This window comes from Lysinibacillus sp. C5.1 (genome assembly GCF_016350185.1).
Taxonomy (GTDB): Bacteria; Bacillota; Bacilli; order Bacillales_A; family Planococcaceae; genus Lysinibacillus; species Lysinibacillus sphaericus.
Genome location: NZ_CP066226.1, coordinates 4,216,603 through 4,447,288, shown reverse-complemented (window position 1 = coordinate 4,447,288; position 230,686 = coordinate 4,216,603). Strand labels below are relative to the sequence as shown.

The 230,686-nt window shown below is 36.9% G+C and carries 231 protein-coding genes, 2 riboswitches and 2 other annotated features (2 of these 235 running past the window's edge); of the genes, 174 read left to right on the top strand and 57 right to left on the bottom strand.

All coding sequences use genetic code 11. From position 1 onward, the window contains the following. Nucleotides 1–544: the 5' portion of a CPBP family intramembrane glutamic endopeptidase gene (locus I5435_RS21870; protein WP_337982974.1), read on the bottom strand. It extends 161 nt beyond the left edge of the window; the window shows 544 of its 705 coding nt (coding positions 1–544); its start codon is at nucleotides 542–544; the stop codon falls past the left edge of the window. Between the two features lie 135 nt (nucleotides 545–679). Further along, complete coding sequence (locus I5435_RS21865) at nucleotides 680–1,300, bottom strand: ABC transporter permease (protein WP_337982973.1); 621 nt, start codon at nucleotides 1,298–1,300, stop codon at nucleotides 680–682. 235 nt (nucleotides 1,301–1,535) lie between these two features. Between I5435_RS21865 and I5435_RS21860 the strand changes: the two genes are divergently transcribed. Both I5435_RS21860 and I5435_RS21855 read left to right on the top strand, forming a co-directional pair. Continuing rightward, a complete protein-coding gene (locus I5435_RS21860; RefSeq protein WP_108030749.1) occupies nucleotides 1,536–2,042 on the top strand; it encodes an RNA polymerase sigma factor in 507 nt (168 codons plus the stop codon). Next, nucleotides 2,029–3,045 carry an anti sigma factor C-terminal domain-containing protein gene (locus I5435_RS21855; RefSeq protein WP_108030750.1) on the top strand — a complete coding sequence of 339 codons (1,017 nt, stop codon included), beginning with the start codon at nucleotides 2,029–2,031 and terminating at the stop codon, nucleotides 3,043–3,045. Before I5435_RS21860 ends, I5435_RS21855 begins: the two co-directional genes overlap by 14 nt. Before the next feature lie 359 nt (nucleotides 3,046–3,404). Here I5435_RS21855 and I5435_RS21850 read toward each other — a convergent pair whose 3' ends face one another. Together I5435_RS21850 and I5435_RS21845 are read right to left on the bottom strand one after the other, a co-directional pair. Continuing rightward, nucleotides 3,405–4,847, bottom strand: a complete 1,443-nt coding sequence (locus I5435_RS21850; RefSeq protein ID WP_337982972.1) for an MDR family MFS transporter — start codon at nucleotides 4,845–4,847, stop codon at nucleotides 3,405–3,407. A gap of 115 nt (nucleotides 4,848–4,962) precedes the next feature. After that, nucleotides 4,963–5,670, bottom strand: a complete 708-nt coding sequence (locus I5435_RS21845) for a DUF421 domain-containing protein (protein ID WP_337982971.1) — start codon at nucleotides 5,668–5,670, stop codon at nucleotides 4,963–4,965. A gap of 198 nt (nucleotides 5,671–5,868) precedes the next feature. On the opposite strand from I5435_RS21845, the gene I5435_RS21840 reads away from it, so the two are divergent. From I5435_RS21840 to I5435_RS21825, 4 genes are all read left to right on the top strand, one after another. Further along, nucleotides 5,869–6,087 carry a hypothetical protein gene (locus I5435_RS21840; protein WP_337982970.1) on the top strand — a complete coding sequence of 73 codons (219 nt, stop codon included), beginning with the start codon at nucleotides 5,869–5,871 and terminating at the stop codon, nucleotides 6,085–6,087. 3 nt (nucleotides 6,088–6,090) lie between these two features. Beyond that, a complete protein-coding gene (locus tag I5435_RS21835; RefSeq protein WP_337982969.1) occupies nucleotides 6,091–6,390 on the top strand; it encodes a GNAT family N-acetyltransferase in 300 nt (99 codons plus the stop codon). 535 nt (nucleotides 6,391–6,925) lie between these two features. Further along, nucleotides 6,926–8,200 carry a histidine--tRNA ligase gene (locus I5435_RS21830; protein WP_337982968.1) on the top strand — a complete coding sequence of 425 codons (1,275 nt, stop codon included), beginning with the start codon at nucleotides 6,926–6,928 and terminating at the stop codon, nucleotides 8,198–8,200. A gap of 33 nt (nucleotides 8,201–8,233) precedes the next feature. Then, nucleotides 8,234–8,737, top strand: coding sequence for a GNAT family N-acetyltransferase (locus tag I5435_RS21825; RefSeq protein WP_337982967.1), 504 nt, complete (start codon nucleotides 8,234–8,236; stop codon nucleotides 8,735–8,737). Between the two features lie 99 nt (nucleotides 8,738–8,836). Here the strand turns inward: I5435_RS21825 and abc-f (I5435_RS21820) are convergent, their stop codons facing one another. The 3 genes from abc-f (I5435_RS21820) to I5435_RS21810 form a co-directional block, all read right to left on the bottom strand. After that, nucleotides 8,837–10,312: a ribosomal protection-like ABC-F family protein gene (gene abc-f / locus I5435_RS21820; protein WP_108030754.1), complete on the bottom strand. Its 1,476-nt coding sequence runs from the start codon at nucleotides 10,310–10,312 to the stop codon at nucleotides 8,837–8,839. A gap of 124 nt (nucleotides 10,313–10,436) precedes the next feature. Then, nucleotides 10,437–13,403, bottom strand: a complete 2,967-nt coding sequence (locus I5435_RS21815; protein WP_337982966.1) for a lantibiotic dehydratase — start codon at nucleotides 13,401–13,403, stop codon at nucleotides 10,437–10,439. A gap of 46 nt (nucleotides 13,404–13,449) precedes the next feature. Next, entirely contained in the window at nucleotides 13,450–14,322 is an 873-nt protein-coding gene (locus I5435_RS21810) for an Rgg family transcriptional regulator (RefSeq protein ID WP_024364037.1), read from the bottom strand. Nucleotides 14,323–14,534: 212 nt separating this feature from the next. On the opposite strand from I5435_RS21810, the gene I5435_RS21805 reads away from it, so the two are divergent. The 25 genes from I5435_RS21805 (at nucleotide 14,535) to I5435_RS21685 (ending at nucleotide 38,378) form a co-directional block, all read left to right on the top strand. Further along, nucleotides 14,535–16,127, top strand: coding sequence for an ATP-binding cassette domain-containing protein (locus tag I5435_RS21805; protein WP_337982965.1), 1,593 nt, complete (start codon nucleotides 14,535–14,537; stop codon nucleotides 16,125–16,127). Next, nucleotides 16,120–16,863 carry a S41 family peptidase gene (locus tag I5435_RS21800; protein ID WP_337982964.1) on the top strand — a complete coding sequence of 248 codons (744 nt, stop codon included), beginning with the start codon at nucleotides 16,120–16,122 and terminating at the stop codon, nucleotides 16,861–16,863. Before I5435_RS21805 ends, I5435_RS21800 begins: the two co-directional genes overlap by 8 nt. 35 nt (nucleotides 16,864–16,898) lie before the next feature. Further along, the gene (locus I5435_RS21795) at nucleotides 16,899–17,024 is read left to right on the top strand and encodes a hypothetical protein (RefSeq protein WP_255702602.1); all 126 of its coding nucleotides are present in this window, start codon (nucleotides 16,899–16,901) and stop codon (nucleotides 17,022–17,024) included. A gap of 32 nt (nucleotides 17,025–17,056) precedes the next feature. Beyond that, nucleotides 17,057–17,182: a hypothetical protein gene (locus I5435_RS21790; protein WP_255702601.1), complete on the top strand. Its 126-nt coding sequence runs from the start codon at nucleotides 17,057–17,059 to the stop codon at nucleotides 17,180–17,182. A gap of 32 nt (nucleotides 17,183–17,214) precedes the next feature. Beyond that, a complete protein-coding gene (locus tag I5435_RS21785; RefSeq protein WP_255702602.1) occupies nucleotides 17,215–17,340 on the top strand; it encodes a hypothetical protein in 126 nt (41 codons plus the stop codon). A gap of 32 nt (nucleotides 17,341–17,372) precedes the next feature. After that, nucleotides 17,373–17,498 carry a hypothetical protein gene (locus I5435_RS21780; protein WP_255702601.1) on the top strand — a complete coding sequence of 42 codons (126 nt, stop codon included), beginning with the start codon at nucleotides 17,373–17,375 and terminating at the stop codon, nucleotides 17,496–17,498. A 32-nt stretch (nucleotides 17,499–17,530) separates the two neighbouring features. Next, nucleotides 17,531–17,656, top strand: a complete 126-nt coding sequence (locus I5435_RS21775; RefSeq protein WP_255702601.1) for a hypothetical protein — start codon at nucleotides 17,531–17,533, stop codon at nucleotides 17,654–17,656. Between the two features lie 280 nt (nucleotides 17,657–17,936). Then, nucleotides 17,937–18,185: a hypothetical protein gene (locus I5435_RS21770; RefSeq protein WP_024364034.1), complete on the top strand. Its 249-nt coding sequence runs from the start codon at nucleotides 17,937–17,939 to the stop codon at nucleotides 18,183–18,185. After that, nucleotides 18,186–19,064, top strand: coding sequence for a phosphoenolpyruvate carboxykinase (ATP) (locus tag I5435_RS21765; RefSeq protein WP_025220807.1), 879 nt, complete (start codon nucleotides 18,186–18,188; stop codon nucleotides 19,062–19,064). It begins immediately after the preceding gene. 608 nt (nucleotides 19,065–19,672) lie between these two features. Then, complete coding sequence (locus I5435_RS21760) at nucleotides 19,673–20,647, top strand: ABC transporter substrate-binding protein (RefSeq protein WP_038510681.1); 975 nt, start codon at nucleotides 19,673–19,675, stop codon at nucleotides 20,645–20,647. A gap of 175 nt (nucleotides 20,648–20,822) precedes the next feature. Then, on the top strand, nucleotides 20,823–21,839 hold the full coding sequence (locus I5435_RS21755) for a FecCD family ABC transporter permease (RefSeq protein ID WP_024364030.1): 1,017 nt from the start codon (nucleotides 20,823–20,825) through the stop codon (nucleotides 21,837–21,839). Continuing rightward, a complete protein-coding gene (locus I5435_RS21750) occupies nucleotides 21,832–22,872 on the top strand; it encodes a FecCD family ABC transporter permease (protein ID WP_024364029.1) in 1,041 nt (346 codons plus the stop codon). Before I5435_RS21755 ends, I5435_RS21750 begins: the two co-directional genes overlap by 8 nt. An 86-nt stretch (nucleotides 22,873–22,958) precedes the next feature. Continuing rightward, on the top strand, nucleotides 22,959–23,765 hold the full coding sequence (locus I5435_RS21745) for an ABC transporter ATP-binding protein (protein WP_024364028.1): 807 nt from the start codon (nucleotides 22,959–22,961) through the stop codon (nucleotides 23,763–23,765). A 15-nt stretch (nucleotides 23,766–23,780) separates the two neighbouring features. Then, nucleotides 23,781–24,557, top strand: a complete 777-nt coding sequence (locus I5435_RS21740) for an IucA/IucC family C-terminal-domain containing protein (protein ID WP_337982963.1) — start codon at nucleotides 23,781–23,783, stop codon at nucleotides 24,555–24,557. Nucleotides 24,558–24,856: 299 nt separating this feature from the next. Continuing rightward, nucleotides 24,857–25,861 carry an ATP-grasp domain-containing protein gene (locus I5435_RS21735; protein ID WP_337982962.1) on the top strand — a complete coding sequence of 335 codons (1,005 nt, stop codon included), beginning with the start codon at nucleotides 24,857–24,859 and terminating at the stop codon, nucleotides 25,859–25,861. A 4-nt stretch (nucleotides 25,862–25,865) separates the two neighbouring features. Next, nucleotides 25,866–27,221, top strand: coding sequence for a diaminobutyrate--2-oxoglutarate transaminase (locus I5435_RS21730; protein ID WP_337982961.1), 1,356 nt, complete (start codon nucleotides 25,866–25,868; stop codon nucleotides 27,219–27,221). After that, nucleotides 27,215–28,627, top strand: coding sequence for an MFS transporter (locus I5435_RS21725; protein ID WP_337982960.1), 1,413 nt, complete (start codon nucleotides 27,215–27,217; stop codon nucleotides 28,625–28,627). The genes I5435_RS21730 and I5435_RS21725 overlap by 7 nt, the downstream gene beginning before the upstream one ends. Then, nucleotides 28,617–30,311, top strand: a complete 1,695-nt coding sequence (locus I5435_RS21720) for an IucA/IucC family protein (protein ID WP_337982959.1) — start codon at nucleotides 28,617–28,619, stop codon at nucleotides 30,309–30,311. The genes I5435_RS21725 and I5435_RS21720 overlap by 11 nt, the downstream gene beginning before the upstream one ends. Beyond that, entirely contained in the window at nucleotides 30,277–32,070 is a 1,794-nt protein-coding gene (locus I5435_RS21715) for an IucA/IucC family protein (RefSeq protein ID WP_337982958.1), read from the top strand. Before I5435_RS21720 ends, I5435_RS21715 begins: the two co-directional genes overlap by 35 nt. Further along, on the top strand, nucleotides 32,057–32,839 hold the full coding sequence (locus tag I5435_RS21710) for an HpcH/HpaI aldolase family protein (protein ID WP_337982957.1): 783 nt from the start codon (nucleotides 32,057–32,059) through the stop codon (nucleotides 32,837–32,839). The genes I5435_RS21715 and I5435_RS21710 overlap by 14 nt, the downstream gene beginning before the upstream one ends. Then, a complete protein-coding gene (locus I5435_RS21705) occupies nucleotides 32,832–34,049 on the top strand; it encodes a type III PLP-dependent enzyme (RefSeq protein ID WP_337982956.1) in 1,218 nt (405 codons plus the stop codon). The genes I5435_RS21710 and I5435_RS21705 overlap by 8 nt, the downstream gene beginning before the upstream one ends. Next, nucleotides 34,046–35,869: an IucA/IucC family protein gene (locus I5435_RS21700; protein WP_337982955.1), complete on the top strand. Its 1,824-nt coding sequence runs from the start codon at nucleotides 34,046–34,048 to the stop codon at nucleotides 35,867–35,869. Before I5435_RS21705 ends, I5435_RS21700 begins: the two co-directional genes overlap by 4 nt. A gap of 114 nt (nucleotides 35,870–35,983) precedes the next feature. Beyond that, nucleotides 35,984–36,547 carry a cupin domain-containing protein gene (locus tag I5435_RS21695; RefSeq protein WP_025220797.1) on the top strand — a complete coding sequence of 188 codons (564 nt, stop codon included), beginning with the start codon at nucleotides 35,984–35,986 and terminating at the stop codon, nucleotides 36,545–36,547. Between the two features lie 265 nt (nucleotides 36,548–36,812). Then, the gene (locus I5435_RS21690; protein WP_231785270.1) at nucleotides 36,813–37,754 is read left to right on the top strand and encodes a ring-cleaving dioxygenase; all 942 of its coding nucleotides are present in this window, start codon (nucleotides 36,813–36,815) and stop codon (nucleotides 37,752–37,754) included. A gap of 15 nt (nucleotides 37,755–37,769) precedes the next feature. After that, a complete protein-coding gene (locus tag I5435_RS21685) occupies nucleotides 37,770–38,378 on the top strand; it encodes a flavin reductase family protein (RefSeq protein WP_024364016.1) in 609 nt (202 codons plus the stop codon). 115 nt (nucleotides 38,379–38,493) lie between these two features. Here the strand turns inward: I5435_RS21685 and I5435_RS21680 are convergent, their stop codons facing one another. Then, a complete protein-coding gene (locus tag I5435_RS21680) occupies nucleotides 38,494–38,886 on the bottom strand; it encodes a RidA family protein (protein ID WP_337982954.1) in 393 nt (130 codons plus the stop codon). A 419-nt stretch (nucleotides 38,887–39,305) separates the two neighbouring features. On the opposite strand from I5435_RS21680, the gene I5435_RS21675 reads away from it, so the two are divergent. Next, entirely contained in the window at nucleotides 39,306–40,349 is a 1,044-nt protein-coding gene (locus I5435_RS21675; protein ID WP_337982953.1) for an AI-2E family transporter, read from the top strand. Nucleotides 40,350–40,465: 116 nt separating this feature from the next. Here the strand turns inward: I5435_RS21675 and I5435_RS21670 are convergent, their stop codons facing one another. Together I5435_RS21670 and I5435_RS21665 are read right to left on the bottom strand one after the other, a co-directional pair. After that, nucleotides 40,466–41,800 carry an MATE family efflux transporter gene (locus tag I5435_RS21670; RefSeq protein WP_108030769.1) on the bottom strand — a complete coding sequence of 445 codons (1,335 nt, stop codon included), beginning with the start codon at nucleotides 41,798–41,800 and terminating at the stop codon, nucleotides 40,466–40,468. Further along, nucleotides 41,787–42,254: a GNAT family N-acetyltransferase gene (locus tag I5435_RS21665; RefSeq protein ID WP_024364012.1), complete on the bottom strand. Its 468-nt coding sequence runs from the start codon at nucleotides 42,252–42,254 to the stop codon at nucleotides 41,787–41,789. The genes I5435_RS21670 and I5435_RS21665 overlap by 14 nt, the downstream gene beginning before the upstream one ends. A gap of 84 nt (nucleotides 42,255–42,338) precedes the next feature. Here I5435_RS21665 and I5435_RS21660 point away from each other — a divergent pair, with 84 nt between their 5' ends. Next, the gene (locus I5435_RS21660) at nucleotides 42,339–43,172 is read left to right on the top strand and encodes a MerR family transcriptional regulator (RefSeq protein WP_024364011.1); all 834 of its coding nucleotides are present in this window, start codon (nucleotides 42,339–42,341) and stop codon (nucleotides 43,170–43,172) included. Between the two features lie 106 nt (nucleotides 43,173–43,278). Here the strand turns inward: I5435_RS21660 and I5435_RS21655 are convergent, their stop codons facing one another. Both I5435_RS21655 and I5435_RS21650 read right to left on the bottom strand, forming a co-directional pair. Then, a complete protein-coding gene (locus tag I5435_RS21655) occupies nucleotides 43,279–43,632 on the bottom strand; it encodes a hypothetical protein (RefSeq protein ID WP_024364010.1) in 354 nt (117 codons plus the stop codon). Nucleotides 43,633–43,654: 22 nt separating this feature from the next. Further along, nucleotides 43,655–44,347: a DUF2225 domain-containing protein gene (locus I5435_RS21650; protein WP_024364009.1), complete on the bottom strand. Its 693-nt coding sequence runs from the start codon at nucleotides 44,345–44,347 to the stop codon at nucleotides 43,655–43,657. Between the two features lie 475 nt (nucleotides 44,348–44,822). Here I5435_RS21650 and I5435_RS21645 point away from each other — a divergent pair, with 475 nt between their 5' ends. Then, on the top strand, nucleotides 44,823–45,596 hold the full coding sequence (locus I5435_RS21645) for a Cof-type HAD-IIB family hydrolase (RefSeq protein ID WP_337982952.1): 774 nt from the start codon (nucleotides 44,823–44,825) through the stop codon (nucleotides 45,594–45,596). Nucleotides 45,597–45,889: 293 nt separating this feature from the next. Here I5435_RS21645 and I5435_RS21640 read toward each other — a convergent pair whose 3' ends face one another. Then, a complete protein-coding gene (locus I5435_RS21640; RefSeq protein ID WP_107895820.1) occupies nucleotides 45,890–46,627 on the bottom strand; it encodes a cyclase family protein in 738 nt (245 codons plus the stop codon). Between the two features lie 94 nt (nucleotides 46,628–46,721). Further along, nucleotides 46,722–46,821, bottom strand: a riboswitch (SAM riboswitch). A gap of 429 nt (nucleotides 46,822–47,250) precedes the next feature. Between I5435_RS21640 and I5435_RS21635 the strand changes: the two genes are divergently transcribed. Further along, a complete protein-coding gene (locus I5435_RS21635; protein WP_069508162.1) occupies nucleotides 47,251–47,409 on the top strand; it encodes a DUF1540 domain-containing protein in 159 nt (52 codons plus the stop codon). 263 nt (nucleotides 47,410–47,672) lie between these two features. Here I5435_RS21635 and I5435_RS21630 read toward each other — a convergent pair whose 3' ends face one another. Continuing rightward, entirely contained in the window at nucleotides 47,673–48,089 is a 417-nt protein-coding gene (locus I5435_RS21630; protein ID WP_233433826.1) for a YuzC family spore coat inner layer protein, read from the bottom strand. A gap of 163 nt (nucleotides 48,090–48,252) precedes the next feature. Here I5435_RS21630 and I5435_RS21625 point away from each other — a divergent pair, with 163 nt between their 5' ends. The 3 genes from I5435_RS21625 (at nucleotide 48,253) to I5435_RS21615 (ending at nucleotide 49,616) form a co-directional block, all read left to right on the top strand. After that, nucleotides 48,253–48,693 carry a VOC family protein gene (locus I5435_RS21625; RefSeq protein ID WP_025220789.1) on the top strand — a complete coding sequence of 147 codons (441 nt, stop codon included), beginning with the start codon at nucleotides 48,253–48,255 and terminating at the stop codon, nucleotides 48,691–48,693. Nucleotides 48,694–48,741: 48 nt separating this feature from the next. Further along, nucleotides 48,742–49,353 (top strand): methyltransferase domain-containing protein, encoded by a 612-nt coding sequence (locus I5435_RS21620; protein ID WP_337982951.1) that lies wholly within the window; start codon nucleotides 48,742–48,744, stop codon nucleotides 49,351–49,353. A 104-nt stretch (nucleotides 49,354–49,457) separates the two neighbouring features. Then, entirely contained in the window at nucleotides 49,458–49,616 is a 159-nt protein-coding gene (locus I5435_RS21615; RefSeq protein WP_069508156.1) for a DUF1540 domain-containing protein, read from the top strand. An 83-nt stretch (nucleotides 49,617–49,699) separates the two neighbouring features. Here the strand turns inward: I5435_RS21615 and I5435_RS21610 are convergent, their stop codons facing one another. From I5435_RS21610 to I5435_RS21595, 4 genes are all read right to left on the bottom strand, one after another. Further along, nucleotides 49,700–49,954 carry a hypothetical protein gene (locus I5435_RS21610; protein WP_024364004.1) on the bottom strand — a complete coding sequence of 85 codons (255 nt, stop codon included), beginning with the start codon at nucleotides 49,952–49,954 and terminating at the stop codon, nucleotides 49,700–49,702. A gap of 154 nt (nucleotides 49,955–50,108) precedes the next feature. Then, the gene (locus tag I5435_RS21605) at nucleotides 50,109–50,759 is read right to left on the bottom strand and encodes an SIMPL domain-containing protein (protein WP_337982950.1); all 651 of its coding nucleotides are present in this window, start codon (nucleotides 50,757–50,759) and stop codon (nucleotides 50,109–50,111) included. A 33-nt stretch (nucleotides 50,760–50,792) separates the two neighbouring features. Further along, nucleotides 50,793–51,095 carry a YunC family protein gene (locus I5435_RS21600; RefSeq protein ID WP_024364002.1) on the bottom strand — a complete coding sequence of 101 codons (303 nt, stop codon included), beginning with the start codon at nucleotides 51,093–51,095 and terminating at the stop codon, nucleotides 50,793–50,795. A gap of 229 nt (nucleotides 51,096–51,324) precedes the next feature. After that, nucleotides 51,325–51,447, bottom strand: coding sequence for a hypothetical protein (locus tag I5435_RS21595; RefSeq protein WP_255313814.1), 123 nt, complete (start codon nucleotides 51,445–51,447; stop codon nucleotides 51,325–51,327). A 411-nt stretch (nucleotides 51,448–51,858) separates the two neighbouring features. Here I5435_RS21595 and I5435_RS21590 point away from each other — a divergent pair, with 411 nt between their 5' ends. Then, nucleotides 51,859–52,551: a polysaccharide deacetylase family protein gene (locus I5435_RS21590; RefSeq protein WP_227665478.1), complete on the top strand. Its 693-nt coding sequence runs from the start codon at nucleotides 51,859–51,861 to the stop codon at nucleotides 52,549–52,551. Nucleotides 52,552–52,625: 74 nt separating this feature from the next. Here I5435_RS21590 and I5435_RS21585 read toward each other — a convergent pair whose 3' ends face one another. Further along, complete coding sequence (locus I5435_RS21585) at nucleotides 52,626–52,892, bottom strand: hypothetical protein (RefSeq protein WP_024364000.1); 267 nt, start codon at nucleotides 52,890–52,892, stop codon at nucleotides 52,626–52,628. A gap of 109 nt (nucleotides 52,893–53,001) precedes the next feature. Here I5435_RS21585 and I5435_RS21580 point away from each other — a divergent pair, with 109 nt between their 5' ends. Then, nucleotides 53,002–53,793, top strand: a complete 792-nt coding sequence (locus I5435_RS21580) for a DUF2268 domain-containing putative Zn-dependent protease (protein WP_025220786.1) — start codon at nucleotides 53,002–53,004, stop codon at nucleotides 53,791–53,793. 48 nt (nucleotides 53,794–53,841) lie between these two features. Here the strand turns inward: I5435_RS21580 and I5435_RS21575 are convergent, their stop codons facing one another. From I5435_RS21575 to I5435_RS21565, 3 genes are all read right to left on the bottom strand, one after another. Beyond that, the gene (locus tag I5435_RS21575; protein WP_229387964.1) at nucleotides 53,842–55,164 is read right to left on the bottom strand and encodes a CitMHS family transporter; all 1,323 of its coding nucleotides are present in this window, start codon (nucleotides 55,162–55,164) and stop codon (nucleotides 53,842–53,844) included. A 98-nt stretch (nucleotides 55,165–55,262) separates the two neighbouring features. Beyond that, the gene (locus tag I5435_RS21570) at nucleotides 55,263–55,973 is read right to left on the bottom strand and encodes a response regulator (RefSeq protein ID WP_229387962.1); all 711 of its coding nucleotides are present in this window, start codon (nucleotides 55,971–55,973) and stop codon (nucleotides 55,263–55,265) included. Further along, the gene (locus tag I5435_RS21565) at nucleotides 55,970–57,562 is read right to left on the bottom strand and encodes an ATP-binding protein (RefSeq protein ID WP_337982949.1); all 1,593 of its coding nucleotides are present in this window, start codon (nucleotides 57,560–57,562) and stop codon (nucleotides 55,970–55,972) included. The genes I5435_RS21570 and I5435_RS21565 overlap by 4 nt, the downstream gene beginning before the upstream one ends. Before the next feature lie 171 nt (nucleotides 57,563–57,733). On the opposite strand from I5435_RS21565, the gene I5435_RS21560 reads away from it, so the two are divergent. The 4 genes from I5435_RS21560 to I5435_RS21545 all read left to right on the top strand — a co-directional run bounded on the left by I5435_RS21560 (nucleotide 57,734) and on the right by I5435_RS21545 (nucleotide 61,766). Then, nucleotides 57,734–58,243, top strand: a complete 510-nt coding sequence (locus I5435_RS21560; protein WP_025220783.1) for a DNA-deoxyinosine glycosylase — start codon at nucleotides 57,734–57,736, stop codon at nucleotides 58,241–58,243. 83 nt (nucleotides 58,244–58,326) lie between these two features. Continuing rightward, entirely contained in the window at nucleotides 58,327–58,707 is a 381-nt protein-coding gene (locus I5435_RS21555; RefSeq protein WP_025220782.1) for a hypothetical protein, read from the top strand. A gap of 481 nt (nucleotides 58,708–59,188) precedes the next feature. Beyond that, nucleotides 59,189–60,820 (top strand): ribosomal protection-like ABC-F family protein, encoded by a 1,632-nt coding sequence (abc-f, locus tag I5435_RS21550; protein WP_024360826.1) that lies wholly within the window; start codon nucleotides 59,189–59,191, stop codon nucleotides 60,818–60,820. 160 nt (nucleotides 60,821–60,980) lie between these two features. Further along, nucleotides 60,981–61,766 carry a hypothetical protein gene (locus I5435_RS21545; RefSeq protein WP_024360825.1) on the top strand — a complete coding sequence of 262 codons (786 nt, stop codon included), beginning with the start codon at nucleotides 60,981–60,983 and terminating at the stop codon, nucleotides 61,764–61,766. A gap of 139 nt (nucleotides 61,767–61,905) precedes the next feature. On the opposite strand, the gene pdxR is transcribed toward I5435_RS21545, so the two are convergent. Then, complete coding sequence (pdxR, locus tag I5435_RS21540) at nucleotides 61,906–63,297, bottom strand: MocR-like pyridoxine biosynthesis transcription factor PdxR (RefSeq protein ID WP_024360824.1); 1,392 nt, start codon at nucleotides 63,295–63,297, stop codon at nucleotides 61,906–61,908. Between the two features lie 114 nt (nucleotides 63,298–63,411). Here pdxR and I5435_RS21535 point away from each other — a divergent pair, with 114 nt between their 5' ends. Continuing rightward, nucleotides 63,412–64,371, top strand: coding sequence for a proline dehydrogenase family protein (locus tag I5435_RS21535; protein ID WP_108030781.1), 960 nt, complete (start codon nucleotides 63,412–63,414; stop codon nucleotides 64,369–64,371). Between the two features lie 185 nt (nucleotides 64,372–64,556). On the opposite strand, the gene I5435_RS21530 is transcribed toward I5435_RS21535, so the two are convergent. After that, entirely contained in the window at nucleotides 64,557–64,940 is a 384-nt protein-coding gene (locus tag I5435_RS21530) for a DUF805 domain-containing protein (protein ID WP_024360822.1), read from the bottom strand. A gap of 567 nt (nucleotides 64,941–65,507) precedes the next feature. On the opposite strand from I5435_RS21530, the gene I5435_RS21525 reads away from it, so the two are divergent. Next, entirely contained in the window at nucleotides 65,508–65,867 is a 360-nt protein-coding gene (locus I5435_RS21525; protein WP_024360821.1) for a YybH family protein, read from the top strand. Between the two features lie 54 nt (nucleotides 65,868–65,921). On the opposite strand, the gene I5435_RS21520 is transcribed toward I5435_RS21525, so the two are convergent. Beyond that, nucleotides 65,922–66,377 (bottom strand): GNAT family N-acetyltransferase, encoded by a 456-nt coding sequence (locus I5435_RS21520; RefSeq protein WP_108030782.1) that lies wholly within the window; start codon nucleotides 66,375–66,377, stop codon nucleotides 65,922–65,924. A gap of 93 nt (nucleotides 66,378–66,470) precedes the next feature. Here I5435_RS21520 and I5435_RS21515 point away from each other — a divergent pair, with 93 nt between their 5' ends. The 12 genes from I5435_RS21515 to I5435_RS21460 all read left to right on the top strand — a co-directional run bounded on the left by I5435_RS21515 (nucleotide 66,471) and on the right by I5435_RS21460 (nucleotide 76,042). Then, nucleotides 66,471–67,289 (top strand): alpha/beta fold hydrolase, encoded by an 819-nt coding sequence (locus I5435_RS21515; protein WP_167492693.1) that lies wholly within the window; start codon nucleotides 66,471–66,473, stop codon nucleotides 67,287–67,289. 43 nt (nucleotides 67,290–67,332) lie between these two features. After that, nucleotides 67,333–67,902, top strand: coding sequence for a nucleotidyltransferase family protein (locus I5435_RS21510; protein ID WP_337982948.1), 570 nt, complete (start codon nucleotides 67,333–67,335; stop codon nucleotides 67,900–67,902). Nucleotides 67,903–67,922: 20 nt separating this feature from the next. Further along, the gene (locus I5435_RS21505; RefSeq protein WP_337982947.1) at nucleotides 67,923–68,399 is read left to right on the top strand and encodes a DinB family protein; all 477 of its coding nucleotides are present in this window, start codon (nucleotides 67,923–67,925) and stop codon (nucleotides 68,397–68,399) included. Then, nucleotides 68,390–69,223, top strand: coding sequence for an AraC family transcriptional regulator (locus I5435_RS21500; RefSeq protein WP_258842211.1), 834 nt, complete (start codon nucleotides 68,390–68,392; stop codon nucleotides 69,221–69,223). The genes I5435_RS21505 and I5435_RS21500 overlap by 10 nt, the downstream gene beginning before the upstream one ends. A gap of 306 nt (nucleotides 69,224–69,529) precedes the next feature. After that, the gene (locus tag I5435_RS21495) at nucleotides 69,530–70,510 is read left to right on the top strand and encodes an ABC transporter substrate-binding protein (RefSeq protein WP_337982946.1); all 981 of its coding nucleotides are present in this window, start codon (nucleotides 69,530–69,532) and stop codon (nucleotides 70,508–70,510) included. Nucleotides 70,511–70,601: 91 nt separating this feature from the next. Beyond that, nucleotides 70,602–71,609, top strand: a complete 1,008-nt coding sequence (locus I5435_RS21490) for a FecCD family ABC transporter permease (protein ID WP_025220772.1) — start codon at nucleotides 70,602–70,604, stop codon at nucleotides 71,607–71,609. Nucleotides 71,610–71,637: 28 nt separating this feature from the next. Beyond that, a complete protein-coding gene (locus tag I5435_RS21485) occupies nucleotides 71,638–72,633 on the top strand; it encodes a FecCD family ABC transporter permease (protein ID WP_443136950.1) in 996 nt (331 codons plus the stop codon). 29 nt (nucleotides 72,634–72,662) lie between these two features. Beyond that, nucleotides 72,663–73,445, top strand: a complete 783-nt coding sequence (locus I5435_RS21480) for an ABC transporter ATP-binding protein (RefSeq protein WP_029747439.1) — start codon at nucleotides 72,663–72,665, stop codon at nucleotides 73,443–73,445. Then, entirely contained in the window at nucleotides 73,442–74,221 is a 780-nt protein-coding gene (locus tag I5435_RS21475) for an alpha/beta hydrolase (RefSeq protein WP_337982944.1), read from the top strand. Before I5435_RS21480 ends, I5435_RS21475 begins: the two co-directional genes overlap by 4 nt. A 90-nt stretch (nucleotides 74,222–74,311) precedes the next feature. Then, a complete protein-coding gene (locus tag I5435_RS21470) occupies nucleotides 74,312–74,779 on the top strand; it encodes a GNAT family N-acetyltransferase (protein WP_337982943.1) in 468 nt (155 codons plus the stop codon). 5 nt (nucleotides 74,780–74,784) lie between these two features. Further along, a complete protein-coding gene (locus I5435_RS21465) occupies nucleotides 74,785–75,459 on the top strand; it encodes a hypothetical protein (RefSeq protein WP_337982942.1) in 675 nt (224 codons plus the stop codon). A 70-nt stretch (nucleotides 75,460–75,529) separates the two neighbouring features. Further along, nucleotides 75,530–76,042, top strand: a complete 513-nt coding sequence (locus I5435_RS21460) for a YfiT family bacillithiol transferase (RefSeq protein ID WP_025220768.1) — start codon at nucleotides 75,530–75,532, stop codon at nucleotides 76,040–76,042. 85 nt (nucleotides 76,043–76,127) lie between these two features. Here I5435_RS21460 and I5435_RS21455 read toward each other — a convergent pair whose 3' ends face one another. Together I5435_RS21455 and I5435_RS21450 are read right to left on the bottom strand one after the other, a co-directional pair. Continuing rightward, nucleotides 76,128–76,760: an exosporium glycoprotein BclB-related protein gene (locus I5435_RS21455; protein WP_337982941.1), complete on the bottom strand. Its 633-nt coding sequence runs from the start codon at nucleotides 76,758–76,760 to the stop codon at nucleotides 76,128–76,130. A gap of 306 nt (nucleotides 76,761–77,066) precedes the next feature. Further along, entirely contained in the window at nucleotides 77,067–78,083 is a 1,017-nt protein-coding gene (locus I5435_RS21450) for a hypothetical protein (protein ID WP_337982940.1), read from the bottom strand. A gap of 224 nt (nucleotides 78,084–78,307) precedes the next feature. Between I5435_RS21450 and I5435_RS21445 the strand changes: the two genes are divergently transcribed. From I5435_RS21445 to I5435_RS21430, 4 genes are all read left to right on the top strand, one after another. After that, nucleotides 78,308–78,946, top strand: coding sequence for a BMQ_0737 family morphogenetic spore coat protein (locus I5435_RS21445; protein ID WP_024364611.1), 639 nt, complete (start codon nucleotides 78,308–78,310; stop codon nucleotides 78,944–78,946). Nucleotides 78,947–79,043: 97 nt separating this feature from the next. Beyond that, nucleotides 79,044–79,619, top strand: coding sequence for a hypothetical protein (locus I5435_RS21440; protein ID WP_229387945.1), 576 nt, complete (start codon nucleotides 79,044–79,046; stop codon nucleotides 79,617–79,619). Next, entirely contained in the window at nucleotides 79,612–79,914 is a 303-nt protein-coding gene (locus I5435_RS21435) for a hypothetical protein (protein ID WP_108030792.1), read from the top strand. Before I5435_RS21440 ends, I5435_RS21435 begins: the two co-directional genes overlap by 8 nt. A gap of 14 nt (nucleotides 79,915–79,928) precedes the next feature. Then, complete coding sequence (locus tag I5435_RS21430) at nucleotides 79,929–80,696, top strand: V-type ATP synthase subunit I domain-containing protein (RefSeq protein WP_337982939.1); 768 nt, start codon at nucleotides 79,929–79,931, stop codon at nucleotides 80,694–80,696. A 254-nt stretch (nucleotides 80,697–80,950) separates the two neighbouring features. Here the strand turns inward: I5435_RS21430 and rpmG are convergent, their stop codons facing one another. Beyond that, nucleotides 80,951–81,100 (bottom strand): 50S ribosomal protein L33, encoded by a 150-nt coding sequence (gene rpmG, locus I5435_RS21425; RefSeq protein ID WP_004231780.1) that lies wholly within the window; start codon nucleotides 81,098–81,100, stop codon nucleotides 80,951–80,953. Nucleotides 81,101–81,274: 174 nt separating this feature from the next. On the opposite strand from rpmG, the gene I5435_RS21420 reads away from it, so the two are divergent. Beyond that, nucleotides 81,275–82,468: a GTP-binding protein gene (locus I5435_RS21420; RefSeq protein WP_024364607.1), complete on the top strand. Its 1,194-nt coding sequence runs from the start codon at nucleotides 81,275–81,277 to the stop codon at nucleotides 82,466–82,468. Nucleotides 82,469–82,933: 465 nt separating this feature from the next. Here I5435_RS21420 and I5435_RS21415 read toward each other — a convergent pair whose 3' ends face one another. Next, nucleotides 82,934–83,476: an isoprenylcysteine carboxyl methyltransferase family protein gene (locus I5435_RS21415; RefSeq protein WP_337982938.1), complete on the bottom strand. Its 543-nt coding sequence runs from the start codon at nucleotides 83,474–83,476 to the stop codon at nucleotides 82,934–82,936. Nucleotide 83,477: 1 nt separating this feature from the next. Beyond that, entirely contained in the window at nucleotides 83,478–84,560 is a 1,083-nt protein-coding gene (locus I5435_RS21410) for a type III polyketide synthase (protein WP_229387939.1), read from the bottom strand. A gap of 382 nt (nucleotides 84,561–84,942) precedes the next feature. Between I5435_RS21410 and rsgA the strand changes: the two genes are divergently transcribed. From rsgA to metG, 4 genes are all read left to right on the top strand, one after another. After that, nucleotides 84,943–86,013, top strand: coding sequence for a ribosome small subunit-dependent GTPase A (gene rsgA, locus I5435_RS21405; RefSeq protein ID WP_337982937.1), 1,071 nt, complete (start codon nucleotides 84,943–84,945; stop codon nucleotides 86,011–86,013). Between the two features lie 70 nt (nucleotides 86,014–86,083). Next, nucleotides 86,084–86,509 carry a FosM family fosfomycin resistance protein gene (fosM, locus tag I5435_RS21400; RefSeq protein ID WP_024364603.1) on the top strand — a complete coding sequence of 142 codons (426 nt, stop codon included), beginning with the start codon at nucleotides 86,084–86,086 and terminating at the stop codon, nucleotides 86,507–86,509. A gap of 15 nt (nucleotides 86,510–86,524) precedes the next feature. Beyond that, nucleotides 86,525–87,178 carry an HAD hydrolase-like protein gene (locus I5435_RS21395; protein ID WP_108030797.1) on the top strand — a complete coding sequence of 218 codons (654 nt, stop codon included), beginning with the start codon at nucleotides 86,525–86,527 and terminating at the stop codon, nucleotides 87,176–87,178. A 93-nt stretch (nucleotides 87,179–87,271) separates the two neighbouring features. Beyond that, nucleotides 87,272–87,532: a binding site (T-box leader), on the top strand. A gap of 146 nt (nucleotides 87,533–87,678) precedes the next feature. Next, nucleotides 87,679–89,313, top strand: coding sequence for a methionine--tRNA ligase (gene metG, locus I5435_RS21390; protein WP_024364601.1), 1,635 nt, complete (start codon nucleotides 87,679–87,681; stop codon nucleotides 89,311–89,313). 199 nt (nucleotides 89,314–89,512) lie between these two features. Here metG and I5435_RS21385 read toward each other — a convergent pair whose 3' ends face one another. Next, nucleotides 89,513–91,084, bottom strand: a complete 1,572-nt coding sequence (locus tag I5435_RS21385) for a 2-isopropylmalate synthase (protein ID WP_337982936.1) — start codon at nucleotides 91,082–91,084, stop codon at nucleotides 89,513–89,515. A 64-nt stretch (nucleotides 91,085–91,148) separates the two neighbouring features. Continuing rightward, nucleotides 91,149–91,431 (bottom strand) — a binding site (T-box leader). Between the two features lie 199 nt (nucleotides 91,432–91,630). Between I5435_RS21385 and I5435_RS21380 the strand changes: the two genes are divergently transcribed. Then, complete coding sequence (locus I5435_RS21380) at nucleotides 91,631–92,386, top strand: HAD-IIB family hydrolase (RefSeq protein ID WP_337982935.1); 756 nt, start codon at nucleotides 91,631–91,633, stop codon at nucleotides 92,384–92,386. Nucleotides 92,387–92,471: 85 nt separating this feature from the next. Here I5435_RS21380 and I5435_RS21375 read toward each other — a convergent pair whose 3' ends face one another. Beyond that, on the bottom strand, nucleotides 92,472–94,166 hold the full coding sequence (locus I5435_RS21375; RefSeq protein ID WP_337982934.1) for a methyl-accepting chemotaxis protein: 1,695 nt from the start codon (nucleotides 94,164–94,166) through the stop codon (nucleotides 92,472–92,474). 318 nt (nucleotides 94,167–94,484) lie between these two features. Between I5435_RS21375 and I5435_RS21370 the strand changes: the two genes are divergently transcribed. The 6 genes from I5435_RS21370 (at nucleotide 94,485) to I5435_RS21345 (ending at nucleotide 98,324) form a co-directional block, all read left to right on the top strand. Then, nucleotides 94,485–94,979 (top strand): DUF1648 domain-containing protein, encoded by a 495-nt coding sequence (locus I5435_RS21370; RefSeq protein ID WP_108030800.1) that lies wholly within the window; start codon nucleotides 94,485–94,487, stop codon nucleotides 94,977–94,979. A 101-nt stretch (nucleotides 94,980–95,080) separates the two neighbouring features. Beyond that, nucleotides 95,081–95,485, top strand: coding sequence for a GNAT family N-acetyltransferase (locus tag I5435_RS21365; protein WP_108030801.1), 405 nt, complete (start codon nucleotides 95,081–95,083; stop codon nucleotides 95,483–95,485). A 556-nt stretch (nucleotides 95,486–96,041) separates the two neighbouring features. Beyond that, nucleotides 96,042–96,476, top strand: coding sequence for a DUF1801 domain-containing protein (locus I5435_RS21360; protein WP_024364595.1), 435 nt, complete (start codon nucleotides 96,042–96,044; stop codon nucleotides 96,474–96,476). Further along, a complete protein-coding gene (locus I5435_RS21355; RefSeq protein WP_024364594.1) occupies nucleotides 96,473–96,850 on the top strand; it encodes a VOC family protein in 378 nt (125 codons plus the stop codon). Before I5435_RS21360 ends, I5435_RS21355 begins: the two co-directional genes overlap by 4 nt. Nucleotides 96,851–96,868: 18 nt before the next feature. Beyond that, the gene (locus I5435_RS21350; RefSeq protein ID WP_024364593.1) at nucleotides 96,869–97,321 is read left to right on the top strand and encodes a nucleoside deaminase; all 453 of its coding nucleotides are present in this window, start codon (nucleotides 96,869–96,871) and stop codon (nucleotides 97,319–97,321) included. Between the two features lie 22 nt (nucleotides 97,322–97,343). Further along, nucleotides 97,344–98,324, top strand: a complete 981-nt coding sequence (locus tag I5435_RS21345) for a GNAT family N-acetyltransferase (RefSeq protein WP_025220754.1) — start codon at nucleotides 97,344–97,346, stop codon at nucleotides 98,322–98,324. 66 nt (nucleotides 98,325–98,390) lie between these two features. Here the strand turns inward: I5435_RS21345 and I5435_RS21340 are convergent, their stop codons facing one another. Continuing rightward, a complete protein-coding gene (locus I5435_RS21340; protein ID WP_024364591.1) occupies nucleotides 98,391–98,828 on the bottom strand; it encodes an RrF2 family transcriptional regulator in 438 nt (145 codons plus the stop codon). A gap of 193 nt (nucleotides 98,829–99,021) precedes the next feature. Here I5435_RS21340 and hmpA point away from each other — a divergent pair, with 193 nt between their 5' ends. From hmpA to I5435_RS21270, 14 genes are all read left to right on the top strand, one after another. Further along, nucleotides 99,022–100,188 (top strand): NO-inducible flavohemoprotein, encoded by a 1,167-nt coding sequence (gene hmpA / locus I5435_RS21335; RefSeq protein ID WP_337982933.1) that lies wholly within the window; start codon nucleotides 99,022–99,024, stop codon nucleotides 100,186–100,188. 198 nt (nucleotides 100,189–100,386) lie between these two features. Further along, nucleotides 100,387–100,647, top strand: a complete 261-nt coding sequence (locus I5435_RS21330; protein WP_024364589.1) for a metal-sensitive transcriptional regulator — start codon at nucleotides 100,387–100,389, stop codon at nucleotides 100,645–100,647. Between the two features lie 44 nt (nucleotides 100,648–100,691). Then, entirely contained in the window at nucleotides 100,692–101,033 is a 342-nt protein-coding gene (locus I5435_RS21325; RefSeq protein ID WP_024364588.1) for a rhodanese-like domain-containing protein, read from the top strand. A gap of 12 nt (nucleotides 101,034–101,045) precedes the next feature. Beyond that, nucleotides 101,046–101,342 (top strand): rhodanese-like domain-containing protein, encoded by a 297-nt coding sequence (locus I5435_RS21320; RefSeq protein ID WP_024364587.1) that lies wholly within the window; start codon nucleotides 101,046–101,048, stop codon nucleotides 101,340–101,342. A 77-nt stretch (nucleotides 101,343–101,419) separates the two neighbouring features. Continuing rightward, a complete protein-coding gene (locus I5435_RS21315; RefSeq protein WP_038509995.1) occupies nucleotides 101,420–101,974 on the top strand; it encodes a sulfurtransferase TusA family protein in 555 nt (184 codons plus the stop codon). Nucleotides 101,975–101,990: 16 nt separating this feature from the next. Then, nucleotides 101,991–102,386 (top strand): DsrE/DsrF/DrsH-like family protein, encoded by a 396-nt coding sequence (locus I5435_RS21310; RefSeq protein ID WP_024364585.1) that lies wholly within the window; start codon nucleotides 101,991–101,993, stop codon nucleotides 102,384–102,386. Nucleotides 102,387–102,546: 160 nt separating this feature from the next. Further along, nucleotides 102,547–103,674 (top strand): MBL fold metallo-hydrolase, encoded by a 1,128-nt coding sequence (locus I5435_RS21305; protein ID WP_025220750.1) that lies wholly within the window; start codon nucleotides 102,547–102,549, stop codon nucleotides 103,672–103,674. Nucleotides 103,675–103,721: 47 nt separating this feature from the next. Next, complete coding sequence (locus I5435_RS21300) at nucleotides 103,722–103,949, top strand: sulfurtransferase TusA family protein (protein ID WP_024364583.1); 228 nt, start codon at nucleotides 103,722–103,724, stop codon at nucleotides 103,947–103,949. 143 nt (nucleotides 103,950–104,092) lie between these two features. Continuing rightward, nucleotides 104,093–104,869 carry a sulfite exporter TauE/SafE family protein gene (locus I5435_RS21295; RefSeq protein WP_024364582.1) on the top strand — a complete coding sequence of 259 codons (777 nt, stop codon included), beginning with the start codon at nucleotides 104,093–104,095 and terminating at the stop codon, nucleotides 104,867–104,869. Between the two features lie 10 nt (nucleotides 104,870–104,879). After that, complete coding sequence (locus tag I5435_RS21290) at nucleotides 104,880–105,587, top strand: DsbA family oxidoreductase (RefSeq protein ID WP_025220749.1); 708 nt, start codon at nucleotides 104,880–104,882, stop codon at nucleotides 105,585–105,587. Between the two features lie 422 nt (nucleotides 105,588–106,009). Beyond that, complete coding sequence (locus I5435_RS21285; protein ID WP_025220748.1) at nucleotides 106,010–106,960, top strand: c-type cytochrome; 951 nt, start codon at nucleotides 106,010–106,012, stop codon at nucleotides 106,958–106,960. A 283-nt stretch (nucleotides 106,961–107,243) separates the two neighbouring features. Beyond that, nucleotides 107,244–109,229: an ABC1 kinase family protein gene (locus I5435_RS21280; RefSeq protein WP_337982932.1), complete on the top strand. Its 1,986-nt coding sequence runs from the start codon at nucleotides 107,244–107,246 to the stop codon at nucleotides 109,227–109,229. A 323-nt stretch (nucleotides 109,230–109,552) separates the two neighbouring features. Next, nucleotides 109,553–110,680 carry a C40 family peptidase gene (locus I5435_RS21275; RefSeq protein WP_029747435.1) on the top strand — a complete coding sequence of 376 codons (1,128 nt, stop codon included), beginning with the start codon at nucleotides 109,553–109,555 and terminating at the stop codon, nucleotides 110,678–110,680. A 272-nt stretch (nucleotides 110,681–110,952) separates the two neighbouring features. Then, entirely contained in the window at nucleotides 110,953–115,173 is a 4,221-nt protein-coding gene (locus I5435_RS21270; RefSeq protein WP_337982931.1) for an S-layer homology domain-containing protein, read from the top strand. Nucleotides 115,174–115,333: 160 nt separating this feature from the next. On the opposite strand, the gene ytvI is transcribed toward I5435_RS21270, so the two are convergent. Continuing rightward, nucleotides 115,334–116,392, bottom strand: a complete 1,059-nt coding sequence (ytvI, locus tag I5435_RS21265; RefSeq protein ID WP_024364578.1) for a sporulation integral membrane protein YtvI — start codon at nucleotides 116,390–116,392, stop codon at nucleotides 115,334–115,336. A gap of 94 nt (nucleotides 116,393–116,486) precedes the next feature. On the opposite strand from ytvI, the gene I5435_RS21260 reads away from it, so the two are divergent. From I5435_RS21260 to I5435_RS21165, 20 genes are all read left to right on the top strand, one after another. Continuing rightward, on the top strand, nucleotides 116,487–117,035 hold the full coding sequence (locus I5435_RS21260; protein ID WP_024364577.1) for a hypothetical protein: 549 nt from the start codon (nucleotides 116,487–116,489) through the stop codon (nucleotides 117,033–117,035). 270 nt (nucleotides 117,036–117,305) lie between these two features. Continuing rightward, nucleotides 117,306–117,851, top strand: coding sequence for a glutathione peroxidase (locus I5435_RS21255; protein ID WP_024364576.1), 546 nt, complete (start codon nucleotides 117,306–117,308; stop codon nucleotides 117,849–117,851). Nucleotides 117,852–118,005: 154 nt separating this feature from the next. Further along, nucleotides 118,006–118,207: riboswitch (cobalamin riboswitch) on the top strand. 154 nt (nucleotides 118,208–118,361) lie between these two features. Continuing rightward, on the top strand, nucleotides 118,362–118,904 hold the full coding sequence (locus tag I5435_RS21250) for a hypothetical protein (protein WP_108030807.1): 543 nt from the start codon (nucleotides 118,362–118,364) through the stop codon (nucleotides 118,902–118,904). A gap of 1 nt (nucleotide 118,905) precedes the next feature. After that, nucleotides 118,906–119,865: an ABC transporter substrate-binding protein gene (locus tag I5435_RS21245; protein ID WP_108030808.1), complete on the top strand. Its 960-nt coding sequence runs from the start codon at nucleotides 118,906–118,908 to the stop codon at nucleotides 119,863–119,865. Between the two features lie 566 nt (nucleotides 119,866–120,431). After that, nucleotides 120,432–121,199 carry a tyrosine-protein phosphatase gene (locus I5435_RS21240; protein ID WP_108030809.1) on the top strand — a complete coding sequence of 256 codons (768 nt, stop codon included), beginning with the start codon at nucleotides 120,432–120,434 and terminating at the stop codon, nucleotides 121,197–121,199. A gap of 155 nt (nucleotides 121,200–121,354) precedes the next feature. Further along, nucleotides 121,355–122,722: an MATE family efflux transporter gene (locus tag I5435_RS21235; RefSeq protein WP_337982930.1), complete on the top strand. Its 1,368-nt coding sequence runs from the start codon at nucleotides 121,355–121,357 to the stop codon at nucleotides 122,720–122,722. Beyond that, nucleotides 122,722–123,552: a putative RNA methyltransferase gene (locus I5435_RS21230; RefSeq protein WP_108030811.1), complete on the top strand. Its 831-nt coding sequence runs from the start codon at nucleotides 122,722–122,724 to the stop codon at nucleotides 123,550–123,552. Before I5435_RS21235 ends, I5435_RS21230 begins: the two co-directional genes overlap by 1 nt. 88 nt (nucleotides 123,553–123,640) lie before the next feature. Then, nucleotides 123,641–124,249 carry a lysophospholipid acyltransferase family protein gene (locus I5435_RS21225; RefSeq protein WP_337982929.1) on the top strand — a complete coding sequence of 203 codons (609 nt, stop codon included), beginning with the start codon at nucleotides 123,641–123,643 and terminating at the stop codon, nucleotides 124,247–124,249. Nucleotides 124,250–124,436: 187 nt separating this feature from the next. Next, the gene (locus tag I5435_RS21220) at nucleotides 124,437–124,901 is read left to right on the top strand and encodes a low molecular weight protein-tyrosine-phosphatase (protein WP_108030812.1); all 465 of its coding nucleotides are present in this window, start codon (nucleotides 124,437–124,439) and stop codon (nucleotides 124,899–124,901) included. A gap of 220 nt (nucleotides 124,902–125,121) precedes the next feature. Beyond that, the gene (locus I5435_RS21215; protein WP_024361394.1) at nucleotides 125,122–125,841 is read left to right on the top strand and encodes a YebC/PmpR family DNA-binding transcriptional regulator; all 720 of its coding nucleotides are present in this window, start codon (nucleotides 125,122–125,124) and stop codon (nucleotides 125,839–125,841) included. Nucleotides 125,842–125,962: 121 nt separating this feature from the next. Next, nucleotides 125,963–127,258 carry an arsenic transporter gene (locus tag I5435_RS21210; protein ID WP_108030813.1) on the top strand — a complete coding sequence of 432 codons (1,296 nt, stop codon included), beginning with the start codon at nucleotides 125,963–125,965 and terminating at the stop codon, nucleotides 127,256–127,258. Nucleotides 127,259–127,347: 89 nt separating this feature from the next. Continuing rightward, nucleotides 127,348–129,099 carry a methyl-accepting chemotaxis protein gene (locus tag I5435_RS21205; RefSeq protein ID WP_337982928.1) on the top strand — a complete coding sequence of 584 codons (1,752 nt, stop codon included), beginning with the start codon at nucleotides 127,348–127,350 and terminating at the stop codon, nucleotides 129,097–129,099. 215 nt (nucleotides 129,100–129,314) lie between these two features. Beyond that, nucleotides 129,315–131,057 (top strand): methyl-accepting chemotaxis protein, encoded by a 1,743-nt coding sequence (locus tag I5435_RS21200; protein ID WP_337982927.1) that lies wholly within the window; start codon nucleotides 129,315–129,317, stop codon nucleotides 131,055–131,057. A gap of 371 nt (nucleotides 131,058–131,428) precedes the next feature. After that, on the top strand, nucleotides 131,429–132,004 hold the full coding sequence (locus I5435_RS21195; RefSeq protein WP_025220740.1) for a YdcF family protein: 576 nt from the start codon (nucleotides 131,429–131,431) through the stop codon (nucleotides 132,002–132,004). 81 nt (nucleotides 132,005–132,085) lie between these two features. Beyond that, nucleotides 132,086–133,783, top strand: a complete 1,698-nt coding sequence (locus I5435_RS21190) for a M3 family oligoendopeptidase (protein WP_024361389.1) — start codon at nucleotides 132,086–132,088, stop codon at nucleotides 133,781–133,783. Between the two features lie 341 nt (nucleotides 133,784–134,124). Continuing rightward, on the top strand, nucleotides 134,125–135,204 hold the full coding sequence (locus I5435_RS21185; protein WP_024361388.1) for an AI-2E family transporter: 1,080 nt from the start codon (nucleotides 134,125–134,127) through the stop codon (nucleotides 135,202–135,204). Nucleotides 135,205–135,218: 14 nt separating this feature from the next. Then, nucleotides 135,219–135,836 (top strand): NUDIX hydrolase, encoded by a 618-nt coding sequence (locus tag I5435_RS21180; RefSeq protein ID WP_024361387.1) that lies wholly within the window; start codon nucleotides 135,219–135,221, stop codon nucleotides 135,834–135,836. 198 nt (nucleotides 135,837–136,034) lie between these two features. Further along, on the top strand, nucleotides 136,035–136,499 hold the full coding sequence (locus I5435_RS21175; protein ID WP_337982926.1) for a hypothetical protein: 465 nt from the start codon (nucleotides 136,035–136,037) through the stop codon (nucleotides 136,497–136,499). A gap of 19 nt (nucleotides 136,500–136,518) precedes the next feature. Continuing rightward, nucleotides 136,519–136,710, top strand: coding sequence for a hypothetical protein (locus I5435_RS21170; protein ID WP_024361385.1), 192 nt, complete (start codon nucleotides 136,519–136,521; stop codon nucleotides 136,708–136,710). An 18-nt stretch (nucleotides 136,711–136,728) separates the two neighbouring features. Next, on the top strand, nucleotides 136,729–137,334 hold the full coding sequence (locus I5435_RS21165; RefSeq protein ID WP_025220738.1) for an alpha/beta hydrolase: 606 nt from the start codon (nucleotides 136,729–136,731) through the stop codon (nucleotides 137,332–137,334). Between the two features lie 55 nt (nucleotides 137,335–137,389). Here I5435_RS21165 and I5435_RS21160 read toward each other — a convergent pair whose 3' ends face one another. From I5435_RS21160 to I5435_RS21150, 3 genes are all read right to left on the bottom strand, one after another. After that, nucleotides 137,390–139,498 carry an MMPL family transporter gene (locus I5435_RS21160; RefSeq protein WP_231785233.1) on the bottom strand — a complete coding sequence of 703 codons (2,109 nt, stop codon included), beginning with the start codon at nucleotides 139,496–139,498 and terminating at the stop codon, nucleotides 137,390–137,392. A gap of 170 nt (nucleotides 139,499–139,668) precedes the next feature. After that, nucleotides 139,669–140,685, bottom strand: a complete 1,017-nt coding sequence (locus I5435_RS21155; RefSeq protein WP_024361382.1) for an inorganic phosphate transporter — start codon at nucleotides 140,683–140,685, stop codon at nucleotides 139,669–139,671. 20 nt (nucleotides 140,686–140,705) lie between these two features. Further along, nucleotides 140,706–141,326 carry a DUF47 domain-containing protein gene (locus I5435_RS21150; RefSeq protein WP_024361381.1) on the bottom strand — a complete coding sequence of 207 codons (621 nt, stop codon included), beginning with the start codon at nucleotides 141,324–141,326 and terminating at the stop codon, nucleotides 140,706–140,708. Nucleotides 141,327–141,752: 426 nt separating this feature from the next. Between I5435_RS21150 and I5435_RS21145 the strand changes: the two genes are divergently transcribed. After that, the gene (locus tag I5435_RS21145) at nucleotides 141,753–142,439 is read left to right on the top strand and encodes an ABC transporter ATP-binding protein (protein ID WP_024361380.1); all 687 of its coding nucleotides are present in this window, start codon (nucleotides 141,753–141,755) and stop codon (nucleotides 142,437–142,439) included. 1 nt (nucleotide 142,440) lies between these two features. Further along, a complete protein-coding gene (locus I5435_RS21140; RefSeq protein ID WP_024361379.1) occupies nucleotides 142,441–143,760 on the top strand; it encodes an ABC transporter permease in 1,320 nt (439 codons plus the stop codon). A gap of 41 nt (nucleotides 143,761–143,801) precedes the next feature. Here I5435_RS21140 and I5435_RS21135 read toward each other — a convergent pair whose 3' ends face one another. Continuing rightward, nucleotides 143,802–144,962 carry a class I SAM-dependent methyltransferase gene (locus I5435_RS21135; protein WP_258842186.1) on the bottom strand — a complete coding sequence of 387 codons (1,161 nt, stop codon included), beginning with the start codon at nucleotides 144,960–144,962 and terminating at the stop codon, nucleotides 143,802–143,804. Nucleotides 144,963–145,152: 190 nt separating this feature from the next. Between I5435_RS21135 and putP the strand changes: the two genes are divergently transcribed. From putP to I5435_RS21070, 13 genes are all read left to right on the top strand, one after another. Continuing rightward, the gene (gene putP, locus I5435_RS21130; RefSeq protein ID WP_258842185.1) at nucleotides 145,153–146,640 is read left to right on the top strand and encodes a sodium/proline symporter PutP; all 1,488 of its coding nucleotides are present in this window, start codon (nucleotides 145,153–145,155) and stop codon (nucleotides 146,638–146,640) included. Between the two features lie 272 nt (nucleotides 146,641–146,912). Beyond that, a complete protein-coding gene (gene hflX, locus I5435_RS21125) occupies nucleotides 146,913–148,199 on the top strand; it encodes a GTPase HflX (protein WP_024361376.1) in 1,287 nt (428 codons plus the stop codon). Between the two features lie 487 nt (nucleotides 148,200–148,686). Continuing rightward, nucleotides 148,687–150,174 (top strand): peptide MFS transporter, encoded by a 1,488-nt coding sequence (locus I5435_RS21120; protein WP_024361375.1) that lies wholly within the window; start codon nucleotides 148,687–148,689, stop codon nucleotides 150,172–150,174. A gap of 261 nt (nucleotides 150,175–150,435) precedes the next feature. After that, nucleotides 150,436–151,563, top strand: coding sequence for a M20 peptidase aminoacylase family protein (locus tag I5435_RS21115; protein WP_024361374.1), 1,128 nt, complete (start codon nucleotides 150,436–150,438; stop codon nucleotides 151,561–151,563). Between the two features lie 15 nt (nucleotides 151,564–151,578). Further along, on the top strand, nucleotides 151,579–152,403 hold the full coding sequence (locus I5435_RS21110) for a GNAT family N-acetyltransferase (protein ID WP_337982925.1): 825 nt from the start codon (nucleotides 151,579–151,581) through the stop codon (nucleotides 152,401–152,403). Between the two features lie 22 nt (nucleotides 152,404–152,425). Further along, nucleotides 152,426–153,535, top strand: coding sequence for an o-succinylbenzoate synthase (gene menC, locus I5435_RS21105; RefSeq protein ID WP_337982924.1), 1,110 nt, complete (start codon nucleotides 152,426–152,428; stop codon nucleotides 153,533–153,535). A 64-nt stretch (nucleotides 153,536–153,599) separates the two neighbouring features. Continuing rightward, nucleotides 153,600–154,655, top strand: coding sequence for a YkvI family membrane protein (locus tag I5435_RS21100; RefSeq protein ID WP_024361371.1), 1,056 nt, complete (start codon nucleotides 153,600–153,602; stop codon nucleotides 154,653–154,655). A 27-nt stretch (nucleotides 154,656–154,682) separates the two neighbouring features. Continuing rightward, entirely contained in the window at nucleotides 154,683–154,814 is a 132-nt protein-coding gene (locus tag I5435_RS21095; RefSeq protein ID WP_337982923.1) for a hypothetical protein, read from the top strand. A gap of 129 nt (nucleotides 154,815–154,943) precedes the next feature. Continuing rightward, on the top strand, nucleotides 154,944–155,894 hold the full coding sequence (locus I5435_RS21090; protein ID WP_024361370.1) for an ABC transporter permease: 951 nt from the start codon (nucleotides 154,944–154,946) through the stop codon (nucleotides 155,892–155,894). Next, nucleotides 155,887–156,840, top strand: a complete 954-nt coding sequence (locus I5435_RS21085; RefSeq protein WP_024361369.1) for an iron chelate uptake ABC transporter family permease subunit — start codon at nucleotides 155,887–155,889, stop codon at nucleotides 156,838–156,840. Before I5435_RS21090 ends, I5435_RS21085 begins: the two co-directional genes overlap by 8 nt. Then, entirely contained in the window at nucleotides 156,837–157,598 is a 762-nt protein-coding gene (locus I5435_RS21080) for an iron ABC transporter ATP-binding protein (protein WP_024361368.1), read from the top strand. The genes I5435_RS21085 and I5435_RS21080 overlap by 4 nt, the downstream gene beginning before the upstream one ends. A gap of 59 nt (nucleotides 157,599–157,657) precedes the next feature. Further along, a complete protein-coding gene (locus I5435_RS21075) occupies nucleotides 157,658–158,665 on the top strand; it encodes a siderophore ABC transporter substrate-binding protein (RefSeq protein WP_024361367.1) in 1,008 nt (335 codons plus the stop codon). Nucleotide 158,666: 1 nt separating this feature from the next. Further along, the gene (locus I5435_RS21070) at nucleotides 158,667–158,981 is read left to right on the top strand and encodes an antibiotic biosynthesis monooxygenase family protein (protein WP_024361366.1); all 315 of its coding nucleotides are present in this window, start codon (nucleotides 158,667–158,669) and stop codon (nucleotides 158,979–158,981) included. Nucleotides 158,982–159,136: 155 nt separating this feature from the next. Here the strand turns inward: I5435_RS21070 and I5435_RS21065 are convergent, their stop codons facing one another. Next, nucleotides 159,137–159,781: a hypothetical protein gene (locus tag I5435_RS21065; RefSeq protein WP_337982922.1), complete on the bottom strand. Its 645-nt coding sequence runs from the start codon at nucleotides 159,779–159,781 to the stop codon at nucleotides 159,137–159,139. Nucleotides 159,782–160,147: 366 nt separating this feature from the next. Between I5435_RS21065 and I5435_RS21060 the strand changes: the two genes are divergently transcribed. From I5435_RS21060 to zupT, 8 genes are all read left to right on the top strand, one after another. Further along, entirely contained in the window at nucleotides 160,148–161,050 is a 903-nt protein-coding gene (locus I5435_RS21060; RefSeq protein ID WP_337982921.1) for a polyprenyl synthetase family protein, read from the top strand. 12 nt (nucleotides 161,051–161,062) lie between these two features. Next, nucleotides 161,063–161,221, top strand: a complete 159-nt coding sequence (gene comX, locus I5435_RS21055) for a competence pheromone ComX (protein WP_024361363.1) — start codon at nucleotides 161,063–161,065, stop codon at nucleotides 161,219–161,221. A gap of 23 nt (nucleotides 161,222–161,244) precedes the next feature. Beyond that, the gene (locus I5435_RS21050) at nucleotides 161,245–163,512 is read left to right on the top strand and encodes a sensor histidine kinase (RefSeq protein ID WP_029747105.1); all 2,268 of its coding nucleotides are present in this window, start codon (nucleotides 161,245–161,247) and stop codon (nucleotides 163,510–163,512) included. After that, on the top strand, nucleotides 163,496–164,110 hold the full coding sequence (locus I5435_RS21045; RefSeq protein ID WP_229389892.1) for a response regulator: 615 nt from the start codon (nucleotides 163,496–163,498) through the stop codon (nucleotides 164,108–164,110). Before I5435_RS21050 ends, I5435_RS21045 begins: the two co-directional genes overlap by 17 nt. A 434-nt stretch (nucleotides 164,111–164,544) precedes the next feature. Beyond that, entirely contained in the window at nucleotides 164,545–165,444 is a 900-nt protein-coding gene (locus tag I5435_RS21040; RefSeq protein WP_025220727.1) for a hypothetical protein, read from the top strand. Nucleotides 165,445–165,481: 37 nt separating this feature from the next. Then, on the top strand, nucleotides 165,482–165,616 hold the full coding sequence (locus tag I5435_RS21035) for a hypothetical protein (RefSeq protein ID WP_255313803.1): 135 nt from the start codon (nucleotides 165,482–165,484) through the stop codon (nucleotides 165,614–165,616). 93 nt (nucleotides 165,617–165,709) lie between these two features. Next, the gene (locus I5435_RS21030) at nucleotides 165,710–166,324 is read left to right on the top strand and encodes a phosphatase PAP2 family protein (protein ID WP_024361359.1); all 615 of its coding nucleotides are present in this window, start codon (nucleotides 165,710–165,712) and stop codon (nucleotides 166,322–166,324) included. Between the two features lie 274 nt (nucleotides 166,325–166,598). Next, nucleotides 166,599–167,408: a zinc transporter ZupT gene (gene zupT, locus I5435_RS21025; RefSeq protein WP_024361358.1), complete on the top strand. Its 810-nt coding sequence runs from the start codon at nucleotides 166,599–166,601 to the stop codon at nucleotides 167,406–167,408. Nucleotides 167,409–167,457: 49 nt separating this feature from the next. Here the strand turns inward: zupT and I5435_RS21020 are convergent, their stop codons facing one another. The 3 genes from I5435_RS21020 to thrC are packed head-to-tail and all read right to left on the bottom strand — an operon-like array spanning nucleotide 167,458 to nucleotide 170,118. Then, entirely contained in the window at nucleotides 167,458–168,123 is a 666-nt protein-coding gene (locus I5435_RS21020; protein WP_337982920.1) for a 2-hydroxy-3-keto-5-methylthiopentenyl-1-phosphate phosphatase, read from the bottom strand. Between the two features lie 52 nt (nucleotides 168,124–168,175). After that, entirely contained in the window at nucleotides 168,176–169,069 is an 894-nt protein-coding gene (gene thrB, locus I5435_RS21015; RefSeq protein WP_024361356.1) for a homoserine kinase, read from the bottom strand. Then, nucleotides 169,066–170,118: a threonine synthase gene (thrC, locus tag I5435_RS21010; protein WP_024361355.1), complete on the bottom strand. Its 1,053-nt coding sequence runs from the start codon at nucleotides 170,116–170,118 to the stop codon at nucleotides 169,066–169,068. Before thrC ends, thrB begins: the two co-directional genes overlap by 4 nt. A 204-nt stretch (nucleotides 170,119–170,322) precedes the next feature. On the opposite strand from thrC, the gene I5435_RS21005 reads away from it, so the two are divergent. Beyond that, complete coding sequence (locus tag I5435_RS21005; RefSeq protein WP_337982919.1) at nucleotides 170,323–171,537, top strand: MFS transporter; 1,215 nt, start codon at nucleotides 170,323–170,325, stop codon at nucleotides 171,535–171,537. Nucleotides 171,538–171,906: 369 nt separating this feature from the next. Then, nucleotides 171,907–172,773: a MurR/RpiR family transcriptional regulator gene (locus I5435_RS21000; protein ID WP_024361353.1), complete on the top strand. Its 867-nt coding sequence runs from the start codon at nucleotides 171,907–171,909 to the stop codon at nucleotides 172,771–172,773. Nucleotides 172,774–172,886: 113 nt separating this feature from the next. Here I5435_RS21000 and I5435_RS20995 read toward each other — a convergent pair whose 3' ends face one another. After that, entirely contained in the window at nucleotides 172,887–173,690 is an 804-nt protein-coding gene (locus tag I5435_RS20995; RefSeq protein ID WP_024361352.1) for a GNAT family N-acetyltransferase, read from the bottom strand. Nucleotides 173,691–174,020: 330 nt separating this feature from the next. Between I5435_RS20995 and I5435_RS20990 the strand changes: the two genes are divergently transcribed. Then, entirely contained in the window at nucleotides 174,021–174,947 is a 927-nt protein-coding gene (locus tag I5435_RS20990; RefSeq protein ID WP_024361351.1) for a manganese-dependent inorganic pyrophosphatase, read from the top strand. A 149-nt stretch (nucleotides 174,948–175,096) separates the two neighbouring features. Here I5435_RS20990 and I5435_RS20985 read toward each other — a convergent pair whose 3' ends face one another. After that, a complete protein-coding gene (locus I5435_RS20985; RefSeq protein WP_337982918.1) occupies nucleotides 175,097–176,476 on the bottom strand; it encodes an FAD-dependent oxidoreductase in 1,380 nt (459 codons plus the stop codon). 125 nt (nucleotides 176,477–176,601) lie between these two features. Here I5435_RS20985 and I5435_RS20980 point away from each other — a divergent pair, with 125 nt between their 5' ends. Continuing rightward, nucleotides 176,602–177,309 (top strand): DsbA family oxidoreductase, encoded by a 708-nt coding sequence (locus I5435_RS20980; protein ID WP_025220722.1) that lies wholly within the window; start codon nucleotides 176,602–176,604, stop codon nucleotides 177,307–177,309. A 277-nt stretch (nucleotides 177,310–177,586) separates the two neighbouring features. Beyond that, the gene (locus I5435_RS20975) at nucleotides 177,587–178,213 is read left to right on the top strand and encodes an FMN-dependent NADH-azoreductase (RefSeq protein ID WP_024361348.1); all 627 of its coding nucleotides are present in this window, start codon (nucleotides 177,587–177,589) and stop codon (nucleotides 178,211–178,213) included. A gap of 118 nt (nucleotides 178,214–178,331) precedes the next feature. Here I5435_RS20975 and I5435_RS20970 read toward each other — a convergent pair whose 3' ends face one another. Then, nucleotides 178,332–179,900, bottom strand: a complete 1,569-nt coding sequence (locus tag I5435_RS20970) for an IS1182 family transposase (protein ID WP_337982917.1) — start codon at nucleotides 179,898–179,900, stop codon at nucleotides 178,332–178,334. A gap of 418 nt (nucleotides 179,901–180,318) precedes the next feature. Between I5435_RS20970 and I5435_RS20965 the strand changes: the two genes are divergently transcribed. Next, entirely contained in the window at nucleotides 180,319–182,679 is a 2,361-nt protein-coding gene (locus tag I5435_RS20965; protein WP_337982916.1) for a bifunctional 2',3'-cyclic-nucleotide 2'-phosphodiesterase/3'-nucleotidase, read from the top strand. 34 nt (nucleotides 182,680–182,713) lie between these two features. Here the strand turns inward: I5435_RS20965 and I5435_RS20960 are convergent, their stop codons facing one another. Further along, the gene (locus I5435_RS20960; protein WP_337982915.1) at nucleotides 182,714–182,995 is read right to left on the bottom strand and encodes a DUF2500 domain-containing protein; all 282 of its coding nucleotides are present in this window, start codon (nucleotides 182,993–182,995) and stop codon (nucleotides 182,714–182,716) included. A gap of 383 nt (nucleotides 182,996–183,378) precedes the next feature. Here I5435_RS20960 and I5435_RS20955 point away from each other — a divergent pair, with 383 nt between their 5' ends. Continuing rightward, nucleotides 183,379–184,068, top strand: a complete 690-nt coding sequence (locus I5435_RS20955) for a hypothetical protein (protein WP_025220721.1) — start codon at nucleotides 183,379–183,381, stop codon at nucleotides 184,066–184,068. Nucleotides 184,069–184,077: 9 nt separating this feature from the next. Next, nucleotides 184,078–184,254, top strand: a complete 177-nt coding sequence (locus I5435_RS20950; RefSeq protein WP_158497910.1) for a hypothetical protein — start codon at nucleotides 184,078–184,080, stop codon at nucleotides 184,252–184,254. A gap of 273 nt (nucleotides 184,255–184,527) precedes the next feature. Here I5435_RS20950 and I5435_RS20945 read toward each other — a convergent pair whose 3' ends face one another. Further along, nucleotides 184,528–184,638: a DUF5839 family protein gene (locus I5435_RS20945; protein WP_337982914.1), complete on the bottom strand. Its 111-nt coding sequence runs from the start codon at nucleotides 184,636–184,638 to the stop codon at nucleotides 184,528–184,530. Between the two features lie 698 nt (nucleotides 184,639–185,336). Further along, nucleotides 185,337–186,200, bottom strand: a complete 864-nt coding sequence (locus I5435_RS20940; RefSeq protein ID WP_337982913.1) for a VOC family protein — start codon at nucleotides 186,198–186,200, stop codon at nucleotides 185,337–185,339. A 142-nt stretch (nucleotides 186,201–186,342) separates the two neighbouring features. Between I5435_RS20940 and I5435_RS20935 the strand changes: the two genes are divergently transcribed. The 13 genes from I5435_RS20935 to I5435_RS20875 all read left to right on the top strand — a co-directional run bounded on the left by I5435_RS20935 (nucleotide 186,343) and on the right by I5435_RS20875 (nucleotide 198,537). Next, a complete protein-coding gene (locus I5435_RS20935; RefSeq protein WP_024361344.1) occupies nucleotides 186,343–186,648 on the top strand; it encodes a winged helix-turn-helix transcriptional regulator in 306 nt (101 codons plus the stop codon). 289 nt (nucleotides 186,649–186,937) lie between these two features. Then, nucleotides 186,938–187,852 carry a UDP-N-acetylmuramate dehydrogenase gene (gene murB / locus I5435_RS20930; protein WP_024361343.1) on the top strand — a complete coding sequence of 305 codons (915 nt, stop codon included), beginning with the start codon at nucleotides 186,938–186,940 and terminating at the stop codon, nucleotides 187,850–187,852. A 55-nt stretch (nucleotides 187,853–187,907) separates the two neighbouring features. Beyond that, the gene (locus I5435_RS20925; protein WP_025220719.1) at nucleotides 187,908–188,663 is read left to right on the top strand and encodes an exodeoxyribonuclease III; all 756 of its coding nucleotides are present in this window, start codon (nucleotides 187,908–187,910) and stop codon (nucleotides 188,661–188,663) included. Nucleotides 188,664–188,890: 227 nt separating this feature from the next. After that, nucleotides 188,891–191,224, top strand: coding sequence for a penicillin acylase family protein (locus I5435_RS20920; RefSeq protein WP_337983887.1), 2,334 nt, complete (start codon nucleotides 188,891–188,893; stop codon nucleotides 191,222–191,224). A 187-nt stretch (nucleotides 191,225–191,411) separates the two neighbouring features. After that, nucleotides 191,412–191,783 carry an ArsR/SmtB family transcription factor gene (locus I5435_RS20915; protein WP_337982912.1) on the top strand — a complete coding sequence of 124 codons (372 nt, stop codon included), beginning with the start codon at nucleotides 191,412–191,414 and terminating at the stop codon, nucleotides 191,781–191,783. Then, the gene (locus I5435_RS20910) at nucleotides 191,764–193,887 is read left to right on the top strand and encodes a heavy metal translocating P-type ATPase (RefSeq protein ID WP_337982911.1); all 2,124 of its coding nucleotides are present in this window, start codon (nucleotides 191,764–191,766) and stop codon (nucleotides 193,885–193,887) included. Before I5435_RS20915 ends, I5435_RS20910 begins: the two co-directional genes overlap by 20 nt. Before the next feature lie 170 nt (nucleotides 193,888–194,057). Next, nucleotides 194,058–194,336: a late competence development ComFB family protein gene (locus tag I5435_RS20905; protein ID WP_024361338.1), complete on the top strand. Its 279-nt coding sequence runs from the start codon at nucleotides 194,058–194,060 to the stop codon at nucleotides 194,334–194,336. 140 nt (nucleotides 194,337–194,476) lie between these two features. Beyond that, on the top strand, nucleotides 194,477–194,896 hold the full coding sequence (gene mntR, locus I5435_RS20900; protein WP_024361337.1) for a transcriptional regulator MntR: 420 nt from the start codon (nucleotides 194,477–194,479) through the stop codon (nucleotides 194,894–194,896). Between the two features lie 140 nt (nucleotides 194,897–195,036). Next, nucleotides 195,037–195,894, top strand: coding sequence for a CvfB family protein (locus I5435_RS20895; protein WP_024361336.1), 858 nt, complete (start codon nucleotides 195,037–195,039; stop codon nucleotides 195,892–195,894). Nucleotides 195,895–196,031: 137 nt separating this feature from the next. Then, a complete protein-coding gene (locus I5435_RS20890; protein WP_024361335.1) occupies nucleotides 196,032–196,961 on the top strand; it encodes a DUF1002 domain-containing protein in 930 nt (309 codons plus the stop codon). Nucleotides 196,962–197,093: 132 nt separating this feature from the next. Next, complete coding sequence (locus tag I5435_RS20885; RefSeq protein WP_025220714.1) at nucleotides 197,094–197,375, top strand: GNAT family N-acetyltransferase; 282 nt, start codon at nucleotides 197,094–197,096, stop codon at nucleotides 197,373–197,375. 328 nt (nucleotides 197,376–197,703) lie between these two features. Next, a complete protein-coding gene (locus I5435_RS20880; protein WP_337982910.1) occupies nucleotides 197,704–198,153 on the top strand; it encodes a GNAT family N-acetyltransferase in 450 nt (149 codons plus the stop codon). Nucleotides 198,154–198,225: 72 nt separating this feature from the next. Continuing rightward, on the top strand, nucleotides 198,226–198,537 hold the full coding sequence (locus tag I5435_RS20875) for a hypothetical protein (RefSeq protein ID WP_024361332.1): 312 nt from the start codon (nucleotides 198,226–198,228) through the stop codon (nucleotides 198,535–198,537). 240 nt (nucleotides 198,538–198,777) lie between these two features. Here the strand turns inward: I5435_RS20875 and I5435_RS20870 are convergent, their stop codons facing one another. From I5435_RS20870 to I5435_RS20860, 3 genes are all read right to left on the bottom strand, one after another. Beyond that, nucleotides 198,778–199,929, bottom strand: coding sequence for an MFS transporter (locus I5435_RS20870; RefSeq protein ID WP_337982909.1), 1,152 nt, complete (start codon nucleotides 199,927–199,929; stop codon nucleotides 198,778–198,780). Nucleotides 199,930–200,041: 112 nt separating this feature from the next. Beyond that, complete coding sequence (locus tag I5435_RS20865; protein WP_024361330.1) at nucleotides 200,042–201,562, bottom strand: succinyl-CoA:acetate CoA-transferase ScpC; 1,521 nt, start codon at nucleotides 201,560–201,562, stop codon at nucleotides 200,042–200,044. 295 nt (nucleotides 201,563–201,857) lie between these two features. After that, nucleotides 201,858–202,508, bottom strand: coding sequence for a LytTR family DNA-binding domain-containing protein (locus I5435_RS20860; protein WP_024361329.1), 651 nt, complete (start codon nucleotides 202,506–202,508; stop codon nucleotides 201,858–201,860). Nucleotides 202,509–203,012: 504 nt separating this feature from the next. On the opposite strand from I5435_RS20860, the gene I5435_RS20855 reads away from it, so the two are divergent. The 4 genes from I5435_RS20855 (at nucleotide 203,013) to I5435_RS20840 (ending at nucleotide 206,201) form a co-directional block, all read left to right on the top strand. Beyond that, nucleotides 203,013–203,807, top strand: coding sequence for a helix-turn-helix transcriptional regulator (locus I5435_RS20855; RefSeq protein ID WP_024361328.1), 795 nt, complete (start codon nucleotides 203,013–203,015; stop codon nucleotides 203,805–203,807). A gap of 224 nt (nucleotides 203,808–204,031) precedes the next feature. Beyond that, on the top strand, nucleotides 204,032–204,793 hold the full coding sequence (yidC, locus tag I5435_RS20850) for a membrane protein insertase YidC (protein WP_025220710.1): 762 nt from the start codon (nucleotides 204,032–204,034) through the stop codon (nucleotides 204,791–204,793). A gap of 55 nt (nucleotides 204,794–204,848) precedes the next feature. Then, on the top strand, nucleotides 204,849–205,097 hold the full coding sequence (locus I5435_RS20845) for a hypothetical protein (RefSeq protein WP_025220709.1): 249 nt from the start codon (nucleotides 204,849–204,851) through the stop codon (nucleotides 205,095–205,097). Nucleotides 205,098–205,433: 336 nt separating this feature from the next. Beyond that, on the top strand, nucleotides 205,434–206,201 hold the full coding sequence (locus I5435_RS20840) for a M15 family metallopeptidase (protein WP_337982908.1): 768 nt from the start codon (nucleotides 205,434–205,436) through the stop codon (nucleotides 206,199–206,201). A gap of 173 nt (nucleotides 206,202–206,374) precedes the next feature. Here the strand turns inward: I5435_RS20840 and I5435_RS20835 are convergent. The 4 genes from I5435_RS20835 to I5435_RS20820 form a co-directional block, all read right to left on the bottom strand. Beyond that, a protein-coding gene (locus I5435_RS20835) for an IS3 family transposase (protein ID WP_105928880.1) occupies nucleotides 206,375–207,525 on the bottom strand; the annotation gives its coding sequence in 2 pieces (ribosomal slippage) (nucleotides 206,375–207,252 and nucleotides 207,252–207,525; 1,152 coding nt in all). Between the two features lie 300 nt (nucleotides 207,526–207,825). Beyond that, nucleotides 207,826–209,283, bottom strand: coding sequence for a cardiolipin synthase (gene cls, locus I5435_RS20830; RefSeq protein WP_024361324.1), 1,458 nt, complete (start codon nucleotides 209,281–209,283; stop codon nucleotides 207,826–207,828). A 259-nt stretch (nucleotides 209,284–209,542) separates the two neighbouring features. Continuing rightward, nucleotides 209,543–210,340, bottom strand: coding sequence for a YwqG family protein (locus I5435_RS20825; RefSeq protein WP_337982907.1), 798 nt, complete (start codon nucleotides 210,338–210,340; stop codon nucleotides 209,543–209,545). Between the two features lie 94 nt (nucleotides 210,341–210,434). After that, nucleotides 210,435–211,595 (bottom strand): MFS transporter, encoded by a 1,161-nt coding sequence (locus tag I5435_RS20820; protein ID WP_024361322.1) that lies wholly within the window; start codon nucleotides 211,593–211,595, stop codon nucleotides 210,435–210,437. Nucleotides 211,596–212,072: 477 nt separating this feature from the next. Between I5435_RS20820 and I5435_RS20815 the strand changes: the two genes are divergently transcribed. Beyond that, nucleotides 212,073–212,210 carry an Lmo0850 family protein gene (locus I5435_RS20815; RefSeq protein ID WP_004232019.1) on the top strand — a complete coding sequence of 46 codons (138 nt, stop codon included), beginning with the start codon at nucleotides 212,073–212,075 and terminating at the stop codon, nucleotides 212,208–212,210. Nucleotides 212,211–212,289: 79 nt separating this feature from the next. On the opposite strand, the gene I5435_RS20810 is transcribed toward I5435_RS20815, so the two are convergent. Continuing rightward, complete coding sequence (locus I5435_RS20810; protein ID WP_024361321.1) at nucleotides 212,290–213,477, bottom strand: FtsW/RodA/SpoVE family cell cycle protein; 1,188 nt, start codon at nucleotides 213,475–213,477, stop codon at nucleotides 212,290–212,292. 171 nt (nucleotides 213,478–213,648) lie between these two features. On the opposite strand from I5435_RS20810, the gene I5435_RS20805 reads away from it, so the two are divergent. The 8 genes from I5435_RS20805 (at nucleotide 213,649) to I5435_RS20770 (ending at nucleotide 222,722) form a co-directional block, all read left to right on the top strand. Then, complete coding sequence (locus tag I5435_RS20805; protein WP_029747104.1) at nucleotides 213,649–214,401, top strand: hypothetical protein; 753 nt, start codon at nucleotides 213,649–213,651, stop codon at nucleotides 214,399–214,401. 202 nt (nucleotides 214,402–214,603) lie between these two features. After that, nucleotides 214,604–215,683 (top strand): D-alanine--D-alanine ligase, encoded by a 1,080-nt coding sequence (locus tag I5435_RS20800; RefSeq protein ID WP_337982906.1) that lies wholly within the window; start codon nucleotides 214,604–214,606, stop codon nucleotides 215,681–215,683. Between the two features lie 11 nt (nucleotides 215,684–215,694). Continuing rightward, nucleotides 215,695–217,062 (top strand): UDP-N-acetylmuramoyl-tripeptide--D-alanyl-D-alanine ligase, encoded by a 1,368-nt coding sequence (locus I5435_RS20795; RefSeq protein ID WP_337982905.1) that lies wholly within the window; start codon nucleotides 215,695–215,697, stop codon nucleotides 217,060–217,062. Nucleotides 217,063–217,210: 148 nt separating this feature from the next. Continuing rightward, nucleotides 217,211–217,903 (top strand): alpha/beta hydrolase, encoded by a 693-nt coding sequence (locus tag I5435_RS20790; RefSeq protein ID WP_337983886.1) that lies wholly within the window; start codon nucleotides 217,211–217,213, stop codon nucleotides 217,901–217,903. Nucleotides 217,904–218,249: 346 nt separating this feature from the next. Continuing rightward, nucleotides 218,250–219,794: a degradosome RNA helicase CshA gene (locus I5435_RS20785; RefSeq protein ID WP_337982904.1), complete on the top strand. Its 1,545-nt coding sequence runs from the start codon at nucleotides 218,250–218,252 to the stop codon at nucleotides 219,792–219,794. Between the two features lie 292 nt (nucleotides 219,795–220,086). Continuing rightward, nucleotides 220,087–220,566 (top strand): PH domain-containing protein, encoded by a 480-nt coding sequence (locus I5435_RS20780; protein WP_024361315.1) that lies wholly within the window; start codon nucleotides 220,087–220,089, stop codon nucleotides 220,564–220,566. Further along, nucleotides 220,559–222,031, top strand: a complete 1,473-nt coding sequence (locus tag I5435_RS20775) for a PH domain-containing protein (RefSeq protein ID WP_025220705.1) — start codon at nucleotides 220,559–220,561, stop codon at nucleotides 222,029–222,031. Before I5435_RS20780 ends, I5435_RS20775 begins: the two co-directional genes overlap by 8 nt. A gap of 115 nt (nucleotides 222,032–222,146) precedes the next feature. Next, nucleotides 222,147–222,722, top strand: a complete 576-nt coding sequence (locus I5435_RS20770) for a GNAT family N-acetyltransferase (RefSeq protein ID WP_024361313.1) — start codon at nucleotides 222,147–222,149, stop codon at nucleotides 222,720–222,722. 124 nt (nucleotides 222,723–222,846) lie between these two features. Here I5435_RS20770 and I5435_RS20765 read toward each other — a convergent pair whose 3' ends face one another. After that, nucleotides 222,847–223,467: a rhomboid family intramembrane serine protease gene (locus I5435_RS20765; protein ID WP_024361312.1), complete on the bottom strand. Its 621-nt coding sequence runs from the start codon at nucleotides 223,465–223,467 to the stop codon at nucleotides 222,847–222,849. A 64-nt stretch (nucleotides 223,468–223,531) separates the two neighbouring features. On the opposite strand from I5435_RS20765, the gene acpS reads away from it, so the two are divergent. The 9 genes from acpS to sigB form a co-directional block, all read left to right on the top strand. Next, the gene (gene acpS / locus I5435_RS20760; RefSeq protein ID WP_337982903.1) at nucleotides 223,532–223,888 is read left to right on the top strand and encodes a holo-ACP synthase; all 357 of its coding nucleotides are present in this window, start codon (nucleotides 223,532–223,534) and stop codon (nucleotides 223,886–223,888) included. An 88-nt stretch (nucleotides 223,889–223,976) separates the two neighbouring features. Continuing rightward, nucleotides 223,977–225,122 (top strand): LolA family protein, encoded by a 1,146-nt coding sequence (locus I5435_RS20755; RefSeq protein ID WP_107896953.1) that lies wholly within the window; start codon nucleotides 223,977–223,979, stop codon nucleotides 225,120–225,122. A gap of 142 nt (nucleotides 225,123–225,264) precedes the next feature. Further along, a protein-coding gene (locus tag I5435_RS20750; protein ID WP_337982902.1) for an IS3 family transposase occupies nucleotides 225,265–226,415 on the top strand; the annotation gives its coding sequence in 2 pieces (ribosomal slippage) (nucleotides 225,265–225,538 and nucleotides 225,538–226,415; 1,152 coding nt in all). Between the two features lie 325 nt (nucleotides 226,416–226,740). Beyond that, nucleotides 226,741–227,862, top strand: a complete 1,122-nt coding sequence (alr, locus tag I5435_RS20745; protein WP_025220702.1) for an alanine racemase — start codon at nucleotides 226,741–226,743, stop codon at nucleotides 227,860–227,862. Nucleotides 227,863–228,328: 466 nt separating this feature from the next. Further along, nucleotides 228,329–228,592, top strand: coding sequence for a hypothetical protein (locus tag I5435_RS20740; RefSeq protein WP_080653282.1), 264 nt, complete (start codon nucleotides 228,329–228,331; stop codon nucleotides 228,590–228,592). A 4-nt stretch (nucleotides 228,593–228,596) separates the two neighbouring features. Beyond that, on the top strand, nucleotides 228,597–228,947 hold the full coding sequence (locus I5435_RS20735; RefSeq protein ID WP_008177055.1) for a type II toxin-antitoxin system PemK/MazF family toxin: 351 nt from the start codon (nucleotides 228,597–228,599) through the stop codon (nucleotides 228,945–228,947). 224 nt (nucleotides 228,948–229,171) lie between these two features. Continuing rightward, nucleotides 229,172–229,516, top strand: a complete 345-nt coding sequence (locus tag I5435_RS20730) for an STAS domain-containing protein (protein WP_024361307.1) — start codon at nucleotides 229,172–229,174, stop codon at nucleotides 229,514–229,516. Then, a complete protein-coding gene (rsbW, locus tag I5435_RS20725; RefSeq protein WP_024361306.1) occupies nucleotides 229,503–229,973 on the top strand; it encodes an anti-sigma B factor RsbW in 471 nt (156 codons plus the stop codon). The genes I5435_RS20730 and rsbW overlap by 14 nt, the downstream gene beginning before the upstream one ends. Continuing rightward, on the top strand, nucleotides 229,951–230,686 hold the 5' portion of the coding sequence (gene sigB, locus I5435_RS20720) for an RNA polymerase sigma factor SigB (RefSeq protein WP_024361305.1). 50 nt of this gene lie beyond the right edge of the window; only the first 736 of its 786 coding nucleotides appear in the window; it begins with the start codon at nucleotides 229,951–229,953; its stop codon lies off the right edge, out of view. The genes rsbW and sigB overlap by 23 nt, the downstream gene beginning before the upstream one ends.

Below are 230,686 nucleotides of genomic sequence, written 5' to 3'. Positions count from 1 at the left end.
CATAGAAACCAGCATTGTAAATCCAAATTGGGTAGTGAATGACCAAAAATAATAAAGCAGTTACAATATTTGCTTTCCGAAAAGCCATTTTTTTATTGATTTCTTGTAAAATTATTCCCCTGAAAACAATTTCTTCGGCTAGTCCTGCCATAAGAATACCATTAAGGTAATCATCAATTGATAATGAAAATTGAAATGATTGCTGATTAATGCTATATGTTTCAAAAGCAAAATATAAGCCAACTAACAGTGAAAGAACGACTCCCCAAAATAAACCATTTTTAACATTAACGTTCATTCTTAAGTAGTCGAATGAGTTAGTATGTAAATAATATTTTATGTATAACCAAGTTGGAACAATCCATACGATCCCCTTAACCAACGCTTCTAATAATGGAGAAATTATTTCACCAAACGAATAAATATAGTCAATTAACCTTAATTCTTTAATTGCCCATACTAAGTAAAATAGGAGTAGAAACCCTATCATCGATTTCACATCATTATTTTTCACTTTACTTTCAATACTTAATTGCGATTCCATTTCTACCTCCATTAATGTAGTTATTTCCTATTGTTGAATCTTTACCAAGCTTGCTTTTGGGAACGTAATTTAAGTTTATTATGTATAGCTAATGAATCACTTGTGTATTTTTCGGGTAGTAGCTGAAACCTAAACTTAGGCATCTCGTTTACGGTAAAATACAATAGCTACTGTAATAAAAATCAGTGTCCATAACATTGAAATACCTGTCCCTTGCATTGCTGTAAGGACATTTATTTCATCCGAGGAAGGAGGCATATACATATAATATCCTGCCGTATCCGGAAAATAATTTTTAATACTGGGTAAAAAATCTCTCAATAATATACTGACAATGAAATCACGACCAAGCAGTACCACTAAAGCAGGAGTGGTTCGCCTGAGTAGAACACCTATAGCTGCACTGAGAAGGGTGGTTAATGTTAGATAGCCGGTTGCACCTACTAAAGTTTTTATCATAGCGTCTATTTCAATCACTAATGCTGTGTCTCTCATCATAATAAAAGAATATAGTACACCTGATGCAGAAATAATAAACGCCATAGGAATGGTTACAATTGCTAAAGCTAAATGCTTCGCGGATAGTTGAAACCCTCGCCAAGGGATCGTAGTTAAAGTAGTTCGAATCTGTCCACCCGTATACTCTGAACAAGTAGCTAAGATACCTAAAATAATGAACCCTGCTTGAAGATATCCCAGAGAAGCAAGTCCTATTTTCAGTATACTTTGCGTTCCTGCTGCCCCTTTTAGTCCCACTTCAACAGATATTGTCGATTAGTAAGAGCATCTGTCGCTGAGTGGTATCCTGCATTTGAAGCAATATTGGACCATTATCTTTGAAAAACATTTAGCCATATGTCAACTTCATATGATTAAATGTTTTTATTTTTATAAAATTTTGGAAAAATTGTATACTTTTTTGTTTTACAATTGTTATATAGGTGAGTGATCACTACAAACTAAATATGGATATCCAAAAGTTGGTGAAGTTTTGAATGATATATGGGAGCAAATACTCCTTGGACATGCAAAAATTGTATTTAAATATCTAATTAAAATTGGAGCTACGAGAGAAGATGCAGAAGATATTACACAAGAAACCATCATGAAAACTATTGAATGCCTCCAACAAATTGAACCTGAGAAAATACGGGCATGGATGTTTAAAGTAGCAATTAATCGCTACTATTCTCTTTATAACAAAAATACATCCATGGTTACGTTAAGTGAGGTAGATTTAGAACGTTTATTGCCAGTGTTTGAACATGTAGAGAGCAATATATTATCGAAAGAGAAAGCTAGAGAATTGGAAGAAGTGTTGCGTGTACTTCAGCCAACATTCCAGCAGCTACTCATTTTGAAGTATTACATGGAACTATCATATAAAGAAATCAGTGAGATTTTAGATGTGAAAGAAACACAAGTAAAGACGTATTTACAACGTGCACGAAAAAGTTTTAAAAAAATTTGGGAGGAAAAAGGATATGAGCAACGATAAAATAGATGATCTTTTCGATGTTAATAAAATGGAAAAAACGATAAGAAAAGCAAAGTGGAAAGCAAATTGGAGGGTGGTTATTATCTCCAGTATTGTTCTAATCGTTGTCTTCATTGTAGGTTCCATTTTAAATCGGGTTGTTACACATAAATTGGAAACCCCTGTCCAATTTTCTGCTAGTGGATTTTATGAAATATCTGCACCGAATGAATTTATGGGAAAACAGGAACGTTATCAAGGATTTTTAGGGGGAGAAAATCGTTATACAACTTATAAAATCATTGAAGGAAAAGTTGTTTATACAGGTCAAGAAAGGTTTGGATATGGACTGTTCCGAGATGAAAATTTAAATCGGGTAGATATTACATCTCCAATTCTAATTGGTCCAACTTTGCATGAAGAAGATTTACAAAATCAACACTATAATGAATTAGGACAACGAGAAATGGTGTTTTTCTATCCGTTTTTGCAATATAAAACATATCGTAATGATTTAAAATTGCTTGATGATATTGGGGAGGACAAAATCATGGAAGTCGCCCTATCTTTTGATCAAGGTTATACATTTGACGAGGTGCAATCAATGATTTCAAATAATGTAACACTCTCATGGCTTTGGGTGGATGATGTAAATGAAGACACAGATGATTTTCAATATAAATATGTAAATGAAAACGGCGATATAGTTGTATTAGACAATTTACTTCGTTCAGAACACTCTGTCTATGGTCTTTCGCTGCTTGATGAAAATGGCGATAAAAAAGAAGAGCCCGTTCATCACTTTATTGGAGCTATTGAGGTAAATCAACAATTCAAAGCCTATTGGCAAGGAGAATTTAAACGCTTATATGAGACTCTTAGTGGTGCAGACGGTCAATTAACTGCGGATGACTTGCAATATTATGGCGCAGTTGTCACAGGAGATACACAAACCTTATCACAATTAAATGATCTTCCTTTTATTAAAGCTTCAACAATTGGAGTAATTACGGATAAGAACTAAAAATAAGGATAGCAACGAAGAAACGTCCCTATCCTTATTAAATTCGATATAATCTTAGTTCTTTAAAAACTTATAAAGTATGCAATATGAAACTAAATCACGTTCCTAAATGGGATTTTGGATAAACATAGAATTCCCCAAAATACTGTTAAACCAACATTCCTTGGATTTTTCTTGGAATGTTTATACAGCTTTTTATGCAAATATATAACATAGGGCTACCAAGTTCCAAAGAGGCGATGCGAAAATTTCAGTTACTTCGAGCTCAATTATAGGAATGCTAGAGTAAAGCCTTAGTAAATAAGCCCAGAAAATTTTACAATGCGTAAAACTTTCTGGGCTTGCTAGCTCTTCATAGTTTATTTATCGCTCACTAGTTGTGGGGCTGGCTTTAAAAAGAACCAAACAATTAGTAACGTTACAAGTGCTAATATAAAAGTACCCATATAAATAAAATGTACACTGGAAGCCAATGCCTCTTGTGATTTGGTCGCTATGTTTGCTGTTGTTCCAGCATGTCCTCCAGAAGATACAAGGTCTAGGTTTTGAATACCTTGTGCATGGATCATCGTGTTGAACATCGCCCCGAAAACTGCAGCTCCTAACGTTTGGCTAAATGTATTAATAAATGTATTTAAACCAATGGCTGTTCCGCGTGTTTGATTTGAAACCGCTGTTTGAATCGTTACCATGTAAATTGGCGTCACAAGCCCCATGCCTAATCCGAATAATCCAACCCCAACATAAATAAGGAAAGCGGGTGACTCTGTCGATAATGTAAATAATGAGAAGGCGGCAACGGATAGCACGCTAACCCCTAGTAGAATGATTTGTTTCGTATTGAAGCGACCTACTAGTTTACTAGAGAATAATGTACCAACTGTCCACATAACAGGTAGGGGCATTAAAATAAGCCCAGCATCTGTTGCGTTTTTCCCTAACACTCCTTGGCTCCAAATAGGAAGATACATCGTAATGCTGATAAGCATAGCACCAGAGATAAGGGTTAATATATTAATAGTTGATAATGTACGGTTAGAGAATAAGGCTAACGGAATTAATGGTTCCGGTGATTTTTTCTCTATCAATAAGAAAATAATAAATGACACAACGGCAAAGATTAGGAGACTTATAATGGACATGTCTCCCCAGTTGTTTTTGCTGCTACCTGTTAATAATGCGTAAAGTAGAGCGATTGCACTTAATGAGAACACTGTTGCACCAAGATAGTCGATATGATGTTTTGCAGGCCTAATAGATTCTTTGTAATAAATGACAATCATTAAGCAAGCGATAATGCCAAAAGGAACGTTTAAGAAAAAGATGTAGCGCCAAGAAAGAGAGTCAACTAAAAAACCGCCAACTAATGGTCCGATAACACCCGAGACACCCCAAACGGCACTAATCCATCCTTGCGCTTTTGCACGGTCTTTCACTTCGCTATATAGGTCACCAATAATTGTCATTGTAATAGGCATGATGGCGCCGGCTCCAAGACCTTGAAGGGCACGAAAGACGATAAGCTGTTCCATTGAGGTTACAACACCGCAAAGCGCAGAACCGATTAAAAAAATGGCAGCGCCTATAAGTAATACTTTTTTGCGACCAAATAAATCTGCTAGTTTCCCGTAAATTGGGGTCGAAACGGCGGTGGCAAGCATATAAATGGCATACACCCAACTAACAAGTTCGACACCTGACAAATCACTTGTAATACGGGGGATTGCTGTACTAATAATTGTTCCTTCTACAGCAGAAAGGAATGTCATTAACATTAATGACACAATAACTTTTTTTCTCATAGTTTCCCTCTATACTTCCATACAGTTAAATTTATTCAATATATATTACCCCTAAATCTCCCAAATAACAAACCTAGTTTCACTTTGATAATATACCAAGCTAAAGCCTACGATTTTAATTCCCTTTGCGGATACCTTCTTTGTTATTCGTATAGGTTTTGATGAAAAATCCATCTGTCTGTGACCATTCCGCATACAAAATATCCTGAATTGTAGGGAAGCCTTCCTTGCGCAGTTCATCATATAACCATTCTTTGGATTTACCCGTATACCTTAATATTTCTTCGTTAATTTCTCCTTCATCCACAAATAGGAAGTTCATCGTGCCGTCTTTCGTTTTTAAATGAAGCATAGCTGGTGTGATAGTATCAAATTCAGCATATTTTTTTAGACTAACCGTACCACCAGGTTCTAAGTATAAATCACAAACTTCCCGAAGAGAGAAGACACCTTGCTGTCGTAGCATAATCCGTAACTGCTCCATTTCTAGATGATTCGCTTGTAGTTCTTTTAAGTTAAATTCACCATCTCTAATTAAAATTGACGTTTCGCCCTTTAGAAGAACTCTAAATTTATTGGAACGTTTCGATAGATTTTCGATGATGAACAGCAGCATTCCCCAAACGGCAACCGCGAACCATACATGAAGAGCTGAAATTTTGTTATCATAGATGCTTTCTTCCAATATACCGCCAAGAACAATGGAATATACAAAGTCAAAGGGGGTAAGCTGTGATATTTCTTTTTTGCCCAACAAACGTGTCACAAGTAATAAAGCAATTAACCCGAAAAATAACTTCAATCCAATATTCATATACGTCATGACAACAACTCCTCTGTTGATTTTCAATTTGTCCAATCTTTCCTCGCCGCTTGTAGTATCCTTTACCCGTTCTAAAAGAAATTTCATCCTCCATTTGGCTGTCCTTTCACAACCCGTGGTAGGATGATCATTGTGACCCAATTTAGATTAATCTATAATGAAGTTTAATAATTAACTAACTAGCAAAGGAATGAAACGATGAAGATAGAAAAGGGAACGAATTGTCATATAGAAGAAATAGAGTCTTTATATAATGAGTTAAACGACTACCTTGATGCCCATATCAATTATCCTGGATGGAAAAAAGGAATATATCCGATAAAAGAAACGGCAATTAAGGGCATACAGGAAGGTAATTTATATGTGCTGAAAGATGGAAATCATATTGCAGGGACGGTTATTTTAAGACGTGAATAGGAAATGGCTTATTCGAAAGTGGATTGGAAAATACATTTAGATGCTGAAGACATATTGGTTATACATACTTTTGCCGTACATCCGGCTTATCTAAAAAAGGGCATTGGCACAAAAATTATGGATTTTATTATTGAGCATAGTAAAGCCATGAATATTAAGGCCATTCGCTTGGATGTATATGAAAAAAATCAACCTGCTATCAACCTCTATAAAAAATATGATTTTGCGTATATTGATACAGTTGATTTAGGTTACAGTGAATATGGTTTAGAGAAATTTGAACTGTATCAAAAGTTACTATAAAGTTTTAACTAGGGGCTGGGACATAACTAAAAAAATTTAAGAAATAGACGAAAGGTGTTCATGATTTTTTGCTAAATGGAGAACTTAGCTATTCTTGCTTTTGCAAAAAAAATTAGAAGTGTAATTAATCTTGCTATGCCGTTGTTGTCCGCGTCTTACATTGTGTGCTGTTCTGAGCAGGAGTCACCGCCTTCGCTCCAACGACTAGTGAGTCAATCTAACACTTTTTCTCTTTTGTCTCAGCCACTTCTTGGGTCTATCTCCATTAGGTATTCCTTTTATTAGAAAATAATGAATTGACAAAATTATTCGTTTGGTATAAAGTTACAAATAATTGAATGGAGGAGATTATATGTCGTTTTTACAACGTCTAATTTCAGCAACTCAACATCATCATATCCACTAGTCTTGCTATCTTTATTAATTTTTTAATAATGAATAGGAAGACTATTTCTCATGAAATCGTATAACTAAGCCGAAGTTGGAGCTTATGTTAGTACGGTTTTTTTATTTTCTAAAAAAAGGAGCAATGAAGATGAAGAAAATGGATTATCAAAATGTTAGAGGAACGCAAGATTATTTACCAGAGCAAGAACGTATTCGTCGTAAAATCCGGCGTACGTTAGAAGATACTTTTATCACCTATGGGTGTAAACCACTCGAAACACCGATTTTAAACTATACAAACTTAATGGCATCTAAATACGCAGGAGGTGCTGAAATTTTACAAGAGATGTATGTGCTATCGGATCGAGGAGAACGTGAACTAGCATTACGTTATGATTTAACGATTCCATTCGCAAAGGTCATTGCAATGAACCCTACATTACCGATGCCATTTAAACGTTATGAAATTGGCAAAGTGTTCCGAGATGGCCCGATTAAAGCGGGGAGATTTCGCGAGTTTACACAATGTGATGTAGATATTGTTGGAGTTGATTCACAAGCAGCTGAGGCGGAATTGATGATGATGGCATTAGATGCTTTTGAAAAGCTAGAGCAAGATGTTGTCATTCAATATAACAATCGTAAGCTATTAGTTGGCTTACTTGGTGTTTTTGGTGTAGATGCTGATGTGCAAAGTCGAGTAATTTTAATACTCGATAAAATTGAAAAAGTAGGTCATGATGCAGTTTTAGCAGAGTTAACAGAGCTAGGTTTGCAACTTGCTGTTGTAAAGCAAATCGCATATTTTTTACAAGACGATAGAAATAATACACTAGCTTATTTCGGCCAATATGATGAGCCTCTGATTCAAGAAGGGGTAGCCGAAATGGAAGAATTAGAACACTATTTAAATAAGCTTGGTATTACAAAAAATTGTCTATTTAATCCTTTGCTTGCTCGTGGGCTAGAAATCTATACGGGAACTATTTATGAAATGTTCGTACGGGATGGTCGAATAACATCCAGTATAGGGAGCGGGGGTCGTTATGATAATGCGATTGGCGGGCTATTAGGGGGAACCGAAAAGTTCGCTACGGTCGGTATTTCATTTGGGTTAGATGTTATTTTTACAGCCATGATGTTAGATGAACAAAAAAACCAGGAGACATTAATTGATATTTATATCATTCCCATTCATACAACAGTAGAGTCTCTTGTACTAGCAAAAGCATTGCGGAAAGACTATCGCGTTGAAGTAGAGCTTAGTGGTAAAAAATTAAGAAAAGCGATGGATAAAGCAAATCGTGAAAACATTCCTTTTGTCATTGTATTGGGGCAAGAGGAAGTAACGCAAAATCACTATATGTTAAAAAATATGCAGACAGGGGAGACCGTTACTAATACTTTTATTTTCAATGCATGAATGGAACGATAACGAACGGTAAGGGGATAGATTATGGAGATTCGTATTTTAAGTAAATCAGATGCACAAGTATATCAAGAAGTGCGTTTAAGTGCATTAAGAAATAATCCGGAAGCATTTGGTTCCACATATGAGCGTGAAGTAAACGTTTCGTTACAAGAAGTTGCAGAGCGAATAGAAGCAACAGCGGAAAAGTTTGTGCTCGGTGCTTTTCATAACAATGGTTCGTTGGTAGGCATTGTAACTTTTGTGCGTGAAGACAGTCCAAAAATGAGTCATAAAGGGAATGTTTTTGGTATGTATGTTGCACCTGAAGGAAGAGGGGGTGGATTAGGGAAATTACTGATGAGCGAACTAATAAAGAGGGCGAAATGTTGTGAAGGTTTGGAGCAAATAAACTTAACAGTTGTTTCAGATAATAGTTCAGCCCAAAAGTTATATAAGTCATTAGGCTTTGAGGTTTACGGCTTAGAACGCAATGCCCTTCAATTTAATGGGCACTATTATGACGAGGAATTGATGGTGTTATATTTCTAATTTGAAAGAACTTATGATGTCACTTCTATCTTTGACTCTTTCCTCATTTGAAAACCACCCGTCTCATCGCGGGTGGTTTTAATGCCTTAGAGGCTCATTCTATTTTTCCTTGATAAGCTGTAACGTTTTATCTTTAATTTCCCAAATTTGGTCAGCTACTCTTTCTACAATAAGCTGATCGTGAGTAGTAAAGAGCACTGTTCCTTTATAGCCTAGTAAAAATTTTTCCAATGCTTCAATGGTAGCTAAGTCTATAAAATTTGTCGGTTCATCTAAAATAAGGACATTAGAAGGTTTGGCAAAAAGGGCTGCTAAAGAAATTCGTGTTGCTTCTCCACCACTCAGCGCATGTAAAGGTTTTCTAATAGTGGCTTCTTCAAAGCCAAGGTTACTGAGAATCGCCCGAATAAAACTTTCTTTATACTCACTCATCTTCATAAGATACTCTAATATACTTATGTCCCCACTCAGTTTATAATCCATTTGCTGATAAGTGCAAAATGCAATTTTCGAGGAAAGCGTGATACCATCTTGATTATTCATTATATAGTGTAAGAAAGTTGATTTACCTACTCCATTGTCTCCTACTATAGCTATCTTCTTGCCAAGTGGGAATTGGAAATCCTGTTCTGCAAGAAGTATATTGTCTCCAGCTGTAACTGTAATATTATGTCCCATTATTGGAAAACGATTATTTATTTCAAGCTCTTTCACTATCGGAAAAGAAATTGGTTTAGGATCTTTGTCAATATGAATCTCCTCTAACATATCCATTCTTTTCTCTATTGATTTAACGGTTTTCATCATACTCTTTTGAACCGTGTCTTTTTGTTTGGAAGAAGCTAAGCGATTCGGTTTGATATTTCTTTGTTTGTTTTTTTCACTAACGATAGAAATTTTCTTTGCCTGACTCTTTTTCACTTCTACAGCTTCTTGTAATCGTTCTTTTTCTTTTGTGACTTTTTGATATTTTCTTTGTAACTCCAATTTCTCTTGTTGTTTCTGTTCCAGATATTGATCGTAATTGCCGTTAAATTCTTTAATTTTCCCATTCTCTATTTCCCAGATTTTTGTGGCAATTGCATTAATAAAATAGCGATCATGGCTGACAAATATTAAAGTACCGTAGTAATAATTTAATTCTTCAATCATTATGTCAATGCCATTTTTATCTACGTGCGTTGTCGGTTCGTCTAGCAGCAGACCCATTTTATATTGAGAAAGTAACTGAACTAAACGAAATTTTGATTGTTCTCCACCACTAAGTGTTTCAACACTGTTAGTAGGAACGTTCAAGCGGCTAAGTAGTTGGGAATCTAAATAGTCAGCATTCGTTTCTTCCTTTAGCTCGCCGATTTGTTGAAAATAATTGAAATCGACAAATCGTTCAATCTTTCCATTATCAGGTGTAATCGTACCTGCAATGATATTCAATAAAGTCGTTTTGCCTTGGCCATTTTTCCCTACGATACCAATGCGATCATTTTGATAGACGGTTAATTCCTTAGTATCAAAGATTTCCTTGTCCCCAAAACTAATTTGAACATTGTTTAATTTTAAAGCAAGCTCTTCCATTTGTATCCCTCCAGTCTCAAAAATGAAGATGGCATGTTCCTCTTCTTTGAATAAAACGTGTAGATCATGCTAAAAAAGAGAAAATTATTTCCATGGAAATATAAATTGTAGAACGATGCTTGTTTTAGTTTGAGTTTAAAATAAGGTTAGCGTTAGTTGCTTTCTTTTGCATAGCAATTCGTTGTTTTAAAACTCTCCAAACCATATTTCCAACTAATTCTTCCTCTTCTGATTTAATACCAAACAGTCTTATACATGTCATATGTATTAAACTTCGAATAATATTAAAATCAAATCGTTTTTCATTTAATAATTTGTTAAAGTAGTTGGACAATTGAAGCTCCCAGTAGCTCAGTTGTTCTTTGTTGAAAGCAAAATGATGAGCTGGATCAGGATTTGAAGATGTAGCAATATCACTAAATACCAAATATTTATGTCTATTTTCACGGAAATTTTTTGAAAAGTCCTTATTCGAATAACCATCATCCATAATACGGAACTGTTGATGTAGATCTTTGGTATGAAGAGATAGTAGTTTAAAAACAAGATAAATAGCATGATCCACTTTATCTATTTTTTCATCTACTAAACAAGAAGCTAACAAACTAAGAATAAGCGTACTATCAGCACAGAAAAAATCCTCTGCCTCCGACATGGTAGTCAATCCCCCATATCTTTCGTATTCTGGGTCGTACTTTCCACTACTATAATCGATGATATCTCCGGCTATGACGCCTTGTGCTAGATATTCATCGATTCCATTAAATTGAGAAGTTGGAGAAATTCTTAATCTTATATGATGTCTATCATCAAAATAACGAATGTAAAAAGACTTAGTAATTGCACCGTTGGATTTTAGCTCTTTAATAAGCTCATTTAAATAAGTGCCTAAAAAGTCGTCTTGGAGTTCGTGCGGTAAATAAATATTAAAATGTTGCCAGTTAACTTTTCTTTCTAAATTTAATTCTTCCTTTGTTTGAAACAAAGGTAGTTGGACAAGTTTCTTAGGCTTAATCTTTTGTGCGACAAAGTTAAAAACAAACTCAGACATATAATGGTTGCCTTCTGAGTCAAGCGTAATGAAGTTTGCTAAGTTCAATGAATTTTCTTCAAGGTAAATAGTAAAAGAATTATCCGTTTTATAAATATCCCATAAAATATCTAAATCCTCTTTACGATGAGTATCGATTAATATTCTTAGGTCATTACATCTAACAAAAAGCGAATCCGGTATTTCATAAATCGTTTTCATTTCGGTAAACTTGCTGAAAAATTGATCTTGTGAGCGAATATCTCCCATATAATTTTTAATAAGCCAAGATTGAGGGATTAATTCAATGTCGTTAAAGAGAACCTTTGGAAAATGAATAAAGTCTTTCCGTATTTTTTGAATATCAAATAGTAGCGACATAATATTTGCGTAGTAATTGCTACTCCAAAATAGCAAGTCATTTAAAATATGTGGGGAAAAATGTTCGATATTGGATACATTATATTGCTCAAACTTTACTATTTTTTCGATACCACCATCTAATAATGCAGAAAGTGTTATTTTATTATCTTGTATGCTAATAAAGAGCTGCTCTAATGGAACTGATTGTTGATTTTCAGCAGTTCCATATTGAAGATTTAAATTGCCATCATAGCAATCATTCATAATATTATAGTAGTGTTGATTTTTAGGCATATATTTAACGGTAATGACCTCTGTATTAGCTTCTGCAATTTTTCTTCTTTCAATATTTTTCATTGTTGTAAAATAGGCTGGATTTATATAAGAAAAGCGTCCTTCTAAACGTCCAAGTCCCGAATTTCCAGCATACGGGGTTAGTGAAAAGTTGAGTTGTCCATTTCTACTCTCTAAATAAAAACAACTTTGTATTGTTGGAGAAATTTCGCTTTCTATTTTTAGGTCTTCAAAATGCAAATTTGCTATGTCGATTTCTTTTAAATGTCTGTATGCTGCCGTAGATGTTAGTGCTAATAATTGCATTTTTATTTTTTTCTCTAAATCTGAAGTTTTGCGTTCTAGCGAACAATTTTTCTCTCTAATCAATTGATAGTTTTTGTAGAAATCTAAAAACTTTACTTTTGAATTTCCGTACTTTTCTTTAAAAAAATGGATATCAGCTTGATATCTATCACTTACAGGTACCCGTATTGCATAAGTCGATAGGAAATTAACGAAAGGTAAGAGAGTTTTTTCTATAAGACCTTTATCTAAATCAAGATTAATAACGTTAGTTTCACTATCAAAGCGAAGGTAATGTTCACAATTATGAATTGAAGCTAATAGTTTTTCCAACTTGTTTACAGTATCTATATTGAACTTGCTTATAGAATTATTTTGATTTTTTATTAAAGTTCTTATTTGCTTGATCGCATCTTTTGGGAAAGAATAATTTTTCTCTTCAACATAGCGAATTAGAAGTTCGAAGTCTTGAATAAATGTTAAATTGTCTAAATCCGTAATCAAATAGCCACCGTGGATCAATTGTTTCACTACATTTAATAAAATTTTAAATGGTAAAAGAATACGATTTTGTTCTTCGAGTTTTTTGGCTAATTCTTCAACAGTAACGGCATTTTTTGCATGGACTTGAATTGCTTCTAATAGAGAATTTATTTGAATTTTATTTGTATTAAACTTCTTTTTATCATCTAATGTCCAATTATTATATAAAAAATTGGAATTTTGGTAGACCACATTTGAATTCCACGTAACCTGTAAGCTTGCTAAATTTTCATTTTTTAGAGTGGAAATAAATTTACTTATCCATTCTGAGTCAATACTTGTATATACTTTAAAGTCATGTTGAATAATCATTTGATTTGTTGAATGATTTACTTCATCTATAGTATTGAAGTAGACAGATGAAAATAAGCCGAAGGGTGTTGCTCTATATCTAGATCTATTTAAATATTTTCTTTTAGCTAGTGTGGCTTTGTTAAAATTCTCATTCCTTTGCAATTGATGATATAAGCTACTGGAACTAGTAAAAAGTTTTTTATCAAACCAACGATCTTGATTTTCCTCGTTAGTTGAGTGATTCGCTGTTCTTACATTGATATAGGGCATCATTTCATACATGTGATTCACCTCAAAATTATTTAATTAAGAGAGGTTTTCAATTGAGTTATGTTTTTAAAGAATGGACTTTCTCTAATCCGCTATGCTCAAGTATGAAGTCCAGCATTCGATTAAACATAACTTCATGTTCGCGGGCTTCTATATGCCCAACAAACTCAATTGTTTTTATTACTTCTGAAATGGAATTTTGATCTTTGTGTATTGTGATGTCATAAAACCCTTTAAATATTTTGAACAGTGCTTTTTCAAAGAAATCACTATCATTTAGTTGTATGGTGTTTAATAAATCAATCCATTTAGTAGTGTAAAATGAATCTTTTTGTTCAAAGGCTAAAATTAATGCATTGACTACAAGTCTAAAGCCTTCATTTCCATAAGGCCTAGTCTGACTGTATTTATTAAACCTTTGAATACAACGTATAAGAATAGCATCGATTAATTCTAATGAAAAAACATACATACTATTTGTAAATAGTACTAGTTCATAATGAGTCCAAAATTCAGTACTGATTAAATACTTAAATAAACTGCTTTTTTTGCCATCAATATCCTGCCCCAACAACCTACAAATCCTGAAATTCAGAAGATCAGTCATATGTTCATTTTTTAAACCAGTAAAATCTGCCTCTAGTTTCTTCCTTAAAGAGCGCAATTCTTGAATATCCTGCACTCTATATGCTCTAGATAATTCTTTTAAAAAGCAAACTACTTTATCACTCGCATAGTCGCTATGAATTAAGAAAAACTCATTAGGAGAAATATGCAATCTATCCATAAATAAGGATAGATTGTGGATACTAGTGTCAGTTTGACCGCTGGCAAAACGATGATAAGCAGCTCGAGTCACTATGCCATCACAAAGATCCTTTATTTTAATCTTTTTACCTTCTCTTATCATTTCAATTGTAGGACCAAACATAGCAAAACCTCCTAAAATGTATATATTTGTATACATTTTACCATTCAATCAATTTATTTCTCTATTATCAAACATATAAACAACAGCGTTTATTCGATTTGAGAATACAGTTTAAGTTGAAAGGAGGTTTTATTAAATGGGTGGATGGATTGATATTTTCTACGTAATTACTCTATTTATTTTTTAATGAGTAGGCTAGGAGGGGCTAGAATTTGAAAAAATCTATTATTTTTGGAATAAAAAATAGAAGTATATTTCTTTTGATTTCTATTTTAATTGTTTCAACATTAATGGGGACAATTATCCAATTTATTAAAGGTGATTTATTTCAAGGAGCACTTGATCAAAATTTAGATAAAGTCTCTACGTATATTTTGATTTTCGGGGTTTTAATTTTAATCGAAGTGCTATTTTACTTTTTAGAATGGAAATATGAAAATCATTTAATTAGAAATACTTTTGCAAAACTTAAAAATTCAATTATTAACAACGTATTAAAGACTAGAGACTTTTCAAATATAAAGGTGAAAAATGAACATCACTTAAATGCGTTAACGAATGTTGTTGATAGTTTAGAGTATCAATATTATAGAAGTTCTTTTGATGCTATTTACTTAACGCTAAGGATCGTTTTCGTTACAACGTCTTTACTTATTATTAATATCTATATTGGCTTGGTTGTAATTGCTTTTATGTTTCTGCCTTTATTGGTAACTAAATTATTCAAAGATAAACTGGCGAATCTTGAAAAAAGCTTTTTAAACCAAAAGGGGGATAACCTCAGCTTTTTTAAAAATCTATTAGATAATCTAAAGTACGTAAGAATTTTAAATGCTGATGCCCTTTTTCGAAATAGGTCTAGAAATGAAATTAATAAAGAAAGAGATGCGGGGTTAAAAACGGAGAATTATAGAATTACATTAAATACAATGTATTCCTTGCTATCATATTCATCTCATTTCTTAATTCTAGCGATATCGGTTTTATTAATTATTAAAGGTCATATTACTCCTGGTGTTACGATTACCCTTTTAGGTTTAGTAGAGCAATTAAGTATGCCGATTTTATCGCTTTCAAGGAGTATAAATAATATAAACAGCACAAAAAAACTAAGAGAAGATATTAACTCCATTATCTGTGTAGAAACAGATAATCTTGAAACAGCGATTAGCTATGATAACGCAATTACTACTAAAAAATTATCCTTTAAATTTGATAATACGGTTTTCAACTATAATGATGTAACTTTCCAAAAAAACAACACACATATTATTACAGGGCAAAGTGGTTTAGGCAAATCTATATTTTTAGAATCAATATTGGGATTATTAAAGAGCAACCATACTGGGGAAATTTGTTATGACAACAATAGTCTTAAGGTTGATAGTAATCCATTTAAAGATATTATGTACATTATGACTGACAACAATCTTTTTGATGGTTCACCTATATTTAATATTTTATTAAGAGATGAGTATAGTGAAGAAGAACTTAATTATATGAAGAAGTTTTTATCAGAAGAGAAACTTTTAAGTGAAGACGTAACAAAACTCTCTAGCGGTGAAAAGAGAAGATTGCTTATTTTAAGAGGATTAATGTCAGATAAATCGACTTTAATTTTTGATGAACCTACTTCTAATCTTGATAGTTTTAATAGTCAAATATTTTGGGATGAGCTGTTAAATATAAAAGATAAAACAATCATTGTTGTTTCGCACAACACACCAGAGGATATCTACGACAAATTTGATATAAAATACGATTTTACAAATTATGTCGATAAGGAGTCTGTGGCATATGTCTAAAGTAATCACGATAGAGGAAGAAACTTTGGAGAAAATTTTCGAAAAATTCGGAATACTAATCCAGAAAAGTGATTCTAAAATATCCATCATAGATATTTATCCTCCATTACCGAAAGAGATCCAATCCAATACGATTGTGAAAGCTAACGGTAAAGCACCTGATGTTAGTAGTAATTGGGCAGTTGGGGAAAACATAGTGGAGTTTGATAATGGTAGTCAGTGGATTTTAACTTTAGAAGACTTCGATTGGAGCCAGATTGTGTACGAAAATTTTACTAGTAATAATCACTTGTTTTTACAATGTATTAGTTTTGATGTCATTCCAGAAATAGATGAACAAATCTATAAGAAAAATATAGTGATCGATTTAAGAGTTAATTTCGGCGGGGAATTGCAGAAGATGATTAATTACTATAATTGGTTTGTTCACACCTGTAAGAAATATTCAATTGCTCATATCTATATACTCGTCTCAAATTCAACATGTAGCTCTGCTGAGTTATTTGCGGATAAATTCAAGGAAGACAAAAATACCACAATTATTGGTAGTAAGACTTATGGAAAAGAGTATATCTATAAACAAATTACCGCCCCCAATAAAAAAGTTCTTATACCTATATCGAAAATAGAAACTGATTTTAATATCGATATTCCTTTTGATTTTAATTATTACTATGCCATTAAAAGCATGGCTAACACCCGTAGCTACAAGCCCCCTGAAATAATGATGCTTTAGCTATCAATTAGCACTATTAAAGGAGGTGAAGACAGATGAAAAAATGGATTAGCCCAAAAATGGACGCATTACAAATCACAAAATTTGATAATAAAATTTTATCAATCGAATCAGCATTATACGCAAGCAGTGGACACCGTGGAGAACTGACACGTAACTAATAGCTCGCAAAAATATAAGGAGGTGAAGACAGATGAAAAAGTGGATTAGCCCAAAAATGGACGCATTACAAATCACAAAATTTGATAATAAAATTTTATCAATCGAATCAGCATTATATGCAAGCGGTGGACACCGTGGGGAGCTTACACGTAACTAATAGCTAGCAAAAATATAAGGAGGTGAACATAGATGAAAAAGTGGATTAGCCCAAAAATGGACGCATTACAAATTACAAAATTTGATAATAAAATTTTATCAATCGAATCAGCATTATACGCAAGCAGTGGACACCGTGGAGAACTGACACGTAACTAATAGCTCGCAAAAATATAAGGAGGTGAAGACAGATGAAAAAATGGATTAGCCCAAAAATGGACGCATTACAAATTACAAAATTTGATAATAAAATTTTATCAATCGAATCAGCATTATATGCAAGCGGTGGACACCGTGGGGAGCTTACACGTAACTAATAGCCAGCAAAAATATAAGGAGGTGAAGACAGATGAAAAAATGGATTAGCCCAAAAATGGACGCATTACAAATCACAAAATTCGATAATAAAATTTTATCAATCGAATCAGCATTATATGCAAGCGGTGGACACCGTGGGGAACTGACACGTAACTAATTTTTATAATTAAGTTGATTTGAAGAGGTGATCAGATGAAGAAATGGATTTGTCCTAAGATAAAAGCTTTATCAGTCAAAAAGTTTGATAATAGGATGTCGTCAATTGAATCTTCTCTATATGCAAGCAATAGTAGTGGTCACCATGGGGAGCTTACAAGAAATTAATGTTATTAAGAAGGGGCTGTGTTAAAAGTTGATTTTAGTATGGGGCAAAAATATTCAACCAGCCTAAAGAGATACGTATAACACAGCCTAATACCAAAAAGTGAGGGATTAAGATGAAAAACTATGAGTATATTGAAACTGGCAATACAGCGGTAGTAGATATTGATGGGAAAGATCCAGTTTTTTTAAATGAAACAGCATCTTCAATCATTAAAATGCATATTAACGGAACATCACTTGTAGACATCAAAAATAAGCTAATGAAAGAATACTCTATTCCTGAAGGCGATTTAAGTGAGTTTGAACAGCAAGTTGAGGTAACAATTAAGAACTTTGAAAATATGTTAGAGAGTGATGCGTGAGTGGAGCGTTTAAAGATAAATTTTAACTTTTTCGGTGATGTAATAAATATAGAGAGTAATGATTCGTATTTATTGAAGCAATTAGCATATATTTATAGAGAGTACGTAGATAACGATACTACAACATCAATTGCTTATTATATTAAAATTGAGAATCGCTCTTCTTATAACATTATGGTCAGTGATATGTTATCAAATGATAAACTAGTCATTCTTCATGGACCAGATGAAAATTCACTTGAAAAATGGGTTGAAGAGGCAACATTTCTCCCGCCCATTACAGTACCCTTCTTTAGAAATAAGTATTCATTTTTTCATGGGTGTGCAATTAGGGTTAATAATAAAACAATTGCTATTTTTGGCCCTAGTCGCTCAGGTAAGACGACATTAATAATGGAATTATTGGAATATGGTCATCGTTTAATTAGTGATGATTTATTAGTTATTGATAATGAAACAGGAGAGATTCTGCCTTTTAAAAAACCGATAGGCCTTAGAAATACAACAAAAGAGTATTATGAAGATAAGTTTAAACAGATAGTTGAAAAAATTCCTAGTGAAATGCCAACGTTTCATATCGAGGAAACGGGTTTAACGACAGAGTTAATTCATATTAGCGATGTTCCTGGTTGGAATTATTATGAGAATGTCAGTAAAATTGATTCAATATTTTTTGTAGATAAGCATACGGAATTAATAGATAAGCCATATGATTTTTTTGAGTTAATTAGTAATCAGGCTTGTTTAGCTGATAACCCTTTTAAAACAGTATTAAAGATCTTTAAGAACTTAAATACTACCTCTATGAGATTGAATATTCGCGACCTTAATGTGAGCGCTCAAATTTTACGAAGCATTGAGGATAAATGCTTAAGTTAAATAGGTTAAATATGTAAAGCATTGGATAATAAAAATCCCAATGCTCTTTTTTTAATCTAAATTTATAGATGATTCTTTTTTTGGCTATGTAGTCATTAAATAAAATAGATAGAGCCTTTTGTAAAACGAAGGGAGAGGAAGAGATGCATCTCTTTATAGAGAATATAAAAGATATCACTTTTTTGATAATCTTACTTTCTAGTTTTATTTACAGACGACAACTTAAATTAACGAAGTGGAAACGAAAGCTTACTAAAGGTGAAATGTTGATGTATTTTCTTACATCTATCGCACTTCCTATTTATGGGGTTATCTATTGTGTGCAGCTTTTGGCAACATAGCAATGATGTATAGGAAAAGGACAATAAAAGTAGCTGGAGAGAAACATGTCTGTTTTTCTTCGGCTACTAATTTTTATGCCTTTATTCATTACGATTTTTCAATAATACATACAAAAGGAAAAAATAAACATCCTAATTATTCTAAAAATATATTGAAATTCATGCTTTACATAATTATAATGATAATGATTATCATTATCGGTTATTTAATTATTTGATTGGAGGAAAATTATAGTGAACTCTATTAAATTTATAAGTTTTAGAAAGATGGTCATGTTTTTAGTGTTGTTATTTGCATTGGTGTTAGTCGGATGTGGAAATAAGGAATCTGAAGATGCTTCGAATGCGGATGACAATAATACAACGCAAGAAAGTAGTACTGAAAATAGCAGTCGAGAAGTTACACATTCCTTGGGTACAACAACAATCGAAGGGACACCTACGAAAATCGTTACGCTTTATCAAGGTGCTACGGATGTTGCTGTAGCGATGGGCATCAAACCTGTAGGAGTTGTAGAATCTTGGGCAGATACACCATATTATGAATATTTACAAAAGGACTTAGAAGGTATTCCTCTTTTAGGGGAAGAAACACAGCCTAACTTAGAGGAAATTGCAAAACTTCAGCCGGATTTAATTATTGCTTCGAAAAATCGTCATGAGGAAATTTATGAACAATTATCACAAATCGCACCGACAGTTGTTCATCAAGATGTATTTGATTTTAAAGGGACAATCAATTTAATCGGAGAATCGACTGGTAAAGAAGATAAAGCAAAAGAATTACTTGCAGAATGGGAAAGTCGTGTAGCTGATTTCCAAACAAAAATTAAAGATAAGCTAGGGGATAAATGGCCAATTAGTGCTTCGGTTGTCAATTTTAGAGCTGACCACGCACGTGTTTATCCAGCCGGTTATGCAGGTGAAATTTTAACAGAGCTTGGCTTTAAAGGACCAAAAAATATAACGGAAAATCCGCTACCTATCGTTTTAAGGTTTACAGATAAAGAAAGCATTCCGCAAATGGATGCAGATGTCATTTATATGTTTTATATCGAAGATGAAGCAACGAAAAAAACATTAGAAGAATGGACAAGCCATCCATTATGGAAAGAGCTTGAAGCGGTTAAAAATGACCAAGTATATCGTGTGGAAGAGGTGTACTGGAATTTTGCAGGTGGTATTTTAAGTGCACATATTATGTTGGATGATATTTATGACAGATTTGAGCTAGAAAAGTAAGAAAGCAGATATAGTCGATTAAGGTATCGCAAGGAATGCTATTCTTTGCATCAAAAAGGGGGCTCTAAAGCGATGAGCCCCTTCATTTCTAAATAATGCTTCATCTATTGTATATGGGAAGATGCAAGAGGTGGCTAGAAAAAGACATAAATAAGGTTAAGAAAGTAGGAGTTCAATGCAAAATTTGCTTACCAGTACCTCAATGAAAAAAAGTGTCTTTATTATTTGTTGTGTGTTGCTGATAGTGGCATTTATGTTAAGTGTAGCTCTTGGTCAAACATCAATTCCATTTCGATTAGTGTATGATGCTTTTTTCAACTATGATGCATCAAATGCGGAGCATGTAATCATTCGGACATCTCGTTTCACTAGAGCTGTAGTTGCTACTGTAGTTGGAGCAAGTCTTGCAATAGCAGGGGCTTTAATGCGTGCTTTGACGAGAAATCCTTTAGCCGCACCAGATATTTTAGGTGTTAACGCAGGCGCATTATTTTTTATTGTTTGTGCTATTACATTTTTTTCTATGGACTCGTTAATCCATTATATGTGGGTTGCTTTTTTAGGAGCTGGTGTTGCGGGTGTTCTTGTGTTTTTCTTAGGGTCTTTAGGAAGAGACGGCTTAACGCCAATCAAAATTGTGCTAGCGGGTGCTGCTATTTCGGCATTATTTGTCTCATTTACACAGGGATTGTTGGTGATCGATGAGCAGGGCATACAAAGTGTGCTTTTTTGGCTTGCGGGTTCTGTTTCAGGGAGAGATTTGAATATGTTATTACCTGTATTACCATTCATCGTAATAGGTAGCAGTGTGGCCTTTTTAATGGGGCGTTCCATCAATATTTTGCAGTCAGGAGATGATATTGCGAAAGGCTTAGGGCAACGCACGATTTTAACAAAGGTTGTTATGGGTATTATTGTTATCTTGCTTGCTGGGGGATCAGTCGCAGTTGCTGGCTCCATTGGCTTTATCGGCTTAATCGTGCCTCATATGGCGATGGGCTTAGTAGGTACAGATTATCGCTGGATAATTCCGTTTAGTGCAGTCATTGGTTCAACATTATTACTGTTGGCAGATATTGCAGCTCGCTTTGTGATTATGCCGTTAGAAATGCCCATCGGTGTTATGACAGCATTTATTGGTGCACCCTTCTTCATTTATATAGCGCGAAGGGGGTTAGCGAAAAATGCATAATTATATAACGGTAAGAACGAAATCAAATAAAATATCTTTTCAACTATCAAAAAAAGTAGCAATGGTTACTATCCTTCTTTGTATATTGCTATGCGGCATGATTATGCTTGCGCTTTCGGTAGGGAGTGATTTTATACATCCAGTGACTGTACTAAAGGAATTGTTTGGCTACGGTACAGGTGAATATCTATTTACAATCCAAACGTTACGACTTCCTAGAGTATTGCTTGCCGTGCTAGTTGGGATGGCGCTTGCTGTATCAGGGTTAATATTACAGGGCATTATTCGAAATCCTTTAGCTGCACCGGATATTATAGGTGTAACAAGTGGTGCATCAGTAGGTGCAATGTTATTTCTTACGTATGCAACGGTGAGCATACACTACTTACCATTAGCAGCCATTATAGGAGCGGGAGTAGTATCGGCTATTATCTATCTCTTGTCTTGGAATAAGGGTGTCACACCTATACGAATGGTGTTAATCGGTATTGGGATTTCGGCACTTACGAAAGGGATAGTGACAATGCTAATTGTCATGGGTGAAGAAGTACGCACAACAAGAGCTTACATATGGCTTACAGGTAGTTTGTATGGGGCCAATATGCAGGATGTTTACTTATTACTCCCATGGGTGATTGTTTTAAGTATCTTCACTTTTGTCATGGCAAGAGTCATTAATGTAAAAGAATTAGGTGATGATGTTGCAGTAGGTGTAGGAGTTAAAGTACAAGTTTACCGAGTATTGTTCTTGTTGATTAGTGTTATGTTAGCTGGCACAGCCGTTGCCTTTGTAGGAGGAATAGCATTCGTCGGATTAGTAGCACCTCATATTAGTAGAATGCTGGTAGGCCGTTCATTTGCCGCACTTATTCCGATTTCTGCAATGGTCGGAGCCATTATCGTAATTTTTGCAGACATTGTTGGTCGTACACTATTTTTGCCAAAAGATTTACCAGCAGGTGTATTTACTGCTGCAATTGGTGCGCCATTTTTTATTTATTTACTGTTCCGTACAAGAAATCAACATTCATAACACGTTTAGAAATGAACGATACATAAGGAACATTTATATATAGATTCTTATGTAGCAGTACAATATGAGAAAGAGGTGTAACAATTTTGAATAATGTACTAGAGGCGAATGCATTAACAGTTACCTATGGGAATGCCAACATACTTGAGGATTTACATTTACAAATACCAAAGGGGAAAATTACAGTTTTAGTTGGTGCAAATGGCTGTGGCAAATCAACATTATTACGGACATTTGCACGCCTAATTAAACCGAAAGATGGACATGTATTATTAGACGGTGAAAAAATACGAGATTTATCGACAAAAGCAGTTGCGAAACGATTAGCGATATTGCCACAAGGACCAATAGCGCCTGAAGGATTAACAGTTTTACAATTGATTAAACAAGGTCGGTACCCGCATCAAAGCTGGATCAAGCAATGGTCAAAAGAAGACGAGCAGATTGTCAATCAAGCATTGGAAGCAACACAGATGACATCATTTGCGAATAGCCCTGTCAATGCATTATCTGGAGGTCAACGCCAGCGGGCATGGATTGCAATGACATTGGCACAAAAGACAGACTTGATTTTATTGGATGAGCCAACGACTTACTTAGATATGGCACACCAAGTAGAAATTTTAGATTTATTGTTCGATTTAAATAGCAAAGAAAATCGTACGGTTGTTATGGTTTTGCATGACTTAAATTTAGCTTGTCGTTATGCCCATCATATCGTGGCAGTGCGCGATAAAAAAATTTATGCACAAGGAAGGCCAGAGGATATTATAACAATTGATTTAGTGAAGGATGTATTTGGCATGGGTTGCACGATTATGAACGATCCTCTTTTTGGCACACCTTTATGTGTACCGCATGGAAAGGGCATCAAGTGCTGTCTTAGAGCCTAAGCAGGAGGAACTTTTATGGTAAATGTACCGAATGATAACCGACTAACGCCGACAGATATTGCTATTCTAACAGAGAACTATCGTTTTACGGAGACAAATTTGCCTGCTTCGCCCTATTCAATTTCATCCAAGAATTTGCTGTGTGGAGAGCACTGTCGTCAATATCTACAAACCATTTCGCCAATTTTTAATTCTACTTCTTTAATCACTACAGCTTCTTTATTCGGAAAGCGCTATAGCGTATTAACAATGGCGGCACCTCTGTTTGCTATGTCGATGCTCCAAAAGGGGATAAATGCGTCGATTGACAATGTTCGTGTGGAGTCAAGCTATCAGGAAGATTTATGGCTCCCAAAAATAGCATTGGTTGATGCACAAGTGTTTCTACCCATAAGCAGAGCGGAATGGAGAGATCAAATCCTCCAATCGTTATTTGCGGATAATATAACAAAGGTATGGAAGGCGCTGTCGACTACAGCTAAAGTTTCAAAAGCGGTTTTATGGGAGCATGCGGCTATGTATGTGCACTGGTTTTATGAAACGCAATTTCGCCAAGGGGCAAGTGAAAGGGAAATCGCCTTTTTAGAAGAAGACTATCAGTACATTATGACGGAAGCTCCAGGTGAAATTTTTGGCGAACGTAAAAATCCGTTTACGCGATATAATACGCCAAAGGTTATGACTAGAGGCACCGACAAGCCTATAAGACTACGTAAAACTTGCTGTTATTATTATTTAACCTCTGAAGAAGAACATGATTATTGTATATCATGCCCCAAAATGCCAACGTAAAATAAATGGTTTTCGGCTCTATTGTAGAGTGAATGAAACTTTCCTTTCTTTAAAAGTCGATAATTGATGCTAAGGCACAAGAAAAATGCCACCTTGTGCCCGTGCATTAATTATAGCAAGTAAGCGTTGTAATCCCCAAATTCCTTGAATTTAACCATGCATTAATAGTAAGAGTTTTCTTTCCCCTCCTAAATTGTGGATTATTTTTTAACATTAACTTGTAAATTGAAGCATACATTGTTATCATATAATTGATAATGATAATCGTTCTCAATTATTTTCCCGTGGGAGGAGTAGGTTTGACACAACAGCAAATAAGCAATTTACAAAATCAAATCATTATACAGAAAGCAAAGGAAATGGGCATAGTTTGTACACCATTACTTGCAGATTGTGAGGATTTTTTAGAGCTAACTTATAAAGACAAAACAGTTATTATCAATAAATCAAGGTCTCATCAGTTGTTGTTGATAAGCGGATTGTTAGCACAAAATAAGGAAGCAACAAACAAATTATTAGCAAGAAATAAACTACCTATTACCGATACGCTTATCGTAGAGGAAGTTGGAGAACCAGCTATTCAATTTTTAACAAAGAATAAAACGGTTGTAGTGAAACCTATTAATGCTAAATGTAGTTTAGGTGTAACCATTGGCATTAAAACGCTAGAGCAATTAGAGCAAGCAGTGATAGTTGCTAAACAATATAGTCAAAAGATTATGCTTCAAAGATATGTAGTTGGACATGATTATCGCGTGTTAGTAATAGATGGTGAGATGATTGGTGTTTTAGAATATCGATCAGCTTTTATAGAAGGTGACGGCTATTCGACTATTCGTCAATTGCTAGAGAATTTAAAAGATAAGCAATTGAAAAAAAACACGCTTGAGCCTGAAAATGATCAAGCAATCGAAGCGGAATCGATAGACTTGCAAAATATATTACATCGGAATGGGCTTACGCTTGATGATGTTTTAGTAAAGGGTCAACAAGTAGAGTTATTTGTGGATGACAATATGTTAGTAACGGACTTTTATGATGTTATAACAGATCGCACAGCAGATATTTGTCCTGAAAATATTGAGATGGCGATTCGTGCAGCCAAAGCATTGCAAATTGACGTGGCAGGCATCGACATTCGATGTTTACATATTGATAAACCGTTAGATCAAACAAATGGCGTCATTTTAGAAGTAAATGCCTTGCCAGATTTGGTGGACCCCTCTAATTATTTTGCAAAGAGTACTAAAAATGCAGCTCAATCATATTTAACCTATCTATTAGAAATAGAAAAGGAGCAGTGACAACATGGCAACAGAGAATGTTCAAGAAGAATATTTGTTGTTTCAAAGGGAGCGTGAATCAAATGCACGAGCATATTCGCGACATTTCCCATTTATTTTACAAAAAGCACAAGGTGTGGTTGTGACAGATGTAGCAGGCAAACAGTATTATGATTGTTTAGCTGGAGCGGGTACATTGGCCTTAGGGCATAATCATGATGTCATCATAGCAGCTATCAGGGAAGTATTGGATCAACAAATACCACTTCATACATTAGATTTAGCAACACCGTTAAAAATAGAGTTTATGAAAGAAATCTTCTCGGCATTGCCAGCGGAAATGAAACATACCGCAAAAATACAATTTTGTGGCCCGACTGGCGCAGATGCGGTCGAAGCGGCTATTAAATTAGTGAAACATGCTACAAAAGGCAAATCTATTTTAGCTTTTCAAGGGGGATATCATGGCTCCACACAAGCAACTATGTCCATGAGCGGTAATCTATCTAAAAAACAGCATTTGCAAAGCTTACTGCCAGATGTACATTTTCTACCTTTCCCCTATGAATTTAGATGCCCATTTGGTGTGGGAAATGGTATGACTGCAACGATTAGTGCACAATATATCGAACATTTATTGGATGATTGTGAAAGTGGTGTAGCTAATCCATGCTGTGTAATTGTAGAAACGGTGCAAGGAGAGGGAGGTGTTATTCCAGCGGATGTAATTTGGCTACAGCAATTGCGAAAAATAACTGCAGAACGAAATATCCCATTAATTATTGACGAAGTACAAGCAGGGATAGGGAGGACTGGGAAGATGTTTTCATTTGAGCATGCGGGCATTATTCCAGATGTAATTATATGCTCAAAAGCGATTGGTGGTAGTTTGCCAATGTCTGTCGTCATTTATCAGGAAGCTTTAGATCAATGGCAGGCAGGTGCGCATACAGGCACTTTCCGAGGAAATCAATTAGCAATGGCAACGGGATTAGCAACATTAAAATATGTGCGCGAACAGCGTGTATTGCAAAATGTTGAAGAAAGAAGTGCTCAATTTTTTGAAGGGTTGCAACAATTGCGACGATTGTACAGTGAAATTGGCGATGTGCGTGGAAGAGGATTAATGATAGGTGTAGAAATTGTTAATCCTAATAAGTCGTTCGATCGTCTTGGACACTATCCTCCAGATGGCGAATTAGCCGCTATGATTCAGAAAAAGTGCTTTGAAAATGGATTAATTATTGAAGTGGGTGGACGTAAGGGGGCAGTACTAAGATTTTTACCACCTCTTATCATCAATAAAACTGAAACTGAAAAAGTATTAGATATATTTGCCGAGTCTGTACAACAAGCGGTTGAGCTGTATGCATTATGTTAAACATTCAAGCTATGAAGAAACATTCAGCCTTACTTGCCGTTTTTATCGCTGCCTTTTCACTCGTACTTACAAATAGTTCCTTTAATATTTTATTACCGAGCTTTATGCAGCTATATGGCATTAGTGCAAGTTCGGCAGGTTGGGTCATTTTGGCATATCTATTGTCAATGACCATTACTATGCCTCTTACACCATTAGTCGTAGACCGCTTAGGTAGGAAAAGGGCGTATATTGCGGGTGTTGCAATATACGGACTTTCTTCTATCATAGGTGGATTATTCGATCAATATGTTCAAGTGGTGTTGATTGTCCGCAGTCTTCATGGCATTGCAGGTGGCATCATGATTCCACTATCCCTTAGTTTATTGTTTGATGTTTACGAGAAAGAAGTCCATGGACGAGTGGCGGGGATTTGGGGAATACAGCTAACAGTAGCGTCTATTATTGGTCCAACTGTTGGAGGGCTTATTATTCAATTTGGTCAATTACAATATCTATTTTGGCTGAATGTTCCTTTTGCCATCGTATCGTTATGTCTATGTGCTACTCAAATTAATTCATATCAAGTTATGCGCAAAAAAGAGATAGATTTGTTTGGCATTTTTTACATGGTACTAAGTATTTTAATGCTAAGTGTCAGCATTCAACTGTTTTTAAAGCAGGTTCTTCCTACGTGGCTAGTAGTCATGATGCTAGTAGGTGGTTTGCTTTTATTAATTCGATTTATTCAGTTAGAAAATAAGAAAATCGAGCCGCTATTAAATTATAAGTTATTACAACGCAAAACAATTTTCGCCATCACAGTGCTAATTGCTGCAATACAAGATGTCGTGATGCTTGGGGCAGTTTTTGTATTGCCACTACTATTTCAGGAAGTATATCAACTCCCGTCTTCCGCGGTAGGTGCGATGTTCATTCCGACAGCCATTTTTACAAGTTTGTTTATGTGGTTGGGAGGACATTGGATGGATAAAGGGAAATCTAAAAATTTTATAGTAGTCGGCATCGTGATTGTCGCCATATCTATTATATCCTTTTCCTTTTTACCAAAGTCTGTATCCATATTCGTATTGATTTTGTTGATGATTGGCAGGGGGATAGGCGGAGGTCTTTCGAATATGACTGTCACAACAATTGGTCTTCATACACTTTCACAAGAGGAGTTACACGAAGGCTCAGCTTTAGCTAGTACGATTGAACGCTTTTCTTCGTCGTTTGCAGTCATGTTATTAACGATTTATTATGACTTCAGATGGAGCATGTTAATAAATGCAGGTCTTTCTGTAGCAGACGCAAAATGGATGGCAATCAAAGAAGAATGTGTGATTTTAGGGAGCATCATGTTGGTTACTGTTCCTTTTGTATTATATATAACAAGAAAGAGAGTTGACATTGGTGTTCATTAAAGAAGGAGCTTTGCAAAGTCATCATGAAAAGCAAGCCGCTATTTATAGTTGTAAAGTGTTGTTAAATTGTTATTTGCGAGAATGCTGTGAAGATCAAAGAAAGCTATTGAAGGTTAATAGGCAGGATCATACATTTTCTCTACATTTTCAAGCAAGTCACGAAACGATTATTGGCAAGTTTACTTTTTATTCGCCGAATGGTGAGCATGAATATGCATATTTTTCCTTGCAAAATGGCCAAGCTTTAACCTTGACCTTCCTTGCTTCATTAATTGTTCAGGAATACTTGCAACACAATAAAGCCATCACACATGACCATGTACAAAATTTTATAGCTAGAGTGGAAAATAGTTATCAAAACATGGCTGTATTTTTGAAACATGCGACAAGCAGCCTTATTAACGACTACTTGTCTTCTGAACAATCACTCCTATATGGTCATCCTTTCCATCCATATCCCAAAAACACGGTGGGCTTTACATCACAGGAAGTAGCGACCTATTGCCCAGAATTACGTACTTCATTTCCGCTTTGTTACCTTGCTGTTCGATATGACATCTTTCAAGAAACGTGGGTTACTGAAAGTGCAGCGCATGAATTTTTGCAAAAGTTTGAATACGATATTCGCCAGCAATTAAAATTTGATGATGATAATTATCGCATATTGCCGATGCATCCTTGGCAATATGCTTATGTGCAAACATTAGAGGCAGTGCAAGAATTTGAAAGACAACAAAAAATAAGATTTTTGGGAAGTAGCGGTCCTGTTTGTTATCCAACATCATCTGTTCGAACAGTCTATATTCCACAATTTAAATGTAATTTGAAGTTGTCTCTGTCAATTCAAATTACCAATATGCTTAGGGTTAATAGCCAGGAGCAAATGACAAGAACTCTAGATGCGGCGCATTATTTGTTAGCACATGATTGTTTTGTAGAAGAGCACTATACAAAGGTTCTTTATGAAACAGGTGTCTGTACGTGCCGTTTTGAGGAGGAAGCATTAACAGCTTTATTTACGATGGCTTATCGACCAATGGTGCTAGACGAAAAATCAACCTATGTTGTTGCTAGTTTAGTAGAAGCGCCCATTCAAGGGAAGCCTTGTCGACTTTATGAATGGTTGAAAGGACAGAATGTAGAGCAATGGTTCCGACAATATATAACGATTTCTTTATTGCCAATTGTTAGACTCGCGGATAAAAAGGGCATTCACTTTGAAGCGCATTTACAAAATACGCTTATAACGCTTCGGGATGGTAAACCACATATTTTTTGGATACGGGATTTAGAAGGCGTAAGTATCGAACAAGAAAAAGTAGCTACACATAGACAAGCACAGGGACCCTTGTTTTATGAAAAAGAACAGGCGTGGTCAAGGACAAAATATTATTTCATGGTAAATCATCTAGGGTCATTTATACATGCGCTTGCAAGAGATTTTCAGTTAAGTGAAGCCCATTTTTGGCACATTGTACGAGAAATGCTACTTGAAGAATGGGAACAAACACAGAATGAGCTAGTAGCCCATCTGTTAACGACAGCTGTATTTTATGCTAAGAAAAATTTGTATAGCTGTTTAGTTGGCAAAAGTGAAACACCAGAATATGTTGCAGTTAAAAATGCTTTGTATAAGGGGAATGAATTGTATGAAATTGATGACAGCTTTCATGCCAGTAAGTGAAGCATCCTATAAGACAGTACAGGAGAGATTGAAGTGCCAAACATTAGAGGCATTGCTTTTTGAAGAAATTATTCCAGTAACGAAAAATGGAAAACATTATAGCTTCCAAGGACAAAATGTTCAAGGAGAGACGGTCCTTTATACATGTGAAGTAGTAGAAAAATGGTCATTCGGTCGAGTGAAAGTGAAACCGAATTCCATTCAAAGAGACGGAGATACCAATGTAAGTATCTATACTTTTCTGGAAGAAGTCGTTCAGCAGACGTTAGACGGTCAGCATACAAAGACATTTGTTCAGGAGTTATTGGAGACCTTTGTGAAGGATAGTCAGGCAAAGAGCAATCAGCCACCGTCTATACCGGCAGAGGATTTGCACTATGAGGCGTTGGAAAGCCACATGATTGATGGTCATCCGTATCATCCAAGCTATAAATCCCGAGTTGGTTTTACTTTGGCAGATAATCATTTGTATGGTCCTGAATTTAATCAGGATATAGCGTTAACTTGGCTTGCTGTTCGTCGGCATTTTGTAGATATTGCCGTATTAGAACCAACTGCAATCAATGAAATGTATCAGCATCATTTACAGCCAGAGGAGTTAGCACATTTTACACAACAATTACGAGCGCAAATAGATGAAGATGAACAAGCTTATGTTTTTCTCCCCGTTCATCCGTGGCAATTTGAACATATTATAGCGACCGTATTTTACCCACAAATCGCTGATAAGACGATTATTATATTAGGGAAATCGGAAAGCTCATATCGATCACAGCAATCCATTCGCTCGTTATCAAATCGCCATAGTGCACAAGCGAGTTATTTAAAATTACCTCTTAGCATTACAAATACATCTACTAGCCGTATTTTAGCGCATCATACGACACAAAATGCGCCTATTATTAGCGCTTGGCTAGATCGAATTATTAAAAGTGATGAATACTTGAAAAATTGCCAGTTTGAAATTTTAAAAGAGACAATCGGGGTATCTTTCCGCTATCAAAAATTATCTGTTATGCAATATGCAGTGGCTTATGGAACATTAGGCGTCATCCATCGGGAAAATATTGCACAATATTTGCAAGAGGATGAACAAGCGTGGCCATTAAATGCATTGATGCATAAGCAAAAAAATGGCGAGGCGTTTATTCAGCAGGCGATTGCATTGTATGGGGTAGAAAAATGGAGCCGAGCCTTAATCGAAACGCTTGTAACGCCAATTGTTCATTTACTCTATGTCCACGGAATTGCGTTAGAATCTCATGCGCAAAATATTATTCTCGTATTAAAAAATAATTTTCCGCATCGAATCATTATTAAGGACTTACATGATGGTGTGAGGTTTTGTTCTTCAGAGCTCCTTCATCCGGAATGGGAGCCAAAGTTAAATCCAGAGCCAGCCACACATCGACAATTTAATCGGTATTCATTTTTAAAAACAGCTAAAGTTTCAGAAGTTAGAGATTATACATTCGATGCTTTCTTCTTTATCTGTATGACTGAACTTTGTTTTACGCTTGAGGAGTTTGGATTGCGGGAAGAGGATTTTTGGCGCACCTGTACGGAAGTTATTTTAGCTTATCAGCAACAACATCCTCAATATAAAGACCGTTTTCAAACGTTTGATTTATTTGCAGCGGATGCTTTAATCGAGGAAATGACAAAAAGACGTATTTATGGTGATCAAACATTGTATTTTAGAAAGGCTCAAAATCCTTTACTACAGGCATTGGAGTTTTTGAAAAATGAAGAGAAATAACTTGAAGGATAAAATAAAACGTCATCAAACGGTATATGGGTTATTTGTTTCGATTCCTCATCCAAGTGTAATTGAATTAATTGGTCACGCTGAATTTGATTTTGTCATTATTGATTTAGAGCACACGACAATTGATTTAGAAATATTGGAAAATATGATTCGTGCTGCAGAGCTACTCGAGATAACCCCACTTGTAAGAATTGCAGAAATAGATCGTACTTCAATCTTAAAAGTATTGGATTGTGGGGCACAGGGTATTGTCATTCCACATGTAAGTTGCAAAGAGCAAGTCAAACAGGTTATTGAGTATAGTTATTATCATCCGATTGGGCATCGAAGTTTGAATAGTGGCCGCCCTGCAGCTTTTGCCAAAGAACCTTTAACTGAGTATATTGCTGCAGCCAATGAAGAAATTATGATGATTCCAATGATTGAAAGCATAGAAGGCATTCGTAATTGTAAGGATATTTTATCACTACCACAAATCGGATTTGTTTTGGAAGGAGCGGCAGATTTATCGCAATCATTAGCCGTACCTTGGCAAATTGAACATCCCCAAGTGCAGAATGCGATCGAAGCGTTATATGACATTGTAAAAACATGCCATATACCGTATGCGACTGTTTCAAGAGAGATGCATCAGCATCGACGATATGCTGACAAAGGTGTACGCATCTTTGTGTTAGGGGATGACCGAAATACAGCGTTTCGAGCATATCGACAAAAGAAAATGGACTATCAAAATATAACAGGAGGCCAATATGAGTGATTCGTTACTAGCTGTTATTCAGTCATTAAATACTAATAAAACAGCGCCTGTTTGTGCTTATATTTACGACTTAGATGGTATTCAAGCACATGTAAACCGAATGCTTGAAACTTTGCCAAAGCAAATATTTTTGTTTTATGCGATTAAAGCAAATCCTGATCAACGAATCATTAAGGCCCTTTTACCATATGTTCGTGGCTTTGAAGTTGCTTCTATCGGAGAATTAGTAAATGTGCGTGCAGTGTCTGAGGATGTACCAATCTTATTTGGCGGACCTGGAAAAAAGGATGCCGAATTGGAGATGGCTATACGCCAAAAGGTCTCATATATTCATGTTGAAAGTTTATTAGAATTACGACGTATTCAAATGCTCGCACAAAAGTTAAATAAAAAGGTCGATATTTTATTACGCATAAATTTACGTACAAATGCACTTCCTGAAACAAAAATTACGATGGGAGGTACTGCGAGTCTATTTGGCTTGGACGAGTCAGATATTCAACAAGCGGTGGCACTTGTACGACAAGACCCACTACAGCTTGTACAAATTAAAGGTTTCCATTTCCACTCATTATCGAATAATGTGCATGCATCATTGCATGTAGAAATGGTACGACTTTATGTGCAAAAAGCACTTGACTGGCAACGCTTGTATCAATTAGATGTGCAAGTACTGAATGCCGGAGGTGGATTTGGTGTTTCCTATAATGAAAATGAAGAACCATCTTTTGACTGGCAACAATTTATGTCCTTATTACAAGCTAGTGATATTTTGCAGGATTTAAATGGCATCCAACTCTTTTTTGAGCCAGGGAGATTTCTTGTTGCTGATTATGGCTTTTATGCTACAGAAATACTAGATATTAAACAGTCCCATCAACAGTATTTTGCCGTTGTAAGAGGTGGCACACATCATAATAGATTGCCAGCCTCATGGGGACATAATCAACCATTTCAGCTTTATGCTAGTGAAACGTGGACATATCCATTCCAACGACCTAGCTTGCACAATAAGAAGGTCCATCTAGTTGGGGAATTATGCACGCCAAAGGATCGATTGCACACAGATGCTTTTATGTCTTCCGTTCGTGTAGGTGATATTGTCATCTTTGAAAAATCAGGTGCATATTGTTGGACAATTTCACATCATGATTTTCTGGGTCATCCTCATCCAGCATTTTATTATATCCAAGGAGGCCATATTCAATGATTGTACAGCAAAGTGTATCAGCAAGAGAAAGAGCTACAGAAATTATTAAGATGGACTTAATGGATGCATTTTTAGTCGAGCAGTTCTTTGACGGGGATACGTATTCAAAGCAATCTCTTCAAGATGCAGCGAAAGAAATAAGTGCTTTATTTGCCCATTACCATTCGCATGAAGTAGAGGTCTACATAGGAAACTTTTGTTTTCTTGTTGAAAAAAGCTATAAGCAGGGTGAGCAATGGGTGCGTCATTCTCCTATTTATCGACAAGTGGCTGGACAGTGGCAGTTAATCGTGTCAATTGAAGAGCTTGCCAAATCCATTTTGCAGACTAGTCTCTCTGCCAAAGCCTATCAGCATCCAGCAGTGGCAGATTTTTTAAAGGGGCTACTAGTAGCTGTTGAGCAATTAACATTGAGTATAGAACAAATGAATAATTATGATGCATCGGCTCCTCAAACACCATACCAATGGCATGTCAAAGGAGAGCTGATTGCTTCGTTTCGAGATCGGCCATTTCATCCGCTTGCGAAAGCTAAAATTGGATTTTCAGCGCAAGATTATCAACAATATATGGCGGAATTTGGTCAACCCATCTCACTTCGTTGGGTCGCCATTCGTCATGATGTGGTAGTAAAAGGGAATGAGCAAACACCCATCCAATGTTTTGATTTACTTGACGAAAAACAAAAGTATGAGATAGCGCAAGAATTTGAACGACGAGGTTTACGGCAAAGTGAGTACACGATGATGCCTGTGCATCCATGGCAGTTACAAAACATTATTTTAAAAGATTTTGAGCAGGAACTAGCCGATGGAACGATTGTTATATTAACAGCAAAAGCAGGCGATTTATGTGCGACTTCATCCTTACGTTCTTTAGCATTTAATCAACCGTCTAGCAGGATGCTAAAACTACCAGTAAGTGTACTTTCTTTAGGTGCATCGAGATATTTGCCTGTTGTTAAGTTGTTAAATGGTCTAGCAGGTGAAAAGTTGCTGCGACAAGCCATTTCTTGCGACCCTATATTAACGGAAAAGGTTATTTTGTGTGAGGAACAAAATTGGTGGGGGTATATGCCTGAAACGATGGGGCTGTTTGATGACCATCCCCGTCATCTAGCGGCGCAAATACGCATTTATCCAAAGCAGCTTTTAGATGCGAACTATAAAATCATTCCGATGTCATCTTTAGCTGTAAATTTAAAAGGTCATCATTATTTAGATGAACTCTTCGGCCAAACTTTAACAAAACAGCAAGTAATAGATTTTTATACAGAAATGGTAACGATGTTTTATGAAATTGCCATGAGATTATTTAAAGTAGGGGTTTTGCCTGAAATACATGGTCAAAATTGCTGTCTGGTATTAAAGAATAATCAAATCCATCGTTTATTGTTCAGAGACCATGACTCAGTTCGTCTTCATATGCCTTATTTAGAACGCCATCATATTCAAGATCCGCAATATTATATTCGACCAGGTTATTCCAACAGCTTATATAATGAAAGTGTGGAGAAGCTGATTTTTTATATTCAATCATTAGGGACACAAGTAAATTTAGCTTCCATTATGGAGGCACTTGCACAAGTATATTCTATTTCTGAGCGAACTTTATGGTATACGACGAAGCAGGCGTTAATGAAGGCTGTAACAGTTGTTGATATTCCAGCAGCAGATAAAGTAAGGTTATGGAAAGTTTTATTTGAGCAAAAACAATGGCCAGTAAAACTGATTATTCGACCGCTGTTAGAGGCGGATGGTGTGCCAGGAGCGATGCCTTCTGGAAAAGGGCAAGGGTATAATCCATTTTGGAATTTATAAAGTGCATTATATTGCTGAAAATTGGTTGAGGTTTTGCATATTCTCCTACGATTGGGTACATTTTGACAATAAGTTGCATAGAATAATTTTAGAATCTGTGAGAGGATTGAGAAAATGTACTATGCTCCTTATTATGCCAATATACCAATGTATAGCTATGGAAATCAGTCTGTTCACTGGCCTGTTCCATATGAAGTAGTACTACCGAATAGTGCCTATCCATATCAAGCTGTCAACGGAAATAACAGTCAAATGAGTACCGATTATGGGCAACAGCCTTTTGTTGTAAATATGGAGGAGGCAACCAAGCGGAACAATACGTACCGTACTGCTCTATGGACAGGAAGCCATTTGCAAATTACGTTAATGAGTCTCAATATTGGTGAGGATGTAGGTTTAGAAATGCATCCACATGTCGATCAGTTTGTCTATATTGAACAAGGGCATGGGACTGTGCAAATGGGGTCGAGTAAAGAAAATTTAAGCTTTACACAAAATGTCCATGATGATTACGCGATCGTAATACCTGCTGGAACTTGGCATAATTTAACCAATATAGGGAATGTGCCATTAAAGCTGTTTTCAATCTATGCTCCTCCTAACCATCCATTCGGAACTGTCCATGCTACAAAGGCGGATGCAATGGCTTCGCACGGAGGCTATGGTCAACACAATTAATCACGATAATAATTTTTCATAGTAGAAGCAGAGTTGTTGATGTATAGCAGCTCTGCTTTTACTATGCCAAGCTAAACTCAATTTTTGGATGATATATTGACGAAATTAAAATTTACGTGTTATAATTATCTCGAATTCAAGATATATTAATTCGAGATAATTAAATCGAATGTGCAAAGCATTCTCTAATTAGAAGTTTGAAGTTGCACGTAGTTAGAAAACATATACAAAGAAAATAATTTATTTATGAAGGGGAACTGTTACTATGAACAAACATACAGAAGGAATTCACCACATCACAGCTATTGTAGGGCATCCACAAGAGAATATTGATTTTTATGCGGGGATTTTAGGTTTACGGTTAGTAAAACAAACAGTTAACTTTGACGACCCAGGCACGTATCATCTTTATTTTGGTAACCATGCTGGTAAGCCAGGAACAATTATGACGTTCTTTCCTTGGCCGAATGCTTATCAAGGGCGTATCGGCGACGGTCAAGTTGGTGTAACAACATACGTTGTACCAGAAGGAGCACTACCTTTCTGGATTAATCGCCTTGCAAAATTTTCTGTTCCATTTAAAAAAGCTGAACGCTTTGGAGAACAAGTCGTTCAATTTGATGACCCACATGGACTTCATATTGAATTAGTAGCTCGTGCAGAAGGTGAACGAAATAATTGGACATTTGGTGAAGTTACACCGGAAGTTGCCATTAAAGGTTTTGGTGGTGCAACGCTTTATTCAAGCCATCCACAAGAAACAGAAAAGGTATTAGTAGATGTGATGGGGCTTGAAAAAATTGCAACAGAAGGCGAATATGCTCGATTCAAATCAAGCGCTGACATCGGAAATATTATAGACTTGAAAACGGTATTAGGCGTACGAGGCCACATGGGGGTCGGCACAGTCCATCATATTGCTTGGAGAGCAAAGGATAATGCAGATCATTTAGCGTGGCAAGAGCATGTGATGAATCATGGGCAGCATGTGACGGAAGTAAAGGATCGTAACTATTTTAACGCTATTTATTTCCGTGAAGCAGGTGAAATTTTATTTGAAATTGCGACAGATCCACCAGGATTCGCGCATGATGAAACATTGGAGACAATGGGGAGTCAATTAATGTTACCGTTGCAATATGAACAACATCGAGAACAGTTAGAAAGCGCGTTAATCCCGATTCAAGTACGCTCATTAGATGAATAAAAAGGGGCGAGTTATTTGATTTCGATTGATCCGAAGAAAAATACAGAACGTGAAAACTATAAATTATTAGTTGGCAGCATTATTCCTAGACCTGTTGCCTTTGTCACGACTTTGTCCGAGCAGGGCATTATAAATGGCGCACCGTTTAGTTACTTTAATATCGTGTCATCGAATCCACCGATGATTTCCCTTGCAATTCAAAGAGCAACAGGGCGCTTAAAGGATACCGCTCGTCATATTTTGTATCAAGAACAATTTGTAGTGCATATTGTAGATGAGGACAATGTTAACCAGGTAAATGAAACAGCTGCTTCGTTACCGGTAACAGAGAGTGAAATTGAAAGAGCTAACTTTACAGTAATCGACAGTCAGCGAATTATTGTTCCAGGTGTGAAAGAGGCGAAAGTCCGAATGGAGTGTCGCTTAGTACAAAGTGTTCCTTTAATGAATAAAGAACAGCAGACAGGCGATTTGTTTATTGGTGAAATTGTACAATTTCATTTAGATGATGTGATTTATCATGAAGGACGAATAGACGCTAGCGCATTAAAGGCAGTAAGCCGATTAGCTGGAGCGAGTTATGCAAAAATCGGCGATATTTTTGACATAGAACGCCCTCAATAAAGTAAATAAGCAAAATTTTTGAAAAGGTATATGGCTCGTGAATGGCTTACTACAGAAAATAGTAGCCATTCACGAGCATTTCCTGTTTCTTAAATGGTAAATCCTCTTGCACCTTTTATATGATTTCCTGACATGCCCACGCATCAATTTCTACTTTTAATACGGGCGAAGCAAGTGCTACTACATATACCATTGTCATACAAGGGCAGTGATCACCAAAAAAGTCACCCATCACGTGCTTTCTTTGTGCTGTGTCAAATTCTCCAACTAAATAAAATACAACCTTTGTTAAATCTGCAACAGTCATGCCAGCACACTCAAGATTTTTTTTAATATTGTTAAGCGCTAGTTGCAATTGAATGATTGGATCTTCAGGTACAGTTCCGTCTAACGCCATCCCGATTTGACCTGAAAATGTTAGCCATCTGTTTGGGCCAGTTATTTCAATTTGGTGTACATATGGAGCTACAGGCGGGTGAATTTCCTTTGGATTTCTTGAGATTTTCATCGAATCATTCCTTACCTATTCTATTTTGGAGATACTTCCGAAATATCGTACTGAAATTAACATAAAACAAAAGAAGTTGCTTTGGATATGATAGTTTATAAGGGTATAATAGAATTATTAAAATTTTGGCTATAACGCTGATGTAGCTTTCAATACACATTAATCGTATTGTCTTTCATTCTAATTCGAAAAGTAAAAAAAATCTATTTTACAATGGATTGAACTTCTTGAAAAAGGGTTGTTGAACGGAGTAATGGAAATACGCTGTCTAGACAGAGGTTTTTATCCCCCTAAACTCAAAGGACCATGAAAATGATAAATATTGATAACTAATAATTTTGTCTACTTGCTTAATATATTTCGCGTTCTGTAAGTTAGCAGTAGAGGCAGCGAAGCCGTTTTGTAGAAGGAGTGAATGCATGAGTAATTTTTTTCGAAGTAATGGATTTAAACGTTTTGTTATTCTAGCTGGGATCGCTGTTGCACTTTATTTAATGCGGAGTATGATTAACCTTATTCTTCTGACATTCATTATAACCTACTTAATGAATGAGCTTTCTACTAAGGCGACAAAAGAGTTTAAACGAATCGCACCCATAAATGAAAAAGCGATGATTGTCTCCCTTTACCTCTTACTTGTAGCTGCTATTATTGCAGTGATCTATAAGTATTTGCCGGTTGTAACCCAACAAATTACACAGCTTTTTGATTTGATTGCAGCTTTTAATCTCAATCCGAACGATAATGAGGTTGCGAGATATTTGGCGCCGACATTTGAGAAAATTGAACTTGGAAAATATTTAGAACAAGGTGTTGACCTTACGTTAAAAAATTTAACAAACATTGGGAAAGTCATTTTGCACGTGTTCATTGCACTTATTTTAAGTTTGTTCATCCTTTTGGAGAAGAAACGAATTATTGAATTTACTGCAAAATTTAAAGATAGTAAAATTGGTCCGCTTTACGACGAGTTAACATATTTTTCTAAAATATTTATTCGTTCTTTTGGAAAAGTAATTGAAGCGCAATTTATCATTGCTGCGGTAAACTGTGTTTTATCCGTTATTGCTCTTTCTATTATGGGCTTCCCACACTTAATTGCACTTGGAATCATGCTTTTTATTCTTGGTTTAATTCCTGTAGCAGGCGTAATTATTTCATTGGTACCGCTAAGCATTATTGCTTACAGCATCGGTGGACCGATGTACATTGCTTACATTCTGATTATTGTCGTGGTGTTGCATGCGATTGAGGCTTATTTCTTAAATCCAAAGCTCATGTCTGCCAAAACAAATCTTCCTATTTTTTATAAATTTATCGTCATCCTATTCTCGGAGCAATTCCTCGGGGTATGGGGATTAATTATCGGTATTCCATTGTTTATGTTCCTGCTCGATATTTTAGGTGTCACGTCTTTAGAGGAGGAAACCCAACGATCTGTAGCTATCAATGACCATAAGTAAACTAAAAGGAAGCATCGCTTTATGCGCATGCTTCCTTTTTTGGTGCCTGCGGTTCTCGCAGGAGTCGAGCAACTCCTCACTACAATCAACAAGGAGGCACGCACACAATTTACCCACTAGTTTGAATAAACCGCGCGTGGCTTTCTTTTAATAAATAAGAGAATGAGCAATGCTGTAATGCCTTCAGCAACCGGGAAAGTCCACCAAATTGCTTGTGCGCCGAATAATTTAGGTAGCAATAGGAGTGCTGGAATAAATAAAATAATACTGCGTAGTAACATAATCGTTGTTGCAAGACGAATTTTTTCAATTGATTGGAAAAATTCTGCAAGCACCATATTCATACCTAAGAAAACGTAGCCAATTGCAAAATGGACAAAGCCTTGTGTTGCCATTGTGCGAATTTCAATTTTACTATCTCCAAACAGTTCCATTAATTGAGAAGGAAATAGCATCGCAATAATGGCAATGCTTAAACCGAGTATGAGAGCGGTAGCTAAGCCGATCTTCAAAAGCTCGAGTAAACGTTTTTTTAATCTGGCACCGTGGTGGTAACTGACTAGAGGTTGGAGTGCCATACCAATGCCTAAGAACACAGTTAATAATACCGTATGAATATAGTTAACCATTGCATAGGCTGTCACACCGTTTGCTCCTAAATAGTGCAGAAACGACACATTATATAAAATCACGATTAACGCCATAGAGGCTTCTACAATAAAGCTAGGTAAACCAATGGCGAATATTTTTTTCAAATCGGATACGTTGAAAAAAGTAGAGACAAATTTTAATTCAGACTGCTTTCGGAAGAAATGGAGACATAGTACCGACATGCCGATGATAGTAGAGATTGCTGTCGCTAACGCGCAACCCTTAACGCCGTAATGGAGTACGAAAATAAATACGTAGTTTAAAAGGATATTTAAAATGGATGTTGTGATTAAACCCATCATAGCAAGCTTTGGGTTTCCATCATTTCGGATGAAAATGCTTAATAAATTTTCGATTGTGTAAAAGACACCGAATATCAAAATGACATGCAAGTATTCTTGGACATAAGGATAAGTCACATCACTTGCCCCAAAAATATAGGCAATTTCCTTTAAATTTAATAAAAGTAGTAGCACTAAAGTTAAAACTACCGCCAGCATCGTTGTAAACGAAAGTGTAAAAAGTTGATGTGCGCGTTTTTTATTACCTTCTCCAAGTGAAATGGAGTACAATGTTGCACCGCCCATACCAATCCACAGAGATATGGATAATAAGATGGAGAAAATCGGCACAGCAATATTGACGCCTGCTAGAGCAGTTGGGCCAACGCCATGACTGACAAAAATACCATCAACTAAAATATTTACTGACATCAGTAGCATACCAATCATCGCTGGGAATAAATAAGAAAGAAATAATGGTCTTAAGGGTCTTGTTTCAATTGGATTAATGGTCGTCATGAGTACGTACCTCTCTTACCATTACTTTTTCGCCCTTTTCATCGAGTTCCCCATTAAAGACGAACCCAAATAGTTGATAGAGATGAATGGCTACTTTATTGTTGTCATAAACACTTAAAAATATTTTTTCGCAATTGTATGTTGCCTGTAAAAAATCGATTAGCTGTTGCAAAAAGTATTTTCCGAGCCCTTTATGCTGATAACGTTCATCGATTAAATAACGGTCAAGCCATACTCGCTGTGATCCATCCTCATGAGGAAACAGACCATACATTGCGAAGCCGACTACGGTATCCTCCCTATATAAGCCAACGGGTATAAAGCGTTGGTCAGACGCTGCTTCGTCTAGGCATTGCTGTGTCGTTTCAATAAAGTCCTGCTGATTAGCAGCAATGTGTAATGCTAATACGTTTTGTTTGTTTAAAGCTGTGATGTCACGTATTTCCGTGAACATAATGTCAAAACCTTTCTAAATTTATTGTGGATAGCTACAATTTAAAGTATATAGTAACTATATAGTCAAGAAAGGAAATTTAAAATGCTTAATAAAAATGTAAAATATTTTACAACTGGTGAATTTGCCAAACTGTGTAAGGTTAATAAACAAACACTGATTTACTATGATCAAATCGGCCTGTTATCACCTATTATGAAAGATCATAAAGATTATCGTTATTATACAATTGCCCAGTATGATTTTTTTAGCGTCATCGAATTGTTAAAGACAGTCGGTATGTCGTTAAAAGATATTCAAAAGTATATGGCAGATAAATCACCTGAAAATTTTTTAGAGTTAATGCATCAGCAAAAAGCGCTTGTAGCAAAGAAGCGGCAAGAGCTCGAAATGATAGAGAGTATTATAGAAGTGAAAATTGAAACAACAGAGGACGCCTTGCAGACAGATTTTGATAGTATTACGATTGGTCATTTTCCAGAGGAAACATTGTATTTAAGTAAAAATATTGAAGATTCCACTGAAGAACAGTTTGTTAAGGCGGTCTCGGATTTTATTGATGAATTGGATCGCTCGCAGCTTGATACAGGTTATCCGATTGGTGGCATTACTAGAAGAGAGCAAGTTTTAGCAGGGAACTATGATAATTATTGTTACTTGTATATGGAGCAACCACATCCGCAGGAAGGGCATCCTTATTTTAAGGCGATTGAAGGGGACTTTATTATTGGCTATCATCTCGGGTTATCAACAGAACTTGGACAAACGTACGAACGTTTATTTAAGGTTATGGCTGAAAGAGGCTACGAGCTGGGGCAGTATGTATATGAGGAATATATTTATGATGCGGTGATTAAAAATCGAGAAGAAGAGTATGTAACAAAAATTATGATGGAAATAACAAAAAAGGCGAACTAGCATAATGGCTGCTTACATAAAAAGAATCTACGACACTGCGGCCGCTGACCCGCAAAGTGAGTAGATTCTTTTTATATGTAAAAGCCCTTAGCAGTTGCATGCAAGTTTATTTGTAATGGTAAGCGTTCGCTCTTGGATTGTTGCGTTGAATTTTATTAAACCATGCTTCGTCTTTTTCTTCTTGTTTTAAGGTATTGACGATGGTTGAGGCACAGTTAACACAAATTTTAGCTTGTGTAATTTTACCGCAACGTTCACATGGTGCACCAAGATTAGGGAAGATAGATGTTTTTAATTTTCCTGTCTTTACCCATTTATATAGTAAGTCAGATGAAATACCTGTTAATGCAACAATTTCATCATTTGTTAATTGACGATTATTTTTCCGTAGTAAAAAATGATGTAATTCCGAGAAAATATCCTCTTCTCGAGCGTCTATTTTTTTTTCGAATAGTAGCATTTTATTCCTCTCCTTTATCTAGTTATTTAATGATTTCTTTATTTTCAATGACGTTGTGAGGGTGTTCGTCATATTTGTAGTTTTCCCAACGATTGCGTGCTAATTTTCGATATTTATTTGAAACACTGCGATCTCCAATCAAGCGGGAGAATCCTTTTTTGGCTTCTCCAATATCACCGAGGCGAAGGCTTAATTCTGCATGTAAATATAGAATTCGCTCGCTGCCTTCTTGATTGGATGCAAAAGATTTACTGTAAAAATCTCTCGCAGCATATAAATAGTGAATTTCAGATTCGCTTTCATTTTTTAAACGGTAAAGCCAGGCTATTTTCAGTGCGATATTAGCCATTAATAGTGCCTCTTCCATAGAAGCCTTTGCAACGAGGTAGGCCAATTTGTAGCTTATGATAGCATCTTCGATAGTCCGTTCTTGACAGATGTTCATGGGCTTTTGTAGTTCTTTAATATATAGTTCGTCGATTAGTAGCATGAAAGGTCCGTAAGTTCTCGTCATAGATTTATGGTAGGCATATCCGCAATGTGGGCATACAGCAACTTCATACAGCAATGGATTTAAACCTTCATAAACAGGCATAAAATCCGTTTGTTCTTCGACTACTTTATAACGATTCGGACGTACTTTATATGTTGTATATTGCTTTTTACAAAATTTGCAATCCACATTACTTTCGTAGTAGTAAATATTAAAACCCATATGAATCAACTCCTCTGTGTCGAGTTTTTAACGTTTCTTTAGTTCTACTTAAATGGACATAACACTCGTTCAATATATTTAATGGATTTTCGACTATTTTAGCAATTCTATGTTTTTTGATATAATCCTTTAGCATTATTAAAGTAGTGTCAAATGAATGGTTTTATTTTTATGTAAAGAGAATGTTAGTTTAAATACACTAGCAATAGTATGTATCGGTGGTATATGTGGAAAAGTTAAATAGTTATGCCTACATTGTTAAAATTACGTCAGACATACCTAGAGAGCTTTTTGTTATTCATCTTTTAGTAGGTTTATTATAATACATGTAGGATAATTTTACTATTCATTAATATGCTGAATATAAAGTAACTTTGTGAACGGCTAAAAAGATTAAGGATGTTTCGGTTATGCTCTTTTTGGTGTAAAATAATTGAAATTATTGATAGTTAATTTAAAAGGAGCGCATACATGTATGGACTGCAAAATCGTCTTTTTTGATGTAGATGGTACATTGATCAATTATGAGGATGGTTGTATTGAAAGTAGTACCAAGAATGCTTTACATACACTAAAAAACAAAGGGATTCGATTAGTCGCTGCAACTGGTAGACCACTATCTATGTGTCAGGATTTACATAAATTAGGTATTGATACATTTATTACGGCGAATGGTGCTTATGTTCGGCACGGAGAACAAATCATCTATGCCAGCCCCATCGCTCAAACTATTGTACAAAGTGTTAAAGCTTTTGCTGACGACCATCAAAATAGCCTGTCATTTTTCACTGAACAATTATCGATGAATAGTGTGCAGCACCCTGCAACACTAAAGGCAATGAATGAGACATTGTCTTTAAGACAATATCCGCCCGTCAATAAAAATATTTTAAATGAGCAAGTTTACTTAATGTGTTTATATGTAAATGAACAGGTAGAGAAAAAGTATAGAACACAATTTCCAAATTTGAAGTTTGAAAGATGGCATCCTATGATTACGAATGTTTTACAAGAGGATGTATCAAAAGCAATTGCTGTTGAAGCTGTACTTAGTTATTTCAAGTTACATCCAAAAGAGGCGATTGCTTTTGGGGATGGAGATAATGATATGGATATGCTAAAGCAAGTTGGATATGGTATTGCAATGGGCAATGGAAGTGTAGCCTTAAAAAATATTGCGGATGAGGTCACGATGGCATCGAATAAAGGCGGCATTGATTACGCCTTGCGCAAACTACAGTTGATCTAAAAAGAAATGCCATCTTTGCTATTGGTAATGGCGACTCTAGCGGGATGAACATGGAGAGAAAAAAGCCCCGCAGGAAGTGAGGGTAGTAGATAGCTACATACAAAGAAAAAGTGTTAGATTGACAATCAATCTAACACTTTTTTGTTGAACCGTTGTTGTCCGCTTCGGCGGTGCTTTCCGCTCAGCACAGTAAGTCGTAACCCTCGCTAACGCGCAGGTTTAATAGCCAAAATTTATGAACACCTTTCTTCTGTTCCTTAAATTTTTTAAGTTATGCTCCAGCTTTTTTGTAACTAAGGCAAAATAGCAAATGAGCGTACGGGGAAGCCAGATGCTTTTTCAGGCTTTGGCACAATATTGAAAATGACTGCCCCCTTTGGTGGTAGTTTGTCTAAGTTTGTCATTAGCTCAATTTGGTATGTATCCTGATCCAGTACGAAGTATTCGCCATTTAACGTACCATTTTTACGGAAATCAGCCGCTGAATCTGTATCAAACGTTTCATGACCAATGGCACTTATATTTCTTTCTGTAAATAAAAACGTTAAAGCTTCTAATCCCCAACCTGGAATATGGTTGTGACCATCCTTGTCTTTATTACTAAATAATTCTTTATCCGGCCAGCGTTTACTCCAATCAGTTCGCAGTGCCACAAATGTTCCTGCTTCAATCTTTCCATATTCGGCTTCGAAGTTGAGTATATCTTGTACACTTAAAGTGAAATCATGGTTCGAAGCGGCCTCCTTGGACTTATCAATCACAATAAGTGGAAGAACAAGTTCTTTTAATGCTAATTCATCCAAGTAGCGTGCATCTGAAACAAAGTGAATGGGTGGATCAATATGTGTACCATATTGCCCGGGAAACGTAAATTGTTGTGCAAAGAAACCATCATCATGGGAAAATAACGTTTCAAACTTCGCATCATCAAACATAAAGAAATGTGGCGAGTTAGGTCCGAAAGTATGTGTTAAGTCAACCCATTGTTTTGATTTTAATAGTTGCAGTGCTTGTAAAAGTTCATTTGTCATTTTTATTCCCCGCTTTCTCTGACTATGTGTAGTGTAAAAAAACAAAAAAGAGCCCTACTTGTAGAAGAGGACTCTCATGTAACTGAAGTCAATCTTCTCATCTTTTGCGAATCTCGCACTTGGAATTAGCACCATGCCTTAGACTGGTTGCTGAGACTTCATAGGGCCAATCCCTCCATCTCTCTTGATAAGAAAAATATATGAATTTTCAGAATTAGTAATACCAACTACTTTAGCATAATCATCTATAGTTTACAAGTTCTATAGGAATATATGGATATAAATATAGCAATATAGATAAGGATTGTCACATAGCGGATTTTCCCCATCCACTTGCAAGGACTATGCGGGGTGCTTTTTTAGTGGGAACTATATAGTAGATATTTGAATGCCTTGTGATATAAAAATAATGTACGTATCAATAGTCAGTAAATATCAAATAATTTGAAATATCAGCAAATTAATATAAATCTTATATAATAATTAATAATTCGGTAAATATATTTATTTTGCATTATTTTGAAAATTGTAGTTAAATAACCCTGATTTTTAGCTTAATTATTGAAATGTTATCTGTGATTATTTAGAATAATTTTAAATAGATTTGAGGGGGGTGTGATACGATGGCACAACAGATTCTATGTGAAGTCAATAACTGCACGTATTGGGGTTCAGGAAACAAATGTACTGCAGAGGCTATTTACGTTGTTAGTCAAAAAGGTCAGCGGGCATCCAATAGTGAAGAAACAGGATGCAAAACATTTACACCTGAAGAGCATTAAGGCCGGTAGAAGCCGGGGCACAAGAGAAAAAGTGTTAGATTGACGACAATCAATCTAACACTTTTTTGCTTTGCGTTAATGTATGCTATGGAGGATGTTTTCAAATGTCGTAATTGGTTATATCTATTTGAACAATAGGGTAGGTGCATTTTTTCTTTTTACTCCACATAATCCAATGAGTGATACCAGCTACTTTAGCATAATCATCTATTGTTTATAAGTTCTGTCGGAATATATAGATACGAAAATAGCAAGTCTCTTAGTCACCAATATAACACTAACGCTAAACTACAACACCCACCTTCTCTCAAAACAATACGAATATTATCTGGCGTATATTTCGCCTCAAACTTCGTTGTAATTCCAGCAGAAGAAATAAGTTTTTGGACTTCATCTTGATTGGATAGCTGTGCGGCGTTTTTAAGATCATGTGCAAATTGATCAGAACCCTCAATTTTCTCTGTCAGTAATTGCACTTGTTGCATAATTGTTTGCATCCCTTTTGCTGACGTCTTTAACTTTATGGTATTAATAGGCGGATAAGGGCTTGTTGTCGTGGTAGGCATGGCAAGTTGTCTAGGGACATGATGGGGTGTAGGTGGGATAGACATTCCCCAATTTGGATAATGGTTATAAACATAATACGGATAAGGATTGTAATACAGCGGATTTCCTCCCATCCATTTGCTAATCTCTTATGTATCTTATGTAGTTACATAACGTTTTGTGTGAGGCTGTTCTTCTTTCAAGACGGAGCATAAGGCATATATAATGATTTGCATTAAAGGGAATTAAAGAAAAAAATAGAATAAGTAATAGATATTGAGAAAAGGGGGTTATTGCATGAATCGTTTAAATTTAATTACATTGGGTGTAAAAAGTATGGTTGAGTCGCTTGCATTTTATCGTGAAGGGCTTGGTTTTGAGGTGGTTGTCTATGGAGATGAAACAAATCCTGATGTGATTTTCTTCAATAATGGAGGAACAAAAATTTCTCTATTTCCTATAGAACGATTAGCAAAGGATATAAATGAAGAAAACCCACCAAAAGCAGGCACCGACTTTACGGGCTTTACGCTTGCCTATAATGGAAAATCTAAAGAAGAAGTCGATGCAATCTTTTCCCTAGCAAAAAAAGCTGGAGCAAACATTGTGAAAGAGCCTGAAACGGTGTTTTGGGGAGGGTATAGCGGTTATTTCCAAGATCCCAACGGTTATTATTGGGAAGTTGCATATGGAGATACGTGGGAATTTGATGAAACGGATATGTTAATTATTAAATAATAAATAGCGTGCGTAAAATTTAACTAGTTGGACAGAGGGGTTGAGATGGTGCAGCAACCATTTTGGGAGAAAGAGTACTTAGCAGATACGCATTTCGCTTTTGGTAATCCTAGTGAGGAAGTAGTGGAATGGGCAAAAAAATTACCAGCGGATGCACGCATTTTAGATATAGGATGTGGCGATGGTAGACATGCCGTTTATTTAGCACAGCTGGGGTTTAAGGTAGAAGCCATTGATATTTCAGAGGCAGGTATTGCTAAAATAAATAGATACAAAGCGTCGCACCAGCTACATAATTTACAGGTAGATGTTCAAGATATTATTACATATCAGTTTAGCGATACGTATGATTGCATCATTTCACATGGCCTATTTCATTTTTTAGCGCGCGAAGATTGGCATCGCATTATTCAGTTAATGCAAGATTATACCAAGATAGAGGGCATCAATATTATTACTGTATTTACAGACGAAGTTGACATTCCAGAAGATTTAGCACCGTTTGTCAAAGGCATATGTCAAGAAGGTGAGATTAGAGAATTATACGAGCAATGGTCCATTGCATTTTATCGCTCCTATCAATTTGAAGATCAGCATGAAAATAATATAAGACATTGTCACGCAGCCAATAAACTAGTCGCTATAAAAAGAGCATTGTAAATACAGTGATAGTTTTACTTTAGGTTAATTTTGGGTTTATTTCTTAGCTGAAGTATTGAATACACCAATTTTGTTAAGGATAACAAAAGAGGAGGTGTGATACGATGGCACAACAGATTTTATGTGAAGTCAATAACTGCACGTATTGGGGCTCTGGAAACAAATGTACGGCAGAAGCTATTTACGTTGTTAGTCAAAAGGGTCAGCAGGCATCCAATAGTGAAGAAACAGATTGCAAAACATTTACACCTGAAGAGCATTAAGGACGGTAGAAGCCGGGGCACAAGAGAAAAAGTGTTAGATTGATTGAGGTCATTCTAACACTTTTTGCGATGGCGGAAATTTTCTAATGTCGTAATTGGTACATATCTATTTTGTCTCTCTTGAACAATAGGGTATGTGCATTTTTTACTTTTTCCTCTACATAATCCAATGAATAATTGCCAAATGCATCCGTTAAGTCACCAATGGCGCGCGATAAATTATCAATCACAGGAATTAATGTATCAAGCTCCATTGGTTCTTTCCTAGTGTTCATTTCATCCATAATTTCATGAGCAAGATGTTGAATTATTCGCAGGCGTTTGTTTTCAGCTTGCATCATATCCTCCTTTAAACAGCAACTTTTTACACTCAATAAATATATGAAGGTCGTTTACAGTTCATGAGTGATTACTTTCGCTCGAACGTATATGGCACACATAACAAGACAAGGAAAAAGCCAGACTTCATCAAATGGAGTCTGGCTTTGTTTTTTAGTATTGAAATGTAACGCGAACAGCTGCACTAATGGTTAGTTGACCTTGCTCAATGGGGGTTGTCATAGATGAATCAGCCATTGCCATTGATTTATAAAGCACAGGGGCATGATCGTTTTCTTCGATGATTTCAATCGGTTGTGGCTGTACAGATAAGTGCATCGTTTGGGCGATTGTTTTCGCCTTCATTTGTGCATTATGAAGTGCTAAGCTGAGAGCCTGCTGATAGTATTCATCCGCATGCTCAATTTTAAATTGGATGGAGGAAATCTGATTTGCGCCATTTTCGACAGCTGTATCAATAACAGCTCCTACTAGATTGATATCAGGTATTTTTACCGTGATAGCATTTACTACTTCATAGCCTTTAAACATTTGTTTACCTTCTACATAATCATAAATAGGTGTAATCGTATAGGCGGCGGTCTGAATGTTTTCTCTTGGGATAGATAACGCCAAAAGAGCATGAATAACACGATTCATAGAGCTAGCATTTTGGTGTTGCGCTTGTTGTACACTTTCACCTTGTGTCGTGACCTCTATTTGAAGCTGGACATAACTAGCGTTAGCGAATACTTTTCCATTTCCGCTAACAGTCATTATTCGCGATGTATGGGGTACTTGTGGCTGGGCATGTGTGTAATACATTTGAATCCCACCTCCCGACTGGTTTCTAGCATGTTAAATCATTTTTAACAATGCTTCTACACCAGTCATTCCTGCAAATATACCTAGTTGCTCCGCTTCAAATGTAACAGATTCAAGAGGGGCGGTTAATAGCTCATCTATCGTCTTCACGCCAACCGCTCGACCTGCCACAATTTTTCGATCTAATAAGCGACTATTTAAAAGACCGACATCTAATGCACCACACATGATGTAGCCTGTATCATTAGATATAGTTAATAACGTTGTTTTTGGTAAATGCACAATCACAGCAGTGAAAAAATGACCTTTAATCATAATAGGTTCAATTGTCACCATGAACATCACTCCTTTTCTCTCTATACATATGGCAATAGATAAAAAGGTGTTCAATATTTCTACTAAAATTCTAAAGCGAAAAAAATCCACTGCGCTTTTGCGTGCACGAAGTAAGCCGCAATCTTCGCTAGCGTGAGGCCTGTTGCGTCTTACGTAGGGTGCATTTTTGCAGAAAGCTACGTGGATTTTAATTTCTCAATAGATAAATTGTGTCAGTGTCAGGCACTGATTATTTTGTATATGAAAGCATAGCTGTTTGTTTTATATTTTTTAACGCTAATTTAGCCTCATCTTGCGTAGTGTACTCGAACATACGGAATGTATCTTGCTCAAAAACAGTAATAACCCACATTGTAAAATCCCCTTTGTTGTCAATTTGTAGTATAACAGTTGTGTTATTTTGAATAATTGTTATATATCAGTTATGCCCTTTATTTTACACTGATTTTCAAAAAAATAAAGGGCTAAATGAAAGGTTTCACATTTCGTTCAAAATTTGACGTTGCGTAAATGAAAATTATTTAAAAATAAAGATGGGCGAAATAAATTTAAGTAAAAAACTGTGAATGATGAAAAAATTGTTTGTTAATTGGTTTTTTAACATATCTTTTTAAAGGGTTTAAGTAAAAACAGGTAGCACCTCAATAGTATAATTTAGCGGCTTTCGTAAATAGTAAGATGAGCTGAAATATGCGAATGAAACATGGGAGGTGATACTGTGATACGTAAAAATGTATTGTTTTTGACGGTTTGCTTATTATTCATGTCGATATGTTTAACAGACATGCGTACCTCTGCAGAAAAAGGACGTAGTGAATATGAGAAGACTGGTGAAGTTGTTTGGGATATAGATACAAAGGATAAAATCGTTGCCTTAACTTTTGACGATGGTCCACATCCAAAATACACCGCAAAAATACTAGATACTTTAGCTAAGTATGAAGCAAAGGCTACATTTTTTATTATTGGTCAAAATGCAGAAAAGTATCCAGAGCTTGTTTCACGAACTTATAAAGAGGGGCATGAATTAGCCAATCATACGTACTCTCACCCGTATAAAGTTTCAATTCCTGATTTACAGGAAGAACTAAGGCAGACAAACCAGATGATTTATAGTATTACTGGCTTTTCTCCTGTTTTATTCCGTCCTGTGGGTGGCAATTATACTGAAAAGATGATCAATACTGCTGTAAACAACGGTTATAAAGTAGTCATGTGGTCTTGGCACCAAGATACACAGGATTGGAAAGAGCCAGGGGCGAATAAAATCGTCCAAAAGGTGTTAGGGGGAACAAAACCAGGAGATGTGATTTTGTTTCATGATGGAGGCGGCAACCGCACTCAAACGATTAAAGCCCTAGAAGAAATCATACCAACCTTAAAAAAACAGGGCTATACATTTGTAACAGTATCAGAATTAATTGAAAAAAAGCAGCAACAAGAGAAAATTCAATAAAAAATAAGCCATTTCATTATATTGAAATGGCTTATTTTTCTCTATAAGAAGCGGATATTCTAGGTATTTATAGATTAGAAAAATAATAAAGGTGCCAACGCAATACCAGCAATTGCTCCAAATGCAAAACCAATGCCAAGTCCAGCGCCAAATCCTGGTCTAAATCCCCAACCCCAAAGACCTAAGCCGTATCCTCTATATTGTCTATCAGGTAGAACCCATACCTGTTTTCTATCCACTTTCGTTATTTTTCCAACATGAACATTGCCAGATGTGTCAGTAATTCTTACACGTTTACCGTGATATTTACAGCAAAGATTATAACAATCAGTTGGATTCACAAGAATCTCCTCCTTTCTACGTCCTTACAAGTTAATATATGCCGTTGCATACATTTATCACTAGCCGATTGTCTATTGGAAACATAAGCTATCGTAAGGGGGTGCGTGAATGTCGGTAATATCAACAGATGATTGGCTACATGAGTTCAAAACTAGTCGGAAATTGAAGCATAGTAGAGAGTTTGAAGATTTACAATGTACGATTCTTTGTAGCCGATTACTAGACCATTTTAAAGGTGGAACGCCACAACAAATCCAATTTGAACTACAACAACAAGGGTTGTTTCGAGCGCATGAAAATATCGATATAAAAAGCCTGCAAGCGCAAAATGCTTGGCAAATTATACGAGAGGAATTGTTCTATTTAAAGAAGAAATGGAGCGGGCCTGATATACCCATCTATATTTTTCCTCTAACACAGGAGCAAAGTGTCACAAATAAAAATGGAGTTGCCTATCCAGATGCTCTATTTTTATTTATAGGAGAATTAGAAAGGCAAGAGTTACAGGCGTTATTTGCACATGAGTATAATCATGTTTGTCGACTGCACTACTTAAACAAATCATTAGAGGAAGTAACGCTATTAGATTCATTAATTATAGAGGGCTTAGCGGAATGTGCAGTGGAGGAATTATACGGTGCCAAATGGTTAGCGCCTTGGTTGAAAGATTATTCTACGGACAAAATGTTAGCTATATGGAAGACATACTTTTTGCCTAACATGAATGTTAAAGGTTTAGATCATCATATTGAGTTTTTATATGGTGGGAGGCTTCCTTCACATATAGGATACTGTATTGGTTATGAAATGGTCCGAACATATATACAAAAGCATGCATCAAATAAGTTACATGAAAAACATTCTGAAGAAATACTTAAGGGTTCTATATTTTCGGTATAACTAAAAACCAGTTGTCGATACACAGATCGACAACTGGTTACTGCTAATTTAAATGGTAATAATCCCTATTGCTATTGCAATGCCTAGTAAAACAATGCTTAAACCCCACATCCAAAAGAAAGAGTATTTTAGGTGTTTTCCCATCTCTAAACCAGATAAGCCTAAAGCTAACCAGACAGCAGGGGCAAGTGGTGAAACAAACGTACCAACAATATTACCAATAATCATGGCATATGCAGTGGAGAGAGAGTCAATACCAAAAGATAAACCAATCTGTTCAACTACAGGAAGCAAGGCGAAATAATAGGCATCCGTACTTAATAATAAATCAAAGGGTACACCTAATATACCGATAATAATATGCAAATAAGATGATAGTCCTGCCGGTAAAATATTGACAGCATTATTGGCAATAGCATTTAACATGCCTGTGCCATTTAGTATGCCCAAAAATAAGCCCGCTGCAATAATAATCGACGCCATCGTTAACGCATTCGGAGCATGTGTCCGCACGCGCTCCATTTGTTCTTTAGGTGTACGATAATTAATGGGCAGAGCAATAGCTACCCCGATTAAAAAGGCTAATGCTGCCGGTACAATACCCGCGACTAAAACCCCGATTACCATGACGGCAATTACTGCATTCACCCACAATAGTTTTGGTCGTCGTAAAGATAGGTCTACTTCGGATGACACAACACCTTGTGTAATATGTTGGTCGTCATGCGTAAAATCAAGTGTGCCGTATTGCTTCAGAATACGGTGCTTTTCTCTAAAGCCAAGGTATAAGGCTAAAGCTAACATTAATAGAACACCAATGATTTGAATGGGTATTAACGGGTACCATAGTTCAGTGATATCCACCTCTAACACGGAAGCCACCCGCCCTAATGGACCTCCCCAAGGAACCATGTTCACCACTGCTGCAGCTCCAGCAATTAATAAAAGTAATAAGTATGGATTCATGCGTAAGCGTAAATATAAAGGCAATAGTGCTGGAATCGTAATTAAAAATGTAGAAGCACCAGACCCGTCTAGTTGAGCCACAACAGCAATTAGTACAGTTACAATAGCAACGACAACAATACGCCCCTTTGTAAGCGCAATCATTTTGTTGATCAATGGCTCAAATAATCCAACGTCCTGCATAATACCAAAGAAGATAATAGCAAAGATAAACATTACCGCTACGTTCATCACAGAACTTAGTCCGGAACTAAAGAATTCCCCTAATTCCTCGAAACGAAAGCCAGCGATAAAAGTAGCGATTATCGGTGGAATAACCATTGCAACAAGCGGCGAGACACGCCCACTTATTAATAAGGCAATAATGACGATAATGGTGATGAAACCAAGGATACTTAAGCTCAAAAAAACCCCTCCCTTTAATTGAGTATTCTGACTACTAAAAGGTAGCATGCTGTTAATAGGGAGGGAATAATATGGTCATAAGTTAGATAAGATACATACTATTCATTTTGTTCATAAGTTCCATAGTATATATATTTTCTTTCAGGTCTACCAATTGTTCCGTATATCGGTTTGATGTACAAAAACTGTTCACCAACTAAGTATTCTAAATAACGGCGGGCAGTTGAACGACTAGAACCGATGATTTCACTCAATTGTGAGGCTGTAAGTTCCTTGGTTTTTATTTTTTCGAAGACCTCTTTAACTGCCTGTAATGTGTGTAAATCAATGCCTTTTACAAAGGTATCTTCTGTAGCAGTAGATTCACGATAAAATATGGAATCAAGGTCAACTTGCGTGAAGTTTGATGTGTGTTGAAATAAATGAAATGTATGCAAATATTTTTTAAACGCTTGATGAAGTCGTTGTTGTTCAAAAGGTTTAATTAAGTAATCTAAAATGCCTAAATCTATGACATCTTTTATTAAATCTCTTTCTGTTGCAGCAGAAATAACGATTATGTTGATGGCAGGATAATGATGCCGTATATGGTGTACTAAAGAGCTCCCTTCGACATCAGGAATATACAAATCGGTTAAAATAATCGCTGGTAAGTTGGTGGATTGTTTTAGCTTTTCAATCGTTTCTTGCCCAGTCCGTAAATTTTCAGTAACGGTAAAACCACCTATTGTATGAACATAATCTGCATGAATGTTTGCTACTCTAAAGTCATCTTCTATAATCCATACACTTGTGCAGGCTGTTGTCATAAGCGCTTACCTCCTTTAGGAACGATTATTAAAAAGCACGCTCCTGATAAATCTCCAGCATCTAATAAAATATCTCCATTTATTTTTTCGAGAGCTTTTTTGCTGATTGTTAAGCCATGTCCTCGATCTAAGCTTTCCTTTGTTGAAAAACCTTTCGCAAAAATTTTATCGGTCAGCTTGTGGTCAATACCGGGGCCGTTATCTTGAATCTCCAATAAATAATGATTTTTATAATCGTTAATAGATAATTGAATTATTTTATCGGAGGACGGCAAGTTTTTTAAAGATTCAATAGCGTTTTGAAGAACATTGCCAAGTGCTGTAAGAATAGCATCCTCCTGAAGTTTAGATAATTTCATAGATGGGGGAATTTCCTTCAGCTCGAGTTTAATGCCCAGTTCCGTTGCTTCTGCCAGCTTCCCTTGAATTAATGCTAGGAGTAGAGGGGATGTGCCATTATTATTTAGAAAAGCTTGATGTTTAAGATGAATATTTCGTTGTTCTTTAATGTACTCAATTGCCTGATTGTAATGTTTAGAAAATAGCAAACCTAGAATAATATGAAGCTTATTCGCAAATTCATGTGTATAGGCGCGTTGCATATTGGCATACTGTTTGACTTGTTTCAGTTCATCAATAATTTTTTGGATGTCTACTTTTTTTCTAAATGTATATAAAGAACCTATTTTCCTTTTCTTTTCCACTAAAGGCGCTTTATTTAAGATGATAATATGTTCATTGAGTGTTAGCTCTAAGTTATGAATATGTTGTTCTGCAACGATTTTAGGTGTGAAAATGTGCTCGATTTTAGTTCCCATCCATGCTGAAATGGATTGATTGTGAGTAGAATCTAGCATTCCGTATGCACTTTTATTAATAGTGGTAATTTGATTTAAATGATCGACAGCAATAATCCCTTCTTCCGTCGTTTCTAAAATCACTTTGTTTTGTTGATATAATTTAGCAATTTGGATTGGTTCCATATTAAATAATAATTTTTTAATATAAAGAGAGATGGCGATTGCCCCAAGTATACCTATGAAAAGAATAATAATTGTGTAATTGAGCCACTTCATAAGATGGTCTTTGATGATTGTATCGATATGCGCGGTTAAAAAACCGACAGAAACAACACCGATAATGTTTTCGTCTATCATAATAGGGGCTTTACCTCGGATTGATTCACCTAAGGAACCAACCGTTTTAGAAATATAGGCTTGTTTATTTAGTAATGCAGCATCATTGTCCCCACCGACCATGGGATGTCCTATTCGATCTTTTGCGGGATGGGAATAACGAACACCTTGTGCATTGCCAACTACGATAAATGCTGCATTTATCTCCTCTCTTAAAGGTTCGACGATTGGTTGGATAATGTCACTTGGATTTTCATGCTCGAATGCTGTAATAATCTCCTCCATAGAAGCGATTGTTTTAGCAATATTCAATGCTTCCACGCCTATTTGCTTTTCTGTTGTATCTCGTATATGTTCTTGCAATAGATACATAAAGAGCCCACATATCATTAAAATTAAAATCGACATTAAAAAAATCATTTTAACTGTTAGAGACTGGAATAAACTTCTCATATTTCACCTCTAGATAGTTTTCGTTTGCCATCTTGTAAAAAGAGCGTATTTGGGAATAGAATAGCATACACCAAATAAAGAGTTCGAGTCATTTTATAGTGGCTAAATTAATCATAAAAAGAATTTTGCTGTAAATACTTAGCGTTACAATAAAAGCAAGGAGTGATGGCTATGTCAAATGAAGTGAAAAATGTACTGCCACCTGTTGTTGATGCTTCAACAAAGGTGCTTATTGTTGGCTCAATGCCAGGAAAGCTCTCATTAGAGAAACAGCAATATTATGGCAATCCGCGCAATCACTTTTGGGCTATTATTGGGCAAATTGTAAAGAGAACAATACCGGAAGATTATAAAATGCGAATAGAGTTGCTAAAGGAAAATGGGATTGGTCTTTGGGATACCATCGAATCGTGTGAGCGCAAGGGTAGCTTAGATGCCGCCATTCGCAATGAAAAACCAAATGATTTTAAAACGCTTTTTAAACAGTATCCAAATATAGAACTTGTGCTTTTTAATGGTGGGAAAGCTTTTGAAGTGTTTAAAAAGCATATTGGTGTTGAGGTTTTAGATGGACGAGCCTATCAAAAGATGCCATCGACTAGCCCAATCCCTGGAAAAAATATAAAATCCTTCGACGAAAAGTTAGCGGATTGGCGAGTGATGCAATCGTATTTAACGTAAACGAGGTCATATGGTAGGCTAATTGCTCAAGCGACTTTCGCCCCCTTACATATAGTGAAATATGTAAAAGGGGGGAGTTTGTATTGAATTTATATCCAAATAATAATTATGGGGAAAATTTCAGAGGTCCGAGTTGGAATGTTCCAGGTATTCCGCCAGTTGGACCACCACCAAATATGGGCCAACCACCAAACTTTGGACCACCGTCTTCTGGGCAAATGCCAATGAGTGCTCCACCAAACTTTGCTCCACCTATGCCCGCGTGGCATGGTGGCTCAAATGGCATTCAATCGTGTTTATTTAGAAACACGTATTTATGGATGAACAACGGAAGAAGTTTTTGGTTTTTCCCTACGGTCATAGGTAGGGAATTTATTGCGGGATTCCGATGGAGTAATAGATATGGATGGCGTTTCCGTACATTAACAAGAGACCATATTCTTTCGTTTGAATGTTTTAGATAATGGATTTAAATCGTAGGGATTCGAATGGAGCATGTAGAAAACTGCCGAAATTTAAGTGGGCATTGTGCCATAGCGATTTTCTAAAAGGCGCGAGATGAAAATACGAAGCGAATGTATTCTGTTTTTAAGTAATTGATGTTACAATAATTGTAACTAAACATGAAGGGACGATGGGTGGCTAATGATTAACTAATCTTATTTTTTGCACATGAAATGTATATTTCAATGAATCAAAAATAGGATTAGTCTGCCCATTTTCCATAAAGTGCACGATTGTAGGCTCAAACGCCTGCTATTGTTGAACGTATACTAAAAATGCAAATTACCGTACGAACGCGCTTGGTGTGGCATTTTTAGTATTGGAGCTTCTCATAATAAGGCTCAAACATTGAGCTTTTTTGTGTTTGATATTTCGCGACTAATCCTTCCAAAATAATTGGAGGGATTTTTTTGTCCCTCTATATAGAGAGGAACGGATGAAATGAAAGAACTTTTAAAAATACAGAATGTACAGTATGAGGTAGGAGACATACGGATTTTTGAACAGGTGACGGCAACAGTAAAACAAGGCGAAGTCATTGGTATTATAGGAAAGAATGGAGCTGGCAAATCGACATTATTACAGCTTATTCAAGGCATCCTAACTCCTACGGCAGGACAGCTAGTGCCGTTGCAGCATGTTAAAATGGCCTATGTGGAACAAGAGCAAGCAACTATCGACAGTTGGGAAGTAAGCGCAGAAGAAGCGGATTTACTTGCCAAATGGCATGTACCAAACATCGAGTTTGCAGCATTAAGCGGTGGAGAAAAGTTGAAAAGGCGACTAGCAAGAGGTTTTTCACAACATGCGCAATTACTACTGTTGGATGAACCGACAAATCATTTAGATGAAACAAGTACAGCGATGCTTATCGCTCAAGTAAAAAAATATGATGGTACAATTATTGTTGTTTCTCATGATCGTTATTTTTTAGACGAAGTTGCCACTAAAATATGGTCTTTGGAAGATGGTAAACTGCTCGAACATAGCGGGCATTATACAAGTTATATAGCGGCTAGAGAGCAACAAAGGCTAGCGCAACAACGCGCCTATGATAAGCAGCAAAAGAATATTGAACGGATTGAAGCGCAGATGAACGAGCTATCCTCTTGGTCGCAAAAGGCACATGCACAATCGACCAAGCAGGAGAGCTTTAAAGAGTTTTACCGAGTAAAAGCAAAACGAATGGATGCACAAGTAAAATCAAAGAAAAAGCGCTTGGAAAAAGAGTTAGCAAAGAACAAAGTTGAGCCGCCTAAGCAAGAAGAGGAAGTGCGGTTTTCAGTAGAGACAAACCAGCGAGTAGGCAAACGATTTTTAGAATGTAAGCATGTAACAAAATCTTTTGGTCAGCGTCTTATATTTCAAGATCTAACAATGACAATACAATTTGGTGATAAAATTGCCATTACAGGTCCAAATGGTAGTGGCAAAACGACTTTATTGAAGGTGCTGACAGGACAAGAAAAAGCAGATGGTGATTTGTGGATTTCACCGGCAGCTACTATCGGCTATTTAACGCAGGATGTATTCGATTTGCCATTGAATCTTACACCAGAGCAATATTTTCACAAGGAGACATTCGAGGAAAGAGGGAAAGTCCGCAATGTCATGAAACATTTAGGGTTTACTGCAAGTCATTGGACAGCACCTATTGGCAATATGAGTATGGGCGAGCGTGTGAAGTGTAAGTTGATGGCGTATATTTTAGAAGAAAAGAATGTTCTAATTTTAGATGAGCCAACGAATCATCTTGATTTGCCTTCAAGAGAGCAATTAGAGAAAACGTTGGAGCTATATACAGGTACATTGCTCGTTGTGTCGCATGACCGCTATTTTATTGAGAAAACAACAAATATTGTGTGGCAGCTTGAAAATAAAGGAATCGTGAAAAAATGGAGAGAGAGCATACCACAGCAACAAAATGATACAAGTGCACAACGGCTAAAGTTAGAAAATGAAAGACAAGAAATACTTGGCAAACTTAGCTTTCTAACCGCCAAAGATAAGGAATATGCTGTGCTTGATCGGAAATTTAATGAGTTGACGAAGCAAATTAATGAACTCCGCTAGTTTGACGTTTAAGACAGCAAAAAGTGGGGAACATTAACGTAATTTCAGTAAACAATTGCTCGCTTTTATAAGTTGGAGACTCTTATGAATGTCATAAATCTTCGGGCACACTCGAAAAATTAGGACGTAATAGATAAAAAGCAAATATTGAGGTGTCTAGATGAAAAAATTATTTTTTATAACTATACTAACGATTAGTATCATTAGCGCATGTACTGAAAGAGATACGAATAGTAAGCAAGATACACAACAAGACCATCAATGGAACGAAAATAAACTTTGTATTTCTGAAACAACATCTAAAGACACAGTCTCTTCTTTAACGCAGGCAGAAGCATTGAAAACAATAAAGGAGCAACTTGGAACAAAACTAGCCATTGTTTTGCCAACGAATGTTCCACTAACGGAAGGAGCTTTTTTAACCGCAACAACTAAAAGTGAAGAACAACAAGCTGAAGTTCTATTTCTAGAAAGTAAAGAGTATCTTCCGGTTAATGATGTAAAGCTAAAAAATGCAACGGCCGCAACTGCGATTGCCAAACTTACTGTAAAGCTCTATGACAGTATAGATGAGGCAAGCGAACAGATTGCTTATGAAGAATTTAGTAAAAATGGAGGGCAACAAGTTCCGCTTGGCTTCAATATGACTGGTTATCAGGATGCAGGCGCAGGCTCGTTATGGATTGGTTGGAATGAAGGAAGATGGGCAATAGCAACTCATACCCGAACAGATAATCCAGAAGCTGGAGTAGAGCTGGCAAAACAAGCAGTACAATATTTAGAATCCCATACACTTCCAATCCCACACGAACACGGTATGGTACATTTAGATGTTTATAAAACAGGAAACTTAATCGTATGGCAGGATGGAAAGCTTGTCTATACGCTTGATTCCATTAAGGACCCGATGAAGGCACTTGCAATGGCAACAGCTTTTAAGCAATAATAAGTAACCCCTGAGCGCAAGTACGCTCAGGGGTTTTTAATGACTTATTAGCTTTTGTAATAGCCATGTTAATTATGCATTTTACCAATTCAAATGCGACAAGTTATGCGAACTTGGTGTTAAGAGCATTCATTTCTTTTTACTTATGAAAGATTGCACGAAATAAACGCGTTATGCCTTCTTGTATTTCATCTTTCTTTAAATGTCCGAATCCTAAAATAATTTGATTGTTATGTTTCCCTTTACTAATGGAATGATCTTCTACGGGATATACTTTCACACCAAATTGCTCAATTTTTTGGAGTAATGCGCTTGAGAAATGAATGTTTTGCATTTCTACAACGAGGTGCAATCCAGTGGAATAGCCTAAAATTTTTATTTTATTTGAAAAAGTTGTATGTAAACAATCGATAAGAAAATCTCTATTATTCTTATAATACTTTTTCATTTTTGCAATATGTCGTTCTAAGTAACCCTCTTTAATAAAACGAGCAAGAATAAGCTGATCTATCGAAGGTGTGTGTAAGTCAGAAAACCATTTAAGCTGACGGCATTTTTCAACAAGGTCTATTGGGAGAACCAAATAACCAATTCTTAATGCGGGTGAAAGAATTTTACTAAAAGATCCAATGTAAAGCACACGATGGGGGTCTAATCCTTGCAATGAACTTACAGGAGGACCTTCATACCTAAATTCACTATCATAATCGTCCTCTACCAAATAACATTCTTTGTGCCTTGCATAGTTTATTAATTGAATTCTGCGTTGGATTGGTAAAGTACCCCCTAATGGAAACTGATGAGAAGGGGTAATAAAGATGAATTTTGGCTGTCGATCTTGCGGTAGTAAGGCTGTTCGCATACCGCATTGATCGACAGGAATAGCATAAATAGAAGCTCCAGAAGATTTAAATATCGTTTGAATATCATTTGTAATGGGGTCTTCCATAATCGCTTCATCATTTGCTAACAAAAATAATCGAGTGATAACAGTCAATGCTTGTGTAGCGCCTGAGGTGATAACAATTTGATCTGGATGACAGTCAACACCCCTCGTTCTTAGTAAATAGTTGGCTAATTCTTCTCTTAATTCATATCGACCTTCGGGTTGATCGTAACCAAAAATGGCAGGATTCGTATCGTTCCAGATATTATGGGATAATTTAGCCCATGTTTTCCGGGGAAATAAGTCTAACGCAGGTATGCCCGAACGAAAATCAATTTTTGGTGCTGTTGTTTTGTTTACTATCTTTTTTTGAACAGTTTCTTTGCTAGATAGAGTTAAGTGGGCGCCATCTGCAACAAATGTACCTGAGCCCCTATGGGAAACTAAAAATCCTTCTGCCACGAGTTGCTCATAGGCTTCTAATATGACATTTCTGGAAACATTTAATTCAGAACAAAGTTTACGTGTGGAAGCCAATCTCTCCCCGCTTTGTAATGTTCCATTTAAAATTTTTTCACGAATTTGTCGATAGACCTGTTTATTTAATGGTATATCTAACGCTCTATTTATAGGTATCCATAACATGTTTGCTTTACTCCTTCTTAAAATTGGTACCGTCAAAATGTATAATAAGTGGCTCTATTTTTACCAATATTACCATGATAGAGTAATTTTAAATAATACACAGGAGATGAATAGATGAAAAAACCACAAGAGTTAGTTATGGAAGCATTGAAGTCGGCTGCAAGAAATAATCAAATGAAAGATGCATTTCAACAATCGAAAGAGCTGTATCCATTATTGTTGAAAGCCGCAAAAAGATATGTGGCAGGGGAAGTTAGAGCAGACGCCATTGCTGTAGCAGAAAATTTATTAGCGAAAGATTATCAAGTTTCACTGGAGTTTATAGGCGAAAATACTGTGCATCTTGAGGAATGTCAAAAGGCTGTGAAGGAATTTATGACGCTAATTGATGAAATGGGTACGCTGTCTTTGAAGCAAACCGTATCGTTTGATTTGTCGCATATAGGACTGTCTATAGACAAGGAAATTGCTTATAAACACTTGCTTCAACTTGTTCAGCATGCTAATACGCATGGCATTATTTTAATGGTTAGTATGGAGGAATCTTCAAAGACAGATGCTATTCTCGACATTTATAAAAAGATAGCGGCGCAATACGACAATATCGGAATAACCGTACAAGCTCATTTATACCGCACTGAAATGGATTTACAAGAGCTTGTTCAATATCCTGGAAAGATACGAATAGTCAAAGGGGCATTTCAAGAGCCAAGTACTATTGCGATGGAGAGGTCAGAAGCATTGAATCGTCGCTATCTACAATTTATAGATCAGTTAATCAAGTGGAATCATCCTTTTTCAATAGCAACCCATGATGAAGCCCTTATACAAGAGATGGAACAACGTCACTATTTTCACCAATCAAATGTAGAAATCGAGATGCTTTATGGCATTCGTCCAGATTTAATTCGAAGTTTACAGCGAAAGGGATATAACTGTAAGGTATATCTGCCATATGGGCAAGAGTGGTATTTATACTTGTGTCATCGTCTTGCTGAAAACCCAGAAAACTTATATTTAGCAGTAACAGATATGTTAAGTACATCATTACTAGATAGCAATCAAGGCTATTGATGAAACAAATTATTTCAGAGGGTGTTTTGAAAGTTGAAACATAGGAGAAAAGTGCATTGAATGGATGGGATTTTACAATGACGTTATAGAATAATATGTATCGTTAAACGCCCGTGCAACCGCAAGGACGCTCATATGTTCATAGAATATTATGTTTTGCAAGTATGTTTAGACTATGTAGATACTCACACACTATATGAAGAATCCGACTGTAAAGGTTTTTGGCTTGGACCCCAACGATTTGTCTGTGGCTGACTATCAAGCACTGTAAATACAAATAGTACGATTGCTCCAAAGGGGATGAAAATGATTAAAATCCATGCTCCACTGCGCCCTATATCATGAAGACGGCGGACCGTCACAGACAAACTAGGAATCATAAAGATTATTCCAAACAACGTGCTGAGTATTCCCACCTCTGGTGAAAATTTGAGATTTAGCATCTCTTCAATCATTACTATTACAAATGAAATAATAATTCCGAAAAGGTAGTACATCCAATATTCTTGTCGTCGAGCGCGACCACTAAAATTGAATGTGTTCTTCAAGGCATGTACAAACCACTTCATCAAAATGTCTCCTTACTAGAAATCTAAAATAGTTTATATTTAAGAGAGAAGGATGTATAGAGAATTTAATTGATTCATCTAACATAAGACTTTTCACTGTTGTTGTTCCCAAAGGTTGTTAATCATTATTTTTAATGGTTGAAATTCAATAAATCAACTTCTTTCTTAATCTTAATAATGCTTGTTATGAAATAGGTTGCATTTTTTCCTTAATATGTATTATATGTTATACTAAATACAATATAAGTCAATTAGAATAATGTTGAAGAACTACTAGAATACCATGTATCTATTACAGTAGATACATGGTTAGAAAACCGTTTCTAGTGCTCATGTTTTTCTTTGCTATATAGTAAAATGGTTATTTAGAAGTAGATGGTGATAGTAAAATTGAGCTTAAACTAGTTTAAGGCGAAGATGTACATGAAAACAGAGAACGAAGAATAAAAGTGAGTTTTAGTATCAACAGTAAAAAATTGTTGAATGAATAATTCTTGAACAAGTAACTACTTTGTCAGAACACAACTCAGTTATACCCTACACAACTTCGCAGAAGGAGGTATAAAAATGGGCTATCAACAAGCTTTATCACGTTATATTGACGCAACAAATACACATGATTTTAACAACGTCAAAGCATTATTACATCCACAGGCGGTTTATTGGTTTACGGATCGAACATGCACGTCGCTAGAAGAAATAGAAGCTTATTTCAAGCATGCATGGCATGTTATTCAAGATGAGGTTTATCGTGCAACCAATGTACAATGGCTTACTGCTGATGAAAATGCCGCTACATGTATCTATACATACCATTATGAAGGCTATCACAACGGCACATTTGTATCAGGTAGCGGGAGAGCAACGAATATTTTTACTGTTATGAATAATGAGTGGAAACTTATTCACGAACATTTAAGTAGCTAAGGTGACCTTAAAACCACTTGAATTAGTAGCAATGACAATTGCCTAGCACCCTTTTTAATCTAGCTTTGCCGCATAAATGCGAGAGCTTTCTCCCCAAGGGTGATAGCCAGTACCGATATAGGAAAAGCCATAGCGCTCATATAGACCGATATGATCTGTACAAAGATAGAGCTGTGGAAAACCATGTTGCTTTGCATCCTTCTTAGCTTGCTCTAATAGCAATGCACCATAGGCATGACCACGATGGCTTTCCTCAATATACACCGCACAGACCCAAGGATATAAATCCATCCGACTTATAAAGTCATTGGTAATTAAACCAGCACAGCCGATGATTTCATCATTATTCATTAATACATACCACTGTGGGAGCGGTACCTGTGCATCGATGCAATGGGCAATACAATCCTCATAGAGCATCATATTTTCCTCACTTGCCCATTTGCTCTGAATATAACGGGTCGCCATTTCAGCATAGCTTGGCTCCTTGCGTATGGAAATAATCTTCATTTTCGCCACCCCTTTGAAAAGTTAATAGATACGGTTATTATTGTAATTAATGGAAACATCAATAAGCAATAATAACTTGGGGAGGCTATAAACTTGCAGCAAGAAATCTATCAATGGGGACACGCCCAACATCCCACTTTAGTTTTTTTTCACGGTCTTGGTAGTACAGGTCTAGCATTTGGCGAACTAGCAAATTATTTACCAGCACATCATATCGTATCATTTGATTTACCTGGACATGGGTATGCATCAGCCTTGACAGAAGAAGCGGCTTATCTCCCATCAAATGTAATAGCATTAATCGAAAAGATGCTAACACAAAAGTTAGGTAATAAAAAATTTTATCTTATCGGACATTCTTTAGGTGCAGATTTGGCTTTACATTACGCAGCTACTTTTCCAAAGCAAATAGCTGGTCTTATTTTATTAGATGGTGGCTATTTAAGTTCACAAGATATGGGGATGACAGTAGAAATGGAGTTGCAGAACATTGAAAGTTTCTGTAACGATGTTAGATTCTCCTCTTGGGATGAATTTTTTCAATCGGAAAAAGAGGAGCTTTCGCGCTGGTCTGCTGAACTGGAAGCTGCTTCGCGTGCACAAGTAAAAGCATTGGATGGCGAAATTAGATTAGCTCTTTCCACGTTTACAGCACAATCGCTAATTAAAGGGCTTGATGCTGAACCCATTCGTCACAAACTTCAGCATGTGAAGTGTCCAACTTTATTGGTAAGTGCTACAAAACCTATTGAACTGGAACAAGTAAGAAATAAAAGTATAGCGGATTTCCAAGCAAAAGTAAGCAATGTTCAGGTAGAGCCTGTCCCGAATGCAGGGCATGATATTTTCCGCGATGCACCTGAGAAGGTAGCAGAAAAAATAACTGCATGGCTTGCTAATAATAATGGCTAAAGAATAATCGAAGCTGTACATTTAAAATAGGGGTTTAAAATAAATGAAAAAGTTACAAACAGAACGAGATTTAATAACGTTAATTGAATCTGATACGTGGATGATGAAAATTTTGCGCTGTGTAGAACAACAACAGTTACCCGACAGTTGGGTTTGTGCTGGCTTTATTCGTTCCAAGGTGTGGGATTATTTGCATGATTATCAAGATAGAACGCCTTTAGCTGATATTGATGTTATTTATTTTGATAAGCAACTAATTTCAGAAGAACAAGAGAAGCACTATGAACAGCATTTATTGGAACTCTTACCAAAAGAACCGTGGTCTGTGAAAAATCAGGCGAGAATGCATATCGTAAACGCTAGTGAACCCTATCAATCGTCTATTGATGGCATGGCACATTTTCCAGAAATCCCAACAGCGATTGGTGTAAGGCTTACAAAAGGTGTACTGGAATTGGCTGCACCTTATGGCATACAGCATTTACTGTCGGGTATTGTAGCACCGACCCCGTTCTTTTATAAACATACACAACTGCATGAGATTTATCAAAAGAGGATTAATAATAAACAGTGGCAATCTAACTGGCCAAAACTATTTATAACGACTCGATAGGCTAAAGGGGCGAAAAGAGATTGCATCAAGAAAAAAAGCAAATACTTATGCATTATGAAAAATCTATATTGTGGTTAGAGCACCTGTTAGATGTTACGGAGCAACAGTGGCGCATGCCAATCCAGCAAGGGAAGTGGACAGTAGCAGAGGTTATTGGACATCTCATTCCGTGGGATCAATTTATATTAAAGGAACGTTTGCCCTTTTTATTTTCAAAAAATCAGCTACCGAAAGGACCAAATGTAGAACAGATGAATGCTCAAGCAGCAAGTAGTAGCCGTTTACAAAGCAAAGCGCAAATAGTGCAGACATTACTGAAGTGTCGGCGTTTACTGTTACAAGCGCTTCACGATTTACCGGATCAACAGTGGCAACAAAGTTTTAAGATTGGTTGCTCTGAACTTACACTTTACAGTTATTTTACTGGATTGGTAGAACATGATCAGCATCATTTTTTACAAGTACAAAGTGTGCTAGGTGAAAAGCAATGGATATAAATATAAATCAAATCATTGATTATTATGCACAAGCAACAGTCAATTTTGTTGATATTTTCACAAATACAATGGAACCAGGACGAAAGGATACAGGACGTACTACTGCGCCTGGGAAATGTGGTTTAGTTTTCCCATTAGCTGGAAGTGCGTCTTTTAGTTTTAATGGGACACCCTATGCGATGGTGCCTGGAATGGTTGTCCATGCAGGACCACAAATGCCAATTGAAATTCAAGCGACTGGCGATAAGATATGGGAGTACGCAGTGGTTCATTATATACCATCAAAAGACATGGTGCCTTTCGCATTAGCCAATCAGCATTTTGCCATTCATACTGGAGATTATTCAAATATTATTAATCTTGTACAACAGTTAAAAGAAAGCTATGCCATGCCAGGGAGTATGGCGATTTTGAAATCTAAGGCAATATTTATGAATTTAGTGGAAGCTATCTTAATTTCAGCAAAGATGAAGATTCTTGACTCGGCAAATGAAATGATGGAACAAGTCGTTCAATACATACACGAGTACTATGCGAGACCACTATCGGTATCCAATATTGCGCAAGCATTCGGTGTCGAGCGTCGAAGATTAGCTTATCTTTTTGAACAACATACGGGCATGAATCCAAGTAGCTATTTAACAGAATATCGCATACGGCGGGCAAAAGACTTGCTAAGATATTGCAATTTTACGGTGGCAGAAATTGCTGAATGTGTAGGCTATGTTGATAGCTTTTATTTTAGTCGGGTATTTAAAAAAAACACAGGCATGTCTCCCACAGCATTTCGAAAATTAATGATGGAAGAAGCCAAATATGTATAAAGCAGACGAGGGAAACCGCCAATAAAAGCACATGAATCGCCAGTACACCTGCGCACAACAAAAGTGTTAGATTGATTGCAGTCAATCTAACACTTTTTCTTTTTTAGTGCAGGGTTTTTGATAAATATTTTCGGCAAAAGTCCATATAGAAAACGAAATTGTCCATTCACAACTATTTTTCTCTTTGGTAGGATAGAACACGTAAATGATAATGACTATCAATTAATTAGTGGATTGCTATTGACTTATTAATGAAAATGATTATCATTATCGTTGATAGATGACCATGATGAGGAGAGATTTAATGTGAATAAATATATCAAAATGTGTGCGCCTGCACTTTTAGCACTATCCCTTGCTGCTTGTAATACCGATAAAGCGGCAGAGTCTACAGCAGTAAAAAATGAAGCGGTTACAAGTTCTACAGAAACACAAACAGAACAAGCAACAACACAGAACATTACATATTTAGGCGAAACGTATGAACTACCAGCAAAGGTAGAAAATATTGTAGCGGCAAGTTTAGAGTCTATGGAAGATGCTGCAATGCTGGGTATTAAACCAGTGGGTGTACTCGATATTGGTGGCAAAATTCCATCCTATCTTACAAAGGAATTAGCAGGAGCCCAACTTGTAGGCAATAAAATGGAGCCAAATGCAGAGGCCATTTTAGCACTGAATCCTGACGTTATTATTGGGACATCCAAGTTCCCAGAAGAAACGGCGGAAAAGCTCAATAAAATTCAAACAATGATTCCTTACTCGCATATTTCAACAAATTGGAAGGAAAACTTAACATTGCTCGCACAGCTTACTGGGAAAGAAGAGGATGCTAAAAAAATCATTGCAGACTATGAAACGAAGGTTGCCGATGCTCAAATGAAATCAAAAGAGCAACTAGCAGACAAACAGGTGTTAATTGTTCGTTTGCGTGGTGGCGTTATGTATATCTATCCTGCGGGTGTTTACTTAAATCCTGTGCTTTATGAAGACTTAGGGGCACCAGTTCCTGAAATCGTAACAACGACGAAGGCACAAGCGGAACTTTCACTTGAAACGTTAGCGGATATCAACCCGGATGCAATTTTCCTGCAATTTGAGGAATCTGAAAATACAGATGCTCCGAAAGCATTAGAAGATCTGCAAAAAAACCCAATCTTTGCAAGCCTAAAGGCAACTAAAAATGAACAAATTTTTGTTAATGCCATTGAGCCTCTAGCTCAAGGTGGTACTGCTTGGTCTAAAGTGAAATTCCTAGATGTTGCAACGGAGAAATTACTTAAATAGATGAAATAGGCTGGTAGTAGAATTGGTGGAATCACCGGGCTATTACCAGCCTTTTCATAAGATAACGAATAAATAGAAAAAGGTGTCGCAGTTGAAAAAAACAAACATAGTATCATTTTCTATATTGGTAGCTTCACCTTTCCTCATTGCGATTGTGGCTTTAATGTCTATTATGTACGGGACAAAGGATATTAGTGCCTTAACAGTGTGGCAAGCCATAACAGTATTTGATCCTGCAAATATTGACCACCAAATTATAAGGACTAGCCGTATGCCTAGAATGTGCGCCGTATTGCTAGTAGGTGCGTTTTTAGCAGTAGCGGGTGCAGTTATGCAAGGTATTACTCGAAACTATTTAGCATCGCCATCCTTAATGGGCGTTAACGATGGTTCAGCCTTTGTTATTACATTAGCCATTGTATTCTTTCCTGGACTCCCAAACTATCAAATGATATTGCTATCGATGCTCGGCTCAGCATTAGGTGCTGGCATTGTTTTCGGCTTCGGTTCCCTTATTCGAGATGGGCTATCGCCAGTTCGATTAGCCATTATAGGGACGGTTATAGGGACATTTTTAAGTAGTATAGCGACAGCGATTGCAATGTATTTCCAAGTATCACAAACGGTTAGCGCTTGGTATAACACAAAGGTACATATGGTCGACAATAGTATGCTCTTACTATCCATTCCTTTTGGCTTAATTGGTCTAATGCTGGCGTTATTTTCGGCAAGGGCCATTACAATCACCGCATTAGGTGATGATATTGCTATAGGTCTCGGACAAAAAACAAAAGCAGTAAAAATGGTTAGTATGCTCGCCGTCGTATGTTTAACAGGAACTGCGGTTGCACTTGTAGGAAAAATTGCTTTTGTTGGGCTTGTTATTCCACACATTACACGTTTTCTTGTTGGCGTGGATTACCGTTTTATTATCCCATGTGCAGCACTAATAGGTGCATTCTTCTTAGCCCTTTGCGATGTGCTCAGTCGTTTCGTTAATTATCCATTCGAAACGCCCATTGGTGTATTAACTGCACTGGTCGGTGTTCCATTCTTCTTATATTTAGTTCGTAAGCACGGAGGTGAAAAGCGTGCATAGTAGAGCTTCCCGTGTAGTCATTACGGTCATCACTATACTTCTTTTATTAATTTTAGGGACAAGCTATCTTCATTTGACAAATGGTGTTTTTGATATGTCCGTAATGGATGTACTAAAAACACTCTTGCGAATTGAACCCAACCTGAAATTTGATCTTGTTATTTTTGAATTTCGTCTCCCACGAATAGTCATCGCGGCACTTGTTGGGGTAGGGCTAGGAATGGCGGGAGTCGTGTTACAGGGTATTACACGCAATGGCTTAGCAGACCCTGGAATTTTAGGCATTAATGCTGGCGCGGGTGCAGCAGTTGTTATTTTTATGTTTTTCTTTCAGTTACGTGTGGTCACAGCGGATATCAGTAGCTGGTTATCCATTTTAATGATGCCGATTTTTGGTTTTGTTGGTGGTACGATGGCCGCGGCTTTAATTTTCTCCTTTGCGATGAAAAATGGTCATTTAGATATGCAACGTTTGATTTTAACAGGGATTGCTATTAATAGTGGTTTTGGCGCGTTATCGTTGTTTCTATCATTAAAAATGAATGCACAAGATTATGAGTCTGCTGCCGTTTGGATGGCTGGTTCTATCTACAATGCCAATTGGATTTTTGTCGTGTCGATGTTGCCATGGCTCCTATTGTTAGGTTTTTATGTTTATCGAAAATCGTATTTACTCGATTATTTTCAATTGGAAGAAGACAGTATTACGAGCTTAGGCATAGCGCTGGAAAAGGAAAAAATGAAGTTATTATTGGCGAGTGTCGGCTTAGTGAGTGCCTGTGTATCCGTTTCGGGGAGTATAGGCTTTATAGGGTTAATGGCGCCACATATTGCAAAACAGCTTGTCGGTATTCAACATCGTTATGTTATGCCGGTAAGTGCGCTTATAGGGGCTTGTTTACTAGTGCTAGCAGACTTTATTGGTAAGACGGTGTTTGCACCTTCAGAGTTGGCTGTAGGCATTGTTGTGTCCATTATTGGTATACCTTACTTTTTGTATTTGTTAGTAAAGTCAAAAGCTTAGGGGGAAATCGTGTGCAAACTGCATTTAGAATGGAAAATTTATCTTCAGGTTATGAGCATGTCCGTGTATTTGAAGGGTTGAATTTAACGATAGAAGAGGGCAAAGTGACAACGATAATAGGACCAAATGGTTGTGGCAAATCAACATTATTGAAAACAATTGGGCGCATTTTAAAGAAGCAACAGGGAATCGTTTATTTGCAGGAACAAAATATGCAAAATTTATCGACCAAAGAAATTGCAAAAAAGTTAGCGATCTTATCCCAAACACCGATTGCACCAGGACAGTTAAAGGTAGAGGAGCTAATTGCATACGGTCGTTATCCACATCGTCATAATGTCAATCGTTTAACGAAGAAGGATGAAAAAATGATTGAGTGGGCCTTAACAGTTACAAATACATTGGAGTATCGCAGTCGTGAACTCGCACAACTTTCAGGAGGGCAACGACAGCGTGTCTGGTTAGCAATGGCATTGGCGCAAGAAACGAGTATTTTGTTGCTAGACGAGCCCACGACTTATTTGGATATGGCACATCAGCTAGAAGTGCTTGATATCGTAAAAAATTTAAATGAACAACATGGCTGTACGATTGTGATGGTTTTACATGATATTAACCATGCAGCGCGCTATTCAGACCATTTAATCGCTATGCGTCAAGGTGTTGTAGTGGAAACAGGTACTCCACAGGAAATTTTATGCGCGGATGTGATGCGCAAGGTATTTAATATTTCTGCGAGAATTATGGAAGATCCAGCAACAAACACCCCTGTATGTTATGGCTATGATGTGTTAAAGGAGGGAGACAAATGATTGTTGGACAAGTAGACAGTGTATCTGATTTTTTTTGCTATGAAATGACGTCGATGTTTACAGATTATACGTATTCGATAAATGTTTATGTCCCTCAAGGGCAAGCACCTAAAGAAGGCTTTCCTATAATCTATGTATTAGATGGTTCGTCCTATTTCCAGTACGTGAAGGAAGCCATCCGTCTACAAAGTCGTAACGCACCTAAAACGGGAGTATTACCTGCCATTGTTGTCGGTATCGGTCATCTAGCTGATATGAATGAACGCCGTTTCTACGACTTTACAGCACCTGCAAAAACGTATAGTTATCCTGCCAGATTTAAAGGCAAAGGTTATCATCAGCATGGAGGGGCAGAAAACTTTAGTCGCTTTTTACAGGAGGAATTAAAGCCGCGACTTTCTGAACAATTTCATGTAAATGAACAGCAACAAACATTATTTGGTCATTCGTTAGCAGGTTATTTCGCACTATGGCAATTATTAAATAATAGAGGTAGTTACCAACATTATATCGCTATTAGCCCCTCAATCTGGTGGAATGAACATGAGTTGTTTGCTAGAGTAAAGGCTTTTATGGAAGTGCATCAACATGTGAAGGAAACCATATTTATTGGCGTAGGAGAATTGGAAACGTTTATGGTAGAAGATGCGCGACAAATAGCGGATCAGTTAGAGAAAGTAATGGACATAGTCTTTTATGAGGCATTAAGCGAAAACCATGCATCTGTAGTCCCTACTGTTATGAGTAGAGCCATACGTTTTGTGCATAAAAATTAAATTTACAGCCGCATTATCTTAGGTAATGCGGTTTACTTTTGGATAAAAATACAATAATATGTATTTAAAATCAAAAAAGGTGTGATATAAGTGGGCGTTATTTTAGCAGATAGTCAACATGCACACATAGTGCATAAAGTCATGATGCAAGCTTTTAAAGAATATGAACATGCAACACCGCCGTCTAGCGCATTAAGCGAAACAGTTAGCTCAATTGAACTGGCACTACAAAATGGCGAGCAAGCTTTTATTAGTTATATGGAAAATGAACCTGTCGCGATGGTTCGATTTACATTGAATGATGAGGGGATATATTTCTTCCGATTATCTGTAGTTCCGGAAAAGCAAGGTCAAGGTTTGGCCAAGATGTTAATAGCTGAAGTTGAAAATTATGCGCGTGCTCAAGGCAAAAGTGTAAGCGAATGTAAAGTCCGTATGAGTGTACCACGTAATATTGCATTGTATCGTGCATTGGGATATGTTATTACGAAAGAAACGATGGCAGAAAATCTTAACGGTATTTCGCTTCCTGTTGTAACAATGGAGAAGACACTGTAGGGGGCATGTATTTGAAAAAAAGAATAGGCTGTTTGCATGCACATCATTCAAATATAGACTACATAGAGCAAGCATTTAAGGGTTTTCAAGAGATAGAGCTAGTGCACTTTGTTGACCCGGGACTCATTCAGCATGTGACAAAGGGTACTGATCATTTGTCCTTAAAGGTAAAAGAGCAATTGGAGTGGATAGCAAGCTGTAATATCGATGTCATTTTGATTACATGTACAAATTACATTGCATTGTTAAAAGAAGAGCAACTGTTATTATCTATACCGATTATAAAAATGGATGAACCTTTTTTTCAAATGATATGTGAAGAGACACAGCCCCAATTTATTCTTTTTACAAACCCTGCAACGGTAGATGGAACGATGGAGAGACTTTACCAATATGCGAAGCGCCATAAGAAGGGCATCAATGTCCAGGTGAAGGTACTAGACAATACATTTGACCTCATTATGCAAGGGAATAAGGCAGCGTATAACAATGCAATTATCCAAAATTTCCGGGAAATAATGAATGATGGGCTGCGGATTGCTGTTGCACAGCTTTCGATGGTTGAGGCCGCACAACAATTTGAAGAGGAGTTCGGTGTAGCCATTACACACCCATTGTTATCGTTAGTGGAATTTTGGAGACTCGTTGATACAAAATGTGCAAATCCTGATAAAAAATAAAATGAAAATGAAATGAAACTTTTAAATTGGTAGTATAATGAATTTAGAAATAGAAACGGGGGCGAGCTAAATGAACGATTTACGCTATCCAATTGGACAATTTCGATTTCCAGAAGTAGTGACCGCACAGCATGTACAGAAATGGATTGATGATGTCCGTCTATTGCCGAGGCAATTAGCGGAAGCATTAAGTGGAGCAAGTGAACAATCATTAGCAAAATCCTATCGAGAGAACGGTTGGACAGTCACGCAATTAGTCCATCATCTAGCGGATAGTCATATGAATAGTTTTATTCGCTTTAAGTTAGCTTTAACTGAAGATACACCGACAATTAAGCCCTATAACGAAGAACATTGGGCAATGCTCCCTGATTCAGATATGCCAGTTGCGACTTCCTACAAGTTGCTAGAAAGTTTACACGAACGTTGGGTCTATTTGCTGACAAGTTTAACCGATGAGCAATTACAAAGTGCATTTCACCATCCAGACAACGGGTTCATGACGCTTGAAAAAGCACTCGCTCTGTATGCATGGCATGGAAAGCATCATCTTGCGCATATACACAATGCTCTTGCAAAATAGATAAAATAGGCGACTTTTTCTCACGTTTGAGAAAAAGTCGCCTCTTAATATTTTTGTTAATGCATGCTACTAAACATGTATCAAATTATACAATTGTAATACCTGCACTTGCAGTACCAGTAAGTGTTTGAACAACAGCTACACCAGTTGTAGTGATGGAGTACACCATTATGAGTTTGTCACCAGCAGAAACTGCTACCGGTGCAAAACTGCCTGAACCAAACGCTGTAGCACCTAATGATACTGCTCCTGTAAATGCTGGAGCTAAGTTAACTGTAGCATCTGTAGCAGTATAAGTCGTACTTCCAGCAGGTGCACGATAGATTGTCGCAGTAACTGTAGTAGAGCCCGCTAGAGCAGCAATGGCAACTGTAGCAGAGAATGATGCAGATAAACCTGTAATACTACCAGCACGTGGTACTGTAAATGCTTCTGTTACAACGCCTGATAAGTCAAGCGTGTTACCTACAAGCGTTACACCAGGAACTGCAGTACCGAATCCGATAAGAGATGGTGTAGTGATAAGCCCATTAACTAAAGAAGTTAACACAACAGGTGTAACCCCAGAAGAGAATGGAATAATGGAACCGCCTGTAGCTGGTTGTGATGGAGTGATACATGCAGCATCAACCGCTAAAAATGGACCTAATGCATGACATTCCATACCTCTAGATGAGCAACCACATCCGCTATTAGACATAGGATCATTTAAGAACATATTTACACCTCCTTTCTTCATTATTCTATTCATAGAGGAATAGAGTAAAAGGGCTATTAACTACATACATAAAGCTATTTTTATCTTCATTAAAAACTAAAGAAAGGTTATATGGCGTAACATGATAGTCTATCGTCTATTTGATAAATGTCACAGCTAAAAATACGCAACCATCAATGTAAATGAGGGGAATGTGGACATGAAAAAGTCCAATAGGTATTGTGAATACTTATTGGACCGTTTCATATAGGAATTGTAATGGCTATTTTCATGGTATTGAATGGTTTTTCCTCCGAGGCGTTCAAACTAATTACGTCTACGAAATAGATTGAAAAATAAAGAATTTTTTTCTTTTTTCTGGTCTACTTCTATTACTTCTTCTATTGCTTCTTCTACCATTACCTTTTCAACAATTTCTAGTTGGTTGCTAGCTTCTTCATTCGTTGCTATAAGCGGCGTATGTTCTTCTATAACTAAATCATGGTTGTCGAATGTTTCAGCTTCCGTAGCAGGAGGCATAGTTGGAGTATCTACCGTTGCCTGAACTAATGACGAAGATTCTGTTAGCACCAAGTCATTAGCTATGGGTGCTGTTAAACTATTCGTTTCCAAGATGCTTACAGGGACTCCCTGTGTATCTGCTGCATTTTTAAAGTGAAAAGTCGATTCTGCGGTAGTGTTTCGATATAAACCGTTGTAAATATGACTTGGATGGGTATTAATTGATTGAAAATAATGTTGGTTAAAATGACGTTCTTCATGTTTTTTATCGGAATTAGGATTAGGTGGAAGATGCATGCCTGTGTTTATATTTGTTGCTTTGCCAGCCAAACTTTGAAGAAATTGATAAGTTGGTTCGGTCGTACGTAATGATGGTTGTACAGCTGTTTGAGCTATTTCTTCTAAAAGCTTTTTTGTAGGGTTGGCAATATTTTTTAACGAGTTGTCATCAACATTCGTAAAATGAGTATCTGTTGGCGGTGATGCCCCATTGTTATCAACCGTTATTATTTTATTTAATACGGCTAAAATTTCCTGATTCATTTCTTCTATTGTTTGATTAAGGGATTGTATTTGAATCGAAAGCTGCTTTACTTGTTCCTCGTATTCTTTAATTTGTAAGCTTTGCTTATCATCAATTGTTTCAGTTAAGCCCTCTATATGAGCGATTTGCATTTTCAGCTCCTCAAACTCATTCTTCACAAATAGATAATCTTCAATTGAAGTACCCGCTTTTAAAGTAGTTAGCGTCTCTCTATAGGAATCAATTTTTTCTTTCAATTTTACAATGTCTTGAGTGGAGTACAACTTCGAATCTTCCATTGCATTTCACCCCTTTCAGTCCATTAGTATTTTATTAAAAAACTCTACGTTCTGTTACAAAACCATGTAAACAGCCGAGAAGAAAGCAACGTATTCTATTCACTACTCGGGCAACAGCATCTCTTGAATAAATATCCTGTAAATTATTTGTTAGCCCATGCACTTAACGCTAAAAAACATATGCTACAAACGAAAGATAAAAAACTTATGGAGGTGTCAAAAGGATGCAAGATAATATGCCATCCCAGGCGCGCGAACTAATTTGTATAAATGTCGATAAGGTATATGACTGGATTGTAAAGGAAATGTCATTTGATATTTCGCCAACAGGTGCCATTACTTTCCCTGGTATAACACCAACGACAGTTTTAACAGGTGCAACTGTTACGTGTAGAGTAATTCCGGCTGCGACAAACCCAATCGTGATTCTTAATCGTGAGAATCGCCAATTCTCTATTGATGGATCAACAGTTTGTCTGCAACACTTGAATATTCAAAAGAACTTCATTCTTACAATTGTAGTTACTTTACCAAATGGTACTGTGTTTACAAGCAGTGAGATTCCGGTATCACGTTGTGAACAAGTTACATTATGTGCACCTAAAGGAACAGATGTTGAAATTCTTTATACAGATTTAGATTGCTTCGTGTGCACAACAGGTACGCTTACTGCTGGTACTGGAACAATTACATTTTCTGCGTTAACAATTACAGTAGCAGTATGTCAAAGTATTCAATCTACGTTCCCAGTTACTGTAGAGTTCTTAGCAAACTACTGCGAACCAAGAGCAGATTTACCATTCTCATGCCCAACTGCGGTTCGTCCAAAACAATGTTCCGTTATTTTCCCAACAATGGGGTAATGGTGCTAACACATAAGAAGTTGTCATAACATAAAGAGAGGATTATCCTCTCTTTTTTATTTTGGTTACTTATTATATAGGCAAGGGGGCCCTAATTATGAGTATTCATCATGAGTCTGTGCAAGAAAAAATAAGGATGCTGAAAGAACAAACAACATTATATGTCGATGAAATGAAAAGACTGGTGAAAGAGCTCGACCAGAAAAAGGAAGTAAGTAGCGTTAGTTATTTCACAACGTCACTTAATATTTCATATGATGCTGATCAAGAAAGCCTATGTCTTGGCTCTTATCATATTCGCAATATCGGTAATCAACCACTAACAAATCCGTATATTTGTATAAAGCTGCCTGATGATTCTCCTTTTTCATTTTCAGGAAGGTATGTTTATGAGCATTTTAATCAAAATTTAAAAGTTTCCGGTAGCTGGGAACGAATACATGATACTTCTAATAAAACAGAATTTTGGCTTAAACCAATAGGGAAACCAACAATTGAGCCAAATGAGACGATTTCATTTACTAATTTCCAAATTAAATGGTCCCATCATTTATCCTATGCAGGTACAATAACGGGATTTACATATTGTGATGAGCTACAAGACGGTGTCTTAGTAATAAATCCTATTAATCTTAATGGAATGAGCAGTGTAAAGGAGGGGCAAGATGAGTGAATTAGAGGAACAAAAATTAGAGGTAGGGCTTGAGCAAATCGTACGTCAATATATGAAGGATCGGCTGATAAATGTCTCAGACTTTAAACAGGAGGAAGATAATAGTTTTGCTTTTCTAGAAAAAAACACGTTGCAACTATTGCTTGCCTCCTTGCTATCCGGGGACAAGAGAGTACTAGTAGAGAATGGCAATGGGCAATTTGAATTGAGTATTGTAAAGCAGCTAGATGAAATGATTGAGGAAACGAAAGTGCAGTTTGAGGAAGTAATGGATCTTTTGAAAAAGCTATCGTGATAGGAGGTACTAACGTGGATAATCAAAGCGTTAAAAATAACGATCCTATACAGCTACAGCAAATGATTATTTTTTTAAGAGCAGAGCTTGCGAAATATAAAAATGAAATAAATCGACTTAGAGATAGCGATTATTATTCACTCGTACTAAGACTAGAGCGAGAAAATGTCCGACTGACAAGACAAAATAAAGAACTTTCAATGGATCGTATGAAGTTAAAGAGAACGTTTGAAAGGGAGTCAAAGACCTATGAAGAAGATAGACAAAAAAGAGAGATACAACGACAAAAACATATTGCCTCGATAGACCTACTGTTAAAAAAAATAGAGCGCTTACGTACAGAAAATAAACAGTTACAGTATACAAGGAAGCAGACCCATCAGGATATAGCAGTAGGTGATAAGCGTGCTATAGAGAATCTCGAAATACAGTTAAGTACATTTACGAAAGAAATCAATGCAAAAGTGAATTCGATAATGGATACTTTACAGCAAGATGACACAACTAATGTCTATGATTATTTAGTTAAAGAACTAGCAGAGAGAAACGATGAAATCCATAGATTGTCCATAGAGTTAATGGAAATAAAAAATAAAAAAACAAGTGCGGAAGCCGTATCGAATGAAAAAACCCTATCCGAGTTAAACGCTAAGATTGAAAAAATAATAGCTCAATCGATTGATTTTGAAGAGCAGCTAGAAAAGAAAGTACGTATACTGGATGACTTAGAGCAACAATTAAACCAGCTCGTTATAGAAATCAATGCCAATCAATCGATGTAAAATAAGTACTGGCATCATTTAAGCGGTATGTGGAATCAGGATGGATGTATCCTCTTATGTAAAATCAAAAAATATAGGGGCTCACTAGTAGTTGATTATGGAGGACATAGAAGTGCTACTCAAAATGCTCAAATGGAAGCCGCAACTAACGAGAACTAGTGAGTTGCGGCTTATCGTGTGCCTGCGTACGAACATCATGGCACAGCCTGAAGCTATTTTTTTCTATAAATGTTACGCAAAATTTAGCGCTGTTATTATTTTGTTTCTCGGTGTAATGTAACACGCTTCAAACGGGGTGAATATTTTTTTAATTCCAGTCTTTCAGGATTATTTCGTTTGTTTTTAGTTGTAATGTAATTTTTATCGCCTGTTTCAGTGCAGGCTAAAGTAACTTGAACACGCATATTATCGACTCCTTTTAAATCGTAATTATTACGCTTTAGATAATATATTGTTTACATACTAATGTCAATGTTTTGCGTTATAAAAAGTTATGCATTGCATTTTTATATTTTTTATGATTAAATTACAAACTATAAATAGTAATCATTACGATTTAGAATGATGGAGGTTATAAAATGACAAATAAAATTCCAGTGACTGTATTAAGTGGTTATTTAGGTTCGGGTAAAACGACGATAATGAATCATGTGTTACAAAATGAAAAAAACATGCGTGTAGCTGTTATTGTCAATGATATGAGTGAAATTAATATTGATGCAGAGTTGATTGCAAATGGTAGCGGTATTTCTCGGACAGAGGAAAAATTCGTAGAGCTTTCCAATGGCTGTATTTGTTGCACACTACGTGAGGATTTACTACAAGAAGTAGAGCGTCTCGCAAAGTTAGGGAATATTGATTATATTTTAATTGAGTCGACAGGTATTAGTGAACCAATACCAGTTGCACAAACCTTTAGTTATTTAGACGAGGAGCTCGGTATTGATTTAACGAAGTTCTGCAAACTCGATACAATGGTAACTGTAGTCGATGCTAATCGTTTTTGGCATGATTTTCAGTCAGGTGAAAGTCTATTGGAACGTAAGGAAGCAGTTGGTGAATTAGATGAACGCGATGTAGCAGATTTATTAATTGACCAGATTGAATTCTGTGATGTTTTAGTGCTGAACAAGTGTGATCTCGTAACAGAAGAAGAGCTTGAAAGACTAGAACGTATTTTGCGAGCACTACAACCTGAGGCAAAGCTTATTCGTACCGTTAATGGGGTAATAGAGCCAAGCGAAATTTTAAATACAGGAAGATTCGATTTTGAGAGAGTATCAGAATCGGCAGGCTGGTTAAAAGAGCTAGAACTTGGTCATGAAAATCATACACCGGAGACAGAAGAGTACGGTATTGCTTCATTCACTTATAAGCGTAAAATCCCTTTCCATCCAATGCGCTTTGTAGAGTGGTGTGATAACATGCCAGAATCAATTGTCCGTGCCAAAGGTATTATTTGGAGTGCGAGGCATCAAGATGTGGCATTATTACTGTCACAAGCAGGTTCGTCTGCGAAAATTGAACCTGTTTCTTATTGGGTAGCAGCTTTACCTACAGCACAGCAACAGGATGTCTTTTTACAAAGCCCAGAGGTATTGGACGATTGGGATGAAGAATTCGGTGACCGTATGACACAGTTAGTCATTATAGGAATAGACTTAGATCAAGAAGAAATTACAAAAGAGCTTGATGCATGCCTTTTGACAACGAATGAGTTTGCGGAGCCTTGGGAACAGCTAGAGGACCCTTTTAATTGGGAGTGGAGTTAAAGAGGCTAAATAGTGGGTTGCCTGTTCAGCTTACTTTTAATGATAGGAGTTAACGAGCTATAAGGTTTAATCAAAGTGAAGGGTTGCTCGACGCCTATGGAATAGCAATAGACTTAAGCCACCCCTGCAAAAAAGCGAGCAATCGGTCACGGCAACCAACTTCACTTTGAATGTTGCAGTGCATACCTCAGGCTAGCAGTTTCAAACTTTGAGATTGTAGTGAAGGGTTGCTCGACTCCTGCGGGAACAGCGTGAGCCTTAAGCCACCGCACGTAGCGAAGTTGAGGAGGAGACTTAAGCCACGCCCGCAAAAAAGCGAGCAACCCGTAACGGCAATCAACTTGCACATAGAAAATAACTAGGAGACTCGGCGCTTGCCTATGAAAAGCGCAGTGTTCGGGCTCGCTGGATTTAGTAATAATGCATGGAATTTAAATTACTGTAGGAGAAACTGGATCTACCACATTACTTTTGTGGTAGATCCTTTTTAAATACATGATTATAGTCAGTCGCATCTCGTAATGCCTGTTCTTCTATTGGGATTCTTACTGATAGCATTGTAATGTTTAAGAGTGTAAAGCAAAATGCTGTAAAATAAGCTTGAAACATAATAGGCAACAGCAGAATTTCTAAACTAACAACGGCATAATTAGGGTGACGCATAAATGTATAGGGTCCCTTTCTGACAACTTCTGCACCTGGTAAAATTAAAATTTTCGTATTCCAAAAAGGTCCTAATGACCGGATACACCATATACGTAAAGCTTGCACTAAGAGGAATAATAAGAAAAGTAACGGAAATAAGGGCGATGGTCCAAAATTATTGGAAACAACTTCAACAATCAAAAATAGAAAAAAACTAACATGCATGGCAACCATATAGGAATAATGTGATTCACCTACTTCATAGGCACCTTTTGCAAGCATCCATTTTTCATGGCGTTTGGCTATAAAAACCTCTGTTAATCTTTGTAGAATTACAAGAATTAAAATAAAGTAAAATAGCATACTACTCCCTCCATTTAAGTAATACAGCTTCCGCACAGAATCCAGGGCCGAGGGCGACAAGCAACCCAATATCATCTATCTGCCCTTCGTTTAACATAAATTGTTCGAGTACATATAATACGGTAGGCGAGGACATATTACCGTGATTGCGTAATATTTCCCGAGAAATGTCGGTTTTTTGTTGAGAAAGATAGAGCGCATCCTCATAGGCTTTTAACACCTTTTTCCCTCCAGGATGTGCAATAAAATGATCGAGCTGTTCGCTGAAAAGGTGTTGTTCGACTAAAAATTGTTCAATGAAAGGACCTAGCCAATTCGTAATAATCGCTGGAATACTTTTTTGGAAAACGACATGAAGCCCGTTATTTTTTATATTCCAGCCCATCACATTTTCTGAATCAGGCATCCACTTCGAGCCAGTTGTAACAATCGAAGGAACTGCTTTCTTCGTCTGTATTGCTGCATCGTCTCCGCAAACAAGTATGCAAGCTGCACCATCTGCGAATAAGGATGCACCGATTAAATTACTTTTTGAAAAATCGTTTTGTTGAAAGGTTAAGCTACAAAGTTCAACACATACAACAAGCACCTTTGCTTGAGGATGTGCTTTGCAATAATCATAGGCACGACTTATGCCAGCTGCTCCACCTGCACAACCTAACCCCCATAGAGGAATACGTTTTAATCGATCTGAAAAAGGTAGTTGATTCATAATTCTAGCATCGATGCTTGGTGTAGAGATGCCCGTACTACTTACGAAAATAATGGCATCTATTTCGTTAGGAGAAATCGGTGCTTCTAAAAATGATTCATTTTGTAAACAAGCTTGAATGACCTCAACGCTATATTGCGTTGCTAACGCTATATACAGATTGTTTCGCTCTTCGAAAGTATGCTCATTGCGGTGCCATTCGGCTGGTACACAGAAATGGCGAGTCTGAATGCCACCATTATCGAATACTTTTAAATAACGCTCTAATTTGGGGATTTTTTCGTAAAATAGTTCTTTTGTTAATGCCTCTGCATTCGCTTGCTGCAATGTGTAAGGTGGTTGATATGTACTTATCGAAATAATTTTTGACAATTCAACATCTCCTTCGTAAATAGGGGTCTTGTACATTATATGCAGATAGGAAGGGCATACATGCTTCATATAGATCAATTTGACAATTTTGAAAAAATTAGATATATTGGAAACATCTAAATTGGAAGTAGGTGATGTGACATGATGAATAGAGCCGTTTTTAACGAACTGCATTTCGGTTTGTTCAATTTCACACGCCTAAAATATACAATTTGACCTTGCTTTGTAGCGTGAAATACTACGATGTGGCAATGGCTATTTGTGTATTCCCTTAAACGTGCCTGTGAAACTTTGTAACTGCCGAAATGCAGTTGCAAAGTTTTTTTATGTTTGTAACGCATTAAGAGGCGTAATGGATAGACACATTTAGGAGGAATAACAATTGAATTTAACAACTTTTGGTTTTTCAACATATTTTCAAGAGCAATACACTGCATTTAAAGAGCAAACAAAGTTAGCAAATTGCGTACCTGCAAGGGTTGCTTTGGAGCATAAACATTCATACCGTGTGTTAGCTGAAGATGGAGAATGGTTAGCGACCATCGCTGGCCATTTTGCGTATACATCGCTCGCGAGAGAAGACTATCCAGCAGTTGGAGATTGGGTACTAGTGGAGAAGATGGCAGGAGAAGAAAAAGCAATTATTCATAAATTATTTACCCGCAAGTCCGTTTTTTCTCGCAAGGTTGCAGGACTAGAAATTAAAGAACAAATTGTCGCGTCAAATGTGGATATCGTTCTTCTTGTCATGAGTTTAAATGCCGATTTTAATATTCGCCGTTTAGAACGCTATTTAGTAGCCGCTTGGGATTCAGGGGCTAAGCCGGTAGTTGTACTGACCAAGGCCGATTTATGTGAGGATATACCGAGCATGGTACGTGAGGTTGAGCAAGTCGCATTTGGAGTAGATATTTTTGTTACTAGTGCCCGTTCAGGTGAAGGGATAGAAGCTATTCGCATGCTCTTTACGGACGGGGTGACGGGTGCACTGCTCGGTTCATCGGGTGCGGGAAAATCTACTTTAATGAATGCATTAAATGGAGAAGAGCTTATGAAAGTTTCAGCTATACGGGAAGATGATGCGAAAGGTCGCCATACAACAACACATCGGGAATTAATTGTACTGCCGAGTGGCGGTTGCTTAATTGATACGCCAGGGATGCGTGAATTGCAATTATGGGATCAAAGTGAAAGTCTATCTTCTAGTTTCCGTGATATTGAAGAATTTGCGACAGCATGTCGTTACAGGGATTGCACCCACCATAAAGAGCCGCATTGCGCCGTACAGCAAGCCATTTTAGATGGAACGCTTGAACCATCACGCTTACAAAGCTATTTTAAATTGCAAAAAGAACTTGCTTTTATTGAGCGGAAAACGAATGTGCAAGCAAAACTGAATGAGCAACGCAAATGGAAGCAAAATGCGAAAGGGTTAAAGAAGGGAAAGAAATAGTCGAGAAACGTTAAGGAGCAACTTCGCAATGACTGCGGAGTTGCTATCTAATTGTTTGAGGAGATGTATTATGGCTATACAAACTATTAATCATTTTTTATTTTCTGTTTCAGATCTAGCGCAATCTATAGCATTTTACCAAAATATTTTTGATGCGAAGCTTTTGGTGAAAGGGAGAAGCACAGCCTATTTTGATGTAAATGGGCTATGGCTTGCGTTAAATGAGGAAGCGGATATTCCACGTAACGAAATTCACCAATCCTATACACATATTGCTTTCTCTATCGATGCAAAAGATTTCGATACGATCTATGAAAAGCTTGTACATTATAAAGTCAATATTTTAGAGGGTAGGGTAAGAGATGAGCAAGATAAACAATCTATCTATTTCACTGATCCCGATGGTCATAAATTTGAATTCCATACAGGTACTTTGCAGGATCGCTTAGCTTACTATAAAAAAGAAAAACCGCATATGGAGTTTTTCAATGATTAAAAAAGGAGTGGTAATATGAAAAAAGCAATTATTTTTGATATGGATGGCACATTATTTCAAACAAATCTTATTTTAGAGCCGGCTCTTTCTGCGACATTCGATGTGCTACGTACAAAGGGATTATGGCAGGGGGAGACACCCATTGCCCAATATCGTGAAATTATGGGGGTTACATTGCCTGTTGTATGGGAAACATTATGCCCTATGCACACATTAGAGGTGCGTGAAGCTAGTAATGTTTTATTTCATGAAAAGCTTATCGAGCTAATACGAAACGGCAAAGGCGCATTGTATCCAAATGCAGAGCAAACACTCGCTACTTTAGCAAACGACTATCATTTATACATAGCGAGCAACGGACAAAAAGAGTACTTGCAAGCAATTGTTGAAACATATAAGCTGAACCGTTTTATAGAAGGAACATATAGTATTCAATCTATTCCAAGTGGTCATAAATCTGATTTAGTAAGAAGTGTAATCGAAGCAAACGCCATTCAAGCTGGCACTGTTGTCGGAGATCGTTCGTCGGATATCCAAGCAGCACGAGATAATCAGCTATTTTCAATTGGTGTACGCTTTGATTTTGCTCAAGAATCCGAGTTACAAAAGGCACATATTGTGATAGATAATCTACAGGAAATACCATCTGCACTAGCGACTATTTTATAAAAATGTATCATTGTTCTTCATCCATCTATAGCAAGCTCGTAATGTTTACGTTGCATTCCATAAGGGGAAAGAGTAAAATAGTGCCAAACTATAATAAAAGCGTTGAGAAGGAAAAGTAAATTGGACAAGCATTTAATAGAGAGCCTCTGTTGGTGGAAATGAGGTAAATGAACCCTTTTGAAAATGACCTTTGAGCTTCGTACCGAAAGCTTTTTGCGAGTAGATTACGACGAGGTGGGCACTCGTTACAACAGCGGCAGTATCTCTTATATAAATGCAAGACGTACTGATTAAGGCAAATAGTGTAAGCTATTTGTAAATATAGGTGGTAACACGGGTATACTCGTCCTAATCAGTCATGATTAGGGCGTTTTTTTTATCTTCAAAAAGCGTTAGCTATTAAAAATTAGGAGAAAATTCTAATAAGGGACGAATGAAGATAGGAAAAACATGTTATCCGCATAACAAGAAATTTGGAAGATTGAGGGGAGTAACTTAAGATGACAATTGTAATTGGAGGAGCGTGGCCTTACGCGAATGGTTCATTGCATTTAGGGCATATCGCTGCATTATTACCAGGTGATATTTTGGCTAGATATTACCGACAAAAAGGTGAGCAAGTATTGTATGTTTCAGGAAGTGATTGTAATGGTACGCCGATTTCAATTCGAGCTGCACAGGAAAATACGACGACAGAAGCAATCGCAAACCATTATCATAACGAATTTACACAATGTTTTCATGACTTAGGATTTACGTATGATTTGTATACAAGAACGGATGCAAAGCACCACCATGATGCGGTACAGTCTATTTTTTTACAACTGCTAGCAAATAATTATTTATACAAAAAGAAGATTGAACAGGCCTATTGTGAAACGGATAAGCAGTTTTTACCTGATCGCTTTGTAGAAGGTATTTGTCCAAATTGCGGAGCGAAGGCACGTGGAGATCAATGTGATAATTGTTCACAAATTTTAGATCCACTCGAATTAATCGATAAGCGTTGCAAAATTTGTGGCAATGAGCCTGTTATCCGAGAAACAGAACATTTTTATTTTACTTTTAGTCAATTTCAAGGAAGACTTGAAACGTTTTTAGCTGAAGCCAAAGCAGATAAACGCTGGCGAGACAATGCACTAGGCTTAACTGAACGTTACTTAGCGGAAGGCGTACCAGATCGTGCTGTTACCCGTGATTTACCGAACGGAGTTGACGTACCTGTTCCAGGCTTTGAAGGAAAGAAAGTTTATGTGTGGATTGAAGCGGTAGCAGGATATTTAACAGCTAGTATGGAATGGGCAAAACAACACAATAGAGCACTTGAAGATTTGTGGAATGAAGAAACCATTGCTTACTATGTGCATGGCAAAGATAATATTCCATTCCATACAGTTATTTGGCCAGCGATTTTGATGGGGATTGGGGCAAAAGCATTGCCAACACATATTGTCTCAAATGAATATTTAACATTGGAAAAACGAAAATTATCTACGAGTCAAAATTGGGCCGTGTGGGTGCCATATATTTTAAGTCGCTATGATGCAGATTCGATACGATATTTTTTAACAATGAATGCGCCGGAAAACCGAGATACTGATTTTTCTTGGCGAGAATTTATTTATAGTCACAATGGAGAATTGCTAGGAGCTTACGGCAACTTTGTCAATCGCACGTTGAAGTTTATTGAGAAGTCATTTGATGGTCAAGTGCCTCAGGTGGATGTCGATGGGTCTGTAAGGAAACAAACGATTCAATTGTTTAGTGATGTCGGTGTGGCGATTGAAGCGGGGCATTTTAAACAAGCGTTAGAGGGGGTTTTTGCATATATTCGCGCAGCCAACCGCTATTTTGACGAACAGCAACCATGGTTACAAGTAAAGGACAATTTGGAAGATTGCCATCAAACGCTCGCAACATGTGTTTATATGATTGCAAATTTAGGTCAAGTACTACAGCCATTTTTACCGTTCTCTACAGAGAAAATTCGGAATATGTTAGGCATAACCGAATTGCTGTGGCATGAGCAAGTAGAGCTACCTAAAAGCATTACCGAAGTAACACCGTTATTTGAACGGCTTGATGTAGGGCTAATTGAAGAAGAATACCAAAAGTTAGTTAATGACAGTCAATAAAATTGTTTAAGTGACTGGAATTGTATGAGTGCCTGGCACTGTACTTTCCGCGGGCACACGAGAAGCCGCCATATCCTCGCTAATGCGCGGTTATGGCGGCTTATGTTCTGTGCGGATTCCACTGAAGTCTCCACGGATTTTTCTTTAAAACTTATGTGAATTGTATGAGAATTGTATGAGTGCCTGACACCTAAACAATTTAGTTCGTAACGGTTGTTAGGTTCGCTACAACAATGCTGTTGATAGCATTGATATAAGCCATTGCACTTGCTTTTAAAATATCTGTATCTGCCGCTTTTGCAATATATTTCGCGCCTTCGTGTTCAATTGTAATTTTTACTTTACCAAGCGCTTCTTTACCACGAGATACGCTGTTAATATTATATTCCACAAGTTTTACATCTATTTGTACAATATCTGCAATGGCAGAATACAAGGCGTCAATCGGGCCTGAACCGACTGCACTAGCTTTTAATACTTCGCCACCTTTGCGAATTTTTACACTAGCAGAAGGGAAGCTTGCATTGCTGACGACTTGTAAATCGACAATGTCAAAAAATTGCTCACTATAATGAGTCGCATTGGCATGATTTGCGTCATGCTTTTCATAATAACTTTCTACAATGACATATAAGTCGTGGTCGTAAACTTCTTTTTTAGCATCAGCTAATTTTAGGAAGCCGTCAAAGATACCTTCAAATTCTTCATTCGATAGATTTGAAAAGCCTAACTTCTCCAGTGCATTTTTTACTGCATGGCGCCCTGAACGAGCCGTTAAAACAAGTTCCATATCATCCAGACCTACATCTTCGGGATGGACAATTTCATAGGCATCGCGAGATTTAAGCAAACCATCTTGATGAATACCTGAAGAATGGGCAAATGCATTGTCTCCAGTAATGGCTTTGTTCACTTGTACATCTAAGCCCATAAAGCTAGAAACAAGGCGTGATGTGTTCATAATTTCTTTTGTGTTAATGCGCGTAGTAGCATTGTAGATAGAACTGCGTGTTTTCAATGCCATGACAACTTCTTCGAGTGCGGCATTTCCTGCACGTTCCCCGATACCATTGATGGTACATTCGACTTTGTCTGCCCCGTTTTTAATAGCAGCAAGTGTGTTAGCTGTTGCCATTCCAAGGTCATTGTGACAGTGTACACTTAGTAAAACACTGTCATTTAGATTTTTCATGCGGTCATTCAGCTTGTAAATCATAGCGCCAAATTCCTCAGGTTCAGCAAATCCAACAGTGTCCGGCACGTTAATCATCGTTGCGCCAGCCTTCATCACTGCCTCAATCGTTTTCCATAGGTATTCAAAATCTGAGCGAGAAGCATCCTCTGTTGAATACTGCACTTGTGGTAAAAGTGTTTTTGCATATTTCACAGCATCTACGCCAATTTGTAATATTTGATCTTTCGATTTACTGAATTTCTTTTCAACATGGATATCAGAAGTGCCAAGTACCATATGAATCATTGGATTTTCAGCATATTTTACAGCGTTGTATACCGAATCAATATCAGCCTGTACTGCTCGTGCTAAAGCTGTAATCATAATGTCATTCGTATTGCCGACCTTTTGTGCGACAGCTTTTACAGCATCAAAGTCACCTTGTGATGAAGCAGGGAAACCAGCTTCGATAATATCGACGCCTAATTTTTTGAGTTGCTGTGCAATCTCTACTTTTTCGTATAAGTTTAGTTTTGCCCCTGGCACTTGCTCGCCATCACGTAAAGTTGTATCAAACACCCAAATTTTTCTTCCCATTTTCAAACACTCCTTTTGTTGTAATTAATAAAAAAAATAAAAAAAACCCGCCTCTATATCAAAATATAGAGACGAGTTATTGCTCGCGGTACCACTCTAATTGACCTTTTCTTTCAAGAAAAAGTCCCCTTATCGACAGCTATCACTGTCTATCCCAATAACGGTGGAAACCGACATCCCTTACGTTGAAACCAGCATTTAACTTACTAAGCATCGTATGCCTTATTCGATGAGGTTCAGGGAGTAGCTCATGGATGAGTTCAAAATGTGTGTCTACCGATTTTCACCAACCACCGGCTCTCTACAAGTACACGAGCATTTCTACTACTTCCAATCTTTGCTTACAATGTGTTGTTGAGAGTTATAATACGTGGATATTTTCAGTATGTCAACAATATTCTAAAAATTATTTGTTTTCTGTTTTAAAGATAAAATGTACTAATAGGTTTTGAATCAGCGGATTTTCACACGCTATTTTTAACAAATAAAGGTATATTTTATGAGATAATATGGGGGATTTTATATACATCGAAAGTAGGTAAAACAATGAACTTTGTATTTGATTTAGATGGCACGATTTGTTTTAAAGGTCAGCCTTTGAGTGCTGGTATTATAGCTGCATTAGAGAGTTGTCTACAGAATGGACATGAAGTAATTTTTGCCTCTGCTCGACCGATTCGAGATTTGTTACCAATATTGCCCGAGTCGATGCATCAATTTTCGATGGTTGGAGGTAATGGAGCATTTGTTGCAGTCAATGGGGCCATAAAAGAGATAGTAGCATTCGAGGGACAAATTGTTGAAGACATTAAGCATATTATAACGGCTTATCAATTAGCTTATTTAGTGGACGGTGAATGGGATTATGCCTTTACAGGTAGTGAGACACATCCAATCTATCAAAATTTAGATCCACTCAAGCTAGCAAAGCAAGTGACATTGCAAGAGCTAAAGGACATCGTGAAAATTGTATTATTCCCTGGTGCACATCACTTAGAAATATTAACGCAGCTACAAAAGCTACCGATTTCGATATATGAACATGCATCCGAAAACATAATAGATATAAGCCCAAGCGGAATTAATAAGTGGACCGGCTTGGAGAAATTAGGCGTAGAACAAAATCAGTTTATCGCCTTTGGCAATGATGCAAATGATGCATCCATGTTTGCAAAAGCATTAGACAGTGTTTGTGTTGGAGCGCATAAGGTAAGCCAACTTGCAACATTACAAGTGCCAAGTGAAGAAACAGCAGTAATTGAAATGATCCAACGGTTAAATTGTTTGAGTGCCAGTCACTGAATAGGACACAAAAAAGCCGCAACAAACGGCGCGACAGCGACAGTTGCGGCTTATTGTGTGGGTGCCAGTCACCCACACAATTTTGCTATTGAACTTTAAATTTGGAAACTTGTGATTGTAATTCTTCTGCCATTGTCGATAAAGTAGCGGCAGAAGCTGCAACCTCTTCGATTGTTGCGAGTTGTTCTTCTGAAGCAGAAGCAACATTTTGCAAGTTCGAAGATGACGTTTGGGCAATTGTTGCAATGTCATCAAAGGATGCGTAAATTTGTTCAGCACTTGAGGACATTTCCTCTGAAACAGTTGTTGCTTCTTGTATTTGTTTGGAAACTTGCTCAATAAGGTCAACGATTTTTGAAAAGCCTTCCTCTGCCACTTTAACAACCTTCATCCCAACTTGAACTTCTTGTGTACCAGTATCCATCACAGTGACAGCACGATTTGTTTCCTGTTGAATTTCAGAAATTAAACCAGCAATCTGTTCAGCAGAGTTCTTCGATTGCTCAGCTAATTTTTTTACTTCATCAGCAACAACTGCAAAGCCGCGACCATGATCGCCAGCTCGAGCTGCTTCAATAGCAGCATTCAACGCTAGTAAATTAGTTTGCTCAGCGATATCAGTAATAATGCTAATGATATTGCCAATTTCTACAGAATGATTTCCTAGTTTTTTGACAACAGTAGCAGACTCCAAGACAGCTGTATTAATTGTATCCATTTGAGAAATAACACGCTGAAGCGAATCATTCCCTTTGTTTGCCTCAGTATTGGTTTCTATAGCCAATTCAGAAACAGCAGCAGTTGTCGATGCTAGTTGTTGAATGCCATTCGTCATGTTTTTCATAGCTTGCGAGCTTTCAGTTGCATTTTTTCCTTGGGCTTCAGAGCCGCTTGCCACTTCTTGCATAGCGGAAGTAATTTGTTCAGTCGCTTGAATAGTTTGATCTGCGCTAGCTGTTAATTCAGCCGCAGAGGCACTTACTTGCATCGTATTTTGACTGACATTGGTAATCAAGTTCTTTAAATTTTGAGCCATTTGATTAAAGGCTAATGCTAAATCACCAACTTCATCACGATTTTTAATGCGAATTTGCTCAGCCGTTAAATCACCTTCAGCAATTTTTTGTGCAGCCTTTGCCATACCTTTAATAGGACGAGAAATAATTGTTCCCATAATCATTGCAATTATCAGACTAATAAGTACGGCAAATATGCCAAGCAAAATCATTTGCATCTTAATGCCATCAATCTCATTGGAAGTAGCAGTTATTTTGGCTTCTACAGCTTCACTTTGGTAATTGGCAAGGTTTTCAACGCGCTCATCAAATTGTTTTAAAATAAGACGTCCTTGTGTGCTATCTAATTTTTCATATTGTTCGGTTTCACCAGCATCTTTTAATGAAAACATTCGATCGGCAAATTGCTGAACATTTTGCTCACTTTTATTGACGGCTTCTAACAGTTCAATTGATTTTTTGGACTCTAGTGTAGCCATTAAACTATCTGATTTTGTTTTAAATTCTTCACGAGCGGATTTATTACCTTCACGATTTTGTTTATCGCCAAGTAGAAGGTATCCACGCATACTAACTATTTCTTGTTTTGCAAGTACTCTTAGTTCTTGTATACTAATAGACTTTTTAGTTTGTTCTTCGAGTAAATCTTGATAAGTGCCATTTACAGAATTAAGCTGTTTAAAATTTAGCGCAATCGTACCTATTAAAACTAATATAACTATAAAAAAACCGAGAATTAATTTTTTATAAATCGTAAATCGCATGTTTGAAAAGTCCTTTCCTAGTAATTTTAGTAGAAATGTTACAAAAAGGTGAAATATGTATATATACCATTTATATCAGATTATATGGATTTTAAAAAGCAATATGAGTTTATTCATAGTAAAAAATATGAAATAAAGAGGGAATTAAGTTATAGATTATACTACTTAAAGCGGAGATTTATGTATTATTTTGTGTCAGTAGTGAATGAAAATACAGTGAATGGTATTAAGCTGTAATGTTTTTCATATAAATAATTGAAACTAAAAAGTTGAAACAACCGTATACATACTATAAACGTTAACCAAGGATGTGGGACAATGTATCGACCAATCTTAACATTACCAAAAACAAAGTATGAAAAATGTTTGGACGTTATTGGTAGCGGGTTATTTACTGTATCCATCCTATTTATTATTTTACAATGGGGTAATTTACCAGAAGAAATACCTGCACATTTTAATGCTAAGGGCGAGGTTGACCGATGGGGTTCGAAAATAGAAGTATTAATTTTACCAGGTATCGGAATTTTTATGTGGATATTTTTAGGGCTTCTCGAGAAAGCGCCACATATGCATAATTATCCAGCCCGATTAAATGAGCGCAACGTTGAGGCATTTTATTTAAATAGTCGTAAATTATGCAATGAAGTAAAAAACTTTTGTTTAATTTTATTTGCAATCATTTCTTGTGAAATAGTACTTGTTGCATTAGGAAAGATCGAAGGATTAGGCTGGTGGTTCTTGCCAGTGGTGCTAATTGGTACAGGTATCCCGATTTTGAAAGGTCTAATTGCTTCTTCAAAGATTAATTAAATAGTGCACGGATTAATTATAAATATGGGAGGTAATAGCTTGTTACTGTTCTATTGATTTTTTGCAGCTATCTAATAGTAAAAATATTAGGAGTTGAGAAAATGATTTATAAGAATTCACTCAAAGGTATATCTGCAAATATGTTAAATGGTTTTTTTGTAGACTGGCCGAATCCACCTAATCCCCAAACACATTTACGATTGTTGGAGAATAGCAGCAAAATAGTTTTGGCGATTGATGAGGATACAAATGAAGTAATAGGATTTATTACGGCGATAAGTGATGGTGTATTATCTGCCTATGTTCCATTATTGGAAGTATTACCTCAATACAAAAATAAAGGTATAGGTAAGGAATTAGTAAGTCGAATGCTAAAAGAATTGGATGAGATTTATATGATTGATTTATGCTGTGATGATGACCTTGTACCTTACTATGAAAAATTTGGGATGAAGAAAACAAACGGCATGGTTTATAGGAACTATGCAATGCAAGCAGGAAGATAAGAAAAGAAAGAACAAAGCGCTTGGAGAATTGATCCAAGCGTTTTTTTGTATATATTTTGGACAATTGAAGTTAATTTAAATACTTTGTGATAAATTTAGGGTAAATTAAGACTTATGTCATTGGTTGATACATTTTTATTGTTAGCATTAAAACAGCAAGTAGCTAATGTGTAAGCGACTATGAATGTATGGTCCCTTTATTACGCGCTATACTGATAGAAAATCCAAATGATGTTGCTGTTTAAGACGCGAAAACGTCAGGATATCAAAAAGATTGGGCACGATACATTTAGAGTGCGAAAAAACAAGAGTCACAGCTAGCTCGTTTAGCGGAGATGCATGAAATCACAAGGGCTAGTTTTATACGAAAGAACACAACCGGAAGGCAAAGGGTTGAGCATAAGGTTCTCGGGGTAAAAGCTATATGCTGTAAAACTTTTGTCGATTGTTGTAGCAATGACACTGTCACTATTGCCAACTAATAATCTTCATACTACTATTAAGGAATATTTTTAATTCATTCTAGAAGCAAAATATTGAAAAGTGGGGGAATTTCATGCATGCATATATCGAACAAGTAGATGAAAAATGGCGAGATAGCTTTGCAAAGCTTGCGGACGTAGTAGCAACGAATATTCCTGATGGCTTTGAACAAACAATGACTTACGACATGATTAGTTATGTAGTGCCGTTATCGTCATATCCTAAAGGTTATCATGTAACACCTAATACACCACTACCATTTATTAGCTTAGCAGCGCAAAAGCGACATATAGCAGTTTACCATATGGGTATTTATGCAGATAATGCTTTATTATCTTGGTTTCAAGAGGAGTATGCAAAGCGTGTACCAACTAAGCTAAATATGGGGAAAAGCTGTATTCGTTTTACGAGTACAAAAAATATTCCATATGATTTAATTGGAGAACTTGTTTCCAAAATGACCCCTGCACAATGGGTTAATAGATATGAGGGAGAGTTGAATATATGAAAAGTGCTACTACATTTTTAATGTTCCAAGGACAAGCGCATGAAGCTATTTTGCAATATAAGCAATGGTTCCCAGAGTTAACAATTGAAAACTTGACTTATGTGGAGGACACACAACAGGTTGCAATGGCTGAAATCGATTTAAAAGGTCTGAAAATTATGATGAATGACAGTTCAATCAAGCATGCTTTTTCCTTTACCCCTGCAATTTCCATCTTTTTGACGTGTGAGACGATAGAAGAAATCGAAAGTTTAGTTGCACAAATAGTGGATGGTGGACAAGCGTTAATGCCCTTAAATAACTATGGGTTCTCTAAGCAGTTTGCTTGGATTCAGGATCGTTTCGGTGTATCGTGGCAACTTACGTATAATTAAATATCAGGGGGAGTATATATGAATCAATGGATGGAGCGAGCAGTAGAGCTTGCTCTTCAAAATATAGCACAAGGCGGTCAGCCATTTGGAGCTGTCTTGGTAAAGGGCGATGAAATCATTGGGGAAGGTGTCAATGAACTGCATTTGCGACCGGATAGTACAGGTCATGCTGAGCTACTTGCCTTAAGACGTGCACAAGAAAAACTCGGTTCTATCGATTTGCGAGGCACGGTTATGTATGCAAGTGGGGCACCTTGTCCGATGTGCTTCGGTGCAATGGCAATGGCGGGTGTCGACAAGGCTTATTATGCTAATTCACTAGCTGATGCAATGGCAGTTGGTTTAAGTCGCTCAAGTGAGGTTTATGCAGATTTGCAGAAAATTAATGAAGAGCGTGTGTTTCGCATGATTCATATGCCAGTAGAGGATATAGCAAAAAGTCCAATGCATGTTTGGCATAGTAAAACCTAAATACGTAAAAGGAGAAAAGAATATGGCAGTAACTTTAGTAAAGCATGACATAAAATATGCTGAAGCAATGCATGCATTGTCTTCAATGCCACAGGTTCGGGATGCGCTTGGGTTACCTGCTGGGAAAGTGGAAGATACCATTAATTTTATCAAACGTGAATGTGTAGACGAGGAAGAAGGAAAGACTGTTCCTCGTGTTGTGCTAAATGAGGAAGGTCGACTCATTGGTGTCACAGCATTGATGTTTATAGACCATATAAATAAGTGTTGTCACATAGGGTCATGGCTAGGATATGAGTTTTGGGGAAAAGGCTACAATGAGGAAGCGAAAAAGGCCATTTTAGAAATTGCTTTTTTTGATTTAGGGCTTGAACGCGTTTTCGCAGGAGCTAGAAAGATCAATATTCGCTCACAAAAGGCACAGGAAAAATTGCCTTTTATTCGTCTAGGTGTAGAAAAAGAGTTTCCGCAGGAACATTCTTGGTTAGAAGTAAAGGAAAAGCAACCTTGCGTATTAAACGTTTTTGAACGTGTGGATTTTGTACGTTATTATACAACAATAGAAAAAGTGGAAGGTAGCCGTGAAAGTTACTTACCATATTTATTACTAGCGGATGAAAGTGAAATGACCGTTCGCCAATATATGAATGATGGTGAACTTTACACCATTAAATGCGGTGAAAAATTGGCAGGTACAGCCTTGCTTATTCCACAGTCTGATGCAACAATTGAGTTGAAAAATATAGCGGTTGTGGAAGCATTTCAGGGCAAAGGCATTGGGAAGGAAGCTTTGAACAAAATTTTTGCCCTTTGTAAAGGACAAGGATATGAAAATATTTTAGTAGGCACAGCAAATTCTAGTATTGACAATATTGCGTTTTATCAAAAATCAGGCTTCAGGATGGATACCATCGAAAAGAATTTTTTCAGTAAGTATCCTGAACCCATTTATGAAAATGGCATACGAGCATTAGATATGATTGTCTTTTCAAAAGCATTATAACAGGCAATGTCTAGAATAAGGCTGTAATAAAGAAATACCCGACCAACAATTGTTGAGCGGGTATTTTTATTTACCAAATAACAAGGCCATTAACTTTTCTTTGGAGTGTAAAAAATCGTCAAGAGAATAGCGATCAAGGACAGCCATATATGCTTGTAATGCCTCATAGAGGACACCTTTTAACTGGCATTCAGGTGCAATTTTACACAAGTTGTTTTCTTTGTCGAAACACTCAACAAGATGAAAATCTTCTTCTGTATGGCGTACAATTTCACCAATCGTAATGGACTTTGGATCGATTGCTAAACGGATACCGCCACCTCGACCGCGAATCGTTTCGATGTAACCAAGCAGTCCTAATTGGTGTGTCACCTTCATTAAATGGTTTTTTGATATATTATAGGCATCTGAAATTTCTTGAATGGTTGATAGTTGACCGTCTTCCTTCGCACCTAGATAAATGAGTGTTCGAAGGGAGTAATCTGTGTATAAAGTTAATCGCATTGGAACACCCTACTTTCTGTAATTCACTTCAATAATTATAGCATTTTTACCTTAAATTATTGTAAATCAGTACTTTTTTAAAACATGTATTTCAAATACATCAAATTTGTCTATTTTGTTAAAGATGTATTTTATATATTGCTTTAATGAATTGTAAGCGTTATATTGTAATCACGAAAGGATGGTATGCGATATGTTAAAACAAGAAACAGTACAAATTATTAAAGCAACAGTGCCCGTATTAGAAGTTCATGGGGTAGAAATTACTAAGACGTTTTATAAAAATATGTTTCAAGCTCATCCAGAATTATTGAATATTTTTAACCACACAAACCAAGAAAAAGGCCGTCAACAAACCGCATTAGCAAATACCGTGTATGCAGCAGCAGTTCATATTGAAAATTTAGAAGCGATTTTACCAGCCGTTATGTTAATTGCTCATAAACATCGTAGTTTAGGAATTTTACCAGAGCATTACCCGATTGTAGGGGAACATCTACTAAAAGCAATTAAAGAAGTGCTTGGTGACGCGGCAACAGATGATATTATCAACGCATGGGCTGAAGCATATGGCGTTATTGCGGATGTTTTCATTCAGGTAGAAGAAGATCTTTATCAAAAAGCTGAAAATAATGGTGGATGGCGTTTGTTTAAACCACTGAAAGTAGCTAAAAAAGAAGTTGAAAGTGACCTTGTTACTTCTATTTACTTTGTGAATGAAGATGGATCGCCACTTCCGGCATATGAACCAGGGCAATATATTAGCATTCGTGTCAAAGTACCAGGGGAAGAATATTTATTAAACCGCCAATATACACTTTCACAAGCGAGTGCTGAGGATGGCTACCGTATTTCAGTAAAACGTGAAAGCGATCATACACCAAATGGTAAAGTATCTAACTTTATTCACGATGTGTTACAAGTTGGAGATTTAGTAGATGTAAGTGTGCCAGCAGGTTTATTTGTATTAGAAGAAACTGCAGCTCCAATTACATTTGTTAGTGGAGGAATCGGCGTAACACCATTAAACAGTATGCTACAATCTTTAAAGGATGATGCAGTGAATGAAGTGCATTTTATCCAATGTGCACGTAATGAAAAAGTAGTAGCATTTAGTGATGACATAAAAGCTAAAGTAAATACTCTTCCGAATGCATCCTACACAGCCCTTTATTCGGATGAGGATAAGTTATTGACGAAAGAACTATTGGCTGAACAGATTCCACATAATACGGACGTTTATATCTGTGGTCCTGTTGGTTTTATGGAGGCAGTTATTAAAAATCTCCATGAAATTGGTATTAAAGATGAAAAAATTCACTATGAATTCTTTGGACCTGCCATGCAATTAGCAAACTAAAATTATAATGAACTCTGTTATAAGCTGCATTTTACGCACTTGTAACAGAGTTTTTTTTATGTCATGCGTTATGAAATCTATATGTAAAGCGCTTTAAGAAAAAAATAGATCTTTCATGTTGACATTATACCTAATGGGGTATATTATAAAACACGTAAGCAAGATGAATCACTTAATTCGAAGGGAGGCGTACACATAATGGCGTACGATGCTAAAACAGCAAATCGTGTAAAACGAATGGAAGGCCAATTGCGTGGGATTTTACGCATGATGGAAGAAGAACAAAGCTGTAAAGATGTGATTACACAGCTATCTGCCGTGCGTTCTGCAGTTGATCGGACGATAGGTGTTATTGTCAGTGAGAACTTGCTGAATTGTGTTGCGACTGCTGATGGGGATTCAGAGAAAATGAATAGTGCCATCCAAGAAGCGATGGATTTGGTCGTAAAAAGTAGATAAATTTATTATACCCTTTATAGTATATAGATAGGAGGTAGTGATACTTGGAAGCATGGATTATGATCGCTATTGTAATTGGGTTTTTAGTTTGGCGTATGAAGCCAGCAAAAGGAGTGCAGTCCATATCAACAGCTCAATTAAAAAATGTGCTGAATGATAAAGATAAAGTATTCATCGATGTGCGAACGCCAGCTGAATACAAAGGTCGCAACATCCCGCAATTCAAAAATATTCCGTTAGGCTCTAGCTTTGATAAAATACCGAAGGATAAAGAAGTTGTCGTTATTTGTCAGAGTGGTATGCGTAGTAGTCAGGCGTGTAAGCAATTGAAAAAACTAGGATATGAGCGCGTAACAAATGTCCGTGGTGGCATGAGCGCCTATTAGGAGGAAACTATTGTGAAGGAAATTTCAGCAAAAGAAGTACAACAAGCTTTAGCAGATGGACAGATGTTAAAAATAATCGACGTTCGTGAAGTGGACGAAGTGCAGGCTGGACATATTCCTGGAATGATGAATATGCCACTTGGCTTACTTGAGTTTCGCATGCACGAGTTAAATAAAAATGAACCATATATTATCGTTTGTCGATCAGGTGCTCGCAGTGGTCGTGCTACACAATTTTTAGAAAGCCAAGGCTTTGATGTAACAAATATGGTTGGTGGCATGCTTGCATGGGAAGGCGAAGTACAGTAATAGTCTATAGTGAGGGTATACCCTATTCTATATTTTTTTAGCAAAAATAATACCCTTATAGGTATAAGGAGGAAGTTATGAGTATTAAGGCAGATTTTCAACTAGATGCCAAAGGGCTATCCTGCCCGATGCCAATCGTAAAAACGAAAAAGGCAATGGCTGAATTAGCGGATGGTCAAATTTTAGAAGTTTCAGCTACAGATAAAGGTTCAAAAGCCGATATCGCAGCTTGGGCTGAGTCTGTAGGGCATCAGTATATCGGGACAGTGGAAGAAGATACTGTGCTTAAGCATTACATTCGTAAATGCGCGCAGGAGTCAGCTGATGAAAAAACGTTTGAGTCCACAATTGAGTTAGAACAAATCGTAGGAAGAGATGGACTTATCCTCGATGTGCGTGAAGAAGCGGAGTTCGCATTCGGTCACATTGAAGGGGCAAAATCCATTCCGATGGGTGAGCTTGAAGAGCGTCTTTCTGAACTCGATAAAGATCGTGAAATTTATGTGATTTGTCGTACAGGTGCTCGCAGTGATTTAGCTGCACAAAAGCTAGTAGCAAATGGCTTTACAAAAGTATTTAACGTCTTACCAGGTATGACATCTTGGACGGGCGAATTAATTAAAACTATTTAAATTGGAGGAATTTATTATGTCAAACAAAGTAGCAATTATTGCAAGTAACGGTGGTCTTTTTGATGCGTATAAGGTGTTCAATATCGCAACAGCAGCGGCAGCTTCTGACAAGGAAGTAGCAATCTTTTTCACATTCGAAGGATTAAATTTAATTCATAAGCAAGGCATGAATGCTTTACCAATGCCTGCTGGTACAGAACATTTTGCAGAAGGTTTTGCGAAAGCAAATGTACCTGCAATTCCGCAATTAGTAGAAATGGCACAAGAATTAGGTGTTAAATTTATTGCGTGTCAAATGACAATGGATGTAATGGGCTTAACAGTAGAAGATTTTGTAGAAGGTATTGAGGTTGGGGGAGCTGTAACATTCTTAGAATTCGCTAAAGATGCAGCACCATCATTAACGTTCTAATTAAGTTGCAACAGATGTAGACGGCTTATCATGAGTGATAACCGAATGCTGAATATATTCAGTAGTGCATTGGATTTTGACTAGAAGATAACAATAAGCGGAGAGGCATGTCCTTTCCGCTAAAAAAATCAACGAAATAATACCTTGGGGGGTAAATGGAGTGTCAGTATTAAAATGGAGCGCTGCAGAAGTAGCGAAAAAAGTAATCGAAAACAAAGAATTATTTATTTTAGATGTACGTAATACAGATGCATTTGAAGATTGGAAAATCGATGGACACAAATTTGAATACCTTAATATTCCGTATTTTGAGCTATTAGATGGTGTCGAAGAAATTTTACCTAAAATCCCTACGGACAAAGATGTATTAGTCGTTTGTGCAAAGGAAGGATCTTCAATGATGGTGGCAGAGATGCTATCTGATGCTGGACGTACTGTTGCCTATTTAGAGGGCGGTATGAAAACGTGGAGTGAATATTTAGAACCGATTAAAGTAGGCGATTTAACAGGTGGTGGTGAGCTTTACCAATTCGTTCGTTTAGGTAAAGGCTGTCTATCTTATATGGTTATTTCTGAAGGCGAAGCAGCAATTATTGACGCTGTACGCTTCACGGATGTATTTACAAACTTTGCAAAAGAGAAAAACGTTCAAATTAAACATGTTTTTGATACACATTTGCATGCGGATCATATCTCAGGTGGACGCCATATTGCAGCACAAACAGGTGCAACATATTATTTACCACCAAAAGATGCAGAAGAGGTTGTATTTGATTATACGCCATTAGTAGATGGCAATGTGGTGCAAATTGGGGCTTCGAAAATTGATGTAGGTGCACTTTATTCACCAGGTCATACAATTGGCTCAACGTCGTTTGTTGTAGATAACAAATATTTATTAACAGGGGACATCTTATTTATTGATTCAATTGGTCGTCCTGATTTAGCAGGACTTGCAGAAGACTGGGTTGGTGATTTACGTGAAACACTTTATAAACGTTACCGTGAATTATCGGACGATTTAATTGTTCTACCTGCTCATTTTATGATTATTGATGAGCTAAATGAAGATGGTACTGTGGCAAAACGTTTAGGGGAGTTATTTGCTGAAAATCATGGTTTAAACATTGAAGATGCTGAAACATTCCGCAGTATTGTTACAGATAACTTACCACCACAACCAAATGCATATCAAGAAATTCGTCAAGTGAATATGGGGAAAATAACGCCAGCTATAGAGGAACAAACTGAAATGGAGATTGGCCCGAACCGCTGTGCAGTAAGATAAGTGCCAGTCACCCAAACAATTTACAAACAATTTAAAAGGAGATTAACATGAACTCAAATTTACAATTAGATGCAAAAGGTTTATCTTGTCCAATGCCGATCGTAAAAACAAAAAAGGCGATGGATACACTAGCTTCAGGTGAGATTTTGGAAGTACAAGTAACAGATAAAGGGGCTTTAGCGGATATCCCTGCATGGGCAAATGCAGGTGGTCACACGATTTTAGATAAATCGGAAGACGCTGGCGTCATTACATTCTTTATTCAAAAAGCGTAATGAGACGGGTGAGTGTTCAAGCAGGACACTCACCTTTCCACTTCATTCTACAATGCATTTTGCCGAATGCAGTAATAGCCTTGGTGAACTTAGCTTTTGCGTTAAGGAACAAGGTGTAAACGACTTGAAAGAAGGAAAAATAGATGGATATAACATGGGTTATTACGATATTTTTAATCGGCTTTGTAGGATCTTATATTTCAGGTATGCTTGGTATTGGAGGCTCGATTATTAAATATCCAATGCTATTATATATTCCACCTTTACTAGGATTTACTGCATTCACAGCACATGAAGTATCAGGTATTAGTGCTGTACAAGTGTTTTTCGCTTCGATTGCAGGGGTATGGGCATATCGTAAAGGTGGCTATCTAAACAAATCCCTGATTATTTATATGGGTGGGGCAATTTTAGCAGGTAGCTTTGTCGGTAGCTTTGGTTCCCAATATTTATCGGAGGCAGGCGTTAATATAGTTTATGGGATTTTGGCGCTTATAGCGGCAATTATGATGTTTATTCCTAAAAAGCAAATTGACGATAAGCCAATGAATGATGTTACTTTTAATAAGCCCGTAGCGGTAATTTTAGCATTCATAGTCGGTATTGGTTCTGGTATCGTAGGAGCAGCAGGTGGTTTCCTACTTGTACCGATTATGCTTGTTGTACTAAGAATTCCAACGCGTATGACGATTGCTACAAGTTTAGCCATTACTTTTATCTCTTCCATTGGGGGAACAATAGGAAAGCTAATGACGGGGCAAGTGGATTATTATCCAGCAGCCATCATGATTGTGGCAAGTTTAATAGCAGCGCCATTAGGAGCAAAAGCAGGGAAAAGTTTGAATACGAAAGTATTACAAGGGATATTAGCTGTCTTGATTCTAGCAACGGCTATTAAAATTTGGATGGATATTTTATAGGAGGATAACAATGAAAATTGAAGTGTTTTCTGACTTCTCATGCCCATTTTGTTATATAGGGAAAAGAGAGTTAGAACAAGCAATAAAAGAGGCTGGATATACTGATCAAGTAGAGATAGAGTACAAATCCTATCAAATTGATCCTACTGCACCGAAAGAGACGGGGCAAAGTTTTTATGAACATTTTATGGCTCAGCAAAACGTAACGCTTGAAGAAGCTGAACAAATGACAATTGGTATTACTGAACGAGCAAAGGAAGTTGGGCTCACATATCAATTTGCTGAGATGAAAAAAGTGCATACAGAGAAAGCCCACCGCTTGGCAAAATGGACGAAGCAATTTGGGAAAGAAGCCGCTTATATAGAAGCGTTAATGGCTGCTTATTTAATGGAAGGTAAAGACTTAAATGATGATGCCATGTTGCTAGCGGTTATTAAAGAGTTAGGCTTAGATGTTGCCGAAGCACAACAAGTATTGAATACAAATGAAGCTTTTAAGGAAGAGTTAGATAAAGATCGCTACGATGCGCAACAGATTGGGGTACAAAGCGTGCCATTCTTTGTTTTTGAAAATCGTTACGGTATTAAAGGTGCTGAGCCGAATGAAGTATTCGTACGTACATTGCATCAAGCTGCGGAAATTGCTGGTATTAAACCTACTTTAAATATGGTTGGTAACGGTGATGCTTCTTGTGCGGATGGTGCATGTAAATTATAAGTGCATCATCATACGCTATTGCACAAAAGTGAAAAAGTGTTAGATTGACTGAGGTCAATCTAACACTTTTTTTGCTATGCCGAAGTTGTCCGCTACGGCGGCGCTTTCCGCTCAGCACAGTAAGCCACAACCCTCTGCTTGCGTTCTGAACAGGAGAGTCGCCTCTACGCTAGCGTTATTCCTACCGAACAATATGCTACAAAGCAAGCCGTTGGTTTTTTATTTAATCGTGTTAGCAGATAAAAGTGGAAACTACAAGGGGTATTAAGCATTGTTTCTGTTGTTATAGTACAAATTTTTATGTATATTAATTCCATTTTTATCGGCTTTATGGTTCTAAAATTGCGAAGTGTGAGAAAAATCACATCCTGCCATATATTATCTTGCTAGAATAAAATTAACATACAAAGGGGGTATTAGTGATGAAGAAAATGACAACTGGTATAGCAGGAACAATCTTAATAGCTGCTACTCTTTTTGTTGGAGCAGCCATTAGTGACAAAATATTAGGTGACGCCAATGGTGAGACGAACGAAGCGGCGGTTAAAACACAAATACCAACGACGGCAAATTCACAAAAAATCGTTTACGCTCCGCCAAGTATCGAAGAAGTACCGGATGGACCGATGAAAGAAGCGATTTTATATGGTTATGAACTGGTAAGTAATACGCATGTTGCGGCAGATGAATACGTAGGAAATCAGCTATCTTGCACAAGCTGTCATGCAGGTGCAGGGTATGATGAACAAGCTTCTTCTCTAGTTGGTGTCACAGCTAATTATCCACAATATATTGCTCGTTCTGGAGGCATTGTAACGATTGAAGAGCGCATTAATGGTTGTATGGTGCGAAGTATGAACGGTAAAAAATTTGAAATGAATAGTGACGAGCTTGAAGCGATGGTAGCCTATTTTGCTTATATTTCACAAGGCGTGCCTGTTGGTGCAGAGCGTGAATGGGCTGGCACAAGTAATATGAAAAGCGTCCCTATTCCAGATGTAGCACATGGTGAAGAACTGTATGCGCAATCTTGTATTGCTTGTCACGCTGCTGATGGTTCTGGAACGGGTGCAACTACAGGTCCTGCATTATGGGGCGAAAATTCCTTTAATGATGGAGCGGGCATGGCACGTATGTCTAAAATGGCTGGCTACATTCAAAACAATATGCCAGTTGGAGCGGGTGGTACGTTATCAGATCAAGATGCTGCTGATTTAGCTGCTTACATTTTATCGCAAGATCGTCCAGAGTGGGCCAACCACGATAAAGACTGGCCTAAAGGTGGTCGTCCTAACGACTTAATGAACAAAGAAAAACGCGAACAAGTGAAAAATGGCACAATTGATTGGGAGCAAGTGCTCTCTACGAACTAACAAGTGCCAGTCACTCAAACAATTTTGCAATTTAAAAATCCACGAAGACTTCTTTGGGAACACACGAGTTGTTGTGTCTTACAATGTACCCATGGAAAGCGGAGTGGATTTTTTCGCTGTAGGAGAGTACATACTAGATAAAAGGTGCTAATGGAATGACTTGAACTGATGAAGATATGTTTCTGTAAAACCTCTTGTTGTCGTTAGTGGCTAGTAAAGGAAAGTTCGTTCATGAATTTGTTATACTAGCAGTATTAGGAAAAACAGCGGGAGGTGGCACTTGTTGGTTTATTTGAAGTTACTAATTCAAATTATTTTTGTTGCAGGAATTATTTATTTTGTTAGCGGACGGTTAATAGGTTCTAATATAAATTTTGTACGCAGAGTGCTCTCTGTTGTTATTAGTGTTACGCTTACGTCCTTTGTATATTGGTATTCCTACTTACGCCATCGAGATTTTTTATCGGAAACGATGATGCAAACCGTTACGGAAGTAAGCACCCTTATTTGGATAGGTAGTATGCTCCTTATCTCCATGCTGCTCTACCTCGTTTTCGAACTTTTTGATCCGATTGGTATTAAAGGTGGAGAGCGCCGTCATGGGCAAAAATCAATTTTATTGAGATTGCGTAGCTACTGGCGTCAGCAGAAGCGATTACGTCAGGTGTTAAAAATTGCAGTGACGAATGGGATTGTCCAAACGATTAAATATGCGAGGCAACGAGAAAATGAAAAGGAGCTTGCCATTGCCTTAAGAACAACGTTAGAGCAATGCGGCGGGATTTTCGTCAAATTCGGGCAAGTACTATCTACGCGTAAAGAATTATTTTCTCCAATTATCATTGATGAGCTAGAACATCTACAGCAAAGTGTAAAACCTTTGCCGCATGAGCAGGTGACAAAGATTTTAGAAACTTCCTTACCAAGGTCAGTAGATGATGTCTTTATTCACTTTCAAATGGAGCCATTAGCAGCAGCCTCTATTGGACAAGTACATAAGGCACGACTGAAAAATTACGAAGAAGTTGTGGTGAAGCTACTGCGTCCTGAGGTAAAGGGAATTATGCGTGATGACCTTGATATTTTAGAGGAATTTGCAAATTGGTTTTCCAACAAATCTACTTGGGCAGAGTCGCTAGGCTTTCGAGAATTAGCTGGTGGATTTGCTGATGGGTTAAGGGAAGAAATTCATTTAGATATCGAGGTACGTAATACACTACAGGTAACAAATGCTCTTGCTAAAAGCGATTATAAAGTGCGCATCCCTAAAATATATACAGAGTTTTGTGATGAAGACATTATTGTTATGGAATACGTTCGTGGTAAAAGTGTGGCGGAAGGGGCATCTGAATTTCGACGACTAAACATTGATCGTAGCCAATTTGCACGAACAATTTTGTATTCCTTTTTTGAACAAATGTTATTTTCAGGGATATTTCATGCCGATCCACATCCAGGGAACGTTTATATTGATGAGACCGATGGAGTCCCAATTCTGCTAGACTTCGGAGCGGTTGGACGTCTAGGTGCTACACAGCAAGAAGGGTTAAAGCTATTTTTACTAGGTATTCAACAAAATGATTCAGGTATTTTATATGATGGCTTAATGCTACTCGTAGAAAATAAAGAACATGCGGAACGTGCTAGGGTGGAGCAGGCTATGGATCAAATCTTGCTGAAAATATCCTATGTTGATCGTATCCCTACCGAAGAACTAATTCATTCGTTATTTACAGTGGTACGGGATTTTAGTCTTGCGTTTTATCCTTCTGTTGGTTTGGCGCTTCGATCATTAGTAACACTAGATGGAACATTGCGTGTAATTGATTCACAATTTGATATTTTTACAGAAGCGAAGGATTTTTCGGCATCTTATATGCGAGCTGCATTTTTAAGACCGTTTAAAGAACCGTTAGAAACAAAAGAGCGTATACAGGAAGAACTGTCCATGTTAATACCTACTTTACGAAAAATGCCAAGGCGTATCGATCAGCTAATTCAACGAGTAGAAAGTGGAAAAATTATATTGCATCATGATATTTTTTCAGATGACCACAATGCACGGTTCATTACTCAGCTATTTTCCCGTTTTGTCTTATTACTTGTCGGCATTACATTTGGAATCATTTCTGTTGCGTTGTTAGCCATTTCTCAATTTATACATGAGCCATATGCAGTGTATTTGAATACGGCCGCATATCTAGGGTTATTTCTATGTGCGATATTATTAGTACGGCTGTCCATTCAAGCTTTACGTTCAATGAAATAGTAGGTAGGGGATGATTCTCCTACCTTTTTTATATTACAAAAAGATTACAAAACACCAAGGTGAAATGGACTACTTGGAGATGAAAACGTCATTTTCTAGCTGTATATAAAGGTTTTGTAGAAAAATGTCGCGTTTTATACAATGTTACAATTATATTTCGAGTTTTACTTTACGATTAAAACGGTGAGAAATAGTATAAAAGTTACGGCATTAATGCTAAACTTTAAAAGGCTAATAAAAACATAAGAACTTAATTGAATCGTTCAAGTATTTACATAAGGAAATAAAGAGCGAAATTGATAGATGAAGGGAAATGAAGATTCATGGGTAAGCGCAATAAATGGCGTAAGTCGATGGTGCTAACATTAGCACTTGCAGGCGGCTTATTATTTAATACAGTACAACCGATTGAAGCACACGCTGAAGAAACGTCTCAGCAAATGATCGAGAAAAAAGCAAAAATCGATGCGGAAGTAAAAAAATTAGAGACAGAATTACAACAGCTACAACAAGAAATCGATGAAAAAGTGAAAGTATTTAACCAAGTACAAGCTGATATCAAAGAAGTAGATGCAGGTATTGCTGAAACTGAAAAACGTATTGAGCAACGTTCAGCTATTTTAAGTGAACGTATGGCGGCTTATCAAGCACAAGATAACACTGTAGGTGTCTATTTAAGCGTTGTGCTAGAAGCAAAGAGTTTTGCAGATTTAATGGACCGTGTCGTAGCGGTTAAAACATTAATGGATGCTGACCAAGAGCTAGTAAATCAACAAGAAGCAGACAAAGTGAAATTAGAACAACAAAAAGCAACATTAGATGAAAAACAAAAAGAGCTTCAAAAACAATTCCAAGAGCTTCAACAAAAGGAAAGCGAAATGGAAGTGAAAAAAGCTGAAAACCAAGCAAAATCACTTGCATTAAAGGCTCAAATTGCAACGAAACAAGAAGAAGAGCGTTTAGAAGCTGAACGTAAGGCTGCTGAAGAAGAAGCGGCTCGTTTACGTGCACTTCAATCAGCTACACCTGTTGTTCAAGTGAACAATAATGGTGGCAAACCACAGTCAATCGTCGTGGGGTCTGGTGCTGGTACAGCATCTTCAGGTGGTGCTATTTCAACTGCCAAGCAATTCCTAGGTCGTGCGTATGTTTGGGGTGGTAGTAACCCTACAACAGGCTTTGACTGTTCTGGTCTTGTACAATGGTCTTACAAGCAAGCTGGGGTATCATTACCTCGTACAGCATCACAACAATACTTAGCAACACAACGTATTTCAGCAAGTGAAGCTCGCGTTGGTGATTTAGTATTCTTTAGCTATGGTTCAGGCGTAGCACATGTTGGGATTTACCTTGGTAATAACACAATGATTGATGCGCAAAATAAAGGCGTAGTGATCGAATCACTTGATTGGTGGAACCAATATTTAGTAGGCTTCGGTCGTATTCAATAAGCTTATAAAAGTTAGACGAATGAAATAGCAAAAAAGTTAAATAAAAATATACAATAGCATCTATTATCGGATTATCACGATAATAGGTGCTATTTTTATTTGCAGTTAAGTCCTTTTAGTGATTTAAAATCGATTGATAATGAAAATAGTAATAGTTATTCCCTATAGAAATAATGCTAAAGTATCGTATTTGAGAGAAGTTTGAGAGTTACTATTGTTATGCTGATTACGGCATTCATTTTAGAAAAATAAAGAGGGAGAGGAGAAATAGAATGCAGAATAAGAAATTGATACATGTTGTTATTATTTTATTCATGCTACTTAGCTTGCTTCCAATAACACCAAAACAAGCAAAAGCAGCATCGTTAAACCAAATATTTTTAGGAGAACCACAAGCGGTATTTACGGGTAGTCCCATTAGCTCTGGACAAAAAGCAGTAGCTATTGGAAAAGATAGTAATGGTACACTCCACATGACAGGAATGGCGGGTATACAAACTCCTTTTACGCTAAGTGATTTAAAAGGAGTACCGGTCTATCAATTACATATGGAAAACCGGGAAGTATATGATTTTTATAGTACAGCAATGACTGATTTAGATGGTGATGGTAAACAAGATATTGTGTCAGCAGGGCCAAATGGATCTCTAGAAAGCCCTAATAATATTAATTTATGGAACCATGATAATCAAATATTAACGAAACAATCTACATTTAATCTATTTTCAAAAGCATTTTATGGAACTAATGTGCAAACAGGAGATGTCAATAATGATGGTAAAAATGATGTCATTTGGTTTGGTGATGAGACAGTATATGTGGCCATTAATAATAGTACACCAAATAATCCTTCATTCTCGTTGAAAGTAAATGCGGGCGTAGATAATCAATCAGGAAATAATGGTTGTTCTATGGGGGATTTTAATGGTGATCACAATTTAGACTATATTTGTACGACACAAAATTATAATGATAATGACTTATATAAAATTGGACTTGGTAGCGGTGACGGTACATTTCATGTTGAAGCATCACCACAGAAACCAGACAGTTTAATTGGATTATTTGTCGCTACAGGTGATTTAAATCGAGATGGGAAAGACGATTTTATTTTATTAAGAGCGAATTACACCGAAGACAAACTTTCTATAGATGTGGGACTACGTAATATTGCCAATACAGGCTTTGATATGACAACGATAAGACAAGATCAATTTATATACGGCTCGTTAGCAATTGGTGATTTAAATCAAGATGGCTTTGAGGATTTAGCTGTCATCACAAATAGTAATGGCTACCAAAAGAACTTAGACGTTCATCTTAATAATGGGATAGGTCAATTTAACAGCGCTCCTGATGTTACTACAAATGGGGGGGATATCGAGCAACTATTTATAGAAGATATGAATAATGATGGTGTTAATGATATTTTGACAGTTGGAACTAGTCAAGTTAGTTATTATCCAGTAAATCCATATAAAGAAGTTACTAATTTAGCGCTCGATCAAACGAATATAGCGCTTAAAGCAAATGCAACAAAACAGTTAACAGCTTTATTTACTCCTGCGGATGCAACATCTCAAGATGTAACGTGGGAATCTAGCGACTCCACGATTGCAGCAGTTGACCAAAATGGTTTGGTGACAGGGTTAGCAGAAGGTAGCGCTACCATTACGGTCACTTCAACAAAAGATGGCACAAAATTTGCAACATGTAATGTTTTAGTTGGCAATCCACCAACATTATCTAATTTAACTGTGAGTGAAGGAACACTAAGCCCTGCTTTTGCAGAAGACACAAATGACTATATCGTCCATGTAGATAATGCGGTAACTTCATTAAAGGTAACACCGACAGTGATGGATACTGCAGCTACAATAAAAGTACTAGATACAGATGTTACTAGTGAAAGTCCATCTGATGAGCTTTCACTTCAAGTTGGGAAAAATAGTATACCTGTCGTTGTGAAATCTATCGAGGGTATCGAAAATACGTATACTCTAACTGTAATCAGAAACGCAAGTAGCCCATTGGTTACAAGTGCTTCGACTACGGAACATAGCCAAACACAAAGCGGATTAGTTATTACATCAGAAGATGGAAATGCCGTTACACATCTAAAAATTAGTAATATTCAAGGTGGGGCATTATTCAAAAACGATGGTACAACAGTCATCCAAGATGGAGATTTTATTACCATTGCAGAAGGGAATAGTGGCTTAAAGTTCACGCCGACACAATATTTAAATTCAGTGGCAAATGATGTCTTTAGTTTTGATGTTGCTGCAGCACTTGATACAACAGATAGTGGCTTAAGTAATACGGCTCAAGCTACTATTACTGTGAGTGAAGTGAATGATGAACCAATCGCGACAGATGATACACTATCAGTGAAAGAAAATGCTAAAGCTAAAATCATCACGTTTGCTGAGCTGCTTGCTAATGATAAAGCAGGTCCAGAAAACGAAAACAATCAAAAACTTAGCATGAAATCTGTTGATAATGCAGTAGGCGGAACGGTAACGATTGAAAATGATGAAATTAAGTTTGCCTTTGAAAAGGATTTTAAAGGCCAAGGGAGCTTTAACTATACAATTGTAGATGATGGTACAACTTCTGGATTAATTGATCCGAAAGAAGCAACAGGAAATGTCGTTTTTTCTGTACAAGAAAACCAAATACCTACTGTCAATGAACCGATTGCAAATCAACAAGGTATTGCAGGTGGCGATGTTATCTCCTTGGACTTGTCAAATACGTTTAAGGACTTAGATAATGATTCTTTGACATTATCCGCAACCTCAAATAAAGAAGCAATTGCAACAGTTTCAATCAAAGATAATAATTTAAAAATTAACCCATTATCAGCCGGCCAAGCTACTATTACTGTGACTGCTGAAGACGACTTTGGAGGCAAAGTTACAACTGATTTTGAAATAACGGTTGTACAACAATATACTGTTACTTTTGAAGTGAATGGCGGTAGTAAAGTACAAGCGCAAAAAGTAAAAGTAGGAGCTGTCGCTACAAAACCAAGCGAAAATCCAACAAAAGCTGGATACACTTTTGGCGGTTGGTATATGGATCGTGAACTGACGAAGGTGTTTGATTTTACAAAAGGTATAGTAGGCAATACAACGGTCTATGCGAAGTGGGAAGTGATATCTAGTGGTGATGGTGGTTCTTCTAGTACTCCGTCAACGTCGGAACCTACTCCAAAGCCGACTCCTACAGAAGATGTAAAAGTACTTGTTAATGGTAAAGAAGAGGCCATTGGTAAAGCGACAAGCACACAGGTAGGAAATCAAAAAGTAATGACGGTAACGGTAGATTCTAAAAAGTTACAGGAAAAACTAGCGGCAGAAGGTAAAAAAGCAGTTGTGACTATTCCTGTAAACAAGGATGCTGATATCATTATTGGAGAATTAAATGCTCAAATGGTAAAAAATATGCAGAATGAGCAAGCATTAGTAGTTATTCAAACACCAACAGCTTCTTACACATTGCCAGCTTCACAAATCAATATAGATGCAATTTCTACAGAAATAGGAAAAGATATTTCACTTGAAGACATTAAAGTACAAATCGAAATTGCGAAGCCTACAAACGATATGGTGAAGTTTGTAGAAAATGTGGCACAACAAGGTAATTTCTCTTTAATGGTTGCACCTATTGAATTTACTGTAAAAGCGGTAAGTACTATAAAAACGGTTGATATTACAAGCTTCAACGCTTATGTTCAACGAACAATAACGATACCAAAAGACGTGGAAGCAAGCAAAATTACAACGGCTATCGTCGTTAAACAAGACGGCACAGCACAACATGTACCGACAAAAGTGATACAAAAAGAAGGAAAGTACTATGCGGTTATTAATAGTTTAACAAATAGTACGTATGCTCTTGTTTGGAATCCTATTGAATTTACCGATGTGGCTAATCATTGGTCAAAAGAGGCTGTGAATAATCTTGGCTCTCGAATGATTATTAATGGAGTACGTGAGGGCATATTTGCACCTAATCAAGATATAACACGTGCACAATTTGCTGCTATTATAGTCCGTGCGCTCGGTTTAAAAACAGATGACCTTACTAGTCATTATGCAGATGTAACAACAGATGCATGGTATGCAAGCTATATCAATGCTGCAAGTGAATACAAGCTTATTCAAGGTTACAGCAATGGTCACTTTGGACCGAATGATAAAATTACACGTCAGCAAGCAATGACAATTTTAGCGCGTGCTTTGTTGTTAACTGATATAGATACAACGATTTCAGAGCAAGAAGCGGCAACTATTTTAGCTGCGTTTATAGATGAAGGACAAATTGCTGAATATGCTAAATCTCCTATTGCAGTTGCAGTAAAAACAGGTTTAGTAACAGGTAAGGCAAATAAAACAATCGCGCCAACTGCTAATATTTCGCGTGCAGAAGTAGCGGTAATAATCGAACGCTTCTTAAAGAAAGCAGAGCTTATTAATTCAAAGTAATAGACAATAATATAGGGCACTTCTATTTATCATGAATAGAATGTGCCCTGTGTTTATTTTTATTTGTCGTTGGATAGAGCCGTAAATCATAGCTTAGCGAGCTACTTACGTCTTGACGTCCACCATTTTTCAAGCAACTGTCCAATTTATTTCACATCTGCTAGATTTTAAAATTGATTTTAATAACCCCTGTTTCTTTTAAGGCGAACAATAAGATGATAACAAATGGCCCTACAAGTAAGCCGATGATACCAAATAGTTGTAGACCGACAAACATCGCTATTAATGTTGGCAGAGGAGATAAACCAATATGTGCGCCCATTACTTTAGGCTCGACAGTTCGACGAATAATTAATAAAATAGCTGCAAGAACAAAGAGCTTAATGGCAATCGATGTATTCCCCATCAACAGGTGGTAAGTTCCCCAAGGCGCTAAAATAATAATGGAGCCGAGGAACGGGATAACATCAATAATCCAAATAATAAAAGTCATTGTTAGCGCAAATTTTGGTTGAATAAGGAGTAATCCAATAAATGTAACTCCGGCAATGATAAAGCTAACAAGAACTTGTGCCTTCATAAAACCGAAAAATGCATCTTTTAAACGATTCGTAATAATTTTTAATTTCTTTTCTGTTGATGGCTTTAAATATTTATAAGTTATCTGTTTTAATTTAGGTAAATCGAGCATAAATAAAAATAGAGCAATCATATAAACGAGAAGACTAATAAAGAGGCTTGGAATTTGTGAAAAGAAGGTCGTAACTTTGGTATAATTAAAGAAGTTTAAAAAAGATTCTTCAATTTTCTTAATAAAGTCGGTTGCCGTTTTTTGAAGTGAGGAACTCACTTCAGTAGGAAAGTCTTCTGTATATTTTGAAATATTCTCTTGCATATGCCCCCACATCTCAGATAGCTTAGAAATATAGTAAGGTGCTTGTTTGGAAATGGAAATTATTTGCGACATTAGTTGGGTAATAGTAAAGTAACAGATAATAGAAATAAAAATAACACTTACTATGTATATAAACGCAACAGCTATTTTCCGAGACATTTTCCATTTTCGTTTAAAAAACATGACAATGGGTTCCAATAAAAAAGCTGTAATACCCGCTAATAGTATGGGCACGGAAACTGGTATGATAAAATATGCAGCTACTAGTAGGCATATAATCGCTAGCGTTCGTATAATCAACTTTCGAGTTATAGATCTATTCATAAGCTCTCCTTTTTATCATTAATTTAAGTACAGTGTAACACAATAAAATTAAAATTTAAAAACGTTCTGAAAGTAATGAAGGTAGGGATAAATCATGGAAAAAGAGATTTTAGAGCTTTTTAGTAATTTAACAGAGCGTGACCGTGAAATTGAATACGAGTCTTATAGAAAATTGATGAAGATTGTGCAAGAACCAGTTGATTGGACATATGCAGTTTGGGAACAACTTGTTAAAGCCCTTACATATAATAATGGACATGCGCGTGCGCGTGCTGCACAGTTTTTATGTGCATTAGCAGCAAAGAGTGATCCAGAAGAGCGTGTTCTTGATGATTTTCTAAAAATCTGGGCAGTGACGTATGATGAAAGTAAAGTAACAGCAAGACAGGCATTACAAGCAATCTGGCAAATTGGGCTTGCTGGACAGGTTCAAAGAGATTTAATTGTTTCTTATTTAGCGAAAAGGTTCCAAACTTGTATGGATGAAAAACAACCAACACTTATTCGTTATGATATAATTGTCTCTTTTAAGAAGTTATTTGATGCTACTAATGATCATAAACTATTGGATATTGCGATGAGGTTAATTGAAGAAGAGCAAGATACAAAATGTAAAAAGAAATATAAAACAGCCATCCGTTAACATAGCGAGATGGCTATTTTTATGGTGAGCGAGTTATTTTGAAGAAAGAAAAGTTATTGTTATAATGAAAAAAACAGTATTTTTGATTCATATAAATATAGGTCTTATTTACTTATATGGAATTTAGTATGCAATAGTTACTAAATTTCTAAAAAGCGACAAAACCATTTGTTGAGGAATAAGCAACATAATTATTCACGCAATATACAGGGTGAGGGGTTATAGTTGGTCATTCTATATAAAAAATAGTAACTAGAAAGGGTCGAGATAATGGGTATTTATAATTATTTAGTAAAGAAGCCAAACGGTGAAATTTTATCAATGGAAACATATCGTGGAAAGACGATGCTAATTGTCAACACAGCTAACCAATGTGATTTTACATATCAATTCGAAGATTTACAGAAAATGTATGATAAATATGGCGAGAATAATTTCGTTGTGCTTGGTTTCCCTTGTAATCAATTTGGAGAACAAAACCCAGAAGATGGAGCAAAGACGATTAAACTTTGTCAAATTAACTACGGGGTAACGTTCCCAATCTTTGAAATAGTTCAGGTAAATGGCGAAGGGACACATCCATTATTCAATTATTTAAAGCACGAAGTAGATTTTCGTGAATTCGGCAAAGCCAATATGCAGGAAAAGATGTTAGCAGAATCAATTATCCAAATTGCTCCTAGCTTTTTAGATGGGCGTAATATTCGTTGGAACTTTACGAAATTTTTAGTAGATAATCAAGGTAATATAGTGGAACGCTTCGAACCAACCGATTCCCAACTAGATATTGAGCAAGCAATTGAAAAAATTTTATAGCTAGCTCTTTTAGTCAGAATTATTAGGAAAGAATAACGAATAGCTGGTCATGATGTAGAAATAGTGCTAAGTAGTGTGTGGATATATTCGATTATGCTTCAATTTCATAACTATTTTTTTAAATCCATATATGATAAACTGCTATTCAAGTGAATAATTCTTGCAGAATAATGGTGCTAATTTAGCATAATCGGGAATTCGGTGTAAGACCGAAGCTGTTTCCGCAACTGTAAGTACAAAAATCATAATACATGCCACTGTCCAAAGACAACAGGATGGGAAGGCTTTATGAGCGCTACGAAATAAAGGTAGCAAACTGTACGAGCCAGGAGACCGACCGTTATTTAATGTATAAAAACTCTTCGGAAGCTAGGAGGATATACGGCAAATACATTAGCTGTCTTCGTCAGATAACACTATATATGCTATTTTCGTCGTTCCCTAGGGAGCGACGTTTTTTTATGCACCTTTTAAGCAAAATCTGTTCATGAAAGAAAGAAGGGGTTACAGATGAAAAAAGATGCGCGTTATTCTTGTTACCCGTTCATGCGTGAAAAAATATCTACAGTTGATTTTGAAATCCGTACAGATAGTTTAACAACGCATATCGGTGTAGCATTGGCTGCTGTAAAAGCCGAAGAAGTTGAAGTAGTTGGGGCAGATTTATTGACTATTTTGCCAATGGCATATCATGTCAATGGCTCGGTACGCGGCAAACTAGCGGTAACGGAAGAAGATTTATCATGGCTCAGTGATCGTTATGATTTTTATGTAGGACATGTAAAGGAACAAATTCAAAATTTTGTTTTGCCACAAGGCACGGGGGCTGCAACTGCGCTTCACTTATGTCGGAGTGAGGCAAAAAAATCGTACCGTGTGCTACACAAAGTGTCAGAGGAAAGGGAAGTACCGGACATTCTTTTCGACTACTTAGGATTACTAGCTAATGTATTTTTTGTTATGGCTGTTTACATGAATCAACAGGCTGGAATCGCTGAAATCCCGTTTATTAGTAAATCATATCCAATGAAGAAAAAGAAGGAGAATGAATAAAGTGAAAAAACTATTAAAATTCCAATGGCTTACTGTGTTAATGCTTGCGCTTGTATTGACAGGATGCGGCACAGCAGATAAAGCGAAAAATGACGATACATCTAAATCAGACCAACAAGTTGAGCAAAGTGGCTATAAAGTTAAGGATGATCGCGCTGTAGAAGTAGCATTTGATGCAGTACCGAAAACTGTTGTGTCATTACAACCAAGTAACACAGAAATTTTATTTGCACTAGGTGTTGGCGATAAAGTTGTCGGAGCTACAGAATATGATACGTACCCAGAAGAAGCAAAAAACATCGAACGTGTGTCAGATTCAGTGACATTTAATAGCGAACGAATTGTAGCCTTAAAGCCAGATGTTGTCATTGCGTACTCTACAGGAAATGAAGAGACACTAGATGCACTAAAAGGTCTTGAAGATGCAGGTGTAAAAGTATTTGTTATTCAATCAGCTGCATCATTTGAAGATGTTTATGGAGATATTCAACAACTTGCTGAAGTGATGGGTGTACAAGATAAAGGTGAGCAATTAAACAAAGAGATTAAAGCGAAAATTGCTGATGTTCAAGCAAAAGTAAAAAGTGTAGAAACACCAAAAAATGTTTACTTAGAAATTAGCCCAAAACCTGATATTTATACAACAGCAGCTGGTACTTTCCAACAGGAAATTTTAAATGCTGCAAATGTCAACAATGTATTTGGTGACCAAACAGGATGGGTAAAGGTTGCAGAGGAAGATGTTATTGCGAAAAATCCTCAAGTTATTTTAACAACTGTCAACTATGTAAAAGACCCAGTAGGGGAAATTCTAGGACGTGATGGATGGAATACGATTACAGCTATTGAAGATAAAGCAGTAAATGCTATTGATACAGATATTTCAAATCGTCCAGGACCTCGTATCGGGGAAGCTGTTGAGATGGTTGCAAAAGCTGTATATCCTGAGTTATTTAAATAAGGATAAACGGTAAAAACCTTTCATAATAGCTTAGGCAAAAGAGAAAAGAGGCTGGGACATAACCCTAAAATTCTAAATAGAGATACATTGGTTTTGATAAATTTTTGCTAAGAAAATATATAGAACATATTTACTATTATTTCTTTTGCAATGAATAATAAATTAGAAGGGTTCCCTAGTTGTTGGTAGCGGAGGTGGTGACTCTAGCGGGAAAAGCACATTATGTTAGATGCAACAGACCGCGCGTAGCGAGGGTTGCGGCTTACGGTGTGCCCGCAGAAAGCACCGCCGAAGCGGACAATACTGGCGCAGCAAAAAAGTGTTAGATTGACTGTCATCAATCTAACACTTTTTCTCTTTTTTCCATTATTTGTTTTTGCTATGCCGTTGTTGCCTGCTGGCATTTCTTCCTTTGTAGAAAGCATTTGCCTTAGCGGACAATAGCGTGATTCATGTTTTAAAATAAATATAGTTGAATAAATAAGGCATTGGATAATTGGTATTATCTTTGTTTGTTCTATAAAATAGAAGTAGAAATGATTGCTAACATAAGGGAGGCGTAGTGGATGACACAGTTTGACATGAAAGTTATTCCGTTTGAGGCAGTCTTGAATTTCCGCGACATGGGTGGCTATAAGACGAGGGATGGTCGTATCGTAAAGAATGGCTTACTATATCGTTCAGCTGCACTTGGTAAGATGACACAAGCGGATAAGGTGCGCTTTGAAACATTAGGGGTAAAAACAATTTTTGATTACCGAGATGAACACGAGGCACGAAATAACCCTAATCCAACATTCAAGGATGCAAAGTATATTCAAATTCCTGCAAAGGGAAATCATGCGTTTGAGATGCCAACAAATACTGGTGGTCACAATTTTTATAAAGTTGTAAGTCCTGAGATGTTTCGAGATTTTTATGCACAAATGCCATTTAACAATGTATCATTTAAAAAATTAATGGCAACAATCCAAAATCCAGATAATCTAGGTCTAGTTCATCATTGTGCAGTAGGCAAAGATCGAACAGGTATTGGAGGAGCTCTTATTTTGCTAGCATTAGATGTGCCAGAGGAAACCATTATGCAAGACTATTTAGAAACAAATATTTACTTACGCCCAATGGTAGAGCGCATGGCACAGGCAATCCAAGATACTTTTAATGATTATGAATTACAGCAGTTTCACGCACTAATGTCAGCTCGCGAGGATTATTTGCAAGCCGCCTTTGATGCTATGGATAGTAAATACGGTTCAAAAAACGTATTTTTAGAGCAAGAATTTGGCTTAACAACAGAAAAACGACAGCAATTACAAGAATATTGCTTATGTTAATAAGACACCCTTTCACGCCATGCAGTGAGAGGGATTTTTTTGTAGCTATTCAATTATTTTTGTATTACCTATCCTATACAACAAGCCAATCTGTGATAAGATACAATAGATTTTTATGTAATGGATAGAGAGAAGTGAAGTAGTTGGGACATGCGATGAGAGAGAAACATTCGACCGACCAGTTTAGTTTATTTCATTTAACATGGCCGATCTTTTTGGAAGTTTTTTTATTTATGTTAATGGGATTAGCCGATACATTGATGTTAAGTGCTTTGTCGGATAATGCAGTTTCAGGTGTTGGTGCTGCCAATCAATATATTCATATTGCGATATTAATACTTGAAGTGGTGGGCAATGGTGCTGCCATTGTTGTATCGCAATATTTAGGTTCAAAACGCTATTTAGAGGCTACAAAAATTTCGGCATTAGCCGTTACGATGAACGTAATTGTTGGGCTTATTATGAGTATAATTTTTTTCTTCGGCTCAAGCCATTTAATGACGATGATGAATTTAAAGGGCGATGTTTTGCAATATGCGCAAAGCTATTTAATCATTATAGGTAGTTTTATTTTTTTACAGGCTATTATTAATGCGTTAGCAGCCATTATTCGTGTCCATGGTTGGACGAAACAGACCATGTACGTTTCGCTTGGAATGAATGTTATTCATGTCTTCTTAAATTACGGATTAATCTTTGGAAATTTTGGACTGCCGGAATTAGGTGTTAAGGGCGCTGCGATTTCCTCCATTATTAGCAGGGGACTGGCGGTACTTGTTTTTTCGTGGCTGTTGTATCAGGTGATGGAGATCCGTGTGAAGATAGAATACTATTTCACCTATTCAAAAGAATATGTCCGAAAAATTTTAAATATCGGTTTACCATCTGCTTTTGAGCAAGTGCTCTACCAATTTTGCCAAATTGTCTTCCTTTATTACGCAACCTATATAGGTGCTGAGACGCTTGCAGCAAGGCAATATGCCATGAATATTTCAATGTTTACATACTTATTTGCAGTTGCAATCGGTACAGGGACGGCGATTATTATAGGTCGATATGTGGGGGCAGGTAAAAAAGATGAGGCCTATCATCAATTATGGGTAAGCGTGCGCTCAGCTTTTATTTTCACGATACTTATGGTGAGTGTTGTTACAATTTTCCGTACGCAGTTCATGAGCCTATTTACAGATAATCCAGAGATTATCGCAATCGGCGGATCTGTTTTAGCGTTAAGTATATTGTTAGAAACAGGTCGTACAATGAATATCGTCGTTATTAATTCATTACGTGCTTCAGGTGATGCAAGGTTTCCTGTTAAAATCGGATTTTTATCAATGGTATGTATGAGTTTGCCACTTGGCTACTTATTTGTATTTGTTTTAGATTGGGGATTAGTAGGAATTTGGTTAGCTATTTCAGCAGATGAATGGATGCGTGCTATTATCGTATACTTTAGGTGGAAAAGTAGAAAATGGGAGCGTTTTGCCATTGTTTCGCCAACAGAAAAAAGGAGGGAAATATAGTGGGGGCCATTTCTAAACGAGCTGCAGGAGCGGCATTAATAAATGCAAATATTGAGCTATTTGCTTGTCCAATTTGTCAGGAGTCCATGCAAGTGTATGAGCAAGGGAGGTTGACATGTACAGCAAACCATTCTTTTGATATCGCCAAGCAAGGCTATGTCAATATGCTAACGCATGGAGCAACCTCTAAATATAGCAAGGATCTTTTTGAATCCCGCAAAAAGATAATTGATAGTGGGGTGTACGATCCTCTAGAGGAGAAAATAGCAGAATTAATAGGACAAGCAAAAACGGTGCTGGATACCGGCTGTGGAGAGGGTTCGCATTTAGCTCGCATACTGTCTGAAAGAGATAGTATCGGTGTAGGCATTGATATTGCAAAAGAGGGAATCCTTGCTGCTGCTCGCCATTACCCAGAGCAAATTTGGTGTGTAGGAGATTTAGCGAAAAGTCCCTTTGCTAAGCATAGCTTCGATGTCATATTAAATATTTTGTCCCCAGCAAATTATGAAGAATTTAAACGGCTACTTACAACTGGAGGATGCGTTGTAAAAGTGGTTCCGCAAAGTGGTTATTTGCAACAATTACGAGCGCAGCTTTACGCTGATTCGACTAAAGAAACGTACTCCAATGAGCAAACGGTCGAACGCTTTCGTGAATGTTTTACAAAGGCTACAGTAGAACGCATTACTTATACGGTTCCACTTGCTGCAATGCTTGTACCAGCATTGCTTGAAATGACGCCAATGGGCTGGCATAAAGCACAGCAAACAGCAGTGGACGTCAGTGAAATAACGATTGATGTTGATATCTTAATCGGTCAGGTCTAAATTAGAGCGATTTGACTTGGACAATTGCGGTATACAGCACTTTTCGATTACAATAGTAATAACTATTGAATAAGGTAGGAATAAAACAGTGTATAAATTTACGGCAAATCTTGTCAAATTAATATTAAAATTAACAGGTTCAAAGGCTCGTGTATATGATGCGCATAACTTACCAAAGGAAGGTGGGTTTATTATTGCGTGTACACATACAGGCTATGTGGATATATTAAATTTAGGTGTTGCGGTCATGCCTCGTAAAATTCACTTTATGGCGAAAAAGCAATTGTTTGATATCAAAGGGCTAGGATGGCTTATTAATCATTTAAATGCCTTTCCTGTTGATCGTGATAATCCCGGGCCAAGTGTAATCAAAATTCCCTCACAGTTGCTGAAAGAGGGAAAAATTGTTGGGATTTTCCCATCAGGTACTCGTAATTCAGAAGGAACAGATTTAAAGCAGGGTGCTATCACCATAGCACAACTGTCCAAAACTCAAATCGTTCCAGCCGCTTACGTTGGAGCGCGAAATGCTGGCGATGTCTTTAAACGAGGAAAGGGTTATCTTATCTATGGAGAGCCGTTTTATGTGACAGGGAAAGGAAAAGAAGGTCGTGAGGAATTTACACACCATCTTGAGCATGAGTTAATTGCTTTAACAGAAGAATTGAATAAACGCATTGCAGCAGATAAAAAATAATACAGTAAGCACTCAGAATCTCGTTGATTTTGGGTGCTTTGTCGTAGGAGGCTCTTAACTCGATTTAGCTAAGGTCAAGTCGAATCAAGTTAAGAGCCCTGGCGGATGTCATAGATTTTTTGGAGGAGGTTTTCGAGCATGCTCGAAAAAAATTTGGACGCAATTACGACAAGGGGTAATTGAATTTATGATACATGTACTATTCGTTTGCCTAGGAAATATTTGTCGCTCACCAATGGCTGAGGCAGTCATGCGAGATTTAATAGAAAAAGCACAGTTGACCGACAAAATCGACGTAGATTCCGCTGCAACAAGCTCATGGCATATCGGTGAGCCACCCCACCGTGGAACACAAGACAAGTTACGAGAATATGGTATAGCGACAAAGGGAATGCAAGGAAGACAGCTACAAAAACATGATTTTGATCAATTTGATTATATTGTAGGGATGGATGAAAATAATGTTCGTAATATTTTTACGATGCTAGGTAATCCAGATTCACCGAAGATTTTTCGTTTTTTAGATTTAACGGACCATCAAATGGATGTACCTGATCCATACTATACAGGTGATTTTCAGGAAACTTATGATCTAGTATTAGAGGGCTGTCAGGCATTATTAGAAAAAATTAAGTTTGACAACAAGTTATAGGCACTAGCTTCACGATTATTTTTGTCTTAAAATGGTAAATATTATGTAATTTCCCCATGTGAAAAGATTACCTTAAACATTGGCATATCTAGCTTTGAAGGCATCAATATGTTATTATTTGCAGAGTAAAGATACGAAAAGTATTTAAATACCATTTGCAGATGTGTAAATGTGCATCTATGATTTTTATAAACTTTATTTTTGAAAGAGAGTGGAAACAATGGGTCGTAAGTGGAACAATATTAAAGAAAAGAAGGCGTCAAAAGACCAAAGCACAAGTCGTGTTAATGCAAAATTCGGTCGCGAAATTTATGTAGCAGCAAAATCAGGCGAACCAGATCCTGAATCAAATCGCGCTCTTAAAGTTGTTCTTGAACGTGCTAAAACTTACAGTGTTCCTAAACATATTATTGAAAAAGCGATCGAAAAAGCAAAAGGTGGCGGTGACGAAAACTTCGACGAATTACGCTACGAAGGTTTTGGACCGGCTGGCACAATGCTAATCGTGGATGCTTTAACAAACAATGTGAACCGTACTGCATCTGATGTACGTGCAGCATTTGGTAAAAACAACGGTAACATGGGTGTAAGTGGTTCTGTTGCGTATATGTTTGATTCAACAGCAGTTATTGGTTTAGAAGGTAAGACAGCAGATGAAGTACTTGAAATTTTAATGGAAGCAGATGTCGATGCTCGTGATATTCTTGAAGAAGAAGATACTGTTATCGTTTATGCTGAGCCAGATCAATTCTTTGCTGCACAAGAAGCGCTGAAGGCGGCAGGTGTTCAAGAATTTACCGTTGCAGAGCTTTCAATGCTTCCTCAAACAGAAGTGACATTAACAGGTGACGATATAGCAAAATTTGAAAAACTAATTGATGCTTTAGAAGATTTAGATGATGTACAAAACGTTTACCATAACGCAGATTTAGGTGAATAGTTTTTATTATCAGTCAGGCCAGTAGCAAACCTTTGCTACTGGTTTTTACTTATGCTTTTTGCGTAGGCTCGGAAAATGGGCACAGATAAGCAAATGTGGAAATTTATTAAGGGGGAGAATTGTGCAAACCTTATTAGCAATCGTTATTTTTTTAGTGACGTTATTTTTAGTCATTGTGCAACCACGTAAATTATCTATTGGCTGGTCCGCCTGTATTGGTGCAGCATTTGCCTTAATGTTGGGCGTTGTAACATGGCATGATGTTGTGGCGGTAACTGACATTGTGTGGAATGCTACATTATCATTTATAGGCATTATTATTATTTCTCTGATTTTGGATGAAATCGGATTTTTTGAATGGGCTGCATTACATATGGCACGACTTGCAAGAGGTAGTGGTATTCGTTTATTCATCTATATAGGTTGCTTAGGAGCGATTGTTTCAGCACTATTTGCGAACGATGGTGCAGCATTGATATTAACGCCAATCGTATTAGCGATGGTAAGAAAGTTAAACTTAACAGAGCAAAAGGTTTTTCCGTTTATTATTGCAAGTGGATTTATAGCAGATACAACATCGTTACCACTGGTGATTAGTAATTTAACAAATATTGTATCAGCGGATTTTTTTGATATTGGCTTTATAGAATATGCGGTGCATATGGTAGTGCCGAATATCGTTTCTTTAATAGCTAGTATACTCGTGCTATATGTTTTTTTCAGAAAGGCTATTCCGAAGCAGTACTCGATGGAGGCGGTGGTTCAACCAACTGTTGCCATTCGAGATAAAAAATTATTCCACATCTCGTGGTACGTTATAGCAATATTATTAATTGGGTTTTTATTTAGTGAATATTTTATTATTCCAGTGTCATTTATTTTATGTAGTGTTGCGCTAATTTTTTTATGGTTGGCACAGAGAAGTAAAAATATTGATACGCAGAGGGTTATGAAAGGTGCCCCGTGGAGTATAGTGTTCTTTTCAATAGGAATGTACGTAGTCGTTTATGGTTTGAAAAATGTAGGGCTTACGGGGTTGTTAGCCGATGTGTTAGAACATGCCGTTCAGCAAGGCTTATTTGTAGCGACACTAACGATGGGATTTGTAGCAGCCATTTTGTCAGCCGTTATGAATAATTTGCCGACGGTGATGATAGATGCTTTAGCTATTGCTGAAACAAGTGCGACAGGAACAATCAAAGCAGGACTTATTTATGCTAATGTAATAGGCACAAACCTAGGGCCGAAAATAACACCGATTGGTTCCTTAGCTACATTGTTATGGCTTCATATATTGGCGCAAAAAGGCATTAAAATCAGTTGGGGTCAGTACTTTAAGATAGGTATTATCCTAACGATCCCGACACTGCTTGTTACATTACTCGCATTATGCGCTTGGCTAGCAATAATATTATAGTATTAAAGTCAAAATAGTTGAAAAAATAAATTTTTAGGTAATAATTAGTTATTATACTAGCAAAATGAAGAAGGAAAGTGTGCCAAAATATGAGCAGAGCAAATAAGTTAAGTAATAAAATTATTTTAATTTCATTAATGACATTAGTCGCTTTATTAATTGGTTTTATCGTCACGACGATTTACACAGCAAAATCATCTGTAAATAAAACAATGGGGTCACAGGCAGTAGCGGTAGCAGAAAACATTGCAAAACAGTTAAATGCGGATGATTATATTGAGCTTTCGAAAAAACCATCGGAGTCTAAACTTTACTGGGAGCTAAGAGAGCAATTAAACGATTTACGAGAAAAAAATGGCGTGCTTTATGCTTATACATTTGCGGTACCAAAGGAAGATCAGAAAGTAAGATTTTTAGTTGATGGTATGCCTAAAGATGACCAAGAAAATGCAGGTGCTATCAATTCGGAATCATCTTCTACTTACTATAAGGATCTTGAAAAAGTAATGGCTACAGGTAGCTATTATTCCGCAATATTACATAGTAGTGACTTTGGAGATTATTTATCGGGTACGGTGCCATTAAAAGATGAATCCGGTACGATTGTTGCCTTTGTTGGTGTAGATATTGATGCAACACAAGTAAGTGGCGTAACGAATACGGTATTAACTTCAGTTTTACCAGCCCTTATTGCGATTATGTTCGTATTAACGGTGGTTGGAATGGTCATCATGTATCGTTATATTAACCGTTCATTAAAACCACTCAGTTCTTTAGGGGAAGCAGCTGAATACTTTGCACGTGGTGATATTGTTCAAGCAACGGAAGCAGTCGAGAAATTACAGTTTAAAGGTAAAAATGAAATTGCCGTTTTCGCCAATGCTTTTAAGGAATCGTTGATAAAATTAAAAGACACTTTCCAAACGATTCAACTTCGCACGGTTGCTTTACGAGAGGTTGTTGGCAAAATAGATGCTACTTCACAGCAGGTTGAAGCATCAAACTCAAAAATTGCAGACCGTATTATTGAAATTGCGGCAGGTAGTGAACAGCACCAGCAAAACAATAATGAGGTTTTGTTAACAATGAATGAAATGTCCATTGGCATCCAACGTTTAGCTGATACAACTTCCGAAATCGCTGAGTCTTCCAGTGCAATGACGGGATTAGTAGAGTCCAATGTAAACCATTCTCAAGAGGTTATTTCGCAAATCCAAAATGTTGAATCTTCTGTGTTGCGTACAGCAGGACATGTTGAAGAGATGGGCAATAAATTCCGTTCAATTGAAGATATGGTGCTAGTCATTACCAATATTGCCGATCAAACAAACCTACTTGCATTAAATGCTGCTATTGAAGCGGCGAGAGCTGGGGAAGCTGGAAAAGGCTTTGCAGTAGTAGCAGATGAAGTACGTAAGTTGGCTGAAATGTCTAAGACTTCTGCTGATGATATTCAAAAACATTTAGTAAGCTTTAAAGATATTACGGACCGTGCTCTTTCTGAAATGGCACAAAGTACGGAAGATGTGCAGGCGGGGAATGGAGCGGTACAACAAATTGGTACAAGCCTTTCACAAATTTTACAATCGGTTGCAATGGTTAACAATAAAATTCAAGATGACTCTGCAGTAATCGAAGAAATGTCAGCCGGTTCAGAAGAAATCTTAGCGACGATAGAGCAAATGCAAAATATTGCGCAGCAAAGTGCCTTAGGTACGAAAGAAGTTGCAACTGCTTCAGATTTACAGGTGGCAATGGTTTCAGAATTAAATGAAGTAGTAGAAATTTTGGAACGCACATCTAAAGAGGTAATTGAAGCGATTAATACATTTAAATTATAAAGAATATCAAAAAACTATTTTTCTACGCATTGTATCCCTGTAGAAAGATAGTTTTTTTTCTGTGCGAAAAAATGTGTATATTAGCATATTTAAACGAAAAGGTGAGTATTCTACACATTTATTGTGAAATACATATTGTGTAAACTATAAAACCATTCCATAATATAGATTAATATTAATGCTTTAAATGAACGAAGTAAAAAGGGGTGTAAAGCATGAAATTTTTACGTTCAATACAGGGGAAATTAATTATCGTTTCAATGGCATTACTAATAGTGCCGAGCTTAATCATTGGTATAGTCAGTTATGGGAAAGCAAAGGATGGTATGGAAGGTTTAGGCGAACAAGTTATTCAAAATAGTGTTGAGTCTACTTTACAATTAATCGAACTTGCAAATGAAAGTGTAGAAAAAGGTGACATCCCTTTGGAGGTTGCGCAGGAAAGAGTACGAGAAGCGCTGCTTGGTCCAAAGGATAGTGAGGGAAAACGACCAATTAATTATCCTGGTAATCTAGGAGAGTATGGTTATATCTATGTTTTAGACGACAAAGGAACATTAACTACACATCCTACTCGCGAAGGGGATAACTTGTGGGATGATCAAGATAGCAGTGGAAAGTATTTTATTCGTGATGTAACCGAGCGAGCATTACAAGGCGGTGGTTTTACGGAATATGAGTTTACACTTCCAGGTCAGGACGTATTAGCGGATAAAATCATCTATTCTGCAAAAGATCCACATTGGGGTTGGATTGTCGCATCTGGTACATATATGCAAGATTTTAATAAGGAAGCTAATTCATTGTTATTGGTTATTGGTCTAACATTATTGGGTGCCATTATTATTGGTACCGTCATTGTAATTTTTGTGTCTAGACATTTGGCTTTACCAGTTAAAAACTTATCGAAGCGTGTCCATGAAGTGGCACAAGGTAATTTAACCGTTGAAATTGAAAACCTACAACGATCAGATGAAATTGGCCAATTGAATACTGGTTTTAATGATATGGTAGATCAATTAAAGACATTAATTACAGATGTTGAGGAGGCCATTGTCGAAATTCAATCGACTTCGTCCAATTTAACAGCCGTTGCAGAGGAAACAAATGCTTACGGTGATGAAATTGTCAAAGCGATTAATGAGGTATCAAGAGGGGCAGTGAAACAAGCATCAGACGCAGAGGATACAAATCGTACAGCGATTGCATTTGCACAGCAAATTGTAGAGCTACATGATAAAAATGAATTAATGTTGGATGCTTCTCAAAAAATGAAGCAGTCCAATGAAGAAGGGCTTGTGAATTTAAACAGTTTGAAACACAAATCACAAGAATCGTCTGCGCTTATTAACAGTGTTCAAACAGTGTTCAATAGCTTAATTGTTAAAGTAAGAGAAATTGAAGGTATTGTGGGCACAATCAATAAAATTTCCGATCAAACGAATCTTCTTGCATTAAATGCATCGATTGAAGCGGCGCGTGCTGGAGAGCATGGCAAAGGCTTTGCTGTAGTAGCGGAGGAAGTACGTAAGCTAGCAGATCAAACATCTGTTGCAACAGATTTGGTACGCACGACGTTACGAGGTATTGAAAGTGAAACGAACTTAGTAAACGATGAGATGCAAAAAACAAGTATCATTGTCCGTGAGCAAAATAATTCAGTTAGTATGATGGAATCTTCATTTAATGAGATAGAAGCGTCTGTCGGAGAGATTATAGTAAATATTGGAGAGATGACGGCGGGCGTAGAATATTTAAATAGCTCTAAGGAAGATATTATGCAATCGATTGAAAGTATCGCGCTGATTAGTGAGAAAAATGCAGCTTCCTCAGAAGAAGTCACAGCATCAGTTGACGAGCAACAGAGAGCTATTCAGCTTATTAGCGAATCATCTAATGATTTAACAGACGAAATTTCAGCATTACAGGAATCTATTCAACGTTTTACAATAAGATAACCATTTAGAGGCTGGGACATAACTAAAAAAATTAAAGAAACGAGGAAAGCTGTTCATAAATTTTTGCTATATGGAGAACTAGCTAACTTAGCTATTCTTGCTTTTGCAATAAATAAAAATTTAGTAGGGTTCACTAGTAGTTAGTAGCGGAGGCGGTGACTCCTGCGGGACGCACGCAGCGTAAGACGCTGGCATTCCGCGCGTTTGCTAGGGTTGCGGCTTACGTGTGCTGAGCGGAAAGCACCGCCGAAGCGGACAACGGCGCAGCAAAAAATGTGTTAGATTGATGGCAGTCAATCTAACACATTTTCTCTTTTGTACAAGCATCTTTTTTATAGGCAAGACGTTGTTAGTATAAAGGGGTGTTGCATATGAAAAGGTGGATAGTGGGAGGCATCATAATTGTTGTTTGTATAGGTAGTGCTCTTTATATATGGTTAGGACAAGAAATGAAACGAGGCACACAGCCAGTTGCAGATGGAACAGCACCATATGTTATCGTGCTTGGAGCAAAAGTAAAGCCAGGTGGTGTGTTATCACTATCTTTAAAAAGTAGATTGGAAGAGGCTGTAACCTATCTCAATCAATACCCACATGTTAAGGTAATCGTCTCGGGTGGACAGGGAACAGATGAGGATAGAACAGAGGCATCTGCAATGTTTACCTACCTAGAAGACAATGGCATTGAAGCTGAACGAATTTTAATGGAAGAGCAATCCACATCGACATATGAAAACTTATTATTTTCAAAAGAATTACTACCAGCAGGGACAAAGCAAATTACGATTGTCTCGAATGATTTCCATTTACAACGAGCGAAGTATTTAGCGAATAAGCTTGATTTAGAGGCAGATGTCGTTGTTGCCAAAACCCCAAAATCTGTGGAAGCGAAGTTAACACTACGGGAAAGAGCTGCATTATTAAAAACATATATCATTGGTCATTAATGATATATTTACTTTCTTTCCATTATATATTTGGCATATAATAGAAATATAATGACTAAACGACAGAAAGAGGGTACTTCTATGACAACGTTTAAAGATTATGTATACAGCCGTCCGAACGTGGAGGCGATGAAAGAGCAACAGTTAGCTTTAATCGAGCAATTTAAAGAAGCACAATCGGTTGAGGCACAAAGCGAACTAATTGAAAAATTAAATGAACTGAGTAATGAATATGCGACAATGGCAAACCTCGTCTACATTCGAGCATCGATTGATACCCACGATTCATTTTACCAAGAAGAACGTGATTATTTTGATGAAGTAGGCCCTGAGCTTGAAGAAATTACAACCGAATATTATAAAGCATTAATCGCTTCACCATTCCGCGAGCAGTTAGAAGAAAAATGGGGGCAACAGTTATTTGATTTAGCATCCTATCAAATTAAAGGATTTTCACCGAAAGTCATTGATTTAATGCAAAAGGAGAACAAACTAGTATCAGAATATAATAAACTAGTTGCTTCAGCACAGATTGACTTTAACGGTGAAACATTAACGCTAGCACAGTTAGGACCTTATACAGAATCGACAGATCGAGCAATGCGTAAGGCTGCTACAGAAGCTCGTTTTGGCTTTTTTGCTGAGCATGAAGCGGAATTTGATCGCTTATATGATGAGCTAGTTAAAGTGCGTCATGAAATTGCTGTAAAATTAGGCTATAAAAATTATGTAGAGCTTGGCTATATCCGTATGAACCGAATTGATTATAATGCTGAAATGGTCAAGAAATTCCGTGACCAAGTACGTGATTTAATCGTGCCAGTTGCAACAAAACTATTTGAGCGTCAAGCAAAGCGAATCGGGATTTCAGACTTAAAATTTTATGATGAAGCTTTAAACTTCTTAACAGGTAATGCTACGCCAAAGGGTGATGCAAATTGGATAGTGGCAAACGGTAAAAAAATGTATGAAGAACTATCTCCTGAAACGGGTGAATTTTTCAACTTTATGATTGACCATGACCTAATGGATTTAGTTGCGAAAAAGGGGAAAGAAAGTGGCGGCTATTGTACGTTTATTGAAAATTATCATTCGCCGTTTATTTTCTCGAACTTTAACGGTACATCAGGTGATATTGATGTGTTAACACATGAGGCTGGACATGCCTTCCAAGTATTCTCAAGCCGTGATATTGGCATCCCAGAATATTTATGGCCAACATATGAATCATGCGAAATCCATTCAATGAGTATGGAGTTTTTCACATGGCCTTGGATGGAATTATTCTTCAAAGAAGACACCGAGAAATATAAATTTACACATTTAAGCAGTGGCTTATTATTTCTTCCTTACGGTGTTGCTGTTGATGAATTCCAACATGTTATTTACGAAAACCCAGAGATGACACCTGCTGAGCGTAAAGCTGCATGGAAAAAAATCGAGCAAACCTATTTACCACACCGTGACTATGATGGTAATAGCTATTTAGAGTCAGGTGGTATATGGCAACGTCAGGCACATATTTATGCAAGCCCGTTCTATTATATCGACTACACGTTAGCACAAATTTGTGCGTTCCAATTCTGGAAACGTTCACGTGAAGAGTTTGACGCAGCATGGAAGGATTATATCCATTTATGTGGCTTAGGCGGTTCCATGTCATTTACAAAGCTTGTGAAGGAAGCGGGCTTAATTTCTCCGTTTGAGGATGGCTGTGTAGAATCAGTAATCGGTGTGATTGAGGACTACTTAAATTCAGTGGATGATACAAAGTTGTAGATGTTAGATAGAAACTGTGCAGAGCTAATATAGTGGCTCTATAAGAAATTAGCAAGTGTTAGATTGATTGCAATCAATCTAACACTTTTTTGCTACGCCGTTATTGTCCGCGTCTTACGCTGTGTGCGTTCTGAGCAGGAGTCACCTCCTTCGCTACCAACAACTAGTGAACCCTTCTAATTTTTTATTTATTGCAAAAGCAAGAATATGTTTTCTATAAAAATTGTCCAAGATAAGTTGTTTTTTTGCTTGTTATCTATGTAATCGATACTAGGATACTTGCGAAATGGTTAATATATAAGTAGTATTTTCAGTAACTGTGATAAAAGGAAGTGAAGAAAGTGACGAGGAAGGTATGGTTCCAGGTAGGTATAGGGATTTTACTAGTTTTACTAATACTTAAATATTTTATAGAGATTCATTGGATTTTCACACCGCTTGCTATGATTTTAAAAGCGATTTTTGTGCCGTTACTACTTGGGGGTGTGTTGTATTATGTGACCGAGCCAATTCAACGTTTTTTAGAAAAGCGTAGATGGCCAAGGTGGTCGAGTATTTTAACAATTGTCGTTGGACTGATTGCCATAGTGGTCGGCTTTGGTTGGATTATTGGTAATCCGATTGCTACCCAGCTTAATAATTTGGCAAAAAATGCACCGATGATTAGTTCAAGCATTCAAGAGGCCGCTGATTATGTATTCAAAAATAAAGATAATTTCCCACCACAATTAAAAGATTTTATTGATTATCTTGCTAATTCTGTACAGGACATTGCGGTGGTAGCAAGTAAATGGCTTGTATCATTTATCCAATCACTGGTGTCAGTTTCTTTACTAGCGATTTTAATTCCATTTTTCTTCATTTTCATGTTGAAGGACCATGAGAAATTTGCGCCTTCCATTTATAAATATTTTACTGGTGAGCGTCGTGAATGGATTAAAAAGACATTGAGTGAGATAGATGATGTATTACGTAGCTATATTCAAGGGCAACTACAAATCAGTTTTTTACTAGCACTTATTATGTATGTTGGGTATTTAATAATTGGCTTAGAGTATTCATTATTGCTTGTGATTTTTGCCTTCTTTATGAATATGATTCCGTTTATTGGACCGTGGATTGCTCTTGCACCAGCAGTTATTGTAGCCGTAATTCAAGATCCGATGCTTGTTGTGTGGGTAAGCGTCGTTACACTTATTGCACAGCAGATTGATAGTAACTTTATTACACCGAATGTTATGGGGAAATCGCTTGATATCCATCCGTTAACAGTTATTACGATTATTTTAGCAGCCGGTAATATAGCAGGCTTTATTGGGATTATTATTGCCGTACCATTCTATGCGGTACTAAAGGTAATTGTTTCGAATATTTATGATGAACGAAATGCGATAAAGAAAAAGGCTACGAAGTCAGTATAGGGGTCGAATAAAAAGTGGAACAAGAAATTGTTAAAGTTTTTAATGAGCAGCATGAACAAATTGGAACGGCAACACGAGCAGAAGTACATGAGAAGGGCTTGTGGCATGAGACATTTCACTGCTGGCTTGTCAACGAGAACTATATTTATTTCCAAATCCGTAGTGGGCAAAAGAAGGATTATCCAGGGCTGCTAGATATAACAGCAGCAGGGCATTTACTAGCAGTTGAGACAGTGGAAGCAGGCATCCGTGAAGTTAAAGAAGAATTAGGGTTAACAATTAATATTCAAGACATCGTCAAAATGGGGATGACATCTTGTAGCATCGTATCTGAAAATATGATAGATAATGAATTTTGTCATGTCTATTTGTACCCGTTTGAAGATAATTGGGATGCATTTGAGCTGCAATATGAGGAAGTTTCGGGTGTTGTTCGAGCACAGCTTGATGAAGCGGAAGCATTCTTTTTAGGGAAAACTGGCACGCTAAATATTGAGGGGTATGAATATTTCCCTGATGGGCAACGAGCTCGACTCGTGCGTCCTGTCAGTACGGCACAATTTGTGCCGTATCGTGAGCTGTATGTGGCGGATGTTATTGGCTTTGCCAAAAGTGCAATGTACAATCGATAGTAAAGTCACCAGCCATGAATAACGATTAGAAAATGGCCATCGGTATGTATGGCATATAGCATGATGTATGCTTTACGCTCATAAAGATAACTTCGAAATGAATTGAAGTTATGTTTATGAGCATTTTATGTCTATCTGTTAATTTATGTAGAAAATAAGCTATACTTGTATTTACAATGAAAGAAAAGGAGCATATATATGCTAACATTTGAACAAAAACAAGCGATAATTGAATCGTTTTCCGAATTAACGAAAAAAGAAATTTCGATGAAACGAGTGAATTATCATTATATGGACAGTTTGTTTGAAAAGACGATTGTCGTAGAAAAATTGCACCCAAATGGCAATGGTTTTGTCTTTGTAGGAGATTTATTGCGCTACGAAAATGAAGCAAATGGTAAAGGACTAGTCAATATTCGCGATTATGATGAGCACCAGTTGCGTGCCATTATTGAAGATGCCATTACTTATTTAGGTGAGGAACAAGAAGCGGAAGAACCTATTATTGAAACTTGGCGTAATCGTGAAGGCGATCAATTAGAGCTTGCGTTTGAGCAACGTTCTTGGAATGTTTATCATCGAGAAAATTTAGAAGAAGCCTTTGGCACATATGATGCTGCAAAAGAATACTTACTAGAAGAAGGCTTTCGTAAAAAGAACTAAGTAATATGGGGGAAACGACATGAGTGGTAAAAAATTGGTAGGTATTGTAATTGTTGTTTTAGTCATTGCATGTTTATTTTCAGTTTTTACGATTCAAAATTTTTATAAAAATAATCAAGAACAGCCAAATAGTGAGAATCGTGAAATAAATAAGTCAAAAAGTTTGAATTTAATATTACCACAGGCTACAATTATCTCGAATTCAAGATAATTGAAAGGTGATGGGTTTATGCAACATTTATTTCATAAAGGTACAGATGAAACCAAGCCAACCTTATTGTTATTACATGGTACAGGTGGGGATGAGCATTCTTTAATCAGTCTTGCAAAGGAAATTGATGCAACAGCCAATATTTTAAGTGTACGAGGTAATGTATTAGAAAACGGTATGCCTCGTTTTTTCCGTCGCTTAGCTGAAGGTGTTTTTGATATAGAAGATTTAATCTTCCGTACACAAGAATTACAAAGCTTTTTGGTAACAGCAGCAGAGGAGTATGGTTTTGATCGTACGCGCATTGTAGCGATTGGTTATTCAAATGGGGCAAACATTGCTGCAAGTTTATTATTCCACTTTGAAGATGCATTGGCAGGGGCAATTTTACATCATCCAATGGTGCCAAGACGTGGCATCGAACTACCTGCGCTTCCTAATATTCCGGTATTTATAGCAGCAGGAACCAATGATCCGATGTGTACTGCACAAGAATCAGAAGATTTGGAGTCGCTGTTATCGAAAGCGGGTGCTCATGTAACGACAGCATGGTTTAACTACGGACATCAGCTCACAATGCCGGAAGTAGAAGCGGCAAGAGCGTGGTATCAACAAAATTTTTAAACGTAAAATCCGAGAACAATGTAACTATATGTTCTCGGATTTTTTGTGTGTATCATTACTTTTTCTTAGCAAATGGTAGCCACCAGTTCCAATCACCAAATAGCTTCATAAGGCTCGGTACCAGCATAAGGCGAATAATGGTCGCGTCAATCGCGATGGCAATCGCAATACCAACACCGATTTGCTTTACAGGCATGACATCAGTAAAAGCAAATGCCCCTGTAATAACAATCATAATAAGTGCAGCAGATGTAATGATACGGCTAGTAGATGTTAGCCCATCCACTGTTGCACGTGTATTATCTGCACCTTTTTGATATTCTTCCTGTATGCGAGAGATTAAAAATACTTCATAGTCCATACTTAAACCGAAGACAAGGCAAAATACGATAACTGGAATAATAAGGACGATTGTTCCAGCCTCTATTCCAAAATGCCCATATTGGAAAATATAAACCAGTATGCCGAACGCTGAAGATAACCCGATTATATTCATAATGATTGCCTTGAGAGGAATTAAAATGGAACGGAAGGCAAGCATTAAAATAAAGAACGTTGACACGATAATGATTGAAACCGCAAATATTATTTTACTAGCAATTTCATCAAAAATTTCTTGATTAAATTTCCCTTGTCCACCTAGTTTGAAGTCAACATTTAAATCCTTGTCCATCCACGTTCTGGCGAATTGTTGTGCAGCGGAGGACGAACCAGCTACATTTAATGTAATCGGAATAAATAGCTGTGTATCCTTTGAAAAGGTATTAATGATTGGTTTTAATTGTTCTGCCACTTGTGGCGTTTTCAAGGAAGCTGTTAATTCCTCTGGTGATTTCATTTGGGCTGCTGTATAAATCGTTGAGACTTCATCAACGAGCGGATCGTTAAGCAGTTTTTCTTGTATATCAAAAAGTAGCTTGCGTCCTTGCTCGTTCTCCCAGCCATCTTGGCGTTCAGCAAGTAAATACAAAACGGATGTATCACCAAGCCCAAACGTTTCATCCAATTTATCGTAAGCTGCTCGGGCATCGTATTTGGGTGGTAAAGAATCTACTTGAGGTATAGCAAGTTTAATATCCTTTAACGGAATCATCCCGATACCAAGTAACAATAAAGCAACAATAACAATGGATACAGGTCGCTTCATAACAAAGCCGGCAAAACTGTGCCAACGATTCGTGCCACCTGGCTTTACACGTAATATGCGCCATTTATTTAGGCGATCTCCTAACACCATCATTGTCGCAGGTAATAAAGTGAGACCTGAAAGCACGGCGAACAATACGACAATTGTGCCACCTAAGGCAATATTGCGGAAGATTTCTACATCAATGACAATCATGGCACCAAGACCAATCATGACACAAACAGCAGAAAAAATAATAGAACGACCGGCTGTTTGGATAGCAATTTGTATAGCTTCGGCAATGCTAGAATGGTTACGCTCTTCACGATAGCGATTAATAAATAGCAGAGCGAAATCAATACTAAGGGCAAGTCCAAGCATTGGTACAATATTTAACACAAAAATGGATAAATTAACGCTACCACTTAGTAACGTCAACAGCCCGAATGCTGTGACAACGGTAACAACTCCGATTAAAATTGGTAAAATCGCAGCTACAACAGTACCAAAAGCAAGTAATAGCACAACAATAGCGATTGGTAAACCAATGGCTTCAGCGGATGCTAAGTCCTTTTGGCTGGCTTCATTAATATCCTCCGAAATCACAGGGCCACCTGTCACACTGATACCTTCTTCTTCAACTAAAGCACGAACCTCTTTGACGATAGCTGGCAAATTATCAATGTTATTTTTAAAATGTACCATGGCATAGGAAATGCCATTCTTTTGTAAAGTAGAATCATCCAATGGTGACTGAATGGAATGAACTTCTTCAATGTCCTCTAGCTTTTGTAGAGTGTTTTCGATTTTTTGATTGCTTGTTTGATCAAAAACAACCATGATTGTTTCTGCAGGTAAGTCGAATGTTTTGGCTAGTTCATTTGTGACATAGGTATGATCAGCTTCAACAAAAAAGCCATCTCCATGCAGTTTGCTAGGAAGCTGTATAGCAAACACAGCCATTGTGATAAAAATAACAATCCAAATGGCAACGATAGCTTTCGCATGTGCAGTGATAAAAGCTGAAAAATTTTTCATAACGATAAAGCATCCCCCTTTTAAACTAGTGTAAAGGATGTGTCACTTTTTGTCGTGTGACAAAGTAGAAAATCCTGCTCGCAGTAAATGGCGTGAGAATTGTATGAGAATTGTGTGAGTGCCTGTCACCAAAAAACGGCACTTTCTGGGAGCAGAGAGTGCCGTGAATTCTAAAAGAATAAAGATAATATAAAGTATATAACGGATGCCATTACAGCTGATATTGGCATTGTAATAATCCAAGTGGTTACAATTTTTCGTGCCATTCCCCAGTTAACACCACGAACTCGTTGTGCTGAACCAACACCCATGATGGATGAAGAAATAACGTGTGTTGTGGATACTGGTAAGTGTACTAATGTCGCACCGAAAATAACAGTAGCAGAAGCTAAGTCAGCTGCAACGCCATTTACAGGACGGATTTTCATAATTTTACCGCCGACCGTTTTAATAATTTTATAGCCACCAATAGAAGTACCAAGACCCATAGCGGTTGCAGCCGCTGCTCGAATCCAAAAAGGAATTTCATCCCCAGTATGCAAGCCACCTGCAATTAACGCCATAGTCATAATACCCATTGCTTTTTGGGCATCATTTGTACCGTGCGTAAACGATTGGATAGCCGCTGTAAAAATTTGCATTGTCCGGAAGCCTTTATTCGTACGATATAAATTTAAGTTTTTAAACCATAGTTTAAACAGCGTCATCATAAGAAAGCCGGCACAAATTGCAATGAGTGGTGACAATACTAATGCCATAATGATTTTTGTAAAACCGCCATAATTAAGGACGCTAAAGCCTGCAGAAGCAACTGCTGCGCCGGCAATTGAACCGATTAATGTATGTGAAGAACTTGATGGGATACCAAAGTACCAAGTAAGTAGGTTCCATATAATAGCTGAAATTAATGCGGCTAATATAACGACAGAACCAGTTGTATCTCCTTCAAAAGCATTTAAAGAGAATGGATCGACAATATCTTTTGTTAGCGCTTTTGCGACACCCACGAAAGTAATAGCACCGATAAAGTTCATCGTCGCTGCCATAATAATGGCAACACGTGGGGGTAATGCTCTTGTGGAAACCGAAGTTGCGATAGCATTTGCTGTATCATGGAAACCATTAATAAAGTCAAATGTTAGGGCAAAGATGACGACCAATACGGTTAGTATAATGATTGTATTCATTGTATTTGACCCACTCCTAGTTACGCGTTACGCATGATAATTGTTTCCATTGTGTTGGCAACGTTTTGACAATAATCAGCGATATCCTCAAGTTGTTCATAAATATCTTTAAACTTAATGATGCGGATTGGATCTTTTTCATTTAAAAATAATTGCTTAATAGAAGTTCTTTGTACTTCGTCGCATTCACGCTCATAGTCTTTTATTAGAATGGCATGTGGGCGCATGCCAATAAGATTCTTTTTCTTTAACTCTTCAGTTGCTTTAACAATTTCGTCGGCACTTTTAGAAATATAGCCTAAGAAAATGCGCATTGATTCGTCAACTTCTGTTAAGGAGAACATTTCGAAGTGGGCGATACAATGCTCCGTACCATCTAACACATCGTCCATACGAATAGCGAATTCTAAAATATCTTCTCGTTCGATCGGTGTCATAAATGATTTGTTTAGCATTACGATTAGTTCATGAATGAGTTTATCGCCAGCTGTTTCGTAATTTTTCATTGTAATGCTAATCTCTTTTAAGTCAGCTACACTTGTTATACGAAAATCATTTGCGTAATGTACGGCCTCTCTCATATTTTCAGCAATTTTATGCAATGCTACAAAGAAAGGGTCTTGTTTTTTTGAGTTAAGCATGTAAATAGAATCCTCCTGGATATAGATAAAATAAACGACCTTTAAACTTTACTATCATAACAAAATCTTACGTTTATCTACATAAAATTTATCTTTCCTACACAAAACTTTACAATCCTGTAATATACATTTTGTTCACAAATATTAAGTGTTAGGGTGTGTTTGTTTATATTAATACAGTATAAATGCCTATATAACAAAGAATTTATAAATTTTAAAAATCTGTTTAGTACAGAGGAACCTCTTTTGAAGACCTCATTTTCACAAGCGATTGATTTTGAATTGTAAAGGAATTGTAAAGATAGATATCTTAACATTTCTTAGTGTTCCCTATTTTCTTAAGAATATCTTCATTTTTATCCTTCGTTAATATTAAGAATTGTTTTCTACAATAGAGAAGTAAGAGAAAGGGGCGTCAAGTCAAAAATGATTCAAGTCGAGAACTTACAACATACATTTTTAATTGGGAAAAAGGGTAAGGAAAAACATGTACCTGTATTAAAGGGCGTAAATTTTGAAGTGAAAAAAGGAGAGATTGTCGCAATTGTGGGCAAGAGTGGCTCTGGAAAATCAACATTGCTACAAATTTTAGCCGGGTTTATGAAAGCTGAACAAGGCTCTATTCGTGTGAATGGGCAACAGACAGAGAAACTCACTGAAACAGAAAGTGCAGCGTTTCGTTTGCGCCAGTTCGGATTTATCTTTCAAAACTTTCAACTTATGCCGGGTTTAACTGCATTTGAGAATATAGAGTTACCTTTGAAATTACAAGGTGCAAGCAAAGCTATTCGTAAAGAAAAAGTGAAAAAATTAATGGACAAAGTCGGATTATCGGCAGTAGCCGACCATTACCCAAATGAATTATCAGGCGGTCAGCAACAACGTGTAAGTATTGCAAGAGCGTTGATTACCAATCCTCCTATTTTGCTAGCGGACGAGCCAACAGGGAGTCTAGACTCTGAAACAGAGCAGGATATTTTACTCCTTATTCAAAGTTTAAATCGTGAGCTAGGCTTAACATTTGTCATTATTACGCACGATGAAGAAGTGGCAACAATTGCTCATCGTCGTTTCCGTATGTATGACGGCGAGCTTGTGAAGGAGGATGAATAACATGATATGGAAAGACCAATTGGATTTTGTTATCCAACATATTAAGAAAAATAAATTACGCGTATTTATGACCGTGCTGGCTGCAACAATGGGTTGTGCATTTTTAATTGTCCTTGCATCCGTAGGGTTTGGGCTACAGGATTCAATTCGTAACGAGATACTATCAGATGAAAATATAACTAAAATTCAAGTATATGATGGCTCACAATTTACAGAGCAACAGAAAGATGAAATCAAGTCTATCGAGCATGTTAAAACAGTACTTGAAACGAGTACAGTTAATGCAAGTGCGCACTCATATTTTGAAGATCGTGATACAAATTCAAGTCTAGTTATAACGACTATGTCAGATTTTAAAAGTGTAACTGGGAAACTTGCAAAAGGGAAGTTCCCAACAAAGCCAAATGAGATTATTGTAGGATACCATTTTGCTCAAACATTATTAAATGATGCAGAACGAGATGTCATTAAAGAAAAAAACAAAAAGGCTGAAATAGAAGGCACATACTATGATGGTAGTGAAGAAGGATATAAAAAATCTTTAATTGGTAAAGAAATTGAATTATCTTTAGCTTCCAATTCCAATGGAGCGTCTGAAACTGAAAAGGTGAAATATACAATAGTTGGTGTGACAAAAAAACCTTCTTATGATTGGATGATTGACAATACAGTCTATATGGATTCAGCGCAAAAAGCAGCGATAGGAAGTACCCTTGCAGCATTAGATAAAGTAGCAGTAGATGAAGTATTTAATACGGAATTCAATATTTATGCGAATAGTCTAGAAAATGTTAAGCCTATTTTAGAAAAGTTAAAAGACAAGGGCTATAGCGTGTTCTCTGTGACGGAACAATTGGATCAAATGGATGTATTTTTCCTTGTGTTGAAAATTGGTTTAATTTTTGTTGGGACAATTGCAGTGTTAATCGCCTCTATTGGGATATTCAATACGATGACAATGGCGGTTACAGAGCGTACACGTGAGATTGGGGTATTGAAGGCAATTGGCGCTAGTCCAAAGTTGATTCAACGACTCTTTTTAATGGAAAGCACATTTATTGGTATTTTAGGTACCGTTATTGCAGTTATTATTTCATATGTCATTAGCTTTACAGCAAATGCAGTTTTACCGTTAATTTTAAAAGCGGCGACAGGTGAAGATGCTTTTAGTTCGTCAGATATTACATTTTCACTTATCCCATGGCAACTTGTTATCATTGCGTCTGCCATCAGTATTGGTGTGGCGATGATTTCAGGCTACCGACCAGCTCGTAAAGCAACGAAGATAGATGTTATTCAAGCATTACGACAAGAGTTATAAAAAGAACCCGAGGCACATAATGCGCCTCGGGTTTTCATAATTTACAAATAAGATGTTAGTTCATTTGCTAAAAATGGCTTTGCATTCAACAGGGTTACAAAGGCATCATACTTAGCGCGTTGTTGTGCGCTCGGCTTTTTGCCAGTATAATAAGCGCGAATTAGAATGTTTTTTGGTGTGTTCTCCATATCAATAAATTCCAACAACTGTGCTTCATAACCAACAAGTGATAAAATCTCAGCGCGAATGGAATCAGTCGCGAGAGCTGCAAAACGTTCGCGGACAAGGCCATGCTGTAACATGACATCGAGTTCCGGTGTATCAAGTTGACGGTTTAGCTCATGTTGACAACAAGGGACACTTAATATGACACTTGCGCCCCATTTCACTGCGCGTGATAATGCCATATCTGTTGCAACATCACACGCGTGTAGAGTTACGACCATGTCTACATTCGATTCATCGTTATAATCATTAATATCCCCAACTAAAAATTCAAGTTGCTCGTAGCCTAAATCTTGTGCAATATGAGAGCATTCCTCGATTACCTCTTTTTTTAAATCTAAGCCAGTAACGCGAATATCCAACCCTTTTTCAATTTTTAAGTAATGATACAAGGCAAACGTCAAATAGGATTTTCCTGAACCAAAATCTAAAATACGGACTTGGCGATTTTTGGGTAAATAGGCTAAGGCATCGTCGATAAATTCAATGAAGCGATTAATTTGCTTGAATTTATCGTATTTTTGTTTTTTTACTTTTCCTTCTTCGCTTTGTACACCTAAACGAATTAAAAAAGGATAAGGCGTGGACTCATCAAGTAAATAGTTTTTCTTACGATTATGTGATAAGTTTACTTGCTTCGGAGTAGCGGCTTTATCTGATTTCCATAAAACTTTATTTTTTTTCGATAGTTGCACGTGTACTTTTTCTTCTTTAAAGTCGATATGTGCTTGACGGAAGTCAGCAAAGAATAGTTCAAGTTTAGGCGGGAAATCGGCTAATAGGACATTCTCATGTTTTAAAATACGCTCATATTGGTATTCAATTTGTATATGATAAGCTTCTTTCAACATGATGGGCTTTAGTTTTATACGCTTTATTTCATTAGATTTCATTCGTGGTTGACTAATTGTAGCCGCAACGAGTTGTTGTTGGGAAATTTGGTCTAGAAGCAGTGTTTTCATTTCTTCAAATGTCATTAGTTTCGCCTTCTTTGTTGTGTAATAGATGGCATTAGTGTAACACAATTTTCTTCACGTTGTTTTTCATTTCAAATAATCGGTAAATCGAATATTCAGAAAATGGATTTTTGTTTTTGAACATTTTACGGTATATTAATAGTGAAAAGTATTCTATGCTACAAAATAATGTTCAAAAGGAGGAATGCTTATGTCAGATAATACTTATCAGCTAATCGCTATTATCATTTATATGATTGTCATGCTCGGAATCGGGTGGTATGCATTCGTTAAAACTTCAAATTTAACAGATTATATGCTAGGTGGTCGATCCTTAGGGCCTGCTGTTACAGCGTTGAGTGCAGGTGCGGCAGATATGTCAGGTTGGCTTTTAATGGGGCTTCCGGGGGCAATTTATGCTTCAGGACTTGTTGAAGCATGGATCGCCATCGGGTTAACAATAGGAGCTTATTTGAATTGGATGTTTGTCGCACCAAGATTACGGGTTTATACGCAAGTTTCAAATGACTCAATTACAATACCGAGTTATTTAGATAATCGCTTACGTGATCATACAAGATTAATCAGAATTGCTTCAGGACTCATTATTCTATTGTTTTTCACATTCTATGTTTCCTCAGGTATGGTAGCTGGCGGTAAGTTTTTTGACAGCTCATTTGGCTACGAATATCATACAGGTTTATTGATTGTATCAGGCGTAGTTGTTGCTTATACATTGTTTGGTGGTTTCCTAGCGGTGAGTTATACGGACTTTTTACAAGGTCTTATTATGTTTTTAGCACTGATTACAGTACCTTTATTTGGGCTATTTTTAACGGGTGGTCTTAGTGAAACAGTAGAATCCATTAAAACGGTAAACCCAGAACATTTAAGTTTATTACCAGCATCAGCGACAGCTGCAGCGATTATTTCATCGCTTGCATGGGGGTTAGGATACTTTGGGCAACCACATATAATCGTGCGTTTTATGGCGATTAGTTCTGTAAAGGAAACGAAACAGGCTCGTCGCATCGGTATTGGTTGGATGATTTTAAGTCTTATTGGTGCCCTTGCAACTGCATTAGTAGGTGTAGCGTACTATCAACAAAATGCAGGGGAATTAAAAGACGCTGAAACGGTCTTTATTGTACTTGGTCAAATTTTATTCCATCCATTTATCGCGGGTATTATGTTGGCTGCTATTCTAGCTGCAATTATGAGTACCATTTCATCGCAATTAATTGTCACTTCTTCAGCTCTCGTTGAAGATATTTACAAGGCGTTATTTAATAAAACAGCAAACGATAAACATTATGTGTTTATTGGGCGTATGGCAGTTTTAGTAGTAGCCGTAATTGCAGCAATATTAGCTTGGAACCCTGAAAATTCCATTTTAAATTTAGTAGGGTTTGCTTGGGCTGGCTTCGGGGCTGCGTTCGGTCCAATTATTTTACTATCATTATATTGGAAGAAATTGACGAATTATGGAGCGCTCAGTGGAATGGTGACGGGTGCGGCAACAGCCTTTATATGGGGTAAAATAAAGCTGCTTTCAACTACTTTATACGAAATCGTGCCAGGATTCCTTGTTTGTTTAATAGTAGCCGTTGTTGTAAGTATGGTGACTTATAAGAGAAATGCAGAAATCGAGGAAGAATTCGATCGTACTGAAACATTGTTAAAGAAAGAGCGTGGATAAGTTGATAAGAGTAAGCTAAAGTTAGTTTACTTATTTCTAATTAAACATAGTTTATCTACATTAAAGCATGCGCCCAATTTTCTAGTCTAGGGCGCATTTGTTTTTTTATAATGAGCAGACTATTTTTGATGATTCGACGTTGAAGTATGTGTATAAATAACGCTGCGGTGGAAGGAATCTTTGCCGACTAAAAGACACAGTTTAGGGCATTATATGGTAAGATGAAGAAAATTTGTTGTAGCAACACCAAGGCGTTGGTGGGAGGATTGTGAATGGATAAATTGAAAGAAGTAGATGTATTGTTAGAAAAGGCCATATTAGTTGGTGTTAATTTACGTAATGATAAGCATTTTGAGTATTCGATGGAGGAGCTTACAAATTTAGCTGAAGCTTTAAATGTGGAAGTGGTAGGTATCGTCACGCAAAATTTAGAGCGAGTCACACCATCTCATTATGTCGGGACAGGTAAAATCGAAGAGATAAAAAGTTTTTATGAAGAAGCACAAGCTAATCTTGTGATTTTTAATGATGAATTATCACCTTCACAAATCCGTAATTTAGAGCGCGATTTAGAGACGAAAGTCATTGATCGGACGATGTTAATTTTAGATATTTTTGGACGCCGTGCCAAAACACGTGAAGCACAAATGCAAGTTGAGCTGGCGCAACTTCAATATATGCTTCCACGTTTAGTCGGTTTACATGCTTCCCTAAGCCGACAAGGTGGTGGTACTGGTGGCGGTTTTAAAAACCGTGGAGCAGGTGAGACCAAACTTGAGTTAGATCGACGAAAAATTGAAGATCAAATTTCTAAAATAAAAAAAGAACTCGAGCAAGTAAAGGAGCAACGAGAAACCCAACGAAAACAAAGAAGAAAAAATGCTGTACCTGTTGTATCCATTGTGGGCTATACGAATGCTGGTAAATCAACGATTATGAACCAGCTCCTTGCTAAAATTGGACAAGAGGATCATAAACAAGTATTTGAGAAGGATATGCTATTTGCTACACTCGAAACGTCTGTCCGTTATATTGAATTACACGATAAGAAATCTTTTTTATTAACAGATACAGTTGGCTTTGTTAGTAAGTTACCGCATCATCTAGTAAAAGCGTTTCGTTCTACATTAGAAGAAGCGCGGGATGCAGATTTATTGCTCCACGTTGTGGATGTTTCAAATGCAGAACATGGCTTTATGATGGATGTTACAAATGAAACGTTAAAGGCGGTTGGAGTGGAAGGAATCCCTACTATTTATGTATATAATAAAGCGGACTTAGCAAATGTGCCGTACCCTGTTATCAGTGGGGACAATATTTGGATTTCTGCTAAGCAAGGCAATGGTTTAGATGAACTTTTACAAATAATACGTCAGCATATTTTTTCCGATTATGTAACTTGTAAAATGCTTATTCCATATGAGCAAGGAAATATTGTTTCTTATTTAAATGAAAATGCGACGATTTATGAAACGGCATATGAAGAAGCGGGCACATTATTAAAGCTTGAAGTAAAAGAAGCCGATTATGCAAAATATCAACATTTTGTTGTTAAATAACATAGAGTTAAAATATAAGTAAGCCAACACGTAGCTAGAAAAGTTGCCTAGCTTATTTCTATGGAAATGACACATATAACAGAATAAAGCTTGTGTGTTGAGATAAGGTCGCCATGTACCTTGCGATAACTCACAGTAATTGGAAAAAATGGGCTTTGAAAAAATTACAATCAATGGTGACTCTCGCCATTGATTTTTTTATTTGCAATAAATAAATTATTTTCTGATTATATAGTATTTTAAAATATTATATTTATATTTTATTTTTTTGATAAAGCAAAAAGTGCGAAAACGTAGATATTTCAATATATTTAAGAAAATATCAACTAATCAATCTGAATATAGAGAAAACTGATAAATTTTCAACATTTTTTAAAACTCTTGATAAAGTGATAAAAACGCTTTAGTATGATGAAACATAGTTTTTTATCCTTACTAATGGGTAATAATATTTTTAAGGAATAATAAAATGGGAGAGGATATTGTTATGTCTACTAAAGATGAAATTGTAAAATCCGTCCCTCAAAATGGTTTTGTCGGACACCCTAAGGGGCTCTTTACATTATTTTTCACAGAATTTTGGGAACGTTTTTCATACTACGGGATGCGAGCGATTCTAATTTTCTTCATGTATTATGAATTAAATGAAGGTGGATTAGGTCTTGATCGCGGTACAGCGAACTCCATTATGGCCATATATGGTTCCCTTGTTTATATGTCGGGTATTATTGGTGGCTGGATAGCCGATCGACTTTTAGGTACACGTAAAACGATTTTTTATGGTGGCGTATTAATTATGATTGGTCACTTCCTGCTAGCATTCCCTGGCGGTGTGACAATGTTATTTGCGTCGATGGCGTTTATTGTTATCGGTACTGGTTTATTAAAACCGAATGTCTCAAGTATTGTAGGGGATATTTATGCTGAAACAGATAGTCGTCGTGATGCAGGATTCTCGATTTTCTATATGGGCATTAATATGGGTGCATTCATTGCGCCGTTTATTGTCGGAACAATTGGACAAAAGTATAGCTTCCATTTAGGCTTTAGTTTAGCAGCCGTTGGTATGTTAATTGGTTTAATTGTTTTTAAAGTAACAGAGAAAAAATATCTAGGATTAGCGGGCTTACAAGTAAATAACCCGTTAAAACCAGAAGAACGTAAAAAAGTCTTTACCCAAATTGCTATTGTAGCGCTAGTTATTCTTGTCTTAGGTGGTATCGGCATTAAAACTGGTGTCCTAACAATGAATGTCTTTAGTTTACTTATTACTATACTTGGTGTACTTATTCCAACAGCTTTCTTTATTTATATGTACCGCAGTGAGAAAACAACGAAAGATGAGAAATCTCGTCTTCTGGCATACATTCCGCTGTTTTTAGCGGCAGTTATGTTTTGGGCTATTCAAGAGCAAGGTGCAACAATCCTTGCGACGTATGCAGATGAGCGTACACAATTAAATCTTGGTGGCTTCCAGTTGGAATCATCTTGGTTCCAATCATTAAATCCTTTATTTGTTATTACATTATCACCACTATTTGCGATGTTATGGCTAAAATGGGGCGATAAGCAACCATCCACACCACGTAAATTTTCTTATTCACTATTTTTTGCAGGACTATCATTTTTAGTGATGATGATTCCAGCACATCTATCTGGTGGACAAGCTTTAGTTAGTCCGTTGTGGTTAGTATTATCATTCTTTTTAGTAGTAGTTGGGGAATTATTATTATCTCCTGTAGGTCTGTCTGCAACAACGAAATTAGCTCCACAAGCTTTTGCTGCACAAACAATGTCACTGTGGTTTTTAACTAGTGCTGCGGCTCAAGCGATTAACGCTCAACTTGTTAAGGTATACGAGGTTGTAAGTGAATTCACATATTTCGGATTTTTAGGATCATTGTCAATTCTTATTGGCATACTCTTATTAGTACTTTCACCGATTATTTCTAAAGCGATGCGAGGCATTAATTAGTTGAATATGCTGGGATAATAGAGAAAAGTGTTAGATTGACTGCCATCAATCTAGCACTTTTTTGTTATGGCGTTGTTGTCCGCTACGGTGGTGCTTTCCATGGGCACATCGTTAGTTGTTACAAAACTAAAAGGCATTACTACGCATCTTTTTTGTCTTTTGTGTAGTCTATTAGCTAGAAGATAATTTAATTTTCTGTAGAATAGGACTATTTTTCGTTATAATAATCTTACTAGTAACAATTTTAAGGGGTTGGTTGTCATGAAAGAAGCATTGGATCGTTTGAGGCCAAGATTAATGGAGATTTTCACGTATTTACATGCACACCCAGAAATAAGCTGGAAAGAGGTAGAGACAACAAATTATATTGTTGATTTGTTGACGCGTGAAGGATTTTCCCCACAACGCTTTAAAAATTGTACAGGGCTTTATGTTGATATCGGCAAGGGAAATCCAAAAGTGGGCTTACGTACGGATATAGATGCATTATGGCAAGAAGTAGATGGTGAGTTTAGAGCGAATCATTCCTGTGGGCATGATGGTCATATGACAATGGCAATTGGTGCACTCTTACTTTTGAAAGAGCAATCTCAGTTATTAAAAGGAACAGTACGTGTTATTTTTCAGCCAGCTGAAGAAAAAGGAACGGGCGCACTAGCTGTTCTAAAAGAAGGTATTATTGATGATTTAGATTATTTATTTGGCGTCCATTTAAGACCTGTCCATGAGCTTGAAGATGGTACATACTGTGCAGCGTTGTATCACGGCGCATCCCGTTTACTTGAAGGGGAAATTATAGGTGAGGACGCCCATGCAGCAAGACCGCATCTTGGTGTTAATGCAATTGAAGTTGGGGCAACGATAATAGAGGATTTACGCACTATTCATACAGATCCAATGGTGCCTGTCTCTATTAAGATGACAAAATTTCAAGCTGGAGGAGATTCGGGCAATATTATTCCGGGAAGAGCTGCCTTTACAATTGATATCAGGGCACAACGTAACGATGTCATGGAGACACTCGCTTTAGGTGTCAAGCGTGTAATCGATTCTTCAAAAATATTGCATAAAGTGCAAATTGAATTACAGACAGTTGCTAATATTGTTGCTGCTGAGGTAGATACGACGGCTCAATATATTATGGAACAAGCTATTGTAAAGGCTGCTGGCCTGTCTAATTTACGTAAGCCTGTACATACCCCAGGAGGAGAGGATTTTCACCATTATGCGGTGCAACGTCCGCACTTAAAATCAACTATGCTTGGTCTAGGTTGCGGATTAACACCAGGGTTACATCATCCAAAAATGAAATTTAAACAGGCAAGACTTGTAACAGGAGTGGAAATTCTTACAAACGCTGTATTAGGAGCATTAAAACTAGAACCATAAAGGAGGCATCAGAACATGTTAAAAAACGTTGTTATTAAAAAAATGATGACACCTGCGGAGATTGCTGAGGTGCAATACTTAAATGCTGAAATTTGGGGGAGTCAAGCAATTCCATCGCATCAAATGTTAGCGGCTGTACAAAACGGTGGATTATTGCTTGGTGCTTTTCTTGAAAGTCGGCTAATTGGTTTTAATTACTGCTTTGTAGGCTATTTGGACGGAAAAATGTATTTACACTCACACATGATTGGTGTTGAAAAAACATATCGTGAACAAGGTGTAGGAGAACTATTGAAGCATGCTCAACAAGAGTATGCACGAGAGAATGGATTTCAACTAGTTCGTTGGTTAATTGATCCATTAGAAGCGCGCTTAGCAAATTTATCGTTTTTAAAGCTTAGTGCTTTTAGTGATCAGTATGAGGTAGATTATTATGGGCCACTGCAAGACGATTTTAATGATGGACTACCTTCGAACAGGATTGCAGTCGAATGGTGGATTGAGCGCAATCATGCAGACGATAGTTTAGATGAGCTAGAAGAAGTGGCAGAACAAATAACATCGTGGACGTTGACAGTCGACGGATTGCCTGTGCTCGATAAAGAGGGTGAATTCGATAGTAAGCAACAATTTTATAAGGATGCTTATTTAGTACCAATTCCACAGCATTTGCAAAAGATGAAAGTAGAGAGTCCTAAATTAGCAGAAGATTGGCGTTATAAGATGCGTACCATTTTAACAACCTTTTTTGAGCAAGAATATGCAATCGTTCGTGTGAAAAAGCATAAAGAATATGTTCATTTTTATCTGTTGGTCAGACGCTCTTTATTGGCTTTATAATGATGGATAAGGAGTGACGTTTGTGAGAATAGAAGAGATTACAATTAGACATTTAAAAATGCCAATGAAAGCACCGTTCACAACGAGCTTTGGTACTGTTGCTGAAAAAGAGCTATTGCTTTTAGAGGTGAAGGATGCAAGTGGTACGATTGGATGGGGTGAGACAGTTGCTTTTGTAGCACCGTGGTATACAGAGGAAACACTAAAAACGACGTGGCATATGTTAGAGGACTTTTTAATGCCCGCTTTGCTACATAAAGACATTGCACATCCGGATGAGGTTAGTGCCTTGTTCGCCACTATTCGGCGTAATGGTATGGCTAAAGCCTCGATTGAAGGTGCAGTGTGGGACATTTATGCTCAGCAAACAAAGCAATCTCTTGCACATGCATTAGGTGGAAGCAAGGATCTTATTGATGTAGGCATTAGTGTAGGTATTCAATCTAGTACGGATAAGCTATTAGAGCTAATAAAGGTCTATGTGGAAAAAGGCTATAAACGGGTAAAAGTAAAAATAAAACCGGGCTACGATGTCGAAGTCATTCGTGCTATTCGTGCTGCATTTCCTAATCTGCCTTTAATGGCGGATGCAAACTCAGCGTATACATTAAATGACATTGAAGTGTTACAACAGTTGGATGCATTTAATCTGCTAATGATTGAGCAACCACTTGCAGCAGACGATATTATCGATCATGCCAAGCTTCAAAAACAGTTGAAAACACCAATCTGCTTAGATGAAAGCATTACATCACTAGAGGATGCAAGGAAAGCAATTGAGCTAGGTAGCTGCGGTGTAATTAATCTTAAAATTGGACGTGTAGGCGGCATAACAGAAGCCAAAAAAATACATGACTATTGCCAACAACATGCTATTCCTGTTTGGTGTGGGGGCATGTTAGAAGCGGGAATCGGACGAGCACATAATATCGCTTTAACAGCGCTTTCTAATTTTGTTCTACCGGGTGATACCGCAGGTTCTAGCCATTATTGGTACGAGGATATTGTAACACCCGAAATCGTAGTGGAAGATGGGCATATTCGTGTGCCACAGAGCATCGGAATTGGCTATCAGCCGAATTTAGAAATTATTGATAAATTAACAATTAGCAAAAAAGTCTATAAAGGGTAATAGGGCTTGGCTTATTTTCCATCATGATTGTTAGTATTGCATAAATAGTCGAGGAGAGAAGTGATTGAAAAAGAGCTTACAAATCGGCGGTGCTTATGTAGGAATTATCGTCGGTGCGGGGTTTGCATCAGGACAAGAAATCATTCAGTATTTCACGAGTTATGGCAATAAGGGGATTTTAGGTGCTCTTTTAGCGACACTATGGTTTGCCTTTGTGGGAATGTGTACAGCACAAATTAGTTCGAGGTTGCAGACAACGTCCCATAAGGATTTGATTTATCAAATTTCAGGGAATACGATTGGTTTTTTAATGGACTTTGTTCTATCGCTATTTTTGTTTGGTGTATCAGTTATTATGTTTGCTGGTGCTGGCGCTACGTTTGAGCAAATGTTTGGACTACCCGTATGGCTGGGGAGCATTTGTATGATTGCCCTCACCATGATGACAGTAATGATGAATGTAAAAAGCATTATTAATATTATTGCAATTGCAACGCCTTATTTATTAGCTGTTGTTACGATTATTGCAGTCTATTCAATAGCTACGATGGATTTATCGTTTGCGGAGCAAGCAACAATAGCAGAACAGCAATTACAAACATCCTCTAAAAGCTGGTGGGTAACGGCGTTGCTGTATATGTCTTTTAATATCGGCGTATGCTTCTCGCTCCTTACAGTGATGTGTGGCGCAATCCGTAATGAACGAATTGCAGGTATGGGTGGCATTATTGGGGGACTGTTGTTAGGCGCGCTCATTCTACTTATTCATTTTTCTCTTCTAGCTAAAATGAACGTTATTGTCGGGTTGGATATTCCAATGTTAGCATTGGCGAATGAAATTCATCCAATCGTAGGTTTATTAATGTCATTTTCATTATTAGGGATGATTTACAATACGGCGGTAGGGATGTTTTATTCGTTTACGGTACGATTTTTTAAACCAACAAAGCCTAGCTTTAAAGTTGCTGTAATTTTTATGGGTGGTTTAGGATTTTTGGCAAGCTTAGTGGGCTTTACGACACTTGTATCAAAATTATATGCAGTGATGGGCTATGTAGGATTTATTTTGGTGGGGTCTATTATTTTTGCGTGGTTACGAGGCATAAGACGAGTAGTGTAAATATAAGGTAATTGAGAAGGATAAGCTATGCCATTCTCAATTACCTTTTTATTTTGGAAGAACTTGAGCGTTGGGGAGCTCGTTGAAATGCATCGAAAAATAAGTCGTTTAGCCAATATTATTGTTGAAAAATCAAAGTTTTCAAGTATTTCCAACTAAAACGAGAACAATTCTCAATAGTTGGTTGACTGATAATAGAAAGATGCTTATAATGAGAATCGTGAGTAATGATAATCATTTTCATCCGATAATTAATTACAAGCAAAAATGAATCTACCGGGGATTACAATGAAAATAAGATATCTTTTAACAGCAACTGTTGTGTTGTCTATTGTGTCGCTATTCATTGGTGTAGTAAATATTAAACCAAGTGACTTATTAGACTTCGGTTCAGAAGAAACTAGACTATTTATTATTAGTCGTGTACCAAGACTTGTAGCAATTTTGCTAGCAGGTGCAGGTATGAGTATTGCTGGTTTAATTATGCAAAGCTTAAGTAGGAATAAGTTCGTGTCACCAACTACAGCAGGAACTTTAGATGCTACGAAATTAGGTGTCCTAATTTCAATGATGTTTTTTACAAATGTCACGTACTTCCAAAAAATTTCCTTCGCTTTCATATTTGCTTTAGCCGGCACATTATTGTTTATGCAAATATTAAATCGAATAAAGTTTAAAGATGCGATTTTTATACCGCTTATTGGCTTAATGTTCGGAAATATTCTTTCGTCGATTACGACATTCTTTGCGTATAAGGCAGATATAATTCAAAACATTACTGCATGGTTACAAGGAGATTTCTCTTTAATAATGAAAGGTCGTTATGAGCTTTTATACATAAGTGTACCTGTTCTAATTTTAGCTTACATTTATGCGAATCGTTTCACAGTGGCTGGAATGGGTGAAGATTTTGCAAAAAATCTTGGTCTTTCCTATAAATTCGTTGTGAATTTAGGTCTAGTGTTAGTAGCACTCGTAACAACTACGGTGGTATTAACTGTTGGTATGATTCCTTTCCTTGGATTAATTATTCCAAATATCATATCGCTATTCAAAGGGGATAACCTTGCAAAGACATTACCACATACAGCATTACTCGGAATGTCATTCCTATTATTATGTGATATTTTAGGACGCGTCTTGATTTTCCCTTACGAAATTCCGATTAGTATGACGGTCGGCGTCATCGGAAGTGCCATCTTCCTATTTATGTTGTTTAGGGGGAGAGCATATGCGTAACCGTACCAAAATGTTGATATTACTAGGATTAGCAGTAATTGCTATGTTACTGTATGTCTTTTATGAACTAAATGGGAACTATCATTATGCGTTCCCTCGTCGCCTCATTAAAGTGGTGGCGATGGCATTAACGGGAATTGCCATTGCGTATTCCACAGTGGTATTCCAAACGATTACACATAATCGGATATTAACACCAAGTGTTATGGGACTTGATGCGTTATATATGATGGTGCAAACAATTATTTATTACTTCTTTGGTTCTATGTCCATATTCGTTATTAACGCGCAATATAATTTCATGTTAGCTGTTACAGCTATGGTAATTTTTGCACTTATTTTCTACCGGGTATTGTTCAAAGAAGGGAAACGACCGATTTACTTCCTACTGCTTGTCGGAATGATTGTCGGAACGTTTTTAGGAAGTGTCACAACATTCTTCCAAGTATTAATTGATCCTAATGAGTTCTTAAGTTTACAAAGTAAAATGTTCGCCAGCTTTAATAATGTGAATTCAGATTTAGTATGGTTAGCAGGTTTTGTGATTGTCGGAACTTTTATATACGGATGGCGCCATATGAGCCAACTCGATGTGATGTCCCTTGGTCGTGATACAGCGATAAACTTAGGAGTACCTTATGATAAGCTTGTACAGCGCATGCTTATTCTATCTTCTATATTAATTGCCGTTTCTACAGCTCTTGTTGGGCCTATTACATTCTTTGGCTTAATCGTAGCGAATTTATCGTATCAGTTTTTCAAGACGTACAAGCACTCTGTGTTAATCGCAGGCTCTTGTGTGATGAGTATTGTTGCTTTAGTCGGTGGACAGTGGATGGTCGAGCGTATTTTTAACTTCGATACAACACTTAGCGTCATTATAAACTTTGTAGGTGGTGTGTACTTCATCTACTTATTATTGAAGGAAAGTAGGTCAGCAGGATGATCCAAGTAAAAGAGATTTCTAAGTTTTTTGGGAAAAAGCCGGTCATTCAAGATGTTAGTGTAGACGTTGCACCAGGAAAAATTACGTCTTTTATCGGACCAAATGGTGCAGGTAAATCAACATTGCTTTCAATGGTAAGCCGTTTACTGAATGCAGACACTGGAGAAGTACTACTGGATAAATCGGATGTGCGTCGCTGGAAATCCGATGACTTTGCAAAGCGCGTATCGATTTTAAAGCAATCAAACTACATGAATGTACGTCTAACAATACGCGAACTTGTATCATTTGGTCGTTTTCCTTATTCAAAAGGGAACCTAAAACCAGAGGATGAGCAAAAAATAGATGAGGCAATACAATATATGAATTTAGACGATATTCAGCATAACTACTTGGATGAATTATCGGGTGGTCAGCGTCAACGGGCATTTATTGCAATGGTCATTGCGCAGGACACCGACTATATTCTATTAGATGAGCCACTTAACAATTTGGACATGAAGCATTCCGTGCAAATCATGAAAATATTGCGTAAGTTGGTCGATGAGTTAGGAAAAACAGTTGTCATTGTTTTACATGATATTAACTTTGCATCTGTCTATTCTGATCATATCGTCGCTTTAAAAAATGGACGTGTTGTAAAAGATGGTCCAACGAATGACATTATTAACTCAGATGCATTAAAGGAAATCTATGATATGGATATCCCTGTTCAAGAGCAGAATGGCTGTCGCATTTGTGTCTATTTTAACTCATAGTAATAATAGATAGTCCTACCTATCTAAAAATATAAAAACAATTAAAGGAGCATTTCACAATGAAAAATTGGAAATTACTTACTGTGCTAATGGCAATGATGCTTTTAGTATTAGCTGCTTGTAGTTCGAAAGAAGAATCAAAAGAAGACGATAAAGGTTCAACAGATAATAAACCTGCTGAAGAGCAAAATGAAGCTGCTTCTGCTTACCCAATCACAATCCCAGGTAGTACAATGGGCGAAAATACATTTGAAGAAGTAACACTTAAAGAACAACCAAAAAATATTGTTGTATTTGACTATGGTTTCCTTGATACTTTAGATGCTTTAGGCGTTGACGTTGCAGGTGTGCCACAACAATCAGTACCTAGTTATTTAAGCAAATATGCTGACACTACGTATGTAAACGTTGGTTCTTTAAAAGAGCCTGATTTTGAAGCAATTTCTTCTATGAGCCCAGACATTATTTTTATTTCTGGTCGTCAAGCGGCTGCTTACGAAGAATTATCTAAAATTGCACCAACTGTATTCGTTGGTGTAGATAACGCGAAATTTATGGAATCATTTAAAACAAACACTGAATTAGCTGGTAAAATTTTCGGTAAAGAGAAAGAAGCTGCTGATGCATTTGCTGCATATGAAGCGAAAGTAGAAGAGATCAAAGCAAAAACTGCTTCATCTGAAGACAAAGCTTTAATCGTTTTAGGTAGTGAAGGTTCATTATCTGCATATGGTCCTGGTTCACGTTTTGGTGTTATTCATGATGTATTTGGTGTAAAAGCTGTTGATGATACAATTAAAGTTGATACACATGGTGATAACGTAAGCTTTGAGTACGTACGTGAGAAAAACCCAGATATGTTATTCGTAGTTGACCGTGATGCGGCAGTTAACCCTGAAGGTGAGTCTGGTACAAAAGCTGCTATTGAAAATGAAATCGTTAGTGCTACTAACGCTGCTAAGAACGGTAAAATTTTCTATCTAAATCCAGAATATTGGTACCTATCAGGTGGCGGTTTATTATCAGAAACTGCAAAAGCTGACGATATTTTAAAGGCGTTTAACTAATATGTTTGTTCAAATTAAGCGTATGGTCGTTACAGAAGGCAATGCCAATAAGGTTGTAGAGCGTTTTGGAGCTAAAAAGGATGGTCCATCACTACTTGAACAGCAACCAGGTTTTATCGATAAGCAAGTCCTTGTAAAAAAAGTACGTCGTGGCGATGAAGAAGTGCTTATTATGGTTCGTTGGGAATCTGAAGAAGCATGGAAAAATTGGGAGAAGAGCCCTGAGCATATTGCTGGTCATAAAGCAAATGCAGGTAAGCCTAAACCTGACTTTATCATTGAAAGCGGACAAGATGTTTACTATGTAAAAGGTTAATAAGAATGGGAGGTGTCACAAGTAATTTGTGGCACCTCTTTTTGCTTTGTAAGATATAGCAATATGTGTGAAGAAGTAGGGAAGAAAAGGATGGTAGGCAAGAGGGTGACTCTGTTTGTGTCACACCTCACCTCGCCATGAATGAAGGTTGTACTTTAATGTTTAATAGAAGTTTTATTCCAGCTATTGAAGGCTGAAGTAATATTAAAAGAAATACCGCTCTCATTAATGCATAATCCAGTAAAATTAGTCGGACAGTAATAATAAGCTTCACTTGCCTTAGTAACAGAATCGAAAGTCTTTGTAGAGGCAATATAATCTGTATTTGTAACATCAGTTGGTAAGTCTGCATTGTTAACGGTATTACTGCCGATGCTATGGTGATTAAGAGATAGTATTTGCTTCCCTCGGGCATACATAATGCTGCAATGAGGAGCTTTATAAATCATCGGGGTATGAAGATTCAAACCAGAAGTTAAAGGACTCACTAAAGACAATAATAATAAATCGTCATCGGACACTTTTACAATCTTATATTGCGCCATATAGGCATCCATTTTTTGCTGAAAAGTATCTTCAAAACCAGATGTATCACAAATGGAGTTAGATAGAGTAGATTTAAGTTTGTATGCTGCTAAAGTTTCTTGATAAGCTCGTTGCTCTGCTTGAATAATTAGTTCTTCAATAGATTGTTGTTCGTGTGAAGGCTTTTTAATAGTGATTTCTTCTGCCGCTACATAAATCGTGCAGGAAAAAGTTTCTGTAAGTATTAGTATAGTGTTATTTACTCCATTAGCCATTTCAATCACTCCTAATTTGGAGAATTTTAAAATTAACATAAGGCAAAAACTCCAGATTGTGTCACATATATTACAGATGAATTTTACCTACCTTAAGCGTAACATCTGTCAGGACGCCATTTCAATGGTCAGTTAACGCCAAAAAATGGCGGTCACTAGTATTATCCCGCCATTTTTTATACTACTTTTTAGCAAAAAACTGGCGTGCTATTTGAAAATACCGCCATTATTTGGCGGTATATATGTTTTTATTATCAGTGATAGGTAGAAAAGGTGAATACTAATTCATTTAACTCGTAAATGATAGAATTAATTACCAAAAATATATATAATATTGAATAATATAATTAAGGAGGAAGAGGGCTATTGAAGGATATAGATGGACACATTAATGAATCTTTAGACATAATTATTGAAAATGATGCAATGCTTGGTGATGAATTAAAAACAATGCTTAAAAGCTTTAAAGAAGAAAAAGTAGTTACAGGCTATTCGTTTGGCAAACTATGTTTTTGGCATTATGAAGCATTTGTAGATTGTTTGAATGATGATATTTATAAAGTCGCTGCAGCTATTGAACTTCTAATATTGTCCTATGATATTATTGATGATTTACAGGATAAGGATTCTGATTATATTTGGAGCAAAACACCCGAACTTGCATTAAATGTTGCATTAGCCATGCTCGTTATGTCATCTAAGACTATACATAGCACTACTTTTGAACACAAAAATATGGCCCTTCGATTATTACAAGAATATGCTTTGCGAAGTATTAGTGGCCAGCAGTTAGATGTACTCAATGATTGTCGAGATGAGAAATCATATTTACAAATGATTGACCAAAAATCAGGTTCCCTAACAGCAATGAGTTGTGTTATTGGTGAAGTACTTGCCAAAGGAGAAATGACTGCTGAAATAGAAGAATACGGAAAATATATAGGTATTATTCAACAAATAAAAAATGATATTCAAGGTTTAAAAACATGGGGACCTAAGAATGACCTTATAAATAAAAAATATTCGTTACCAATTATTTATCTAATGTCACAAAATAATAGTGTTTCAAAATATGTGATAAACTATTATAATAAAGATATAGTTACATTTTTGGATAAAAATGCTATAGAAAATGAGCTGAAAAATGGTGGCGCAATACGCTATGCCATTACGATGAAGAACCTCTATAAGCTAAAAGCATTGAATAATCTCGAAAATGTTGCTATAAACAAAGTAGGTAAAGAATACCTAATAAAACTAATGAGATGAGGAGAGATTTTTATGATTAATGTAATTCAGTATCTAGAACAAAACCCTGCACTAGTATCACTGTTAAAAGAACAGAAAGTCGCATTAATTGGTTTTTCAGCAACTGAACAACAGGCTATACTTGACTCATTCGAAGAAGAACTATGCCTACAACAAACAATTTGGAACTAAATATAATTATACGAAAATGGTTTATGCTTGCTATAAGTGTTTACATTCTGCTAGGTTTCTACCTACTATATGTTACTTATAGCAAGCCTTATTTGGGTATAGATATAAAAGAAATAAATGGAAACTGGGTAGTGGAAAAATCATATGGACCATTATTGACTGGGCAAAGAATCTCTGCGAACGATATTATTTTAAACATAGATAATGTTCCAATTGACGCTATTCCTTATGTCAAAGATGATTTTGTTATTAGGGCAGCAAATATGTTAACTATTTTAAAGCCTGATGGTCAAATTATCGATGTTGAGGTAAGTAGTTTAGATTTTACTGACCACTTTTATTTTGTATTGGTAATCCCAGCGTGTTATTATTTTTTAACATTTTTTATTGTCCTTTATTTGTATTGTAAACAAAAAAACACCTCGCTATTAAGATTGCTTATTTTATTTATGCTATCGGTCTCTATAGCCTATCTTAGTAGCGGTGCATCTGGCAGTCTAAACAGTATAGGTATTATCGTCAATCGAGGGAGTATGCTATTATGTTTAGTATTGTTTTTACATTTTTTGAGAAACTATTTTATTTTTTTAAAGGCAAATTGGATACTTTCTAACAATATTAAATTATTTTATCTACTACCGATTATAGCCATGCTATTTGGCTACATTGGTATTATTTATTATGACTTGCATGATTTCCTTTCAAATATTGTTTTAACTGTTTTCTTAATTTTCCTTATTACTATACTTGGCATTTTATTGCTAAGCTATTTTAAATATAAATCACCTCAGTTGAAAATTTTGTTAAATGGCGTAATGATTCCTTTTCTTCCATTCTTGTTTCTTTATGCAATTCCACTTATATTATTTAATCGATATATTCTTTCCGCTGAAATCAGTGCTTTATTTTTATTGTTGATTCCATTTAGCTTTATTTTTACTCAACTAGCGGAACGATTATTTGATATTGAATATCACATTACAAGACTTCGGTACTATGTAATATTCTCTTTAATATTTACTTTGTGGTTTGCTTTTGGTTTGTATTGGATCGCTGGGAAATTTTTAACGATGACTGTGATATCAGGTATTTCATTGTTTACTTTTTTATCGTTGGTTGTTCTTTTCTACATAAAAGAGAAGGTCGATTATCGCAAGCGTAAAATATTGTTTTCTACTAAAGGTGATTATATACATCAGTTATATATTGCTGTAGATAGAATCGGCAAAACGATTAAATTAGATGAGCTTCTAGAAAGGTTTGCACAAGAGGTTTCACTGCACCTTGAGCTTGAGCATGTATTTGTATTAACCTATGACTATGACACAAATCAATTTACTTCAATGGTTGAGGGAAAGATTCCTATAAATCCTATGTTAATGGAAGATTTAAGATTAGGAGAAATACGGAAACTTGACAAAGTCTATCTAGCTTTCCTCCATCAAGATGCTCATTACAAAAGAGCCTTAGTATTGGGGCATAATAATTCAATTCATTTAAAAGAAGAAGAGCTACTATGGCTCGAGTTGCTCCTGTTATATGTAAATAATTTTATAGAAAATACAAAAATGGTGGAAGAACTGTTAGAGGAACTAAAGCATATGAAGCAAGCAGATGATGGTCAATTACCTTGGCTAAACAAACTACTGTGGTTAAGGTTTGAAGAGGAAAAATATCAATTAGCTCAAGAATTGCATGATACGAACTTACAAGAGCAACTCCATATTGCTCGAGAAATAGATGTCTTAATAAATGCAAAAGATACAGTAGAAATCCAACAAAAACTTGTAAAGATTCATCAACAAATGGTTACATCTTTACACGATTTAAGAGCTTATTGTGAAAATTTGAAACCCCCGCTATTAGACACACTAGGGCTAAATGCAGCCTTAGAAAAACTCATTCGAAAAGTAACAGAAAGAGCTAGTTTTTTGTTAATCTATACAATCGATCGCCTCTATCTAGAGGATGAGCGAATGAACTTAATGATTTACCGTCTATTTCAAGAATTACTCAACAATGCTATGAAACATTCCTATGCGACAACAGTTGAAATTCATCTTAAGGAAATGGACAATGGATTTGAAATCATTTATCAGGATGATGGGGTAGGCTGTAATGTAAATGATATTATAGTGGCAGAATCGATGGGGATTCGTGGTATGCAAGAGCGTGTAAAAGCCTTTAATGGACACTTTTACATGGATACCCATATTAATAAAGGGATGTCTATTAGAATTACAGTAAAAGAAGGAAGTGACACACTTGATAACGATGCTCATAGTGGATGATCACCCAATTGTGTTAGAGGGAACAAAAAATCTATTTAAAGAAAATGAAGATATTTTAGTGGATACAGAAAGTGATGCAACTTCTGTCATTCCAAAAATTAAAAACAAGCCATATGATATTTATCTTATTGATATCAATATGCCTTTAGAAAATGGCATTCATTTAGCTCGAAATATTAAAGCTCTTCAGGTGGATGCGTCGATTATCCTTTATACAGGGGATGATATTACGGATTATTATCCACTCATTTTGGAAAGAAAGATCGAGGGGATTTTAGCGAAGACAGCATCTAAAGAGCAAATATTACGGACGGTTCGAGCCATTGCCAATGGTGAAATTGTGTTACCAAAAAATTTCTTAGATTTTCTTGATAATCGCTTTAAACTGCAGGATGCAAAGCTCGATATACATTTAAATGAAAAAGAAAAGAAAATTTTAAGATTGATTGCTAAAGGGCATACAAATAAAGCAATAGCGATCGAGTTAAATATTCCTCAGCGAACAACTGAAAGATATTTAACACAGTTATTTTCCCTACTCAATGTAGATTCACGTACAGAAGCAGTAAACCTTGCAGAACGAATGAATTTACTCTAGTTTTAGAATGTGGTACAATATATAAAATTATTGTTATATTTTACTATAAAAGGGTATTTTAGGTGAATACCAAGAGGCATTGCCTATAATTAGAATAATTTTCTGTATTTATAATTCTAAATACCTATTATGTGTATTAAACACCGCCATTTTTTGGCGGTGTTTTTGTATTACCGCCAAATCACGCCAAAAAATCTAGCGAAGTCCGCCAAAAAAGTGGCGTAAACACAACATTGAAATGGTGGTATAAGTACTGGTACGCTTAACTTAATCGTGGTTAAGTTTATTTGCCATAGTGCGTAATAGTGTAAGTGTATGGTTCATTAATTAATAAATTATTAATTTGTTTATATAGTAGAAAGTGGATTTTTTTGTAATGTTACTAGCTAGACAGCATATTCAAGATAAAACTTTAATAAAGGTAGGCGTATAATTTGAAAGTAGAACTTGAAAATTTAATCTCTATAGATGAATCTAATAAAGATCAAGTCATTAAAGTTTATAATCGCTATGGTATTTTGGTAGGTGCGCCTGAAATCAGAAAAAGAAATTTGAAGGCATCTTTTAATCCTATTTTTACTTTAAATGAAGATGTGACGTATGAGCAGGTGGCAGCATTATATAAATCATTGGAACATGAATTAGGGATTGTCTCTATTGGAGAACGTTTTTACTTTGATTTTTCGGAGAGCGAGTATGAACAAGCGCCATTATTTACTTTAAATTCTACGGGGAATTCCCCAGAGATGTTTGTAGATGATAAAGGGACTTTATTTTCTATCAGTACGTATTGTAAGCAGTGTGGTCTAATGGAAAAAGAGCAACTCTCACCATTAGTCATTGATACTTCGCAAATGAAAGATCGTCATTTAGTCCATGTAAGTGGGTACTGGGTAGCTTCCGAAGAATTAGTGGCACTAATGAAGCAAGCTAAAATTGAGGGCTATGAACTATTGGAAGTAATGCATAGCGGATCAGAAGTTGGAAAACAGCCTGCATATCAAATAATCCCAACACAGATAATGCCTGGATGTAGCGCTGAAAGAATTAAACTGTATTTTGCTACTGAACAACCACCTTGCAAATGTGGGTTAAGCGGTGTCATTAATGGTCCTGATATTTATGATCGTAACGATATAATAACTTTAAGTGGTGATGTATTTTATTCGTCTGAATGGAGTCATGATGGCAGATATCTGTACAGAAAAACACTATTTAGTAGAAAGTTCAGGGAGTTAATTATTAATAATCGTATTTCTAGAGAAGTTAGAGGAGAAAAAGATCAAAACTTTGGACCGAAAGATTGGTTATTTGACCCAGTATTATTAAAATAGTCTGAAGAATGAAATATCAGAGGGTTGGAGAGTGCTGATGTTGTTTAGAAAAATACTACCTATAATAGCTATTTTATTTATTGTTGCATTAGCACTTTCAAATTACTTCAATAAATCGGATGAAGCATCTATTCGACTAGCTCGTGATATTAAGTGTTTACTGATGCTATAAATGCCGAAATATATGAATATACTCCTCTATTTCACGTAATTATGGTATGATGTGAAAAAACAATTCGTGAATGTATTTTGAGGTGAAATTTTGATAAAAAAATGGGCATTTCCATTAGCAATAGTAACGCTAATCGCTTTTTTTATGTTGCGGTTAACATATCAGGGTGAGACAATTTTTAATTTTGATACAAAAGTGGCAGACATATTATTTGGTAATCCGTTTATCGAAGCTTTTCATTATATCGGTGAGCCGAGTTTTGTCATTACCGTTGCGCTTATATTAATGGTGTATTTAGCATGGAGGGTAAAAAATTACCGAGGCATGCTATTTGTTTTGTTAACATTTGCAGGAGGTAATGTACTGAATCAATTGCTAAAAAAATGGATTCAACGACCTCGACCAGAAATAGAAGATCAATTAACATCGTTTAGTTTTCCATCAGGACATGCTATGTCAGGCATTTTGTATTTGTTTACCGTTGCTTATTTGTTATCTGAAAATAACAGCAAAGCACGTCAAATACAGCTTTGGGTAGGGGCAATTGCACTGACAATACTTATTGGTCTATCACGTATAGCAGGTGCGCGCCATTTTGCTTCTGATGTACTAGCTGGCTGGTGCGTCGGTTACACATGGTTTATCATTTGTGTACTTTGGTATGAGCGACGTAAACGATTATATAAAAAGAATACTATAAAACAATAGTACTAATGTGAGCAGTACCCTTCAAAGGGTGCTGCTCTTTTTAGTAGTGCTAGTCGAATGACGTGCCTATGAGAAGTGAAGTGGATTTTTACGTAATAGAATAGCGTAATATGGCGTGTGCTTTTGCGGACAGTCCTTTATTGGGACTACTTCCTTTATATGAGAAAATTATTAAGTTTTTGTATAGAATATTTACCTAGTAAAAAAGAATTGCTTCTAGGAAACTTTTAAGCTAAGATGAGTACAATAAGAAAAAGAGAAAAGGAAGAAGGACTTGGAAGGATCAATATTATTCGCCTTAGGGTTAACCCTTTTTGCTGGACTTGCAACAGGAGTAGGGAGCTTAATAGCATTTTTTACATCACGCACAAATACAAAATTTTTATCGATAGCCCTTGGATTTTCCGCTGGTGTTATGATCTATGTATCACTTGTGGAAATATTCGTAAAAGCAAAAGATGCTTTAACGAATGCTTTAGGTACAACTAACGGTTATTGGTTGACGATAGCAGGTTTCTTTGGCGGAATGTTATTTATAGCATTGATTGATAAATTTATTCCAAAATCGACTAATCCCCATGAGGTTAAGCTTGTTGAAGATGTTAATGCCGTAAAACCACAGGTAGATGAAAACCATCTGATGAAGATGGGGGTTTTCACTGCTCTTGCCATTGGGATTCATAATTTCCCTGAAGGTATTGCGACGTTTATGTCCGCAATAAACGATCCGAATGTTGGTATTGCTATTGCAATTGCTGTAGCCATTCATAATATACCAGAGGGAATTGCTGTATCAGTACCTATTTTTTTTGCTACAGGCAATCGTAGAAAAGCGTTTAAACTATCTTTTTTATCAGGGTTAGCAGAGCCTGTTGGTGCGCTAGTAGCATATTTGCTATTAATGCCTTTTTTAACAGACGTCATGTTTGGGATTGTATTTGCCGGTGTTGCCGGAATTATGGTCTTTATATCATTAGATGAGCTACTCCCCGCTGCACAGCGCTACGATGAAACACATTTATCGATGTATGGATTAGTTGCAGGAATGGCTGTAATGGCTATTAGTCTAGTATTATTAGCATAATTAAATGAAAAAGGAATCTAGTCAATGGATATCGGCTAGATTCCTTTTTTTATACTTCTATTAATTTTTTAACTGTTTCCAAGCAATCATAAAAAGTGTTAAATGGCTCATAAGGAACTTGTAAATCTTTACAGTGGTCAAGTAACTGTTCTCTAGCTAATACTAAATCCGCTTGTTTAGCAGCTTCAAAATCAGAAATAGAGTCACCAATAACAATTTTGAAATGATCGGGCTGTGTCACTTTACGCATGACAGTTGGTTTACAGCAACCGCAACTTTGAGTTGTAAACTTTGCACATTGTGCATCGCAGCTATTTGGATAAACAATAGTAATCTGCTCTCCAGAAAAGTCAGCACTATTGCAATAAACCCCTGAAAATGGACCAAACTTTTCAAGCATTGGTTGTATGAAAAAATCGACCCCTCCGCTGACAATATAAAATGAAATATTGTGTTCCTGTGCATAATGAACGAATTCTCTAAAGCCTTCACGAATTACAGCGGTCTCCAGTAAATATTGAATGATGTCATCTTTTTGGTTAGTCGATAATAGTTCAAACATAGCTGTAATGCCGTCTTTAAAGCTTATTGTTTGGGCCATCATCGCCTTCGCAATTTTTTCAGATTGTTCAGGGACAAAATGCGTCATAAGTGAGACGATATTATCTGTTTCGGTTATAGTACCGTCAAAGTCGCAAAATATAATTGGTTTCAAGTTACAGCCTCCTTCAAGAAAAAACGCCTACTTTGAAGTAGACGTTGTAAATTTATATTACTTGTACACCATGCTCATCGGCCTTCGTTAGAATGATATGATGTTCTGGGAATTTTGCTTGCATTGTTGCAACAAAGCCTTCGGCAATAGCAGTAGGGATGATGGAAATTAGTGTTGGACCAGCTCCACTTAATGCTGTACCATAAGCACCATTTGCTTTTGCAGCTTCTTTAATCTCCGCATATTGTGGTATTAATGTTGAACGGAAAGGCTCATGGAACAAATCAGCTTCCATATAGTGCCCAGCACGTTCAAAATCTCGAACCATTAACGATGCAGCTAGCATATTTGCATTTGCAGAAGCACGTACTGCATAAGCCCGATCAAATTGTTTTGGTAAGACCGAGCGTGACTCACTCGTTTTCAACTCCACATCAGGGACATAAACAACAAATGAAGCATTGATATCATTGACATGGAAAGTATCTACAATACCGTTTTCATCCATTGAAGATATAGTCAAGCCTCCAAGTACTGAGGCAGTAGCATTATCAGGATGCCCTTCAATCTGAGAAGATAGATTTAACTTGTCTTGCACAGTTAACTTCAAATCGCATAATTGGTTGGCTAGTTCAATACCTGCAACTATAACGGCTGCACTACTGCCCAAACCACGAGCTAAAGGAAGTTCGCTTGCCATTTCAACACGGCAAGTAGGTAAATTCTTCTTATACTGATCAGCGATTTTTTTGGCAATAATGTATAGTAAATGTTGCTCAAGCTCAAATTCACTAGGACCGTTGTCATCGAGATGTATAATCTCCCAACTATCCTGTAGGGAAACATCTAATTTCAAGTAAAGAGACAAGCCGAGTCCAATAGAATCAAAGCCAGGGCCTAAATTGGCTGTGCTCCCAGGAACGGTGATTTGCCACTTTTTACTCATAGTACGCCCTCGATATATTTGCGGATTTCTTCTTCATCATTTTTTAGAGCAACAACGTCTACTGTTGAAACGTTCATTGCCGTGTCAGGATCTTTTAAGCCGTTACCAGTAAAGACTGTCACGACTTTTGAGCCTTTGACAATTTTACCGTTTTCAACAGATTTAATAACACCTGCTAATGATGCAGCTGAACCAGGCTCAACAAAAATGCCTTCCGTTCCTGCAATTAGCTTATAAGCTGCTAAAATTTCTTCGTCTGTTACAGAGTCAATAATGCCGCCAGACTCATCTCGTGCTGCTTCAGCATACTGCCAGCTAGCAGGGTTACCGATACGGATAGCTGTTGCAACTGTTTCTGGGTTAGCGATTGGTTCACCTTTTACAATTGCTGCGGCACCTTCTGCTTCAAAGCCGTACATTTTTGGTAAACCTGAAGCTTTGACATCATTATATTCTTTAAAGCCTTTCCAGTAAGCAGTAATATTTCCTGCGTTACCTACTGGAATGCATAAATAGTCTGGAGCAGATCCTAAAGCATCTACAATTTCAAAAGAAGCTGTTTTTTGCCCTTCAATGCGATATGGGTTAACTGAGTTAACAAGTGCTACAGGTGTTGTTTCACTCACTTGACGCACGATGTTTAATGCATCATCGAAATTACCATCAATTTCAATTATTTTTGCACCATACATTGTCGCTTGTGCTAATTTACCAAGGGCTACTTTCCCTTTAGGAATCACAACAATAGATTGGATACCTGCACGTGTTGCATAAGCTGCAGCAGCCGCTGAAGTATTGCCTGTTGAGGCACAAATAACACATTTACTACCGTCTTCAATAGCCTTGGCTACGGCAAATACCATACCACGATCTTTGAAAGAACCAGTTGGATTTGCACCTTCTATTTTACCATACAGCTCAATACCAAGCTGTTTAGAAAGATTAACTAAATGTATAAGAGGCGTATTGCCTTCGTTTAATGTTAGAGCAGGTGTATTTTCTGTTACGGGTAAAAATTGTTTATATTCTTCAATAAGGCCTTTCCACATAACGTAACGATCTCCTTTTGTTCTTATAGAAAGAACAGTTGTTTTTGTATAAGAGACATTTTAACGCAAATGACCATCTATTTTCAATAGCAATTAATAAATTGTCTAAACAATTCGGTCATTTGAATTTTACTTGTCACTTTCTTGAAACAACTGTATAGTAAACTCGTAATGTAAAGTCAAGTGTAAAGACAGGTGGTTAAGATGACAACAATTAAGCAAGAACAATCTATATCACGTAACAAGCTTTTGGGTGTAGCAGGTGTTGGCTGGCTCTTTGATGCAATGGACGTCGGTATTTTATCTTTCGTTATTACAGCGCTCGCGGTAGATTGGGATTTAACTAAAAGTCAGATGGGTTGGATTGGCAGTGTTAATTCTATAGGAATGGCAGTTGGCGCACTCATCTTTGGTATTTTTGCAGATAAAGTCGGTCGTAAGCAAGTGTTCATGTGGACGCTTATATTATTTTCTGTGGCAAGTGGTATTTCGGCATTTACAACAACTTTAATCGCATTTATGGCATTACGCTTTTTAGTAGGGATGGGGCTCGGTGGAGAGCTACCGGTAGCATCTACTCTTGTTTCTGAAAGTGTGGAGGCAAAGGAACGTGGAAGAGTAGTGGTATTACTAGAGAGCTTTTGGGCAGCAGGCTGGCTTATTGCCGCACTGATTTCTTATTTTGTTATCCCGACATGGGGCTGGCGTGTCGCTTTGTTGTTAACAGCAATTCCAGCAGTGTACGCTATATACCTGCGTTGGCATTTACCCGATTCACCACAGTTTACTGCGAAGGCTGAATCTAAAAAACGTAGCATTTTTCTCAACATACGTGATGTATGGTCGAAAAAATATGCCCGTTCGACACTTATGCTATGGGTGCTATGGTTTACAGTAGTATTCTCGTATTACGGTATGTTTTTATGGTTACCGAGTGTAATGGTCGGAAAAGGTTTTGATATGATTACTAGCTTTAAGTATGTGTTGATTATGACTTTAGCTCAGCTTCCGGGTTACTTTACAGCGGCATGGTTTATTGAAAAATTTGGACGCAAATTTGTACTTGTTTCCTATTTAACTGGAACCGCTGTAAGTGCTTTCATTTTTGGTAATGCAGAAACAATGGCGGTGCTATTAACATCTGGGATGCTATTATCATTCTTTAATTTAGGCGCGTGGGGTGCACTCTATGCTTATACACCAGAACAGTACCCAGCCGTTATTCGTGGTACAGGTGCAGGAATGGCTGCCGCAGTTGGACGAATTGGCGGTATTTTTGGTCCATTATTGGTAGGATCATTACTAACAGCAGGCTATGATATCGGTTTTATTTTTGCAATTTTTTGTGGTGCTATCATTATAGGGGTTATTGGTGTCATATTTTTAGGCACAGAAACGAAACAAATGGAACTGGAATAGTAAACATAAGGAAAGTCTTGGGTTCAATTTGAATCCAAGACTTTTTTGAAATCTGCTTTATTAAATACATAAAAATTATGTTTTATTTATTTTTATGCACTTGTTTCTAAAATATGTTAAAATTTCAATTCGTAGATTACTTGTTATCCAACTACTAAGTTGATAAAGATACTTTGGATATGATAAATATAGAGATTTTATGTCATTTTATTATGAACTAGTGCGTTAGTGTGTTAATACATTAAAGATTTTTCTGAAAAGTCATTGTATTCAAATTGCAATCATGATACTGTATTTTTAATCGAATTTAGAGTCAGTAGGGAATAATCTCCATTCGTGATAATTTCTTTGAAAGAAAGGTTGTTAGGAATGAGTATAAATGAAAATATAAAGAAAAGATTTGTAAGACTGTCAAAAGGACAACGTAAAGTTGCGCAATTTGTTATGAGTAATCCAACGGTTGTTATTGCTAATGGGGCAGCTGAAGTAGGTAGACAGGCAAATGTTAGTGAATCAACCGTTATTCGTTTTTGTTATGCGATGGATTTGTCAGGTTATGTGGAGCTACAAGAAGAGATTAGAAGTTATTTAAACTCACAACATGAAAGTGTTCCTCTTCAACCAGCACATACGGCGAGCAAGCAAAGAACTTCAAGCTTTGCTAAAATCATGCAACGTGATATGCAAAACATACAAGATACAATACATCTTGTGAACGATAAGGTGCTTCAAAAAAGCTCTAAATGGATGCATGAAGCAGATACAGTTTATATTTTAGGTACAAGACAAGCAGCCTCTATTGCTAATTGGTTATCGTATACGTTGAAAACTTTACGACCAAATGTAAAGCAACTACGTACAGATTCAGATGATCTCGTTCAACAAATCAACAGCATGAGCGAACGTACTACGTTAATTGTTTTTTCATGTGATAAACATTCCAATGATGTGAAAACGATTGTTGAAATAGCGAAAATGAAAAAAGTGAAAATTATTGCTATTACCGGATCGGCGTTGTCACCAATAAGAGACTATGCAAGTGCCCTATTTGCATTAGGTTTAAAAAATCAATCCTCTTTAGATATGGTACCTGTTCTATTTTCATTTATGCATGCTCTTATTGAGGAAATGGTTAGTCATGATAAAGAGCGATACACTCAATATCAACAATCATATGAACAAGTAGAAAATAACTTATTATTTTTAGATGTAGCAAGAGAAAAGCAAGTATTTTAATCAAGTATAGCGTATAGATGGAGTAATAGGCTCATCTATACGTTTTTGGTTCTAAGGTCTAGAAAAGTAAAAAGATGTCCAACTAAAATATTAGACATCCTTGAAAAAACAATTTATAAAATTTTACTTAAACTATATTCAGCCTTGAATGTATCATTCAGTTTAATAGCATTAACGCGAGTTCCTTCGTGTTCAAAGCCTAGTTTTTTAAATAGCTGTAATGCGGCATCATTATGCTCCATAACGGATAATTCGAGGCGAGAGATATTTCTTTGGTTAGCCCAGTCTTCCACTGCCTTCATAAGTGCTGAGCCAATCCCTTTTCGTTGGTGTTCTTCTTTCACGGCCAAGTGGACTGAGGCAACATGCTTGGCTTTAGAGTGCTTATAACCATGAATTACTGCATAACCTGCAAACGTGCCATTTAAAATGCAAAGCAAAATTGTGCGGTTTTTTAATTGCTTCCAATAAGCTAGGTTTTTTCTAAGTTGTTGTACAGTTAGCTCTAACTCATTTTCAACATTATACAAAAATTCAGTTTGTTGAAGGATTTCTTCTTGTAAAAGAATAAATGCTCTAGCATCTGATGCTTCAATCGCTCGGATTATGTACGCAGAAGTATTTTCGTTATTTTCAGAAATATGATCCGTCGATATTTTCTCCTGTGTGCGAGAAAATGTGACACTTGTGCCTAATTTGACATCTATGACATAATAACCTGCATTTGTCCAAGATAAAAAATGCGTAAGAGGAGGCTTTGTTTTTTTCCACCAGCTCTTATTTAAATAAGCAGCATTGGGTAAGGCTTGTCCCATAATGTTTTCTAATGCGCTAAAGGATAAAGTAATTTCACTTTGCGAAGCCACGTCAAAATAGCTTGCCAAAGGAATATACTTTTTTTCCATCTTCTTTGTCATCACAATCCCCATTCCTGTAATTCCTAAAAATTTTGACTACATGATAATAGCATAAAATTATCGTTTCTTGTATAAAAATCACAACTATCTATCTATCTAAAATAAGGAAATTTATGTTTAACAAAGGAAATCAAAAAAATCCATGGTAAAAAATAGATAAACTATTAAATGGAGTGAAATACTTTTATTATAGTATAGTGTAGCGTTAATGAACAACAACATAGTTTTCAAAAGGAGCGTATGATGAAAGTTTTACTTTATATCATGTTCTTTCATAAATTATGTTAAAATAAATGAAAATGTAGAAGTCATTTAGGAGGAAAAGTATTAATGAGCAAAGTTTTAGTTTTCGGACATAAAAATCCTGATACAGATACAATTACATCTGCAATTGTATACGCATATTTAAAGCAACAAATAGGAGTAGAAGCTGAAGCAGTACGTCTTGGCGAATTAAATAATGAAACAAAATATGCACTAGACAAATTTGGCTTTGAGGCACCGCGTGTTATTTCTTCTGTAGTAGGGGAAGCGGAAAAGGTTATCCTTGTAGACCATAATGAATTCCAACAATCGGCTGATGGCATTGAGGAAGTACAAATTACAGAGGTAATTGATCACCATCGTATTGCAAACTTCCAAACAGCTGACCCATTGTATTACCGTGCTGAACCAGTTGGTTGTACAGCGACTATTTTAAATAAAATCTTTAAAGAAAATGATGTTGTAATACCAGCAAATATTGCAGGGTTAATGTTATCAGCTATTATTTCTGACACATTACTGTTCAAATCACCAACTTGTACACAACAGGATGTCAAAGCTGCGGAGGAACTTGCAAAAATCGCAGGTGTTGATGCTGCGGACTATGGACTAGCAATGTTAAAAGCAGGCGCTGACCTTTCAGATAAATCTTTAGAGGATCTTTTATCTTTAGATGCAAAAGAGTTCCAGTTTGGTGAATATAAATCTGTCGTTGCCCAAGTGAATGCTGTTGATATTAACGATGTGCTTGGACGACAAGAAGAATTAGAAATTCTTTTAAATAAAAATGTTGCTGACAATGGTTTAGATCTATTCTTCTTCGTTGTAACAGACATTTTAAACAATGATTCAACAGCTGTTGCAATTGGACAAGTAGCAGAAGCGGCAGCAAAAGCATTTGGTGCAGAGCTGACAAACAACCGTGTTGTTTTACCAGGTGTTGTATCTCGTAAAAAACAAATCGTTCCAGTATTAACGGATGCTTTAAAATAAAATAGCGTATTGTCCAAACTCAAGAACGAGGTTGAGACAAATAGAAAAAGTGTTAGATTGAATGCCATCAATTTAACACTTTTTTTGCTATGCCATGATGTCTGCGTCTTGCGTTTTGTGCGTTCACGCTATCATCAACTAGTGCCTTATTAATCAAGTTTTAGTGGTTGAACTGCTGGACCTTCTAACACTTCTCCTTGGGCATTAAAACGGGAGCCATGACAGGGGCAATCCCATGTTTCATCCGCTTCATTCCACTTTGTTTTACAGCCTAAATGCGTACAAGTCGGAGCATTTCCATTTTTAATATAACCTGTGACCAGTTCCTTTGCCACGAAGCCTCCGACTTTCAGCATTTGCATAAACTGCGCACCAAATTTTGTACGTGCAGGCGAATAAAGCGTACTTGCATCGTTGTTCTTCGCAGTACCTGTAATAAGTGAAGACAGTAAATCCCCAGCGACGAATGAATTTGAAATCCCCCATTTGCGATATCCTGTTGCGATAAAGACATTTGGTAAGGACTGCGTAATTTTTCCGACATAAGGTACCATGTCGGGTGTTTCGATATCTTGAGCCGACCATCTATAAAGTGGCTCCTGCCCAAAGTGTACTTTCATTTCATTTTGAATAGCATCGTAAAAGGGCTTCGTATTGGTCGTTTCACCTGCGATATGATTAGCCCCACCGAGAAGTAAATAGTGCTCATCGTTTATAGTAGTCGTTCGAATAGAACGTGAAGGAAAATCAACTGATAGATACTGCCCTTGGTACGTTTCCATTATTTTACTGGCAACCATATAAGATCGGTTATTCGAAAGCTTTAGGAGTTGTAATCCTTTGAAGGCTTCAATTGGGTAATGCGTGCACAAAACAAGCTTATTATATTGAACCGATATATTTTTTTCGGTATGTAAGTCATTTTGTGCTATCCGTAATTGCTGGACACGTGTGTTTGCATATAGTTTCGCGCCCATTGATAATGCCTCTTTTATAAGAAAGTTACTTACAATTACAGGGTTTATTTGAGCTTGCTGCGATATGCTAAGTGCCTTTGTAATAGGGAAAGGGAGCTCCGTTTCAGAAGTAATCTTTGCCTTTACATTTAATACTTTATAGGCATTCCACTCTTTTAATAATTGTGAGTAGCCTTCTTTTGTTTGACAATACAGGTATGAGTCAACTGGCCGAATGGACTCTTTAGGAAGGAATTGTAATGCTTTCTCTACAGCATGTTGATTTAAATGATAATAGAGTCTAGCATCGTTTACAGAAAGCTTTTCGAGAAGATTTGCGTAGACTAAGCCATGCTGTGCAGTTAGTTTACCTGTTGAATGACCAGTCGTACCATGACTTAGCTTTGAATTGGCCTCTAGTAGTACAACATCGACACCTGCTTTTGCTAATACATAAGCGGTATATAGTCCAGTCAATCCTCCTCCAATAATACAAACATCACATTTAGTCGAAGCTGTTAAAGATGGCAAGGAAACCGAGTCGGTTGTTGCAAGCCAAAGAGATTGTGTCATACATAACCCTCACAGTGTTTTTACGTTCAGTATGGAGATAGCTTTGAAAATTTATGCAATGAAGCATAAAAATTGCTCGAAGAGAGCATGTGTCGTTACAATGTAGCAAAAGGAGCGTGTTTTTTATGAAAATCGAAATTTGGTCAGATTATGTTTGTCCTTTTTGCTACATTGGCAAAAAACAATTGGAAAAGGCAATTCAGGATACAGGGTTTGAGGGCCAAGTGGAGCTTGTTTATAAAAGCTATCAACTTGACCCGACAACACCAGCGGATACGAATGAGTCTATCTACGAATCTTTGTCTCAGAAATATAGTATGACATTAGAAAAAGCGAAAGAAATGACACAAGGTGTGGCAGCTCGCGCAAAAGAAGTAGGCTTACATTATAATTTTGATCAGATGATGGCAGAAAACACATTAAAAGCACATCGACTTGTGAAATGGGCTGAACAACAGGGTGACGCTAGTGAATTAGTTGAAGCGCTGTTACATGGCTATTTTATCGATGGAAAGCGCATTAGTCATGATGAGGTATTAGTGGCAATCGCAGAACAAGTTGGTTTCAAGCGTGAGGATATTGAAAAGGTTCTTGCTAGTGATGAATTTAAAGGTGATGTGGAAGTAGATATACAGGAAGGGCTTCAGCTTGGTGTACGAGGTGTTCCATTCTTTGTGCTTAATCGTAAATACGGTATTTCAGGAGCACAACCGCAAGAGGTGTTTGAAAATACTTTGCGTAAAGTAGCGGAGGAAGAAGGCTTACAACCAGGGTTAAAGATGGAAGGCTCTGGAGATGCAGGCGTTTGTACAGATGATAGTTGTCAGATCTAACTTGCTTCTGTAACCTTTATAAATGTTGAATTGACACAACCAAGTTAAAGGGCTCCGGCTGATGTTTCAGATTTGAAAGAGGAGCGATTCGAGCAAATTCGAAAAAAATTGGACGCAATTACGCTTAGGCGTAATTGCGTTTATGCATTTTACTCACAATGATTCAGTCAAAAGTCTGAGGCTCCTAACGTTGACTTTTGATCGGAATTTTTTTATTATAAGGATATATCTTGAATTCGAGATATTAATTTAGGAAACTCAAGGGAGAAATTATATAATGAACGTATTAGTAGTAAAAGCTAACAACCGCCCAGACGGAATTTCAACAAAAATGTACGACACTTTCATGGAAAACGTACAAAATGTAAACGTAACAACATTCGATGTATTTGCTGAAGATATGCCATACTTCGGTCAAGATCTTTTCAATGCATTCGGTAAAGTTCAAAACGGTGAAGAATTATCTGACATTGAATCTCGTCTTTTAGCTGCAAAACAAAAAGCGATGGATGCACTAACTGCAGCAGATGTAGTTGTATTTGCTTTCCCATTATGGAACTTAACAATTCCAGCGACATTACAAACTTTCATTGACTATGTATATCAAGCTGGTTTCACGTTTAAATATGATGAAAACGGTCAATTAGTTAGCCTAATGACTGATAAAAAAGCTGTAATCTTAAATGCTCGTGGTGGTTACTATTCTGCACCAGAAGCACAACCTATGGAAATGTCTGTAAACTATATTAAAAATGTAGTAGGTGGCGTATTCGGTATGGAAATTATTGAAGAAGTTATTATTGAAGGTCATAATGCTTCACAAGATAAAGCAGAAGAGATTATTGCAAACGGCCTAGAAGCAGTTAAAAAAGTAGCAAAATCTCTACAAACTGTAACTGCGTAAGTAATTATTTTTTATTAAAGAGGCTGGGACATAACTAGCTTTGATTAGTGAGAAATCCGAATTTGAATTTATTCAAATTCGGATTTCTCTGTTTTTTTATGTTGTCTCCATATAGCTTTTAGCTAATGGCTGTGAATTTTCTTAAATTCACAGCCATTAATGCGAGACCCATCTCGTTATCAACCTTCGATTTTCCTCGTACAGAAAATCGAGTGAAACGCAAATTAGCCTTCAAGAATCCAAAAACGGGTTCCACGTCAATTTTGCGTTGACGATAAATGGTACTCGTTTTTTCTTCTGAAAGCTTTGTTCTCACATGTTCTTTTTGTTGTTCCCACTTCTCATTCACTGTTAACTTTCGATTCGTTCCTTCTTTTGCTTTTGTACAGAATGAACGGAGGGGGCAGTCGGAACAGTCTTCACATTCGTATACCTTAAACTCACGCGTGTACTCATACTTATCCGTTTTCGTGGTACGATATTTAAATTCAAGCTGTTGTTGGTTTGGGCAAGTATATCGATCATTTTCTTCATCATAAGCCCAGTTCCCTGTATTGAATTCGTTTTGCTTATACGGTTTCCTCTGTTCTTTTACATACATGTTGTATGTGATTAAGGCTTCTCGCTTACGGTTCACAAGGATATCATCATAATTTTGTTCGCTTCCATATCCAGCATCTGCTACGATATGTTTTGGTAACTTCAAATAATGTTGTTCGATTTCATCCAAAAATGGGATTAATGTACGTGTATCCGTTGGATTCGAAAAAATGCTGTAGGCAAGCGCATACTGACCCTCTGTTGCTACTTGTATGTTATAACCTGCCTTCAATTGACCATTTTTCATATAGTCATCTTTCATACGCATAAATGTCGCATCCGGGTCTGTTTTCGAGTAACTATTTCGTCCGTCAAAGATTTCGAAGTCTCTTTGATATTTTAGTTTGCGTTCCATATAGTCGATTAATTGTTTGCGCGTTTGCTTTGGGAATTTTCGTTCCTTTCTTAAAGCCTTTCGCTCTGCCACATCCGATGAGTCCCCAATTTTTCGATCGTATTCAGAAATCACTTCATCTACTTTTTTGACCATTTGGTCAAGGTCTTCCAATGCTAATTCCTGTTCATTTTCCCGTTCCATTTCGGGTATGATTTCTTTTTCAAGTAGCTCATTGTATAGCTGGTTGGACTTTTCAATGAGTCCGTTATGATATTTCTCAATCGACTTTTTCCAAACGAATGTAAATTTATTTGCATTCGCTTCAATTTTTGTTCCATCAATAAAAATCGCTTCCTGATTAATTAATTCTTCCTGTACCAGCTGGCAGCGGAATTGAACGAAGCATTGTCGAATCAACTCTTTGACTTCTGAGTGGACACGGAATCGGTTGATTGTGCGATAGGTTGGTTCATACCCTTGTGCTAGCCACATCATCCGAAGACTATCTTTTAAAAGCGCCTCCATTCGGCGCCCTGAGAAGACGGATTGCGTGTAGGCACATAAGATAATTTTAAGCATCATGCGTGGATGATAGGCAGGACAGCCCTCATTTCGAAGAAATGGTTCAAACGCTTCGGGCGGGATACTTTCGACTAAATGATGGACATGGAAGGCAATGTCATTCTTTTGTAATTTCATTTCTAAATCTAAAGGCAAAACTAATTGATTCATGTTATAATTTTTGAACATAAGAACCCTTCTTTCAGAGATTTGGTATGTGGTGTACTTTTATCTTATCAGAAGTGGTTCTTATTTTTATGTAAAAATAATCAAAGCCGTTGAAATTTTACGATGAGTAAAATTTCAACGGCTTATTAGTTTTTAGAGGAGGGTTTTGTCCCAGCCTCTTTTTATTGGTCTTTTAGAGGTATGGCAGATGTATGAAGGTCTGACATATTGGTGTTGCACGCTTATCAAGAATTTACATAAAATAACATACTGTGAAAAATCAAATTTAAAATGATAAGAATATATGAATTGGTTGTAAAGTGTTCTGCTATTAGTTTAAAAGTACATACAATTAGGTCTAAATATTCAGTGAAATTAATGATTAGTATAATATAATAGAAATCGTAGGAAAATATTAGATTTATAAGGAGGTTGTTACATGAATAAGAAAATAATTACTACAGTATTAGCCTTGTTATTTGTTCTTTTTACTGTTATTCCATTTAACGTTTCTGCTAGTGCTGCATCCAATGATGTAACGCGTGGAGATTATGTAAAAGAACTAGTAGAAAGCTTGAACATCGAGCTTGGTGACGGATCATCACTTGCTTTTACGGATGTTCCTAAGGACCTAGCACCCTATGTGGAAAAAGCGGTAGAACTAAAGCTAATTAAAGGCAAGACTGCGACATTATTTGGCACAAATGATAAATTAACTCGGCAACAAGCTTTTGTAATTTCTGCCCGTGGATTAGTAGCAAACAATGCGCCACTTAGTGAATTAGATAAATTCAAGGACGCAGATCAAGTTGCTGAAACTCATAAGCAAGATTTAGCCAATGCTGTAGCAGCAAATCTATTACAAGGCTTTGAAGATAATAGCATTCGTCCTCGTGACTATGTAACAACTGAACAGATGCAAAGTATTGTTGACCGTTTTGTAGCTGAATACAAAGAGCCTACAACTTCAACAACAGTAGCTCTGCAAATTTTAGGCACTACGGATATTCATACTAACTTAGCAAACTATAACTATTACTTAGATGCTGAATCTGCTGACGTCGGTTTAGCGAACACGGCGTCACTTATAGAACAAGCAAGTGCAGAAAATCCGAATACATTATTATTTGATAATGGTGATTTAATTCAAGGTACGCCTCTAGGTTCTTTTAAAGCATTAGAAAATGTGTTAAAGCCAGGTGAGGTTCATCCGGCAATTGCAGCTTTAAATGCACTAAAATACGATGGTGGTACTTTGGGTAATCACGAATTCAACTATGGCTTAGATTTTTTAACAGAAGTATTAAATGATGCACAATATCCAGTAGTGAATGCCAATACGTATGATGCTAAGACAAAAAAACATATGTTCACACCATTTGTTCTACTTGATAAAGAGGTGGTAGACAATACGGGTAAAAAACATACACTTAAAGTGGGTGTAACGGGTATTGTTCCGACGAAAATCATTGAATGGGATGCCATTCATCTAGAAGGTAAAGTAGAAATGCAGGAGCCTGTAGAGGCAATCAAAAAAGTTGTTCCTGAAATGCAAAAAGCAGGTGCAGATGTCATTGTAGTCCTTTCTCATTCAGGTATCGGCGAAGATACAAATGTGCAAGGTGCTGAAAATGTAGGATACCAAATCTCTGAAATAGAGGGGATTGATGCTTTAATTACAGGTCACTCACATTTGACATTCCCAGGCGACTACAAGGATCTTAAAAATGTCGATCAAGAAAAAGGGTCTATTAATGGTGTGCCTACTGTTATGGCAGGTAGTTATGGTAGTCACCTTGGCGTGATTGATTTAACACTTGAACAACAAGGTTCGAAGTGGGTTGTGACAGATGGACAAGGTTCCATTCGCACTATTAAACAAGAAGGATTAAAACCATCGCAAACAGTGTTAAACGCTATTAATGAAGCGCATGAAGGGACATTAACTTACATTCGTCAAGCTGTTGGTGAAACAACTGCACCAATTCACAGTTATTTCTCAATGGTTCAAGATGATCCTTCTATTCAAATCGTAACACAAGCTCAAAAGTGGTTTATTGAAAAAGAATTAAAAGGGACTGCAGATGAAAATACACCAATCCTATCTGCGGGTGCTCCTTTCAAAGCGGGCTCTCGCAATAACCCTGCGGACTTCACCAATATTCCTGTAGGGCCACTTGCTATTAAAAATATGGCGGATATCTATCATTACGATAACACTGTTGCAACAATTAAGGTAACTGGTGCGCAAGCTATTGAATGGTTAGAAATGGCTGCTGGTATTTTTGCAACAATTGATCCGAAGAAAACGGAAGAACAAAATATTATTGATGCTGAGGCACGTTCTTACAACTTTGATGTATTAGATGGTTTAACATATCAAATTGATGTAACATCACCAGCAAAATACGATCGTCGTGGTAATGTTGTAGACAGCAAAGCAAACCGTATTAAAAATGTACAATATAATGGCAAGCCAATTGATTTAGAGCAAGAATTCATTATTATCACAAATAATTATCGTGTTGGCGGCTCTTATGGGGCAACATTTAAAAATGCAGAAGGCACAAATGTCACAAACTATGCTTATGAAAATCGTCAAGCAGTAGTGGACTATATTATGGCAAACAAAACGATTAACCCTGCTGCTGATAATAACTGGTCATTTGTACCATTCCCAGCTAATACGAAGATTATTTATCATTCGGCGAAAGAAGCCCAAAAAGTGATTCCGGCTGGTAGCACTATTGAATACCTTGGTGACACAGAAGGCGGCTTCGGTAAATATTTAATTAAGTAATGCTGCTTATGTAAAGAAGAAGAGAGCACGATAATTAATCGTCGCTCTCTTTTTTATGGCGTTCAAATGTTTTAAAGCGAGTACCTTGAAACGTTAATATGCCAAAGTCATGCTCAGCTAACAGCCCATAGTTCCGTCCATCGAGCTTTAACTCTATACGATCCCCACTTTGAACTTCAAATGTTACATAGTAGGAGGTGTGAGCACTAGAGTCCCGTGTGTCTGTCCTTTTTGCAACAATTTTGGATGGTACTGTTAATTCAGGTGAATTATTATTTTGCCCATTGTCTAATGGCGTTAAGTATAACGAAGGCAAATGTACAAAAGACGATGAAAAAAATTAAGGAAATAATTTAAGGAAAACGAATAGTGGTTGTCGTGTCATTGATGTGCAGCATGCTAATTTTGAAAGTATTTTAAAAAGTATTTACCGTCTAACTGCGTATGAAATGGCAATTTAAAAAGGACTTTAAACATCTAAGTAAACATCAGAATTTGGCTCAAAACGCTGTTATATCAACGTCGAATGTAGAGGTGTCTCACGCGCGATTAGAAGTGATTATGTATCAATTATTACCTACAAATAGTGTTTTCTACTAATATTCTGTAACAAAATCTTTACAAAATATTATTACTTTTTTAATATTCTCATGTTACCTTTTTAAAAAAGGAGATTCAATAAAAAGGGAGGTAGTAATGATGAGAAAGATTTGGTCTTTAATTATTGCGACAACTTTGATATTCACTGTATTTGGATCACTTAATATTGCTAAAGCAGAAACAAATTTCATGGATAACAAAATTCCAGATAATGAAATTGAGTTTCTGACAGGAAGCACTCTAGATGGTTATAACTATATTGAACTTTCGGAACCCGTAACAGAAAACTATGATGGAGTTTACGAAGTATTAATTGGATACTACATAGAAGAGAACTTAGATGAAATCAAAAAACTCGACAATTATAGGGAATATGACACGTATTTAGTTTATGATCAGGGTATAACTCAAAGCTGGTCTTGGTTATCAAGACCATATTTTATTATGAGTGTTGCAAGAGGTATGTCTTATGAAAGTTCAATAGAGGTATCAGCTACTATTTCAGGCACATTTAGTAGTGATATTCCGAGTAAGGCTTTACCAACAGTTAAATCTTCTTTCGGTTTCAGTGCATCGGGCAGCAAAAAAATAACTGAAAAAGTTGTTTTATCGGGTCCTAACGCAGGTTATTCTAGTAGAGATTTTTACTATAAGCAAGGAAGACACACACATAGAGTAAAAATTGTACAAGAACGCAGATCCAATTGGGATGGTGTGTTATGGACTAAAACATACTACGGTAGTGTAGGAAAACCAGCTATAAAACATTATTCAGTTGATAGAAAGTAGGTTCTTAAAGTGATTCAACAGATCGTTAAATGGTTTTTGCTTACTATACTCATAATTTCATCGATCAGTTTTATAATTGTTATTCAATCAAATTATATAGCAGATGCATTAGCCGCTCGTTCGATTCCAATAGCTATTGTAGTAGGTTTATCTTCATTAGCTGTTGCTATCATGTTTCGAAAATAATATTTACTAGAGTGTCGACAAACTAATTTTCAAGTAGAAAATGAGTAAGGTCTGACACTCTTTTATATGCTTAAAAGCATTTCTTAATGTAAAACACCTCAAGAAACACGGATATTAAAGAGTTTTTAAAATGACCGTTCAATGGCTGTATATTTGATTCAAACCAAAGAAGTAGACAAAGTCAATTTTTTCGACTTTGTTTACATAAGAAATGAACCCCTATCAAAACAAAAAGAGAACGGCTTTTGCTACTCTCAATCTTTTTTTATTTACTTAATTTTTTACTGGCGCTTTTTCCAAAACGCCTATAATTCTTTTATATCGTTTTCCTGTGTTTTCTAATTCTTCCCGAAAAACTTCTGCTACTAAAAAGGGTGACTTCACTTTTCCAACAACAACAATATCACCAGGTTAAATATTAAATTCACGTAAATGTTTAGAGATATGCCACGTATATTTCTTTGGATATAATTTCAATGCCTCTGATATGAAATCCAGAAAGTGTATTATTCTCCATCTATATTCTCTCCAATCATCAACTTTTATTGATTTTCCTAACGCATGTGCTGATTATACGAACTATCTTTTTTTATTGACGGTTACTTCTGTTGATCACATGAAGGCAATCATATTTTGAGATACTTTTTTATACTTCATTCAACGATTAAAACCTTGTGTCATTGCTTTCAAACGCTTATCCAATGTTTCACCATCAAATACGTTTTGTACAAGCTAGCTTTCAGTTTTTGACGAATCATTATATAAAAAGCGCTACTCTTTTTTTTCGTGAAATGGGTGCATTTCACGTAGAAAAGTAATAGTATTATTAGTTAACTAATATATTATCAACTATTAGGAGAGTGAATAGTATGTTAGAGCTTACAAAAAAAGGCAAATATTTCTGAGCTTATTGCAAGTAAAAAGTCGTTAAAAGAGCTTAGGAAACTTTTCAATACACGTGATACATCCATACGAGAAGTATTTAATTCATTAGGGTACTTCTATCGCAACATGACGCCAATTTTCCTAATCAAGATATGACTTTTAATGAAAATCTTTCGTTTTATTATAATTTGAAATCATTAACGAACGTAGAAAATCATTGCATCTTCATTGTTATCTACAACTACTAACTGTTCATTTTCAAATGTATAGGGGATTTGTTTGTCATTCAAATTAGCCAGTAGCTTCTGTAATTCAACTTGTGAAGAAAGAGATAATGTATAGCTAAGTAAACCCGTTGTTTTATTTGCTGGTATTGGTGCACCGACTCCTTGCCAGATGTTTACCGCGATATGATGGTGGTAACCTCCAGCAGACATGAATAGTGCGCTATCATGGAAGTTAGTCATAATATCAAAACCAAGTGCATCTATATAGAAGTAAGTTGTTGCGTCATTAATATTGCTCACATTTAAATGCATATGACCTAATACAGTTCCTTTAGGGAAACCTGTCCAAGGACGCTGACGGTCATATAATGCCATCACACCTTCTATATCAACAGCCTCTGTTCCGGTTATAAGTCCACCATGACCATCATTTAGCCATTCAGCACGAGGGCGATCATGATAGATTTCTATACCGTTACCTTCTGGATCATTTAAGTAAAATGCTTCTGAATAAATATGATCACCAGCCCCTGTTATAGGTATACCTGTATTCAACAAGTTGCCAATCACATAAGCTAAGTCTTCTCGAGAAGGAACTAAAATAGCAAAGTGGAATAGACCAGTCGTACGAGGTGGACGAATCTTCACCCCTTCTTCTGTTGACAATACTAAAATAGGTTTTGTATTGCCTGGAATAGAAAATGTCACTTGTGTTGGCGTGCTTTGAAGTACTTGAAGCCCTAGTTTTTTATAGAAATTAGACATTGTCTCTAATGACTGTACAAGTAAATGTAAATGCTCTAACTCTAATTGTGCATCAATTTTATAGGTCATTGTCAATAAATCCTCCATTTTTAAGTTACTTTTTGTAATTAAATATAAAATAGTAAACATGTTACGTCAAGTAAATAAGTTACTTTAAATTTACTTTTGCTAAATTAATCGTTACAATAGAATACATAAGAGGTGAAAAAATATGAATGAGACAACTTTATGTCCTCGTTTAGCTAAGGCAATGGATTTAATCGGAAAACGCTGGACTGGGCTAATTTTATATCAATTATTAGACGGGTCACAGCGCTTTAATGAGATTGAATCGGCATTGCCTGTAAGCGGTCGTTTATTATCTGAACGTTTAAAGGAACTTGAAAAAGAGGGACTTGTTGAACGAAAAGTATATTCAGAGGTGCCTGTACGTGTAGAATATTCTTTAACAGAAAAAGGCCGAGCATTAGAAGGTGCTATTCGAAATATTGAGTCATGGGCAACTAACTGGCTATAGTAATGGCAAGATTATTTGCGAAGCTAATTGTTGTGCAGTGATATCAGTGTGAAAGTGTCATAAGATGAAGCCCCATCCTATGAAAGTCATATCTTTCGTAGATGATTTTATTGAAATAATCGGGTAGCTAGAAGGTTCTGGATATACTGATTTGTGCAGCGTATAACTAACTAGGACATGATGCTGCCCGAAAATGCGCAAAAAATACCCTTCATTTTACTTGTCAAATCGAGGTTCTAAATCCATACTAGTGTAGAGTAAGAAGGACGGTAGAAAGGAATTAGCTCTCATGACAAAAGAACAATGGGCTGTGGATTTAGCACAAAACATAAATCCAGCCAATATTAAGCTAGATGAATCATTACAGCAATATACAATGACAAAATTAGGTGGTAAAGCGGATGTTTTTGTTCTCCCTGAAACAGAGGAAGAAGCAATTGCAGTTATTCGCTATGCACATATAAATAATATTCCATTATTAATGTTAGGAAATGGATCCAACATGGTTGTCCGAGATGGAGGCATGCGTGGGATTGTTGTGACATTTTCACATTTAGATAAAATTCAAATTACCGGTGATCATGTTTATGCCCAAAGCGGCGCACTTATTAAAGACGTGTCAAAGCTAGCAGCTGCTTCATCTCTAACAGGTTTTGAATTTGCTTGTGGCATCCCTGGCTCGATTGGTGGAGCGATGGCGATGAATGCAGGCGCTTATGGTGGGGAAATAAAGGATATTATTATTTCTTCTAAAGTACTAACTAAAGAGGGAGATATTTTAATACTATCAAAAGAAGAGCTTGAATTAGGTTACCGTCAAAGTAGCATTGCCAAAAAAGGTTATTATGTACTGTCTTCAGAGTTCCAACTAGCTCAAGGTGTACAGGAAGAAATTGATGCTAAGATTGCCGATTTAACGTTTCAGCGTGAATCAAAGCAACCATTAGAGTACCCTTCAGCAGGCAGTGTTTTTAAACGCCCGCCAGGACACTTTGCAGGCAAGCTTATTCAGGATAGCGGTCTACAAGGTAAAGGGGTCGGTGATGCAGAAGTGTCCACAAAACATGCCGGCTTCATTGTTAATAAAGGAAATGCTACAGCTTCTGACTATATCGCAACGATTGAAATGGTACAACGAGTGGTAAAAGAAAAGTTCGGTATTGATTTAGAAACAGAAGTGAAAATTGTCGGTGACGACTTATAAAAAAATGTCGCTCTTCGCTAATGGCGAAGGGCGTTTTTTTGAGGAGTGTGAACAAATGAAATTTATTTCGTGGAATGTTAATGGTATACGTGCTTGTTTAGGGAAAGGTTTTTTAGATTTTTTTAATAGTATGGATGCGGATTTTTTCTGTATTCAAGAAACAAAATGCCAAGCAGGGCAGGTTGAACTAGCACTCGAAGGATATGAGCAATATTGGAATTACGCGCAAAAGAAAGGCTATTCAGGTACAGCGATTTTTACAAAGCATACACCGCTTGCTGTGCACTACGGTGTGGGGGAGGATGAATCGCAGGATGAGGGGCGAATTATTACATTGGAGTATGACAACTTTTATGTAGTAAATGTTTATACACCAAATGCTCAACGCGACTTAGCAAGATTACCGCTGCGACTAGAATGGGAGGAACGATTAGCGCTGTATTTAAAAGAACTTGATGCCAAAAAGCCAATTATTTATGGCGGTGATTTAAATGTCGCCCATGCTGAGATTGATTTGAAAAATGCCAAATCGAATATGGGCAATTCAGGATTTACATATGAGGAACGTGCTAAAATGTCTGAGTTATTAGCAAGTGGCTTTGTTGATTCTTTCCGTTATAAGCATCCTGAAGTGACTGATCATTATACTTGGTGGTCTTATATGAATAAAGTCCGTGAACGAAATATCGGATGGCGCATTGACTATTTTATTGTATCAGCGCGTTTAAAGGACCAAATTGAAGTAGCTACTATGCATCCGCATATAATGGGTAGTGATCATTGCCCAATCGAGCTTCAACTAACTATTTAATTGTTTGTGTGCCTGACACCGTATGTCTAAAAGGACATACGGTTTTTTTACTGTTGCCCAAAAGATTCCTTTGTAATCGTATGTAGAAAAAAGATGTGTAATACAGCAAAATTCGCTAAAAAATGAGGTTATTCAGATGGGAGGAAAGGATTTGATACGGCAAATAAAGAATATATTGCATAAGAGGGGGTTGTAAGGTGAGAAAGTTTAAGTGGAAAAAGTGGTTAATGATAATCGCTAGTGTGTTGGCAGTAGTCGCCATAACATCTTTCATTGTCTTTACGTGGTTTATGAATAAGTCAAAACCGATTATTGATGGAGAGCTCACTGTTAACATGCTTGATGAAGATGTGACGGTGACAAGGGATGACAAAGGAGTTCCACATATATTTGCCGAGACAGATGCAGATTTATATCGTGCTCAAGGCTATGTACAGGCGCAGGATCGGCTGTTTCAAATGGATTTAGCACGTAGGCAGGCAAGTGGCCGCCTGTCAGAAATTATTGGTGAGGCAACGATTAATACAGATAAGCATTTCCGTACCTTTAGTTTACGAAATGCGGCTGAAAAATCATTGGCAGCGTATGATGCCGAAAGCAAGCAAGTGCTTGAATGGTTTGCAGAGGGAGTGAACACCTTTATTGAACAGGCAAAGAGCACGAATACGTTAAGTTATGAATTTGCGTTACTAGGTTACGAGCCAGAAGAATGGTCGGTTGTAGACTCTTTAACCATCGGAAAATATATGGCATACGATTTAGGGGGCAATTGGAATACACTCGCCTTCCGACATTGGGCTTTACAAAACTTCGATGAAGAAAAGGCGAAGGAGTTATTTATTACGTATCCTGAAAATGCTTCATCGATTATAGAAGCAAATAAAGAAAATCCTGTTTCAGTGGCAGGGCAATTTAATCCTGCATTATTGCCAAATGAATTTAATGGCAGTAATAACTGGGTTGTATCTGGCGATAAAACGAAATCAGGTAAGCCAATACTAGCGGATGATCCGCATTTGGGGTTAAGTACACCATCTATTTGGTATCAAATGCATTTACAATCGCCAGAGCAAAATGTAAGCGGTGTTATATTTGCAGGCATTCCAGGAATTATTTTAGGTCATAACGATGAAATTGCATGGGGTGTAACGAATGTAGGCCCTGATGTACAAGATTTATATATTGAAATGCCAAATCCAGATAATCCAACACATTTCCGTTATGACGGTGAGTGGGAACAAGCTGAGGTGCGCAAAGAACCGATAAAGGTAAAGGATGGCGAAACGGTAGATTTTGAAGTCCTTGTTACACGGCATGGCCCGATTATGACAGACCTAGTATTTAAAGAAACGGAGCCTTCTGCCCAGTTTTCAATGCAGTGGACAGCTCTACAACCAACCGCTGAATTACGAGCAGTGCTCGGTTTTAATAAGTCTTCCTCTTGGCATGAGTTTGAGCAAGCATTAGAAGATTTTAAAGCACCTGCTCAAAATTTTGTTTTTGCATCTAAGGATGGCACAATCGCTTATAAAGCTAATGGGCAAATTCCATTGAGAAAGCAAGGGGATGGACAATTACCTGTGCCGGGTGATTCAAGTGACTATGGTTGGGAAGGCTTTATTCCGTGGAATGAGTTACCGACTGTTGTTAATCCAGAGGAGGGCTTTATTGCTACCGCCAATAATGAGGTGATTGGTGAGGAATATCCGTATCATATTACGGATTTTTGGGCGCAGCCATATCGCTTTGAACGAATTAAGGAAGTGCTTGAGGCCAATGATTCATTAACGGTTAAAGATATGATGAACTTACAAATGGATCAACATAATTTATATGCTCGTGAATTTTTACCGGATTTATTGGCATCCATCAAAACGATGGATAAGGACAAAAAATTTGCAAAGGTCATGGCGTTATTAGAAGATTGGAATATGGTGGATGCAAAAGAGTTGGGAGCCCCGTTAGTCTTCCATACGTTAATGGTACAAATACAAGAGGTATTGTTTAAGGAACAGATGCCAGAGGATATGTATAACATGATGTACGGGAAATTCAATATTACGGATCAACTTCTGCGTAAAGCATACGCAGGTGAGAAAAGTATTTGGATAGAAGAGCAAGGTGGTGTTGATGCCACAGTCTTTGAGGCGTTTGAGCGTACTGTTGGAAAAATTGAGGGACAGTTCGGAAAAAATGTGTCGAAGTGGCAATGGGGTGACTTCCACCAATTAACGTTTGATCACACATTAGGTAGTGCTTCACCGATATTTGCCGCATACTTTAATGCGAAGAAGGTGCCAATTGGTGGCTCGAAGGTGACGGTGCAGGCTGCTGATAATGATTTAGCTGGCAACGTAAATCATGGAGCGTCGTGGCGTTTTGTTGCGGATGTTGGTAATTTGAACTCAGCTTACCATATTGTCGGACCGGGTCAAAGCGGTCATGTGAAATCGGACTGGTATCAAGATCAGGTGATGTACTGGGCTAATGGAAATTATCACGAAACCTTTGTTAACAAGGAAGCGATTAAAGGTAAAACAGTATTATTAAAGGCACAATAAAAACCAGCGCAAGTTTTTCTTGCGCTGGTTTTTTGTGCAAGTCACTCAAACAATTCTAATAATTCGAAATATAATCAAATACTATTTTCGTGATAGTAATCATATACATTCAAATGCCCATTTGAATATGATGGAATAATATGCTATATTTAAAACAATCAAACGAGTATTTGAATGAGGTGAGGAAATGGCAAAAGAGGTCTGTGAAGTGACGCATGTTAATGAGCCAGCGGTGACAAGGGTTCAACAGCAAATGCCTGATTTATCAGGTGTAGCGAAATTTTTAAAGGCATTATCTGATGAAACAAGACTTAAAATAGCGTATGCCTTAACTGTAGAGAATGAATTATGTGTTTGTGATGTGGCGACAATAATTGGGTCATCTGTAGCGACTGCATCACACCATTTACGTTATTTAAAAGATCATAGTTTAGCGAAATCGCATCGTAAGGGAAAGCAAATGTATTACGCTTTAGCTGACGAACACGTATACCAAATTGTAACGATTGCTTATGAACATGCGAAAGAAGGGATTACTAATGGCAGTAACACCGATTAAGCAAGAATACCGATTGCAAAACTTGTCCTGTGCTAGTTGTGCAGCTAAATTCGAAAAAAATGTAAAAGCGATACCTGACGTACAAGATGCACAAGTCAATTTTGGAGCTTCCAAAATCACGATTGTAGGAGCAGTTAGCGTCGATCAAATTGAAGAAGCAGGAGCATTTGACGGCATTAAAGTTTCAAAATCTACGGCTAAAGCAAGTGAAGCAACAATTCCTTTTTATAAGAAGACCGAGAACATATTAGCTAGCGTATCCCTGCTATTCGTTATAGTTGGCTATCTATTATCTTCTGTTCGTGGCGAAGAAGACTTGTTTACGATTGCTATGTTTATCATTGCGATTATTGTTGGAGGCGTAAAGATATTTAAAACAGGCTTACGCAATCTTGCACGATTTGAGTTTGATATGAAGACGCTTATGACTATAGCAATAATTGGTGCTGCGATTATTGGGGAGTGGGAAGAAGCGGCTGTTGTTGTCTTTTTATTTGCAGTTAGTGAAGCACTTGAAGCGTATTCAATGGATAAGGCACGGCAATCAATTCGACAATTGATGGATATTGCTCCGCCAACTGCCACGATTAAACGAGCGCATGGCGAGCATTACCATGAGATGGAATTAGCAACGGACCAGATTGAAATTGGCGATATTTTAGTCGTGAAACCAGGTCAAAAAATCGCAATGGATGGTATTGTGCTAGCTGGGCTGTCAGCAGTCAATCAGGCTGCTATTACAGGAGAATCGATTCCAGTCAACAAATCAGTAGGTGACGAGGTTTTTGCGGGAACGTTAAATGAAGAAGGTGCATTAGAAGTACGTGTAACGAAACGTGTAGAGGATACAACGATTGCGAAAATAATTCATTTAGTAGAAGAAGCGCAAGCTGAAAAGGCACCTTCGCAACAATTTGTCGATCGTTTTGCGAAATACTATACACCAATCATTATGCTTGTAGCGTTACTTGTAGCGATTATGCCACCTTTATTTGTAGGGGATTGGCAACACTGGATTTACCAAGGATTAGCAGTGCTTGTGGTTGGTTGTCCTTGTGCGCTTGTTGTTTCTACTCCAGTAGCAATCGTAACCGCTATTGGGAATGCTGCAAGACAAGGCGTTCTAATAAAAGGTGGTATTCATTTAGAGCAACTAGGCCATATAGATGCTATTGCCTTTGATAAAACAGGTACCTTAACAAAGGGCACACCTGCCGTAACAGATATTTACACTCCTACGGAAATGCTAGAGGAAGATGTATTACAACTGGTGGCTGCTGTTGAAAAACAATCGCAACATCCATTAGCTAAAGCTATTTTAAAGGCATTACATGACAAACAACTACCAGAGCTTATACCTACAGATTTTCAATCCGTAACAGGTAAGGGTGCTTATGCAACAGTGGATGGTCAAAAGGTTTATGTCGGTAGTATGAATTGGATTACAACATTAGCTCCAGTTGATGAAATAATGAAAGAACAGGTTCAAAAACTGCAAAAACAGGGTAAGACCGTAGTAGCGGCTGTTCGAGATGGGCTCTTTATTGGCATCATAGCAATTGCCGATCAATTACGTACTGAGAGTAAAGAAGTACTGCAAAAGTTAAGTGCTTTAAAGGTGAAACATACTGTGATGCTAACGGGTGATGCAAAATCAACTGCCGAAGCAATTGCCACTACTTTAAGTATGAGTGATGTGCGAGCAGGCTTACTGCCCGCCGAAAAATTATCTGCTATTAAAGACTTACGCACGCAGTACGGAGCAGTTGCGATGGTCGGGGATGGTGTTAATGATGCGCCAGCATTAGCTTCCGCCAATGTAGGTATCGCTATGGGTGGTGCGGGTACAGATGCAGCGTTGGAGACAGCTGATATTGCATTAATGGGCGATGATTTAACAAAACTACCTTATACAATGGCATTAAGCAGAAAAACATTACGAATTATTAAAGAAAATATTATTTTTGCACTAGCCTTAAAATTAATTGCCTTATTGCTCGTGATTCCAGGATGGTTAACATTATGGATTGCCATTTTTGCCGATATGGGCGCAACATTACTCGTTGTCTTTAATTCTTTAAGGCTTATAAAACAAAAGAAATAATAGGTATAATGACGTGATTGGTGTAATTTTGTAGGTAAATAATCGTTGCAATGTATATTTATAATTGTTGTATAGATGCTACTAGCGATTCTTGAAAAGGGCTAAATTTCACGCTATTATTAATTGTGTAAAAATGTAACAATACATTATAAATGAGGCGAAAGTTTTATATGTCAGAACCTATTTTAGTAAATGTTACAGAGGAAATTGTGCGTGGTTTAGTAAGTTTTCTACTGCGAGGACCAGAATACCAAACATTTTGTAAATGTCAAATCTGTGAATTTCAAACAGTGGCATATGCATTAAATGCATTGCCTAGTAAGTATGTTACATCTAAGGAAGAGCGAGATGAAGCATTTAAAGCCATGAATACACCTGAGAATATTGAACTGATTAACAGAGAAATTATTCGTGCATTACATGTGGTAAATAAGCATCCTCGACATTAGATAGAGCCCACTTCTACATTGAAGTAGGCTCTATTTATGTTTCAAGGAAGTGTTTATCTTGGTTATGTATTTTCAGTTAACTTTTAAGGCAAGCTTGTAGTAAACTAAAGAGTAAGAATAGGAAAGAGAGGGAATTAGATATGCCAACACCTAGTATGGAGGACCATATCGAACAAATATATTTATTGATTGCTAATAAAGGATATGCTCGTGTGTCTGACATTGCTGAAGCATTATCTGTTCTTCCTTCTTCTGTTACTAAGATGGTTCAAAAATTAGATAAAGATGGTTATTTAGTTTATGAAAAATATCGTGGGCTTACATTGACGCCAAGAGGAGAAAAACTTGGAAAACGTCTTGTGCAGCGACATGAACTGCTAGAGCAATTTTTGCGAATCATTGGTGTAGATGAAGAGCGTATTTACAATGATGTAGAAGGAATTGAGCATCATTTGAGTTGGAATTCAATTGATCGTATTGCAGATCTTGTGCAGGTAATGGAAGAAAATCCAGATATCGCAAAAAAACTAGAAGCATCTAGAACACAACACAATCTATAGAGGGAATAGCTTATTCATAAGGATGTAAGCAGCATTTTGAGACGATCTCTACGTTTCGTTGTGTGATACCCGCGCAAAGTGATGATTGTATGCGGAGCTTATATATTTGCGAAATTGATGGTAAAAGAAAGGAAGACATTATGAACGAATTAAAATCAGGTGAAGTTGTTACTTTAACTGTATTAGAGCAACAAGCATCGAAATGGGTCTTAACAAATGGGGTAGTTGAACTGCCATTAAATGCTTCAGAAGTTACAGAACCATTAGTTGTTGGGGATCGTATTGAAGTATTTTTATTTGCGGATCGCCGTGGTGATTTAGCTGCCACGACTGCTATTCCGGCATTTGCCCAAGGCGAATACGGCTGGGCACGTGTTCTTCGTGTTGTAGAGCGCGAAGGTGCTTTTGTTGATATTGGTACTTCACGAGAAGTGCTGGTTAAAGCGGAGGACCTACCTGCGATAAAAGAAGTATGGCCAGAGCCAGGTGACCATTTATATATGACATTGCGAACAGATCGCAATGGAGATTTATTTGGTCGTTTAGTAACAGAAGAAAAGATTTCAGAGTTATACGAAGGTGCATTTGATGATATGCATAATAAAAATATTACTGCCCGTCCTTATCGTTTATTGCCAGTAGGATCATTTTTACTAGGTGTAGAAAAACCATATCGTATTTTCGTCCATGAATCAGAACGCTATGCAGAACCACGCCTTGGACAAGATGTTGAAGTACGTATTATTGATGTTAAAGAAGATGGCTCGATGAATGGCTCTTTGTTACCTCGTAAACATGAACGTATCACAGGAGACGCGCAGCGCATTTTAAGCTATTTACAGGATGTTGGTGGTAAAATGCCATTTAGCGATAAATCTTCGCCAGATGAAATTAAAGAAATGTTTAATATGAGTAAAGCGTCATTTAAACGTGCACTCGGTACACTTATGAAGGCTGGTAAAGTGAAACAACAAGATGGCTGGACAGAAGAAATTTAACTTGTAGCTTTTATAAATACTAAGGAAATGACGAGAGATAAGCAAAGAAACCTTCTCGTCATTTTTTCGTACTAATAACTGTATGATGACATACATTATACAGGCTAAATGATTTCTAGCGAAAGGGGTCACACAAATTGAAAAAAATATGGGGGAAAATGCTAGTAGCTACGATGCTAGTATTTGGTGTGCTGGCACCAACAACTGGATTTGCAGCAGACAATACCACACCTGACAATGCGACACCAAATGCAATAGATGAAAAACTAGGTGTACCAATTGTGGTGTATGGTGCAAACCTATCCGAAGCGGAAAAAGATTCTGTAAAAAAATCGTTAAAAGTAAATGAAAATCCTGAAGTTGAGGAAATAACAGTATCAGGGAATGACTTAGCTAAATACATTAAAGATAGTAATGCAAGCTCACGTATGTATTCTTCTGCCAAAATTACACGTAAAGATGCCGGTAAAGGATTAGTTATTGAAATCGTCACACCATCAAATATTACACAAGTAACGTCAGAGATGTATGCAAATGCAATGCTGACTGCGGGAATTGAGGATGCGACCGTGCAAGTAGCCGCTCCAAAAGCTGTAACAGGTCATTCTGCGCTTGTTGGTATTTATAAGGCCTATGAGGTAACAACGGGCAAAACGTTAGATATAGAGCGTACGGACGTTGCCAATGAAGAACTATCAGTTGCCACTACAATTGCTGATTCTGCAGGAGTTGATGATGCCAAGGTAGCGGAGTTACTAACAGAAATCAAAAAGCAAATTGCTGAATTAAAGCCAGCAACGCGTGAAGACGTGGAAAAAATCGTCCAAGAGCAGCTAGATAAATTAGAGATTAATTTAAGTGAACAAGATCGTCAGTTACTAGTTGATTTGATGGACAAAATTAGTAAACTAGATATTGATTTTAGTAAATGGTCCGAGCAATTAGATGATATTAGTAATACAATACAAGAAAAATTTGGCGCTCTGATGGAAGATGAAGGTTTCTGGACGAGTGTGAAAAATTTCTTTGCAGATTTAAAAGATACAGTTTCAACATGGTTTAACTAATTGAAAAGCTCTCTGCCTCTTGATGGCAGTAGAGCTTTTTTAATCTGTCCGAACTGTTAAACGAAACGTCGTCTACTATTTTTGTAAAAATGCAAAAAGCTATGGTACTATGAAAAAAAGGAGTGGTGAGAAATGGAATTCCAATTACAAAAAGTAGCGGAAAACAAACTAGCTTTTGTTTACAAGCAAGATGGGGAACAGTTAGCGGAAATTACATGGAAACAAGAAGGTCAAGTAATGGTCATGGATCACACTTATGTATCAGATAAGCTCCGTGGGCAAGGCGTTGCCAAAAAATTATTAGATCGTGCAGCAGATTATGCCCGTGAAAATAATTACAAAATGGTGGCTGTTTGTTCATATGTAGTTGCAGCATTTGAAAAATCTGATGCTTATGACGATGTAAAACAATAAAAATAAAGCAATCTGCTAAATAGCCTAGAGCTACTATGCGGATTGCTTTTTAGGTTTTAAAATAGAACTTTTCCATCTTCGCCATTATAGAAAAACAATACTGTAAATAAGGAATGTTAAAAAGCCTGCGCCACCGACTAAAGAAGCCATGTCTACCCAATCATAAACTAAATCTAAATCTTTCATAAAGAACATCCTCCTATCGTTTGTACTATTTCATTAATTCCCTCATATTGTCAGTGCTAATCATAAAAAAGTACAAAATAATAAAGAAATACGTAAAAATATTCGAATTATGCGATAATATCGACTAGGAGAGTGATTGTGAATGTCTTGGAAAATACAGACGTACGATGAATTAACGACGGAAGAACTGTATAAAATAATTCAGCTAAGAGTAAATGTTTTTATTGTTGAACAACAAACCTGTTATGAGGATTTGGATAACCATGATCAAAACTCTATACATTTATCATATGTTGAAAATGGAAAATTATTCGCCTATGCTCGTATATTACCCCCAGGTGAAAAATTTACAATGGCATCTATTGGTCGCGTAATCACAAGTCAGGAAATGCGGGGTACTGGACTTGGTAAAGATATGATTCGCTTAGCACTAGAGATAATTGAAGACAGATGGTCAGGTTCAGAAGTATTTATTCAGGCACAGGAATATTTAAAAAAGTTTTATAGTTCTTTTGGCTTTCAACAAGTTTCTGCACCGTATATTTACGATAGCCTGCCACATATAGATATGCTATACCAAGCAAAAAAATAATGTTTAGTCCTCTAAGAATAGGGAAAAGCTATAGTATAAGGCCAGTTTCTATATTTTTAGGAGGGATTTATGATGGCAAAGAATAAAGGGACAGGTGTTGTGCTTGCGGGATTAGCAGGATTTGCAGCATCTTATTTAAGCAAAAAAGAAAACCGTGATAAAGCAATGGATATGTTTAACAGTATGAAAGCTAAGCTAGGATCTTTCATGAATACATCGAATGTGAATATGGATGATCGAGTTGCGGAGCGTATCACAGCCGAAGTAGCAACTGAAGCCGGTACAGCACCTACAAAGCTAGCTTCCAATGAAATGGTTTCTGAAGGTGGAGGACATACAGGCGTTCATTTCTACAATGAAGAAATACAGGAAAAAGAAAAGTAAGGTGCCGGGCACTCAAACAATTTTAAAGTAAAAATCCACGAAGACTCCAGCGAGAACGCACGCGATGTAAGCCGCAACAAGCCGCGCGTTAGCGAGGATTGCGGCTTACGGTGTGCCCGCCGGAAAGCGAAGTGGATTTTTACGCTTCAAAAGATAGCACAATGCAAAGTGCCAGTATTAGTTAGAAGAAATAGTCCTGCTACTATACGTTTTTAAAAAATAGGAAGTCCGATACTCTACTTAAAGTGATGTATAGGACTGCCTCTTTTTATGTGGGATAAGTGTTACACCAGCAAAGGTGATTAAGACAATGCCTGTAAAGATAAACCCGCTGACTACACCGAGTGATAACCATCCAAGCAATGAGGAGCCTAGTACTACTCCCAATGAGAAAAATGCATAAAAATAGCCGTATGCTTTCCCGCGGATTTCAACTGTCGTAGAATCAATTAATAGTGAATTCACAGATGGGAATAACAAACCGAAGCCAATACCGTAACAAACCATCGCTATATAAAGGAAAGTACTCGAATCAGCCTGACTAATCAGTATTTGACTGACACCCATTAAACCAATACCGAGGGATAATGTTTTTATCGGAGCTACTTTATCAAAAATACGATTTGTCGGCAATATAAAGACAAGGACAGCGACAATACCGAATGCACTCATTAATGTACCACTTAAGCGTGAGTCGAAGCCTAAAGTTTGGACTTTTAAAGGCAGTAAATAAGCAATCACACCTTGGGAAAACATTAAAAAGAATGCTCCTGAAAATGCCTTTAACGTACCTATATTATGGAAAAATACACTTATTGGGATATAAGTTTTAGAAGATGTTTTGTCCTTTTTGACATGATTAGCATGTAGTAAAAAGAAAGAAAGGATACCTAACAGTAGCATAAAACTTGCAGTGATATTAAAGACAAAAGGTACACTCGTACGACTTGCTAAAATACCACTAAATGCTGGGCCAACGATAGCCGCAATACCTACAAATGCACCTGAAATGGCACTACCTTTGCCCCGCTTTTCTTGATCGGTGGCATTAGCTAGAAATGTAAAGGCCGCAGGAACAATAAAGCCGGCAACCAATCCATGTATAAAACGAACGATAAGGAGGGCAAGCGGTGCATCTACTAAATTATATAATGTTAATGATAGGCCCGTTGTCAGCAGACCGACAATTAAAATAACAAAGGGTCCTTTACGATCGGTTAAAAAACCCGAAATAATATTCCCGAATGTATTAGAAAGAGAATACATACCAACTGCAAGTCCGGTTAAAAAGGCAGAGGCACCGAGTGATTCTGCATATGTACTCATAACAGGAAGCTGAGTAAATAGGTCAAAAAATGAAAAGAATATAATTAAATAGATAAATTTCTTCATAACTCCTCCGACTACTTATTACGACATAGTGGGTTTATTATACCATTTTCGACAAAAAAAGAACGCCTAATAAGTTTAAAACAACTTATTAGGCGTTCTAGAATTGCTACTATTAAGCTTTAGCAATTTCTTTTTTCATTGTTTTGTTTTTAGCAAGGTTTACGTGCCAAGAAAGAGCCTCTTCTAAAATATGAGGTGTTTGTTGGTTACCTGTTGCTTCTACAGCACGGTTGTAGTAATCCCATAATTGCTCTTTGTAATCAGGGTGTGCACAGTTCTCGATAATTAAAGGTACACGTTCTTTTGGTGCAAGACCACGTAAATCAGCAATACCTTGCTCAGTAACGATTACGTCAACATCGTGTTCTGTATGGTCTACGTGAGAAACCATTGGTACGATTGACGAAATTGCGCCACCTTTTGCATAAGATTTTGTTACAAAAATACCAAGACGAGCGTTACGAGCGAAGTCACCAGAACCGCCGATTCCGTTCATCATTTTTGTACCTGAAACGTGAGTAGAGTTTACGTTACCATAGATATCTAACTCAAGCGCAGTGTTGATTGAGATTAAGCCCAAACGACGGATAAGCTCTGGGTGGTTAGAAATTTCTTGTGGACGTAAGCATAATTTATCTGCATAGTGTTCCATGTTGCCGAATACACGTTTTTGTAGTTCTTCTGAAAGTGTGATAGAAGCTGCAGAAGCGAAATCTACTTTACCAGCATCAATTAAATTAAATACTGCATCTTGTAGTACTTCAGAGTAAACAAATAAGTGTTCGAATTCTGAATCAGCAAAACCGTCAAGTACAGCGTTTGCAACAGAACCTACACCAGATTGAATTGGTGCTAAAGTATTTGTTAAACGACCAGCTTTGATTTCAGAACGGAAGAAATCAAGTAAAATGTTAGCCATTGTTTGAGTTTCTTCATCTGGAGGCACGATCATTGAAGGTGCATCTGGCTCTTCAGAAATAACAATTGCTTTAATTTTAGCAGGGTCTACTTTAATACCAATCTCACCAAGACGTTGGTTTGGTTTTGTCATTGGAATGACATCACGTTTACCTTGTTCACCAGGAACATAAATATCGTGGATACCGATTAATGATTCTGGGTGAGAAATATTTAATTCAATAATAATATTTTCAGCGTATTGAGCGAAGATTGGTGAGTTACCAACTGAAGTAGTTGGGATAATATAGCCATCTTCAGTAATTGCAGCTGCTTCAATAATTGCATATTTAATTGGTCCGATAATACCTTGACGAACTAACTCAGCGTTGTGAGAAAGGTGAGCATCAACGTACATTACGTTACCAGCGTTGATTTGATTACGAATACCAGCGTCAGCTTGGAATGGTCCGCGTTTACGGATAACGCCAGCTTCAGCTAAATACTTATCTACTTCTGGTCCTAAAGAAGCACCTGTATATACATCAATTTGGAATTTTTCGTTTTTAGCACGTTCCACTAATGCCATAGGAACAACTTTTGCATCCCCAGCACGAGTGAATCCGCTCATACCTACTACATCACCGTCAGAAAGAAGTGCTGCAGCTACATCAGCAGATACGACTTTGCTTTCAAGCTCCTTATTACCTAAGCGTTTTTGAATGATTGCATCCATTAAAAAATCCTCCCCTAAATTTGATGGAAACCGATAACAAAACTAGAAAAAACGTGTAAGAATTTTCTGTTTATTTAGTTGTAGTATGACTCCAACCATTTGATTAATACTATCACCAATTTGTCACAAAAACTTTATAAATAGCATTAAATTAAGTAAACAAAGGAAAATCGAGCGGAAGAACGCTTTTTCGACAGAGAAAACGTTTTAATCTAGCGCTATGTATTATCTAAGCGGTAAATCAAAAAAGTACAGCAAGCCCTCCTTAAGAGGATACTTGCTGTACTAGGGATACTTAGAAGCCTAAAGAACGACGGAAATAACTTGCGTAGCGTTGACTAACCGGAATACGCGTTCCATCTTTCATAATTAATAAGAAAGTTGAATGTGAATCTGGTTGAATTTCATCAATATAATCGATGTTTACAATGTATGAACGGTGGCATCTAATAAATGAGTCTGGCGCTAAAAATAGCTCTAAATCACTTAAGTTTAAACGGTGATAACCTTCGCGCCCCATTGTTTTAACAAATGTTTTACGTAACTGTGTTTCAAGATAAATCACTTGATCATGTTTAATCGGGTACCAACAGTCATCGATTTTAATCGTGATGTAGTTTGTTAAAAATGCTGATGGCTTTTGTGGGAAGATAGCGGTAATGGCACCTTTTGTTTCGCCTTCTTCCATTAAAGGAATACTCATGCCATAGTAAGCAACACCAAATACATCAGGTTCGATATAGGTGCTGATTTTTTGCCCATAGCTTAAAGCTTTGTGTGCAGCTGAGCCTTCTTTGATAGGGTCACCCGGCTTAATTTTTAGATCAACCTTTTTGCTCGGTTGGTAGTACAAGTATTCATTTGTATCAGAAATTGCGATTGAAGTATTCTCAGGGAAAAACTCCTTAATAATCTCCATGATTTCTTCTATTTGCTTTGGATCCACTATTAGCACCTCATTTTAACTTTTAAAAATAGTATTATCATCTATTTTACTACATATTCGTATAAATTATATAGAGAAGATTTCGGAATAAAATAGAGATATGTCGATTGCTACATTAAAAAGATGAAAATTGACTTACATAAAATTCAAGGTATTATAATTAATTACTAATTATTTTTAATATGTATATGGTAAAATTTAAATGTCTATTAATAAGTTTACAAGGTTTCTACGGTATTTATATGATAAATTAGAACTAGGACGATGTATAAAATGTGGTTGAAAGGAAATCGCAAAATATGGTAAAATTCACTGTAAAGTATATTTTTTTTAATACTGGTGTTTAAGTTAGGTTATTTTTAAGCTATATTCAATATATAATTGTGTAATAGGACTCAATTCATATGATAAATAAGTAAATACTTTTTTCTTATTTTGAATTTGTAATTTGATGTCAAATATTGTAATGTAATTCGTGCACTCTGAGGAAAGATGGGGAAGATTATGCAACTACATCAACATTCTATGTCAGAAACGATATCAAAAAGATACTTCCAAGAAATCGATAATATTAATCAATACATCGGTGTAGAAGAATTTTTTAATATTGAGTCAAAATTAATATTTGAAATTTACCATTTAGAATCTGCAAAGGCTAAAAAATCTTTGCATGAATTAATTGATATTCTTTCTATACGTTTTGGCAAGCAGGTCATTAAAATAGTGCGAGGTTATTTTTCCGTTTTGTCGTCGATTGTTGCTCGTAAATTGCTAGACAATCAAGTACCTTCGAAGAAAGCCTTTGCTTTTAATATTGCTTGTAATGATATGATTGAAAATCAGATGAAAGACGCAGAATTTTTGCAATTTGCTGATGATTTAATTGATTTCTTTGTGTATTTTATCGCAGATAGAAAGCAACCGACTTTCCGTCATCAGACAGTCAATAAAGTGATTATGTATATCAATGATGAGTTAGAGAACGATTTAACAGTGGAGAGTATCGCGAATAACTTCCATATTAGTACTAGTCACTTGTCGCGTATTTTCAGAGAACATGTGGGCATTACATTGGTCGAGTATTTAAATGTTCGTCGCGTAGAGGAATCCCAATATTACCTACGACATACGAATAAAAGCATTACATCCATTTCAGACCAATTCCATTTTTGTAATCAGAGTTACTTCACACGTATTTTTAAGAAATACACAGGGGTAACACCTAAACATTTCCGTGATGAGCTGCATCATGAATTTTACCGTTTTGAAATGAACGAGACGGAGATGCAAAACGCTTAATATTGTGGGACAATAAATGGCACTCAATGAATAAGAACCATACTGTAAGATGCGATTGTATTAGCGATGCTAAAGCGCGCATCTTTTTTATGTGAACAAACTACCATTATGTCACGCTTCCGTTAACGCCTAAGCGTATTTGATAAGTAGCGCTTGCTATTTGATAAAGGTAGTCTTAATAAGGTATACTTCACATTAGTTGAAAAATAATAGTAGGTGGAAAAATGAAAAATTTGAAGCTATTATCAATGCTTGGGCTTGTTGTTTTTGTATTAAGTGGCTGTAAAGCAGTTGAGAACAAAGAGGGCTTTTTCTATAGTGTTTTTGTAAAACCTATGGAATTTTTACTGGAGTTTTTCGGAAATGATATTTTTTCAGGTAGCTATGGTTTAGCAATCATCGCTATCACGGTTCTTATCCGTTTAGTCTTAATGCCGATTATGTTGAAAAACTATCGTCAGCAACAACTGATGAAAACGAAAATGGATGCCTTCAAACCTGAAATGGAAGCTGTTCAGAAAAAAATGAAGGAAGCAAAGACAAAAGAAGAACAAATGCAATATCAGCAAGAGATGATGGCATTGTACCAAAAACATGGTGTCAATCCTTTAAATATGGGTTGTTTACCAATGTTAATTCAAATGCCAATCATTATGGGTCTTTACTTCTCAATTTTATATTCTGCCGATGTGAAATCACATATGTTCTTATGGTTTAGCTTAGGTTCACCAGACATTGTGATGACAATAATTGCGGGTATTGTTTATTTGGTACAAGCACGAGTTTCTTTATGGACCGTACCAGAGCAACAAAAAAAGCAAATGAAGATGTTTATTTACATTTCGCCAATTATGATTGTCTTTATTTCTATGTCTTCTATGGCAGCACTACCGCTTTACTGGTCTGTCAGCGGTGCATTACTAATTCTTCAAACGTATATTGGTCGAAAATATTATTCGGAGCATCCCGAAAAAGCAGAATCATAAATGAATGAATGTCGAGGCGCGTTGTAGCCTCGATTTTTTTTAGGAGGAAAACAGCATGAATACAAAATGGGTATCTTCAATTTTAGTTGCAATATTTAGTATTGCGGCTATTGTATGCATTATTATTGGCAATTTTAATTTAGCGGTGCTAGCAATGACAATAATGTTTGCTTTGTCAAATGGCTTTAGAGCGAAGAGTTTTAAGGAGCAAGGATATGTTAAAGAGGCGAAATGGATGAAGTATATGGCAATCTTTTTCTCTGTTGCTTCCATTGCGGTACTAATTATTATTTTTACAGAATAAGTGGAAATGCTACACTTAAAAATGTGAACAGTGATAAAATAAAACTATCAAAATATAGTGTATTAACTTGCTTTGGCAGTAGCCTTGCCTAATACGGAAAGTGCTATGTATGTACTGCAAACGGTTAGGGCAAACCTTGCTGAAACAAGTTAAATACCTGGTGGTTGTCAAAGATGTAAAAGAACTGTCGAGCCGTTTTGAAAAAATCTTAAAGACATTCCGCCGAGGTGTAATTGATTAAAGGTCTTAGGGTTGCTCAAACTCCCATTGAAACGACCTGATTTTGAAATCTCGTTTTGTTTAGCAACCCTGTATCTACACAAAAGGGGCAAAGAAATGAAAAAAAATCGACTACCACTTATTATTGGCGCTATTATTTCAGCGGCACTGATCGTATCTATTTTTATAGTGATTTACTATAAGAATAATCAAGTCAATGTAGCGTCAGATGAAGAACAACCAGTAGCAGAACAAGGCAAAAAAGACAATCCTACAAAAGAGCAACCAAAAACACCCGAAGTAACTGAACCACAAGAGCAGCCAGACGAAAATGGCTATTACCCAAATCAAGCAATGCCGACAGAGCCTACTTATATTGATGGTATTTTACTGGCTAATAAAAAATATCCACTACCATCCACATTTGCACCAGGTGAAAATCCAGAGGCACGTCAAGCGTTAAATAAGATGTTAGCCCAAGCTAAACAACAGGGCTTTAACTTAGTCGCGTTTAGTGGATATCGTTCTTATGAATATCAAACAACATTATACAATAATTATGTTAAGCGCGATGGTCAAGCTGCAGCAGATCGCTATAGTGCACGCCCAGGTTTTTCCGAGCACCAAACAGGCCTAGCGTTTGATATTGGGGAAGTCGGCAAAGAAGATTTATGGTTGACTGAGGAGTTTGGTGAAACACCTGCTGGGAAATGGCTATTTGAGCATGCTGCAGAATATGGTTTCATTTTACGATTCCCTCAAAATAAAGAACATTTAACAGGCTATATGTATGAATCTTGGCATTATCGCTATGTTGGAATTGACATTGCTAAGAAAATGAAAGATCAGAATGTTACGTTAGAAGAGTATTTAGGGGCTGAATAAACAAAGAGCTTGGAGACAAAACTTCAAGCGAGAACGTACGCAGCGTTACGGTGTGCAATGGGGAAGTAACCACTGTAGCGAACCAGAGCAAAAAGTGGCTGGGACATAAGAGAAAAAGTGTTAGATTGAACCTGGTACTGACCCCGATATATAAGACACTAAACAAAAAAGCATTACCCAACCAGTTGTCGGTATTGAACCGGCGACTGGTTGTTTAGTTTCGTTTGAATTCGGTTATTGTTATAATAGTTTATATAGTCTTTGACAGTTTGTTCTACGATGGCCGTCGTAGTACTGTTCAAATTGTCTAAGTAGAATGTTTCAGACTTTAACACTGAATGAAACGATTCGATTGGGGCATTATCAGCGGGCGTACCTTTACGGGACATGCTCATGGTAATGCCTTTTGCTTTTACGGCCTGTTGATAATCATACGATGTGTATACCGCCCCTTGGTCACTGTGCAACGTACACCCTTCGGGCAAATGATGAAGTTGAGCTAATGTATCCAGCACAAAATCAGTATCTTGGCAGTCTCCAATCGAATAGGCAATAATTTCACCATTATATAAATCTTGAATACTTGAAAGATACAACTGTTTTTGACCAAATGGCAAGTAAGTAATATCAGTTACGAGCTTCTGTAACGGTGCGGTGGCTTCAAAATCGCGATTTAATAAATTTGCTGCGATTGCATAAGGTTGTCCTGTTCGTTTCCGTTTTTTCACTTTCACGCGACATTGCCAACCATATTTTTGCATGATACGTTGAACCACTTTATGATTGACGCACATTTCTTGACGTAAAAGTGCTGTAATTTTTCTGTAGCCATAGCGAAATTTATTTGCACGACAGAGTTCACCGATACGTCTCTCTATTGCTTGACGAGACCTTGCATCGGTAGATGCCTGTTTCCAACGATAGTAGGTAGATCGTGCAATCCCAAAGTGTTTACAAATGTCCTTTACAGACATCATGCTTCTTAGTGACGCAACTAACTGTACAGCTACTTCTCCAACCACTTCCTCTCCAACTCTGCGTACTTTTTTAGCACCTCAATTTGTTGCTTTAAATAACGGTTTTCCAATGCTAATTTCGTTTGTTCATTGTCCGGTTCAGGACCCTTATTAAAGATATATTGTTTGCCTACAGGTTGTTTCAAACGATTGACTTCACCATTTCTATACCAACGCACCCATGTTTCGACCTGTGTTTTATGGCGTATATTTAATTCCAATAGAATCTGTTTGACAGGTACACCCGCTAATCGCATCTTAATCGCTTTCATTTTTACTTCATAGGGATAACTCACTCTTGTTCCCATAGAAAAAACACCTCCAAATTGAAATTTAAGTATCTATACCCGAATTTCAATCGAAGATGCTTTTTTTATTTGTCTATACCTATTGGGGTCAGTTCCCCTAATCAATCTAACACTTTTTTGCTATGCTGTTGTTGTCCGCTACGACGGTACTTTCCGCTCAGCACAGTAAGCCGCAACCCTCTGCTTGCGCGCGTATGCCCGCGTCTTACATTATGTGCTGTTCTGAGCTGGAGTCACCGCCTTCGCTACCAACAACTAGTGAACACTTCTAATTTTTTTAATTGCAAAACGAATGGGTTGTTATAATATCGGTGTTAATAAGCGAGAAATAGATTCCTTAAACTTTATCATACTCGAACGATTTTGATACATTTCCCAAGTTAATTCTGTGCTATCTAAAATGTCCTTTTCAAATAGCTCAGCTAATTGATGAGAAATTTTAGAATCGTAAATAAAGGCATTTACTTCGAAGTTTAAACTAAAACTTCGAACATCGATATTTGCAGTTCCTACTGTAGATGCTTCATCGTCAATAATAATAGCTTTAGCATGAATAAATCCTTTTTCATAAATATAAACCTTTGCTCCTGCACGTAATAACTGGCCCACGTAAGAGTATGTTGCCCAATAAACAAACATATGGTCCGGCTTATTAGGAATCATAATACGTACATCAATGCCTGATAAAGTAGCAATTTTTATGGCATCTAAAAAACTAATATCAGGAATAAAATAAGGCGTTTGAATATAAATATATCTCTTGGCCATATTAATCAGCTTTAAATAGCCGATTTTTATTTGTTCCCAATCAGAGTCCGGTCCACTGGAAACAATTTGTAAACCGACATCACCTTTTTTCGGGATAGCAGGGAAGTAACGGTCGGAATAACCCATCTTTTGCTGTGCACATGCTTGATTCCAATCTAATAAAAAGCGTGTTTGCAATGGGTGGACAGCGCTTCCTTCAATACGTAAATGTGTATCTCTCCAATAGCCAAATTTCTTTTGAAGTCCAAGGTATTCATCTCCTACATTAAAGCCCCCGATATACCCAATACGACCGTCAATTACTCCTATTTTGCGGTGATTTCTAAAGTTGAGGCGAGGGTTAAGCAGTGGGAATATGGAAGGGAAAAATACTTCTACTTCACCACCTGCTTCAAGAAGTTCCTTGAAATGTCTCCTTTTTACATTACGAGAGCCCATTTCATCATATAAGAGCCTTACTTTGACTCCTTGTTTTGCCTTTTTAATCATTGCGTCAATAAGACGAGTACCTAAATTATCTAAGCGGAAGATGTAATATTGAATATGGATATGATCTTTAGCTGCTTCGATGTCTTTTAATAGCTGTTCAAATTTGTCTGCACCATCGTCAAAAATAGCAAGGTGATTGTCTTGTGTTAATACCGCATTATTCGTTTTTAAATGCATATAAATCATTTCTTTATAATTTTCGGCATTTTCAATACGAAACTCAAACGTATTATCTCGAATGGTGTCTATTTGATAGCTAATCAGATTATCAATCCCAATATCTTTGCGCCCTTCCCAACGAAACAAATGTTTCCTGCGCAGTTGTCTGCCAAGTAGTAAATATAAAATAAATCCAGCTAATGGTAAGAAAAATAGGACAAGAATCCATGCCCATGTAGAACTAGCATCTTTACGCTCTAAAAATATAATTGTCATCGCAGATAAGATATTTACGAATAAAATTAAAGGTACTAGATATTCTACATCTGTAAAAATGCTCATTCCTGCACCCCTTTACTATATTTCACATTATATCTAGTATAGCTTACTTCACAGGTGGAAAGAAAGGACAGTAAGTGATTTGTTATCATCAAAAAAATTCCCCCCTAAAAAAAGTAGGGACAATGCCTTTGCGTTTTGCGACTTTGAGGGCATAGCTAGCAAACAGTAATCGAAATTAGGCAAGCCCCATCACAAAAAAATAGTGCTGGGGCTTGCTCGTTTTGTATTCAGTTTCAAGGCAAGAGGTAAATCAGTTAGCTTATACATAATGTTCCCATTGAAATAGTATATCGCTAAAATCTTGTTGAAGAAGCTTATCACGATTGATAAAGAATTTCCCTACGCCACTATCCGCCCACATAATACCGAACTCATCATTGGAATCTATTTGTAGTAAAAGTACATCATACCGTTGTAGCAGATGAGATTCGTGCCGAATGTCTTCCTCTAAAAAATATGCGTATCCGCCTATTTTAGCGCCAGCTCCTAAAAAATGCTGTAAGTAGATTTCGTGCAAATTAACATCATGGTTTAGGGTACATATTAGACTCGGTAAATAGTGTACAGCTCGATAATCTAAAGCTGAGACAGGTTCCTGTGTAAAGTGGAATTGTAGCGATAACTCTTCTTTAATAGGAAACCAAACATCTGTGGTCACAGCAGGTTTTTCTTGTGTTGGCATTGCTGTTTTTGTTTCTAACTTTGGGTAAAATCGTACTTTATAGAACTGTTGAAAAATGTCTTCCTTATAATGTGCCGCATTGGCAAAAATATTAGATGAAATAAAAAATTGTAAAATACCTTGAGTAGGAAAATCTTGTATTGTTGGTATTTCTGCAAAATTTATTTGAGCTAATAAACGCATCGCTTCACCAGTAATGTCCTTTGGAACTGTTTGATAATAAGGTAAATAAGGTTCACCGGCGAATTTACTTTCTGTTATTGTGGTTGAACGTTTACATGGCGATATAGTGATTGCCGCCAGTAGCGATTCTTCAATTTCAGACCGTAATGGTTCAAGCTCTCTAGGAAGAGAAAAATTGATTGTTTTATTCATGCAGTATCCTCCGAGTTTACGCTTTCAAACATGGATGTCATATAAGTTTAACAAATACATCTGTTTCTATTAGTTACGACATATAGTACGAAAATTATTCAAGCCTTAAAGTTTTATTTGAAGCCTTATAAATAAAGATTAAAATAATCGAGATAATTGCGATAGCTGCAGCAATATAGTAGCCAAGATTAGATTGCATCGTAAATAACCATGTGAAAAATAGAGGACCGAGAATACGCCCTAAATTATCCATAGAGTAGGAAAGACCTGCTGCTGTCCCATATTGGCCGCCAGATTCTTTGGAGGATAATGACACGACACATGTTCTTGCAAGGGCATTTCCGGCTGTAAAGATACAAAGTGCAAAACCTGCCATTAATAGATTGCCTGTTAAAGTAAATAAAAGCATACCAATTGCTGTAATGATTTGAGCTCCAATGAGCCAAGATGTTTCTGTGCCATTTTTAATGCGACGAACTACGCCACCTTGTATGGCTGCATCTACAAAGCCACTAAACATAAATAAATAACCGATTTGCAAAGGTGTTATTTGTATACGGTCAATTTGAAAAAGCTGGAATGTTGCTTCTACTCCTGCCAGCATAAAAGTCACTAAGAACGAGAACATAAATAAATAACGAACACGGTATTGAAGCATTTTGCCAACACCTTTTGGGACAATTGCTCTTTTTGTTACATCTTTTCGTTTTTCTGGTTCTTTTAAGACGAAAGTTGCATAAATAAATAATAGTGCGATTAAAGCTGCTGATGCGATAAATGGCAATTGCAAGCTATAATTACCTAACATGCCGCCAATTGCAGGACCGAAGATAAAACCTAGACCAATGGACATGCCCATGAAACCCATGTACTTATTACGATCTTCCTCGCTCGACATGTCACCAATAAAACCTGTTACAGCTGTATACAACGCACCTGAGAATAAGCCACCTACGATACGTGATACGTATAACATTGTTAAATGATCAATGAACATCGAAAAAATAATGAAACTGAGACTAAACCCTACCAATCCTGTTAAAATGAGTTGCTTACGACCGACTTTATCAGAAAGCTTTCCCCAAAGTGGTGCGGTAAAAAAACTTGCAAGAGAATACACTGTCAGTAAACCGCCTACATGGATGTTTTGCCAATCGTTTTGTACGATGACCTCTGGTAGGACAGGAATAATAATTCCAAAGCCTAGGTAGACGAGAAACTGTACTGACATTAAGAGTAAAATTGGTTTTATCATTTAATTTCCTGCTTTCTTACAATATTTCAGTATGTATATTCTACCTCTCTTGTTCTTGCTATTACAAGGGTGCGGTAGGAGAAGCATTTGAAACCAAGACAAGGATTGATTTAGTTTATGTTCAGTTATTATTTTGCGTAACCGTTCATCCACAATAGTTATTCCTTCTTTCACTCCCTCTTTTGGTAGAAGCTTGTTCCTGCTGGCTGGTCAAAAATAATGAAGAACAACGAATAGAATTGATTTGATGAGTTAATAATGTATTTATCAAATTCTATTCTATAGTGTATTTTGTTTGCCTAAAAAAGTGACATTTAAACATAATTTACATTGTAACAAAATTGAAAAATATTAAAGGCGAGTTAAATGGTATGATAGATACAGATAAACTCGTCTGACATCTAACACTTAGAAAAAATGAAACTTTTTTGGAAATAAAACGTTATATAAAATCGAGAAAAGATTGAGGTGGAATGTATGACGAAGGAAGTAGATTTGAAAAAGATTGTTTCGAATTTATCGAAGTTGGGTGTGACAGCTACTGTAACAAAGTCTCGACTTGAACTTTTAAAAGTGCTCACACCACCAACGCAAACTCCGCAAGTTCAAGCTTAACTCGTTTTACAAAAAAGAATGGATAGTTCTCTTTCGAAAGTAGAGAGGCTATCCATTCTTTTTTTATTATTTAAATTTCTTAATCCTCTTCATCGTAGGTTGTAAACATGTAAGTACGATAATGGAAACGCATGCTAAAGACTAGCCCGATGGCCAAGGCATTGCCCATTAAAGAACTTCCCCCATAACTTATGAATGGAAGTGGAATACCTGTAATCGGTAGTAGCTGTATTGTCATACCAATGTTTTCGAATACATGGAACGTAATCATCGCGATAATACCTGCACAAACATAAGTTGAAAAAGGGTCTTTCAATAATAATGTTGTTTTAGTTAAATGATAGATTAACAAAAAGAAAATACAGATTACTATACTTGCACCGATAAAACCCCATTCCTCACCGATGACGGTGAAGATGAAGTCCGTATGATTTTCGGCTACGTATACTTCGCGCCCACGGAAGCCTTTACCGAAGATTTCACCAGACCCAATAGCGTTTAAGGAAGTAATCAAATGGTAACCATCACTCGATGAATAGGAGTATGGATCTAGCCAAGAGTAAATTCTGGCAAACTGGTACGCTTTAAATCCAAATGTTTTCTCTAAAAATTCCTGCATGTAAAGCGCCATCCACAGGAGGCTTCCCCCGACGACAGCGCCACCTAAAAAAGTAGGTAATAAAATTTTCCAAGAGATACCTGCTACAATAACGAGTGCAGCGGTAATCGCAAAGAAAACAAGTGCTGAACCAAGGTCAGGCTGTTTCATAATAATACCAAGTGGTATAATCAACGTTAAAGCGATTTTACCTAGTAAAATGAAGTCAGACTTAATGGATCTTAAAGAGTAGACTTCATGATGCTTACTAATAAGGCGGGCAAGCGCTAAAATGTAAAAAGTTTTCATAAATTCGGAGGGCTGGATATTACCAAGTGGTGTATGGAACCAGCTTTTAGCACCATTCACAGGCTCACCAATTTGGCCTTTACCTTCCGGCATGAAAATAAGCAAAACTAAAAGAGCAATTCCAGCTCCGTACATATACCAAGCCATTTTTTTATATTGATCAGGCTCGAAAAACATAATGACACCGATAATAAATGCACCAATTACATACCATCTTAGTTGCAAAGGTACGTAATTAATACCATATTGTCCGGAAGTTTGAGCGGATGCAATTGCTAATAAACTAATGACAAGAAAAGTGAAAAGTATAAAAGCGAGCGTCCAGTCAAAACGGTTCACGAAATTTCGTTTATTTTCCATAAAAGCCACCTAAAATAAAATAGTTTAAAATCTGCGCACAGACGCATGTCGAACATTAACATTATAACGCAAAAAACAATTTTACGCCTGAGTATATTGTTGTGACGACAAATAGCATAAAATGTTTCAAAAAATAATGTTTAGTTTTATAATAAAGTGAAGAATGGGGTGATGGATGTGGCTAAGAAATTAAAGTCAGCTGAAGATTTTATGTATCATATATATGTTCATATGAATGATGTCGATAAATTTGTTATATTTAGCGGGCTTAAATTCTCGCAATTCGTGGCTGCTTTAGATCCACTGCATCACTTACTTTTACTAAAGCATTCCTATGAAGACGGATCATTTAATATGCATACACAGTTTGATTATATAGCAGATGAGGAAGTTCCTCGTTTTGTAAAAAAAGCTACGGAGTCGAAAGAATTGTGTTGGGTAGATTTTATGGATGAAAAGAGGCTGGATCAGCTGACACCGATGGAACAGGGAGAACTGCTTTACATAAGTCATAAAAAAGAACCGATTACTTCGCCATTTTTTAATAAATTGCAAAATCGGTTTGTGTATTGTTCTTCGGATGTAGAGAAAATGACGAAAATTTATTTTCGCCATTTAAGTGATTCAGATTTGCTCGTCGCTAATGTGTTTAATACGTTAATACGTGAAAAAGAACGAAGCACAGGTTTTTGGCGCCGTAAAGTAAAATCGAGTATTCCTTCTCTTACGCCGGAATTTTTGCGTGCGTATCGCTCCTTTGCTAAAGAGGGCGCATTGTTGTCACTGTATCGCATTGAGAAGCCGAAAGCCGCATATGGTATAGAAATACGTAACCTGTCAGATTATTCCTTTCCAGATGAGGTCTGGGATGATTTAAATACAATTTTGAAAAACGAGCACGATGAATTGATTCATATTATTTAACTATATAGCAGGTATTTCACCAGCTATATAGGAATGGAACTCAAGAAAGTGATAGTCAGTCATTTTACTTGGGTGACCAACTTTTGAATGAATAAGGCACTCAAATCTCACCGTCCAAATTACGGTGAGATTTTTATGTCATTTGTCAAGCCGTTTCGTGATAAACTAATAATACTCAAGAAGTATGTGGAGGGCACAAAAAATGAAAAAAAGAATCGGTTTATTATACGGCGGAAAGTCAGCGGAGCATGAGGTGTCATTGTCGACGGCGTGCGCAGTCACTGGAGCTTTGAATTTCGAGGAGTATGAGATATATCCGATTTACATTACACCAGATGGGGAATGGCGACGCGGTGAGCGTTTAGAAAAACCCGCAAATTCGATTGAAGAATTGCAATTTGGTGATGATGCCATTATTTTAGAAAATAATATTACAGCGTTTTTAATTGATAAAAACGGGGCAGCGCTCCAATTTGATGTTATTTTCCCTTTACTGCATGGAACAAACGGGGAAGATGGAACTGTACAGGGTTTACTGGAAGTGTTGAATCTTCCGTATGTCGGTAATGGTGTGTTGGCATCATCTGCAGGTATGGATAAAGTGATTATGAAACAGTTGTTTGAAATTGCGGGCTTACCACAAGTGCCATATACGTACTTCATTCGCAGTGAATGGACGAAAGAGCAAGAGGCTATTTTAACGCGTTGTGAACAGAAATTGTCTTGGCCAATGTTTGTAAAGCCAGCAAATTTAGGCTCAAGTGTTGGTATTAGTAAAGCTTCGAACCGTGAGGAACTGATTCAAGCAATTGAGGTAGCATTGCAATTCGACCGTAAAATTGTGGTAGAGCAAGGTATTGTAGCACGTGAAATTGAATTAGCTGTACTGGGCAATGATTTTCCAGAAGTATCTGTGCCAGGTGAAATTAAGCCTATGACGGAGTTCTATGATTATGATTCAAAATATAAGGATGGTTCAACAGCATTAATTATTCCTGCTGAACTACCTACAGAAGTTGTGACTAGTTTAAAAGAGCACGCAAAAAGTGCGTTTAAGATTTTAGATGGAAGTGGTTTAGTACGTGCTGATTTCTTTGTCACGGCAGATCATGCCATTTATATTAACGAAGTAAATACAATGCCAGGTTTTACACCTGTTAGTATGTATCCGCTTCTTTGGCAACATACAAACGTAAGTTATCCAGAGCTTATTAATCGACTGATTGCGCTAGCACTTGAGCGCTTTGAAGAAAAACAACAGCTTCACTATAAAAAAGACTGAGTGGGATTATTGTGAAAAAGACATTAAAGGAATTAGCAGCATGGTTAAATGATGAGGTGCCAGCTTTCGGAGATACGATTGTATCTGGTATATCGATTGATACAAGAACAATCTGCCAAGGGGATTTATTTGTGCCATTCCGCGGTGAACAGGCAAATGGTCATAAGTTTGTACAACAAGCTTTTGAAAAAGGAGCGGGTGCTTCGCTTTGGCAAAAAGATGAACCTAACCCGCCCAAAAATGTTCCGTTACTATTTGTGGATGATTCAGAGTTGGCGTTACAGCAAATGGCACGTGCTTATCGTAACGAGCATAAGGCGACCTTTATTGGTATTACAGGATCGAATGGTAAAACATCCACAAAGGATATTTTAGCGGGCACGCTAGCACCGTTTTTTAAAGTACAAAAAACAATTGGTAATTTTAATAATCAACTAGGCTTACCAATTACGATTTTACAGCTCCAAGAGGATACAGAAGTTGCTGTACTTGAAATGGGCATGAGTGGATTTGGGGAAATTGAGTTTTTAACAAAGTTAGCTCGTCCTCATATAACGGTAATTACCAATATCGGTGAGGCACATATGCAAGACTTAGGCTCGCGTGCCGGTATTGCAAAGGCGAAGTTTGAAATTATACAAGGTATGCAAGAGGATGGCGTACTCTTTTATGATGGTGATGAGCCATTATTAAATGAGCTTGTTGCAAAAGAACAAAATTTAAATGCACAGGCGTTTGGTTTAGAACCAGGCGATTTGTTATATGCTGATAATATTGAAGCAACTGCAAGTGGAAGTAGCTTTACAACACATGGTGCTATTGAAGGGGATTTCTTTATTTCTGTTCTTGGGAAGCATCAGGTGAAAAACACTTTAATTGCCATGCTTATTGCGCAAAAACTAGGTTTAACGGATGAGCAAATTCGTACATCTTTAAAAGACGTAACGTTAACAGATATGCGTATGCAGCAAATACAAGGAAATCAAGGCGCATTATTTATTAATGATGCTTACAATGCTGCACCTACGTCGGTAAAGGCGGCGATTCAGTTTATAGCCACTACAACTATTCGCCCTGAAAAGTGGCTTGTCTTAGGTGATATGCTGGAACTAGGGGATAATGAAAAAAGCTTCCATGAAGAGTTATCATTAGCAATTCATGAAGGTGAAATTGACTATGTGTGCTTGTATGGTCCGCGTATGGCTTTCTTGTATGAGGTGTTGAAAGAACGTTTTGACGCTGACCATTTATTATACGACAAGGATGATTTTGCGCCTATCATTGCAAAGCTTCAACAGGCAACAGAGAAATCCATTGTTTTATTAAAAGCCTCACGTGGGATGAAACTAGAAACAATTTTGCAATCATTTACTTCATGATTTGCGGTTGTTGACATAATGAATTGTTACTTGGGGTAAAAATCCGCTCTGGTTTACAGATGCGCTGATTTTTACCCTTTATTAAAAAAATTAGAAAGCATTTTGTATGCTATTGCTAGTAAAACAGCCACTTTTTGAGGTGATGGTAATGACGATAGGTGTATTATGTATTCATGGATTTTCGGGTGGTGCTTATGAAGTAGAGCCGTTTACCGTTTATTTACAAGCCAATACAGATTGGCTAATCGAGACGCCTACCTTATCAGGGCATGGAGAAGAACTAAAGATGAAAGGCTTTACCGCACAGCATTGGTTAATGGATGCGGAGTTAGCTTTTCGAGCGCTATCGAAAAAAGTGGATGAAGTGATTGTCGTTGGATTTTCTATGGGTGGCATTATTGCGTTATATTTAGCGAAACGTTATAAGGTGAAGAAGCTTGTACTGCTTAGTGCTGCAGCTAAATACATTAGCCCTAAGCAGCTTGTTAAAGATTTTAAAATGTTAGCAACTGAAGCGTATCATCGCAACCTTTCGAATAATGAGTTGTTTTTGAGATATCGTCATAAGTTCAACAACGTCCCCTTAGCAGCTACGATTGAATTCATGAAACTTGTCCAAAAGGTAGCGCCGTACTATCAGGACATTAAAATTCCAGTGTATATTGTACAAGGGAAATTAGACGGAATTGTGCCCTATCATACCGCTCAATTTTTGTTTGATCAGCTTGCTTCAACAAATAAAAAGTTGTATTTTTCTAACAATGGCAAACACCATATTTGTCATTGTGAAGATTGTTTTGATTGGTTTACGAAGGTTTTAGCGTTTTTAAAGGATAATTAAATAGTCAGATTATTACGACTCATGCGTTATCGTTGCATACGTTTGATTCCCGTGATAGACTAGTGTAAGCAATGGATACATTTTGTGCGAAGACTCTTCATAATTTGGTTGAAGAGTACTTTTTTTTGAACATAACGGTTTTATTCTAAGTGAATAATTACGCAGAATCGAACCGCTCGGTAAAGACCGGGCTTTCCTTTTCATATAAGAGCTCTACTTGAAACATTTGTAGAGAGAATTTTTAAGTAACGGAAACGTTCCACAACACAGGCTCGAATTTGCCGACAACTTCATCTGAAAATGTAACCATTTGTCAACTTAAAAGGAAAAAAGGAGATTGAGAAGTTTGACAAATTTTTCAGAATTAAATATTAGTGAATCTACACTACGTTCAGTAAAACGTATGGGATTCGAAGAAGCAACACCAATCCAAGAGGGTACTATTCGTTTTGCCATTGAAGGTCGCGATGTATTAGGTCAAGCGCAAACTGGTACAGGTAAAACTGCCGCTTTTGGTATTCCACTTATCGAGAAAATCGATCCTAAAAACCCTAATATCCAAGCATTAGTAATTGCTCCAACTCGTGAATTAGCGATTCAAGTTTCAGAAGAACTATATAAAGTCGGTTACGACAAGCGTGTGAAATTATTATCAGTTTACGGTGGTCAAGAAATCGGACGTCAAATTCGTGCACTGAAAAATAAACCACAAATTATTGTTGGTACACCAGGTCGTATTTTAGACCATATTAATCGTCGTACTTTAAAACTAGAAGATGTTCAAACACTTGTACTGGACGAAGCAGATGAAATGTTAAACATGGGCTTCATCGATGATATAAATTCAATTTTAGAAAACGTACCTGCTGAGCGCCAAACATTATTATTCTCAGCAACAATGCCACCAGCAATCCGTAAAATCGCTGAGACATTTATGCGTGACCCTGAAATTGTAAAAATTAAAGCAAAAGAATTAACAGTGGATAACATTGATCAATACTTTGTGAAAGCTGCTGAGCGCGAAAAATTCGATGTTTTATCTCGTCTATTAAACGTTCACCAACCAGAATTAGCGATTATCTTTGGACGTACAAAACGCCGTGTTGATGAGCTAGCACAAGCTTTATCAATCCGAGGATATCTTGCTGAAGGAATTCATGGTGATTTAAGCCAAGCAAAACGTATTTCAGTTTTACGTCAATTTAAAGAAAATAAAATTGATATCCTTGTTGCAACAGATGTAGCAGCTCGTGGTCTAGATATTTCAGGCGTTACACACGTGTATAACTTTGATATTCCTCAAGATCCTGAGTCTTACGTTCACCGTATTGGTCGTACTGGCCGTGCCGGAAAATCAGGTCTTGCAGTAACATTTGTAACACCTCGTGAAATGGGCTATTTACGTATTGTTGAAGAAACAACGAAAAAACGTATGACACCACTTCGTCCGCCAACAAATGACGAAGCTTTAGTAGGTCAACAACGTTTAGCTATTGAGACACTTGAAGGTCTTATTGCTAATAATAACTTAGGTGATTATCGTACATTAGCTACAGAAGTACTTGAAAACCATGATGCAGTCGATGTAGTAGCAGCTGCATTACGCTCATTAACAAAAGAGCCGGATGATACGCCTGTTACAATTACAGAAGAGCGTCCATTACCAATGCGCCGTGAGCGTTCTGGTGGTGGCGGTGGTGGCCGCGGAGGCGATCGTAATAGCCGTAACAGAAGCGGTGGTGGTCGTAGCTTTGGCGGTAACCGTCGTGAAGGTAGTGGTGGCGATCGTCGCAACAGTGGAGGCCGTCGTGAAGGTGGTCGCCGTGAGGGCGGAGCTCGTCGTGAAGGTGGACAAGGTCGTTCACGTGCACCACGTCGCCATGAAGACTAATTAACTCTCAAACCTTACAGTCATCAAATTGACTGTAAGGTTTTTTATATTTATAGTTAAATTAATTTATTCGAAATTTTTGGAAGGAAAAGTAAGTATGCGAGATTTCTAAACGGAACGTTGCGACGAAAGCGGCTTATTATAAGCATTAAACTATAGCGCCGTATACTAAAAAGGCGATATACTAGATGTTTAGATGGCGGTTAATTATGATGAAAAGGCTATGGATTTATTTGAAACAAATTAGTATTTGCGTACGTATACATAGGTAATGAAAAGAGGAGGAACAATTTTGAGAGCTGAACCAATTCATCAAATTTCCCGAAAAGGGTTAACAGTATGGCGATTATATGGTGTGTTACAAACATTGCTGTTGTTAGTCATTGCAGCATTGGTTTGTTATGGCACTTATTATTATGAATGGCCTTCATTTATTTATTTTATCGCAATTGCTGTTGTTCTATTAAGTGCATTTTTTTCTGCGTATTTATTCCCGAAAATTCGATGGGAACGCTGGAGATACGAAGTGCGCGAACATGAAATTGAAGTCCAACATGGCTTGTTTGTTGTCAAACGCACATTAATACCAATGGTACGTGTGCAACATGTTGACACGACACAAGGCCCCATTTTAAAAAGATACAGCCTAGGTAATATTTCAATTTCTACAGCCGCCACGGTACATACAATTCCAGCACTGGTCATGGATGAAGCAGATGGACTTCGTGCGCGTATTTCGGAATTAGCAAGGGTGGCGGAAGATGATGTCTAACGAAGTGTATCGTTTACACCCTGTATCGGCGATTATCTCTAGTGTCAAAGCACTAAAGAGTATGATCTTACCTGTAGCCATTATCATTATTAGTAATGGCTTTAACTTTTCCTTGAACTTCCGCAGTGAATATTTTTTTGAAACCGTATTACTGTTTGGCGTGTGGGGGGTAGGGGCAGTACTAGCGCTTGTCGGTGGTATTGTAAAGTGGCGTACCTTTGTTTACTGGTTTGAGGATGGCGAACTCAGAGTAAAGTACGGGTTATTCGTCAAAAAGAAGCGTTATATTCCATTTGAGCGCATTCAAAGTTTAAATTACCATGAAGGTATTTTTCATCGGATATTTGGCCTAGTCAAGGTGCAAGTTGAGACAGCAGGCAATAAAGGTGGCAAGCCAGAGGTAGAATTAACAGCTATTCAAAAAATAGCGGCTGATGTTATTGAAGAAGAAATGCGTCGAGCAAAAACACAAATCGCGCAACCACTTGGCGAGGAACTAGCACATGGGCAAATAGAGGAAGTGATGGTGCCTGTTATTTATCGTATGTCGATGCGGGATTTACTTGTATTAGCAACGACTTCTGGTGGAATTGGCGTTGTCCTATCAGGTGTTGCAGCGGTCATCTCTCAGTTTTCGGATATTATCCCGTATGAAGAGGTCTTTCATGAAGTGGCAGATATTGTGAAGATTGGCGCATTCTTAGTTGCTTTAATGATCATGTTTGTGTTGATTATTGCGTGGCTACTATCGGTTGTTATAACACTTGTGAATTATTACGATTATACGGTTCGTATTGAAGATGAAAAGTTAATGATTACTAAAGGGTTACTGGAGAAGAAAAGAATTACATTACCATTAAATCGTATACAGGCAATCCGTATAGTTGAAAACCCTTTGCGTCAAATATTTGGTTTTGCTACGGTTGTAGTAGAAAGTGCGGGGGGAAATGGTGAAAAGGGTGGAGATAAGAAAATTGCATTGTTCCCACTGATTAAAAAACAACATTGTGTACAGACGCTCGAACAACTTTTCCCTGAAATGAATTGGCATCCTGAATTTATAAAGGCTCCGAAACGTGCACGTCCATTTTTTTATCGCATTGATTTCATTTGGCTCGTACCGATAATAGGGGCAAGCAGTTATTTCTTATATCCTTACGGGTTATTAGCATTCTTATTAATACCATTAATCATATTCCTTGGTATTTGGCAACATCGAACAGCAGGCTACATGATTGACGGCAAGCAATTGACAATGCAATATCGGATCTTTAGTCGCATTACATTGTTTATGGAGAAAAAACGTATACAATCTATGGAAAGTAGTCAAACGTATTTCCAAAAGCGTAAACAAGTCATGTCGATAAAAGCAACGGTAATGTCAGGAATGGCTGGTATGACAGGTAATGTACCTAGCCTAGAACAACAAGATGCTGAAACTATATTAACTTGGTATGAACATTAAATAGAAAATGATTAGCTAATCTTTGCATAAAAATGTAAGGATTAGCTTTTTTTATATACAAATCTAGAAAAAATGCGTTTATAATAGAATAAATTGACAAAAAGGGGTGAATTTGATGTTTCGATACAGCATAAATGAGCACACCTATTTAAAAATGTTAGATTTAAATGATGTAGAGGAGTTATTTGCGCTAACAGACCGTTCAAGAGAGACTTTACGTGAGTGGTTACCCTTTGTAGACAATGTCAAGACGGTCAAAGATACAGAACAATTTGTTCGAAATGCAATGCAACAATATGCTGACCATAATGGGATACAGGCTGGAATTTATTATGATGGTAAGCTAGCGGGGGTCATTGGTTATCATCAAGTGAATTGGCAACATAAGTGGACAAGCATTGGCTATTGGTTAGGGAATGAGTTTGTTGGCAATGGGCTTGTGACAAATTCGATGAGGGCATTTATTGATTTTGCTTTCGAATATCTAAAGTTAAATCGCATTGAAGTCCGCGTTGCAGTGGGGAATATACGTAGTCGGACAATTCCTAAAGTGCTAGGATTCAATGAAGAAGGGCGTTTAAGAGATGCTGAATGGCTATACGATCATTATGTAGATCAGGTTGTCTATGGGCTAACCGCAGTAGAATGGAAAAAAATAAAAATGGCGAAAGAGGCTACTGTTGTACTATAATTTCAACGATAGCATGTCAATGACCTTAGAAAAAATGGAATGTTAGGGATGTTAAGCTATAAAAAAGAGGAACAGCCCGCAGTGATTAACACCTCACTGATGGGGTAGCTCCTCTTTTTACAAGCTATTTTCCTGCCATTCTTTGTTTGCGCCAACTTAGAATTCTTGTAGGATGTAGGTAAATAAGTCCGAGTAGGAATCCAGTCACTAAGCCACCTAAATGGGCATAAACATTTACATTAGACTGTAAGAAAGTCATGATGACACTGATGACGATAATCGGCAAAATAAGCTTACGAAGCATTGGCATTGTACGACGCGTGTAGTAGACAAGTGCACCAAACGCACCGAAGATACCAAAAATTGCGCCGCTTGCCCCAAGGCTGGCATAACTACTGTCATTAAGCATAAAGGTTGCCATGTTCCCTACGATACCCGATAATAAATAAATCGTAATGAAGCGTGCTTTACCTGCAATTTTCTCAAGTTCTGGCCCAAATAAAAACAGGGAGAACATATTAAAGAGCACATGCATAAAGTTCGCATGTAAGAACATCGCAGAGAAAATCCGCCACCATTCACCGCTTTGTATAAGGAAATTGACTTGAATCCCATAGTTCCACAGCAGTTCTCCTATGACTGGAAGAAGTGTTAATACATAAAGAATAAGATTCACTGCTATTAGTGTTGAAACAACAGGATAATAACTTGTATATTGCTTAAAATTTTCTGTTCTACTAAACATAGCTCCACCTCAATTTACAATTATTATACATGGCTTTTTGGAAATAAGAAAAGGAGAAGTTCATATGATTAAAGGAATTGGTCTCGATATTGTAGAAACTGAGCGTATTGTGAAAGCAATGACACGCACAGATAAATTTATAGACCGCATTTTATCAGTTAACGAACGTGCACTATTTGTAGCGCATTCTGAATCTCGCAAAATAGAATTTTTAGCAGGGCGATTTGCGGCAAAAGAGGCCTTTTCAAAAGCGCTAGGTACCGGAATAGGGAAAGATTGTGCGCTACAAGATGTTGAAATATTAAGAGGGGAAGCGGGTAACCCTGTTTTATATTTTAAAGGAGAGCTTGTAAAGGGCTTTGTTAGTATTACACATTCTAAGCAATATGCAGCCGCGCAAGTAATATTACTTATGGAATAAAATATATTGCCTTTTCATCAAATGACATAACTGACAAATATGGTTCATATATTGTCGTAGTGGATTTGAAAGAAGAAAGGGTGAAAGCGTGGGCAACCGTTTAGTTACTTGGCTCGTCTTAATTTGTGCGATATTACTTCTGTCGGCGTGTGGTACAGCCTCACAGGAAAAAGTGTTGAAGAAAGTTAATGGTAAGTGGTCAGAGACGAATGGTTATGAGTTAGACGCTAAGATGGAGATTAAATCAGGTGGAGAACCTAGAACATATGATGTTACCGTGTGGCATACTAAACCTGATTTCTATCGAGTGGAAGTAGTGGAAAGTGGGAAAGATGTATCGCAAATGATTGTGCGTAATGCTGATGGAGTTTTTGTGGTTACACCAACATTAAACAAAATGTACAAATTCCAAAGCGATTGGCCAAAGAAAAATAGTCAGGCGTATTTAATCGGAGCATTAGCAGAAGATTTAGCTGAAGATAAAAATTTAGTCATGAAAGAAGAGGACAAAGCATATATATTTGAAGCGGCTACTAGAAATAGCTATAAAAATAGTATGCCTCACCAAGTTATAACGGTAGATAAGAAAACGATGCTTCCTACATCTGTAGTGATTATGAATGATGTCAAAGAAGAGCAAATTCGTATTACATTTAATAATATTAAGCTAGGTGTACAACATGCTGCGAAAGAGTATGCTGTTGAACAATTTACTGAAACAGAAGATTCAAAAGGCGAACAAGCTGCACCTGCAAACAAAGATGCAAAAGATGATAAAGATGCAAAAGGTGAAACGGATGCAAAAGGTCAAGCGGAAGCAGATGGTGAAACGGATGCTAAAGGTCAAGCAGATGCAAATGGTGAAAAAGAAGCAGTCGGTGCAGAGGTTGAATATCAAGAATTCCAAACGCATTATCCAGTTGTGAATTTTGAAAACACGAAAATGACAAATGAAAAAGCCATTAGTGATAGTGGTATGGAACGAGTTATTTTAACGTTTGAAGGGGATAAAGCGTTTACAGTTATGCAGCAACCAGTTATGAAAGAGTCCTCTATGTTACCAGTTACTTCGCCAGGTGATCCTGTTGACTTAGGATTTACAATTGGCGCGATTACAGATACGTCCATTAGCTGGGAAAAAGATGGCGTCGCATTCTTTGTAGCTTCTAGTAAATTAACACGTGAAGAAATGGTGGAAGTTGCGACTTCCATGACGATAAGTAGTATGAAGTAATTTTTCTAGCTACAGCTTTCTGAAAAGAGAGCTGTAGCTTATTAGGGGAACTGACCCCAATAGGTATAGACAAATAAAAAAAGCATCTTCGATTGAAATTCGGGTATAGATACTTAAATTTCAATGTGGAGGTGTTTTTTCTATGGGAACAAGAGTGAGTTATCCCTATGAAGTAAAAATGAAAGCGATTAAGATGCGATTAGCAGGTGTACCTGTCAAACAGATTCTATTGGAATTAAATATACGCCATAAAACACAGGTCGAAACATGGGTGCGTTGGTATAGAAATGGTGAAGTCAATCGTTTGAAACAACCTGTAGGCAAACAATATATCTTTAATAAGGGTCCTGAACCGGACAATGAACAAACGAAATTAGCATTGGAAAACCGTTATTTAAAGCAACAAATTGAGGTGCTAAAAAAGTACGCAGAGTTGGAGAGGAAGTGGTTGGAGAAGTAGCTGTACAGTTAGTTGCGTCACTAAGAAGCATGATGTCTGTAAAGGACATTTGTAAACACTTTGGGATTGCACGATCTACCTACTATCGTTGGAAACAGGCATCAACCGATGCAAGGTCTCGTCAAGCAATAGAGAGACGTATCGGTGAACTCTGTCGAGCAAATAAATTTCGCTATGGCTACAGAAAAATTACAGCACTTTTACGTCAAGAAATGTGCGTCAATCATAAAGTGGTTCAACGTATCATGCAAAAATATGGTTGGCAATGTCGCGTGAAAGTGAAAAAACGGAAACGAACAGGACAACCTTATGCAATCGCAGCAAATTTATTAAATCGCGATTTTGAAGCCACCGCACCGTTACAGAAGCTCGTAACTGATATTACTTACTTGCCATTTGGTCAAAAACAGTTGTATCTTTCAAGTATTCAAGATTTATATAATGGTGAAATTATTGCCTATTCGATTGGAGACTGCCAAGATACTGATTTTGTGCTGGATACATTAGCTCAACTTCATCATTTGCCCGAAGGGTGTACGTTGCACAGTGACCAAGGGGCGGTATACACATCGTATGATTATCAACAGGCCGTAAAAGCAAAAGGCATTACCATGAGCATGTCCCGTAAAGGTACGCCCGCTGATAATGCCCCAATCGAATCGTTTCATTCTGTGTTAAAGTCTGAAACATTCTACTTAGACAATTTGAACAGTACTACGACGGCCATCGTAGAACAAACTGTCAAAGACTATATAAACTATTATAACAATAACCGAATTCAAACGAAACTAAACAACCAGTCGCCGGTTCAATACCGACAACTGGTTGAGTAATGCTTTTTTGATTATTGTCTTATATATCGGGGTCAGTCCCAGGCAATAAAAGAACTTTTTATTTCTAGCAGTTTATGTATAGCAATGTGAAACAGTGGAGATGAATGATCTATAGAAGTATGTTGCATGTTCTATAAAAGATAAGCTAGTTTTAATAGGAATAAAAAGGGAAAAATTAACATGCTGTCGAATTTATATAATGACATGCACAAGTAGACCATCAATGTATTATCCAAATGGCGGACAAGTAGTATGCTAGAATTTAATGTTATATGGAATTATTCCTATACATAACGGTTTAATAACTAAAAAAGAGGGTATTCTAATGGAGACACAGCAGCATTTTAGACCAACCAAAGCAATTGTAGATTTACAAGCAATCCAACAAAATATAAAAAATTTAAAAGATCTACTCCAACCAAATGTACAAATTATCGCAGTCGTAAAAGCTAATGCCTATGGACATGGGGATATTGCAGTTGCTAAAGCAGCTTTGGAAGCGGGTGCAACAATGCTTGCCGTGGCTACACCAGATGAAGCATTACATATTCGAGCACATTTCGAAGAACCAGACATACTAATATTAGGGGCCTCGCCAGTATCGTTTGCATCCTATGCAGCACAACAACGCATTACTCTTACGGTATTTTCAAGTGAATGGGTACAGCAAGTTGCAACAATGGTAGCAGGGGAAGAAAACCCTTTACAACTACATATTAAGGTAGATAGTGGAATGGGCAGAATTGGTATACGCACCGAAAGCGAATTGTTAGCGCTATACCATACCATCCATTCAACAGATAATGTAGAATTGGATGGCATTTTTACTCATTTTGCAACAGCTGATGAGGAAGACACAGCCTATTTCGATAGCCAAGTAGCGTTATTTGAAAAGCTCATTGCTATATTGCCTGACAAACCTAGACTAGTACATGCATCCAATACAGCAACGGCTTTGGTAAAGGATAATCGTTTACAATATGATGCTGTACGTTATGGTATTTCAATGTATGGTTTAGCACCATCATCTTATGTAGAGGGGATTTTACCATTTCCATTGAAGCCTGCCTTTTCACTTGAGAGTGAGCTTGTCCATGTCAAACAGTTAAAAGCAGGAGATTCAGTAGGTTACGGAGCAACATTCATTGCACAAACAGATATGTGGATTGGGACAATTCCAGTAGGTTATGCAGATGGGGTAATTCGTAAATTAGCAGGACAAGAGGTACTAATAGACGGACAAAGAATGCCTATAGTTGGACGAATTTGCATGGACCAATGTATGGTTGCGCTACCAAAAGCATATGCTATAGGTAAGGAAGTAACGCTCATTGGTCGTCAAGGGCAAGATGAGATTTCAATAGATGAATGGGCAACAAAGCTAGAAACGATTAATTATGAAGTACCATGCATTATTACAGCAAGAGTTCCTCGTATTTACATTTAACTTTGTTTAACCAAGTAGCCCTTCTCTTCATAAAATAAGAGTGAATAGTAATTATTCAATTTTGGTCAAGTTAAATAAGGAGTATGACAAATTTTAGAGGAGTCTTTTATGTAGGCTTATAAAATATGGGTGGAACGCGTAATTTATTACAAGTAGTTTTTTAATGAAAATAATTTTTCAATACATGTAGACAAATTGGGTTAGCGAATTTTTGTCGAAATTAATCTGTCAATGGGAAAGCCAATTCTGTTCGGATTAGTGGATTATGTATAGTGAAATTAAGTAACAAGGCACCAAGTCAATATGACGGATGGTACCAGCACATACTTTCGAAAACCTACAAAATTTTACAACTTGTCCTTCAAATTGTCAGATATTTTGTCATTTCATGTCTTTTCAACAATATCTTTCAATGGTAGAATGGGTAGTAATGAAAAAGTGTATGGTTCCGTTGGAGGTGCTTGCTGTGTACGAGAAAAAGTTAAGAGAAGCTACAATTGCTATTCAAGATAGACTGATTCTACAAACAAAGGAAGTAATTGAAGGTGAATCTTTTGTGCGTATTTTGTCGCGCAAAAATTTAATGCAGGAGCAACCAAATCAAATACGGGAAGCTATGATGAAAGGATATGTTGAGATGTCTCATATTAACCTGATGATTGCAAGTGAATGCTTGCACGCGGAATATGAAGCACAACATACAGTGGAGCGTCTCGTTAGCGGGGGATGACACTTTGAATGTAAAACGTGGTGACGTTTTTTTTGCAGATTTATCGCCGGTAGTTGGATCCGAACAAGGTGGCACTAGGCCGGTATTAATAATTCAAAATGATATTGGAAATCGATTTAGTCCGACTGTCATCATCGCAGCAATTACTGCACAGATTCAAAAAGCAAAATTACCGACACATGTTGAAATAAATGCTGAAAAGTACGGTTTTGAACGTGATTCGGTCATTTTGCTTGAGCAAGTGCGTACAATTGATAAGTCTAGATTGACTGATCGTATTACGCAGCTAGATCATGCAGTAATGGAAAAAGTGGATGGAGCATTGATGATTAGTTTGGGACTTGTTAAATTTTGATATACATATGTGTATAGAGCATCAGGGATTTTATTTATCCTGATGTTTTTTTAATTTTTTTCATTACAAGCATTATTGCCTTTTAAGTTTGTAGAAAAATGGCATTGGTTTTTTGTAACTCAAAAAAATAAAATTTATGCGAAGAAAAAAAGTTAATCATGTTTAACATCCGATAGATGCGGGTAAAGAAGAGAAGTCTAATAAATATGGTGGAGGTGGGCTGTATGGACATGGTAGTAAATTTTAAAAAAGATGGCACAAAATTATATGGTTATGTTGAAGGTGAAATTGATACATTTACAGCTTCTGGTCTGCGTGAGGAACTAGAGGCGGTTAAGATTACAGAAGGTATGGAGATTAAATTAGATTTATCGAAAGTGAATTATATGGATAGTACGGGTCTTGGTATTTTAGTAGCTTTTTATAAAAGAGCTTTACGTGAAGAAGGTAAAGTTAAAATTGTAGGCCTATCTAAACGGTTACAAAGATTATTTGAAATTACTGGCTTAAGTGAACTGATGGATATTGAAACTGATAAGAAGGTGGAATTAAGTAATGAAGGAATTTGATTATATTGAGATAAGGGTTCCTGCAAAGCCGCAGTTTGTCAGTGTTATTCGTTTAACGGTTTCTGGATTAGCTAACCGCATAGGGTTTAGCTACGATGATATTGAAGATTTGAAAATCGCCGTTAGTGAAGCGGTGACAAATGTTGTGCACCATGCGTATAAAGATGTTGAAGAAGGCGAAATTGTCATAGGTTGTGCGCTCTATGAAAACAAGTTGGAAATGATGATTGCAGACTATGGGAATAGTTTTAACTTTGAAGAGATTAAAACGAAAATTGGGCCTTATCATCCGGGAGACAGTATTGCGGGGCTAAGAGAGGGCGGTTTAGGGCTTTATTTAATGGAAACTTTAATGGATGAGGTGATGATTAATAACGATGGTGGCGTAACTGTCTTCATGACAAAGTACGTCGCTAGGGAGCAGGTGGAAAAAAATGTCGAAAGAATCACTACATAAATCTTCTACTAAGGAAGATGTATTAAAGTGGATAGAATTGTACCAAGCAACAGAAGATGAAGAAGCTCAAACCAATTTGGTTATTCATTATCGTAATTTAGTAGAGTCCATTGCGCGAAAATATTCATATGGTAAATCTTATTACGATGATATTGTGCAAGTTGGGATGCTCGGGTTACTAGGTGCAATAAGACGTTTTGATGCTACATTTGGTCGCAGTTTTGAGGCCTTTGCAGTACCTACTATTATTGGGGAGATTAAACGATTTTTACGCGATAAAACGTGGGATGTTCATGTACCGAGACGAATTAAAGAAATTGGACCACGTATTAAAACGACTGTAGAATCGTTAACGATAGAGTTCCAACGTTCACCTTCCGTTAAAGAAATTGCAGAGCGTTTAGAGGTACCGGAGGAAGAAGTTTTAGAGGCAATGGAGATGAGCCGAAGTTACCAAGCACTGTCAATGGATCATTCAATAGAATCAGATAATGACGGAAGTACAGTCACGTTATCTGATATTATGGGTAAAGAAGATATAGGTTATGAAATGACCAACAGAAGAATGATTGTTGCAGATGCAATGGAAGTTTTGAATGAGCGAGAAAAACAAATTATTCAGCTTACTTATTTAGAGCAACTGAGCCAAAAAGAAGCGGGAGAACTATTAGGTATTTCTCAAATGCATGTTTCGAGAATTCAAAGAAAAGCAA

What these genes read in the sequence shown, in the direction of transcription:
- I5435_RS21195 (WP_025220740.1), top strand. Translation starts at nt 131,429, where the DNA reads ATGAAAAGGTGGATAGTGGGAGGCATCATAATTGTTGTTTGTATAGGT.
- ytvI (WP_024364578.1), bottom strand. Translation starts at nt 116,392, where the DNA reads ATGAATAGATCTATAACTCGAAAGTTGATTATACGAACGCTAGCGATT.
- pdxR (WP_024360824.1), bottom strand. Translation starts at nt 63,297, where the DNA reads ATGTTATGGATACCTATAAATAGAGCGTTAGATATACCATTAAATAAA.
- I5435_RS21660 (WP_024364011.1), top strand. Translation starts at nt 42,339, where the DNA reads ATGCTTAATAAAAATGTAAAATATTTTACAACTGGTGAATTTGCCAAA.
- I5435_RS21375 (WP_337982934.1), bottom strand. Translation starts at nt 94,166, where the DNA reads ATGCGATTTACGATTTATAAAAAATTAATTCTCGGTTTTTTTATAGTT.
- I5435_RS20925 (WP_025220719.1), top strand. Translation starts at nt 187,908, where the DNA reads ATGAAATTTATTTCGTGGAATGTTAATGGTATACGTGCTTGTTTAGGG.
- abc-f (WP_108030754.1), bottom strand. Translation starts at nt 10,312, where the DNA reads ATGGAAGAGCTTGCTTTAAAATTAAACAATGTTCAAATTAGTTTTGGG.
- I5435_RS21135 (WP_258842186.1), bottom strand. Translation starts at nt 144,962, where the DNA reads ATGACATTTGAAGAAATGAAAACACTGCTTCTAGACCAAATTTCCCAA.
- I5435_RS21825 (WP_337982967.1), top strand. Translation starts at nt 8,234, where the DNA reads ATGGAGATTCGTATTTTAAGTAAATCAGATGCACAAGTATATCAAGAA.
- I5435_RS21635 (WP_069508162.1), top strand. Translation starts at nt 47,251, where the DNA reads ATGGCACAACAGATTCTATGTGAAGTCAATAACTGCACGTATTGGGGT.
- I5435_RS21345 (WP_025220754.1), top strand. Translation starts at nt 97,344, where the DNA reads ATGGCAGTAACTTTAGTAAAGCATGACATAAAATATGCTGAAGCAATG.
- I5435_RS20770 (WP_024361313.1), top strand. Translation starts at nt 222,147, where the DNA reads ATGTTTCGATACAGCATAAATGAGCACACCTATTTAAAAATGTTAGAT.
- I5435_RS21500 (WP_258842211.1), top strand. Translation starts at nt 68,390, where the DNA reads ATGGATATAAATATAAATCAAATCATTGATTATTATGCACAAGCAACA.
- I5435_RS21290 (WP_025220749.1), top strand. Translation starts at nt 104,880, where the DNA reads ATGAAAATTGAAGTGTTTTCTGACTTCTCATGCCCATTTTGTTATATA.
- I5435_RS21670 (WP_108030769.1), bottom strand. Translation starts at nt 41,800, where the DNA reads ATGACGACCATTAATCCAATTGAAACAAGACCCTTAAGACCATTATTT.
- I5435_RS20970 (WP_337982917.1), bottom strand. Translation starts at nt 179,900, where the DNA reads ATGTTCAAAAATTATAACATGAATCAATTAGTTTTGCCTTTAGATTTA.
- I5435_RS21240 (WP_108030809.1), top strand. Translation starts at nt 120,432, where the DNA reads ATGACACAGTTTGACATGAAAGTTATTCCGTTTGAGGCAGTCTTGAAT.
- I5435_RS21260 (WP_024364577.1), top strand. Translation starts at nt 116,487, where the DNA reads ATGGAAAAAGAGATTTTAGAGCTTTTTAGTAATTTAACAGAGCGTGAC.
- I5435_RS21145 (WP_024361380.1), top strand. Translation starts at nt 141,753, where the DNA reads ATGATTCAAGTCGAGAACTTACAACATACATTTTTAATTGGGAAAAAG.
- I5435_RS20790 (WP_337983886.1), top strand. Translation starts at nt 217,211, where the DNA reads ATGACGATAGGTGTATTATGTATTCATGGATTTTCGGGTGGTGCTTAT.
- I5435_RS20815 (WP_004232019.1), top strand. Translation starts at nt 212,073, where the DNA reads ATGACGAAGGAAGTAGATTTGAAAAAGATTGTTTCGAATTTATCGAAG.
- I5435_RS21050 (WP_029747105.1), top strand. Translation starts at nt 161,245, where the DNA reads ATGCTTGCTATAAGTGTTTACATTCTGCTAGGTTTCTACCTACTATAT.
- I5435_RS20765 (WP_024361312.1), bottom strand. Translation starts at nt 223,467, where the DNA reads ATGTTTAGTAGAACAGAAAATTTTAAGCAATATACAAGTTATTATCCT.
- I5435_RS21075 (WP_024361367.1), top strand. Translation starts at nt 157,658, where the DNA reads ATGAAAAATTGGAAATTACTTACTGTGCTAATGGCAATGATGCTTTTA.
- alr (WP_025220702.1), top strand. Translation starts at nt 226,741, where the DNA reads ATGGAGACACAGCAGCATTTTAGACCAACCAAAGCAATTGTAGATTTA.
- thrB (WP_024361356.1), bottom strand. Translation starts at nt 169,069, where the DNA reads ATGAGTAAAAAGTGGCAAATCACCGTTCCTGGGAGCACAGCCAATTTA.
- I5435_RS21310 (WP_024364585.1), top strand. Translation starts at nt 101,991, where the DNA reads ATGTCAAACAAAGTAGCAATTATTGCAAGTAACGGTGGTCTTTTTGAT.
- I5435_RS21845 (WP_337982971.1), bottom strand. Translation starts at nt 5,670, where the DNA reads ATGACGTATATGAATATTGGATTGAAGTTATTTTTCGGGTTAATTGCT.
- I5435_RS21545 (WP_024360825.1), top strand. Translation starts at nt 60,981, where the DNA reads ATGAAAAAATTATTTTTTATAACTATACTAACGATTAGTATCATTAGC.
- I5435_RS20935 (WP_024361344.1), top strand. Translation starts at nt 186,343, where the DNA reads ATGAATGAGACAACTTTATGTCCTCGTTTAGCTAAGGCAATGGATTTA.
- I5435_RS21045 (WP_229389892.1), top strand. Translation starts at nt 163,496, where the DNA reads ATGCTCATAGTGGATGATCACCCAATTGTGTTAGAGGGAACAAAAAAT.
- I5435_RS21435 (WP_108030792.1), top strand. Translation starts at nt 79,612, where the DNA reads ATGAGTGAATTAGAGGAACAAAAATTAGAGGTAGGGCTTGAGCAAATC.
- I5435_RS20865 (WP_024361330.1), bottom strand. Translation starts at nt 201,562, where the DNA reads ATGGATGCAATCATTCAAAAACGCTTAGGTAATAAGGAGCTTGAAAGC.
- I5435_RS20775 (WP_025220705.1), top strand. Translation starts at nt 220,559, where the DNA reads ATGTCTAACGAAGTGTATCGTTTACACCCTGTATCGGCGATTATCTCT.
- I5435_RS21590 (WP_227665478.1), top strand. Translation starts at nt 51,859, where the DNA reads ATGTCGATATGTTTAACAGACATGCGTACCTCTGCAGAAAAAGGACGT.
- I5435_RS21235 (WP_337982930.1), top strand. Translation starts at nt 121,355, where the DNA reads ATGAGAGAGAAACATTCGACCGACCAGTTTAGTTTATTTCATTTAACA.
- I5435_RS21810 (WP_024364037.1), bottom strand. Translation starts at nt 14,322, where the DNA reads ATGTTTGGTCCTACAATTGAAATGATAAGAGAAGGTAAAAAGATTAAA.
- I5435_RS21775 (WP_255702601.1), top strand. Translation starts at nt 17,531, where the DNA reads ATGAAAAAATGGATTAGCCCAAAAATGGACGCATTACAAATCACAAAA.
- comX (WP_024361363.1), top strand. Translation starts at nt 161,063, where the DNA reads ATGATTAATGTAATTCAGTATCTAGAACAAAACCCTGCACTAGTATCA.
- I5435_RS21605 (WP_337982950.1), bottom strand. Translation starts at nt 50,759, where the DNA reads ATGTATTACACACATGCCCAGCCACAAGTACCCCATACATCGCGAATA.
- I5435_RS21380 (WP_337982935.1), top strand. Translation starts at nt 91,631, where the DNA reads ATGAACTTTGTATTTGATTTAGATGGCACGATTTGTTTTAAAGGTCAG.
- I5435_RS21440 (WP_229387945.1), top strand. Translation starts at nt 79,044, where the DNA reads ATGAGTATTCATCATGAGTCTGTGCAAGAAAAAATAAGGATGCTGAAA.
- yidC (WP_025220710.1), top strand. Translation starts at nt 204,032, where the DNA reads ATGAAAAATTTGAAGCTATTATCAATGCTTGGGCTTGTTGTTTTTGTA.
- I5435_RS21630 (WP_233433826.1), bottom strand. Translation starts at nt 48,089, where the DNA reads ATGGGAGGAAATCCGCTGTATTACAATCCTTATCCGTATTATGTTTAT.
- I5435_RS21140 (WP_024361379.1), top strand. Translation starts at nt 142,441, where the DNA reads ATGATATGGAAAGACCAATTGGATTTTGTTATCCAACATATTAAGAAA.
- I5435_RS21615 (WP_069508156.1), top strand. Translation starts at nt 49,458, where the DNA reads ATGGCACAACAGATTTTATGTGAAGTCAATAACTGCACGTATTGGGGC.
- rsbW (WP_024361306.1), top strand. Translation starts at nt 229,503, where the DNA reads ATGAAGGAATTTGATTATATTGAGATAAGGGTTCCTGCAAAGCCGCAG.
- I5435_RS21420 (WP_024364607.1), top strand. Translation starts at nt 81,275, where the DNA reads ATGACAAATAAAATTCCAGTGACTGTATTAAGTGGTTATTTAGGTTCG.
- I5435_RS20920 (WP_337983887.1), top strand. Translation starts at nt 188,891, where the DNA reads ATGATAATCGCTAGTGTGTTGGCAGTAGTCGCCATAACATCTTTCATT.
- I5435_RS21120 (WP_024361375.1), top strand. Translation starts at nt 148,687, where the DNA reads ATGTCTACTAAAGATGAAATTGTAAAATCCGTCCCTCAAAATGGTTTT.
- putP (WP_258842185.1), top strand. Translation starts at nt 145,153, where the DNA reads ATGTCAGATAATACTTATCAGCTAATCGCTATTATCATTTATATGATT.
- I5435_RS20980 (WP_025220722.1), top strand. Translation starts at nt 176,602, where the DNA reads ATGAAAATCGAAATTTGGTCAGATTATGTTTGTCCTTTTTGCTACATT.
- I5435_RS21250 (WP_108030807.1), top strand. Translation starts at nt 118,362, where the DNA reads ATGAAAAAAGATGCGCGTTATTCTTGTTACCCGTTCATGCGTGAAAAA.
- I5435_RS21255 (WP_024364576.1), top strand. Translation starts at nt 117,306, where the DNA reads ATGGGTATTTATAATTATTTAGTAAAGAAGCCAAACGGTGAAATTTTA.
- I5435_RS21700 (WP_337982955.1), top strand. Translation starts at nt 34,046, where the DNA reads ATGATTGTACAGCAAAGTGTATCAGCAAGAGAAAGAGCTACAGAAATT.
- I5435_RS21645 (WP_337982952.1), top strand. Translation starts at nt 44,823, where the DNA reads ATGGACTGCAAAATCGTCTTTTTTGATGTAGATGGTACATTGATCAAT.
- I5435_RS21640 (WP_107895820.1), bottom strand. Translation starts at nt 46,627, where the DNA reads ATGACAAATGAACTTTTACAAGCACTGCAACTATTAAAATCAAAACAA.
- I5435_RS21675 (WP_337982953.1), top strand. Translation starts at nt 39,306, where the DNA reads ATGAGTAATTTTTTTCGAAGTAATGGATTTAAACGTTTTGTTATTCTA.
- I5435_RS20990 (WP_024361351.1), top strand. Translation starts at nt 174,021, where the DNA reads ATGAGCAAAGTTTTAGTTTTCGGACATAAAAATCCTGATACAGATACA.
- I5435_RS21365 (WP_108030801.1), top strand. Translation starts at nt 95,081, where the DNA reads ATGATTTATAAGAATTCACTCAAAGGTATATCTGCAAATATGTTAAAT.
- I5435_RS21085 (WP_024361369.1), top strand. Translation starts at nt 155,887, where the DNA reads ATGCGTAACCGTACCAAAATGTTGATATTACTAGGATTAGCAGTAATT.
- I5435_RS21525 (WP_024360821.1), top strand. Translation starts at nt 65,508, where the DNA reads ATGGGCTATCAACAAGCTTTATCACGTTATATTGACGCAACAAATACA.
- I5435_RS21285 (WP_025220748.1), top strand. Translation starts at nt 106,010, where the DNA reads ATGAAGAAAATGACAACTGGTATAGCAGGAACAATCTTAATAGCTGCT.
- I5435_RS21610 (WP_024364004.1), bottom strand. Translation starts at nt 49,954, where the DNA reads ATGCAAGCTGAAAACAAACGCCTGCGAATAATTCAACATCTTGCTCAT.
- I5435_RS21160 (WP_231785233.1), bottom strand. Translation starts at nt 139,498, where the DNA reads ATGAAAAATTTTTCAGCTTTTATCACTGCACATGCGAAAGCTATCGTT.
- I5435_RS20880 (WP_337982910.1), top strand. Translation starts at nt 197,704, where the DNA reads ATGTCTTGGAAAATACAGACGTACGATGAATTAACGACGGAAGAACTG.
- I5435_RS21690 (WP_231785270.1), top strand. Translation starts at nt 36,813, where the DNA reads ATGAACAAACATACAGAAGGAATTCACCACATCACAGCTATTGTAGGG.
- I5435_RS21170 (WP_024361385.1), top strand. Translation starts at nt 136,519, where the DNA reads ATGAGTGGTAAAAAATTGGTAGGTATTGTAATTGTTGTTTTAGTCATT.
- I5435_RS21300 (WP_024364583.1), top strand. Translation starts at nt 103,722, where the DNA reads ATGAACTCAAATTTACAATTAGATGCAAAAGGTTTATCTTGTCCAATG.
- I5435_RS21835 (WP_337982969.1), top strand. Translation starts at nt 6,091, where the DNA reads ATGGCTTATTCGAAAGTGGATTGGAAAATACATTTAGATGCTGAAGAC.
- I5435_RS21570 (WP_229387962.1), bottom strand. Translation starts at nt 55,973, where the DNA reads ATGACAACAGCCTGCACAAGTGTATGGATTATAGAAGATGACTTTAGA.
- I5435_RS21190 (WP_024361389.1), top strand. Translation starts at nt 132,086, where the DNA reads ATGACAACGTTTAAAGATTATGTATACAGCCGTCCGAACGTGGAGGCG.
- I5435_RS21850 (WP_337982972.1), bottom strand. Translation starts at nt 4,847, where the DNA reads ATGAGAAAAAAAGTTATTGTGTCATTAATGTTAATGACATTCCTTTCT.
- I5435_RS21340 (WP_024364591.1), bottom strand. Translation starts at nt 98,828, where the DNA reads ATGCGATTAACTTTATACACAGATTACTCCCTTCGAACACTCATTTAT.
- I5435_RS21115 (WP_024361374.1), top strand. Translation starts at nt 150,436, where the DNA reads ATGAAAGAAGCATTGGATCGTTTGAGGCCAAGATTAATGGAGATTTTC.
- I5435_RS21800 (WP_337982964.1), top strand. Translation starts at nt 16,120, where the DNA reads ATGTCTAAAGTAATCACGATAGAGGAAGAAACTTTGGAGAAAATTTTC.
- I5435_RS21460 (WP_025220768.1), top strand. Translation starts at nt 75,530, where the DNA reads ATGAACGATTTACGCTATCCAATTGGACAATTTCGATTTCCAGAAGTA.
- I5435_RS21780 (WP_255702601.1), top strand. Translation starts at nt 17,373, where the DNA reads ATGAAAAAATGGATTAGCCCAAAAATGGACGCATTACAAATTACAAAA.
- I5435_RS21370 (WP_108030800.1), top strand. Translation starts at nt 94,485, where the DNA reads ATGTATCGACCAATCTTAACATTACCAAAAACAAAGTATGAAAAATGT.
- I5435_RS21705 (WP_337982956.1), top strand. Translation starts at nt 32,832, where the DNA reads ATGAGTGATTCGTTACTAGCTGTTATTCAGTCATTAAATACTAATAAA.
- I5435_RS21665 (WP_024364012.1), bottom strand. Translation starts at nt 42,254, where the DNA reads ATGTTCACGGAAATACGTGACATCACAGCTTTAAACAAACAAAACGTA.
- I5435_RS21650 (WP_024364009.1), bottom strand. Translation starts at nt 44,347, where the DNA reads ATGGGTTTTAATATTTACTACTACGAAAGTAATGTGGATTGCAAATTT.
- I5435_RS21625 (WP_025220789.1), top strand. Translation starts at nt 48,253, where the DNA reads ATGAATCGTTTAAATTTAATTACATTGGGTGTAAAAAGTATGGTTGAG.
- thrC (WP_024361355.1), bottom strand. Translation starts at nt 170,118, where the DNA reads ATGTGGAAAGGCCTTATTGAAGAATATAAACAATTTTTACCCGTAACA.
- I5435_RS21355 (WP_024364594.1), top strand. Translation starts at nt 96,473, where the DNA reads ATGAAAAGTGCTACTACATTTTTAATGTTCCAAGGACAAGCGCATGAA.
- I5435_RS20905 (WP_024361338.1), top strand. Translation starts at nt 194,058, where the DNA reads ATGTCAGAACCTATTTTAGTAAATGTTACAGAGGAAATTGTGCGTGGT.
- I5435_RS21565 (WP_337982949.1), bottom strand. Translation starts at nt 57,562, where the DNA reads ATGAGAAGTTTATTCCAGTCTCTAACAGTTAAAATGATTTTTTTAATG.
- I5435_RS21750 (WP_024364029.1), top strand. Translation starts at nt 21,832, where the DNA reads ATGCATAATTATATAACGGTAAGAACGAAATCAAATAAAATATCTTTT.
- I5435_RS21415 (WP_337982938.1), bottom strand. Translation starts at nt 83,476, where the DNA reads ATGCTATTTTACTTTATTTTAATTCTTGTAATTCTACAAAGATTAACA.
- I5435_RS21200 (WP_337982927.1), top strand. Translation starts at nt 129,315, where the DNA reads ATGAAATTTTTACGTTCAATACAGGGGAAATTAATTATCGTTTCAATG.
- I5435_RS21725 (WP_337982960.1), top strand. Translation starts at nt 27,215, where the DNA reads ATGTTAAACATTCAAGCTATGAAGAAACATTCAGCCTTACTTGCCGTT.
- I5435_RS21315 (WP_038509995.1), top strand. Translation starts at nt 101,420, where the DNA reads ATGAGTATTAAGGCAGATTTTCAACTAGATGCCAAAGGGCTATCCTGC.
- I5435_RS21065 (WP_337982922.1), bottom strand. Translation starts at nt 159,781, where the DNA reads ATGGCTAATGGAGTAAATAACACTATACTAATACTTACAGAAACTTTT.
- I5435_RS21150 (WP_024361381.1), bottom strand. Translation starts at nt 141,326, where the DNA reads ATGCTTAACTCAAAAAAACAAGACCCTTTCTTTGTAGCATTGCATAAA.
- I5435_RS20845 (WP_025220709.1), top strand. Translation starts at nt 204,849, where the DNA reads ATGAATACAAAATGGGTATCTTCAATTTTAGTTGCAATATTTAGTATT.
- I5435_RS20885 (WP_025220714.1), top strand. Translation starts at nt 197,094, where the DNA reads ATGGAATTCCAATTACAAAAAGTAGCGGAAAACAAACTAGCTTTTGTT.
- I5435_RS21445 (WP_024364611.1), top strand. Translation starts at nt 78,308, where the DNA reads ATGCAAGATAATATGCCATCCCAGGCGCGCGAACTAATTTGTATAAAT.
- I5435_RS20995 (WP_024361352.1), bottom strand. Translation starts at nt 173,690, where the DNA reads ATGACAAAGAAGATGGAAAAAAAGTATATTCCTTTGGCAAGCTATTTT.
- I5435_RS21510 (WP_337982948.1), top strand. Translation starts at nt 67,333, where the DNA reads ATGAAAAAGTTACAAACAGAACGAGATTTAATAACGTTAATTGAATCT.
- I5435_RS21080 (WP_024361368.1), top strand. Translation starts at nt 156,837, where the DNA reads ATGATCCAAGTAAAAGAGATTTCTAAGTTTTTTGGGAAAAAGCCGGTC.
- I5435_RS21475 (WP_337982944.1), top strand. Translation starts at nt 73,442, where the DNA reads ATGATTGTTGGACAAGTAGACAGTGTATCTGATTTTTTTTGCTATGAA.
- I5435_RS20825 (WP_337982907.1), bottom strand. Translation starts at nt 210,340, where the DNA reads ATGAATAAAACAATCAATTTTTCTCTTCCTAGAGAGCTTGAACCATTA.
- I5435_RS21715 (WP_337982958.1), top strand. Translation starts at nt 30,277, where the DNA reads ATGAAATTGATGACAGCTTTCATGCCAGTAAGTGAAGCATCCTATAAG.
- I5435_RS21295 (WP_024364582.1), top strand. Translation starts at nt 104,093, where the DNA reads ATGGATATAACATGGGTTATTACGATATTTTTAATCGGCTTTGTAGGA.
- hflX (WP_024361376.1), top strand. Translation starts at nt 146,913, where the DNA reads ATGGATAAATTGAAAGAAGTAGATGTATTGTTAGAAAAGGCCATATTA.
- I5435_RS21000 (WP_024361353.1), top strand. Translation starts at nt 171,907, where the DNA reads ATGAGTATAAATGAAAATATAAAGAAAAGATTTGTAAGACTGTCAAAA.
- I5435_RS20870 (WP_337982909.1), bottom strand. Translation starts at nt 199,929, where the DNA reads ATGAAGAAATTTATCTATTTAATTATATTCTTTTCATTTTTTGACCTA.
- I5435_RS21580 (WP_025220786.1), top strand. Translation starts at nt 53,002, where the DNA reads ATGTCGGTAATATCAACAGATGATTGGCTACATGAGTTCAAAACTAGT.
- murB (WP_024361343.1), top strand. Translation starts at nt 186,938, where the DNA reads ATGACAAAAGAACAATGGGCTGTGGATTTAGCACAAAACATAAATCCA.
- I5435_RS20730 (WP_024361307.1), top strand. Translation starts at nt 229,172, where the DNA reads ATGGACATGGTAGTAAATTTTAAAAAAGATGGCACAAAATTATATGGT.
- I5435_RS21730 (WP_337982961.1), top strand. Translation starts at nt 25,866, where the DNA reads ATGGCAACAGAGAATGTTCAAGAAGAATATTTGTTGTTTCAAAGGGAG.
- I5435_RS21165 (WP_025220738.1), top strand. Translation starts at nt 136,729, where the DNA reads ATGCAACATTTATTTCATAAAGGTACAGATGAAACCAAGCCAACCTTA.
- I5435_RS21740 (WP_337982963.1), top strand. Translation starts at nt 23,781, where the DNA reads ATGGTAAATGTACCGAATGATAACCGACTAACGCCGACAGATATTGCT.
- I5435_RS21215 (WP_024361394.1), top strand. Translation starts at nt 125,122, where the DNA reads ATGGGTCGTAAGTGGAACAATATTAAAGAAAAGAAGGCGTCAAAAGAC.
- I5435_RS21785 (WP_255702602.1), top strand. Translation starts at nt 17,215, where the DNA reads ATGAAAAAGTGGATTAGCCCAAAAATGGACGCATTACAAATTACAAAA.
- I5435_RS20820 (WP_024361322.1), bottom strand. Translation starts at nt 211,595, where the DNA reads ATGATAAAACCAATTTTACTCTTAATGTCAGTACAGTTTCTCGTCTAC.
- I5435_RS20855 (WP_024361328.1), top strand. Translation starts at nt 203,013, where the DNA reads ATGCAACTACATCAACATTCTATGTCAGAAACGATATCAAAAAGATAC.
- I5435_RS21330 (WP_024364589.1), top strand. Translation starts at nt 100,387, where the DNA reads ATGGCGTACGATGCTAAAACAGCAAATCGTGTAAAACGAATGGAAGGC.
- fosM (WP_024364603.1), top strand. Translation starts at nt 86,084, where the DNA reads ATGGCTATACAAACTATTAATCATTTTTTATTTTCTGTTTCAGATCTA.
- metG (WP_024364601.1), top strand. Translation starts at nt 87,679, where the DNA reads ATGACAATTGTAATTGGAGGAGCGTGGCCTTACGCGAATGGTTCATTG.
- I5435_RS21760 (WP_038510681.1), top strand. Translation starts at nt 19,673, where the DNA reads ATGGTCATGTTTTTAGTGTTGTTATTTGCATTGGTGTTAGTCGGATGT.
- I5435_RS20975 (WP_024361348.1), top strand. Translation starts at nt 177,587, where the DNA reads ATGAACGTATTAGTAGTAAAAGCTAACAACCGCCCAGACGGAATTTCA.
- hmpA (WP_337982933.1), top strand. Translation starts at nt 99,022, where the DNA reads ATGTTAAAACAAGAAACAGTACAAATTATTAAAGCAACAGTGCCCGTA.
- I5435_RS20910 (WP_337982911.1), top strand. Translation starts at nt 191,764, where the DNA reads ATGGCAGTAACACCGATTAAGCAAGAATACCGATTGCAAAACTTGTCC.
- I5435_RS20895 (WP_024361336.1), top strand. Translation starts at nt 195,037, where the DNA reads ATGAACGAATTAAAATCAGGTGAAGTTGTTACTTTAACTGTATTAGAG.
- I5435_RS21360 (WP_024364595.1), top strand. Translation starts at nt 96,042, where the DNA reads ATGCATGCATATATCGAACAAGTAGATGAAAAATGGCGAGATAGCTTT.
- I5435_RS21090 (WP_024361370.1), top strand. Translation starts at nt 154,944, where the DNA reads ATGAAAATAAGATATCTTTTAACAGCAACTGTTGTGTTGTCTATTGTG.
- I5435_RS21595 (WP_255313814.1), bottom strand. Translation starts at nt 51,447, where the DNA reads ATGTGGGTTATTACTGTTTTTGAGCAAGATACATTCCGTATGTTCGAG.
- I5435_RS21815 (WP_337982966.1), bottom strand. Translation starts at nt 13,403, where the DNA reads ATGTATGAAATGATGCCCTATATCAATGTAAGAACAGCGAATCACTCA.
- I5435_RS21175 (WP_337982926.1), top strand. Translation starts at nt 136,035, where the DNA reads ATGCTAACATTTGAACAAAAACAAGCGATAATTGAATCGTTTTCCGAA.
- I5435_RS21710 (WP_337982957.1), top strand. Translation starts at nt 32,057, where the DNA reads ATGAAGAGAAATAACTTGAAGGATAAAATAAAACGTCATCAAACGGTA.
- I5435_RS21600 (WP_024364002.1), bottom strand. Translation starts at nt 51,095, where the DNA reads ATGGTGACAATTGAACCTATTATGATTAAAGGTCATTTTTTCACTGCT.
- I5435_RS21035 (WP_255313803.1), top strand. Translation starts at nt 165,482, where the DNA reads ATGTTGTTTAGAAAAATACTACCTATAATAGCTATTTTATTTATTGTT.
- I5435_RS21095 (WP_337982923.1), top strand. Translation starts at nt 154,683, where the DNA reads ATGCCATTCTCAATTACCTTTTTATTTTGGAAGAACTTGAGCGTTGGG.
- I5435_RS20800 (WP_337982906.1), top strand. Translation starts at nt 214,604, where the DNA reads ATGAAAAAAAGAATCGGTTTATTATACGGCGGAAAGTCAGCGGAGCAT.
- I5435_RS21395 (WP_108030797.1), top strand. Translation starts at nt 86,525, where the DNA reads ATGAAAAAAGCAATTATTTTTGATATGGATGGCACATTATTTCAAACA.
- mntR (WP_024361337.1), top strand. Translation starts at nt 194,477, where the DNA reads ATGCCAACACCTAGTATGGAGGACCATATCGAACAAATATATTTATTG.
- I5435_RS21220 (WP_108030812.1), top strand. Translation starts at nt 124,437, where the DNA reads ATGATACATGTACTATTCGTTTGCCTAGGAAATATTTGTCGCTCACCA.
- I5435_RS20875 (WP_024361332.1), top strand. Translation starts at nt 198,226, where the DNA reads ATGGCAAAGAATAAAGGGACAGGTGTTGTGCTTGCGGGATTAGCAGGA.
- I5435_RS20940 (WP_337982913.1), bottom strand. Translation starts at nt 186,200, where the DNA reads ATGACCTATAAAATTGATGCACAATTAGAGTTAGAGCATTTACATTTA.
- I5435_RS21465 (WP_337982942.1), top strand. Translation starts at nt 74,785, where the DNA reads ATGTATTTGAAAAAAAGAATAGGCTGTTTGCATGCACATCATTCAAAT.
- I5435_RS21455 (WP_337982941.1), bottom strand. Translation starts at nt 76,760, where the DNA reads ATGTTCTTAAATGATCCTATGTCTAATAGCGGATGTGGTTGCTCATCT.
- cls (WP_024361324.1), bottom strand. Translation starts at nt 209,283, where the DNA reads ATGAGCATTTTTACAGATGTAGAATATCTAGTACCTTTAATTTTATTC.
- I5435_RS20805 (WP_029747104.1), top strand. Translation starts at nt 213,649, where the DNA reads ATGGATGTGGCTAAGAAATTAAAGTCAGCTGAAGATTTTATGTATCAT.
- I5435_RS21005 (WP_337982919.1), top strand. Translation starts at nt 170,323, where the DNA reads ATGACAACAATTAAGCAAGAACAATCTATATCACGTAACAAGCTTTTG.
- I5435_RS20915 (WP_337982912.1), top strand. Translation starts at nt 191,412, where the DNA reads ATGGCAAAAGAGGTCTGTGAAGTGACGCATGTTAATGAGCCAGCGGTG.
- I5435_RS21855 (WP_108030750.1), top strand. Translation starts at nt 2,029, where the DNA reads ATGAGCAACGATAAAATAGATGATCTTTTCGATGTTAATAAAATGGAA.
- I5435_RS20840 (WP_337982908.1), top strand. Translation starts at nt 205,434, where the DNA reads ATGAAAAAAAATCGACTACCACTTATTATTGGCGCTATTATTTCAGCG.
- I5435_RS21840 (WP_337982970.1), top strand. Translation starts at nt 5,869, where the DNA reads ATGAAGATAGAAAAGGGAACGAATTGTCATATAGAAGAAATAGAGTCT.
- abc-f (WP_024360826.1), top strand. Translation starts at nt 59,189, where the DNA reads ATGAAAGAACTTTTAAAAATACAGAATGTACAGTATGAGGTAGGAGAC.
- I5435_RS21155 (WP_024361382.1), bottom strand. Translation starts at nt 140,685, where the DNA reads ATGAATACAATCATTATACTAACCGTATTGGTCGTCATCTTTGCCCTA.
- I5435_RS21480 (WP_029747439.1), top strand. Translation starts at nt 72,663, where the DNA reads ATGGAAAATTTATCTTCAGGTTATGAGCATGTCCGTGTATTTGAAGGG.
- I5435_RS21110 (WP_337982925.1), top strand. Translation starts at nt 151,579, where the DNA reads ATGTTAAAAAACGTTGTTATTAAAAAAATGATGACACCTGCGGAGATT.
- I5435_RS21795 (WP_255702602.1), top strand. Translation starts at nt 16,899, where the DNA reads ATGAAAAAATGGATTAGCCCAAAAATGGACGCATTACAAATCACAAAA.
- I5435_RS21770 (WP_024364034.1), top strand. Translation starts at nt 17,937, where the DNA reads ATGAAAAACTATGAGTATATTGAAACTGGCAATACAGCGGTAGTAGAT.
- I5435_RS21530 (WP_024360822.1), bottom strand. Translation starts at nt 64,940, where the DNA reads ATGAAGTGGTTTGTACATGCCTTGAAGAACACATTCAATTTTAGTGGT.
- I5435_RS21560 (WP_025220783.1), top strand. Translation starts at nt 57,734, where the DNA reads ATGTCAAATGAAGTGAAAAATGTACTGCCACCTGTTGTTGATGCTTCA.
- I5435_RS21680 (WP_337982954.1), bottom strand. Translation starts at nt 38,886, where the DNA reads ATGAAAATCTCAAGAAATCCAAAGGAAATTCACCCGCCTGTAGCTCCA.
- I5435_RS21755 (WP_024364030.1), top strand. Translation starts at nt 20,823, where the DNA reads ATGCAAAATTTGCTTACCAGTACCTCAATGAAAAAAAGTGTCTTTATT.
- I5435_RS21205 (WP_337982928.1), top strand. Translation starts at nt 127,348, where the DNA reads ATGAGCAGAGCAAATAAGTTAAGTAATAAAATTATTTTAATTTCATTA.
- I5435_RS20810 (WP_024361321.1), bottom strand. Translation starts at nt 213,477, where the DNA reads ATGGAAAATAAACGAAATTTCGTGAACCGTTTTGACTGGACGCTCGCT.
- I5435_RS20955 (WP_025220721.1), top strand. Translation starts at nt 183,379, where the DNA reads ATGAGAAAGATTTGGTCTTTAATTATTGCGACAACTTTGATATTCACT.
- I5435_RS21520 (WP_108030782.1), bottom strand. Translation starts at nt 66,377, where the DNA reads ATGAAGATTATTTCCATACGCAAGGAGCCAAGCTATGCTGAAATGGCG.
- I5435_RS21350 (WP_024364593.1), top strand. Translation starts at nt 96,869, where the DNA reads ATGAATCAATGGATGGAGCGAGCAGTAGAGCTTGCTCTTCAAAATATA.
- I5435_RS21070 (WP_024361366.1), top strand. Translation starts at nt 158,667, where the DNA reads ATGTTTGTTCAAATTAAGCGTATGGTCGTTACAGAAGGCAATGCCAAT.
- I5435_RS21385 (WP_337982936.1), bottom strand. Translation starts at nt 91,084, where the DNA reads ATGGGAAGAAAAATTTGGGTGTTTGATACAACTTTACGTGATGGCGAG.
- I5435_RS20965 (WP_337982916.1), top strand. Translation starts at nt 180,319, where the DNA reads ATGAATAAGAAAATAATTACTACAGTATTAGCCTTGTTATTTGTTCTT.
- I5435_RS21275 (WP_029747435.1), top strand. Translation starts at nt 109,553, where the DNA reads ATGGGTAAGCGCAATAAATGGCGTAAGTCGATGGTGCTAACATTAGCA.
- rpmG (WP_004231780.1), bottom strand. Translation starts at nt 81,100, where the DNA reads ATGCGTGTTCAAGTTACTTTAGCCTGCACTGAAACAGGCGATAAAAAT.
- I5435_RS21655 (WP_024364010.1), bottom strand. Translation starts at nt 43,632, where the DNA reads ATGCTACTATTCGAAAAAAAAATAGACGCTCGAGAAGAGGATATTTTC.
- I5435_RS21450 (WP_337982940.1), bottom strand. Translation starts at nt 78,083, where the DNA reads ATGGAAGATTCGAAGTTGTACTCCACTCAAGACATTGTAAAATTGAAA.
- I5435_RS21695 (WP_025220797.1), top strand. Translation starts at nt 35,984, where the DNA reads ATGTACTATGCTCCTTATTATGCCAATATACCAATGTATAGCTATGGA.
- I5435_RS21790 (WP_255702601.1), top strand. Translation starts at nt 17,057, where the DNA reads ATGAAAAAGTGGATTAGCCCAAAAATGGACGCATTACAAATCACAAAA.
- I5435_RS20985 (WP_337982918.1), bottom strand. Translation starts at nt 176,476, where the DNA reads ATGACACAATCTCTTTGGCTTGCAACAACCGACTCGGTTTCCTTGCCA.
- acpS (WP_337982903.1), top strand. Translation starts at nt 223,532, where the DNA reads ATGATTAAAGGAATTGGTCTCGATATTGTAGAAACTGAGCGTATTGTG.
- I5435_RS21535 (WP_108030781.1), top strand. Translation starts at nt 63,412, where the DNA reads ATGAAAAAACCACAAGAGTTAGTTATGGAAGCATTGAAGTCGGCTGCA.
- I5435_RS21830 (WP_337982968.1), top strand. Translation starts at nt 6,926, where the DNA reads ATGAAGAAAATGGATTATCAAAATGTTAGAGGAACGCAAGATTATTTA.
- I5435_RS21270 (WP_337982931.1), top strand. Translation starts at nt 110,953, where the DNA reads ATGCAGAATAAGAAATTGATACATGTTGTTATTATTTTATTCATGCTA.